The organism is Soonwooa sp. T0.1_25 (assembly GCF_057652215.1).
The window spans coordinates 288,358-453,788 of sequence record NZ_JBYFBZ010000002.1; the positions used below are offsets into that span (position 1 = coordinate 288,358).

The following is a 165,431-nucleotide window of genomic DNA, read 5'->3' on the forward strand; positions in this document are numbered from 1 at the left end:
GTTTTAGTTTTAATAAAAGGATTCTACACACCAACCGTCTGTAGAATCCTTAATTGTTTTTATCCGTTACCTAGTAATGCTACTACGATACCGAATAGACCAGCACCCTCGATAAGAGCTGCTGCGATAATCATTGCAGTTTGGATTTTTCCTGATTGCTCTGGTTGTCTAGCGATACCTTCCATAGCGCTACCACCAATTTTACCAATTCCTAATCCTACTCCTAGAACTGCTAAACCAGCTCCGATTGCTGCGATACTACCTGTCATAATGTTATAATTTAAAAAGTTGCTTTCTATTAATTAATTTTTAGTGATCGTGGTGAGGCTCCTCAACCGCTGATCCGATAAACAATGCTGTTAACATTGTGAAGATATAAGCTTGCAATGCTGCCACCAAGACTTCTAACACATAAATGAATAATGTTAAACCTAAAGATACCGGCGCAATCATATAAGTTTTCATGATAAAGATCAACGCGATCAAACTCATAATAATGATATGCCCTGCAGTCATGTTAGCAAAAAGACGAATCATCAATGCGAAAGGCTTAGTAATAATTCCTAATAATTCTACAGGAACCAAAATAATGTATACTAAGATTTTACCACCGAAAGGCATGTTGTTCCCTAATGGATCCAACATGTGCATCCAATATGTTTTTTTACCACTCAGGTTAACCACTAATAATGTAAACACTGCCATAACCATTGTGAAGGCAATATTACCAGTTGTGTTAGCCGCTCCTGGCACAAGTCCTAAAATATTAAGAACCCAAATGAATAAGAATAATGTCACTAAATAAGGAACATACTTTCTATATTTAACAGAACCGATGTTTTGTAAAGCGATATCATCTCTTACAAAAAGGATAATTGGCTCCATAAACTTCGCGACACCACTTGGGACAGCCGATTTTTTGTAACTAGCTTTCGTAGCGAATGCTAAAAGAATAATAATGATAGCCGCCAAAATCATCTGTGCAACCACTTTAGTAATAGAGAAATCTAAAGGCTTAGCATTAGTTGGATGTTCTACACCTTTTTCATCTTTTTCGATGTTAAGTGTTCCAGCAGCGTCAGTTTTATAAATTTTACCGTGGTATAGCTTATAATTCTCTCCATCAACGTTAGCAACCAACTCGCCTTCGTGACCGAATTTTGCAGAACTGAAAACCTTCAATCCATTATCTACTAAAATAACTGGAAGTGGAAAACCAACAGAGCTCTCGCCCTCTCCCCACATGTGCCAGTAATGACCATCAGCAATGTGATGCATAATGAACGGTACAGGATTGTACTTCTCTTCTTTAGCCGTCTCATGCCCTTCGTGTGACTGTGCAAACGAAAAACTTATTACGAATACATGAAGAAGAACTAACAGTTTTTTAAAACTCATGACTAGATTGATTTCTAAAATTTTTGCAAAAATATAAAATATTATCCGATTTTGGGAAACCTTTAACTTAAATATTTTTATGATATTCGTCTTGTTTTCTAACCAAAGCAAGCACTACCGCCACTTCCACAGCAAGATACAACCAATATATCGCAAAATATGCTAAAAGATTATTTTTAAAATCTTTTTCAAACAACGCAATATAACCGATTGCGAAGAGTTTGAAAACTACAAATCCTAAAAATATAAATCCAATAATATTTTTCTTTTTTAACCCAAAAACAGCTAGCATCGTTAAGACACCAATTAAGGTTATAAAAAACAACAAAAAATGTATCCTGTAACTCAAATGCATAATATCTTGATTCCCCAAAAACCACTGAATCAAAAACATTATCGCCGAAAACAAAAGGAAAAGCACCGCGTAAGTTGGTACGACTTTTAAATTCTTCATTTTGGCAAAACTACCAAAAATAATTTAGAACTACTTTATTTATTATAAATTCATTATTTTTGCAAACCTAATTACTCAAAAAGATGTTCAACAGTTTACAAGACAAACTCGATAAAGCCTTACACAATATATCAGGCCGCGGAAAAATCACCGAAATCAACGTAGCGGAAACCGTTAAGGAAATAAGACGTGCTTTGGTAGATGCCGACGTTAACTACAAAGTTGCGAAAGATCTTACCAAAAGAGTTCAGGACAAAGCGATTGGTCAAAATGTATTAACATCGTTAACGCCAGGACAGTTGATGACCAAAATCGTACATGACGAATTGGTTGATCTTATGGGCGGTTCTCAAGAGGGCATCAATCTTTCTGACAAGCCAACCATTATCTTAATTGCAGGTCTACAGGGTTCTGGTAAGACCACTTTTTCTGGTAAACTTGCCAATTATTTAAAACAAAAAAGAAGTAAAAAACCTCTATTGGTAGCCTGTGACGTCTATCGTCCTGCTGCGATTGATCAGCTAAAAGTATTGGGTGGTCAGATTGGAGTTCCTGTATATACGGAAGACGGAAATCTTAACCCAGTTCAGATTTCTGAAAACGCGATTAATTTTGCTAAATCTAACCACCACGACGTTATCATCATAGATACCGCGGGTCGTTTAGCAATTGATCAAGAAATGATGAACGAAATCCGTAACGTTCATCAAGCTGTAAAACCTACCGAAACACTTTTCGTTGTTGACTCAATGACAGGACAAGATGCTGTTAACACAGCAAAAGCCTTCAACGATGTTCTTAACTATAACGGTGTTGTCCTTACCAAATTGGATGGTGACACACGTGGGGGTGCGGCATTAACGATTCGTTCGGTGGTTGAGAAGCCAATCAAATTCATTTCTACAGGTGAAAAAATGGAAGCGCTCGATCTTTTCTATCCAGAAAGGATGGCAGACAGAATCTTAGGAATGGGTGACGTTGTGTCCTTAGTAGAAAGAGCGCAGGAGCAATTCGATGAAGAGGAAGCAAAAAAGCTTCACAAAAAAATTGCGAAAAATGAATTCGGTTTTGATGACTTTTTAAAACAAATTCAGCAAATCAAAAAAATGGGTAACATGAAGGATCTTATGGGGATGTTACCAGGCGTTGGCAAAGCAATAAAAGATGTTGATATTAGCGACGACTCTTTCAAACATATCGAAGCGATTATCTATAGCATGACGCCAGAAGAAAGAAGAAAACCATCAACCATTAACATGCCTCGCAAACAACGTATTGCAAAAGGTGCTGGTAGAAAACTTGAAGAAGTTAACCAACTGATGAAGCAATTCGAGCAAATGGGGAAAATGATGAAAATGATGCAAGGTCCTCAAGGAAAACAAATGATGCAGATGATGAGCAAGATGCCAAATATGCCAGGAATGGGCGGCGGATTGTTCGGAGGAAAATAATTTTTTATTAATTCAATTTTTAGATAAAAAAAACTCTCAGATTGCTCTGAGAGTTTTTTTTTTATTTTATGTGTTAAGATTAGAACTTATATCCTACACCAACTTGGAAGTAATTTAATTTTAGCGAAGAATCCACCTCTTTTTTATAGATTTTGGACACGCCTAAATTATATCTTGCATCCACAACAAATGCGTTCATGAAAGTATAATCTACCCCAAACTGAACACCAAATGTTGGTTTTGCTAAATTATCATTTAAAACTTTGTTAAATTGATGTAACTCCGAAGCCATTTCCTGATTAGCTTCATTAATAACATCTGCTGGCAAATTAGATTCTTTATACTCACCTTTTATTTTGCTAGACGTCGTGATGGAAATATTTGGACCAGCGTATACAGACAGTTCTGGTATAACATAATATTTAAGTGAAATCGGGAAAACAATTTGCTCATATCCAAAATCCATATTTAATTTTGCGTAACTGCCAGATTCTGATAATTGCCCTTGATATTTCCCTCCTAATCCAGCATACAAACCTTCGATCTGAACTGCAATTTTTTCGTTAAATTTTTGCTCAAAAAACAGACCAATAAAGAAGTCAGAACGCCCTTTTTTATCTAAAGCCACTTGTTCAAAATCCATATTTTCTTTAGTATTAATTTGCGAGTTTATATACCCACCTTTAATACCAAAAGAAGATTTTTGAGCATTCATTGCCCCAAAAAGTGCCAAAGCACCAACCAATAATATTTTTTTCATTGTTTATTAAAATATTGCGCAAAAATATAATTATTTATCAAATTAACAAAATTTAACTAAAATTCACTCGTTAAATTTTAATTTAAAAAAAAATATACAACTAAAATGTTCAGATAAAAAACCAAATTATCGAAAAATATTATAGTTTATATAAAATTAAGTGAACTAATTTTACATAAAAATACCCAAAAAAGTTGAGCATTCTTTATATTATTATTGTAAAATTAGTTACAACGGTAACCTATACCAACATTAAAATTATTAGCACAAACAGAATAACCCGAAGTTGCATTCTTAAGATGATTGTTTAACTAGAAACAATATCTTGCTTCAGCAAAAAACTTTGATATTAAATTATAAGCTAATATGACTATATTTAATATCTAAAATAAAAAAGAGCAACCTTTCGATTGCTCTTAAAATAAATATTTTGTTGTAAAATCTTATTTGAAAAGATATTTAACACCAAAAGTAACTGATCCTAAGTTAAGTCCGAAATTATAATTATCATTTTTAACTTTGAAATTATTAGGATTCTCTTCTGGCTTAAAGCTAGTTGATCTATATCCAAACTCTCCAATTGTAGCCTCAATAGTCCAATTTGGAGAAATAATATAATCGATACCTGGTTTTACAACTACCCCAAAAGAATTAACATTTCCTTTAACATCAGCTTCTCCGTTTTCTTGACCTTTAAGACTACCAAACGCCATAGGAACAGACAATTGACCAAATAACAAGAAATTATCACTTACATTCCAATATTTTCTAACCAATGGCTCAACTGTAAAAGTAGAAACTGTAGATTTATCAAAACTTTCACCAAGTATTCCACCTGGCTCAGAAGTAGTAGATTGATATCCAACACCTACTCCAATTGCCAAATTAGGCGCTACAAAATATCCTACAACTGGTGCAACAGCAAATGAATTTTCTTTAGACTCATCGCTAGTTCCAAAATCACTAGTAACTTTGCTTTCGTTACCTGAATATGCAACTTGACCTGAAATAAACATTGTCCCTTGAGCAATCTGTGCATTAACTGATGCGAAAAGTGCAACAGCACCTACTAAAAATAACTTTTTCATAAATGATTAAAATTGATGCTGCAAATTTACAAGATTTCGTTTTAACTATTTTTAACAAAAATTATGAAATATATCAGCTATTTTGATTTAAAAATTAAATGTTCAAGTTTAACATTTAGCAATGATTTCAGAAAAGCATTCAGAAAAGTTCAAAAATACCTCACATTGAATAAAAAAAAACACTATTACAAGTGGTTTAATCTTAAAAGTAAGTATTTTTTAATTATTACTTTCTGAAAGAATAAGCATATCCAATATTAAACGATTGCACCGATCCTCCTTTAACACTAATGCCTTTATAACCGATATAAAGTTCGTTACCCTTACCAATAATAACGCCAAGCTTTGGCTGGTATAGAAAACCTCCTTCTCTGTTCTCATTTAAAACAAAACCATAACCCAAATCAAGACCTAGACTAACTTTCTTAGCAATATTATATTGAGTAGTAAGCGCAACAGGCACAAGACTAGTCGGCTCTGGTCTGAAGTCATATCTATAGTCCATAAAATTAATACGCTGCGCCTCTTTATAAAAATACGCTGAGTAACCCGTAGTTATCCCCAATTCAAAATTAGGAGCAACTTCCCAAACATAAGCAACATCAACACCAGTTGTCACGGTAATAGCATCTTTTGTATCTCCTAAAGGCAAACCAACATGAGCTCCTATTTTAGGATTAGAATTAACTTGAGCCTTAGAAATAATCGCTGCAAAAGCCATTACAAAAAATAATATTTTCTTCATAAATATAAATTAGCCGCGAAAATACAACCTTTCTCTTAAAAAATAAAAAAGTCGCTCAATTGAGCGACTTAACTTATTAAGTTATGAAAATTTAAAATTTATAACCTACACCAATTTGAAAAAAGCTATTTTTTGTAGAATAATCTTTCGGTGCATCTTTCTCTAAATTTGATAGACCAAAATTATATCTTGCATCAAAAAATAAACCTTGTGGCAAGCTATATTCTACCCCGACAAAAGGAGCAAGATTTAATGAACTAATATGCTTCTTAACATCTTCTTCTCCAGACTCTGTATCTCCTTCATAAGTTTCTGTCCATTTATCTTTTGCTGACATAATAAATCCAAAATTAACACCAGCGCTTAAAGCAAACTGATCTGCTACAAAATATTTAGCAGAAACAGGAATTAATAAAGTACCTAGATTTATTTTAGATTCATACGAGTATCCACTTTCACTTTCTTTTGTTTTCCCTCCTAAGTCAGCATATAGAATTTCTCCTTGTAATGCAAACTTATCTGTTAGCTTATGCTCAACTAAACCTCCAACATAAAAAGAGGACTTCGCATCGCTAGAAAGTTTCTCACTTCCTGCTTTTGTAGAAAGTGTTGACATGACATAACCAGCCTTAACACCAAATTTTGTTTGTTGCGCATTAACTGCTGCAAAAAGTGCTAAAGCACCTACTAAAAATAATTTTTTCATGATTTCAAAATTTAATAAATGATTAATTGTTTTCAATTTTTAAACTTAACAATCCTGAATACTTTATTAATAAAGGAAAAAGGTCTAGAAATATAGATAACAAAATAAATTTGCATAATTCGTAAACTTCCAACACAATTACTATCATTAAAAGCCATTCATGGTTATTAGTTATTATTATATCAAATATAATATTTTTTCTTAAATTAACAAATTTTATGATTTTATTATTAATAAAATCACAAAAACCTGCTTACACAGGCTTTTGCAAAAGATTACGAATTATTAAAATTTTCGATTATGTTAATTTATTTAACATTAAAATTAATAGTTTGGTTATGATAAACTCCTGAAAGCTTGATTATGATCGTACTTTTCCATCTCGATTCAGGTTTTAATTGTGGGTTTTCGACATCTTCGGCAATAATATTCAACTTATCATCACTTTTTACAATAGAAACAACTTTGATATCATTCATACTTTTAGGCGTTGCATTTATTGCAATGAGGTTTTCGTTAGCATCATACGCAGGAATAGGAATTTGTCCATAACCTTTCGGCGAAGCATTCAAAAACTGATACAAATAGTCAATCTCCTGTTGACTATTTAATATTCTGGAAGTATTATCTCCTAACATCTCAAGTTTTGATTGATGAATTACTTCAAAAGCGATTGCATCCGAACCAGAAGTAACTACTTTATTTTGAGGTGAACATTGTAATGCTAAAACAGTTACCAACAATATATATAAGTATTTCACGCGAAAAAACTATTTATTTGGTTGATTTTGCTGATCTTCCTTATTATAAGCCAAGATAATTTTCTTAACCACCGGATGTCTAACAACATCTTCTTCTGTTAAATACACAAAACCAATTTCTTCAACATCTTTCAAAATCCTCATCGATTCTCGAAGTCCAGATTGTTGATTTTTAGGTAAATCAACCTGACTAGGATCGCCTGTGATAATAAATTTAGCATTCATTCCCATTCTTGTTAAGAACATTTTCATTTGAGAATGTGTCGTATTTTGCGCTTCATCTAAAATTACAAAAGCATCATCCAACGTACGTCCACGCATAAAAGCCAAAGGTGCTACTTCTATAACTTTCTTTTCCATAAAGCCTTCTAGCTTCTCATGCGGAATCATATCACGAAGGGCGTCATATAATGGTTGTAAATATGGATCTAATTTTTCTTTAAGGTCGCCAGGTAAAAATCCCAAACTCTCCCCCGCTTCCACAGCTGGTCTAGTCAAGATAATCCTTTTAACCTCTTTATCACGAAGTGCCCGCACCGCTAAAGCCACACTGGTATAGGTTTTTCCTGTACCAGCGGGTCCAATTGCGAAGACCATGTCTTTCTTGTCGGTTGTTTTTACTAATTTTTTTAGATTGGAAGTTTTAGCTTTGATCACTTTACCGTTAACACCTTTAACAATGATATCTTGATCAAAAACCAATTGCTTTTCTTCCTCCGATTTTATTTTTAAAATAGATTCAACATTTTTGAGGTCGATGCTATTATGTTTAGAGATAAAAGCAACAATATCGTCTAGTCTAGATTTAAGAACATCCAAAGTTTCTTGATTACCCATCGCAAAAATATAATTATCGCGACCCGTAATTTTAAGAGTTGGAAAGCTAGATTTAATTAGATTAAAGTATTGATTCTGTACACCATAGAAGACTTTTGTATCGATGTCAGAAATTTCATAATTTAGTTCATACATATATTTTCAGAGTATTTTCCTAACAAATATATAGAATTGATTTGAGGAAAGCCTTGACCTGAGCATATATTTATAGTTAATTTTGCATAAAATAAAAGAGATGCCAATTATAAGTTTAACTTCGGATTACGGAACCGTCGACCATCGCGTTGCCTGCATCAAAGGCAGTCTTCTTAGTCAGAACGAAAACATAAAATTGGTTGACATTAGCCACGATATTTTAGCCTACAATCTTCAACAGACGGCCTATATTATTAGAAGTTCTTACAAAAGCTTCCCAACTGGCAGTATTCACATTATTTGCGTTGACAGCTTTTATCATAAAGACCGAAAAAACATTCTTGCAAAAGTTGATGGACATTACTTTTTAGCGGCTGACAACGGCGTTCTTAATTTAATTTTTTTCGATATTAAACCTGATTACGTTTACGAAATCACATTGAATAAAAGATTTGATGACACGATTAACTTTACGGCAACGGATATTTTTGTCCCTGCAGCCATCCACCTTTCTAACGGTGGCGTGCCAGAAGTTATTGGTCGTCCAACGCTAGATACAAAGGAGACTTTTTTTGTGAATGCGAGCTACAAAGCTTCCGAAAAAATGATTATCGGCGAAGTAATGTATGTCGATAATTTTGGAAATGTGATCTCAAATATCCATAAAAGTCTTTTTGAAAAACATGCGAGCAATTTCGAATCTTTTACGATTAAATTCAGGAATATAGTTTTGACAAAGATTTTTAATCAATACACAGATTTAATCCCAAATTGGGAACAAGAGCAAGAATATCACGGTAAATCTGCGGTTATATTTAATGATAATAATCTTCTCGAATTAACTGTATACAAAGGCAGTCTTCACAACGGCGCCGCCTCTCTATTCGGTATGAATATGGGCGAAAAAATCTATATCGAATTCGAGTAAAGTCTAAAATAAAAAAGCGTTTGTTGTTAACAAACGCCTTTTTTATATTTAATTTCTTAATAAATTATTTAACAAACTTTTTAGAAATAACTTGTCCTTCAATGGTTGCATAAGCGACGTAAACACCGGCAGCAAGTCTACTAATGTTAACTTCAGAATTTCTATCAACTGCTAGATCTGTTTTAACAATTTTTCCAGCCATATCAAAAATCTCCAACTTATCAATCACTTTATTTGATTTTACTATTAATGTATTTTTTGATCCAGTAACAGCTAATGAAAAGCCGATCGTTTTAACATCAATAGTAGATAATGTTTTACATTCTACTTTCGCAATCCATCCTTTCTCAACAACCGAAGCATTAGATGAAAAACGTATTGTGATTGCTCCTGTCGGGTGTGTCGATTCGAAAGAACCTAAATTTTGCGTTCCCGAAATATTAATTGAACCGTTATGTAAAAATGGTGTTGATGCAATATTAGGTCCGTCATAAATTCTCATCATATCTCCACCTTGTTCTGTTACAAACTCAGTAAACGTTAGCTTTATTTTATCATTAGGATTGCTAGGTGTAAAAGTTTTAATAATAACTTCACTATTACCATAATCGCGATCTTCGCCTCCAGAATCTGTAAAATTATAATTATTACCACACCATTGTGCATCTGTCATAATAAGTTGAGTCAAGGCATAAGAGTTTTCGCCACCACAATTAACGCCAACACTTACAGTATAATATGTATTAGGTTCTAAAGTAGCAATATTAATGACTTTATTAGTTACAACACCAGTCTTAACAACAGTACCATCCGTTTTAGCAATTTTATATTTCCATTCAGTTCCTCCATTATTATCAATAATTGTCGCTGTAAGAGAATTTGGAGTCAGGTTGGAAATCTGAAGATTGGACACCGTGGGATTACAACCTGTCACACAATCTGTATTAAGACAAGCTTTGGAGTCTACCGTCTGACGAATTAACGCGCCTGGCTGCGGACCAAAACCTAATGCCAAGTTAACACCAACACCACCTACCAAATGACAATAACTCATTATCGTTCCTTTTGCGGGAATTGGACCATCACAACCTTCGGAAAAACCGCCAACTGGGCCACAACCATCGATTGGCGTGTTATCACCATTCCATACACAAGCATGCGTATGTGGCGAACCTAAAGAATGTCCCATCTCATGCGTCATTGCCATAATAGTCCAAGAATAAGTTGGCACATTTGAATAGGTCATATTAATACCGGAATAAGCATATTTACTTGTAGAGCACAAAGAGTTAAGGTAAGCTACACTTGTCGTTGAAGGATAATTAACGAGATGCGCTAGATCTCCATTAAAAGTTGTACGAGTAGCCTTAAACTTTGCTAAATTTTCGTCAAAACTTCCAGTATAAGGATCAGCTAAAGTCCATACAAAAATCTCATGCAATGACATTTTAACGCCATCATTATTGTACAAAGTTCCAATATTATTATGGATTGCTGTTATCCAGTTGGTTGTTTTAGTAACATCTCTCCCATTCTGAATGTAAGGTTTATTACAGATTTCATAATACACTCTTACACAATTCTCGGTTGTTTGAGCCGTTTTAGAGATTGTATCAGGATCAAATGAAATTTTCTGATTTTGATTTTCCATCAAAGCATCAGCCTTACAAATAAACTGACTTTTCCCCGTTAAAGTAGCATCGGAATAAACAATAAAATCTTCAGAAGAAACCGCCTTTCCTAATGCGATATTTCCAATCTTAAGATCAGAAGCCAATCCTACAACATCATCTTCAAAAAAACTAAACGCAACTATTGAAGATGCATCACCTTTAATAATACCTTGATAATATACGCCTGGTTTATAATTTTTGAATTCCCCTTTGTCCGTTTGAACAGTCAAATTCTTTTCACCTCCAAAAATATCATTCTGTAACAATTCGACAGTAATCATTTTTTCACGAAACGGAAAAGTCATTTCGATAGCTGTTGGTCGTTTTAAAACCAAATTCTCTAATTGTTTCTTGTCAAGATCTAGTACAATAGCATCAGTCGCAGATTGCTTGTATACAGCATTTTTGCTAGCGTCCTCGTTTTTTTTAAATAAATTGTAGCTTTCAAAACTTTGTTTACTTGTTTTGTAATCAATAATTCTCTTCGCTACTTTTTGTCCAGATTGACCAAAAGATAAAGAAAACGCACAAAACAAGAAAATAACTTGTAATATTCCTTTCATTTTTAATTTTTTATTAATCTTTTGCAAATAAAAGATAAAAAAATCAATTTCACAATTTACAAGATATTTGAGGCATCGTCAATTTTGTTTTAGCAATTAAAAGTATATTTGCAAAAAATTGACACGTGCTCTATTTGATTATCAAAGCGATTCACATTATTTTTATGGTCAGCTATTTTGCTGGAATGTTTTATTTACCAAGAATTTTCGTGTATTATAAAGATACCGACGATTTCGAAAATCCAAAACAAAATATCCTGCGCGAGCAATATGCCTACATGGCAAAAAGATTATGGAACATCATCATCGCTCCTGCTGGTATTATCATGCTTTCTTGCGGTTTGATTATGATTGGATTAAATACTGGTCTCATGAAAATGTCTTGGTTTCATTTAAAATTAACATTTTTGATCGGACTTTTAGCCTATCATATTTGGGCTTGGAGAAAAACGAAAAGCCTACAAATCTTAAATGGTAAAGCTTTAAAAACCTCCAATATCAAACTACGACAAATCAACGAAATTGCAACGTTCTTACTATTTGGCGTTGTTTTTACAGTGATTTTAAAATATTACATTATCGCGTATTGGTGGCAATTATTAGTGAGTTTCATCGTTATTATCATGCTGATCATGGCAACTGTCAAATGGGTTAACAAAGGAAAAAAGTAAGTCTAAGTTAGAAGCGAAATATCAACTAAACAACACATACAAAACACTACAAAGAAGCATGTTTGCAATATTTAAAAAAGAACTTTGGAGCTATTTCGGAAACTGGAGCGCATGGGTGATCATCGGCGCTTTTAGTTTTGTATCGGCTTTATTTTTATTCTTCTTCGAAAACAGTTTCAACATATTAGACATCGGGAGCGCATCTTTACAAAGCTTTTTTGTGTTGGCGCCTTGGCTTTTGATGTTTATCATTCCAGCTTTAACGATGCGAAGTCTGGCAGAAGAACAACAATCTGGGACTTTACTTTGGTTATTTTCTCAACCTTTAAAAATCTCGGAGATCATTAATGGAAAGTTTTTTTCCGTTTGGACGATTGGCGTTTTATGTTTAATTCCGTCTTTAATATATTTTTATACCATTTATAATTTAGGAATTCCGGAAGGCAACATCGACATGGGAATGACCTTTGGAAGTTATTTTGGCTTAATTGTTTTACTTGGAGGTTTTTCGGCATTAGGAATTTTAGCGTCATCATTTTCGTCAAACCAAATCATGGCGTATCTACTTGGTGTATTGCTTTGCTTTGTCATGTATTTTGGCATCGAACAATTAGCAAGTTACAAGTTGCTAGGTGGCGCAGATTTTATTTTACAGAATTTTGGATTTTATCAGCATTTTATGTCTTTTACAAGAGGACTTATCGATACTCGAGATTTATTTTATTTTGTATTTGTAATGTTTATTTGTCTTAAAATCGCTCAATTTTCGGTATCAAAAAAGAAGTAAAATTTCCTATATTTTTTTTAAAAAAATGAACAAAAACAAAATCATATATATTCTAGTAGGACTTTTGCTATTGTTAGGCATTTTTGGCGTGTTCTACAAACGATTTGACTTAACTTCAGAAAAGCGTTACACACTATCGGATGCCACTATTAAGATGCTGGAATCCATTAGAAAACCTGTAATGATCGAGGTTTATTTGGATGGCGATTTCCCAGCTTCTTTTAAACAATTACAAAACGAAACGAAATTCCTTTTGGACGAATTCCGAAAAATCAATCCAAAAATAGATTACAAATTCCGTGATCCAATTGCCGAAAAAATCCCAATGGACACCTTGCAAGCAATGGGCATGCAACCGTCAATGTTACCAGACATCAAAGACGGCAAAATCACTAACATCGTGATGTATCCTTATGCTGCCATCAAATATGAAGACTACGGATTTGCAATTCCGCTAATTATCCAACAAACAGGCATCGACTCGAGCGAGCAACTTAACAAATCCATCGAAAGTCTTGAATATAATTTTGCTTCCAACATCAAAGCGATGACCGAAGAACAAAAGAAAAATATTGGATTTTTGGTTAACCAAGACGAATTGGGAAAACAAGAATTCACCAGCTTTGTGGAAATGGCTTTAGAAAATTATAATGTTGGGCCAATTATCCCAGAAAATAAAACTGAGTTAAGTCTTGCTGACATCCCAAAACTTCGACAAATGGACGCTTTGGTGATTGCAAAACCTCGTAAAGCTTTTACAACCAACGAAAAAGTTATTCTTGACCAATACATCATGAATGGCGGAAAAAGCCTTTGGATGTTAGATGCCGTTAATGCCGAGATGGACACGCTTTTCCGTTCCAAAAAGATTATGGCATATCCTGTTGATATGAATTTGACGGACATGATGTTCAGTTACGGCGTTCGTGTTAATCCTGGTTTGGTTAAGGATATGAAGCAATCGGCTCTAATTCGTTTGGTGACTGGCGAAGTGGCTGGTAATCCACAATTCACGAATTTGATGTGGCCTTATTTCCCACTTGGTATTTCGCAAAATCAAAACGCAATAACGAAAAATATTAATCCTGTTAAGTTTGAATTCCCAACTTCTATTGATACACTTTCAAGAAAAAATACAAAATTTAACGTTTTATTTGAGTCGAGCGGCCACACGATTACGAAGAGTATTCCGAATTATGTTTCACTTTCCGAAATGGTAAAAATGGACAGTATTGGTGCAATGGAACAGGCGTCTACACCTAAGATTTTTGCAGTGTCTTTAGAAGGAAAATTCCAGTCGGCTTATGCTACAAGAAGCGAAAAAAATGGCTTCCCGAATTTTAAAAATCAAAGTTCAAACAATAAAATGATTGTGATTGCCGATGGTGATATTGCAAGAAATCAAACCGTAAAAGGTCAAGCCATGCCTCTAGGCTTCGATTATCTAACGCAACAGCGTTATGGCAACGAGCAATTCCTTAGAAATGCACTCGATTATCTTTTGGACGACTCCAACTTGATGGCGCTTCGTAACCGAAATATAGAAATGCGTCTTCTCGACAAACAACGTATTGATGCTGAACGTCAAAAATGGCAATGGACCAATCTCCTTTTACCACTAGGGATTTTGGGCGTGCTGGGCGCATTGTTCTTCTGGCTCAGAAAAAAACAATTTTCATAATACAAAACCTGTCAAATTCGGCAGGTTTTTTTATTATTTTTAAACCTCATTAAAACCAAAAAGACAAATGGATTTTCCGAAACTTGAAACTGAACGATTAATTCTTGATGCTCCAAAAGAAAGTGATTTAGAAAATATAGTGCAAATTTTGAACAACGAAGTTTATTCTAAAAACACGATTAACATTCCGTTTCCTTACACCATTGATAGTGCAAAATTTTGGCTTAATCTTTCAGAAAATGGTTTTAAAAATGAAAATCAATACATCTTCGCAATTCGGTTAAAAGACAGTCAAAAAATAATTGGCGGTATCGATTTAGGCATTGACAAAAATTTTAATAAAGCTGAACTTGGTTATTGGCTTGACGAAAATTTTTGTAACCAAGGTTTTGCAACAGAAGCTGTTATTAAAATTATAGATTTTGGGTTTAAACATTTAAAACTGAAAAGAATTTTTGCAACACATTTTGATTTTAATCCTCCATCAGGAAAAGTTTTAGAAAAATCTGGGATGAAAAAAGAAGGCGAAATGAAAGCCCACACTAGAAAAGGAAATATATACCACAATCATATTTTGTACGCAATTGTGAATGAAAATTTGTAATCTTTTAATTCGGATTTAATCTAAACTTTCTACTTCTAAAACTTGAATAAAACTTGATTTTTTCGTAAATTCGTGATTATCATTACACAAATCATGGCTTACGATTTAGAAAAAGAAAACAAGGAAATCCTTGCCCGATATAAAGATCTGATATCCAATACTTACCGAACGCTCGACGAAGATCAAAACAAATTGATCCGTAAAGCTTTTGATATTGCTTTGGATGCGCACAAAGATCAACGTCGAAAAACTGGCGAGCCCTACATCTACCATCCGATAGAAGTGGCGAAAATTGTAGCCAACGAGATTGGTCTAGGTGCGACAAGTATTGCTTGTGCCCTACTCCATGATGTTATCGAAGATTCGGAATACACTTATGAAGATTTAGAAAAGATTTTTGGAAAGAAAATCGCAGATATTGTCAATGGTTTGACGAAAATATCGGTAATGAACAATCAAAATATCTCGATACAATCTGAGAATTATCGTAAGCTACTTTTGACGTTGTCAGAGGATTTCCGAGTGATTTTGATTAAAATTGCCGACCGTCTTCACAATATGCGTACGCTAGAAAGTATGCGTCCTGACAAGCAACAAAAAATTGCGTCAGAAACTGTGTACATCTACGCTCCGATGGCACATCGTTTGGGACTTTATAACATTAAATCCGAGCTCGAAGATTTATCATTAAAATACAACAATCCGGAAGTCTACAACGAGATTACGAGCAAGTTAGAATTAGCTAAAGAAAGCCGTGATAAATATATCCAAGAGTTTAAAAAAGAAGTTTCGGAACAACTTGATGAAGAAGGTCTCAACTTTACAATAAAAGGGCGCGCAAAAGCGATTAGCTCGATTTATCGTAAAATGTTGAAGCAGAATGTGACTTTCGAAGAAGTGTTCGATAATTATGCGATTAGGATTATTTATAAATCAGATGCTAAAAACGAAAAATTCTTAGCTTGGAAAATTTACTCCATTGTTACAGATCTTTATCGTAGCAATCCGTCGCGTATGCGTGACTGGATTTCGCAATCGCGGTCGACTGGTTACGAGAGTTTGCATTTAACGGTTATGGGACCTGACAAAAAGTGGATTGAAGTGCAAATCCGTAGCGAACGTATGGACGAAATCGCCGAGAAAGGTGTCGCAGCGCATTATCGCTACAAAGAAGGTTACAAAAATAGCGACGACCAAAACTTTGACCGTTGGGTAACCGAAATCCGTGAAGTTCTCGAGCAGCAACAAGATTTATCCACTTCCGAGCTTCTTGATAATATTAAATTAAATCTTTATTCTAAAGAAGTTTTCGTTTTTACGCCAAAAGGTGAAATCAAAATTTTACCAACGGGTGCGACAGCTTTGGATTTTGCATTTTCGGTGCACTCGGACTTGGGTTCCAGATGTCTTGGTGCAAAAGTTAATGGCAAATTGGTGCCAATTAGTTATGTTTTGCAAAACGGCGATCAAGTCGATATTTTGTCTTCTCAGAATCAAAAACCAAAATCGGATTGGCTAGATTTTGTCGTAACATCTAAGGCTAAATCTAAGATTAAAGCCATTCTTAATTCAGAAAAAAATAATCGTACAGCTGAAGGTAAAGAAATCTTGCAACGTAAAATGCGTCATGCAAAACTTAACTTTAACGACGATGAAATTAATAAACTTCAAAAGTTTTTAAACCTTAAAACCTCACAAGATTTGTTCTTAGGTTTCCAAGATGGAACTTATGACATGGGCGACCTCAAACGTTATTTGGAAGGTCGTACACTATTCGGGAACTTATTACAACGTTTCAGAAAATCGCCGACAACTAAGGTTGTTACAGATAATGACACACCAGCGCAAGATTTAGATTTAATTGTCTTCGGAAAAGATGAAGAAAAATTAAACTACAATTTTGCAAAATGTTGTACAGTGATTCCGGGTGACAAAATCTTTGGATTCATCACCATTTCCGAAGGTATTAAAGTCCATAATGACAATTGTCCTAATGCGATTAACTTACGCGCAAACTACGATTATCGTGTGCTAATTGCTAAATGGGTAAATTCTGAAAGTTTCAAAAACAGAATTCAAATCGAGATCGAAGGTCTTGACAGAATGGGAATGATTAACGACATCACCGCGGTGATTAGTAACTCGATGGGAATGGATATGAAATCGATGTCAATTGCTTCTAACGATGGTATTTTTACAGGAACCATCAACCTTGAAGTTAAAAACAAACAACAATTAGAAGATACTTTCAAAAAACTTAAAAATATTAATGGCGTTTCTAAAGTGAAGCGCTTGTAGAAAATAGACAGCATGCAGTTAACCGACTACTTTAAAAAGTTCTTTCACAGCTCACAATCATCTGGCGTTATCCTTATTGTTTGTGTCATTTTTTCACTATTATTAGCAAATTCATCAATCGGACAAAGTTTCCAAAACTTTTTAGATACCGAGATTGGCACCAATCTTTTCCATTTAAAATATCCTATTAGCATTTGGATTAATGACGGATTAATGGCGATTTTCTTCCTTTTGGTAGGGCTTGAAATAAAACGCGAAATTATTGAGGGCGAATTATCTAGTTTTAAAAGTGCGTCGTTACCGATTTTTGCAGCTATTGGCGGGATGGTGGTTCCTGCACTTATTTATTTTTTATTCAATTATGGTACAGAATACGAAAAAGGTTGGGGAATACCGATGGCGACCGATATCGCCTTCTCGTTAGCCATTATCTCGATGTTGGGTAAAAAAGTTCCGCCGGCCGTTAAAATCTTTCTTGCAGCTCTGGCAATTGTAGACGATTTGGGTGCGATTATGGTAATTGCGATTTTTTATACCGATCAACTTCATTGGCTGTATTTAGGGCTTTCTGGCGCTATTATTTTACTCCTTATTGCTCTTAATTATTTTAAAGTTAAGAAACACATTTTCTATATTATTCCAGGATTGTTCTTGTGGTATTTTATGCATCATTCGGGCATCCACGCGACAATCGCAGGTGTACTTTTAGCATTTACGATTCCTACCAACGAATCTAAAACAGAAATATCACCACTTGAAAAGTTGGAGCATCAACTACATACACCGGTTAACTTTATTATTATGCCGATTTTTGCTTTAGCGAATACCAACATTATTTTCAAAACTGGGATGGTTGACGGATTGTTCACGAATTTCGGTTTCGGGATTATTTTCGGGTTGGTTGCCGGAAAAGTTATTGGCATCGGTTTATTTTCGTTTATCGCTATTAAGTCAAAAATCAGTAGTCTTCCACACCACTCGACTTGGCTACACATGATTGGCGCTGGATTTCTTGCGGGCATCGGTTTTACAATGTCGATTTTCATTGCGCTATTATCCTTCAAAGGTAATCCAGAAATACAAGATGAAGCTAAGTTTGCGATTTTGATAGCGTCAGTTTTAGCAGGTGTTATCGGTTATACACTTTTAAATTTAGTTTCAAAAAGGAAGAAGAAAATTGGAAAAGAAAAAGTTGTAATTCAATAATTGTTAATTGTTATTTTTAAATTTTAACAAAGAAAAATGATAGGCGTTGGCAACCCAGCAATTATATATTTGCTTTTTATTTTTTTTAATTATAAGTTGTATAATTTGGCTGGTAATTTCTATCATTAAAAAATATACAGTTGGTAAAATTGTATCGACAATCCTTATTCTTTTGTTTGCGTTTCCGTTTATGGATGATTTTTATAGAAGCGATGAAAGGAAACATAATGTTATAAAAGATTTACAAACTCTCAATCTTCGACTAAATGATAAGTTTAGGATTATTGAAAATTATGAGAGTTATATTCTTGGTGGAAATTTTCAACATTTCAGTATTGAAATATCCAATAAAGACCAAGAAAAAATAATTAATCAAATTATAAATTCAAAAAACTTTCAAGAGAAAAAAAATGAAAACTATGTTTTCATGGATAACGATTACAACGATAATCGAGAATATCTTTTAAACTATAAATATCCGCAATTTTATACACGAAAAATTAAAACTAAAATTGACGGAAAAATCATAGCAATTGACTTAGAAATAGGTTTAAAAGACAATGTTTAAGATACTCAAAATGGGAAAAATAAAAGCATTTAATTATAAAGATAATTTAAAATCTTTAACTAAATATTAATAAAATTTAATCCAAATTTTCAGAAAAAGACTCGGTGGCATCATCATGTACGATCATTTCTTGATTTATGATATTCTCGAGTTTTACTTTTTTAATAGCGAGATTCAGTTCGTTTCCAAGTAACACCAACATCACATTAAGATTGGTCCAAACCATCACCAAAATAATTGATCCAATCGAGCCATAAAGAACGTTGTAACGTGCTATATTCGCAACATAAATAGCAAAGAAATAAGTTAGAACAACAAATAAAATTGTTGTTAAAATTGCCCCTGGAATAGCTTCTGAGAATTTCGTGATTTTAAGACAACCAACCCAATAGAACAACGCCAAAAGAATAAAATAAAACAACGGAAATGAGATAAATCCAATAATCTTGGACAAGTTGTCGACCAGCCAACTGATGTTATATTCTGGTGTGAAGAGTTTTAGAACAACTTCACTGTAATAAATTCCGAAAATCGAAAACAAAACCAATGCGATAAAAGCCAATGTAATCAACATCGCCAACGCATATTCTTTGATAAAACCGCGTTTTAGTTCAGTGTTGTGGTTAAAACCATTGATTAAACTAAATGCGCCATTGGTCCCAAAAACAAATACCAACAAAATGGTCAAATTGCTGACACCTTTCATATTTGGGACAATATTATTTTGGATATAATCGCTGACATCTTGTTGCATGTGCGAGGGAAAAACATTCTCCATCAAAACTTCAAAAATATAGAACTGAAGCTTGTCGTAATGCGGCATATAAGGCAATAGAGAAAACATAAAAAGGATCATCGGGAAGAGACTGAGGAAAAAACTCCATGAGATACTTGCCGCTTGTTTGCCCAAAGGTTTGCTAAAAACACCTGCAAAATAGACCTTCATCATTTGCAAAAGAGAAATGCCCAAACCCGGAATGTGAATACCATCCAGAAAATCTGAAATTTTTGTGATAAATTTGGGTAATTTTTTATCCATAAATTCTTATTGCAAAACAAAGATACTAAATGCGAATTAATTTGCTCTGCATCGGCAAGACCGACGATAAAGAAATTATCAATCTTATCAATTATTATATCCCAAGACTTCCAAAGCATTGGAATTTTAACCTTGTGGAAATTCCTGATGTTAAAAACGTCAAAAACCTAACACCTGACGCTCTCAAAAAAGAGGAAGCCAAACTTTTTAAAAATCATATTGACGCTGGCGAATTGGTTATTCTCCTCGACGAAAAAGGAAAACAATTCACAAGCCGCGAGTTTTCTCAAAAAATTGATTTTTGGATGGGAAGTTCGGTTAAAAAGATTCACTTTTTAGTTGGTGGCGCTTATGGCTTTTCAGATGAGATTTATCAAATGGCCAACGAGAAAATTTCACTTTCAAAAATGACATTTACGCATCAGATGATTCGACTTTTCTTTGTGGAACAAATCTATCGTGCATCAACAATTCTTCAAGGAAAACCGTATCACAACGATTAGATTTTTGTTTTTAAATTTAATTCTTAACAAATCGAAAAGATTGGTGTAAACTTAAATTGATTGTTGTTTTCTGAGGACGATTTTTGTGATTTCGGCAAAGAGTCCACCCGACAAAACACCTACCAAAGCACCAAAAACAACATCCATCGGAAAATGTACACCAAGATAAATTCGGCTGTACGACACTATTGTTGCCCACACAAAAATACAAACTGGTAACCAACGGTATTTGTGCGAGATAAGAAGACTTAAAAAGCTAGCAATAAAAAAGCTATTCGCTGCATGTGACGAGAAAAAACCATATTGTCCTCCGCAAGTTATCATTCTCATTTTTGGAATTAAAGCCTCATCATGACAAGGACGAAGACGCGCAATCCCGTATTTGAAAATGCCAGCAATTTGGTCCGTAAACGTAATTCCTAATGCAATGAAAATCAGAATAAAAATTACAGATTTTGGTTTGTAAGTTTTAAAAACTAAATACAAAAAGATAATGTAAAGCGGAATCCAAACCCATTTGCCAGTTACTAATAACCAAAACGGATCATAAGAAGCATCACCAAGATTGTTGAGATATAAGAGTAAATCTCGGTCTTTGTCTATTAGCTCTAGCATATTAACGACTTACAGGTCCTTCGTGTTCATCACTAAGTTGATCAACTTTGGGCGTTTCTGGTTTTTCGGACTCTAGAGATACTGATTTTTTGATATCATTCATCGGGTTATAATCTTGAACCGATTGTTTAACCTTGTCGATTTCTTTTTTAATTTCGGAAACAGGATTGTCTGCTTCTTTCATTATTTCGGTTTTGATATCGTCGACAGCACCACGCATTTTGCGTACGCCTTGTCCCAAACCACGCGCAATCTCGGGTAATTTATCAGGACCAAATAAGACCACAATAGCCAAGGCTATCATCAGCATTTCACCAAAACTTAATTCCATAGTGCAAACTTACAAAATGTATTGAAATTCAACCAAAAACCTTTGCTTAAATATTTCTTAAATTGGTTGTTGGTTATTAGTTTAAGGTTTAAGCAAAATTAATTCGTAATTCGTAATTCGTAATTCGTAATTCGTAAATCAAAAAAAAAATTACTCTTGCATCGCCTTCTTTTCTCTCAAACGTTTGTTGCGAGCGAAGGTGTAATAAGCGACGAATGCGCTAACACCCATTAATATAAAGCCTAAGAAAAATGGTGCTCCTGCAAATTTGAATGGTGCTTTATCATGCGTGAAATAAAAGAAAATATTCGTCATCAAAGGTGGTCCAATAATCGATGTTAAACTAACTAAACTTGCTAAAGCGCCTTGCAATTCGCCTTGCTCGCTGTTGGGTACCTGTGAAGAAATAACAGATTGCAAAGCTGGTCCACAAATTCCGCCAAGTCCATAAGGCACCAAAAAGGCGAACATCATCCAACTTTCACTTGCAAACGCGAACAGCAACATCCCGACAGAATATAAAATCAATCCGTAATAAATACTTCTTTCGTTACCGAGTTTTGGTTGCAAATATCTTATCAAAACGCCTTGTACCAAAGCTGCCATAACACCAGAAACACCTAAGGAAATGCCGACTAACTTTTCGCTCCAGTTGAATTTATACATCGTAAAAAATGTCCAGTTGGTTTGCATCGCATGACCTGCAATATAAACCAAAACTAAAGCACCGATAAGCCCTAAAAGTTCTGGATGACGTTTTAACCCCATTAACGATCCAATGGGATTCGCACGTTTCCAGTCGAATGGACGTCGATTTTCTTTGGGTAAACTTTCTGGAAGGACAAACAAGCCGTAAAGAAAATTAATCAAACATAATCCTGATGCTGCATAAAATGGAACTCTCGCGCCGTATTGTCCTAAAACCCCACCAATAACTGGTCCGATAATGAATCCTAAACCAAAAGCTGCGCCTACCAATCCGAAGTTTTTGGCACGGTCTTCATCAGTAGACACATCAGCAATGTATGCGCTAGCTGTTGTGATACTCGCCCCCGTAATTCCTGAGAAAATACGTCCAATAAATAACCAAAATATCGTGGGAGCAATGGCTTGAATATAAAAGTTAATTGCAAAACCTAGCAAAGATGCTAAAATAATGGGACGACGTCCAAATTTGTCACTTAGTCCGCCTAAAACTGCAGCGAATAAAAACTGCATCACCGCATATAACGTACTTAACCAACCGCCATAACGTGCAGCTTCACTAACATCAGCGTGGATTAGCTCTTGGATCAATTTTGGAACTACCGGAATGATAATTCCCCAACCCGTGATATCGATTAGTAGTGTTATAAAAATGAAGCCAATTGCGGCTGATTTTTTATTGCTTTTCATACGGCTACGAATTTAGTTTTTTTTTCTTTGTGATTGGCGATTGGTTTTTAGTTTTTGGTTGTCGGTTGTCTAGCAAGATTAATTGATAATGGATAATTGATAATGGATAATTGATAATGCATAATTCTTTAAACTTCTCGATACATTTCGTTACGTGAAACACTCTAAGTGACGAAGCGTGAATTGTAAATCATCATTCGTAAATCCAAAAATGACAATCACAACAAACCCGAATATAAAATTGGATGTGGTTGTTGCGCCCCGGATGGAACGGTCTGTTGGAGCTCTTTTTTTTGGGTGGCTTCGGGACTTCGACTCCGCTCTGCAGCCTCGAAATAGCCACCAAGAAAAAAGCGACTAGCGACAGCCGGAAATGGCGCCCAAATAAAAAGCCTCCAGATGATACTGAAGGCTTTTTTATACTATTAAAAACTAATTTAGTTTTTTACAATTTCTGTGTTGTCTACGCTTGTTTTGCCATGCGGTACTTCTTCTTTCTTCTTACCTTTTAGGAAGTCGTAAGCGGTTGCTGACGAGATAAAAATTGATGAATATGTACCGAAGCCGATACCTACCAATAGACAGAACATAAAGCCTCTTAGGTTTTCGCCACCGAAAATGAAAATTGCAAGAATAACCAAAATCGTAGTGAATGATGTATTGAAGGTTCTACCAATTGTACTCGAAATAGAGTCATCGAATAGACCAGCCAATGTAAGTGCTTTTTTCTCACGAAGGTACTCACGAATACGGTCAAAGACAATTACGGTATCGTTAATCGAATAACCTATTACGGTCAAAATTGCAGCAATGAAATCTTGGTTGATTTCCATGTTAAATGGTGCAATCTTGTAGAATAATGAATAGACACCTAATATAACAATTGTATCGTGGAATAGACCTGCTATGGCTCCTAACGAGAACTGCCACTTGTCGAATCTTACCAAAATATAGATAAAGATCCCTACTAATGATGCTAATACTGCTAAACTACCTCCTGTTTTGATATCGTCGGCTACGGTTGGACCAACTTTAGTGGATGATACAATACCGGCATGGCCTTTATCTGCTGCTTTGAAATCCGCCAAGGTCATGTTAGCTGGAAGATTAGCTTTGACACCTTCGTAGATTTTTTGTTCTACCGTTTGGTCAGCTTTTAAAGATTCGTCATCGATAAGGTAATCTGTTGAGATTTTCAATTGGTTACCACTACCGAAAGTTTTAGCTTCTACTGCTGAGTTTTTACCATCTGCTGTCTGCATAAGTTTTGCAATGCTTGCTTCAACTTTTTCAGCATTAACTGGCTTTTCGAAACGTACAACATAATTACGTCCTCCTGTAAAGTCAATACCGAATTTGAAACCATTAACTGCAATTGATGCAAAACTAATGATCATTAAAATAGCTGAGAAGATATAAGCATATTTACGTTTTCCGATGAAGTCGATCCATACATTACGGAAAGCATTCTTCGTCATTGGCGTCCAAACAGATAGAGATTTACCTTTGCTTAATCTATTGAAGATCATCAACCTTGATAAAAGAACTGATGTGAACAATGTCATAATCAAACCAATAATCAATGTTACTGCGAAACCTTGGATAGGTCCAGTACCAAAGATATAAAGGATAACTGCCGTAATCAAAGTTGTAAGGTGACCATCGATAATCGCAGATAATGCGTGTTTGAAACCGTCTTTGTAAGCTTCTAAAATTGACTTACCACGGAATAATTCTTCTTTTGTTCTTTCATAAATAATTACGTTAGCATCGACCGCCATCGCCATCGACAACACGATACCTGCAATACCAGGAAGTGTTAATGTCGCATCGATAGAGTCCATGATTCCGAAGATGTAGAACAAGTTGATGATCATCGCAATAACTGCGTAGATACCTGCACCACCGTAATAGAATATGATATAAACAATAATAACTGCAAATGCAATAAGGAATGACAGCACCCCTGCTTGGATAGATTCTGCTCCTAATGAAGGACCAACAACGTCAGCTTGTACAATTTTAGCACCTGCTGGCAATTTACCCGCACCTAAAACGTCTGTTAAATCTTTAGCTTCTTGTTGTGTGAAGTTACCAGAAATCTGTGTTCTACCATCTGGGATTACACCTTGTACGTTAGGCGCCGTATATACTCTGTTATCCAAAGTTACAGCAACTGGCTTGTTAACGTTTTTCCCAGTCATTGTTTTCCATTCTTTCGCACCTTTTGAGTCCATTTGCATGTCTACTACGATACGTCCGATTTGGTCATAACTAACGTTAGAACTTTCTACAGCACCATCAACAGGCGCTTTTTGGCTGATATTCCCACGGATTGCATAAAGCACCAAATTGTTAGGATCTTCTCTTTCTGGTTTGTATCCCCACATGAATTGGGTATACTTAATGTTAGTAGGTCTTGCTTTGATAGCAACTTCACTGTTAAGAATTTTGTTAACAATAGCTGTATCTGATAATTTAACATTAGCAACACCGTTAGAACGAAGTGTGTTAATCTGAAGCGCTTTTACTAAATCTGTGTTAGCCTTAACTCCCATAGAATCACTTTTAGCACGAACTAATTGTCCTAACTGCTCGAAGTATGGATATACTTCTGGAACTTGTTGAACTTCCCAAAACTGAAGCTTTGCAGAAGTCGCCAACATTTTTTTAACTCTGTCGATATCTTTAATACCAGGCATCTCTACCAAGATACGTCCAGTACCAGCTACACGTTGTACGTTAGGTTGTGTAACACCCATCTTGTCAATACGTGTACGGATAACCTCGTAAGCTGTACCAACAGATTGGTCGATTTTCTTTCTTACAATATTTCTAACCTGATCATCAGTTGTATTAAATTTGATTTCAGTCAAATTTGTGTTACCGAAGATCTCAGGATCTGCAAGTTTTAGATTAGTACCTTTTTCTTTGTTAACAGCATCAAACTGAGTAAAGAAATCATCAATAAACAACTTTGTTGAGTTTCTTTGTACTTTTTCTGTTCTGTTAAGTGCTTCGATTAACACTGGGTTTGTAGAATAATTAGTTAAATCATTCACCAAATCTCTTTGATTAATTTCCAAAAGCACGTTAATACCACCTTTAAGGTCAAGACCAAGCTTCATTTCTTTAGCTTTTGCGTCTACATAGTTAAGTTTTGTAAAACCTAAATTCAATGTATCCTTAGATAGTCTTGCAATCTCCTCTTGGTATTTTTGTTGGTTATCGCCTGCAACAGCTAGTGCCTCTTTTTCTATTTTGTTGGCATAGAAAGACGGCAAAAGCTCATTAAGACATATAAGTCCTAGTACGATAGCAACTAATGTAACGAGTCCTTTTCCTTGCATTTTCTTACTATATATAATTAATTTAGTCGGCAAATATAATGATTTTCTCTATAAATAAGAATTTGATTTTGTGTAATTATTAACAAATCAGCGTAAAAACCTTAACTTTTTTTTAAGTTAATTTTAATCTTGGCTAAAATGTTTGATAAAATCGAAATCTTTTAAACCTTTGTGAACTCTTTTAGCAAAACAAAAAAAGAGCTGATTTCTCAACTCTTTCCGTTATTCTATTTTATAATTTTTCCTGAATTAAAATCCAATTTTAAAAATTATATCGTCATCGAAAAAATACGGGTTTCGGGTTTGTTACGCATCATTCGAAGGTCAAAAACCATCGCTACATTTCTTGTAAAAGCTCTACCCTTTTCGGTAATTTTTATTTGATGATCTGCAAATTCTACCAAGCCGTCTGCTTCCATTTCTTTCAACATTTCTAATGCATTTTCTAACTCGGGGAAGCTTGTTTGCACATCCCAAGTTGTCTCTAGTTGACACATCAAATTAAGAATATGACGACGAATTGTTAAATCTTCATCATTAAGAATATGACCTTTAACAACCGGAATTTCACCATTTTCAACTTTGGTTTGATACTCTTCCACCGATTTTTCATTTTGCGCAAAAGCATACCAAGAATCCGAAATCGATGACGCACCAAGACCAACCATCAATTGGGTTTTGCTAGACGTGTATCCCATAAAGTTTCGGTGAAGTTTTTTACCAATCAAGGATTGATACAAGTCATCAGATTCTAAAGAGAAATGATCCATGCCAACCTCGATGTAGCCAAGATCTTCAAGAAGTTTTTTCCCGTTTTCGTATTGTTTGCGTTTTTCTTCACCAGATGGCAAATCTTTTTCATCAAAACCGCGTTGTCCAACACCTTTTATCCAAGGCACGTGTGCATAAGAATAAAATGCTAAACGGTCTGGTTTTAACTCCAAAGTTTTACGAATGGTAAGCTCAGTGGTTTCCCAATTAGAATGTGGTAGACCAAACACCAAATCATGCGAAATACTCTGATAGCCAATTTCACGCGCCAATTTCGTTACCTTTTCTACGTTTTCGAAAGGTTGAACTCTGTTAATGGCTTTTTGAACTTTAAGATCATAATCTTGAACACCAAAACTCACTCTTCTAAATCCTAAATCATAAAGTGTCTGCAGATGTTCTTTAGTCGTGTTGTTTGGATGTCCTTCGAACGAAAATTCTTGATGCTCAGCAATTTCTACAGTTTCAAAAATAGAAGACAAAAGTGTTTTCAAATTCTGTGGTGAAAAGAAAGTTGGCGTACCACCACCCAAATGTAATTCTTTAAGAATAGGTTTTTCGTCGAATAATTCTAGGTAAAGTTTCCATTCTTTAATAACAGATTCCAGATACGGAACCTCAACAGAATGCTGCTTCGTAATACGTTTGTGACATGCACAAAATGTACACAATGCTTCGCAAAAAGGTAAATGAATATAAATTGAAATTCCTTCTTTCGCATTAGACTCTTTGAAAGTTCTTATTACACTTTGCTTCCATAATTCTGTAGAAAATGTAGTTTCGTCCCAATACGGAACAGTTGGATAAGAGGTATAACGCGGGCCAGGAATATTGTATTTGTCAACTAATGAAATCATCTTGTCTTCGACATTAAAATTGACTGCAAAGTTACGAAATAGAAGTCAGAGTTAAATATACTTTCCGAAAGCCAAAAAATGACTTTTATTGTACAAACAGGAGAAATTTTTCATATTAATCTAAAAAACTAAGTTTTGAAATTTTGTCTTTTCCTGCTAAAACTAAAGTCTTGGCATCTAGCCATTCGCAAGTGTAAAAACCTTTCTCATCCGAAATTTTTGTCCAAGTTTTTCCGAAATCTTTAGAATAACTTATATGATTATCTCCTAAAGCAACAATCTCCTTGCCTTTGGATTTTGGTTTTATCTTAACACAAGTCGAATAACCTGCATTTTGTCCAGAAGCTTGTATTTGCCAAGTTTTGCCGCCATCGTTGGTTGTCGCAATGTTGCTAATATTTTTGGACTGGTTTTTATAATCGCCACCAACAGCAATACCAAAATTTTCGTCCGCAAAATCAATAGAATAAATACCTTGCGAAGGTGTACCTTGCACAATAGGCATTTCGTATACTTCCCAATCATAAGGTTTTACCCAATCGAATTTGAAAATTCTAGCTTTTGTACCACCAGTAGCAATCCAAACTTTGTTACCCTGCATTGCAATATTAGAATTACTCGCTGCAAAATGCGCTTCTCCTTTAGCATAGGTAGGAACATTTCGATAAGTATCGTTAACCATTTTTTTATCTTTTGATGTAATAAAAAAATTAGGTTTCCCATCTGCAAATGGATCACTAATCGCTAAACCATTATTGTTAGTATTATTAACTTTGAAACAGTCATAAAAAGTTGTAGAATCTGAAAATCTCATCAATTCCGAAACACTTAGATTGACTGAAGAAACACCATAAAATTGAGCTGGCGAACCAATATTAACAGTTTCGAAAAAACCTTCTTTAAATCGTGCTAACACACGAAATTCTTGATTTTTGGAATTAAGCTTTATTTGACTTTTATCTTTTGGATTTTTAATTTTTACAAACCCAAACTTCGATTGCGAGCCTGCGTACCAAACTTTGCCATCGTAAACTTCGATAGCGCGAATGCTAATGTTATCTGTTAACAAAGTATCAATCTTGATGTTTTGAGATTTTGAAAATCCAAAAACGGCTATCGCAACAAAAAGAAAAATTGATTTCATGACTTGTAAATATTCGAAGGACAAATTAGTATTTTTATTTTGAATATGCGTCCGGGCGAAGGGCATTGTTGGAGCTCGTTATGCGAGGCGGCGGAGCAAAGCGGAGCCGTCCGAGCATAACAGCGACTGCCCGTAGACCGAAAAGACGCCCAAATAAAAAACCCGCTCAAAAAAAAGCGGGCCAAAAAAATATATTTAGTTTTCGGTATTCTTATGAGGATTGTTAAGATGGCTATTTTTGCGACCATAGAACATATAGACCAAAACGCCCAATACAAGCCAGCCAGCAGACAATTCTAAAGCATGTGCGCTAAGGTTAAGAATCAAATATAAGTTGATGAAAACACCCAAAGCAACGACAACTTTGTAAGCTGGTACTTTGAAAGTTCTTTCTAGGTTTGGTTCTTTCTTACGCATTACCCAAACCGCGATACACACTAGCGTAAACGCGAATAATGTCCCAAAACTTGTCATATCCGCCAAAGTCGAAATCGGTGTAAACGCCGCTACGAAAGCTACAACAACACCAAGAAGAATAATTCCTTTTGCCGGTGTTTTAGTTTTTGGATGAAGCTCTCCTAAGAATTTTGGGATAAGTCCATCTTTTGACATTCCGATGAAGATTCTCGACTGTCCCATCATCATAACCATGATTACAGAGATAAGTCCTACTGTTGCTGCAATCGTAACAATATTACTTGCCCAGTGATAACCTGCAATTTCGAAAGCGTAAGCTACTGGAGCCTTGATCGCTTCTGGGAATTTTCCTTCTGGATTAAAATCTGTATAATGCATCATCCCTGTCAATACCAACGACACACAAATGTAAAGCGCAGTACAAATTAACAACGACGTGATAATCGCAAACGGAACATCTTTTTTAGGATTAATAGCTTCTCCAGCTTGTGTAGACACGGCATCGAAACCGATGTAAGCAAAGAAAATAGCTGCAGCTCCCGAGATGATCCCTTTGATGCCGTATGCTGAGACCATATCACCCTCGGGGTTTTTAACTAGTGCTTCGGCTGGGATAAAAGGTTTCCAGTTTTTAACACCGTCAACACTTGTATAAAGATCTGTGTTTGTAAATACGATGTAAGCTCCAGCGATGATTACAAAAATAACCGCCGACGTTTTCATAATTACAATAAGGTTGTTAGCGCCAGCCGCTTCTTTTGTCCCCTTAACCAACAAAGCAGTAATTAAAAGTACAATGATAAAAGCGGGTAAATTCATAGAGAATCCTTCGCCAACATAACTTGATGGATCCGACGTCAGCCAAGCAGGCAAATGGACGCCAAATATTTTTAGAAATTTATTAAAATAACCGGACCAACTCACGGAGACCGCCATACTTGCCATGGCATATTCAAGGATGAGACACCAGCCCATCGCCCAAGCGAAAATCTCACCAACTGTCCCGTAAGCATAAGCGTAAGCCGAACCTTCTACAGGAATTATCGATGCAAACTCTGCGTAGCAAAGTGCTGCAAAAACACAGGCTATACCTGCCACAATAAAAGAAATCGCCAAAGCTGGACCTGCGTGATAATAAGCACCCGTCCCTGTCAACACAAAAATACCACCACCAATAATAGCGCCGACACCAATTGCTGTTAAACTCCATTTACCAAGAACACGCTTCAATTGACTTTTTTTCATGTCCGCTTCGTAAGCACTTAGCGGTTTTTTGATCCAAATGTTTGACATAAAAAATACTCTTTACTTCTTTATTTAATTTCAGGTTACGAAAATATAAAAAAAACGCAATTACAACATCAAATCCTAACAAAATATTAAAATAAGTTAAGGGAATCTTGTATTTTTAACATTAATGATATAATAATAATATTACCCATTTTTTATTAAATATGTATCTTTACCAGCATGATCGATTTTTTTAACAACCTTAGTGCACAATATCAATCCTACGACACCTATCTTATTGTCCTAGAAGCTATTGCAACTTTTTTTGGTATTATAAGCGTCTATTATTCAATCAAAAAAAACATTTGGGTATATCCGACAGGCATTATTTCTACGGTGTTATTTATTTACATCATGTTTGTTTTTGGGCTGTTAGGCGACATGCTGATTAACGTTTACTATACGGTAATGAGCATCTATGGTTGGATATTATGGCGTCAAAATACAAACGACAACGTTCACATCAATGTAGAAAAAGCCTCTCCAAAAGATTGGAAAAATGCGATTGTTTTATTTGTTGGGAGTTTAGTTTTTGTAGGATTAATCTACTATTACAAACCTTTTATCGACAACAACTTCTCGATGGAAAATGTCAAATTAGGATTATATCATCTCGATTGGGCGAATTATATGGACATCGTGACGACTTCTCTATTCTTGGTCGGCATGTTTTTGATGGCAAAACGAATTGTCGAAAACTGGATTTTTTGGATCGTCGCAGACCTTATCTGTATCCCAATGATGCTCTACAAAGGACTTGGCATCACGTCGCTACAATATTTCGTATTCACATTTATGGCGACAGTTGGCTACATCGAATGGCTCAAAACTTGGAAAAATCAAAACAAAAATCAGGAGCAGATCAAGTAATTGTTTTTAGAAAATCCTCACCCGCTTTCCGCTATATCTTTTGTAATGATCGCTTCGACTCCGGTCAGCGGCCATTACAAAAGGATGCCGCTTCAATCGGGGCTAGGAGGAATTATCGTGAAGTTGTTTGACTAATTTAGCCCACTCAACTTTTCTGAATATTCTTTTGAGAAAACAGCTTTATCGTCTTGTAATTTTTTGAAATCCGTTGGCAAAATGTAGTTGAACAAGAACTCGTTGTTTTCGTCAACGAAAATAAGTTCCTTTTCTTCTCCATCTATTAAGGATGCAAAAATATCCCACATCGACTGATCTTTCAATTTTAATAATTCGAAAAAATCTTTAGCTTTTATTGTTATTTTCTTCATAATTTTTTTTAGGCTTCTTACAAAATCACTGACTCGTCAATCATCATTCGTAATTCCAAAATATAAAATCGTCTTACACGTCTTTTATAAAATCTTCGTATTCATAAAAGAACATTTCGAAAGCGGTCATTTTTTCGACAAAGAATTCAAAAGTATCTGGCCAAGTTTGTTTGTTAAAAACGCTAACACCAGTTTTTGTTATCCAAATGCGACTAATAACTTTTCCGTTTTCCAAAACAAAATGTTCGTCTATCTCAAAATCACCAATCTCATCTCGCAACAAATCTTCCAAAGATTGAATCTTCTCAAAATAAGCATTTCGGAAGAGTTCGTCTTTCATTTCGATGTCGAGAGAGACTTCAGCTTTTTTATTATCTGCACTGAATTTAAAAGAAAAATCTTTAATCTTAGTATCATACAACAACCATTTTCTCGGAAAAGCTTTCCCGAAAGCGGTCCAAAATTCTTTCTTTAGTTGCGCTGCTTCTTGTTTTGAAAACACTTGTAATTAATTATGAGTGAAGAATTATTAATTGACGTTATTTGGTGTTTAGTTATTGGTTTTTAGTGTTAATTCTAGAAATTTTAATGATAAGAAAACTAACTTGTTCTCGATACGATTTTCTTCGAAAATCACTCGAACTGACGTTAATTTCTTATCTAGATTCTTAAAACCTAAAACCAGCTACCTAATTCCCAATACCTATAATTTAAGACCTAAATTAGCGGCATTAAACTCTGCCACCAAATTCTTAATAACTTCTTCGACTGGTAAAATGCTATCGATAAGCGCCGAAGATTGTCCAATCTCTAACTCGCCTTCCTCCAAATCGCCTTCGAACATACCGCGTTTTGCCCGTGCTCTTCCCAAGGTTTCTTTTAGTGCTTCAACATTTCTACCCTCTTGATAAAGCGCTTCTAGATCGTTGAAAAACTTATTTTTCACTAATCTCACTGGCGCTAATTCCTTTAAAGTTAAATGTGTATCGCCTTCACCAAGTTCAATAATTTTATTTTTGAAATTATCGTGAGAACTCGCTTCCATAGTTGCAGCAAAACGAGATCCGATCTGTACACCATCTGCACCAAGAATCATCGCAGCTTTCATTTGTGCGCCCGTTGCAATGCCGCCAGCAGCGATTAACGGTGTCGAAATATGACGTTTAACATTTGGAATAAGTGATAAAGTTGTCGTCTCATCGCGACCGTTATGTCCGCCAGCTTCAAAACCTTCTGCAACAATAGCATCAACTCCAGCTTCTTGACATTTAACAGCGAATTTGGTTGAGGATACAACATGGGCTACTTTGATGCCTTCTTTTTTTAAAATTTCAGTGTAAGCCTTTGGACTTCCCGCTGAAGTGAAAACAATCTTAACGCCCTCCTCCAAAATGATTTTGATAATCTCTTCGAGATTCGGATACAACAAAGCGACATTAACGCCAAAAGGCTTGTCTGTTGCTGCTTTACATTTTTGAATATTTTCTCTAAGAATATCGGGATACATGCTTGCAGAACCGATAAGTCCTAATCCTCCATTGTTAGAAACCGCCGAAGCCAACCTCCAGCCACTGTGCCAAATCATTCCGCCTTGGATGATTGGATATTTTATATTAAAAAGTTCTGTTATTTTATTCATATTTTGTTGATGATCGTAAGATTTTTTCGCAATACCGAAGTCGATAAAACTTGACATTATGTTGAATATTTTCCCAAAAATAAGGATTATTTTGTGAGTTTTAAAACGTCTTTTAAGAAATCGAATCTTTACTTTCTTAAACCACAAAAGCTAAAGAATTTTCATCTAAACTAGAAACATTCTTTTCTTTAATACAAGAAACTAAATAGCATTTTTGTAAACCACAAAGGCTAATAAAAAATAACTCTGTAGTAGAAAAGTAAATTTTTGACAATAATCTCAACGGCGTGGTTGCGCCCCGACCTGAACGGAGCTCTTTTTGCGCTTCGACACGGTGGAAAGCCCAAGCCTTGGAAAGTCGAAAAGCAAAAAAGCGGGAGTGGAGGGCGGAAAAGGCGCCCAAATAAAAAATATTGCTTTATTTTTACATTTTAAATTACAAGATGGATTTATCACTACGGACGGTCACCGTCTTACGCTATATATTGCCGTTGCGCGAGGGCGGCTCGTTGCCAGCTTTGGCGGAAGCCGACGACGACTTCAAATATGTGTTGAAATTTCGTGGCGCTGGTCATGGTGTGAAAGCTTTGATTTCGGAGTTAGTCGGTGGCAAAGTGGCTCAGGTTTTGGGATTGCGAACGCCTGAATTGGTTTTTGCAAACTTGCACGAAGACTTCGGAAGAACCGAAGCCGACGAGGAAATTCAGGATTTGTTGAAAGCGAGTGTTGGACTAAATTTGGCCTTACATTATTTGTCTGGTGGCATCAATTATGATCCTGCCGCTGTAAAAATTGATGGTAAACTAGCGTCGGAAGTTGTATGGCTAGATGCTTTCCTTACTAATATTGACCGTACTTTCCGAAATACAAACATGTTATATTGGCATAAAGAATTGTGGCTGATTGACCACGGCGCTTCTTTGTATTTTCATCATTCTTGGGACAATTGGGAAAAGAATGCAGTGAGTCCGTTTGTGATGATAAAAGATCATGTTTTGTTACCACAAGCTGATCAATTGGACGAAGTCAACGCAAGATTCCGAGCGATTTTAACGGATAATGTATTGCGTGATATCGTGGAATTAATTCCCGAAGATTGGTTACAGTGGCGCGATACGAAGCTTTCGCCAAAGGAGATAAAAGAGGTATATTTTCAGTTTTTGACAAGACGTGTTGCCCATTCTGATAACTTTGTAAATGAAGCGAAACATGCAAGAGGTTAAATTATACGAGTATGCGGTGATCCGTCTGGTGCCGAAACCTGAGCGCGAAGAGTTCATCAATGTTGGTTTGGTGCTTTTTAGTAAGCGTGAAAAATACATCAAAGTAAAAACGAAACTTTGCTCCGACCGAATGAAATGTTTTGTTTGTGAAACCGAATTTGACATCATCGAAAAACATTTGACGTCTTTTGAAAACGTTGCAAAAGGTGGGAAAGATGCTGGACCAATTGCGCAACTCGAAATCCCCGAGCGATTCCGTTGGTTAACGGCTGTGCGAAGTTCTATCATCCAAACATCGCGTCCGCATCCTGGACAAGCCAAAGATTTGGATGCGGCTTTCGATCGACTGTTTAAAGATTTAGTAATGTAAAAAATGAAAACTTCCCTACTCGATTTTCAGTTGATTACGGATGATTATCCCTACGAGCTTTTGCTTTTGGCGGACGAAACACGCAACGCCATCGACAAATATTTATCGAGTTCTGATGTTTTTCTTGCAAAACTCAACAACGACAATGTTGGCGTATTCTGCTTATATCATCAAGATTCTGAAACGGTTGAATTAAAAAACATTGCAGTTTCTGAAAAGTATCAGCGACAAGGAATAGGCGAACAAATGATAACGCACATCAAAAAAATATGCTATCCAAAATACAAGCGCATTATCGTTGGGACAGCAGATTGTGGGATTAATCAGATTCGGTTTTATGAAAGAAATGGATTTCAAAAATATGACGTCAGAAAGAATTTCTTTATCGATAACTATCCCGAACCGATTTTTGAAAATGGCATTCAGTTAAAAGATATGCAACTTCTAAAATTTGAATTCTAAAACTACTCTTCTCGATTAACCAAATCCATTGAAAATGCGGGAAGACAAATCGCAACATATTCGCAAGCTTCCGAAAATGGATTCGAATATCTTACACGTGCGCCTTTTTCAATCAGAATACTTTGACCTTTTTCTAAATTGATAATTTCACCATCGATTTCGAATTGTTTTTTTCCAGAAATAATCAAAGTGAATTCATCAAATTCTGGGGTCTGATGTGGCTCGCTCCAGTTAGGAGGCGCGACCATGTGCGCAATCGAAATATTTTTGTTTCCTGTAGAATTTCCCCAGTGTTCTTCTATCAGTTTTCCATCGGTTGTTGGTACAACGAAAGGATTTGCTTGGATTTTATATTTTTTCATTTTTTGGGTTTATGGTTTAAGGTTTAAGGTTTAAGGTTTAAGCAAAGTTAATTCGTAATTCTAAACTTAAAAATAAAAAATTTCTCGATATGCTGCGCTACTCGAAATGACGAACAGAAAAACGATAAAGAAGCCTTCGATTTAGCTTAGTGACCATGTTTCGTTAATTCTTAATTTAAAAAAGAATCGATTTTTCGAGCTCTAGGAGTTTTTGTTTGCGCCAGATACCGCCACCGTAACCTGTTAATTTTCCGTCGCTTCCGATAACGCGATGACAAGGTATAATAATCGAAATTTTATTAAGGCCGTTAGCATTTGCAACTGCGCGAACGCCTTTTGGATTTCCCAAAATATTGGCTTGTTCTTGATAGCTTCTGGTCATACCATAAGGAATCGTCCGAAGAACTTCCCAAACTTGCTTCTGAAAAGCTGTCCCAACTGGCGATAAAGGCACCGAAAAATCTGTTTTTTTTCCTTCGAAATATTCTTTAAGTTCTTTTTCCAAAGTTATAAAATGTGGATTTTGACCTTGAATGATAGTCGCGTCAAAATGTTTAGAAATTTGTTTTAATTCTGTTGGTAAAGCTTTACGATCTGAGAATTCTAATATGCAAATTCCGTTGCTATCTGCACAAGCAATCATTGTCCCAAGTGGGGTTTCGATGCGTTTTAAGTCAATTACTTTCTCCATTTTGGATTGTGTTGGCGATACACCAAACACGTCTTTGAATCTTTCATTGAAGCCACTCAAACTTTCATAACCAGAATCCATCGCTGTTTCGATAATATTTTCGCCTTGTTGTAATTTTTTGAAAGCCGAATTTATTTTAAACATTCTTTGGAAAGCATGGAAGGTTAATCCGTGATGTTTTAGAAACCAACGTCGCACATTAGCAGGTTCCAAACCTCGCTTCACCAAATCATAATCTTTAAATTTAAGACTTGGATCATTCGATAATTCGTCCAAGAGTTTTTGAATTTCAGTTGGTGACTGATCTGGATTTTCCAAAGGTTTGCAAACTTTACAAGGTCGATAACCTTTTAACATCGGATCTTTAGTATTATCAAAAAACTCGACATTCTCAATTTTTGGTTTTCGTGCTGTACAAGTTGGACGACAAAAAATCCCTGTCGTTTTAACCGCCATCCAAAAAACGCCTTCAAAATCAGGGTTTTTATCACAAGAGGCTTGATACATTATCTCGTTGGAAAGTTTCATTTTTTTATTTCAAAATTAAAACAGAACCTACTTTAATTACAACCGAAAAATGAACAAGTATTTTTTATTCGGTTTTGGCTTTCCATTTTCTAAGGACTTTCGTAAAAAAGAAAATAAAAATAAAGCCAATAATTAATAATGAAAAACTTGTTATATCCCTTCCTAATATTTCTAAAATACCATCACATTTGTAAGTTTCAAACTTATTTTTAGGCAGCGCACGACAAGCATCAATTTGATGTCTACTGATAATTCCTAGTAAAAGTAAGACTAAAGGGACAAAAGTATTAAGACTGATATTAACTGCAATCGAGTTTATAAATTTTGAAAAAGTTTGATTAATACTGATAAACAAAATAGATAATCCGGTTATGAAAAACGTATACATAACAAAATACTCGACAAAATTACCTCCTACTGTAAAATTCACAATAAAACTTAAAAGTGCGATAAATAATGATAAAACGCCAGTTGTAATAATCGAAAATAATAAAGCCCGTAATCCCGTTACACGGAAACCTAGAATAAAGGTTGCTAAGCAAAACGAGATCCATAGAAACACATGAATGTACTCCATAAAGAAGTCTTTATTTTTTATCGTATCGACATTTTCTAAAATCTGTTTGAGGTTATCTGAATAAAAATAGTGATTGGTTAGTTTTCTTTCAAAGAACTCTTCTGGAGACAATTGTCTATTAACTTCAGGATTAAGATCTTTGACACTTACCGCGGCATCTACAACCTTGCCATCTTGCACAACTGCTGCTGCTGCGACATCAATATCCGCTGCTGCCTCAACTGCCGTTGTCGCATAGTCACTACCAGTATATTTGTATGGATCGTAGGTTTCGTCTCGCTCTGGTTTGTATTTTTTAGTAAAATTAGAAACCTCAAAATTATCTGGATAAAACACTAAATCTGTTAAAGTTTTTGCGTCAAGATTAGTTCGGATTTTATATTTTTTGGCAAGCTCAAAAAACGAATTGAACTGTTTTTCAAAATTTTGTCTGTTTTTAGAATTTAATAAATCAGCAACCGCTTTGTTAACTTTTGCACGTTTTTGTTGATGCGTTTCTGATAGTTGAGATTCGGTATCGTCAACAATAATGCCCTCATAGTAAGGTGCAAAATTCTCTCCACCTTGATCATAAAAAATTGTTGAATAATTATAAAAACTTGGCGTAGTGGTGAGAATATACGATGACAAGTCCACCACATTCTTTTTGAAATAGAAGATCTTTTTATCCCTTTCCGTTTTGGTGTAAGCAATTTTTGTCCCGTTGCTTGCTTCTGGTTCAGGCTTTAGATATTCGTCATCACTATTTTTTTTAGTACTAATTTTAGGATAAACCTCAAAATATTGATAAACTCTGTCATAGTTGACAAAATATTTTTTATCTCTTTCAATTTTTTGAATATCTGTTTCGCAGTACAAGTCAAAAAAAGGTTTTGGATAAAGTCGATTTCCTAAAGTGAAGTCTTCATAATTCTGCGCCAGAAAAGGATAAGTGGTATTAATTAGCTCAATGTTTTTAGACATTTCCGTATCTGGATAAAGCCGATTAATATTGAGTTTGTCCGCAAACATATACGACATGTAAAAACTTGTACAGCTTAAAATAATTACAAAATATTGGACAAATTGGAAGAATAATTTGGTGCTTGAAACAGGATAAAAATTCTTGAAAGCATTATTCTTAAACATATTAATCAGCCAGCCTACCAAAAGTAAAACCGAAATTATTAAATGAATAAAAATAATACCATTCGTAAAATAATCGTCAACTGCACGACTTTTTTGTAAGGTTTCAGGATCGCTGTGCGCGAAAAATCCGATGCCAAAAAATATAAGATGAAATAAGAATGCTAAAGCCAACATCCAGACGATTTTGGTATTCCAAATTGTAGGATAACGCTCTAGTAAATATTGATTGATTCGAGAAATTTTGTTCATTTTGATAAATCTTAAACTGCATTAATTAACAAAAAAACGTCTTGTCGATTTTGAAATATTACGCACATACACAACTTCGATGTCGGCATTACCAAGAACTGATAAAACTTGCGAAAATTTGGTGTCGATACCAAAATTTGCAATGTAGATACCGCCATTATATTTAAGCTGATGCAAATCTAAAGCGCCAAATAAAGTCAACAATTCTTCACGACTTGCAGAAGAATCAATCTCAATAATTAGCTGATTGCCAAACTCTTCTGTCGAAGTCTGATGATTATCTTTGTATTGTCCATTTTTGAGGAAGATAACTTTGTCCGAAATTTTTTCAACTTCATACAACTGTTGCGAACTAAGGATCAACGCGATCGGATTGTTAACCGAATTACAAATCGCTTTCAAATCTTCCAAAATAACTTGTTGCGCCAAGACATCAAGATTAGCTAAAGGCTCGTCCAACAACAAGATTTCGGGTTGACGAAGTAAAGTTCTTGCCAATTCGAATCGCATTTTGTAACCTGACGACAACTCGCCCCATTTAAGATGTTTATAATTCCAAAGACCAAGTCGAGCAATCATCATTAATGTTCGCGTTTCGTTTTCCTCAGGATTGATTCCGTAATTGGAAAGCACGAATTTCAGATTGTCTTTTAGACTTCCGTACCATTTTTCTGTCCGTTGCGGGATGTAGATTAATTTGGTTCTGAGATCAAAATCGTTAGTCGTTTTATCTTTAAAATTAAAACTAAGACTTCCGTCGTTGTACGATAATTCTTTAGCCAAAATCCGCAGTAAAGTGGTTTTACCATTGCCATTCTCACCAACCAATCCGTAGACTTGACCTTTACGAATCTGCACTGAAACTGGACCTAGAGAAAAACGATTGGAGCCATAAGACTTTTTGATATTTTTAGCTTCTAAAACCGAGTTGTCCGAGGATAATTCCTCAACTGGAATATTTGCAATTTCATCTAAAAGACTTTTTGCTTTTTCGATAAGAGTATCGATGTTTGTTGGATTTTTTTCTCGCCAATCGGTTAACTCAATTGCTTTTTGATAAATGGACATCCTCTGGGTATCCATTGCGCAATCTAGCAATTTTCGAAAGCCAAGTTCGGTATCTCGATTGTCAAAAATGCGAAAAACTTCATTGACGCGTTGTTGGTGTCTGGTCATAAATGATCATTAAGTTGTTTTAAAGATAATATTTTAAACTAAAATAAAATAATTTAAAAATAAATTTATGAAATTGCTGTATCTATAAAAACTAAAAGCCACTCGATACCGAATGGCTGTTTGTATGTCTAGTGTTTTCCCTTACCGTGAGAATGGCCTTTATGGTTCCCTTTTTTAGATTGCTTTTTATAATATTTTTTATAAGATTTATAGCTTTTTTCGTTGTTTTTATTTCTGTTATAGAAAGCTACCGGATTTTGACCTTTATAATATTTGTTTTTAAACTTAACATAATTGTCAGCGCCTAAAATTCTTTCAATCTCCGAGTAACGGTCGGTTCTCCATCTATCTGGATTTGTCCCGTAATAACGATTCCAAGAATCATAGTCGGTATAGCGATTATTAAGGGAGAACAATTGATCTTTCTGCGTATTCGATAACAATAGATCGGCGATAACAGTCTGCCAGTTAACATCATTAATACTACTTCTGTAGGCATCGTAATATATCGATTGCGATGACACTAATCCTAGTCCAAGCACCAACATCATCATTGTCATTAACTTTTTCATAATTCTAAATTTTAAGTTTTAAAAAAAAGTTTCAAGTATTGTACCAAAATAAGGAAATCGCTTCTAGAAAGGATTTTGAAGCGGTTTTAAAACTTATTTAAAAGATGTTATTCTGATCAATCCTTTATTCTCGTGGTACATCATGCAGGTGACAATCCCGTCGCGCTCGTTACAATCTTTGGTCATTTCGTAGCTGACATTTATTTTTTCACCATCTTTCTTATCTTTAATTAATTTATCATTACAAACTAAAAAATCACCTTTTCCTGCAATTCTGATGTAGGTTCCGGTACAATCTCTTACGATATTTCCAGTTTCAGATTCATTTTTACTAATACTTGAGCATGATAAAAAGGCAATAGCAACTGTACAACCAAATATTAAATTCTTAATATCCATAATTTATTTTTTTATAAAATTAGTGAATTTTCATAAAACGCTGATATATAAATTATTGCAGACAAATTTAAAAATTAAAAAAATACATAGTATAACAATGTATTTTGTTTTATATTTGAAACATGAATGAAGAATTTATCAACAAGTGGATTTCTCAACTCAAAAAAGGGACATTGTCGTTTTTAGTTCTTTCTGTCTTAAAGGACGGAAAGCAATATTATGGCTACGACCTGATTAACGAAATCAAAAAACAAACGGAAACAGATATCGCTGAAGGAACTTTGTATCCTTTACTAAATCGTTTAAAAACCGAAGATTTAGTGACTGCAGTTTGGATAGAACAAGAATCTGGAATTCCCCGGAAGTATTATGAAATAACAAATCTTGGAAAAAACACCATCCAAGAAATGAAATCATACTGGACACAACTTAACACCACCATCGAAAAAATATAATATGAAATTTAAAGAAATAGAATTCACAGATAGCAATGCGAAAGGAATTTACAAAGATTACATTTTGCGCATTCAGAATACAACAAAAATACTCGACTCAGATAATCGTGAAGAGATTTTGATGGAAGTTAACAGTCATATTTTTGAGAGTTTTCAAAATGATAAATCTGAAACAAATGATGTTGAAAAACTTCTAAATATTCTAGAAAAAATTGGTCAACCAGAAGTCTTTCTTAAAGAATTGGTAGCTCAAAAAAAACTTGAAGAATCAACGAAAACATTTAATCCTATTAAGATTTTAAAAGCTTTAATTCTTAATCTAGGCAACGGATTTTCGTATGTATTGTTCTTCATTTTATATTTACTCTTGTTCGCATTTATATTTTTAATTTTCGCTAAAATATTTGATCCCGAAAACGTTGGATTCTTCTATAATGCCAGAGAAATTTTTGTTTTAGGAAAGATAAGTTCCGCAACCGAAAATTACGGTCAGTATGAACAATTGGGCAATTTATTCATACCTGTTATGATTGTTTTAACCGTCATTTCATTTGTCATCATCACCTTATTATTGAAACTTAAAAAGACGGTAAATATTAAACTGAGTTAAAAAATTATCAGATTTTTTTTATGTTTTCAGCGGCGGCTTCGCCGCCGCTGAAAATCCACAATAAAGCCTCACAGATTATTCTGTGAGGCTTTTAATTTATTAAAATTGAATTGACTTACATCGCCAACATTTTAAAACTCATGCTTTCGATAACCTTCAAAATGGCTTCTACAGTGTCCATTGATGTCAAACAAGGAACGCCGTTTTCAACGCTCATTCTACGGATTTGGAAACCGTCTCTTTCGGCTTGTTTTCCTTTCGTAGTCGTGTTTACAACGTATTGAACTTTTCCTTTTTGAATCAAATCGATTAGGTTAACGTCTTCTTCACCAATTTTGTAACCGATTTTCGTTGGAACGCCGTGCTCTTCGAAGAATTTTGCGGTTCCTTCGGTTGCCCAAATTCTGAAACCTACATCGTTAAATCTTCTCGCCAATTCAACAGCTTCTTTTTTGTCGTTATCTGCAACCGTGAACAAGATAGAACCGTGCGTTGGAACTTTTCTTCCTGCTGCGATTAATCCTTTGTACAAAGCTTTTTCCAGCGTAGAATCTTTTCCCATAACTTCACCTGTCGACTTCATTTCTGGGCCTAAAGAGATGTCCACTTTCGTCAATTTTGAGAAAGAGAAAACAGGAACTTTTACGAAAACGCCTTCTTTGTTTGGAACTAATCCATTTTTAAATCCTAAATCGGTTAATTTTGCTCCTAAAACTGCTTTGGTTGCCAATTTCGCCATTGGAACATCTGTAATTTTAGACAAGAAAGGAACGGTTCGCGATGAACGTGGATTCACTTCGATTACATAAACTTCGCCGTCTGAAATAACGTACTGAATGTTCATTAATCCTATGATTTTCAAACCTTTTGCTAATCTTTGCGTGTAATCAACTAAGGTATCGATTTGTTTTTGATTCAAATTTTGTGGAGGATACACCGCAATCGAGTCACCAGAGTGAACTCCCGCTCTTTCGATATGCTCCATAATTCCGGGAATAATCACCGTTTCTCCGTCGCAAATCGCATCAACTTCAACTTCTTTTCCTGTTAAATATCTGTCGACCAAAACGGGATGTTCTGGACTTGCTTCCACCGCATTTTCCATATAATGCGCCAACTCGGTTTCGTTGTACACGATTTCCATCGCACGACCTCCCAAAACGTAGCTAGGGCGCACCAAAACTGGATAACCAATTTCATTCGCAATCACAATCGCTTCTTCTTTTGAAGTCGAAGTTTTTCCTAAAGGTTGCGGAATTTGTAATTCTTGAAGTGCTTTTTCGAATTTATCTCTATTTTCGGCTCTGTCGATGTCTTCAAGGGTTGTTCCTAAGATTTGCACACCATGAGCAGCCAATTTATCAGCCAAATTAATCGCTGTTTGACCACCAAATTGTACCACAACACCTGTTGGTTTTTCAAGCTCGATGATGTTCATCACATCTTCTTCTGTTAAAGGCTCAAAATAAAGTTTATCCGAAATCGAGAAGTCCGTAGAAACCGTTTCCGGATTATTGTTGATGATAATCGCCTCGTACCCCATTTCTTTAATCGCCCAAACCGAATGCACCGTCGCATAATCGAATTCTACACCCTGTCCGATACGGATTGGTCCAGAACCCAAAACGATGATTTTCTTTTTATCTGAAACCACACTTTCATTTTCGTCTTCGTAAGTTCCGTAGAAATAAGGCGTTTCCGACTCAAATTCTGCTGCGCAAGTGTCCACCATTTTGTAAACTGGCATCACACCGTTCTCTTTTCTAAAATTGAAAATTTCACGCTGCGAAACTCCCCAAAGATGGGCGATATTTAAATCTGCAAAACCTAATTTTTTAGCTTCAAGTAAAATATCTTTATTGAATTTATTTTCTTTAATCGTCGTTTCAAAATCGATTAGTTTTTTGATTTTCCAAATAAAGAATTTATCAATTTTACTCCATTCTACAATCGTTTCCCAATCGTAACCTCTTCGCAAAGCATCACCAATGATGAATAATCTTTCGTCATCACAAACTCGGATTCTTCTTTCTATTTCCTCCGCTGTTAAAGCTTCTGCTTGTTTGGTTTTAAGTCCGATATGGCGGATTCCGGTTTCCAAAGAACGAATCGCTTTTTGCAAAGATTCCTCGAAATTTCTTCCGATTGCCATTACTTCTCCCGTTGCTTTCATCTGTGTTGAAAGTCTTCTGTCAGCCGTTTCAAACTTATCAAATGGGAATCTTGGAAATTTCGTTACAACATAATCCAAAGTAGGCTCAAAACACGCGTAAGATGTTCCTGTAACTGGATTCATGATTTCATCAAGCGTTAAACCCACTGCAATTTTCGCAGCGATTTTCGCAATCGGATATCCTGTCGCTTTCGATGCTAAAGCCGATGAACGAGAAACCCTCGGATTCACTTCGATGATATAATAATTGAATGAATGCGGGTCTAAAGCCAACTGAACGTTGCAACCACCTTCAATACCTAAAGCTCTAATGATTTTTAATGAAGCATTTCTCAACAACTGATATTCTCTATCCGAAAGTGTCTGAGACGGCGCTACAACGATGGAATCTCCCGTGTGAACTCCAACTGGATCGATGTTTTCCATATTACAAACCACAATGGCATTGTCGTTGGCATCACGCATTACTTCGTATTCAATCTCTTTGAAACCAGCGATTGATTTTTCAATCAAACATTGGGTTACAGGAGAATATTTAAGTCCTAATTCAGAAATTTCTCTTAATTCTGTTTCGTTAGACGCGATTCCACCGCCTGTTCCACCCATTGTAAAGGCTGGACGAACGATAACCGGATAACAGATTCTATTCGCGAAAGCCACCGATTCTTCAACTGTATGTACAATATCCGAATCTGGAACTGGCTCATTTAATTCACGCATCAATTCGCGGAACAAATCTCTGTCTTCCGCTCTGTTAATCGCAGAAAGCTTGGTTCCAAGAACTTCAACTTTGCACTCTTCAAGGATTCCAGATTTTTCTAATTCAACCGCCATATTCAGTCCAGTTTGTCCTCCCAAAGTCGGAAGAAGCGCATCTGGACGCTCTTTTCTGATGATATGACTCACAAATTGAAGAGAAATCGGCTCGATATACACTTTATCTGCAATTTCCACATCCGTCATAATCGTCGCCGGATTGGAGTTGATTAAAATAACTTTGTAGCCCTCTTCCTTCAAGGAAAGACAAGCCTGAGTTCCCGCATAATCGAATTCGGCAGCCTGCCCAATGATGATTGGACCGGAACCGATAACTAGGATGGTTTTTATGTCGTTTCTTTTCATTTTTATAGATGCTAGAGCCTAGAGCCAAGAACCGAGATTCAAGAGCAAAGACTTTTAGATTTAAATAGTTAACTTATTTTTGAATGAATAAATCATTTTTTGAATTTCGGAAATTTCTTTCAAAAGACTTTCAATTTTTTCAGGTGATAAAAGATTCAGCTCTTTTGTTAAGATGAGTTGCGTTTGTAGTTCAAATGCTGATCCTAACGAAATTCCTAAAAAATGATTAAATTCTTTATTGCTGTTTCTTCCAGAACCTTCTGCTATATTGGATGGAATTGAAATTGCTGCACGTTTCATTTGAGATATTAATCCAAATTTTTCGTCATTGGAAATATCCTGACAAACCAAATAAATTTGCTTCGCCAGTTGTATGGATTTTTGCCAAAACAATAAATTCTCAAAATTGTGCATTCTTAATCGATTTTAAACTTTCGCCTCTTGGTTCTTGGCTCTCGATTCTTGGTTCATTAATTCAACAAACTCATCAAACAAATAATTCGCGTCTTCCGGCCCTGGACTCGCTTCTGGATGGTATTGAACAGAGAAACAAGGATGAATTTTGTGTTTTACACCTTCGTTGGTTCTGTCGTTAAGCGCGATGTGAGTTTCTACTAAATCTGTGTTTTTCAAAGAATCTTGATCAACGGCGTAACCATGATTTTGAGAAGTTATCGCCACCGTATTTTTTTCTAAATCTAAAACTGGATGGTTTCCACCTCTGTGTCCAAATTTTAGTTTAAATGTTTTAGCACCACAAGCCAAAGCGATTAACTGATGTCCTAAACAAATTCCGAAAATTGGAACTTTTCCTAAAATTCCGAGAATCATTTCTAAAGCATTTGGAACATCTTCTGGATCTCCAGGACCGTTAGAAAGCATCACACCATCTGGATCCATCAATAGTATTTCTTCAGCTGTTGTATCCTGAGAAACGACGGTGATATCACAATCTCTTTGAGAAAGCTCTCGGATAATTCCTAATTTAGAACCGAAATCTACTAAAACAACTTTCAAACCTCTTCCTGGAGCGGCGTAAGGTGTTTTTGTAGAAACCATTTCCACTTGGTTGGTCGGGAAATTAGTTCCTTTTAATTCTGAAATTACTGCAGATTCATCAGCATCAGCGTTAACGATTTTCCCTTTTACAACACCTTTGTTACGAAGAATTCTCGTTAGCTTTCTAGTGTCGATTCCAGCGATTCCGCTTAAATTTTTCTTTTGGAAAAATTCATCCAAATCCATTTGCGTTCTGAAATTCGATGGTAAATCGCAAACTTCTTTCACAATTAATCCTTTAATCGCAGGTTCGATACTTTCGTAATCGTCGCGGTTGATGCCGTAATTTCCGATTAAAGGATATGTCATGCACACGATTTGTCCACAATACGATGGGTCAGAAATCAACTCCTGATAACCTGTCATTCCTGTGTTGAAAACCACTTCTCCATCGGTATCCAAATTGGCTCCGAAACCCGTTCCGTGGAATACTTCACCCGATTCTAATATTAATTTCTTTTTCATTTTATTTATTAGATGTTAGATGTTAGACATCAGATTTTAGACTTTATTTGTCTGATATCTGAAATCTTATATCTTATTGTCTTTTATTCAAACTCAAATCCTTTTTGTTCCAAAGCGTCTTTTAAAATTGCCATTCTTGCATAAACGCCGTTTTCCATTTGTTTAAAAATCCTTGAACGCTCGCATTCCACCAAATCTGTATCAATTTCAACACCTCTGTTAATTGGCGCTGGATGCATGATGATGGCGTTTGGTTTCATTAATTTTTCACGTTCTTTGGTTAAACCATATTTTTTGTGATATTCTTCCGACGAAAATCCATGTTTACTTTCATGTCTTTCGTGTTGAATTCTCAACAATATTAACACATCAACTTCTTTTACTAATTCATTAAAAGCTAAAAAAGTTCCGTTAATAATAGCACCTTCATCAAACCATTTTGATGGTCCTGAGAAGTAAACTTTTGCTCCTAGTTTTCGTAAAGCTTCAGCATTAGAGTTGGCTACTCTACTGTGTTTAACATCGCCAACAATCCCAACTTTAAGGCCTTCAAATTTTCCAAATTCTTGAATAATTGTCACCAAATCCAACATACATTGCGATGGATGATTTCCTGTCCCATCGCCTGCGTTGATAATCGGAATGTTGATGTTTTTTAAATCTTCATAAAAGCGATCTTGTTTGTGACGAATCACCACCAAGTTAACGCCCAAACTTTCGATTGTCTTGACAGTGTCGTAAAGACTTTCGCCTTTGTTAACCGAACTATGCGACGCATCAAACGGAACTACTTTAAGTCCCAGCTTTCGCTCTGCGATGTCAAAACTAGTTTTCGTTCTTGTACTATCTTCAAAAAACAAATTCGATACAAAAATATCTTGCTTGGCTTTGAAGCTTTTCCCACCTGCGATTTCCAAGGCATCTTGGATAATCTTGTTAATCTTTTCTTGGCTAAGTTGTGTAATATTAAACATCTTTATTTTGAGTTTTGAGCACAAAAAAAGCGAGGACAACAATCCTCGCTTTTAATTAAAAATATCGAAAAGAGCGCTTACGCCCGGTAAATCTAATGATATCAATAATGCTTTTTTCATTAGCTGCAAAGATAGACTTTTCTATTAATTCTCAAAAATATTTTTTAGACTTTTTAACATTTTTTATCATCTCGTTGTTTTTCTTAACAATTTTTATATTTTTGTTAAAAATCATAAATCATGGATGCTAAAGACAGAATGATTCTAAGTATTCTTCAACAAGATTCTACATTATCAGTGAAAGAAATCTCGGAGAGGATTGGACTTACCTTCACGCCAACTTACGAGCGTATCAAGCAACTCGAAAAACAAAAAGTCATCGATAAATATGTTGCGCTACTTAACCGCGAAAAGCTCGGTCTCAACATCATCGTCTATTGCAACATTCGACTGAAAGAACAATCCAAAAAAGCTTTGGAAGCCTTTGAAGAACACATCGAAAAATTCGATGAAGTGCAAGAAATCACAAGTCTTTCTGGTGAGTACGACTATATGTTAAAAATTATCGCAAAAGACATCAACTCTTACAACGACTTCGCTGTTAATGTCATATCAAATTCGCCGAATATCGGCTTGTATCACAGTTCTATTGTACTGCATGAAGTAAAGAAAACTACTACTTTCAAACTTGACTAAGCCTGAAGTTTCGTAGCAATCTTATGGAATTGGTGCGCAACTTCATCTAAACAAAGATTTCCGATACTGCCTTGGTGGCTGTGTTGGAGATCTTTGATATCGTAATCGAATTCTTGATTTTCGATCGCATTTCCGACACTTACATAAGCATCTCGGAAAGACGCACCAGCTTTTATTTCTTCATTAATCTTCTCAACACTGAAAAGATATTTGTATTTTTCATCTTCTAAAATCCCGTCTTTAACTTGGATGTTTGGAAGTGTATAATTTAAAATTTCTAAACATTCTTTTAAAGAATCGATTGCTGGGAACAAAACTTCTTTTGTCAGCTGCATATCACGATGATAACCTGATGGCAAATTATTAGTCAACAAAATCAACTCATTAGGAAGCGATTGTATACGATTACAACGCGCTCTTACCAACTCGAAAATATCAGGATTTTTCTTGTGTGGCATAATGCTACTTCCTGTCGTAAACTCTTTTGGAAAGCTTATAAAATGAAAGTTTTGGCTTAAATATAAACAAACATCATAACTGAATTTGCTTAAAGTTCCGGCTAAAACTGACAAAGCAGACGCTAACAATTTTTCCGATTTTCCGCGTGTCATTTGTGCATAAACCGAATTATGATTCATGGAAATAAAACCTAATTTGGAAGTTGTACTCGCTCTATCAATCGGAAATGAAGATCCGTAACCTGCCGCTGAACCCAACGGATTTTTGTTAATGATATTCTTAACCGACAACAACAATTCGACATCATCTAAAAGCGATTCTGCATAAGCGCCAAACCACAATCCAAAAGACGAAGGCATCGCAATTTGGAAATGCGTGTAACCAGGTAACAATACTTTCTGATGTTGTTCTGCCAACGAAATTAAGGTTTGGAACAAGGTATCCACCAAAGCAGAAATATTGCGAATTTCTTGTTGCAAATATAATTTGATATCCAACAAAACTTGATCGTTACGTGATCTTGCAGTGTGGATTTTCTTTCCTGTATCGCCTAATTCTTCAATTAAAATCGCTTCAACTTGAGAATGTATATCTTCTGCTGACTTATCGATTTCGAAATTGCCAGCCCTAATGTCATCTAAAATAGATTCTAAAACCGCCAGCATCGCCGTTGATTCTTCATGAGAAATCAAACCCACTTCTGCTAACATTTTGCAGTGCGCCATCGAACCGATGACGTCGTATTTTGCTAAACGGTCATCAAAATCCAAATCCTTACCAACAGTAAATTTGTTGACTAAATCGTCTGTTTTGCATTGGTCTTTCTGCCAAATTTTTTTCATTTTGTTTCTTAAATTAATAGGGTTTTGGTTAATGGTTTGTGGTTGGCTGTTGTCGTTTATTTATGAACAAAATTTTCTCTTTCGTCGAAGTGATAAATCGTAAATATCAACTTGTAAATCACAATATTTCTCGATACGTTTCGCTATTCGAAACGACGAACTTAAAATCGTAAATAAAACTTCGTAAATCTAAAATCAACGTTCCTAAAACCAGTTAGTAGTTGCAGCCCAGCCTGAGCGGAGCTCTTTTTGTTATAGCAATTTCGAGGAATGAGGATTGCAAAACAAAAAAGCGGGAGCGGAGGATGGAAATAGCTGCCCAAATAAAAAAATTATAAAACCTGTTCTAAAATATTGATGTAAATTTCGATTCCATTCTTGATTTCGGCAATGTAAATAAACTCATCTGCCGTATGCGAACGAAGGCTATCGCCCGGCCCCATCTTAACCGAAGTGCACGGAATAATCGCCTGATCGGACGAGGTCGGCGAACCGTAAGTCGTCCTGCCAAGCGCCAAACCAGCCTGTACAAAAGGATGTGCGATTTCGATCTTTGAGGAATTAAGCCTAAACGAACGCGGTGTAAGCGTGGATTTCATTTCGGATTGGATGATGTCGAAAACTTCTTTGTTGCTGTACTCATCGGTCACACGAACATCCAAAGTGAAATTGCATTTCTCAGGTATTACATTGTGCTGCGTCCCAGCGTTAATAACCGTTAGCGTGACTTTGACGTCGCCAAGATATTCGGAAGTTTTCTCGAATTTGTAGTTTAAGATATGTTGCAAATCCGCCATGCATTTCACAATCGCGTTGTCGTCGTTAGGATGCGCCGCATGGGACGCCGTGCCTTGCATTTCGCCATCAATCACCAAAAGTCCTTTTTCGGCAATCGCTAAATTCATTTTTGTAGGTTCGCCAACAATCGCCAATTCTACGTTTGGAAGTTGCGGAAACAAAGCTTCGATACCGTCAACGCCAGAGATTTCTTCCTCTGCAGTTAATGCAATAATCAAGTTGTGAGACAAATTTTCTTTTTCATAAAAATGAAGAAAAACTTGCGACATTGCCACCAAAGACGCTCCTGCATCGTTGCTTCCCAACCCAAAGATTTTTCCGTCTTTTTCGACTGGAATAAAAGGATCCATAGTGTAAGCTTTATTCGGCTTAACGGTGTCGTGGTGGGTATTTAACAAAATTGAAGGTTTGGAAGCATCAAAATTTTTGTTGGTTGCCCAGATATTATTTTTGTAGCGGTTAATCACCACACCTTTCTCTTTAAAAAAACTTTCTATCACCAACGAGACGTCGTACTCTTTCTTGCTAAGTGAAGGCGTCGCGATCATCTTCTTGAGAAGTTTGGTCGCGTTGTCGAGTAGCTCGTCGATTTGGTTAACAGATTTCAGTTCCTTGGTTATCATAAATTATATGTTCTTGTAATTTGGTTTCGTTAATTAAAAAAATTTTTTGTACGCCGTTTTTCTTGGCAAGTAAAGCATTTTCGATTTTGGGGAGAATGCCTTTGTGGATTTTTTTCTCTTCTTTAAGTTTTAAAACATCGTCTTCGGAAAGCGCTTCTATCACTGTTGAATTATCATTAACATCTTCTAAAACGCCATCTTTATCAAAACAAAATAATAATTCGACATCGAATTTTTTTGATAAAGCTTGTGCTAAAACTGAAGCAATAGAATCGGCATTCGTATTAAGTAAATCGCCGTGATGATCGTGCGTAATCGCAGAGAAAACTGGAATTAAATCTAATTTTAGAAACTTACGAATGAGTTTTGAATTCACACTTTTACGATTGACATCACCAACAAATCCGAAATCTATCTCTTCGACACTGCGTTTTTCAGCTTGAATTAAATTGGCATCAGCTCCTGTAAATCCCATTGCATCGCAATCTAAATTCTGAAGTTTTGCAACAATGCCTTTGTTGATTTTGCCAGCATACACCATCGTTGCAATGTCTAAAGTTTGCGCATCGGTTACGCGTCGACCATCGACCATCTGTTGTGGCACATGGAGTTTTTCTGCCAAAGTGCTAGTCAACTTTCCGCCGCCGTGCACCAAGATTCGTTTTCCAGAAATGTTAGAAAATTTATTTAAGAATTGATCCAAAGCCTCATCATCATCGATTAAAGCACCGCCAATTTTTATGATATACAATTTTTCTTTCATTTCGGATTTCTATTTATTGATAGAGATTCCCTTCTTTCTACTCGCCTCACCTAGTCTATCGTGTTTCTGTTTTAAAATTTATTTTAATTCATTTAAGATTTCGCTGAAAACGGTTTGTGCCGAGAAAATTCGGTTTTTTGCTTGTTGATAAATAATCGAATGTTCGCTATCCATCACTTCATCACTCAATTCCAAATTACGTCGTACTGGCAAACAATGCATCACTTTCGCATCATTGGTTGCTTTCAACTTTTCTAAAGTTAATAACCAATCTTCTTTAACCTCGGGCATTGTCGCGTAATCTTCAAAAGATGACCAGTTTTTAACATAGATAAAATCAGCATCTTTTAGCGCTTCATCTTGGTTATGAACAACTGGCGTATCTTTTACAAAATTTGGATCCAAATCGTAGCCTTCAGGATTTGCAATCACCAAATCAACGTCCAAAGCTTGCATCCATTCGGTAAAAGAATTTGCAACTGCATGTGCAATCGGCTTAACGTGTGGCGCCCAAGTTAAAACGACTTTCGGCTTCTTTTCTTGTTTCCAATTTTCGGTAATCGTAATGCAATCCGCAAAACTCTGCAAAGGATGACGCGTCGCCGACTCTAACGAAACGACTGGCACTTTTGCATATTTTTCAAATTGGCTCAAAATACTTTCTGTGGTGTCGTCTTCCTTAGATTTCATCCCTGCAAAACAACGCACTGCAATGATGTCACAGTATTGATTAAGCACTTCGATCGCATCTTTAATATGCTCAACCGTTCCGCCATCCATAACCACGCCATCGTTGTATTCTAGATTCCAAGCTTCTTGCGCAGCATTCAACATTAGAACATTTAAACCCAAATTTTGCGCTGCGATTTGACTGCTTAATCTCGTTCTCAAACTTGAATTAAGAAATACCAAACCTATTGTTTTTCCATTCCCTTTGTTAGGCTCTGCCAAAGGATTTGCTTTAATTTCTAAAGCCTTTTTTATCATAGATTGAAGATCATTAATATCTTCTACACTTGTGAAATTTTTCATTTTTGAAATTTTCGATAATTTTAAACAACAGCCTCCTCCGACGTCATTTAAAATCTATCTTTCATGATGAAGGCTGTTTTAATTTTAATTTAAATTCTGAAGAATATCTCCCAAAGCAGCGATAAAAAGATTCGCTTCTTTTTCGGTGATGTTGAGAGGTGGCAAAATCCTCAGTACATTTTTGTCATTGGCATTTCCTGTGAATACAAAATGCTTTTTTAACAAAGAAGAACGAACTTCGGCACAAGGCTGATCCAACTCGATCCCGATCATCAATCCACGTCGCCTAATGGATTTTATATGTATAAAATTTTTGATTTTATCTTCTATATAAGCGCCAACTTTCTCGGCGTTTTGGATAAGATTTTCATTTTTAATAACGTCAAGAACTGCAATACCAGCGGCGCAAGCTAAATGATTTCCGCCGAAAGTTGTTCCTAAAAGCCCATGGCTCGCTTTGAATTTTGGACTAATTAAAACCCCAGCAATCGGGAAACCATTCCCCATACCTTTTGCGGTGGTGATAAGATCAGGCTTCACATCAAATTCTTGATGCGCAAAGAAATAACCAGCACGTCCATATCCAGACTGCACTTCATCCAAAATCATAACCGCATCATTGCTATCGCACAAACTTCTGATACTATGGATGAAGTGTTCATCTGGCAAGTTAATACCTCCAACACCTTGAATACCCTCAACAATTACGGCACTAATCTCGTTGGTCTTAAATATAGTCTCTAGCGTTTTGACATCGTTCCATGTACATTTGACAAAGTTATCGGAAGCGTTAACTGGCGCAACAATTTTTGGATTGTCCGTCACCGCAACTGCTGCCGAAGTACGACCATGAAACGAGTCTGAAAAATATACAACTTTCTTCTTCCCATTGTGGAAAGATGCTAGTTTTAAAGCATTTTCATTAGCTTCAGCACCAGAGTTACAAAGGAACAAGCTGTAATCTTCGTAACCTGACAACGAACCTAACTTACTTGCCAATTCCACCTGCAAATCATTCTGGACCGAGTTGGAATAAAATGAAATTTTCTCAAATTGATCTTTCAGTTTTGCTTGATAATATGGATGATTGTGCCCAATCGAGATCACCGCATGACCTCCATAAAAATCTAAATATTGTTGTCCTTTGTCATCCCAAACAAAAGCAGCTTTTGCCTTAACTAGATTAATATCAAACAATGGATATACTTCGAATAAATTCATTTTTAATTAAATTTTAAAATGCAATTGCTTTAAGATTAAGACCTAAAGTCTCTTCCCAACCCATTGCTAAATTCATGTTTTGAACCGCTTGTCCTGACGCGCCTTTCAGTAAATTGTCTATCGCCGAATGCACTACAATAAAGCCTTTATTTTGTTCAATTTCGATAACACACTTGTTGGTGTTAACGACTTGCTTCATATCTAATTGCCCATCTGTAATCTGAACAAATTTTGCCTCTTTATAAAAATCTTGAAACAATGTTTTTATTTCTTCTAAACTTTTATCACATTTAATCGTTGAACTTGTGAAAATTCCTCGTGCAAAATCGCCACGCCAAGGCACAAAATTTAAGCTGACGTGATTGGAAGATTTAGAATTTAAATTCATTAAAATCTCTTCTACATGTTGATGTATCAAAGTTTTGTAAGCCGATATATTATCATTTCGCCATGTGAAATGTGTTGTCGATTGTAGCTTTTGACCTGCGCCAGTAGAACCTGTAATCCCAGTTGTGTAAACATCTATCAAAAGTCCCGCTTCCGCCAAAGGCAATAGCGCCAACTGAATGGCCGTTGCAAAACATCCAGGATTGGCTATACTTTTCGTTGATTGGATTTGGGTTTTGTTGATTTCTGGAAGTCCATAGATAAATTTTCTATCATTAAAATATGCTTCTAAACGAAAATCGTTTCCTAAGTCAATAATTAAAGTCTCAGCGTCAATCGCATTTTGAGTCAGCCAATTTTGGCTTTCTTTATGTGGAAGACACAAAAATAAAATATCAACTTTTTGAAAGTCACTCGTTAAAACAACATCGCAAATCCCCGCTAAATCTGGATATAAATCAGATATTTTAACACCTGAATTTGAACGACTGAAAAGACAAGTCATTTCAACTTCTGGGTGAAAGGCCAAAAGACGAATCAACTCACTTCCCGCGTATCCGTTAGCTCCGATGATGCCGACAGATTTCATTAGCTTTTATTAATTTGGTGATAAATCGTTAGAGCATTGCTCAATACCTTAGTAAATCCTTTAACATCATCTCCCGTCCAAGCTCGATTTGCTTCGCCATAACTTCCGAATTTATCGGACATTAGATCGTTTTCTGACTCAATTCCGTTTAACACAAATCTGTAAGGATAAAGCGTTATAAATACTTTTCCGTTAACCGTCTTTTGAGAATCATTAAGGAAAGCTTCGATATTTCTCATCACAGGATCTAGGAAAAGTGCCTCGTGAAGCCAGTTTCCGTACCAATCTGACAGTTGAGATTTGATGGTCTGTTGGTATTTAGAAAGCGTATGTTTTTCTAAAAGATGATGCGCCTTAATCGTCAACAATGCCGCCGCAGCTTCGAAACCAACACGACCTTTAATCCCAACAATTGTATCGCCAACATGGATGTCGCGACCAATGCCATAAGGACTTGCCAGAGATTCGATCTTCTGGATTGCAAATACCGAATGTGCAAAAGTTTCGTCATTAACAGCAACAACTTCACCGTTTTTGAATTCAATTTTTAGTTCCGTAGAGTCTTGTTTTTCAACTTGTGACGGAAACGCATCTTCGGGAAGACTATGACGAGATTTTAAAGTTTCTTTACCACCAACAGAAGTACCCCAAAGTCCTTTATTAATAGAATATTGCGCCTTTTCGAAATCGATATCAAAACCGTGATTTTTCAAAAACCGAATTTCCTCTTCTCTCGACAATGACATATCTCGAATCGGTGTGATAATCTCCATCTCTGGACACATCACTTGGAAAATCAAATCAAATCGAACTTGATCATTTCCCGCTCCTGTGCTGCCATGCGCAATCGCTGAGGCTCCAATTTCCTTAGCATATTTCGCAATATTTTGTGCCTGAATCGTTCTTTCCGCACTTACAGAAAGCGGATATGTATTATTTTTAAGAACATTACCGAAAATCAAATATTTAACACAGTCGTTATAATATTCTTTTTCAGCATTTATCAATATGTAAGTTGCAACGCCTAACTTCTCAGCACGAGATTTTAACTCAACCTCATCAGCTTCATTGAAACCACCTGTATTAACCGTCACCGCATGAACTTCGTAACCCAAAGTCTCGCTTAAATATTTTGCACAGTAAGAAGTGTCAAGTCCTCCACTAAACGCCAACACTACACGTTTCTTCATCTTTTGTATTTTTTGTATAATTAGAATTAAAAAGTTTTTTCTCCTTGCTTGGCGTGTACAACATCGCTGTACATAAGCAATTTTCTCTATTTTTACTCCTTAACACATCATAATTAACACAACTTTTGCAACCTTCCCAAAAATTTTCGTCTTTTGTAATTTCGGAATAGGTCACCGGCTGATAACCCAGATCGTTGTTAATCTTCATCACCGCAAGTCCTGTTGTTAAACTAAAAATTTTAGCTTCTGGAAATTTGCTGCGTGATAATTCGAAAACTTTAGCCTTCATCATTTTCGCCACACCTCTTTTCCTAAAATCAGGAGATACAATCATCCCAGAATTCGCTACAAATTCGCCATCACTCCATGCCGACACATAGCAAAATCCTGCCCAGCGACCATCTTCTTCGATCGCTAAAACCGCACTTCCTTCCAGCATTTTTTGACGCAAAAACTCTACAGTTCTTTGCGCAATGCCCGTTCCTCTAACCTTGGCCGAGTCCGCCATCTCATGCTTGATTTCCTCTGCATAATGCAAATGTTTTCCTGAGGAAATTTCTATTTTCATTAACTTATATCTTATTAAAGCTGCAAATATAAATTATAATCTCTTTCAAAAACAACTTATTTAGATATTTTTTGTTTATTAAATTTTTATTAAAGATATTTTATCTATTTAATCTTAAAACATATTTTTGCTAAATTATTATATATTTGCTAAAATAATATAGTTATATGAAGTCTTGCCCAAAATGTAATCAAAACAATGTCGTAAAAAGTGGAATAATTAACGACAAACAACGTTTTCTGTGTAAAGATTGCAACTATTATTTCACGGTTAAAAAACTAGGAAAACAGATCGACGATTATTACGTAACAAAGGCATTACAGCTGTATTTGGAAGGATTAAGTTTCCGCGAGATCGAGAGAATTATTGGTGTATCACACGTTACAATCAGCTCGTGGATAAAGAAATACAACATCACAAGACCACCTCACTCCGACTTTCACCCAGTGTATAAAATATTGAAACAAAATGAGTTAATTGAATATCTTTCGCAAGAAAATAATATCAAAAACTCGGGTTTAATTATTACTGAATTTGCAGACAAATACATGCTCATTAAATGGGAAAGATTCAAGAAATAGGTAAAAATATTTGTTTAAAAAATTCACTAAAATATAGTCTTAGCAAAAATATATATTAAATTTTCGTAAACGAATTATTAATTACAATTTGGCAACACCAAATTACACATCAAATAATTAATAATTCATGAAAAATATAATAAAATCATTAACGATATTATCAATATCATTAATACTTTCACAAACAAAAGCACAAGACAGCATTAGCACTTCTGACCTTCTCAAACGCATCGAAAGCTTAGAAGCAGAAAAAAATAAAATCAAAGAATGGGAAGTTTCGACTTATGGTTGGGTAAGGACGGAATATAATTTTGACAGTCGACAGTCTGCCTACTCTCGAGAATATAATCTCAACCTTTATCCTCTGGATGAAAAACTAGATGCTAACGGCAACGATATCAATAGCGCTGCGGCCAGCAATTTTTTATCCATCACCACTAGAGTCGGCCTCAACATAAAAGGGCCAAATGTTTGGGGCGCAAAAGCAAGTGGAAAAATTGAAGCTGACTTTTTTGGAAATACTGAAATCAATAAATCTTCGGCAGGAAGTGGAAGCATCGGGCTTCTAAGATTGCGACACGCTTACGCTACTTTGGCTTGGCCAAAAACGAGTCTAACATTTGGACAAACTTGGTATCCTTCTTTTATCCCAGAAGTTTATCCAGGTGTTGCGAATTTTAATACAGGTATTCTATTCAATCCTTTTGGATGGGCAGGTCAAATAAAACTTACTCAAAAATTAACAGATGACTTATCTTTTACCGCTGTTGCTTATAAAGATCGGGAATTCCAGACGGCTAATGCCACGGGCGCTTTTACAAATAGCGCAACAATTAATTCGATGATGCCAACGTTCCACGGACAACTTCAATATAAACATAAAAATATTATCGCTGGTATCGCAGCAGAGTTTCAATCATTAAAACCTGTTATCGAAAGTAACAATCTGGTCTCAACCGAGAAACTAAACGCTGCTGCTTATTTAGCTTACTTCAAATATTCTGATTCTAAATTCTCCGCTAAACTTTATGGGATAACTGGTGGAAATCTTCATCATCTTGTTATGATTGGAGGCTTTGCTGGTTACGAGCAAGCCAATGGTCAAGAAAGCTACAAGCCTACAAAAACATCATCTTTCTGGCTTGACCTTGCAAGTAATAATGAAAAAATAGCACCCGGAATTTTCTTTGGATATACCAAAAACTCTGGCGTAGACGAGGGATACAAAAACCTTTACATGCGAGGTATCTCAGGAACTAGACTTCTAGATAACGTATGGCGCGCTTCTGTCCGCCTAGAATTTAAACAAAACAAATTTAACATCGCACCAGAACTAGAATATACAGCCGCAAAATATGGTGACACACAAAATGATGCAACAGCTGGCGGAAGAATAACAAATGTCGGCAACTTCCGAGCTATGCTTCGTGTGATGTACTCATTTTAATACTATTTAAAAAAAATACTAAATCCAAAATCAAACTAATATGAGCGAACTACAACAAGATTCTTACGAAAACATGAGTGAGAAGCAAAAAAACAAAACGATCTGGAGCGTTATTACAGCTTCCTCATTAGGGACTTTAATAGAATGGTATGATTTCTACATTTTTGGAAGTCTTGCCGTGGTGCTGTCCACAAAATTCTTCCCAGCAGATAATCCTACAGCGGCGTTTCTTTCGACCTTAGCAACTTTTGCGGCCGGATTTGTCGTAAGACCTTTCGGTGCATTATTCTTTGGACGATTAGGCGATATGATTGGCAGAAAATATACGTTTCTGGTGACTTTACTTATCATGGGATTTTCAACATTTCTTATTGGTTGTATTCCATCTTATGAAACCATAGGTTTTATGGCACCTGTATTAGTTTTAATCCTGAGACTTTTACAAGGTTTAGCACTTGGTGGCGAATATGGTGGCGCCGCAACTTATGTTGCAGAATATGCACAACCGCATCGTCGTGGTTATTGGACATCATGGATCCAGACTACTGCAACGGTTGGACTTTTCATTTCATTAATTGTTATTTTAATTACAAAAACAACGCTTTCTCATGATGATTTTGATACTTGGGGATGGCGAGTTCCTTTTTGGATTTCAATATTAATGGTTGGTGTTTCTTACATCATTCGTAAAAACATGAAGGAGTCTCCACTTTTTGCTAAAGCTAAAAAAGAAGGAAAAACATCAACTAACCCACTTAAAGAATCTTTCGGAAATCGTTATAATTTCAAATTTGTCTTGTTAGCATTATTCGGTGCTGTTATGGGACAAGGTGTTGTCTGGTATACTGGGCAATTCTACGCTATGAGTTTCATCCAAAAAGTAATGAATGTTGACTCGGCACAAGTTGACTCGTTAATGGCGATTGCATTACTACTTGGTACACCGTTATTTGTTTTGTTCGGATGGTTATCGGATAAAGTTGGACGAAAACCGATTATGTTAATCGGGATGTTAATTGCGGTACTTTCTTACAGACCAATCTATGATAAGATGTTTAAATCCGTTAATCTCGAAGGAAAAGTAGTTGCTACAAATGGTATTAAAGAATCTCGAACTTCCAAAATCCATGACAAAATTGCTGGCGACAGTATTATAACTTATCATAAAGAAACCAATTATACCGACGGTTTTAAAGTTAAAAAAGACAGTGTCGTGCATTGGTCTTCTTTAGCAACGCCTGTCTTAAAAGATAACAAACCTGAAGTTGCGACTGTTAACACAACAATTTCAATAAATGATGATACTAAGTGGCTGCTCATATTTTTGGTTTTTATCCAAGTTGTCTTTGTAACAATGGTTTATGGTCCTGTAGCAGCATTTTTGGTTGAGATGTTCCCGATCCGAATTCGTTACACCTCCATGTCTTTACCATATCATATCGGAAACGGAATTTTCGGAGGACTTTTGCCCGCAGTTGCAACTTATCTGGTTACAGCTGGTAAAGAAGCTGGACACGCACAATGGTATCTAGAAGGTCTTTGGTATCCTATTATTGTAGCGTCTGTCTGTTTAGTAATTGGTCTTATCTATTTAAAAAATAAAAATAACATCAAAGATTAGGTTTGAAATCACAAATCAAACTCAAAAATTCTTAACTTTAAAACAATCATTATTATGGATGGATTAAAAAAAATATTAGGCATCGTTTGGATACTTTTAGCTTTAGTTGTCGGTTATTTCGGGATTACAGAAATGGGGATTCCAAAATTAACATCAGGCAAACAAGAAGATTTGGTATTTGGGATTATTATCTTATTTATTTTAATGCCAATTATATCTGGTGGATTAGCAGTTTTTGGATATTATGCTCTATCGGGCGACTATTCGAAAGACAAAATGTAATATTCATTTCCTTTGAAAACCACGCAAAGATTTTGGTCTTTGTGTGGTTTCTATAAAAATATGAAAAAACGACACGAACAGAAATTAGTTTTACTTAGTTTCGCTTTACTTCTCTTGTTTAGCGCACCAATCATATTGCTTTTCAATTCTTCGAACAAGCTTTTTGGGCTTCCTGAAATATACACTTACCTATTTGGCGTTTGGATTTTTTCGATAATATTTTCATTAGTTGTTATAAAAAAGTACGATGAATAGTCTTGTTCTGTTTGCAGTTGTTATCGTCTATTTGGCTTTGCTTTTTTTCGTGGCGCATCATGCCGAGAAAAAGAAAAGTAAAATATGGGTTAACAATCCCTACATCTACTCACTATCTATCGCTGTATATTGTACGGCTTGGACTTATTATGGCAGTATAGGTGTAGCCGTTAATCAGGGTTTACAATATCTAGCGATCTATATTGGACCCGTTATCATCATCCCAGCTTGGATTTTTATAAATTCTAAAATTATTCGTATTGCAAAAGTCAACAAAATAAGCAGTATAGCAGATTTCATTTCATTAAGATATGGGAACCGCCGTGGCTTGGGTGCGTTGATAACCTTGGTATGTATCTTTGCAATTATCCCTTACATAGGACTTCAGATTAAAGCAATTTCAGAAACCTTTCATCTACTAACTGATACACCGACTTCAAAAAACATATTAACAGATAATGCAACCTATGTCGTTATCATGATTGCAATGTTCGCAGGATATTACGGAACACGATATGTTGACGCCTCCGAAAAGCGTCTTGGCATCATCGCTGCTGTTGCTTTAGAAAGTCTATTAAAACTCATTTTCCTCGTACTGTTAGGCGTTTTTGTGACTTACTTTGTCTACAATGGTTACAGCGACATCTATGACCAAGCTTCCAAAATTGCAGATTTTAATGCTAAAAATACGTTCAACGGACTTGGCGGAAGTTTTAATTGGCTGATTATGTGCTTACTATCAATATCTGCTTTTTTCCTTTTGCCGAGACAATTCCATACAAGTATCGTTGAAAACAGACAAGAAAAACATCTGAAAACCGCACTTTGGTTTCTTCCATTATATCTTTTGGTTTTTAATCTTTTTGTATTTCCAATTGCGTGGGGCGGCCGCGTTTTATTTGATGGACAAGCGGTTAATCCAGAATTTTATTCTATTTTAATCCCATTACATTTTGGGAAAGAATGGATTAGTGTATTGGTATTTTTAGGAGGATTAAGTTCGTCCATTTCGATGATTATTATCTCTGCGCTTAGCTTGTCGATTATGCTTTCTAACAATCTTATTATACCTTTTGGTTGGATCGGAAAATTTAAAGAAAACCAAGCTTCAGAAAATACGCGAAGCATAACCAATATTAGAAAAGTTAGTATTTTTATTCTTGTTGTTATATCTTTTATTTTCTACAGATATTTCATTTTGGATAATTCATTATTTTCGGTAGGTCTTATCTCCTTTGTATTAATTGCACAATTGGCACCAGCATTTTTTGGTGCGATATTCTGGAAAAGAGGAAGTTCGAAAGCCGTAATTATTGGACTAATTGCAGGTCTTATAATTTGTTATTTTGGGTTAATCTTACCACAATACTACTTTTCTTACAACCACGAGTTCAAAGGTTTTTTAAGAGAGCTTTACAACACTTTTGCAATATTCAACATTCCTTATTTTGATAGGATAAGTCAAATTTTCTTTTGGTCCCTTTTGGTTAATACTGGACTTTTCACTTTTATTTCGGTAAGTCTTAAAGGTGATTATAGAGAACGAAACTTCGCCGAACTTTATGTGGACATCGACAAGTATATCCAAAATCATGAAAATGCTTTTATATGGCGCGGAACCGCTTATGTTTCTGACATCAAAAATATTTTAGTAAGATTTTTAGGTATTCAAAAAACGGAACAAGCTTTCCGTGTTTTTAATCTTAAATATAATATTAATAACCAAGTAGAAACGGCTGATTCTCGTTTTATTAAATTTTCTGAAAACCTTCTGGCTGGTCGAATTGGGACCGCTTCTGCAAAAATCTTGATCGAAGGTGTGACCAAAGAAGATAAAATTTCGTTACCTGAAGTTCTTAACATTCTTGAGGAATCAAAAGAAAATATTATCACCAACAAAAAACTTACTGAAAAATCAAATGAGTTAAAATCGCTTTCAGAAAAACTACAAATTGCGAACGAGCATCTTATCATTAAAGACAAGCAGAAGGACGATTTTTTGGATAGTGTTGCACATGAATTGCGAACGCCGATAACTGCCATTCGTGCTGCTGGCGAAATCCTCGCCGATGATGATGATATGCCTTCCGAAATTAAAAAAGAATTTCTCAATAACATTATTACAGAGTCTGACAGACTTAGCGAAATCATCAACGATATTTTGTATCTTGATAAACTGGAACACGGCAAAACACCTTTGAATATTGGCTTTAACAACATAATCGAAACTTATCAAAAAGCAGTAAAACCTTTGTTACATTTAATAAACAGTAACGATATCCATTTGAGTTTGGTGAATCTTTTGTCTGTCGAAAACTTCCATTACGACGAAGCGAGAATGATACAGGTTTTTCAAAATATTTATGGCAACGCACTAAAATTCATCGAAGAACAAGGGATGATACAAACTAAATTTTTAATACAAAACGATAATCTCAACATTAAGATATTTAACACTGGAAAACATATTCCAGAAACCGATTTGGATTCGATATTTGACAAATTTTATCAATCCAATAATCAAAATATTATCAAACCAATTGGCAGCGGACTTGGGCTTGCCATTTGCAAAAATATAATGCTGGCGCATGGTGGCAACATCTATGCAGAAAATAGTGGTCTAGGCGTTACTTTTAACATCAACCTTCCCACCAATCAACAACACGAAAACATAAAAGAGGAATTATGAAAACGATTTTGATAGCCGATGACGAACACAAGATTTTGATGTCGTTAGAATATAGTTTTAGGAAAAATGGATACAATGTCTACATTGCCAGAGACGGTTCCGAAGTTTTAGAAATCTTGAATACGCTGACACCGGACTTCATTCTGCTAGATATTATGATGCCCAAATTGGATGGTTATTCTACTTTAGAAGAAATAAAAAAACAAGATAAACTGAAAAACACTAAAGTCGCTTTCGTATCCGCTAAAAACAATCCTGAAGACATTCAAAAAGCTTATGATTTAGGAGCAGATGCTTATTTTACAAAACCATATTCGGTTAAACAAATTATCCAACAAATCGACGAGTTAATCGACAAGAATCACTAACTACTAAAATGAAAAAAGATGAATGCAGACAATTTGATCCAACAAAGTAAAGACAACAAAGAAGAATTTTGGAAAGAACAAGCCCAGGCAATTAGCTGGTATACTTTTCCAAAAACGATAACATCACCAGACGAAAATAATTACAACCAATGGTTTGCAGATGGCGAGCTCAACATGTGTTATTTGTGTATTGACAAGCACATTGAGGACGGTTTCGGAGACCAGATTGCCATTATCTACGACTCGCCAGTAACCAACCAGAAGAAAACTTACACCTTCTCGGAAGCCAAAGAAGAGATTTCAAAACTTGCAGGTGGACTTCAATCTCTTGGTTTAAAACAAGGTGATACCGCGATTATTTATATGCCGATGATTCCACAAACAATGTTCGCAATGCTGGCTTGCGCAAGAATTGGCGTAATACACAATGTTGTTTTTGGAGGATTTGCACCGCAAGAATTGGTTGTTAGAATTGATGATTGCAAACCAAAAGTTTTAATAACAGCAACTGCAGGCGTGGAAATCGCAAAGCGAATCCCGTATCTTCCTTTGGTTGAAAAAGCCATCGAACTTGCGCAAGATAAAGTTGACAACATCATTGTCTACAACCGAAATCTTGTCGAAAATAAAAACGAATATTTTGAAGGAACCATCGATTATCAAGATTTAATTTCAAAATCACAAGCTGCTGATTGCGTTTCGGTAAAATCCACGCATCCTTTGTATTTGCTTTATACTTCGGGCACAACTGGAAAACCGAAAGGAATTGTTCGTGATACAGGCGGATATGCGACGGCACTCAAATTTTCGATGAAATATATTTATGGTATTGACGCAGGCGAAACGTTTTGGGCAGCTTCGGATTTTGGTTGGGCAGTTGGTCACAGTTATAGCGTTTATGCTCCTTTAATTAACCGAAATGCTACAGTAATCTTTGAAGGAAAACCTGTCATGACGCCAGATGCAGGAACATTTTGGCGTGTGATTCAAGATTATAAAGTTTCAATAATGTTTACGGCACCGACTGCGATTAGAGCTATTAAAAAAGAAGACCCGAACGGCGAATTGGTAAAGAAATATGATTTATCAAGTTTAAAAAAACAATTCCTCGCTGGCGAACGTTGCGACGTTGCAACTCTGGATTGGTTTGACCAACATATCGGCGTGCCAGCCATCGACCATTGGTGGCAAACAGAATCTGGATCTCCAATGTTGGGATTAATGACAGGTTTTGACGATTATAAAATTAAGAGAGCTTCGGCAGGAAAACCAATTCCTGGTTATGACATCAGAATTTTTGATGAAAATGGTTACGAACTCGATGCCCATCACGAAGGTTATTTAGCAATAAAACTTCCGCTTCCTCCAGGTGCTTTGCTTGGCGTTTGGAAGGATTTTGACAGATTCCAAAATAGTTATTTGTCGCAGTTTGAGGGTTATTATTTCTCTGGCGATGGTGCTATTGTGGACGAAGATGGCTACGTATTTATTACTGGACGTGTAGACGACGTCATTAATGTTGCTGGACATCGATTGTCAACTTCCGAAATGGAAGAAGTCGTGTCGTCGCATCCTGATGTTGCAGAATGTGCGGTTGTTGGTATTGATGACGATCTGAAAGGTCAAATTCCTTTTGCTTCGGTTGTTATTAAAAATGGTTCCGAAATATCTGACGAGCAAGTTGAAAAAGAAGTTATCCAAAAAGTCCGTGAAAAAATTGGCGCCGTTGCAAGTCTTAAAAATGTGATGGTTGTTAAAAGATTACCCAAAACCCGCTCTGGAAAAACCCTTAGAAAATTAATTCGTACTATATTAGACGGTAAAGAATTCCAGATTCCATCGACGATTGACGACGAAACAATTATTGATGAACTTATCGAAAAAATTAAAATTTATAAAAAATAAAATCCTCATTGTATATGAATAATTATCAAATAAAAAACCTTCCCGAGTATTTTAAACAATACAAAAAGTCCATCAAGAATCCAAAAAAATTCTGGGACAAAATCGCTGACGAAAATTTCGTTTGGTACCAACGTTGGAGCAAAGTTGTAGAATTTGACATGGAAGAAGCCAATATTAAATGGTTTAAAAATGCAAAACTCAACATCACCAAAAATTGTCTCGATCGTCACCTAGAATCTCGTGGCGAAAAAACAGCCATCATTTGGGAACCAAACGACCCTAAGGAAGAAGCGCAGCACATTAGCTATCGCGACTTACACGAACGCGTTTGCAAAATGGCAAATGTGCTTGAAGAAATGGGTGTACAACGTGGCGATCGCGTTTGCATCTATCTTCCTATGATTCCAGAATTGGCGGTTGCGATGTTGGCTTGTGCTAAAATGGGCGCTGTACATTCGGTGATTTTTGCAGGATTTTCTGCATCAGCAATTGCATCACGAGCTAACGATTGTGGCGCAAAAGTCATTATTTGTTCTGACGGAAGCTATCGTGGTAATAAAGCTTTAGACCTAAAATCAATTGTTGACGAGGCATTAAATTCTTGCGAAACTGTAGAAAAAGTGATGGTCGTAAAACGTACCAACGGGGCAGTTAATATGAAAGAAGGTCGTGACTTTTGGATGGACGACTATTTATCAAAAGCATCATCCGATTACGTTACAAAAATCATGGATGCCGAAGATCCTTTATTTATTCTTTATACATCAGGTTCTACAGGGAAACCAAAAGGCATGTTGCATACTTGCGCAGGTTATATGGTTTATTCTGGCTACACTTTTAAAAATGTTTTTGATTATCAAGAAAATGATATCTACTGGTGTACGGCGGACATTGGCTGGATTACTGGACATTCCTACCTTTTGTATGGTCCATTAATTAACGGTGCGACAACGGTTATTTTTGAAGGTGTACCAACTTATCCAGAACCTGACCGTTTTTGGGAGGTTATTGACAAACACAAAGTGACGCAATTCTATACGGCGCCAACTGCTATTCGCTCTTTAGCAAAAGAAAGTGTAGAATGGGTGGACAAACATGATTTATCGAGTTTAAAAGTTATCGGGTCGGTTGGAGAACCTATTAACGATGAAGCTTGGCATTGGTTTAACGATCATGTTGGACAGAAAAAATGTCCAATTGTTGACACTTGGTGGCAAACAGAAACAGGCGGAATTTTAATTTCTCCGCTTCCTTTTGTAACACCAACCAAACCAACTTATGCAACGCTTCCACTTCCTGGCGTACAACCAGTTTTAATGGATGACAAGCGAAACGAAATTACAGGAAATCAAGTTACAGGAAATCTCTGCATTCGTTTCCCGTGGCCAGGCATTGCAAGAAGTATTTGGGGCGATCATCAACGTTATAAGGAAACCTACTTCACGGCTTTCCCAGGAAAATATTTTACTGGTGATGGTGCTTTGCGCGACGAAGTTGGCTATTACAGAATTACAGGTCGTGTGGACGATGTTATTATCGTTTCGGGACACAATCTTGGGACGGCTCCTATTGAGGATAGCATCAACCAACATCCTGCAGTTGCCGAATCTGCGATTGTTGGTTATCCGCATGACATCAAAGGAAATGCACTTTATGGTTATGTAATTTTGAAAGAATCTGGAGAAGGCAGAGACCGCGAAAATCTTAAAAAAGAAATCAACCAGTTAATTTCTGACCAAATTGGACCAATCGCAAAATTGGACAAAATACAATTTGTATCTGCGCTTCCAAAAACACGATCTGGAAAAATTATGCGTCGTATTTTAAGAAAAATTGCGGAAGGTGATTTCAGCAATTTCGGGGATACATCGACATTATTAAATCCTGAAATCGTGGAAGAAATTAAGAACGAAAAAATTTAACACTCTTTAAGTTTGTAGTTGTTCGGTTTTTGATAATCTAAAAATATAACACCAATAAAAATTCAAATTATGGCAAGTATTATCATAGGATTATTTAATAATCATAGCAACTACAAAACGCTAGAAAGCGATTTAGAAAATGCAGGCATCGACGGATCACAGTACATCGTATACCTCAATAACAGTAGCGACGAGCATTTTTTGGCGAGTGTACAAATTAGAGATGACGCACATGCATATTCGGTTTCTGAAATTTTTAATAAAAATGATGTTAACAAAACCTATCTGTTTAACAATATGACGATTCAGGAAGCTAGCAATTATGAGGATCTCAAAAAAAGAATTGAGGTTCTTGCAGCAGCACAAATTTCAAATACGCCAGATATTAACATCAAAGAAACTGACAGCGGTATCGATTCGCAAGTCAAATTTTAAAACCAATAAAAAAGTCCAAAGCGAATAACTTTGGACTTTTATTTTTACTAAACTAAAAAAATTAACCTCTTAGTTCTGCATTATATTCTTTTTGGAAGGATTTAATCAATGAATTCATCACTTCCGAAATATCTTTATCTTCCAACGTTTTTTCTTCGTTAAGAAGTTCAAAACTCATGGCATAAGATTTTTTACCTTCTGGCAAATTTTTCCCTTCGTAAACGTCGAACAAGTTGATTTCTCTTAAGAAAGGCGATTTGTTCTTTTTCGCCAATTCGTACAATCCTGCATAAGTCACCGACTTGTCAACCAACATCGCTAAATCTCTTCTAATCTTGTTAAACTTCGGAATATCTACAAATTTAAAATTCCCTGTATTTCTTAAAGATTGACAATTTCCCAATTCGATTTCTGCGTAGAAAGCATCTTGATCCATGTCTGCATCTTTAAGTAAAGCTGGCGCTACTTTTCCTAATCTCACCAAAGTTTTGTCACCCGAAACAATTTCTAAAGCATCCGAAAAACGTGCATCTTCCAAAGCTTTTTCTGTTGTTTTGATATTTAATTTATCAAGAAGAATTTTAACATAAGCTTTCAACATAAAGAAATCTGTAGCACTTTTTGGTTGCAACCAGTTTTCGGAAACGTTTCTTCCCGATGTTAAAATCGCCAATTGTTTTCTTTCTTCATATTTTTCGAATTTGTGATAAATTTTCCCTAATTCAAAAAACTTAATATCTGGATTCTTACGATTAATGTTATAAGCCGCATTTTGTAAAAGTCCTTCTAACAAAGATTTTCTCATTGTCGAAAGTTCATTACTTAGCGGATTAAGAAGCTTAACAGCGTTGGTTTCGTCTTTAACAGAAGTCAAAGAGTTGTTCATTACTTCGTTAAAACCTTGACTTTGCAAAGTTCTTGCCCAAGCGTTTTCTAAAGCATCTTGATCATCCAAATTCAAACTAACCGTTGTGAAAGACGTTTTCTTCGGCGCTTCAATTTTGTTATAACCGTAAATACGCAAGATTTCTTCGATAACGTCAATTTCTCGCGTTACATCCGCACGATACGCAGGAACAGACAATTCTAGTCCATTTGTGATTTCGTTAAGAACCGTAATTTCTAAAGATTTAAGAATCTCTTTTATTTTTTCGCGGTGAATTTTAACACCTAAAATTTGATCAACTTTAGAGTAACGAAGTACCACATAGAAAGGTTCAATCTTCGTGGGATAAGATTCTAAAATTTCGCCAACCAATTTACCACCAGCAATTTCCTCCAACATTTTAACAGCTTTTGTCAAAACTGTTTTTGTATTATTAGGATCAACACCTCTCTCAAATCTGAAAGATGAGTCAGTATTAAGTCCGTGCGCTTTAGAAGCTTTTCTCACCGCAACCGGATTGAAGTAAGCACTTTCTAAAAATATCTTAGTCGTAGAATCCGAAACACCACTTTCTTCACCGCCAAAAACGCCAGCAATACACATTGGATTTTGGTTTCCGTCTTTAATCATGATTTCGGTGCCCTTTAATTTTCGCTCTACACCATCCAAAGTTTTGAAAACCGTTCCTTCTGGTGACGTCCCAACAATCACTTTGTGCCCAGCAATTTTATCAGCATCAAAAGCGTGCAAAGGCTGACCATAGCTGTGCAAAATATAATTGGTAATATCCACAACATTATTAATCGGCGCAAGACCAATCGCTTTCAATCGATCTTTAAGCCAAGATGGCGACTCTTCAACTTTAAGTCCTTCAACAACAGCACCAAGATAACGTGGCGTCAATTCTGTATTTTCGATATCGATTTGGAAATCGTGAGAACCTTCTGAAGTCAAAGCTACAGTCGATAATTTCTCTAACTCTGACGGAAAAGCATTGGACGACAAATAAGCGTGTAAATCTCTTGCAACACCATAATGCGACATTCCATCGGTACGGTTTGGCGTTAAACCAACTTCGTAAACCTCATCATTAATTAACTCAAAATACTTTGCGAAATTCTCTCCTACTTTATATTTAGCTTCATCCAAAACCATGATGCCGCCGTGATCGTCTGACAAACCAAGTTCGTCCTCAGCACAGATCATTCCTTCCGAAACTTCGCCACGGATTTTTGCTTTTTTAATTTCGAAAAAATTTCCAGTTTTATCATAGATTTTTGTTCCTACAACCGCAACAGGAACTATTTGTCCAGCAGCAACATTGGGCGCACCACAAACGATGTCAAGGATTTTTCCGTTACCTACATCAACTGTTGTTTTGCTCAACTTGTCCGCATTAGGATGTTTTTCACAAGTCAAAACTTTCCCTACAATGATGCCTTCGAGATTTCCTTTAACGCTTTCGTACTTGTCGATAACTTCTATCTCCAGACCAATATCTGTAAGAAACTGACCGATTTTTTCCGTAGTCAAATTGGTTTTAATATAATCTTTAAGCCAATTATTTGAAATTTTCATTATTCTGAATTTGAATTTTTAGAAGGCTGATATTTTAAGATTTGATTTAATAAAAACTCAAAAACGCTTCTGTAATAAAATCTTATTTTAAACAAAATTTGAGACCTGAATTTTTCAAATCTCAAATTGTTATTTTCTGTTTTTTAAACTTTATAATCCGATAACCGGCATGGATAACATCAAGATGTTTTCGTTGTCTTCGAGTCCATCAATTGGCTCGATGATACCTGGACGATTCGGCTGAGACATTTTGAAAGTGATATCGTCAGCACCCAAAACAGATAACATTTCTGTTAAAAACTTAGAACTGAAACCTATATTAATATCTTCTCCGTTATAATCGCAAGGGATTTGCATATCCGCTTTGTTCGCAAATTCTGTATCCTCTGCATGCAAGTGAAGAACGTTGCCCGAAAGCTTGAATCTCACTTGGTTTGTAGATTTGTTCGACATAATCGATGCTCTACGGATAGAACTTAACAACAAGTTTCTGTTAATCGTCAAGACATTTGGATTTTCTTTCGGAATAACCGCGTTGTAGTTAGGATATTTCCCGTCAATCAAACGACAGATCCAAATATTATTACCAAACGTGAACTTCGCCATGTTTTCGTTAAACTCAATAACAACTTCATCAACAGAATTGTTCAAGATGTTTTTGAAAATCGCCAACGGTTTTTTCGGCATGATGAATTCCATTGGTTCTGCATTTGCAAGATCTGTTCGCTTGTAAACCACCAATCTATGAGAATCCGTTGACACGAAGTTGGTTTCGTTTTCTGCAAATTGGAACAAAACGCCCGTCATAACTGGACGAAGTGAGTCGTTACTTGTCGCAAACAACGTATTGCTCAACGCATCTGCCAAAACGCCACCTGGCATAACCACTTTTTGAGAAGCGTCAAACTCTGGCAATTCTGGATAATCTTCTGCATTGTCAAGTGCAACAGAGAAGTTATCTTTCTCATCCAAAATTTCTAAAACGCTACCGTTACCTTCTGGTGCATCCTTAACGACTAATGTCAATGGTTGTTCGCCATAAGTCTTTAAGAAATCTTGGAAGATTTTGGCAGGAACCGCCATTTTTCCAGCATCGTCAGACATTACCTCGATAGAAGTTATCAAAGTTGTTTCTCCGTCGGAAGCTGTAATTCTTAAATTATTTTGATCTAATTCAAAAAGGTAATTTTCCAAAATTGGTCTGGATTGCGAACCAGAAATCACACCACTAACTGTCTGTAAGGCTTTTTGCAATTCGCCACTGGCAACAATAAATCTCATAAAAGCTAATTATTTCGATTCACAAAGATAAAAAATTATGGCAAATTGGCGGTCTGATTTGTAATTAATTACCAAGAGTGAGTTTAAAATTTTATCGAAACATAAAATTAACAAGTCACAAAAGCATCTTTGCTAAATTTTCAATGCCCTTTTGCGCCTATTTTTGATTTTCTATTTTTGATTTAGCCCGCTAAATCTTTACACACGAAACAAAAAATCCATCCAAAATTGATAATAAAAATTTTAGCAATAAAATTTAAACAAACTCTACAATTTTAGGATTTAACTATATTTGTGAAGAATTTTAAGATTTAACAAAAAATAAAATTTTTCTCATGAAAAAACCACCTTTACATAAGAGCTTTTATTACACTTTTAAAGGTCTCTTTTGGTTGTTAAAAAACGAGAGAAATTTCCAAATCCATTGTTTGGGACTTCTTTTTAACCTCATCTTGATTTTCTATTTCAAACTTCAGACTTGGGAAATTATCGCTGTTCTTAGTATCACTTTTGGTGTTATGATTGCTGAAGCGCTTAACACTTGTATTGAGCAAATTTGTGATTTTATCGAACCTAATTTTGACAAACGAATTGGAGTTATAAAAGATATTGCTGGCGCAGCCGTTTTAATCGCTTCTATCCTAGCCGTCGTTGTTGGTATTTTGGTGTACGGGAAATATTTATTTTAGTTGTTGCTTTATGGCAAAGTTAATTCCTAATTCCTAATTCCTAATTCCTAATTCCTAATTCCTAATTCCTAATTCCTAATTCCTAATTCCTAACTTCTAATTTTATTTTTCCCTAGATTTTAAAACATTTTCAACATCGTCAAGTTGAAAACCTTTAGCTTTTAAAAGAATTAAATAATGATACATCAAATCTGCGGCTTCATTTAAAAACAAATCATCGTTGCTATCTTTTGCTTCTATCACCAATTCCACAGCTTCTTCACCAACTTTTTGCGCAACTTTATTGATTGCTTTTTTAAACAATTTATTCGTATAAGATTCCTGGTTATCAAAGTCGATTCGGTCATTGATAGTTTGTTCCAATTCATAAATAAAATCATGATTCGAAACTTCATTAAAACTAGTCACAGATGCCGTATGACACGTCGGTCCAAAAGGTTTTGCTTTTATTAAAATCGTGTCGTTATCACAATCCAAAGCCAGCGATTTTACTTCTAAAAAATTACCTGACTCCTCTCCTTTTGTCCACAATCTATTTTTGGATCGCGAAAAAAATATCACTTTTCCAAGTTCTTGAGTTTTATTAACAGCATCCTCGTTAATATAACCCAACATCCAAACCTGATTATTAAGATAATTCTGAATAATCACCGGAACTAAGCCATCACTAGTTTTATTAAAATCAATGTTCATCGTATTGCTATATTTTGGTGTTTCAAAGAATTTTTAAGTTTAGGGATCGGAATTTCACCAATGTAAAAAAACACTTGCAGCCAATCCGCCACTTGTTTTTGTCTTGTTAAAAACTTCCGCGAAATCTTCCATTTTCCCTGCGCCACCAGAAGCAATAACAGGAATGTTAACACTTTCGGAAACCCGATTTGTAATATCAATTCGGAAACCCGCTTTTGTCCCGTCACCACCCTCGAGGTTAACAGAATTTCGCTAGCACCACTTTTTTCTACTTCCTTTACCCAATCCAAAGTTCCCCAATCGGTTTCCTCTTTCCCACCACTCACAAAGACTTTTTGTGTTACGTTGACATTGCGTGTATCTACCGCAACAACGATACATTGCGAACCAAACTGCGTCGATAAATCAGTAATCAATTGCGGATTTTTTACCGCCGAAGAATTTACCGAAACTTTATCAGCACCTGCATTAATAACCGTCGAAGAATCTTCCACAGAATTAATCCCGCCACCGACAGTAAACGGAATATTAATCGCAGCTGGAATTTTTTTTACCATTTCGGCAAGAGTTTTTCGCTTTTCTAAAGTTGTCGAAATATCCAAAAACATCAATTCATCAGCGCCTTCATCAACATACTTTATCGCCAATTCTACAGGATCGCCAGCATCGCGCAAGCCAACAAAATTGACACCTTTCACCGTTCTCCCATCTTTGATATCAAGACACGGAATGATTCTTTTCTTTAACACATTTTTTGTATTTACAATTATTTGTTTTTAGATCTACGATTTGGAAATTCAGATTTACGATGTTGGATTTTTGATTTACAATTTAATCTCAAATCGCTAAATCTTTAATCGTAAATTAAAAATCGTAAATCATTTATTTTGTTTATTTCTTAAGGTTTTTATTGAACTAACAACAATTGACAAAATTTCATTAAGCTCAAGTTTCAAACCTTTAATCTTAGTTGATTGAAATAAGTTAGATTCCTCTAAAATCTCCAACCAAAAAATAGTCTCGTCAGTTTCCTCTTCAACAATTTTTAGTTTATTAATAAAATCAGCTGTTGATTTTGCTCGACAAGCTGCACGATAATTCGCTCCTACAGAAGTCGCACATCTAACAAGTTGAATAGCAATTACCCTTATAGCAATAGAATTTGGAAATTCATCAATCAAAAGAATCACATCAACCCCAACTTGTTTTGTTCGTTTTTTAATTAATTCTTGCATGTGTCAAATATTTACGATTTTAGATTCATTAATTTACGAATAATTCAATTGCGATCTTGATTTTAAATTGAATTTACAATTCGTAAATCGCTAAATCATCAATCGTAAATCAAAATTCTTACTTTAAAATTTGTATCAATTTTTGATTTTCTTCGGCAGTTCCAACATTTATCCTTAAAGCATTCGGAATTGTGGGAAAACGTTTGCTACACAATATTTTCGCTTGAATTAAATTGTCGTAAAAAGCTTCACAGTTTTCGACTTCAACCAAGAAAAAATTAGCATCTGAATCGTAAACTTTTTTAATACTTGAAGAATTTTCAAAAGCTTGCTTCAAAATACTTTTCTGAACCAAAACTTCTTGTAAACGACTTTTGTATTCATCGACTTTTTCCAGTTCTTGAAGTGCCATTTTCATGATGACTTCACTGATATTATAAGGCGCTTTTGTTTTGTTAATTAAAGAAATAATAAACTCCGAAGACAACGCCATCCCAATTCGCAAACCTGCTAAAGCACGAGCTTTTGAAAGGGATTGTAAAACAATTAGGTTTTCAAATTCATTTAACTTTTCTAAAATCGATGTTTGATTTGAAAACTCAATGTAAGCTTCATCAACAACGACAATTCCATCAAAGTTTTTAATATAAAATTCTAAATCGTCAATTGAATTTCCTGTTTGATTGTTGGGCGAACACAAGAACAAAACTTTCGCACTTGACTCTTTAGCTTTATTTAAATATTCTTCTTTTTGCAATTGAAAATTAGTATCTAAATCAAGTGTGACAATCTTGTTTTCATTAATTGTTGCATAGAAACTATACATCGCAAAAGATGGATTCATCACAACAATTGCATCCTTTTTTGGATCACAAAAAATTTTAATAATAAGGTCAATCATCTCATCACTTCCATTTCCTAGAGCAATTTGTGAACTTGGTACATTTTTAATCTCGGAAAGTTTTTGCTTTAATTTTTTCTGAGTCGAATCTGGATAACGATTAAAAGTCCCAAACGGATTTTCGTTAGCATCCAAAAGCGTGTAATCGCCGTCTGACAAAGTATCTCTAAAACTAATATAAGGTTGAAGCGCAAGAATATTTGGTCGAACAAATTTTTGTATCGGATTTTCCACTTTTTAAGATTTATTTGTTTTGATTGATTTGATTTAATCGATGTGTCACAGCATTTTTATGCGCAAAAAGTCCTTCTGCTTCTGCCATGATTTGGATGGTTTTTCCAAGGTTCTGAATACCTTGTTTTGTAATATTTTGAAAAGTAATTTTCTTTAAAAAAGAATCTAAAGAAACGCCAGAATAACTTCTAGCAAATGAATTGGTTGGCAAAGTATGATTCATTCCAGAAGCATAATCGCCAGCACTTTCGCAAGAATAATTTCCTAAAAAAACCGAACCTGTATTAACAATTTTAGAACTCCAATTCTCTGGATTTTCTACAGCTAAAATCAAATGCTTTGGCGCATAAAGATTGGAGATTTCAAAAGCTTCGGATAAATTTTCGACCAAAATAAATTGACTATTTTCAACGGCTTTTTCTGCCAAATCTTTGCGAGTTAAATTCTGCATCTGCGATTTTAACTCGTTTAAAGTTTCTTCAAAAACCCGTTCGTTGTCAGAAATAAAAACAACTTGACTATCGGCGCCGTGTTCTGCTTGCGATAACAAATCTGCCGCACAAAAACTCAGGAATCGTTTGTTTATCAGCGATTACCAAAACTTCGCTCGGACCTGCAGGCATATCAATCGCAACACCAAATTCGGTCGCCATTTCTTTCGCAGCAGTTGCACACTGATTTCCGGGACCAAAAATTTTATAAACTTGAGGAATTGTTTCTGTCCCAAAAGTCATCGCAGCAATCGCTTGCGAACCAGAAATGACGTGAATATCAGCTTTAATGTTATTCTCGTCCAGAAAGCGAAGAAGCGTATTCGTATAAGAGGTTGCAATTTTTTTTGAATTAAAATAAGACAAATCATCTGTATCAATATCTTTTGGAACCGCCATTGATACACGACATTTCGAAAATCCTAGATGTTCGACAACGTCAATTTTCTTAGACGTTTGGATCAAAAGATTTTCGCCAACTATCGCGACATCTACGACGCCATCTTCGAGATATTGCGGAATATCGGAGTTGCGCAAATAGAAAATCTCCAATGGAAAATTGTCTACGAAAACCTTCAGTTGGTGTTTACCGTCATTGTAAAAAATGCTGCAGTCGCGCAAAAGCTTGATGGAATCTTCGTAAAGTCGTCCGCTTTTTTGAATGGCAATTTTTAGTTTACTCATTTTATTTTTGAATTAAAGTCTGAGTAAATCGCGGATTCTGCCGATTAAAAATAAAAAATCCCGTTCGATTTACTCAAACGGGATTTTGATATTTTTTGTCAACTACATATCATTATCAGCTTGCCTGAGTGCAAGTATGATGATAATAATGATGTAATTGATTGTTATACATTTCTGTTATTTTGATGAAACAAGTTTAGAAATAATTTTTAACCGAAAAAAATATTTTTCTAAAAATTTCCTAATATAATTTATTGTTTGATAAATTTAGTTGTAGCTTCGGTAGTTTTAGTTTTAATCTTAATTAAATACAAACCAGATTTCCAAGCTTTAACATCGATCGGCATTGCAGAATTTGATTGATAAAATAAATTTCCGCTTCCATCGAAAATTGAAATTTGTTCTACATCTTTTATGCCTTTCATATTGATAAAGTCAGAACTTGGATTTGGATAAACTTGAATCATATTTTTATCAATTTCGGAAGTTGCCAGATTGTCAAGATTTTGGATTTTTACATTATCCACTTTGAAACCCGATTTATAGTTATCGAACTCAAAATCAAACTCTTTAATCGAGTTAATTTGAGAATTAAAAGTCGAAGTTGTAATCTTAACATTGTCAATATAATATTCAATCTTTTTCGTAGTAAAATCGATATTTACTTTTAGGTTATACCATTTTTTAGCTTGCCAAGTTTTGGTAACAATTGTCGTGTCATTGCCAACTTCTAAAGTAGCATCATAACTATAATAAAATCCTCCCAGACGCTCGTATTCATCAACATCCATACTGTATAGCGACAACATATCGTAATCAGCAGAATTGAGATTATCCAGATAAATATCTGCCGAAATTGACATTCTATTATAAGCCGGTGCGTCATGGAAAATGCCGCCCCAATTCTCTTCTTGGGTTTCATCTGCGATAACAGCAACCGAGTTTGCGCCGTCCGTTGCAATCGTATTAACAACTTGCGAATGAGTCTCATCAACGTAACCCCAATTGCTCCAAGCTTTTTGTCCATGGAAGTTTCCAAGGTTAAAGCCTTCCGAAGTTTCAAAAGAGATTTTGGTTTCTTGTGCAGAAATAGTATTGCTAAACAACAATATCGAAAGTGTAGAAATAAGTAATTTTTTATTCATATTAATAGTTAAAGGGCTGCAAAAATAAATAAAGTTTTCAAACAGACTCAAAAATTTTAATATTCTTACATAAGTCATATTTCTAATTATTAATAATAAATTAAAATGCTTAATTTTGTGCTTTCTTAAAAAATTATGGAAAGTATAAAAGTTCACGACAAATCTTTTGTCCCTTATCTAAAGCACGAAGAAATCTTAACAATCGTCGATAGAATGGCGAAAGAAGTCTATGAAGAATACAAAGACGAACGTCCAGTTTTCATCGGGGTTTTAAGCGGTGTTATTCAGTTTTTCTCTGATTTTATCAAAGCTTATCCTGGCGAGTGCGAACTTGGTTTTATCAAGATGAGTTCTTATGTTGGGACAGAATCTTCGGGGATTGTCTTCAAAGAGATGGAGCTAACAAAAGACATCAAAGACCGTCACATCATCTTGATGGAAGACATTGTGGATACTGGTAATACAATCGAAAATCTTTTCACTTATTTTAAAGAAACACAACGTCCAAAATCGATTAAAGTAGCATCTTTGTTACTAAAACCGGATGTTTACAAAAAAGAATTCAAGATCGATTATGTTGGGAAAGAAATACCTAACAAATTTGTTTTAGGCTACGGATTGGATTATGATGAGTTGGGAAGAAACCTAAAGGATCTTTATCAACTAGAAGACGGAAGTATCAACCATTAAATTTCTATACGGTCTCGCATCGTATTCCAAATAAATCTAAATAAGAAATGATTAACTTAGTATTATTCGGCCCTCCGGGAAGCGGAAAAGGAACGCAAGCGCAACATTTGATTGAAAAATTTAATCTAAAACAAGTTTCGACTGGCGACCTTTTCAGATTCAATATCAAAAATGAAACAGAACTAGGAAAACTTGCAAAGTCTTATATCGACAAAGGCGAGTTAGTACCAGACCAAGTGACCATTGATATGTTGGTGGACGAACTAAGAAAACCGTCTGACGCTGCTGGCTACATCTTTGATGGTTTCCCAAGAACAGCAAAACAAACGGAAGCTTTAGAACAAATTGTAAAAGAAGAACTAAATGCTGACATTACGATTTGTCTTGCCCTAGTTGTTGAAGACGAAACGCTTGTGCAACGTCTTTTGAAAAGAGGCGAAACAAGTGGAAGAACTGACGACAGCAACGAAGAAATTATCCGTAACCGCATCAAAGAATATTATGCGAAAACGGCAGAAGTTGCAGAACTATACAAACAGCAAGGCAAATATGTAGAGGTTAATGGTATTGGAGAAATATCAGAAATCGCTGAAAAACTTTTTGCTGAAGTTGAAAAAATTACAAAGTAATTTTTAAGTTATGAGTTATAAATTATGAGTTAGGTTTGTACTTATTTCTAAATTCATAACTCATAATTTATCATATATAATTAAAAAAGAGAACAAATGTCCAATTTTGTAGATTACGTTAAAATTCATTGTACATCAGGTCATGGAGGTGCAGGTTCTGCCCACCTTCGTCGTGAAAAATACATTCCGAAAGGTGGTCCTGACGGTGGCGATGGTGGTCGTGGTGGCGATATCATCATGAGAGGTAACTGTCACGAATGGACGCTTCTTCCGCTTCGTTACACACGTCACGTGAAAGCTGGTCGTGGTGAAAACGGTGCTAAAAATCAGTTAACTGGTGCAGCTGGCGAAGATATCTACATCAACGTCCCAATCGGTACGATTGCTAAAAATGAGGAAGGCGAAATCCTAGGCGAAATCCTAGAAGATGGTCAAGAAATCATCATTATGAAAGGTGGTAAAGGTGGACTTGGTAACGAACATTTCAAATCATCTACCAACCAAACGCCGAGATACGCACAACCTGGACTTCCAGGCGAAGAAGGTTTTGTTATTTTCGAACTAAAAATCCTTGCGGATGTTGGTCTTGTTGGTTTTCCAAATGCTGGTAAATCGACGCTTCTAGCTTCAGTTTCTGCGGCTAAACCAAAAATCGCGAACTACGCATTTACAACGCTTACACCTAACTTAGGAATTGTCGATTACAGAAATTACAAATCTTTTGTAATGGCAGATATTCCGGGTATTATCGAAGGTGCAGCGGAAGGAAAAGGTCTTGGTCACCGCTTCCTACGTCATATCGAGCGTAACTCTATCCTACTCTTTTTAATTCCTGCAGATTCTGAAAATCATTATAAAGAATTTGAGATTTTAGAAAACGAATTGAAAGAATATAATCCCGAACTTTTGGATAAAGAATATATTATTTCGGTTTCGAAAGCAGATTTGTTGGATGACGAATTAAAAGCTGAAATCTCAGCAGAATTCCCAGAAGGCAAAAAGCCAATCTTCTTCTCAGGTGTTACTGGTGAAGGATTGATGGAGCTGAAAGACGCTATCTGGAAAAAACTACACGGATAACAAACGCGATATTTCATTGTAATTATTTTCTTTAACTTTAAACTTTATCGACAGTAGACCTAAAATAAAAATCAATTTTCCAAGTCGATTTAGGTTATCGATTTAAATAATTTTTTGGAACGAAAATTGAAACCTCTTTTCAAAATAAAAGTTATGAAATATCTATTAAGTCTTTTCGCATTTGTGGTTTTAATGTCTTGTCAGACTCAAAAAAGCACATCAAATTATTCTAAAATAGAATACGAAACGACACCTTGCTTTGGTTTTTGTTCTGTTTTTAAATTGACAATTAATCATGATAGAACGGCAGTTTTCGAAGCTGAACGTTTTAATTTTGGAGAAGGACATTCTAAAGATGATTTTTCAAAACCAAAAGAAGGTACTTTTAAAACAACTATCAAGGCCGAAGATTACTCAAAATTAGTTACAATGCTTGACAGTCTTAATGCAAAAAGCCTTAATGATAAGTATGGAAATCACAATATTTCGGATTTACCAACAAGTTTTCTTCGACTTAATTATAAAGATGGTTCATCAAAAAACATTGAAGATTATGGTAAAAATGGAACTAAAGAACTAGCCGAAGTTTATAAATTTATAGCCGATCTTAGAAAAAATCAAGATTGGAAAAAAGTAGAATAAGTCTTTATTTTATTTAACTTAACTTTGCACAATCAGATTCCTTCACCGTGAAGGAATTTCTTTTTTTTAAAATTAAATATTTTCATTTGAATTTCACAGACCTCAACCTTATAGAACCCATCATTAAAGCTGTTCAAAAAATAGGATACGAAACGCCAACCCCGATTCAGGAAAAAGCGATTCCGACCATTCTTAAAGGACAAGACTTTTTGGGTTGCGCCCAAACGGGAACAGGAAAAACCGCAGCTTTTGCGATTCCAATTTTACAAAATTTAATGTCTAGGTATTCGCCTACCAACAAAAAAATAAAAGCACTAATCCTAACGCCAACGCGAGAATTAGCCATCCAAATTGAAGAAAACTTCAAAGATTATGGTAGTGATTTACCATTAAAATCTTTAGTAATTTTTGGTGGTGTTAAACAAGGCGCCCAAGAAGCTAGCCTTAGAAAAGGTGTCGATGTACTTATCGCAACGCCCGGTCGATTGCTAGATTTCATCAACCAAAGAATCATCAGTCTAAAAGATTTAGAGATTTTTGTATTGGATGAAGCGGACAGAATGTTGGACATGGGATTTGTTCACGATGTTAAAAAAGTTATCAAACTTATCCCTCAAAAAAGACAAACGCTTTTCTTCTCAGCAACGATGCCTAAAGAGATTAGCGCACTTGCCAACAGCATTCTTCACAATCCTGTTAAAGTTGAAGTAACGCCAGTTTCGTCAACGGCAGATACCATTCAGCAGAGTGTATTTTTGGTAGAGAAAAACGATAAATTAGATCTTTTAATTCACATTTTAAAGGATCAAAAAATTGATCAACTTTTGGTATTTGCGAGAACCAAACATGGGGCGGACAAAATTGCAAGAAGTCTTCACAAAGCGAAAATCTCTGCAGAAGCCATCCACGGCAACAAATCCCAAAACCAAAGACAAAATGCGCTTAACAATTTTAAATCGAAAAAAACGCGTGTTCTTGTAGCGACAGACATTGCTGCTCGTGGTATTGACATTGACGAACTAAAATATGTTTTAAACTTCGAATTGTCCGACGTTTCCGAAACTTATGTACACAGAATTGGTCGTACAGGACGTGCGGGTAATGAAGGAACTTCTTTCTCTTTTGTTGATGGATTGGATCTTGTTAACCTACGAAACACCGAAAAATTAATCGGTAAAAAAATTCCTGTGGAAAAAGATCATCCTTACCACACAGATAATTTAGTGGAGCAAAAGCGCGATAGCAATAACAAACCAATGGCTGCTAGATCGCAACGACCGTCCAACACACAAGAAAAACAAAAAGCCGCGAAAAAGAATTATTACAAAAAAAGTTCTAGACAAGGCAACAGATAACAAAAAAACGTCATAAGCAATTAACTTATGACGTTTTATTTTTTGGTTTAAACTTAAATTTTAAAATTCGAAACCGAGTTTTATTTTGTTGATCACGGGATTGGCATAATGGCTCAAAAAATGTGTTTTAATCGCCACATCTTTAGCATCAATACTCCAAGACATTCTTCTGTTAAACAAGTCTTTTTCTTCCTGATTATAATATTTTGCGAAATCATCACTTTCTTTCAAAAGATCCAAAGCAATAAAATTATTCGGGAATAAATGATAATTACCGATAATCGCTTTATCAATCGACTCTGCAAGCAACTGGATCTTCTGGTTATTGTTTTCGGCATTCGATTTAATAACCTCCAACGTATCATTAAGAACGTCTCCAAAATGAATATGGATTCGTTTTTTTTGTCCTAAAACACCCGCCATTACATTTTCGAAATCCTCGTTTTTAGACTTAACAACAACTTCTGATTTTTGCGCTTGAATCGCCTTATAAGTTTTCAATTTATCCGTTGGATCATATTCATACGAAATGCTTACGGGCACGATGTTTAAGCTTTTAAAATACTCGCAAACTTCGTCTTTTCCGTTGGTCATCGCAATCATCTTAAGAACGCCCGGATGCGTCATATCGTTACCATCTTTGGTACGACCTTCGCGTTGTGCAATCCAGACCGACTGATGTTGCTTTAGGATTAAATCTTTGATGTAATCGGACATTAGTTGACTACTCTTTAAGAGTTCGCGTGCCGATACATCACGCTTCACCAAAAAGTTACGGTTCAACTTTGCTAAGACCATAAAGATATCGCGCTGTACCAAATTATCACCAATAGCAGAAGCCGTTAACTGAAAGCCATTCTCGAGTAAAGCCAAATTGATTAAACTCGTATCCAGAACGATATCGCGGTGATTTGAGATAAAAAGATATGTTTTATTTTTATCTAAATTTTCTAAACCCGAAACGGTTAATCCTTCCGAAGATTGCTTCAAAATAGTGCGAATACAATGGCTAATCACTTTATCTTGAAAATCTTCGATACTATCAATTGATGCTAAAATTTCTGCAATGTCGTCCTCCGATTTATTGGGAAACGTGAATTGCAACAAAGCCAGCATCATCGGATGTTTTGCCATAGATTGCAATGCCGGTTGTACCTCTTCTTTATTATAAAATCGAATTGAATCTAAAAAAGAATCCATAATTATTTAATTCCAAATATTTTTAATGCGTTCTCGGTGGTCGCTTTGTTAATTTCTTTAAATGAAAGTCCATAAATGTCTACCAACTTCCCAGCAACCAATTCTACATAAGAACTTTCGTTGCGCTTCCCACGATGCGGAACGGGCGCAAGATAAGGCGAATCTGTTTCTAAAACTATTTTATCCAACGGAATTTCGTTAAGGAATTGATCAATTTTTCCGTTTTTAAAAGTTACAACACCACCAATCCCCAATATAAAGCCTAAATCTATAGCGCGTTTGGCTTGGTCTAAATCTCCTGAAAAACAATGGAAAATCCCACGAAGTTTTGGATGTTTTTTACGGTCGAGAACCTCGAAAGTTTCGTCAAAACTTTCACGAGTATGGATCACAATTGGCCAATCTTTTTCTATCGCGCAATCGATTTGTTGTTCAAAAGCTTTTACTTGAATGTCCAAAGTTGATTTGTCCCAATAAAGATCAATTCCGATTTCTCCAATGGCAACATAATCTCTTTGGTCGATATAGTTTTTTACAATCTCGAGTTCTTTTTCCCAAGATTCTGGTTGTACCGAACAAGGATGAAGTCCCATCATTGCAAACATTTGGTTGGGATAATCGGCTTCTAAAGTGAGCATTTTTTCATGCGTTTCGGAATCGATAGCTGGTAACATAAACTTTTCTACGCCTTTGTCTAAAGCACGCTGAATCATCTCTGTTCTATCGTCATCGAATTGTTCTGAATATAAATGCGTATGTGTATCAATCATTTTTTGGTTGTTGTTGGTTCGCAGTTGTCAGTATTTGGTTTAATTGTTAGTTGTCAGTTGTCGGTTATTGGATTTTTGTGTATTTAAAAATCGTAATTCTTATTTCGTAATTCATAAATCCTAATTCATAAATCCTAATTCATAAATCCTAATTTGTAAATCTTAATTCGTAATTCACGAATATTAACTCTTGAATCCAAACTCTCTAATTATCCGAAATCCGCAGCCCGACTTGAACGGAGCTCTTTTTACAAAGCGTTGCGACGCAAAAAAGCGAGAGTGGAAGGCGGAAATAGCTGCCCTAAAAATCTAAATCTGAGAAAATCGGATGTTTAACTTTTTGACGTTGCGTATTGATTTTCTGTTTTAAACTTTCTAAAAACTTTTGATGTTTTGGCCCTTCTTCATCAGAAGATTTATGTTGAAGCGCAGATTGGATTTTACTGTTTTCGTTAATGAAAATTTTGGTTTCGTCATCGAAAAATGCGTTTCCAAATTTCTCCCAAACATACTGAACCGCTTGCGTATTCGGGTGCAACATATCGTCTTTGTAAAAGCGATAATCGCGCAAATCGTCCATCAATATTTCATAAATCGGAAGATAATGACAGTTGCTATAATTCGGGATGACATCGTGGATTGCAGTCAATAATTTCGCTTTGCTAAGGCTATTTTCTGTCATGCCATCTTTGGTGTGACGAACAGGGGACAAGCTGAACAAAATCTGCACATTGTCAGGACAAATATCCTTAATACACTCGATGCTTTCTGCAATATTTTGACGAAGCTCGTCATTGGAAAGCAATCTTTTATTAAAGAATTTTTGCGGAATCTTATGACAATTGGCAGCGATTTTATTCTTTGGTAAAAACTCATAAATAAATGCGCTACCGTAAGTGACAATCACCCATTTTGAAGTTTGCAAAAAGTCGTTGGCAGATTGAAGTTTTGAGTTGATTTGTTCCAAAGTTTTGTGCGCATAACGCGAGTCAAAAGACGAATGATGATCGAGACTCATGAACAAATCGTTGGCTAAAATAAGATCTGCTTCGGTGTAATCTTTCCCTGCATAAATCTTCTGAAATGCTTTATTAATCGCAAACGGATTGAACAAAGTCCCAAACGGATTGTGAAAAGTTTTGAGCTGTCCATCCGCTAATTTGGAACTAATTTCGGAGGCGAAACATGAACCTATCGAAAATATAGAATCTTCGATTTGGATTTTTTCTTCAACGACATTAATGTCAACTTCTGTTCTGAAAATCATGATTTACTTTTCTCTTTTTAATAGATATTCTGCAAGTTCCAAAAGCGGTTTTTTATTCTCCGCAGGAACATCGATTTTATTTAAATATTCTAAAGCAATTTCGCTGTGTTGATGTACCAAACGAAGGACTTTCTCTTCAACCTTTGTCATACGGAAAATCTTTTCGACACCGTAGATTTTGTCAACATTATCAGTTTTTTTGGTGTACCAATAATCTAATTCTTTACGCTCTTCCTCATTAGCATTTTGTAAAGCGGTTAGATATAGAATTGTTTTTTTATTTTCGTAGATGTCACCAGCATGTTTTTTACCAACTGCAGCCTGATCACCATACACATCTAAATAATCATCCATAATCTGGAATGCGATGCCTAAATGTTTTCCGAAGTTGTAAATAGACTCTGCATCGTCGTCACTCGCACCAGCGATAAGCGCACCAATCTGCAACGAGGCAGCACTAAGAGAACCTGTTTTGTAAGTAATCATCTTGATGTAATCGTCATGACTAACATCGTTCATACTTTCAAAATTAACATCGTATTGTTGCCCTTCGCAAACAACAATCCCGGTATCTGTAAATATTTTAAGACATTTTTTAAAAAGAACAGGTTCTAAATCTAAAAAATATTGATAAGCTTTAAACAACAAATTATCGCCTGACAAAATTCCGATATTAAGACCATAAAGCGTATGTATTGTCGCCTTATTACGACGAAGTGGTGCCTCGTCCATAATGTCGTCATGTATCAACGTGAAGTTATGAAAATACTCAATCGCCAAAGCTGGCTTAATCGCATCTTCTAACTTACCACCAAAAAGATCACACGCCATAAGAACCATAATAGGTCTCATACGCTTGCCACCGTGTGACATAATGTAATTCATTGGGGCATAAAGTTCTTCTGGTTTGTCCAAGAAGACATGCTTTTCAACGGCTTCAGAAACGATATTTTGGTATTTATCTAAAAAACTCATAGTCGTATTTAATTTGACACAAAAATACAATTTTAAAACGGTTTAAGTCAATCAAAAGTATTATGAAAAACGATTAAAAACAAAAAACTTTGCCCTCAAGAGAAGACAAAGTTTGTATTTTAATTTAAAGTTTAAAAAAACTTAAAATGCGATAACAATAAGATATGTAACCCCTGCAACAAGCGCACTAATCGGGATTGTAAGAATCCAAGCCCAAAGTAAGCTAACAGTAACACCCCATCTAACTGCAGAAATACGTTTTGTTAAACCTACACCGATGATAGATCCTGTAACTGTATGCGTTGTTGATACCGGAATACCAAAGTGATCTGTGATAAATAAGGTAATCGCACCAGCAGTCTCAGCAGATACACCTTCTAAAGGCGTCACCTTTGTAATACGTGTACCCATTGTTTTGATAATCTTCCAGCCACCACTCATAGTTCCTAATGCGATTGCTAAGAAAGATACCAAAGGCACCCAAATATAATGTTCTGTAAAGAAGTTAAATCTTTCGGCAGCATCCATTAATGCATATTGATCTTGCAACATATTAACGTGGTAATAGATAACCGCTGCTCCAATAATACCCATTACTTTTTGAGCATCGTTAAGACCATGACCAAGACTGAATAAAGCTGAAGAAACCAACTGCATTTTCTTAAACTGTCTTTCGGCTTTATGAGGATTTGATCTTTTATAAAGTTGAATAATGATTAACGTGATAATAATCGAAATAATCATACCGATTAACGGCGCCATGAATATGAACAAGAAAATAGGAATAACGACTTTAAATTTAACAACATCTTGTGTAAAGAGTTGCTTAAAAGCTTGTCCCAAAGTTTCGAAAAACCCAAGATCTGGATGCGCTACACTTATAGCATGATAATCCAAATACAAAGCATGCATCAACGCAGCACCGATAAATCCACCAATCAAAGTATGTGACGATGATGACGGAATACCAAACCACCATGTTAAAAGATTCCAAGCAATTGCAGCGATAAGACCTGCAAATATCACTTCGAGATTAATATAGTTTTCGTTGACGGTTTTCGCAATCGTGTTACCAATCTTGAATTCGCCAATGACGTAAGCAGCAATAAAAAAGGCTGCGAAGTTCCAAACGGCAGCCCATAAAACTGCTTGGAACGGTGTTAAAACTTTGGTTGAAACGATGGTTGCAATCGAGTTAGCTGCATCGTGAAAACCGTTGATATAGTCAAATATTAATGCTAACGCAATAATAACAATTAGTAAAATTGGAAAATCCATTCTTTTTTATTTTGATAGTTGAACAGACTTAAGCGTATTTAATAACAATACTTTCCATGATGTTAGCAACATCTTCTGCCTTGTCAGTTACTACTTCTAGATAATCAAGAATCGATTTTTGTTTGATGATAAGGATCGCGTCGTTAGTTTCGAATAACTTAACTGTTGCTTGGCTTAATACATCATCTGCAATGTTCTCGTAAGAGTTAATCTTGATACAAGATTCTTTAACCTCGTTAGGATTTTTGAAATCTTTAAGATTTTCGATAGCTTTTTTAAGCTCTACACAAGATTTATAAATTAACAATGAAAACTCAGAATACACTTTGTTCTCAGGTGTTTTGTAAAGGTAGATGTATTTTGCCGAAGCGTAAATGTAATCTGCAATATCATCAAGACCAGCAGCTAATTGGCTGATATCTTCTCTGTCAAATGGTGTAATAAAATTTTCTCCTAATTGTACAAAAACCTCATGCGTCAAGTCATCCATTTTGTGCTCATAATCACTCATTTGGTTAAGCATAGACTCATCATTAACATCAAACTCTAGCAATCCTTCGTGAAAAGTTTTCGACATATCGATTAATGTGTCTGCAATTCTTTCGAAAAGGTCAAAGAAAATCTTGTCTTTTGGCTGGAATGCTCTGAAAATATTACCAATTCCCATTTTATATTTATTTACAATTTTTGAATCCACAAATATCGAAAACTAGCTTAACCTCAATAATAAGCCAATGTTAACAAATCATTAACAATAAAAAACCTACATCGGCTGATGTAGGTTAATATTAAGCAATAATTTCAGGATTAGTTAGCGACTTCCGCACGCATATCTTTTCCTTTAAATTTCTGAGTTTCAAGACCTCTAAGTACTTCATCTTTGAAAGATTTCTCTATCTCGAAGAACGAAAACTTCTCAAGAATCTCAATATCGCCGATGTCGGCACGTTTTTTAGATTTCGAAGTTGCTTTGTTAAGGATTTCTAACATGTCCATTTTTTTCAATTGATCTCTTTTGCCAAGATTAAAGAAAAATCTTACCATGTTTTCTGAGTTACGTCTAGGTTTACGATCTCTACCACCGTCACGTCCGCCTTCTCTTCTCTCACGAGGTTCACCTCTTCTTTCGCGCTCTCTACCTCTTTCGCGACGACTTCCTCTGTCATCACCTCCATTGAATCTAGCTTCCACCAAGTCATTTCTGTCTTTGTAGTAAGTTGCTAACTCTTTCAATTGGAATTGAAGTAACTTGTGCACCAACTCTTCTTTTGAGAATTGAGACAAATCTGGGATTAATGCATCATCAAACGCAAAAACATCTTCAGCAGCACCTTCATTTAACAATTTTTCGAAAACACCGTTAACTTGCGCTTTCATAATATCGTCACCAGTTGGGATTTTACCTTCGTTGATTTCGATTTTTGTAGAGGCTTTTATTTGCTTAAGTTTTCTACTTTCTTCAGGTTTAATCAAAGCTAGAGAAATACCGTCTTTACCAGCACGTCCTGTACGACCACTTCTGTGTACAAAAACTTCTGGATCATCTGGTAATGAGAAATGGATAACGTGCGTTAATGAGTCAACATCCAAACCTCTCGCCGCAACGTCAGTCGCTACAAGAATATCGATATTTTTCAAACGGAATTTCTTCATAACTGTATCACGTTGCGCTTGTGATAAGTCACCATGAAGAGCATCTGCTGCGTAACCATTTTGCATCAAGAAGTCTGCAACCTCCTGAGTTTCCATTCTTGTACGACAGAAAATAATCGAATATTGGTTAGGGTTAGCATCAATCATACGCTTTAGCGCTTCTTTCTTTTGACGGTAACCAACTACGAAATATTCGTGTTTGATGTTCTTTTTAACCTCATTAATCGATCCCACCGAAATACGATGAGGATTGGTTAAATAGTTTTTAGAAATTCTTTCAACCTCTTTGTTCATCGTAGCAGAGAACAAGAAAGTTTGTTTTGTTTCTGGTGTTTCGCTGATAATTGTTTCCAAATCATCTTTGAAACCCATAGACAACATTTCGTCAGCCTCATCCAACACCAACCAATGGATGCTAGAGAAGTCTAAAGCTTTTCTGTTAATAAGATCAATAACACGTCCTGGAGTACCAACAATAATTTGTGGTTTATCTCTTAAAGAACGGATTTGTTCCATAATACTACTACCACCGTATACCGCAGTCGTTTTGATGTTTGGTAAATACTTGGTGTAGTTTTTTATGTCTTTCGTAATTTGAAGACATAATTCTCGCGTCGGACAAAGCACCAAAAATTGGATTTTGCGACTCGTTTCGTCAATCATATCCAAAATCGGAAGCGAAAACGCTGCTGTTTTGCCTGTCCCTGTCTGCGCAAGTGCGATTAGATCGCGTATATCTGATAAGATAAAAGGGATAGTCTGTTTTTGGATTTCTGTAGGGCTTTCATAGCCCATCTCGCCAATTGCCTTCAAGATATCAGGACTTAAATTGGACTCGGAAAATAACTTCATTAAGTTGTATAAAATTTTTGCAAAGATACGATTTTATTTTTGACAATTTTTATAAACTTTTGTTAACAAAAATATATTGTGCCTCAAGCTTCTAAAATCAGTTTTTAAAAATTAATTAAAGAAAAAACTAAAAATATCTAACCAATATATGCTATAAATGTATCATCTTTGATACTTTCAAAATGTTTTTAACATCCATGAGTGCATACAGCAACCTCGCAGAATATCTGCAATATTTGTCTCCGAGTTTCTATAAATCACGTTATTTTAAAAAACTCAAAAACCTCAACCCAACCAATATTATCGAAAGAAAAGTAGAACCAGAGTTTCTTTGGATTAAAAATTATCTTACCAAAGATGCTGTATTTATTGATATAGGCACTAATGTTGGCGCTTATCTTTATGTTTTAGAAACGCTCCTTAGACCTAAAAATATTTTTGCATTCGAGCCAAATCCCGAACTTAACGGTCGGCTTAAAAGACTTTTCCCAAAAATGCATGTTTTCTCCTCAGCATTGTCTGACGAAAATACAACTGCAGAATTTAAAATCCCTATTATAAAAGGTCAAAAAGTACATAGCCGTGGCACGTTGCAAACACAACTTAAAGAAAAAGATGAGGAAAAGACGATTCTTCAAAAAGTGCAAGTCGTAAAAATGGATGATCTTAATCTTAAGACCCCAAATATTGATTTCATTAAAATCGATGTTGAAGGTAATGAGATGAAAACTTTACGAGGCGCTAAACAAACTATCCTAAAACACCGACCAACATTAATGGTTGAGATGGAACAACGCCATCATGACGAATCGCTTTGGTCGTTAATTTCAGAAATTGAAAATTGGGGCTTCAGCGCAAATTACCTTGACCGCGAAACTTTGACTTTAAAAAGACTAACTGAAGAATTCATACTTTTGCAAAACGCTGATAATGTCAAAAATTATCAATTTTACATCAATAATATTATTTTCATACCGAATTAATAAATAAAACATGAGTGTTGTCGCACGACAAGGAATAAAGTATTCCATTATTGGCTATTTAGGAACCTTACTTGGGATTATCTCTGCTATTTTTATTTTCCCTCACAATATGGAGTTTTACGGAAAGTTACGCTTCATCCTACCAACGGCTGAAATGTTTATTCCGATTGTTGTGTTCGGTTTATCTTTTTCGAATGTTAAATTCTTTATACAAACTCATAAAGATGGTAAACATCATAACTTTTTGAGTCTTTCGCTTCTCGCGGTTGTTTTTAATTTTGTGATTTTCACGGCGATTTATTTTCTCGTCGCCAACTTATTCCCAAGTTTAAAAGAAACCGAAACCTGGAATATGAAAAAGCTCATTTTTCCAATGATTTTGATTTTGGCACTATCGTCAGTTCTCAATAAATTTATTACAAATTATAAAAGGATTGTCGTTTCTAATATTTTCGAAAACATTGTTCCGAAAATTGCAAACCTCGGTGCTTTCTTGATATTTTCGTATTTGGTTCTTAGTCATGCCGAACTTTATTCCGAAAAAGTTGCGTATGCTTTTTTCTTCGGAATGTTTGTTTTGACTTTTATTGGTTACTTTTTTTACACCAACAAGTTAGAAAAAATAAAACCTGATTTCAGTTTAGATTACATCAAACAAAATGGATTTTGGGTACAGGTTTTCAGTTATAGTTTGTTTGGTTTCTTAGGAAATATCGGCAATTATTTAGCGGTGAGAATCGACAATTACATGATTGGCGAATTCATCGATTTCGAAGCAAATGGTGTCTACAGTACGATTTTGTCGATCATTACGATTATTAATATTCCGCAAATGGGATTGTTTAACATTTCTGCACCCATAATTAATAAAACCATTGCAGAACATAATTACACCGAACTTGATCGCTTCCACAAAAAAACATCATTAAGTTTATTTTTCCTTGGGCTGACGCTTTATTCGTGTATTTTGGTTGGCTTTCCGTATTTGACAGATTTGATCAAAAACGGAGCTTTACTAAAAGAAGCAGAACCCGTGGTTTGGATTTTAGGTTCCGCATTTATTTTTGACTTAGCAACAGGATTTAACGGACACATTATTTCTTTGTCAAAATATTATCGTTTCAACATCATCGTTATGCTAATTTTGGCGAGTTTAACCATCGGACTTAACTTTGCTTTCCTTAAATATACAGACCTCGGCATCATCGGAATTGCGATGGCGACAGCAATTTCTTTAACGACTTTCAACCTTATCAAAATCATTTTTAATTATCAAAAATTCAAAGTTTTTCCTTTAAGTATGGAGATGCTTTACGCTTTGGTTTTAAGTTTTATAGCCATTACAGTGGCGATTGTAACGCCAAATTTTTCAAACAGTCTTTTGAATTTATTTTTAAAACCGAGTATCGTTCTTGTAATTTTAATGATTGGTAATCATTTTTTGAAAATCTATCCTTTGGATAAATACCTTAACAAAGATTTCTTTAGAAGTTTAACGAAGTTTAAATAAAAAAGGAAAAGTTTGGCAGGGTCAACTTTCGAAGGACTTAATTGCCTAGAGAAAGCTAATATCGTCCTAAAAAGGCAGAAAGAGAATTAACCAAAAATTTCCTTGATTCTTACATCAAAATTAAAATTAATTTTCGTAATCAACTCATTTTCCGTGGATTAAGTTATCAACAATTTATCCACAGAAACTTAGCAATATTTTGCCGTCAAGTTTTTCTAAAGTATGAATAATCAAGACTTTATCATCTAGCTTAACTTTGTTCCAAAAGAAAGAACCTGCGAAGCGACTTTCCTGTACTTCCGCTTCCAGACCTTGATCAGCGACTTTTATCTGTTGTGGAAAATAGAAATTTTTATCCAAATTCAACCTAGTTTTCTCTGAGTCTTCAAAGACATTAACTTCACCCAAAAGTTTAGCAACATATTCATTCGTAGGCTGTTGATAAATCAATTCTGGACTGTCATATTGCAAAATTTCTGCATTTTTAAGAATCGCTACTTTGTCAACCCATGGCATAATTTCTTCTAAATTATGTGTCGAAATAATAACCGAAAGTCCCAAATTTTTAACCAAAGAAAAAAACTTATCTCGTAGCTCGAACTTTCGCGATGTATCCAGATTGCTAAAAGGTTCGTCCAGTAAAAGCAATTTTGGAGTTACAGACAAAGCACGCGCAATCGCAACACGTTGTTGCTGCCCGCCACTCAGGTTTTTAGGAAGAACTCTTGCAAAACCTTCCATCCCAACCGCTTCTAGAAGCTCTGTAACCTTTTCGTTTTTAGTTTTTAAATTAATGTTTGAGATAAATTTTCCAACGTTATCAAAAACCGTGGCATAAGGCATCAAGTCATATTGTTGCGCTACCAACTTCATTTCTGCTTCGCCAGGAACAAGATTCCCTTTTGGACCTTTTAATTTTTTTCCATTGAAAATAATTTCGCCATTTCGCCAATCGTGAAGACCATAAATCAAACTTAATAGTGTTGATTTTCCGCATCCACTTTCGCCCGCCAAAGCAATAACCTGCCCTTCTTCCATAGAAAAATTAAAGTCCTGAAATAACTTTTGGTCGGGTAAATAACTGAATTCTAAATTGTTTATCTCTAAAAGCATTGTGCAAAATTACAGATTTTAAAATACTGATTAAATTTGTTATATTAGCAAAATAATGTCTTAATTGTAATTTAAAATGAAAAAGAATTTGTTTTTTGGCGGCTTAGCTGCGTTGGCGATTACTTTAACGCTTATCTCTTGTGGAAAAGATAAGCCCGTAACGAGTGAGAGCAATGAAGTCCTAACTACAAAAAAAGGACAAGTCTATGTTGTTGATACGATGAATAGTAAGATCGAGTGGAAAGGTTTTAAAGTTTTCAAAACGGATAATACAAGCCATTTTGGTTCTATTAAATTTGAAAATGGGGAAGTTACAATTAACGAAAACAAATTAGAAAGCGGAAAATTTGTGGTAGCGCTTAACACGCTTACTAACAGCGACATCAAAGATGCTGAAGAATCTGCAAAACTAAATGCTCACCTTAAAAGTGCTGACTTCTTCGATGTAGAAAAATTCCCGACTGCATCATACGAAATTACAAAAGTGAGCGAAGCACCAGCTGGAGGCGATTACAACACAGTTTTGGATGGTAATTTGACAATAAAAGGGATTACAAAACCAATGAGTTTTAATGCCAATGTAAAAACTGGCGAAGGCGAATTGCAAATTGCAACAGAACCTAAGGATATTAGTCGTGAAGAGTTTGGTATCAAATTCCAAATTCCAGCAGCTAATGGTTTAATAAAAGATGAAATCAACATCCAAATGTTGATGAAAGCCATCGAAAAGAAATAAATTTTATTTAAAAATTATATAAAATCTGCCCATAGTTGGCAGATTTTTTTGTTTTAAATAAGGATAAAATTTGTAATTTTGCAACTTATAATTATACCTAAAAGATGATAGAAAGAATTGATGAATTATTGGTTGAAGTAGAACAATTCAGTTCTTCGGCAAAAGAAGAAATCGAACAATTCCGCATCAAATTCAACGGAAAAAAAGGCGTATTGAACGACTTTTTTGAAAAATTCAAAGAAGTCCCTAATGATCAGAAAAAAGATTTTGGTCAAAAAATCAACAGCCTAAAACAAGCCGTTGCTGCGAAGTTGGAAGATCTTAAAAATGCTTCTGAAGGCCAATCTAACATCATAAAAGACGACCTTACAAAGCCTGCTTTTCCCTTAGAATTAGGAACGAGACATCCGATTAACCTTGTTAAAAACAGAATTATCGAAATCTTCCGTTCTATCGGTTTTGCTATTGCTGACGGTCCAGAAATTGAGGACGACTGGCATAACTTTACGGCGCTTAACTTGCCAGAGTATCATCCAGCGAGAGATATGCAGGATACTTTCTTCATCGATACCAATCCTGACATCTTGCTTCGTACGCATACGTCGTCTGTACAAGTGCGTTACATGGAAGAAAATCAACCACCGATTCGTATTTTGTCACCGGGTAGAGTTTTCAGAAATGAAGCAATCTCGTCTCGTTCGCATTGTATTTTCCACCAAATTGAAGGTTTATACATCGACGAAAATGTAAGTTTTGCAGATCTTAAACAAACCATCCAATACTTTACAACAGAGTTATTTGGAAAATCAAAAATAAGAATGCGTCCGTCGTACTTCCCTTTCACAGAGCCAAGTGCAGAGGTTGACGTGTATTGGGGACTTAACTCTGAGACCGATTACAGAATTACAAAAGGTACAGGTTGGTTAGAGATTATGGGTTGCGGAATGGTGGATCCTGCTGTTCTTAAAAACGTTAATATCGACGCTGATAAATACAGTGGTTTTGCCTTCGGAATGGGAATCGAAAGAATTGTTATGTTACTTTATCAAATGAGTGACATCCGTATGTTCTTCGAAAATGATGTAAGAATGCTGAATCAGTTTAAATCTTTATAAAATTAAAATCCACCAAGTTGGTGGATTTTTTATTTTGTTATTAATTCTAATTTATTTTTAAAACCACAAAAGCTTGCTATTTTTTTTAGTTTTAATATTTTTTATTTAAGATTAAAAAAAGAAAATCATTTTACTTTTTCTTTTAAATATGAAATTCGTTTACTTCTAATTTTTTATTCAAAAATATTACAAAAACCAATTCTTAGCACGATTATAATCTAAATAGTAAGTCAGCTTTAACGAAAAATTGTGAACGGCTGGCTCAGCAAATAACTGATTATAATTATTCTTCATACCTAATCTCGATTCGTTAAGATAATTCTGAATGGCGTTTCGATACAAAAAAGTCAACTGACTTCCTGGCGCAAACCACCAACTGTAACGCAGATCAATGTTCCAAGCGTTGTAAGTTCCGTTCAGGTTTTTAGTGAAATTATTAGTCGGCGTCACATCGCCATCGTTGTCAAGCGTATAAAATTGCTTGTATGTAACATCCGAAAAATAATGGCGGAATGCTAGACTCAGAGCCATTTTGTTATTAAAGGTATACTTCGAATTAAGACTATTCTCCAAGGTGTTTCTTTGACGTCGTCCAATATAGATTCCAGAATCGTCCTTGCCAACATAACCTTTTTCATTATTACTAAAACTCGGTTGAATCTGCCAAAACACATTGAATTTATCAGAGAAACGATAACGCATAATCAAACTTGTCGACACCAGATTCCGAGCTTTCTCATTGTAAGCGTAGTAATCCACATTAATATTAAACTGAAATTTTTTACGACTATCACTTTCGAACCAAATCCAAGAATCAAAATAAGATGGAACATTTAAGAATCGACCTTCTGCGCGAGGTTCGTAGATATCTTTTTGCCCAAAAGGCGTTGCTTCCACTCCAAAACCATAGTTTTCAAACTTTTTATTTTGAAACTGATTGTTATGATTTATCACAAAATTATTATACAAAAAAGGTGATAATCGTTGATAATATTGTGCATTAAAATTCAAAAATATTTTATTAAATCGCTTTGATGGCTGCAACAATCGGTAACCGTACCAAGCATTGTAATTGGCAAAATTCGTCATGGTCGAAAATCCCAAATCATTAATATCCCAATCTTTCGTCGTAACCCCAGCATTGATATCAAAGCGGTGTTTACCCTCAATTTTTCCGAATCCGAATTGATTTTTAGTCCCAAATTTTGTTTCTTCAGTCATCACCCAACTTCCACGCAGATTTCCGTAAAAATTATACGTATTTTTCTTATTGTTAATCGACCAAAGCAAACCTGTCGCATTTGCATCTCGGAAACTTCCGTCGCGCACAGTGCTCGTATTGATCAAACTTACAGAAGAATTTTCGTTAAATCTTTGGTCTAAAACTAATACATTATAATTTGCCCAAGGTTCCACAACTTCTTTACGAATTTCTCCAGTTGTTTCATTTTCTATTGTTGCAAACATCTTTTGCGTCACTGCATTGAAAAACCCAATTCCTAAACCTTTGTTGGTACGTCCAGAAATCTTAAAAGCATTAAAAAGTTTAACTTTCGCAGGAAATTCAGTGATTTTTTCATCATCTTTTAATTCAATTTCTCCTGAAGGCGAGCCTCCAATTCTTCTTGAATAAAACAAATTTCCTTTACTAAACAATTCCGTTCCTTCAGTAAAAAAAGGTCGTTGTTCTGCAAATTGTTGTTCAAACGGTGTTAAATTAAGAATTGAATTGTCAAAATTAGCTTGTCCAAAATCCGGAATTAAAGTCATATCGAACGTAAAGGCATCATTAATACCATATTTAACATCCATTCCACCATTCAAGTTGCTCGTTGTTTCGCCATCAAAACGGTTAACATAAGTTGAAAAATATGGCATAAAACTCAGTCTTGTTGGTGGTTTTATGTTTTCAATGCCTGTTAAAACGCCATCGAATAAGGTGTAAGAATTCTTTTTGTTATCCACGAAATTCCAGTCATAAAAGACATTCGTACGTTGTACTTTTCGGAAAAGGTTAATACCCCACTCTTGCACATCTTTTTTTGGAAAACGCAATTCCGAAAACGGAATCATAAACTCCGCAGTCCAACCATCTTCCGTAATTTTAGCCTCCGAATGCCAAACGCCGTTCCAAAAATCGTCCTCGCCATCGGTCGTTAATTTTGCATCATACTGTACACCCGCAGCAGTTACAACAAATTCTAAACTTTGCTGTTTATCATTATAACCGTTAAGCGTAAAACCTACAAAATCATCGTTAGAAATGCCGTCGCGTTCAGTTAATTCTTTTGCGATTTTAGAAGGTTCAGGATCGTGCATTTTCATCATAACGTACAATCCCAAATCGTTGTAAAGCATTTTAACTTCAGTTTTAAAATCTTGTTCCGAGGGTTTTCCGTTATTGGGACTGCGTTCGATAAAATCCGTTGCTATCGGGACTTTTGCCCAAACCTCATCCGAAATATCGCCATCAATTTTTGGCGTCACATCAGATTTGATAGTGGACATTTTTTTCCGAATAATATTGTCTGTATTGTTCGTATCTTGTCCAAAATAGAGCGCGGAGATCAAAAAACAAAATCCTAATGAAAAATGATGTTTCATAGTTGTGTGTTAGTTATAATAATGAGACTATCGAATTGATAATTTTATTACATCATTTTTAAAACAAAACACTAACAACCTGATTTACAAATAAAAAAAGTCGAATTACTTCGACTTTTAATTTTTAAAATATTTAGATTAAATTTTATTTCTGAAAATTAACTGGATATTTCGTCCCAGCAATCTTATCAATACTCGCCTTAATCGCACCAACTGTTAATTCTGCTTTAATAAGAATGGGGACTCTATTTTTATCATTTGATACCCAAAGTGTTACACCTTCTTTTTCTTTAAAAACACGTCCACTCATTACAGACGGAATGATTTTAAGACAATTAATTTTTCCAAATTTTGTGGAAACGTTTTCTGTACCCGCAATTCTCAACTGAAACGGAAACATCTCATCATCAATCCAAACATTCATTTTGATAACATTCCCCACCTTTAATTGATCATCATCCAAATTTCTTAAATAATAGAAACTCGATAACATATCTTGGACGCCTTTTGCTGTGTTAATCGTCTTTGCGGGTCGATCGGTATTTTTTTTATCAACCAAATAAACGGTTTGATTAATGTGATTAAAAGTACTCTGCAAATGTTGACGATAGCTACCTTCGGCAACATTTCTCACATAAAAATAAGGCTGACCATAAAGATTAATATAACTCTCGTAGACGTCGTTTACTTTAAAAAAAGCTTTAACCGCGCCACTTGTCTGCCCAACACCTTTTACATAAAAGTAAGGCTTGTTGTTAAGCGTCGCATTAGAAGTCGTCAAAGTTGCTGATCCAGCCGTTAAAAAACCGTAATGGATACGATACGTAAGACTTTCTCCGGCATTAATATTATCGTATTGAGCCGACGATAGCGCAAAAACTACCATAGAAAATAATAGCAATAATTTTTTCATCCTTTTATATTTGCTTAGTTAATAGACAAAAACGTTGCCAAATATAAGACAAATAATAAAGCCTTTAAATTTGAAAATCTAAAGGCTTCATATTTTTTTAAGAAATTTGAGTTCCGCTTTTGATGATCGCATTTTTTTTGACGACCACAATTCCGTCTTTTACCGAATAAGTGTCATAATCGCCATCAGGAAGATTTTTACTTCCAATAATACGAACATTATCACCTATCTGGCAGTTTTTATCCAAGATTGCACGCTCAATATAACAGAATTTACCGATCCCGATATTGGGTGATTGTTGATGTTCATTTTCAATAATTTCGTTGGTTGTTTGATAATAATCAGCACCCATAATATATGAACTAACAACAGTAGTTCCTTTATCAATACGGGCTCTGTTACCAATAATCGAATTCTCAATCTTTGCTGCTAAAATAATGCAACCGTCACCAAAAACCGCTTTGCTAACATAAGAACCATTAATTTTTGAAGGTGGTAACATCCTTGCTCTTGTATAAATCGGAGAAGAACTGAACAAATTAAACTGCGGTAAATCTTGAGCTAAATCTAAATTGGCTTCATAAAAAGACTCGATCGTACCGATGTCTGTCCAATAACCATCGTATTGAAAGCTCAAAGTTTTATACTGACCAATCGCTTGTGGAATAAAATCTTTTCCAAAATCGTCACCTTCACCTTCAGTGAAAAGTTTTCTTAACACGTTTTTTGAAAATACGTAAATCCCCATCGATGCAAGATAATCTTTGCCTTGGCGTTTATTAGTTTCGCTAACCTCAGACTTCCATTCTGGTAAAATATCTGCGCTTGGTTTTTCTGTAAAATCGGTAATATTTCCGTCTTCATCAGATTTTAAAATTCCAAAACCTGTTGCATCTTTAGCATTAACTGGGATCGTCGCAATCGTAATGTCGCCATTATTTTTTTCGTGAAAATCAATCATCTCACGGAAATTCATTTGGTACAATTGATCGCCTGACAAAATCAAAATATAATCGTACTCATATTTAGTCAAATGCTTCATAGATTGGCGTACCGCATCAGCCGTCCCTTGATACCATTGGTCATTTTCAACATTTTGTTCAGCTGCCAAAATATCGACAAAACCTTTGCTAAATGTATCAAAATGATAAGTATTCTTGATGTGCGAGTTAAGCGACGCCGAGTTGAACTGCGTTAAAACCAAAATCCTGTTGTAGCCAGAATTGAGACAATTAGAAATCGGAATATCAACAAGGCGGTATTTTCCCGCAATTGGCACAGCTGGCTTGGATCTAGAATCGGTCAAAGGAAACAATCTCGATCCTCGTCCACCGCCCAACACTATGGAGATTACATTTGCTTTCATATTATAAGTCGTGTTTTTGATGTCAATAAATTGGATTTCTTAATTTGGATTTGATGTCTGATTTTCAAATCAGTACTCGTATAAATATAAGTAATTTTCAGCGGATTTCTCCCAAGAAAAATTAAAATTCATATTATTTTCTATTAACATTTTCATCATTTTTTTATTTTCGAAAATTGTTAAAGCTCTTTGCATCGCATGGACAACACTTTCGGCATTAGCATCAGTAAAATTAAAACCACTTCCACCACTCGAAATATCTTCTACAGTATCCTTCAAACCACCTGTATATCGCACAATCGGAATAGTTCCGTATCGCATTGCATACATTTGGTTAAGTCCGCAAGGCTCCACGCGTGACGGCATCAAAAGAAAATCTGCCGAAGCATAAATCTGGTGCGACAAATATTCTTTATAACCCAAATCCAATGCAAAATTAAACTGATAAACTTTCTTAAGCTCTCGAAGTGAAGCCTCTAAATACGGATTTCCAGAACCTAGAACAATAATATTAAGCTTGCCATCACTTTCTTTAATAGCTTGTGAAATTATTTCTGGCAGCAGATCTGCACCTTTCTCACCAGCAAATCTTCCAATAAATCCGAACAAAGCCAAATTAGGATCAAGATCATAAGCTTCACAAAGCTGAACTTTATTTTTCCATTTTCCTATTTCGGCATTCTTAAGATCGAAATGCGCTGTAATCATCGGATCAGTTTTCGGGTTCCAAACTTCGGTATCAATGCCATTAATAATTCCAAAAGCTTTCTGCGCCTCTTGGTGCATGAGACTTTCTAAACCTTGAAAACTTGAAAATAACTCTTCCAAATAACCTTTAGAAACGGTATTAAAAGCGTGGCTAGATTTTATCATTGCAGCCATAGGATTAATCCTCGAATTCCAGTCTAGAAGTCCAAATTTACTAGCATCAAAAAAGGGTAAGTACTTGGACATTTCCCAACTCATACTGCCTTGGTATTCGCCATTATGAATCGTACCAATTGTTTTAACACCCTTCAAAAATTTAAAACTTGGACAATTCTCAATCATAAAAGGCACCAAACCCGTATGATAATCGTGACAATGCAAAATATCTGGACGAATTTCCATCGCCGACAACCAATGCAAAACACCATGCTGAAAAGCGATAAATTGCTCGGACTCATCATCATAACCATATACTTTTTCGCGATCTAGAAGTCCCGGAATCTTAACTAAATATAAGTCAAAACCGAGTTTTCTATTTTTTTCTTTATGAACAATGACTTGATACATCCGCTCAGCCTGATGAATAAAACCATCAAAAACTACTTCTAACTCATTATCATACACAAAAGCATTATTATACCAAGGCATCACAACACTAGCGTCCAAACCCATTTGATTTTGATATTTCGGTAAAGCGCCTACTACATCAGATAGTCCGCCAACTTTTGCAACAGGATAACACTCCATAGAAAGGTGAAAAATTTTCATAAAGTTTTGATATGTTTAATGTTCATTTTTTAGGATTAAACCTGACAATGGCGGCAATCGCAAATCCATTGTATAAGCTCTTCCCATTAGTTTTTTGGAAATTATTTTATTAATATTTGGAATAATGCCACTTCCTCCAAATTTTTTATCGTCAGAATTAAGTAATATTTTCCATCTTTTATCATCAACACCAACTTGATAATCCATGCTATTCGGTGTTAAATTAAGAATAATCATCAGTTTTTCCGACTTAGATTTTCCTTTTCTTAGATAGATAAAAATAGAATGATCGCGATCGTCTCCAGTAACCCATTCGAAACCTTGTTTGTCAAAATTTAACTCAAATAAAGCCTTTTCGTGGGAATAAATTTTATTTAATTCTTTAACAAATAATTGCAACTGTGCATGAATCGGATATTTTAATAAATCCCAATCGAGTTGTGTTTCAAAATTCCATTCGTTGGTTTGTGCAAATTCGCTTCCCATAAAGAGAAGTTTGGCGCCTGGATTTGTAAACATATAAAGATACAAAGCCCGAAGATTGGCATATTTCTGCCATTCGTCGCCATACATTTTATAAATCAAACTACTTTTACCATGCACAACTTCGTCATGTGAAAGCGGCATCATATAGTTTTCATTAAACATATAAAGGCTCGTAAAAGTCACCAAGTCTTGATGGAATTTACGATAAACAGGATCTTTTTTAAAATAATCCAAAGTGTCGTGCATCCAGCCCATCATCCACTTCATGTCAAAACCAATTCCGTCTTCGCTAACCGATTTTGTCAACTTTGGAAAATCCGAACTTTCTTCAGCAATAGTCACCACATCAGGAAAATTTTTATGAACTGCTAAATTAAAATCTTGAAGAAAAGATTTGGCTTCTAGATTAACATTTCCACCATGGATATTGGGTTCCCATTCGCCATCGTTTCTGGAATAATCAAGATGCAACATCGAGGTAACCGCATCAACACGGAGTCCGTCCGCATGATATCGATCCAACCAAAACATCGCATTACTTATCAAAAAAGATTTGACTTCTGGTCGTCCATAATTGAAAATATACGACTTCCAATCTGGATGAAAACCCTTGCGCGGATCTTCGTGTTCGTAAAGAAAACTACCATCAAATCTATGCAAACCGTTAGCATCACCAGGAAAATGCGAAGGCACCCAATCGAGAATAACGCCAATGTCATTCTGATGAAGTTGATCAATTAAAAACATTAAATCTGTCGGTGCGCCAAATCGTGACGAAGCCGCATAAAATCCAGTAATCTGATAACCCCAACTTGGATCATAAGGATATTCCATAACGGGCATAAATTCGACATGCGAAAATCCCATTTCTTTAACATAAGGAATTAATTCGCTAGCAATTTCACGATAAGTTAAAAACTCGTTAGGATTATTTTTACTTTTTCGCCAAGATCCGAGATGCATTTCGTAGACGGAAATCGGCGTTTTCATAACGGGAATTTGTTGACGTTTTTGTAACCATTTTTCATCATGCCAAGCATACCAAGTCGATGCAATCACCGATCCTGCCTGCGTCGCTTGTTCCATTTTAACTGCAAAAGGATCACTTTTTTCTAGAAATTCGTTTTTTTGAGTTTTGATGCTGTATTTATAAACGTCTGAAATCTTAATTTTAGGAATAAATGTTTCCCAAATCCCAGACTGATCCCAGCGTCCCGTCAAAAAATTCTTACTGTGTTTCCAATTGTTAAAATTACCAATAACCGAAACTTCTTTTGCGTTGGGCGCCCATACAGAAAAATAAATTCCTCTTTCGCCGTTAACAACAGCTTCGTGTGCACCAAATTTTTCATAAAGCTTAAAATGTTTACCCTCTCGAAACAAGTAAACATCCAGTTCTGTCCACAAAGAAAATGCGTCGTGATTTGACATAAATAAGGTATTAGAAGTCGTTAACAACTATAGCAAGTTAATCATTAATTAGAAACTGACAAGTTAAATTTTAACACAAATCAATATTTATAATTTTTAAACATTTAATCATATTCAATTAACATTAAACAACAAAACAATTATTTTACAATTAATTATTACACAAATGTTAAAGATGTTAAAATATTTCATAAATTAGAAGTCATTAACACGAACTAAAAGATGAAGTTTAACCTGATGACGCTAGATGAAGATGATCGCGATGTCTATATAACTGGAAATTTTAACGCTTGGAATCCGAAAGATCCAAATTTTAAAATGACAAAAATTGACAATGCACATTATTTCATAGATATCGCGGACGACAAGTTGCCAGATATCGTAGAGTATAAATTCACAAAAGGAGGTTGGGAAAATGTTGAAATCGACAAATATGACAATATTACAGCCAACAAAAAAGTAAAAAAAACAGATAAAGAATCAAATAATAAAGTCGAAAAATGGCGTATCAATTGGGGACCTTTCAAAAAAGAATTTTTTCCAAATGTAGAATTAATAGATGAAGCTTTCTACAGTCCACAATTGGACAAAACACGCAAAGTTTGGGCGCTTCTACCCTACAATTACCACGAAACCGAACAAGATTATCCAGTTTTATACTTACAAGATGCACAAAATCTTTTTAATGAAAGTTCGGCTTTTGGAAATTGGGAAATCGACAAAAAGCTGGCTTTATTAGCGGAATATGGACGTGGTAATCTCATCGTAATTGCAGTAGAACACGGCAATAACGACAGAATTAAAGAATATATCTTTGATAACGAAGAAGTTACCGAAGGTGCAGAAGGCAAAAAATATTTAAGATTTATAACGGATACACTTAAGGCATTTGTTGACAAAAATTATAGAACCAAAAAAGATCGCGACAACACAGGCATTGGAGGAAGTTCGTTAGGTGCGCTCATCAGCATCTATGCAGGATTTCTTTATCCTGAAGTCTATTCCAAATTGTTGATATTTTCGCCATCGCTTTGGGTGGAGCCGAATAATGATTTTCCATTGATGAAATTTAGCAAAGCTTTTTACACCAAAGTTTATCTCTACGGTGGTGCAAAAGAAGGTTCGCAAATGGTTGAAAGAATAGAAAAATTCGAAACCGCTTTACAAACTTGGGAGCTTCAAGATTATTTTGATTTTGAAACTAAAACAAGCATTAATGCTGAAGGAACACATCAAGAATTCTATTGGTCGCAAGAATTTCCAAGAGCGATAGAATGGCTGTATTATGATACGCTTGAAGATCCAACCACAATAAAAAAAACCTCTACAACTGAAAAAAATGGCTAAAAAAGATAGCATACAACAAACAATACAACTTTATACAACCGAAGATTGGTCAATTTCTAAAGCTGATTTTCCAAAAAATATGCAATTGTTTTTTTCTGCGGCAGAGAAAGAATTTTTCGTGATTGCCGAGGAAAATTCTGTGCAATATTTTATTGGTTTTGGAAAGAAGATAACAACCGCCAATCTTTTAGACATTGGAAAAAGTTTTTCTTACAAATACCGAAAATCTCTTCTTGCACAAAAACTTATTATTAAAAATGAGTTAAAGGACGATGAGTTAGAAGCCTTTATTATTGGACTTTTCCAAGGGACTTATCAATATCCATTCAAAAATGAACATCCTTTTTGGAGTTCTGATTTTGAAATTGAAACCTCTAAACAAGACAAAAAAACGATTAATGCGATTATAAAAGATGCAAAAGCCCTTTGTATAGGACAATTCGCTGGAATGGATTGGCTTAACAAACCTGCCAACCAAAAGAAAGTGGATGATATTTCTTCATTTTTAAACGAGATTTCAAAAAAATATAAGTTAAAATATAAAGCTTACAATCGAGAAGAATCGATTAAAAAAGGCTTAGGCGCTTTTGTAGCGGTTAATCAGGGAAGTGCTATGGATGCGGCATTTACCATTTTAGAATATCAAAGTTCTAAAAAATCTGCTCCGACGATTGGACTTGTTGGGAAATGTGTTTTGTTTGATACAGGTGGAATTTCAATTAAACCTTCTGCAAATCTTCATTACATGAAAAGCGATATGGGTGGCGCTTCAGCGGTAATTGGCGCATTAATCTATGCAGCGGAAATGCAACTTCCAATTAACATAATTGCGGTTTTACCAATAACCGATAATGCAGTTTCGGAAAAATCTTATTTACCAAGTGATGTCGTAAAAGCCTACAACGGAAAAACGATAGAAATTATCGATACCGATGCTGAAGGCCGATTAACATTAGCCGACGGTCTTTCTTACATCACCAAAAATTACAAATTGAACCATCTTATTGACCTTGCAACTTTAACGGGAAGCAGTGTAAGAATGTTCGGAAACACTTGTGGCGCTTATTTTTGTAATGATAATCAACTGAATCAAAAACTACAATCTTCAAGCGAAAAAAGTCAAAACAGAATCTGGAATCTTCCACTTTGGGATGTTTGGAAATCTGAGATAACTTCGGATGTTGCTGATTTTAAAAACATTTCATTAAAACCTGTTGGTGACTGTATTGTTGCTGCAAAATTTTTGGAACAATTTATCAACGATCATCCATCATGGGCACATCTTGACATCGCTGGTGTCGCCTACGGAAATGTCGAATATGCGAAAGATAAAGCGGCAACTGGCTACGGCGTACACTTGCTAGCGCAACTTTTCAAAACTTATAATTGATGATACAAAGTAAAATACGATGGAAAAAACTATTGTCTGTATATCCTGTTACTACAAAGGATTTGACTTTATTGATGAAGCTAAAAAACTTGGCAACAAAGTCATTTTGATTACCTCTGAGTCTTTGAAAACCAAAGACTGGCCTTGGCATGCGATTGACGAAGTCTATTATATGTCGGAGATTGCGCCTTCAACTTGGAATCTCGAACATCTTGTACAAGGATTTTCTTATTTAATGAAAATTCATCAAGTGGATGCTGTCGTTGCTTTGGACGATTATGATGTCGAAAAAGCGGCTATGATTCGCGAAACTTATAGAATCCCAGGCATGGGACAAACGACACATCGTTATTTCCGTGATAAGTTAGCGATGCGTCAACAAGCTTTGGATAACGATATTAATGTACCTGAATTTTCATCGATATTTAATGATGAAAAATTAAATAGTTTCATAGAAGAACATCCAGGTCCGTGGGTTTTAAAACCTCGATCTGAAGCATCTGCAAGTGGCATTAAAAAAATAAAAGATCGTGATCAACTTTGGTCTGTAATAGAAAATCTAAAAGAAGAACGTTACAAATTTCTCCTAGAAAGTTTTAAGCCAGGAAAGGTTTATCATGTCGATTGTCTCATTTATAAACATCAAATTGTTTTCGCATGTTGTTCGCAATATACCTCGCCGCCGATGAAAGTGTCGCACGAAGGTGGAGTTTTTGCAACAAGAACTTTGGATCAAAATTCGGATTTTACAAAAGCACTTTTAAAAATTAATCAACAAGTTTTAGAAAAATTTGGAATTAAAAACGGCGCAACTCACAGCGAATTTATCTTCGGAGATGATGGACAGTTTTATTTTCTAGAAACCTCATCACGTGTTGGCGGTGCGCACATTCCGGATATGATAGAAGCGGCAACTGGGGTTAATATTTGGAGAGAATGGGCAAGATTAGAAGATGCTTTATTACGCAAAAATGATTATTCTGTAGAGATTAAATCCAATCTTTTTGCTGGACTTTTAATTGCTTTAGCAAAGGAAAAAAATCCTGACACTTCGATTTTTAAATGTCCACAGATTTTCAAATTTTTATCCATTGACAATCACATCGGAATCGTTTTTAAATCCGAGTCTGAGCAACAAATTATTGAAGACCTCGACTGCGCCTCAGAAATTATCGCAGAAAGCATCCTCAATATATTACCACCTACAGAAAAACCAACCTCTTAAACTCACAAAAATGCAAATCGAACATACAGAATATTATTCTCACATTTTGGGGAGAAACTTAAAAATCGAAATTACAGGACATTTTGGATATCCTATCATTATGTTTCCGACCTCGCAAGGTTCTTACACTCAGAATACTGATTTTCATCTCAATGAAAGTATTTCCACTTTTATTGATGATGGAAAAGTTAAGTTATACAATGTCGAAACCATTGACAAAGATACTTTTTACGCGGATCATTTATCACCCGCAGAACGCATCCGAAACTACGAAAGCTACATTCAGTTTTTGGTGCAAGAATTTGTGCCTTCGATCCAAAAATTACATCAGACGCATCGTGTAGCTGTAGCAGGTTGCAGTTTTGGAGGTTATCATGCTTCTAACTTTGCTTTTAGATATCCAGATTTGGTATCGCATTTATTTTGTTTGTCTGGCGCTTTTTCGATTAGAAGTTTTATGGATAATTATCAAGATAATTTGGTGTATTTCAATTGTCCAGAAGAATTTATGCCAAATGATGAAGCTTGGAAATATCGACACATGCAGATTGTATTAAGCACTTCTGACCAAGATATTTGTCTTGATAAAACGCGAAAAATGGCTGCAATTTTGGCAACAAAATCCATTAATTTTTGGTATGATGAAGCCAAATGGATTAACCACGATTGGCCACTTTGGCGCATGGTTTTCCCAAAATTTATCTCAAATTATTTTAATTAAATCATTTTAAAAACACATAAAAAAAGTACAATTATGGCTAAGAAAGTAGGAATATTATTTGGTATGGAAGACACGTTTCCATGGGCATTTATAGATAAAGTAAACGAGTTAGGTAACGGCGAAATCATCGCAGAACCTGTTATGATTGACAAACTGGAACAAGGCGCAGATTACGAATACTCAGTAATCATTGACAGAATTTCTCAGGATGTTCCTTTTTATCGTGCTTATCTTAAGAATGCTGCGGTTAACGGAACTTATGTCATCAACAATCCATTTTGGTGGAGCGCAGACGAAAAGTTTTTCAATAATGCACTCATGACAAAAATCGGAATTCCAGTTCCGAAAACTGTGCTTCTTCCATCACACGAAAGACCGACTAACACGTCAGAAACTTCTTTTAGAAACTTAAAATTCCCACACGATTGGGATTATATTTTTAAGTATGTTGGTTTCCCAGCTTATATGAAACCTCATGATGGTGGCGGTTGGCGCAATGTTTATCGTGTAGAAAATCAAGATGACCTTTGGAATAAATTGTCAGAAACTGAACAATTGGTGATGATGGTTCAAGAGGAAATTGTCTTTGAAGATTATTATCGCGTTTATTGTTTGGGCAAAAAATATGTTCATATTATGCCTTACGATCCACGTAATCCACATCATTTGCGTTACGTAACCGAATCAAAATACGAAGGTGAACAATTAGAAAAAGTTCTAAAAACAATTCATGATTATACTTTGAAAATTAATGAAGCTTTAGGATATGATTTTAACACGGTTGAATTCGCTGTAAGAGACGGAATTCCTTATGCTATCGATTTCTGTAATCCTGCGCCAGACGCTGATCGCAACTCGGTTGGTGAAGATAATTTTCAATGGATTGTGGAACATTCTGCAAAATTAGCTATCGAAAAAGCCAAAGAATTTGTTTCTGGAAAACCTAATATTTCTTGGGGCGATTTCGTGAAAGATTCTGTCAAAAAATAGAACTTTTCTAACATCAAAAACACTAACTATGCATAGATTTACGATAGGTGTTGAAGAAGAATATCAGATCATCGATGCCGAAACACGCGATTTGGTTTCGCATGTTTCCAAAATCATTGAAGGCGGAAAAACACTTCTCAGCGAAAACCTAAAACACGAAATGCACGAATCCGTTGTCGAAATGGAAACCGGCATTTGTCAAAACGTTAAAGAAGCCAGAGAAGAGCTTACCAATCTTCGTCGTCATCTTGTAAAAGTGGCGCACGAGCAAGGTCTTCGCGTTTCTGGAGGTGGCACACATCCGTTTTCGCATTGGAAGAATAATGTCATCACCAAAGATGCTCGTTACGACAAGCTGGTAAACGATATGGGCGATGTTGCACGTTCTAATCTTATTTTCGGATTACACGTACACATCGGCATTCCTGACCGAGAAGAAGGCATCCGAATCCAAAATGTAATGCGTTACTTTTTGCCTCACGTTTATGCTTTGTCTACCAATTCGCCGTTTTGGGTTGGTCGTTTGACAGGTTTCAAATCTTATCGTCAAGAAGTTTTTGCGAAATTTCCGAGAACTGGGATTCCGAGTTATTTTAGTAGTGTTGCAGAGTTTGATGCTTACGTTAATTTGATGATTAAAACAGGAACGATTGACAATGCTAAGAAAATCTGGTGGGATCTGCGTGTCCATCCATTCTATCCAACCATCGAATTTAGGATTTGCGACATGCCATTAACCATTGACGAGACGGTTTGTCTGGCTGCAATCATGCAATGTTTGGTGGCAAAAATTTACAAAATGCATCAACAAAACATCAGCTTCCGATCTTATCGAAGATTGATGATTTCTGAAAATAAATGGCGTGCTTCTAAAGATGGAATCCACGCTAACTTAATCGATTTTGGGAAAGAAAGAAGTGTTCCGTATTCCGATTTATTGGACGAACTTTTACTGTTTATCGACGATGTTGTGGACGAGCTAGATTGTCGTCAAGAAGTTGAATATTCGCGAGAAATTTTAAAAATGGGAACTGGTGCAGATCGACAGCTACAAGTCTTTAACGAAAGTGGCGGCGACCTAAAAGCAGTTGTTGATTATATGATTTTCGAAACAGAAAAAAGTGTCATTTAGCCAGCCTTTAAAGTCGTGAAAAAAGCCATTTGTTAATATTTGCTTAACTTTGCATAAATTTTTTGCAGTATGAATCAAGCAGTTAGAATCGCAATTTTAGATATGAATAACAGTTTCCCCAACCAAGGATTGGCAAATATTATTCAGATTTCTGAAAATTTTAAAAATACAAACTACGAGCAAATCAGCATCGAAGTTTTCGATGTTCGCTATAAAAACGAAATGCCAAATATTGAAGATTTCGATATATTCATTTCGTCAGGTGGTCCCGGAAATCCACACAAAGAAGGTTTTGCTTGGGAAACACCTTACGCCAATTTTTTAAACGGAATTTGGGATTACAATAAAAATAACGAAGACAAAAAATACTTGTTTTTGATTTGTCACTCATTCCAATTAGCGGTTATCAATTGGAAGTTGGCGAATGTTTGTAAAAGAAAATCTTACTCGTTTGGTGTGATGCCAATACATAAAACAGAGGAAGGCGAGCATGAAATTTTATTTAAAAATCTGCCAGAACCTTTCTACGCTGTGGATTCGCGCTCATACCAATGCATCGAACCAAACGATAATAAGTTAAGCGAAATGGGAATGAAGGTTGTCGCAATCGAAAAGATGCGTCCGAATATCCAATTAGAAAGAGCATTGATGGCGATTCGTTTTTCGGATGAGATTTTCGGGACTCAATTCCATCCTGAAGCCAATCCAGCTGGCATGTTAGAAAATCTAAAAGACGAATCTAACAAACAAGCGATGATTAGCAGCTTCGGTATGGAAAAATATTTGGAAACCGTGGACAGAATCGATGATCAAGACAAAATTATTTTGACCCAAAAAGAAATTTTACCGAGTTTTTTAAAGATGGCTCAAGACAAAATTTTGCAAGCGCTAGCTCACAGTTTGGATTAATTAAATTATAAAAACAAAACACAAATGGTACCTAGATATAGAGATCAATTCAATCAAGAATTCACCAACGAAAAATATGAGTTGATGAAGGAGATGATACACGAAAAAACTGGACAATACACAGGTTTTCGACTTTGCGAGACGCCAGTTTTTTTACCCTATTCTTTTAGAGAAAAGTTATTGTACGCTGCCGAATCTATTTTGGAACAAATTAATAAAATTCCAAAAGAGGTTTTTGATAAAGCCATTCCAGCAAACTGTTTCGTGCCACATGATACAGACAAGCCGCACTTTTTATGCATCGATTTTGGTATTTGTCGTGGCGCCGATGGCAAGCCAATGCCTCAGTTAATCGAGTTACAAGCTTTCCCATCTCTTTATGCATTTGAAGAATTGCATCGTGATGTTGTCTTTGAAGTTTTTCCGTTTTTGTCAGAGTTATCGCAACGTATTCCATACGATCAACTTATCGAGATTATGAAGGAAGTTATCGTAGGTGACGAAAATCCCGAAAACGTCATTCTTCTCGAAGTCTATCCTGAACGTCAAAAAACAAAAATTGATTTTAAAATCACAGAAGATCTTTTACACATAAAAACCGTTTGTCTTAGCAAGGTTAAAAAAAGAGGTCGCGAGATTTTTTATGAAAACGATAATGGCGAATTAGTCAGAATTAAACGTATCTACAATCGTGTTATCTTGGACGAATTGGATAAAATCGAAGGTTTTGAATCTGAGTTTAATATTCGTGAAGATGTCGATGTAGAATGGGTAACACACCCAAATTGGTTTTATAAAATTTCGAAATATGTATTGCCACTTTTGGAGCATACTTACATCCCAGAAAGCTATTACGCCAACGAATTCCCGAGTGATGAAAATATTGAAGAATATGTCTTAAAACCTTTATATTCCTTTGCTGGTGGTGGTATTAACCTACATCCGACTAAAGAAACTTTAGTACAACTCGATGATCCTTCTCAATATATTTTGCAGAAAAAAGTAGAGTATGCAGAGGTTTTCCGTGATCCAAATGGCGACTACGCAAAAGGAGAAATAAGAATGCTTTTTATTTGGAAACCTGGCGACGAATTCCCAACTTATCTTAATAATTTGGTGCGAATGACCAAGTCCGATATGGCGAATGTTGATTTTAATAAAGCTGACCAAATGTGGACAGGAAGCTCTTTTGCCTTGTTTGTAAAATAATTTTCCATTAAATTATAGCTGAATAGTTTCGATTATAACAAAAAACGCCGCATTACTTATGCGGCTTTTTTTTATTGTGCTTTTTTAAATTAAGTTTGAGTTTATATTTTATCTAAAAATTAACTGATTAGTTTTGGAATTAATTATCCCGAAACTGCGGCCGGGATGGAACGGCCTGTTGGAGCTCGCGCCGCAGGCGTGGGCCAATGCGTTGGCGCGGCGCAGCGACTAGTGACAGCCCGAAATGCCGCCCAAATAAAAATGTTAAGACACCAAAAGACTGCAGCCGCGAATGTCGGAATGGTCGATTCTGCCCAAAACTTGGAAGCTTTTGCTAAGCGTTTTTGAATTTGGATTTTCAAGGATTTTCCCTAAATCTTGCGTCGCAATAAAGCTGCAAGAATGACGATTGGCGAGGTCGATAATGTTGATCGCACCCGTCCTACCCGACTCCATATACGACAGCGGATCTTCGGTATTTCTCACCAAAATGCGCATCCAGTTGGGACAATCGTAGATATTTTCGCCCATCGAATAAGCTTGAGACAGCAATTCGGTCATTGAATATTCGGAGTAGATTTTGTCGGTTTTAAAGGCTTTTTGGAAAATCGACAACAGCTCGTCTTTTGTCATTTCTTCCTTACGTCCCTTCATACCGCCCGTTTCGATAACGATAAGATTTTCGGTCGAATTAAGTTTAAGATTTTTAGATTCTAAAGTGTCCAAAAAGTCCAACAAAGCAAACGAAACGCCGAAAAGAATAACTTTTTTATCGGAGGTTTTATTTAGAATTTCGAATAAATCGTCGTGATTGTAAAGGAAATAACCGTTCTCTGGTCTGCCCGATTTTTCAATAAGATAGTTGACCATATAGATCAACGAGGAATTGTCGCGCTCCAAATAACTCGGCAAAAGTCCCAGAAATATAAAGTCTTCAGGCTTTCCTATAAATTGATCAAAGCTTTTGTAAATGCTTTCTTCGTACAAGCCAAAATCTGCGATCCAATGTTTGGAGAGATTCATCTGCGTTGTCCCCGAACTTTGAAAATACTTTTCAGCATGTTTTTCGATATCGAGAACTTGATGATATTTGAACATTTCGATGGGCAAAAAAGGAATCGCCTCCAAAGTTGTCACCGTTTCGGGATTGATGTTGAGATAATCTACAAACTTTTTGTAAACCTCAACATGCCAATATTGAAATCGAAAAGTCTCCAAAGCTGCTTCTAGAAAATCGGCCTCAGTTTGTATGTTGAAAATGGAATTTTGCATTATTAAATTTATTCTTCAAAAGTTTTCAAATGGAATTCCCCATCGAAAACGCCGTAAGTAAAATAAGAAATCCAGTCGCCCAAATTGACATATTTGGCACCTTTTGCTAAATCCAAAACCATTGGCAAATGACGATGTCCATAGATGAAATAATCGATATCCTCGGTCTCCAATTTCTTTTTAGAATAGACAATCAAAAACTCTTTGTCTTCGCCCAAAAATGCTTTATCCTCCTCGCCAGAAATCATTTTATTCTTTTGCGACATATACAGTGCAACACGCATGGCAATGTCCGGGTGTAACCATTTGAAAGCCCACTGCGCAATAGGATTGGTGAATAATTTTTTCATCCTTTTGTAGCCTTTGTCGCCAGGACCAAGTCCATCGCCGTGTGCTAACAAAAACCTTTTGCCAGCCGCCGAAAAATATTGTTTTGAAAAATAAACCGTACAACCGATTTCTTCTTCAAGGTAGTTTTTCATCCACAAATCGTGGTTGCCAACAAAGAAATAAATATCAATTCCTGAATCTTTAAGCTCTGCCAACTTTCCTAAAACACGAACATAACCTTTCGGAATAACGTATTGCCACTCATGCCAAAAATCGAATAAGTCGCCCATCAAAAACAAAACCTGCGCATCTTTTTTGATGTCGTTAAGCCAACGAATAAAGCGCTCTTCACGAATCTTACTAGATTTGGGATCTGGCGCACCAAAATGTTGGTCCGATGCAAAATAGATTTTTTTGTCTGGTGAAAGATTAATTGGCGTCATTCAGGAATTCGAAATACGATTTTAAAACTAAAATTAATTTTCTTCAGCCAACCATTCTCCATAAGAATTTTCGGTCTCGTGGAGTTTAAGATAAGCTAACTCGATAGTATTAGGAAGTTTATTTTTGATTTTTGCAGCGATGTCGTACAACATATTTTCGCAAGTCGGTTGGTAATCGCAAAAGATAACTTTGTGTCCTTCGTCTGCCAATTTTTGACCAAGATTTTTGTGTGGCGAAGCACCATTTACCAAAACAGCATGATCCCAAACATCAACCACTTCTTCTTTTACAATTTTTTTAATATCACCAAAATCGACCACCATTCCGTTTTTTACATTATCCAAATCATTGATAGGATTTCCTTTTACAGTAACGGAAAGCTTGTAAGAATGACCATGCATATTTTTGCATTTTCCATCATAATTATAAAGAACATGGGCGGTCTCGAAAGTGAAAATTTTTGTAATACGAATCATATTGCAAAGATAAGCATTTTTAGTTTCAAGAATATTAGAATTCTGTTGCATGAAGCATTCGAAATTTTATGAAAAATTGGGTTTTTCTAAAAGTTTAAAAATTTGTAATTTGGCGAATAATATTTAAAAGTAGAAAAGAGACATGTCAACATTAACTTTTGCAGAAAAAATCGCGCAAGCAGAAAATTTCCTTCCAATCAACGGAACAGATTATATAGAATTTTATGTAGGAAATGCTAAACAAGCAGCCCATTTTTACAAGATAGCTTTTGGGTTTCAATCTGTTGCTTATGCAGGCCCAGAAACTGGCGTTAGAGATCGCGCTTCTTACGTTCTTCAACAAGGAAAAATTAGATTGGTTTTAACAACTGGATTGAAGTCTAATTCTCCGATCTGCGAACATGTAAAAAAACATGGTGATGGTGTTAAAATCTTGGCTTTATGGGTAGATGACGCTTACAAAGCTTTCGAAGAAACTACAAAAAGAGGTGGAAAACCTTATTTAGAGCCAACAACCATTACAGATGAATTCGGTGAAGTTAGAATGTCAGGGATTTATACTTACGGTGAAACGGTTCATATGTTTGTAGAAAGAAAAAATTACTCTGGACCATTCATGCCAGGTTATGAAAAATGGGAAAGTGATTATAATCCTGAAGATGTTGGTTTACTTTATGTTGACCACTGCGTTGGGAATGTAGATTGGGACAGAATGCTTCCTGTGGTTAAGTGGTATGAAGATGTGATGGGATTTGTAAATATTCTATCTTTCGATGATAAGCAAATTAATACAGAATATTCTGCATTAATGTCTAAAGTAATGTCTAATGGAAATGGTTTCGCAAAATTCCCGATTAACGAACCTGCTGAAGGTAAGAAAAAATCTCAGGTTGAAGAATATCTAGATTTCTACGAAGGTGAAGGCGTTCAGCACATCGCTGTTGCTACAAAAGATATTGTACATACCGTAACTGAACTTAAAAAGAGAGGTGTTGAATTCCTTTCTGCGCCACCAGAAGCATATTACGACATGATTCCTGAAAGAGTAGGAAGTATTGATGAAGACATCAAAAAACTTCAATCTCTAGGTATTTTGGTAGATTGTGATGAAGAGGGTTATTTACTTCAAATTTTCACGAAACCTGTAGAAGATCGCCCTACTCTTTTCTTCGAAATTATCGAAAGACACGGCGCGCAAAGTTTTGGAGCAGGAAACTTTAAAGCCCTTTTCGAAGCTTTAGAAAGAGAGCAAGAAAAAAGAGGAAATCTTTAAAAACATAAAACACTTAGATGAAAAAAATACTTTTTGTTTGTATGTTAATGCTGGCTATGGACAGCATTAATGCACAAAATTACGAACAGCTTAATAATCTAATCTCAAAAATAGAAAAGAGAAATAAGCAAAATCGCGATGCAACAGATTACATTATCGAAGATAAAAAATATGTATTTATTCAAAAGTTCGATGATCATGATGAAAGACATATCATAGAGTTTAGTCCTAATAAAAGTTTTACGCTAATAGAACTTTTTGATGATCATAAAACTGGAAAAACAGCCTCCAACGTTTTTACTGGAGATTATGTTCGAAAAAAAAATGTGGTTTCGGTAAGAGCTGACAAACTTGAAGGTAAAAAAATAGGAATGCCTCTCACCTACACATTTTACTTAATGAATGCTAAGAAAGTTTGGTATCTGAAAGATCTTAACAGCGATGGTCGTTGGATCGAAAATACTACTCTTGGCAAGAAAAAATAAAAATTAACAATTATGAAATCATTTGTAGATTACAGTCATGACAGTGACTTTTCTATCCATAATATTCCGTTCGGTGTAGCGGTTTTTAATAAAGAATATATCGCTTGTGCGACAAGAATTGGTGATATCGTTATCGATTTAGCAAGTCTACACGATTTTGGCTATTTCGAAAACATCAAAGGTCTAGACGAAAACGTTTTTGAAGCTTATACCTTAAATGAATTTATAGAATTAGGTAAACCAATTACCAACGATGTTCGTTTAAAAATTCAAGAATTATTGCTAGAAGGTTCTCCTTTAGCTAACGATGAAAAAACGAAAGAGGTTTGTTTCTTTGATTTGGACAAAGTACAAATGATGATGCCTGTACACGTTCCGAATTACACGGATTTCTACAGCAGTATTCAACATGCAACCAATGTTGGGATGCTTTTCCGCGATCCAGCCAATGCCTTACTACCCAACTGGAAACATCTTCCTGTAGGTTATCATGGCCGCGCCTCTTCGATCGTTGTTTCTGGTGTTGACATCCAACGTCCAGTTGGTCAAATAAAACAACCAACTGCTGAAAAGCCTTTCTTTAGTCCAAGTCTACAATTAGATTTCGAATTAGAAATGGGATTTGTTGTTAATAAAAACACAGAACTTGGCGAGCATATTCCAATGGAAGAAACAGAAGATGCGATCTTTGGAATGATGATTTTCAACGATTGGTCGGCTAGAGATATTCAGTCTTGGGAATATATTCCGTTAGGTCCATTTTTAGGCAAGAATTTCGGGTCAAACATTTCGCCTTGGATTGTTACAATGGAAGCATTAAATCCTTTCAGAACTGAATCTCCAAAGCAAGATCCAGAAGTTTTAGATTATCTAAAATTCGAAGGCGACAAAAACTACGATATTAATTTAGAAGTTTATCTAAAACCAGAAAATGGCGAGGATAACCTGATTAGTGCTAGCAACTACAAATTCATGTACTGGAATATGTGCCAACAATTAGCGCATCACACTGTTAATGGTTGTAATGTTGAAGTTGGCGATATCTACGCAAGTGGAACTATTTCTGGTGAAGATCCAAAATCTTATGGATCTATGTTAGAATTAACTTGGAGAGGTCAAAATCCTATCAAATTGTCAAACGGTGAGGAGAGAAAATTCGTTGAGGATAATGACACGATTACGATGAAAGCTTGGTCAGAAAAAGATGGTATTCGTGTAGGATTTGGAGAAGTAACTTCTAAAATTTTACCAGCAAGAAAAATTTAAGTTTTTTATCATTTTTAAAACCACAAAAGCACTTTACATCTTAATCTTATTTTGTGGTTTAAAATATTTCAAAAACAATGTTTTAAAACCTTTTGTGGTTCAAAAAATATGAAAACAATAACACCATCGGATCTTACAAGTCCGCAGTTACAATTGGTGATGCAGTCGGCAATTGCGCCACGACCAATTGCTTTAGCCAGTACAATTAACGCAAAAGGAGAAATCAATCTTTCTCCTTTTAGCTTTTTTAATATGTTTAGTACCAAGCCGCCGATTCTTATTTTTTCGCCGAGTCGTCGCGTTCGTGACAATACGACCAAACATACGCTTCATAACTTGTTAGAAATTCCTGAAGTCGTTATTGGTAATGTTAATTACGATATGGTACATCAAGTTTCTTTGGCGAGCACAGAATATGAAGACGGCGTTAACGAATTCGTGAAATCTGGTCTGACCATGAAGCCTGCGGAATTGGTAAAACCACCATTAATTGCAGAATCACCTGTTAATTTTGAATGCAAAGTTTTAGAAATTAAATCTTTAGGCGAAGTTGGCGGATCAGGAAATTTGATTATTTGTAAGATTGTAAAGATTCATATTCAAGAGCAATACTTTGGTGATGATGGCAATCTAGATCAAAACAAACTCGATTTGGTGGCGAGACTTGGCGCTAATTATTATTCGAGAAGTAATGCCGATAGTCTTTTTGAAGTTCCAAAACCTTTAGTAACAAAAGGTATTGGATATGATCAATTGCCAGAAGTTATTAAATCTAGTACAGTTTTCACAGGTAACAATCTTGGGATGTTAGCCAATGTTGAAGAACTTTCTGGAACTAAATTTTCCGGTGAAGAAGCTGTACACATCCTTGCACAAGAGCAATTGCATCAAAATAAAATTGCAGAAGCTTGGGAAATTTTAAAACTTGATTAAATGAAAAAAATATCGACTTTAATTTTAGCTTGTTCTACAAGTTTAGTATTCGCGCAAACGATTTCTGAAAGCAGAATCAAAGACATCGTAACAACCCTGGCAGCCGACAATATGAAAGGCAGAAAAGTTGGAACACCCGAAAATGAAAAAGCTGCGGAATATATTGCGGAACAATTTAAAAAGAACAAGTTAGACTATTGTTACGGCAAATCTTATTTGGTTCCGTTTCATTATAATGATGAAATGTACTTTAATGTTTGTGCGATTAAAAAAGGAAAAACCGATAAAATTATAGCTTTCGGAGCACATTTTGACCACATTGGCGAACGTACAACTGGCGAGGACAAAATCTACAATGGCGCGGATGATAACGCCAGCGGAACCTCTGCCGTTATTGCACTTTCCGACTACTACAAAGATCGAAAAGACGATTACAGTTATATGTTTTTAGGTTTTAATGCTGAAGAAATAGGGTTGGTAGGTTCTGACAATTTATCGAATAATGCAGAATTCAAAAAGTATCTTCCGAATATCAAAGCGCTTTTCAACTTCGAAATGATTGGTACAAAATCAGAATTTGGAGCTAACAAAATGTTCATGACAGGTGATAATGTTTCGGATTTAAAAGACATTCTGAATCAAAATGCAGTTGGCGATTTCATAATTGTTGGTGATCCTTATCTTGACCAAGGTCTATTCTATCGCTCTGACAATGTAGGTTTTGTTAAGAAAGACGTTATTGCGCATTCTTTTTCAACCGTGGATATGAACCATCAAAATCATTATCATAAAGTAAATGATGATATTTCTGTTATCGATTTTAAAAACTTAACAGATTTGGTTAACAGCTTTGCAAAAACTTTAGATAAAACTTTACAAAAAGATTTTAATCCAAAGTATAACGATAAGCTTGAAAAATAAAAAATGTCACTCAAATCTGGGTGACATTTTTTTTTACTTTAATTTACTTTTATAAATGCGCTCTTAGCATCCAAGCCATTTTTTCGTGTTTTTCTAAAAGACCAACCAAGAAATCTTCTGTACCGAAATCTTTAGAGTCATCCATTTTTGAAACAACTTCACGAATGTAAGATATCACAGATTCTTGATCTTCTAACAAAGCTTTGATGAAGGACTGACTATCATTTTTACTAAGTTTTTTCTCTGTCAACGTTGATAACTGTACAAAGTCTTTTAAACTTCCTGGTGCCACTTGTCCTAACTGACGAATACGTTCTGCAACCTCATCAATAATCTCTTCGAGCTCGTCATATTGACTTTCAAAAAAGACATGCATTGCGTGAAAATCTGCTCCTTCAACATTCCAATGTGCATTTCGGGTTTTCGTATAAAGAATATGTTCATCTGCTAAAAGTACAGAAAGCGCTTTTACATTATCCTCAATTTGTTTTGCATCTAATCCGATTGAAATTTTCATACTATTTTATTTTTAAATTATTCAACTTTATATGACAAAACTAAAGCAAATAGCTTACCAATAAGACTTTTCTTAATTCAAAAAGGGAAAATAACAAAAAGATAAAATCTATCAACAATTGTATTTTCGATAGACAAATGAAATATCTATAATTTATCTTTTAAAAATTCTATACTTTTTTCAGTAACAAATTTTAAATCTTTTGGCATTTGTTTTTCGGACCAAGGTTCAAAACTTCCAAAACCATGATCGCCGTTTTCAATAACCAATAATTCTGAGTTCTTTGCCCATTGATGAAGCAATTCTGCCTCCCGCAGATTAACCGTTTCGTCCGCTGAACCATGAATTATTAAATAAGGAAGCGATAATTTTTTAACAGCATTCTCGATTGTAAATCGTTCTTCATTAGCTTTAAAATCTTCAAAAAACTGAAAATAATGAGGCATCTGTTGTTTTGTTCGTTTATTCTCGATATAGAGAACGCCAGCTTTTTTAATTTCGGGCAACATTTCTTTTGGAGGAAAACGCGATGCATAATCCGAAATTCCTGCAAAATCCACCAAAGCTTTAATTCGATGGTCTTCGGAAGCTTGTATAACGACGTTCCCATTGCCACGACTATGACCGATTAAAGCAATTTTGGAAGCATCCACCTCTGGTAGTTTAGAAAAATAATCGGTTACGAATGTCAAATCGCTCATCTCTTTAGAATAGTTATTGTGACCAAAAGCCTCCAAATCTGCAAAATTAGAAGTGTCATCCAAAGTCGTCCCGTTGTGCGAAAAATTAAATTTCACAAAATAAAAACCTGCCTCAGCAAATGCTTCAGCAAGATAATGCCAAGCACCCCAATCTTTAAAACCTTTATAACCATGCACTAAAATAACCAACGGTAATTTATCTTCACTTTTTTTATAATAAGCGTCGGCTAAAAATGATTTGGTTTCCGGATTGGTAAGGACAATATTTCTGTTAATTTTGATGGACATATTTTATTTTTAAAGTTATAAAAAAGCTAGCAAACTCAATTGTAAAAAAAACAGATGGCTTAATTTTTGAAACCTAAAAAAAAACAAAATTTAAAATAGAACATGAGACCAAGATTTATAATCACAGCAACAATAGCAACAGTGGCAGTAGCGGGAGTATCCCACTCTTGTGTCGCTTTAGCAACCTCTAGTATTGGACTTTCAATTATTAAAAAAATATTGATTGGCGGTATTACAAGTGGCGTTTCGACATTTCAAAACAAAGAAGCTTTTATGTCGAATAGTTTAATTGACCAAGCGATGCCATCACAACTACGAAGTATCAATTCAACTTTAACAAGTCTTGGACTTTCGAATTTAGTTAACAAAGAAAAAGAATACATCGCAGAAGCAGCAGCTTTTACATCAAAATTTGCAGAACCCATTTTAATAAATGGTGTTAACAGCTTAACGACTGATGATGCCGCTAGAATTGCCCAAGGAGGATCTGGTATTGCATCGCAAATTCTTCGCGAAAAAACAGAATCTCAATTGGTTGCTGCTTTGGCGCCAGAAGTTGATAAAAAACTAAACGAATTTGGAATTGTAAAAACAATTAATACAGCCTTAAAAGGCAACAATATCTTGGGAAGTTTATTAGGTCAAAACAATAACAGCACTAGCGCAAGTATGTTGAGCAATTTGGCTTCTCAGCAGCTTGTAAATGGCATGTTTGCTCTTATTACAAATTATGAAAAACAAAACACAGATGTATTAACCAATGCATTGAAAAAATAAATATTAACCAAACACATTCATTATGAATACTAACAGATTATCAAAAAAAATGCAAGAAGCTCTTATTAAACAGATGACAAAGGAAGCGCATGCGTCGCAGATATTTTTGTCACTTGGGGTTTGGGCTGATACCGAAGGTTATGCTGGAATTGCGAATTTCTTATACCGACATTCGCAAGAAGAACGCAATCATATGATAAAATTTATGAGGTATATTTTGGATCGTGGTGGAGAACCTAAAGTTGAAGCCATTGCAGCGCCACCTGCTAATCCAAAAACACTTACTGATTGTTTTAATAAAGTCTTTGAAAGCGAAGTAGATAACACATCTGCAATCTACAAATTAGTAGATTTAGCCTTTGAAGAAAAAGATTGGGCTACTTGGAATTTTATGCAATGGTTTGTAAAAGAACAAATTGAAGAAGAAAAATTAGCACTTGGACTTATTGACAAATTAAAAATCGCTGGTGGAGATAAAGCAACCGACGAGTCACTTTTCAACTTGGATAAAACCTTGGCACAAACGCCGGATGACGAACCACTTCCGCAAGAAGCAACGGCTGACAATCCATAACGGAATAAAAATAAAATATCATTACCTTTGAGTTTCCGAACTGTTTCGGAAACTTTTTTTTAAACCTAAAATTATGGCAGAACTTATTAATGGTGATCATAAAAATCCAGAAGAATTTTATAAATCTCTTCATGAAAAATTGACCGAACATCACAATTTTCCAGAAGAATATTTGTATAAATTTATCGTACCAAGCGACTCTGGAAAGATTACAGAAATCATGAAAGTATTCGACGCACTTCAACACACTTTCACAAGTAGAGATAGTAAAAATGGTAAATACACAGCATGTACAATACAATGTTTTGTGCTAGATGCTGACCAAGTTATCGACATTTACAAAAAAGTTGCAGAAATTGAAGGCGTTGTCATGCTTTAATAATATTAGTAAAAACTAAAAAACCTCTAGAAATTCTAGAGGTTTTCATTTTATTTTAAATCTTAAAATCTCGATTAAGAATTTTCTAAAATATAGGTAAACATCAATGGTGCGCAGATCGTTGCGTCCGATTCCACGATGTACTTTGGTGTATCGACATCCAATTTCCCCCAAGTGATTTTCTCGTTAGGAACAGCTCCTGAATATGAACCGTAAGACGTTGTCGAATCTGAAATCTGACAGAAATACGACCAGAAAGGCACATCTTCCCACTCCAAATCTTGGTACATCATCGGAACCACACAAATTGGGAAATCTCCAGCGATACCTCCACCGATTTGGAAGAATCCAACACCTTTTCCACCAGAATTTGCTCTGTACCACTCTGTTAAATAAATCATATATTCGATACCTGATTTTACAGTATGAACATTAAGATTTCCTTTGATAACGTTTGATGTAAAGATGTTACCTGTTGTAGAATCTTCCCATCCTGGACAAACGATTGGCAAGTTTTTCTCCGCCGCTGCTACAATCCAAGAATCTTTAGGATCGATTTCATAATACTGTTCTAGAACTCCAGAATTCACCACTTGATATAAGAATTCGTGTGGGAAATATCTTTCACCTTTTTCTTCAGCGGCATGCCAAACATCTTCCAAATGCGTTTGCAATCTTCTGAAAGCTTCTTCTTCCGGAATACATGTATCGGTAACACGATTGTAGTGTTGGTCTAGTAGTTCTCTTTCCTGCTCTGGTGTTAAATCACGGTAGTTAGGAACTCTTTTATAATGCGAATGTGCAACAAGATTCATTACATCTTCCTCCAAGTTGGCACCTGTACAAGAAATAATATCTACTTTCCCTTGGCGAATCATGTCCGCAAGAATTTTACCCATTTCTGCTGTTGACATTGCACCAGCAAGAGTAATCATCATTTTCCCGCCATCTTTTAGGTGGGCAACATAACCTTTAGACGCGTCTACAAGCGCAGCTGCGTTAAAGTGTAAATAGTACTTTTCAAGAAATTCTGAAATTGGTCTATTGCTCATTTTAAATTAAGTTTTTGCAAAGATAGGAATATTGAAACGTATAGGCTAAATCTTGGTTAAGGAAAAGCCGATTTTATCATTTCTTAAAATTTCTCAATTACTAATGAAATAAAAAACACTTCTAAAAGTTTAATATAAAGCAATCGGATTATCTTTTTTAATAAAGACTTATCTTTGCAGAATCAATTCAATAAAATGAAAGCCTATATTTTCGTTTTTTTAATTTTAAATATTAATTGTTACTTCAGCCAAAAAAACAAATCTTTAGATTGCTACGACTTGAAAAAAGTTCTCGAGGTTGAAGCAACACCTCTATATCAACCGCATCTTGACGCCTCAAAAAAGTTTAACATCAAACTGTTAAAAGATTCCAAAGATGTCACAAAGTATAATAACAAAGGTAAGATGCCGAAAGTTAAAATGACGGCGAAAGGTTATAAAGTTCAGAAATTGGATTACAGCCGGCCTTATCTTGTTTCGAAAGCGAAAACAACTTTAGAAAAAATTGGTTCTAAATTTAGCAAAGACAACAAAGGCGCCACAATTACAGTCACTTCTATAACGCGAACTTTGGAAGATCAGTGCAAACTTCGCAAAGTCAATAAAAATGCGTCTTTAGGCATTAGCTCTCACAATTATGGCAATTCGTTTGACATTTCTTATATAAGATTTAATGGTAAACATGAACAAAACACCAAATTGGATGCTGCTCTTTCAAAAGTCTTGAGATATTACGAAAGCCTGGGCAGAATTTATTTCATTAAAGAAAAGCAGCAAAGTTGCTACCATGTGACCGTGAGAAATTATTAGTCTTGGCTCTGGATTCTTGGCTCTTGACTCAAAAATAATTCATAACTAAAACTTCAATTTTCTCTCTCGCTTAAAATCCTTACTTTTGCACCGAAAAATTTAACTCATGGTTTCAGTACAAGGTTTAGGACTTCATCACTCCGGAAATTATCTTTTTAGAGATGTGAATTTCACTATTAAAAAAGATGACAAAGTCGGTTTGGTAGGTAAAAATGGAGCAGGAAAATCTACACTTCTTAAAATACTTTCAAAAGAAATAACTTTTTTTGAAGGCAATGTTGTTACAGAAGGTAATATTACGATTGGTTTCCTAAAGCAAGATTTAGATTTTGTAAAAGGCAGAACTGTTTGGAACGAAACCATGCAAGCTTTCGAGCAAATTAATGCTTGGAAGGACGAATTAGAAGAAGTCAATCACCAATTGGCAACCCGAACAGACTACGAAAGTGACGCTTATTCTGACCTTATTCAGAAAATGACGGAGCTAAACGATTTGTTAATGAATCACGATGCCTATAACCTAGAAGGCGATGTGGAAAAGGTTTTATTTGGACTTGGTTTCAAAGCGGAAGATTTTCATAAAATCACTGACGAGTTTTCTGGCGGTTGGAGAATGCGTATCGAATTGGCGAAGCTTTTACTTCAAAAAAATGATTTAATGCTTCTCGATGAGCCAACCAACCACTTGGATATGGAATCCATTATTTGGTTAGAAAACTTTTTGAAAGATTACAATGGCGCGATTGTTTTGGTAAGTCACGATAAGCAGTTTATGACTGCAGTTTGTAACAGAACTTTTGATGTTAACAACAAAAAAGTGGACGATTACAAAGCCAATTATTCCAAATACTTGGTGATGCGTGAAGAACGTCGCGAGAAGTTATCACAAGCGAAGAAAAACCAAGATGCGGAAATTAAACAGATGGAAGACAACATCAACAAGTTCCGTGCAAGTGCGACCAAAGCTTCTTTTGCGCAATCTTTAATTAAAAAATTAGAAAAAATAGAACGTATCGAAATCGACAACGAGGACGTTTCTAAATTTAATATTCGATTTGTACAATCTGTCGTTCCGGGTAAAGTGGTTTTCGAAGCCGAAAAATTAGGAAAAGCTTACGGTCAAAAACAGATTTTTGATGATGTCGATTTCTTTGTACAACGTGGCGATCGTATCGCTTTGTTGGGACAAAATGGTCAAGGTAAGACGACTTTAGCTAAAATTTTGGCTGGCGAAATTAAAGACTATTCCGGAAATTGGACTTTGGGACACAATGTTAATATTGGTTATTTTGCTCAAAATCAGGAAGAAGTTTTAACACCAGACAAAACGGTTCTTCAGGAGGCGGAAGATTCAGCAACCGAAGAAATGAGACCTAGAGTTCGTGACCTTTTAGGATCTTTCTTGTTTCAAGGGGAAGATGTTACTAAAAAGACGAAAGTCCTTTCGGGTGGAGAACGTAACCGTCTTGCACTTTGTAAGTTGTTGTTGCGTCCTTTCAATACGTTGATTATGGACGAACCTACCAACCACTTGGATATTCAATCTAAAGAAATCATCAAATTAGCGCTTCAAAAGTTTGAAGGAACCTTGATTGTTATTTCTCACGACCGTGAATTCTTGCAAGGTCTTTGTGATAAAATCTTTGAATTCCGTGATGGAAAAATGAAGGAATTCTTAGGAAACATCGACGAATATCTGGAGTTCCGTCAAAAAGAAAGTATCCGCGAAATCTCTGCTGAAAAAGCAAAACTTCATGGTGAAGAAGCCAAAGTTGAACAATCAAAAAAAGAAGAAAAACCTGTTGAAAAGGAAGTTTCTACTAATTCTGGTTTTGTAACTAAAGAACAAAAAGCAGTTTTAAATAAGATTAAAAAAGTGGAAGAAAAAATTTCGGAGCTTGAAACCAAGGTTTCGGAATTTGAAGCGCAGTTCACGAAAAGTAATCCTTCGGACGAAACTTTAGAACAATACAACAAGACAAAGGAAGAGCTTGATCTTGCGTTGCAAGAATGGGAATATTTGTCAGAACAAACTTCATAAATAGAAATGTTTAGTTCTATTAGATCTTAAAAATCTTTACCGATAAACATTTTTTTTAACAAATAAAACATAAAATCCTTCAAAAATTTTGAAGGATTTTTTTTGAGTTTAAAATTATAGCTTAAATTCGCAAAAACTAAACTATCCATGACATTCCCCACAAAAAATTTGATTGCAGTAAGCTTTCTTTGTAGCGCTTCATTATTTTCTCAACAAAAAGACAGCTTAGCAATTGATAGCCTAATAACATCCGAAATAAAAACTCAAACCTACAACATATTCGAAACCGAAACCATTACTTATAAAAAACCAAAATTCTGGGATTTGGTTAATAAAATACCAAATAATTTTATCGGGACTGCTACAGATGTCGTATCGAAAGAGGTCTGCCCTTATTCTTTAGCTTCACTTGGACTGACGTTAGCAATGTTACCAGCCGATCCTTGGATTATCCATAACAGTCGAAGTTTCGGGCAAGATTTAGGTTTATCAGAAGATCATTTTTACAAAGATTTGGGGCCTTTAAAAATTATCCCTGGGAATGTCAATTCCGCATTTTATTTCCTTGGTAATGGGATGACCGTAGTTTTACTTTCTGGTGGAATGTTAACTTACGGATTAATAAAAAATGACTACCGATCATTAAGTACGTCGATGCAATTATTAGAAAGTATTGCTGTTTCAGGACTATTTTCTCAACCAATAAAAAGACTAACAGGGCGCGAAAGTCCTTTTATAACTATTAACGATGGACGCGAACATAGCCATTGGAAATTTGCTCCAAGCTTTAAAGCTTTTCAAAATGACACCTCGCGTTATGACGCAATGCCATCTGGACATTTGATGACTGCAATGTCTGCATTAACCGTACTTACCGAAAATTACCCCGAAAAAAAATGGATAAAGCCAGTAGGTTTTTCGTTACTTGGTCTTTTAGCTTTCGAAATGATGCAAAGTGAAGTCCACTGGGCATCTGACTATCCTATTGCTATACTTTTAGGTTATGTTATCGGAAAAAATATTGCTAAATCTAGAATCATTAAAAATGATAAAAACATCGCTAGCAAAACAAAAAAATACAAAGTACAATTAACAGCAGCCCAAGTGTACGAGTATAAAACTGTTGGATTAAGCATAAAATTCTAAAGAAACTAACAAATCAAGATAAATCCGTATTTTTGAGTACTTAAACAATTACTCAATGAAATTTATAAAATACTCACTGGTTGCTTTGACCGTTGGTAGCTTTGCTTTTGCGCAGAATCAAAAACTCACGATAGCAGAAGCGGTTAACGGAATACGAAGCAATCTTGCACCCAAAAGCATTTCACAATTTTCGTGGTCAGATGATGGACAATCTTACATCAATTCTGTAAAAAATGCTTATTTAACAACCGATGTTAAGACTAAAAAACAAGATACGTTAATCTCTCTGTCACAACTTAATCAAAACCTTGGAACCGCAAAACTAAAATCGCTTCCAAGAATTAATTTCGTTGGTCAAAACAAAGCTTATTATGTTAGCGGAAACAAATTAACTTGGTTAACTAAATCTAATAAAACTTGGACAATTGGCGAGTCGATTGCTTTAGGCGAAAACAACGACAACCTTCAACTTTTACAAGACAAAAAAAGTTTAGTTTATACCAAAGACAACAATCTTTTCATCAATCAAAACGGAAAAGAAAGCGCAATAACTAATGACCAAAATAAAGATATCATCAATGGACAATCCGTTCACAGAAACGAATTCGGGATAAAAGGCGGGATTTTCGCAGCACCAAATTCTGAGATGATTGCTTTCTACAGGATGGATCAAAGTATGGTGAAAGATTATCCGATTATCGATTGGTCGGTAACGCCCGCTGTTAACAAGAACATCAAATATCCGATGGCTGGACAAAAGTCGCATGAGGTGACTTTGGGCGTTTACGATGTTAAAAGCAATAAAACCAATTTCCTAAAAATAGATGGCGATAAAGAGCAATATTTAACGGCTATTTCTTGGAGTCCAGATTCTAAATATATTTTCGTGGCGGTGCTTAATCGCGGGCAAAATCACATGAAACTGAATCAATATGACGCAAAAAGCGGAAACTTTATCAAAACTCTTTTTGAAGAAACCAATGACAAATATGTAGAGCCTCAAAATCCAATGCTGTTCTTACCAAATTCTAACACCGATTTTATCTGGCAAAGTCAACGTTCGGGTTACAACCATTTGTTCCATTATAATTTGGAAAAAGGTCTTGTTTCTCAGTTGACAAAAGGCGATTGGTTGGTGACGGAAGTTCTTGGATTTAACGTAAAGCAAAAAGATATCTATTTCATTTCAACTAAAGAAACAGCCTTAGAAAGACACATCTACCGCGTTAACTGGCAGAATCAAAAAATGGAAAGACTAGACAAAGCCGAAGGTATGCACCAAGCGGTTTTATCGAAAGATGGAAGCAAAATCTACGATGTCTACGCCAATGCAACAACGCCACGCGTTGCCAATATTATCCATACCAACAATCTGAAATCCGAAAATATTTTAACTTCAGAAAATCCGCTTAAAAACTACAAGCGTCCTGAAATTAAAAATGTAACGCTAAAAGCCGACGACGGCACAGATCTTTACGGAAAAATAATCCTTCCAACAGACTTCGACCCTAACAAAAAATATCCGACAATTGTCTATTTGTACAATGGTCCGCATTTGCAATTGATCACCAACTCCTTCCCTGCTTCGGGTAATCTTTGGTACGAATATATGGCGCAAAATGGCTACATTATTTTCACGATGGATGGTCGTGGATCGTCTAACAGAGGTCTTAAATTCGAGCAAGCTGTTTTCAGAAACTTGGGCGATACCGAAATGAACGACCAACTAAAAGGCGTTTCTTACCTTAAATCTCTACCTTATGTTGATGCTCAAAATATGGGAATCCACGGCTGGAGTTTTGGCGGTTTTATGACGACTTCCTTTATGTTGAAGCATCCAGAAGTTTTCAAAGCTGGCGTTGCTGGTGGTCCGGTTATCGACTGGAATATGTACGAAATTATGTACACAGAACGTTATATGGACACACCACAAGAAAATCCAGAAGGTTACGCCAAAACCAATCTTTTGGACAAAGTACAAAATCTGAAAGGAAATCTTTTGATGATCCACGGGGCGCAAGACGACGTTGTGGTTTGGCAACATTCCATCGACTTTTTAAAGTCTGCGGTTGACAAAGGCGTGCAGATGGACTATTTCGTTTATCCGGGGCATCAGCATAATGTTATCGGCAAAGATCGTGTCCATTTGATGCAAAAAGTGACCGATTATTTCGATAAACATCTAAAAAAGTAAAACAAAAATCCGTTCTTCATTTTAGGAGAGCGGATTTTTTATTTGGGCGGCATTTCGGGCTATTCAGGGGTTTCGTCTTCAGAAGCCTAAACTTTCCCAAGCCATTCTTCAGACCGCTCGCTTCGCGTGCGCCCTTACTATCCCAGCCGCAGATTTCGGATAATAAAAAAGCAAGTTAACAACAGTCAACTTGCTTTTAATATTTAGAATTTCTAAAAAGAATTATTTAATAAAACCTCTATTTCTTAACAATGGTTTGATGTCAGGATTTCTTCCCGTAAACTCTTTGAAAGCTTTATTCAAATCCACCGAATTGCCGACAGACAAAATATACTTACGGAATCTATCACCGTTTTCTCTAGTCAATCCGCCATTATCACGAATCCACTCCCAAGCGTCTGCATCCAAAGTTTCAGACCAAATGTAAGCGTAATAACCCGCAGAATATCCGCCACCCCAGATATGCGCAAAATACGGCGTATGATATCTCGGCGGAACAGTCCCCAACGTGAAACCATGTTGCAACAAAGACGCTTTTTCAAAATCTAAAGCCGGTTTGAAATCCGAATCTTTAGACACTGTGTGCCAATCCATATCCAAAATCGCTGCAGACACCAATTCCGTGGTCATATAACCTTGGTTAAAAGTCGCTGCTTTTTTAATCTTATCAACCAAAGTCTGCGGAATCGGCTGTTTTGTTTGATAATGAATCGCATAATTTTTAAGAACTACAGGATCCAAAGCCCAATGCTCATTAATCTGAGACGGGAATTCCACAAAGTCTCTCGGCACGTTAGTTCCTGACAAAGACGTATATTTTTGGTTAGCAAAAATCCCATGAATAGAGTGTCCAAACTCATGGAACATCGTTGTCACATCATCATAACTAATCAACGACGCCTTTCCTGGAGCTGGTTTTTGATAGTTATAACAATTCACGATGACAGGTTTGGTCCCCATCATGTGCGACTGCTCGACAAAATTACTCATCCAAGCGCCACCACTTTTAGAATCTCTTGTGTAGAAATCCAAATAATATATCGCCAAAGACTTTCCGTCGTGGTCAAAAACCTCGTAAGTCACAACATCTGGATGATACACCGGAAGATCCGTTCTCTTTTTAAACGTAATACCGTAGAACTTTTCAGCAGCGTAGAACACGCCTTTTTCTAGTACAGTTGTAATTTCAAAATAAGGTTTTATCTCGTTGTCGTCAAGGTCGTACTTCGCTTTTCTAACTTGTTCTGCATAGAAGTTCCAGTCCCAAGGCTCAACTTTGAAACCTCCTTTTTGCTGATCAATCAAATCCTGAATATCTTTAGCTTCACGTTTTGCAGTTTCCACCGCAGGTTTCGCCAATTGATCCATCAGTTGTTTTGCAGCTTCTGGTGTTTTCGCCATTTGATCTTGCAACTTCCATTCTGCAAAATTTTGTTTCCCCAGAATTTGAGCTTTTTTAAGTCTAAGTTTTGCTAATTTTTCGACTGTATCTCTTGTGTCGTTAGCATCGCCCTTCTCTGCTCTACCCCACGAGGCTTTGAAAAGTTTCTCGCGCGTCGCTCTATTTTTTAGGTTTTGCAACATCGGTTGTTGCGTTGTATTTTGTAAAGCTAAAAGATATTTTCCAGGTTGTCCAGCAGCATTAGCATCAGCAGCGGCCGCAGAAATTTCGTCTGCAGAAAGGCCATCCAATTCTTTAACATCGGAAATTAAAACACCGCCTTGTTTTCTCGCTTCCAACAATTTGTTAGAAAACTGAGTTGATAATGACGCTAAATCTTGATTAACTTGTTTTAATTCTTCTTTTTTTGCTGCTGAAAGATTAGCACCAGCGATTTCAAAATTCTGCTTATAATATTGTAACAACTTTTTGCTTTCTTGATCTAGACCTTCTTCTTTTATAGATTTTACTTTATTGTAAAGAAATTCGTTTAGATAGATTTTGTCAGAATGAGCCGCAAAAATTGGTGCATATTCTTCATCCAAAGCCTGAATCGTTGGATTGGTATTTGCGCTACTCAAATTATAAAATACAATCTGCGCACGCTTCAAGACTTCACCGCTTTTTTCTAAAGCGACAATAGTGTTCTCAAAAGACGGAACCATACGATTGTTTGCAATCATATTAACCTCTTGCTCTTGTTGTTTTAATCCATAATCGAACGCAGGTTTGAAATCCGAATCTTTAATTTTATCAAACTCTGGCGCTTCATATTGAAGTTTACTTTTGGTCATGAAAGGATTATTTTTCATGGACTCGTCACCAGAAGTATTTTGGTTAGTTGTTGCTACTTCGGTTGTTGAATTTTGTTTCATTGTACTACAAGAAATATTGAAAGCCAAAACAGCCATCAACACGCTAGTTGTTACTTTTTTCATTATAATGATTATTATTGAATATCTAAAGGTAGAAAAAATAATGTGAATGCCGTCCTTTATTTAGACATCATTGGATGTATCAATAGTTTTAGGATCTTCCTCATCATCTTCGCTCCAATAGTTTTCGTCAAAAGATATACTGTCGTAAGCTAACAATTCGGCTTCGCGTTCGAGAGATTCTCGGAGTCCAAAAGATACAATGTCGTTTACTTTTTGTTTGGCAAGTTTCTTTGTTGAAGCTTTATCAAGCAACATAAATCGTTTCCCCATACGACGTGCAGCATAACTTCGCATACCTGTCGCTTTAAGAACATCCACTGCAAGATCAACGGCTGTACCCAGCGTTTCACGATAAATATTATCTACGCCATTATTGATAAAATCGTAAGCGTCTAATCTGTTTTTTGCTCTTACAAAAATTTTCACTTTAGGAAAATTCTCATGAACCCATTCAACAATTAATTTATTTTTTTCGGGATCATCAAGACATAAAATTAACAACGAAGCTTCTTCGATACCAGCTGCTCTCAATAAAGAATTTTTGGTAGCATCGCCGTAATAAACATTAAATCCATTGGATCTAAGCAGTGCTATTCTGTCAGGGTCACTATCCAAAACTGTTGCACGTATACCATTAGCCCTCAACAAACGCCCAACGGTACTTCCAAAATATCCAAAACCGACGATAATTATTTTCCTCTGTGTTATAGGCTCTAATGGCAAAGCGCCTTTATCTTCTTTATTAAATTTATCATCGAGAAAACGTTCTTTAAACATTAATAAAAATGGCGTTATGCACATCGTTATCGCAACAATCGCTAACATTTCGGCGCTTGTTTGTTTATCTATTAAGTACAAACTGGTTGAGAAATTGACCAAAACAAAAGCAAATTCTCCAACTTGCGACAATGCGAAAGCAATGAAGAAACTCTGATTGTTATTCATTTTATAATACTTCGCGATACCAAAAAGTATTAAAGCTTTAACAAACAATACTGCAAAAGCAGTAGAAAAAATAAAAACAGGATCGTTTTTAATAATACTAAAATTAATGGTCGAACCTACGCTTACAAAGAAAACAGCCAATAACAAACCTTTGAATGGATCAATCTGGCTTTCTAACTCATGACGAAACTCACTATTGGCAAGCATAACACCAGCGATAAAAGCACCTAACGCTGGGCTTAATCCTACGGAAATCATCAATTCGGATACGCCAATAACTAGAAATAAAGATGATGCCGTCAATAATTCATTCATCCCAGATTTTGAAACAAATCTTAAAAACGGTACAAAAATATAACGTCCCAAAAGTATTAAAGCGGTTATCCCGACAATCAACGAGAAAGGTTGCAACCAATCTGGTAAATATTGCAGTAATATTTTCTCATGTGAGTTATCTGTATCTAACGGAGAAATAATCGGTAACAACGCCAAAATTGGTATAACCGCAATATCTTGAAATAACAAAATTGAAAACGATGCTTCACCACTTGCTGTCCTGAAAAGATTTTTCTCCTTTAAGGTTTGTAAAACAATTGCTGTCGATGACAATGCAAAACACATCGCAATAACGAAAGCTTTGTTAACACGCCAACCCGCAAAATAAAATATTGCAAATAGAAACAAAATGGACAGCAAGAGTTGACTTAAGCCAAGTCCCAAAATACGTTTCCGAATTGCCCAAAGTTTTTTAGGATCCAGCTCTAATCCTACAAGAAACAACATCATGATAACGCCGAATTCGGTGGCATGCATCACATTATCGGCGGATCGTCCTGTAAGTTTGAGAACAAAAGGACCAATAATTATCCCTCCAAGAATATAACCAATAACCGAACTAAGTCCCAAGCGCTTCACAATAGGAACCATAATAATTGCAGCTCCCAAAAATATTAACGCGATCATTGCAATCGAGCCTTCCATCAGTTATCGAGTATTTTTTTTAATTGGTTTGTAAATGGTTTTATCTCATAGACTTTAAGATCGTCAGCTTGATAAATGTATAATTCGTCTTTCAAAAGCATGTCATTGGACTCAATACTAAGTTTAAGACCAAGCGTCAAATCCGTCAAACCAACCTTATAACGTCCCGTTTTAGAATAACTTTCCTCATTACCGCCAACCGTGACAACAATAGCACATTCTTTTCCTGCTAATGGATTCGGGAAACCTTCATTAAGCCATTTCATATCAAAAACTTCTTCTAGCCAAAGTTTAAGAAGTGGTGGCATACCAAACCAAATCATTGGATAATGAAAAATAATTCTGTCAAAATCTACAATTCTTTTTCGCTCCCGAAATGGCTGAATATGAAAATCTGGATAATCTTCATAAAGATCTCTAAAAACAATATTCGGATTATTTTGGTAGGCTTTTATTAACTCTACATTGGTTGTAGAATGTTCGAAATAAGGATGTGCAAAAAGGACTAAAGTCTTTTTCAAAATTGAGATTTCTGTAAAATTAATTAAATATCAAAAAAAATCCAATCTATCGCTTTGATTTATATAATAAAAAAGCAAGTCCCTATTGAGACTTGCTTGATTTGTATGTTCAAAATTAATTACCAACCGCCGCTGGCACCGCCACCGCCGAAGCTTCCGCCGCCACCAAAGCCGCCAAAACCGCCACCTGATGATCCGCCACCGAAACCGCCGCCCCCAAAACTACCTGGGAATGGGAAGAATCCGCCACGATATCTTCGACTTCCGCGACGTGACAATATCACATCATCGTCATCGTAATTACCGCCACCCATACCATCGCCACCACCTTTGATGGCGCCGATAAAGATTATTAACAAGACAATTATGAAAAGTATTGTCCCAATATTAACGCCTCCTTCGGGTTGCTTCTTCTTAACAATCGGCTTGAATTTACCTTCAACCGCTTCCATAATCGCATTGGTACCTTGCTCAATACCTTTGTACCATTCGCCATTTTTGAAAGCTGGCGTTACCAGATAATCCAAAATTTGTCCTGCGACAGACGCCGTCAAATATTGCTCGACTGCACGACCTTGTTGGATAGACATGGTGTGATCTTCGGTCGCTATCAAAAAGACAACGCCATTGTCAACACCTTTTTTCCCTATGCCCCATTTTTCGCCATAACGTGCCGCCAAAAAATTAACATCTTCTCCGCCTGTTGTTGGTAAGATTATGACTTCAATTTCAGTTGATGTAGAATCTGCGAATTTTATTAGTTTTTGATTAAGTCTATCTTTCTCTTGTTGACTCAAAAGATTCGCTTGATCGTAAACAGGATATAGAATTTTCGGTTTTTCTGGAATAGTTTGCGCTGCTAAATTCCCGATGAAACTTAGTAAAACAACAACAATCAGAAAGCTACGAGAAACTAATCTCATTAGGTAATTCATTTTTATTTTCTCCTTTTATAGGGAAATATTTTTTTAACTCGTGTCCAGTTTTAAGAATAGCATTTTGGAGCGCTTCGCAATATTTACTATTTGCAAAGCCTGTTGTTATCTCGTCATGCAATTGATCCCAAAAAGCTTGTCTCACCTTACGATGAATACCTTCGTCACCGATAATGGTTAAATATTTTTGTTCAAAATTAACATGAAACAAAACAGCATTTCGCTCCCTTGTTTGATCCATGTTAAGTGACCTGAAAACATCCCAAGCCACTTTCGCATTATGATCAAGCGTTGTCGAGTCTATATGCACCCTAATCTCTCCAGAAGTTAAATCTTCCGCAGTCTGGATTGTATCAACTAACGTGGCTATTTCTTTATCTGTTAAAAAAGATGTATACATTATTTGAAAACTTCTGGCGCTTTTTCTGCACCTGCTTCAGCTTTGAAGTAAGGTTTATCTTTAAAGTTTGTAAAATTAGCTACAACATTGTTCGGGAATTTTTGGATCGCCGTATTGTATTCTCTAGCAGCATCGTTGTAATTAACAGTTTCCATACGGATGCTATTTTCGATAGCTGTATATTCTCTTTGGAAATTGATATATTGTTGATCCGCTTTTAAATCAGGATATTTTTCAACAACCATCATTAATTTTCCTAAAGCACCGGAAAGTTGTCCTTGTGCCGCTTGGAATTTTGCCATATCTGCTTCCGTCATATTAGTCGGATCGATATTAACAGACGTCGCTTTAGCTCGCGCTTCCACAACTTGCGTTAGAGTTTCTTGCTCAAATTTTGAATAAGATTTTACTGCTCTTTCAAGATTTGGGATAAGGTTAGCTCTTTTTTGATAAACAGTCTCTACGTTTGACCATTTAGATTCTACAACATTTTTTTGAGTCACAAAATTGTTGCGAACACCAACGCCCCACATCAATGCAATACCTGCAATAACAACAAGGGCGATTACTAGGACTAGACAGCCTTTTCCTTTCATAGTTTATGTATTTTTTATTTGTTACTAAATCAAAGATAGATATTTCTCTTTATAAAATTTAAAATTTTGTTTAATAAATGAAAATTCCAATATGCGAAGACGTTGTCGAATTCACTTTTAGTTTAAACAAAAAAATCCGAATTCTATATTTTGATTCGGATTTTATATCTTATTTAAAACAATAATTTTAATTAAACTTAGACTTCAAATGTTTTTGCTTCTTCCCACAATTCATCCATTTTTTCTAAACTTAAATCTGCTAAAACCAAATTTTTATTTCTAGCTAAATCTTCCATTTTTTGAAAACGAGAAATAAATTTAATATTAGTTCTTTCTAGAGCTGAATCAGGATTAAGTCCCGAAATTCTGGCATAATTTATCAACGAAAAGAAAACATCGCCAAGCTCTTTCTCTTTTTTGTCAATTTCAGTTTCAGCATGGAATTCACTCAGTTCCTCCTCTACTTTTCCCCACGCATCATCCGCACTATCAAACTCAAAACCGATACCTTTCACTTTATCCTGAATTCGATAAGCTTTTATCAAAGCGGGTAAAGATTTGGGAACACCAGAAAGGATGGATTTGTTACCTTCTTTAAGTTTTAACTTTTCCCAATTTTGCTTGACCGTGTCTTCATCTTCCGCAACTGCATCGCCGTAAATATGGGGATGACGGAAAATCAGCTTTTCATTTAACGAATTGATAACATCCGCAATATCAAAACTTTCCTTTTCGGAACCTATTTTAGAATAAAAAACCAAATGCAGAAGAACGTCGCCTAATTCTTTTTTTATTTCCTGTAAATCTTCACTCAAAAGCGCATCCGATAATTCGTAAGTTTCTTCCAAAGTCAAATGACGAAGTGTCTCGAAAGTTTGCTTTTGATCCCATGGACATTTCTCACGAAGATCATCCATAATATCGAGCAAACGCCCGAAAGCTTCCATTTTTTCTTGCTTTGTATTCATCATTTTCAGTGGTTTTTATCCTGCAACATTGGGACAAATTTATAAATCCCGAATTCTTCTTTTTCGATTTCTTTTTGCGAAATTTTTGTAAATCGACACAACATTTGTTGATCGGTTGGACCTAACGGAATCACCATTTTTCCACCAACTTTCAATTGGCGCAAAAGTTCGGTTGGTAATTGTTCTGCACCGCAAGTCACGATAATTTTATCAAAAGGAGCAAAACTTGGAAGTCCAGCAAAACCGTCACCAAAACTCTGAAACTTTGGTCTCAACATCAATTCTCGGAACATTCTTGTGGAAAATTCGTAAAGGCTTTTTTGGCGTTCAATAGTGTAAACTTGAGCATCCATCTTCATCAAAACTGCAGTTTGATAACCGCAACCCGTTCCGATTTCTAAAACTTTTTCACCTTGTTTTAGCTCTAACAATTCGGACTGTTCTGCAACTGTCGACGGATGCGAAATCGTTTGTCCAGCGGCAATCGGAAACGCGCGATCTTCGTAAGCATAATCTTCGAAAACGCTTTCTATGAAAAGATGTCGCGGTACCTCATTCATCGCATTAAGAACCAACGCATCGCTAATCCCCAAACCGCGCTGAAGATAATCCACCAACTGCCGACGTTTTCCCCGATGTACAAAAGAATCTCTCATCTACGCAAAATTAAAAGAATGAAATCGCATTTCAAAATTTTAGTAATTAGTTTTTGGTTGTTGGTTGACAGTTGACAGTTCTTGGTTCTTGGTTCTTGGTTCTTGGTTCTTGGTTCTTGGCTTAAGATTAAAATAATTCATAATTCATAATTCATAATTCATAATTCATAATTCATAATTCTAAATCGTAAATTGCAACTTAGATTTTTAAAACTCAAAATATGCAAATCATCAAAACAGCTTTGTTGGCTTATGGCGGATCAGGAAAATTATTCCACGCACCTTTCATTAATGTTCATCATGGTTTTCAGTTAATCGGCGCTTGGGAAAGAAGTAAGAAAAACATTCAGCAAGATTATCCAGATGCAAAAAGTTTTGATACTTTAGAAGAAGTTTTAGCAAGTGATGCAGAATTAATTATCGTCAATACGCCAATCTACACGCATTTCGACTATGCTAAAAAAGCTTTGGAAGCAGGTAAAAACGTCTTGGTAGAAAAGGCTTTTACTACAACTTCTGAGGAAGCCGAAATCTTAGAAAAACTCGCAAAAGAAAAAAATCTAAAACTATGTGTATACCAAAATCGTCGTTGGGACAGTGATTTTTTAACGGTTCAAAAAGTTTTAAAAAATGGAGAACTTGGTGAAATTCTGGAGGCCGAAATCCGTTTCGAAAGATATAATCCTAACCTCAGCCCAAAAGCTTGGAAAGAAAAAAATCAGGCTGGCTCTGGAATTTTAATGGATCTTGGCTCCCATATTATTGATCAAGCTTTAGTACTTTTTGGTTGGCCAGAAGCGGTTTTCGCAGATATTAGAAGCCTTCGTCCAAATACTGAAGTCAATGATTTTTTTGACATTCTTTTATATTATCCTGATAATCGCGTTCGATTAAAAGCGACTTTTTTTGCTAAAGAACAACTTCCTTGTTACGTTTTGCAAGGTCGTAATGGAAGTTTTATCAAAATGCGTGGCGATGTACAAGAAGATGAATTAAAACTTGGAAAAATCCCGAACCGTGAAACATGGGGAACAGAGGATTCCAAAAATCAAGGTCTTATTAATGTTGGCGACAAGAGTGAAAATTTAGAAACACTTCAAGGCAACTATCTGCATTTATTTGATGCGTTATATCGAAGCATCGTTATGGATGAGCCAGTTCCGGTTCCTGCGAGTGACGCTGTAAAAAGTTTAAAAATAATGGAAGCAGCAGAAGAAAGTTCAACAAAAGGAATTAAAATTCTGCTCAAATAAAGACATAAAAAATCGAAAGTTAAAAAGCGTAAAATTGCTTATATTTACGATTCTAAAAAAATAAGTTCTATTATGTTAAAAGCTGGTCTTGTAGGCGCGGGACATTTAGGAAAAATCCACCTTAAACTTCTTAACCAATCCGAAAAATATGATTTGGTTGGTTTTTTTGACAACGATAAAGAAAACGGAAAAAAACTAGAGGCAGAATTCGGTTATAAATATTTTGACAATCTCGACGAATTACTTTCTCAGATTGATATGTTGGATATTGTGACGCCGACTTTGTTTCATTACGAATATGCGCTAAAAGCGATTGAAAGTGGCAAACACTTCTTCATAGAAAAGCCTGTGACGCAGACTTTGGAACAAGCCGAAGAGCTGATTAGGCTTTCACAAGAAAAAAATCTAAAAGTCCAAGTTGGTCACGTAGAGCGCTACAATCCTGCATTTATTGCAACTAAAGATTATATTAAAAATCCAATGTTTATCGAGATCCATCGTTTGGCGGAGTTTAATCCTCGTGGAACGGATGTTTCTGTGGTTTTGGATTTGATGATTCATGATTTGGATATTTTATTGAGTTTGGTAAAATCTCCAGTAAAAGATATCCACGCAAGTGGTGTTTGTGTAGTTTCTAAAACGCCAGATATTACCAATGCGAGAATTGAGTTTGAAAACGGTTGTGTTGCGAATTTGACGACGTCAAGAATTTCGATGAAAGCGATGCGTAAATCGAGATTCTTCCAGCAAGATGCTTATGTTTCTGTGGATTTTCTTGAAAAGAAAGCGGAAGTTATTCGTATGAAGGACGCTCCTGCGGATCCATCTCCTTTTGATATGATTATTGAAAATGCGGAAGGCGAAAAGAATCAGATTTTGTTTGAATATCCGAATATCCAACCTAACAATGCAATTTTGGATGAGTTGGAAAGTCTTGCTGATGCAATTGAAAATAATGAGCCAATTCAGGTTTCGTTAGAAGATGGCACCGAAGCTTTGAAAGTTGCTTTAAAAATTATGGATTTGATTAGTAAGTAGTTGCTGGTTACTAGTTTTTAGCAAAATTAATTCATAATTCATAATTCATAATTCATAATTCATAATTCATAATTCATAATTCATAATTCATAGTTTTATTAAATGAATCTTTCCAATAATTTAATACAAGACGTCAAGCATCTTATTGCGCAATCAAGAGAGCGTGCAGTTCGTGCAGTTGATTTTCAACGGACGGTTTTGTATTGGCATATTGGAGAAAGAATTTTCAACGAAGAGCAGCAAGGAAAAGAGCGAGCAGATTACGGCAATTACGTCATCAAATACTTGTCAGAGCAACTGCAGCCAGAATTTGGAAGCGGTTTTTCTTACCGTCAGTTGGAGTTAATGCGTCAATTTTATAGAACATTTCCAATTGCGAACTCACTGCGTTCGCAATTGAGTTGGACACATTATCGCCTACTTTTACGCTTAGAAAATGAAGACAAAAGAGACTATTATATTGCTGAAACAGTCAAAAATAATTGGTCTGTTCGTCAAATGGAAAGGCAAATTAACAGCCAGCTTTTTGAAAGACTATTATTAAGCAACGACAAAGAAAGTGTTTTGGCAGTAGCACGAAATGAGAAACTTCCCGTAACACACAGGAAATCATCAAAGATCCAATGGTATTAGAATTTCTGGGACTTCGCAGAGAATCAACATATTATGAAAAAGATTTAGAACAAGCCATTATTACTAATTTACAGGATTTTCTACTCGAACTTGGTAATGGTTTTTCTTTCGTGGCAAGACAAAAAAGAATTCATCTCGATGGCGATGATTTTTTCGTGGATTTGGTTTTTTACAACCGACTTTTACAATGTTTTGTTATTTTTGAAATTAAAACGCATAAGCTTAGTCATGAAGATTTAGGACAATTACAGATGTATGTTAACTACTTCGATAGAGTTGAAAAAGTAGAACATGAAAAGCCAACAATCGGTGTTTTGTTATGTGCAGATAAAAATAATGCAGTTGTAAAATTTTCGTTGCCCGAAAATAATAAAACAATCGTAGCAAGTCAGTATGAGTTAATCTTACCAACCGAAGAACAATTGCTCACCGAAATAAAAAAAGAAATAGAAATATATAATACAAAATATACAGAATGAAAAACATAGTTGTTATCGGCGCAGGAACCATGGGAAATGGTATTGCACACACTTTTGCACAAACAGGTTTTAAAGTAGGTTTAGTTGACGTTTCGCAAGAAGCCTTAGACAGAGGTATTAAAACCATTACGACCAACCTTGACAGAATTATCGCAAAAGGTAACCTTACCGAAGAACAAAAAGCAGAAACTCTAGGAAACATCACTACTTTTACAGCTTTGCAAGATGCTGCAAAAACTGCTGATCTTATTGTAGAAGCAGCTACAGAAAACCAAGATTTAAAACTAAAAATCTTCGGTCAAATGGATGAGTTTTCTCCTGAAAATTGCATCTTGGCTACCAACACATCTTCAATTTCTATTACTAAAATTGCTGCAGCAACAAAAAGACCAGACAAAGTAATCGGAATGCATTTTATGAACCCAGTTCCAATAATGAAATTGGTAGAAATCATCAAAGGTTATTCTACTTCAAAAGAGACTTTTGACACGATCTACGAAATGAGTAAAACATTAGGAAAAGTTCCTGTAGAAGTAAACGATTATCCAGGTTTCGTAGCCAATAGAATCTTGATGCCAATGATCAACGAATCTATCGAAACATTATACAACGGCGTTGCAGGTGTTGAAGAAATCGATACAGTAATGAAATTAGGAATGGCACATCCAATGGGACCACTTCAGTTAGCAGATTTCATCGGACTTGATGTTTGTTTAGCAATCTTAAATGTAATGTACGACGGTTTCAAAAATCCTAAATACGCTCCAAACCCATTATTAGTAAACATGGTTATGGCAGGAAAACTAGGCGTAAAATCTGGTGAAGGTTTCTACGATTATTCAGAATCTAAAAAAGCAGAAAAAGTTTCGAAAATGTTTTCGAAGTAATTTTCAGACGATAAAATATGATAAAAGCTTCAGTTCTTCTGAAGCTTTTTTGTTTTTAAATTAAGTTTTAAACTAAATAATTGTCTATAAAATTATGATGTAAAAGACTTACAAACTTTTCAAAACTTCAGCCGCAATTTCGTAGGATTGTAACTTAGCATCGAAATCATAAATATGTCCCGACACAATTATTTCGTCCACTTTATTCAACTTTACAAAGTCTGATAATTGCTTTTCTAAAAGTTCTTTATCACCAACAAAAGTTTTGGCAGCCATTCTGTTGAGATGTACAGCCAACTCATTAGACATATCGCCCAATTGCGTTTCTTCAGGTGGCAAAAGTGGTTGACGTTGATCCGTCAAAATATTAACAAAAGCTTGAAAATGTGACGTTGACAAATAGTGCGCTTCTTCAACAGTGTCTGCCGCAATAATATTAATACACGCCATTTTATAAGGCTTATCTAAAACCTCACTTGGTTGAAAGTGTTCTTCATAAATTTCGAATGCAACTTCCATTTGTGATGGTGCAAAATGTGCTGCAAACGCATAAGGCAAACCTAACTTAGCAGCAAGAAAAGCGCTGTCCGTTGACGACCCCAACATATATAACGGAACATCTGCTCCTTCTCCAGGAATTGCTCTAACTTTTGAATTTTTATTTTCTAAACTTAAATATTGTCTTAACTCTTGAATATGAAATTCAAAATTATAATTGTTATCCAGTTGTCCTCGGCGCAAAATGCTTGCCGTCAGCATATCCGTTCCTGGCGCTCTTCCCAAACCCAAATCGATTCTGTTGGGATAAAGCGCTTCCAAAGTTCCGAATTGCTCTGCAACGGACAATGTCGAATGGTTGGGTAACATAATGCCACCAGAACCAATTCTTAATGTTTTGGTTTGTGATGCAACATGTCCTATTAATAAAGAAGTTGCTGCACTCGCAACATTAGGCATATTGTGATGTTCTGAAAACCAATATCTCGTAAAACCTAATTCCTCCGCTTTTTGTGCCACTCTCACCGATTTATCAAAAGTCTGGCTAAGATTATCACCTTTAATAATAGTTGCTAAATCTAATACCGAATATTTAATTGCCATATTTTCTCTTTTCTAAATCGAGACAAAAACCGAACCACTAAAAAAATAGGACAAAGTTGCCAGTTTAGTCTGATGAAAGAAGAATTATATTAAAAATTATACTACATTTAATAGACACTAAAAAATTCAAACTATGACAAACTTTTGCAAAGAACTGACGAAGAAGTTGCAAATGCCTAGAAACAATTCAAAATTTAAAATAAGCTTAATAGTAGCTGCATTAATTCTTTTGGTATTAAACTTAATATTTTCAAAAGATTATGACTGGCTATTTTGGTTACGAATTATCCCTTTAGCTTTGGTGATGATAAGTTGCTACTTAAGTTTAAATAAAACAAAAAATCCTATCGAATGATAGGATTTTTTGTTTTTACAAGTATGTCGGTTAGTAGTCGCGGCCGGGATAGTAAGGGCGCGACTGCAAGGAGCGGTCTGAAGAAATGCTTGGGAAAGTTCGGGCTTCTGAAGACGAAACCCCTGAATAGCCCGAAATGCCGCCCAAATAAAAAAGCTAAGTCTTACGACCTAGCTTCTGAAATTATAAGGTGTTGTCCTCCATTATCTCGCGGTGCTGATAGTCCTGCACCAGCTCGATAGCGTTGGTCAAAACGTCGCTGAGCGCGGTGATAAACATGCCATCCTCCGCCATGCTCATGGCGTGTTTTAGAGCTTCGATTTCTTTCGGAATAATCTCGTAGCTGACTTCTCTACCCGAGCTGTTGATGCCCTCGATGAGGAGATTATTGATATCCTCCTCCTCGCGGCCTCGCAAATGTTTTTCGCTGCGGATAATGATGTGATCGAACATGCGACCTGCAATCTTACCACACTCGCGGATGTCCTCGTCACGGCGGTCACCAACGCCAGAAATAATACCGATTTTTTTGTTGGATTCGACGTTTTTCAGAAAGTCTTCGATGGCCTCGTAACCCGCAGGATTGTGGGCAAAATCGATCATCACTTTAAAATTCTTAAACTTGAAAATATTAAGTCGTCCCGGCGTCAACTGTGCACTCGGAATGAAAGTGGTCAAGGCTTGTGCAATATTTTGGATTTCGAAACCGTAAACGTAAGCTGCCAAAGATGCTGCCAGAACATTTTCGATCATAAAACGGGCCTTGCCTTCCATGGTGATCGGGATGTTTTTCACTTTTTCGATACGGATTTTCCATTCTCCTTTTTTGATGGTTACATAACCGTCTTCGAAAACGCAAGTCGTCTTGCCTTCTTTCGCATATTTTTGAATGTAAGGATTGTTTTCATCCATGCTAAAAATCGCGACCCTGCAATCCAAATCATTTTTGATTTTCATGGAATATTCGTCATCAGCGTTTAGAATTGCCCAACCATCTTTTTTGACACTGTCTAACACGACACGTTTTACTCGCGTTAAATCTTTGAGCGTGTGGATGTCATTAAGCCCTAAATGATCTTCTTTAATATTGGTTAAAATCCCAACATCACATCTTGAGAAACCAAGTCCAGAACGGAGAATTCCGCCTCTAGCTGTTTCTAGAACCGCGAACTCAACCGTTGGATCTTTTAGGATAAATTCTGCTGACAAAGGTCCTGTTGTATCGCCTTTTGACAACATGGTATTCTGAATATAAATACCGTCAGACGTTGTAAAACCTACGCGATAGCCACTGTTTTTAACAATATGAGAAAGAATCCTTGTCGTCGTTGTTTTACCGTTGGTCCCCGTAACCGCCATTATCGGGATCCGACATTCTTTTCCCTGAGGATACAACATGTCAACAACTGGCGCTGCGACATTTCTTGGAAGACCTTCACTTGGTGCCAAATGCATTCTGAAGCCTGGCGCCGCATTAACTTCTAAAATTGCGCCGCCACTTTCCTTAAGTGGTTGCGTCAGATTCTCTGCCATAACATCAACACCGCAAACATCCAAACCAATGATTCTGGAAATACGTTCCATCATCGTTATGTTTTCGGGATGCACCATTTCGGTAACGTCAATGGAAGTGCCACCAGTTGAAAGATTGGCTGTGGATTTTAAATAAACTATTTCACCTTTTTGAGGAACTGTTTCTAAACTATATTCTAACTTTTCTAAAAGCTCGTTGGTTTCTTTATCAACTTTTATTTCTGTTAAAACATTTTCGTGGCCATAACCTCTGCGTGGATTCTGGTTTTCTAGATCTATTAAATACTGAATATTGTTTTCGCCATCGCCGATTACATGCGCAGGAACTCTCCTCGCTGCGGCAACCATTTTGTGATTAATCACCAAAACACGGAAGTCAAAACCTGTAACATATTTTTCAACGATAACACGTTTAGAGACATTTTGTGCATGGTCTAAACCGGTTTTTGCGGTTTCCCAATCGTTAACGTTGATCGTTTGTCCACGACCGTGATTGCCATCCAAAGGTTTGATAACAATCGGATAACCTATTTTTTTAATAACAGCTTCTAATTGCTCGACATCGCTAACCAAACCTCCCGTTGGAACAGGAATAGCAGCATCGTCTAACATCTTTTTGGTTAACTCTTTATTACAAGCAATATCCACAGCAATGCTACTTGTATTACCCGTGATTGTCGCTTGGAAACGTTGCTGGTTAACACCATAGCCCAACTGCACTAGAGAATTTCTTCCTAATCGAATCCATGGGATATCACGTGAAACGGCTTCTTCTACAATACTTCCTGTTGATGGGCCAAGTCGTTCTTGCTCGCGAATTTCTTTTAATTTTTGAACGCAATCAGCGATATTATAATCGGTGTTATCTATCAAAGACTGCGCAATCTTCACAGATTCTTCGGCAGCAAAGACGCCAACTTTCTCTTCCACATAGTCAAAAACAACATTATAAGTGCCCGGTGTTTTGGTCTCTCTTGTACGTCCAAAGCCAACCGACATCCCTGCTAAATGTTGAATTTCTAAAGCAATATGCTCAATGACGTGTCCCATCCAAGTTCCCATTTCGATACGTTTGAAGAATCCACCTGCTTCCCCTTCGGAACAGCGATGCGCGTACATTGACGGTAGCAAAGCTTCTATTCTTTCTCTAAAACCATCGATTTTATTAGTAGGAAAATCTTCTAATTCTTCTAAATTTAAGCGCATTTGGATAAGCTTTTTTCTTCTTATACTCCAAATATTTGGACCGCGTAAAACTTGTATTTTCTCAATGCGCATATTTTATCATTTTTTAATCGTTATAATCAAAGATAAAAGATTTTCCTAATAATTAACATTCAAAACAATTAATATTTTATTAGAAAATGTAAACCAATTAATTTTCAACAATATTAATTCGGAAGTTTTAAAATTTTTTATTAATTTTTCAGTTTTAAAGAACTAAATCGAAATTATCAATAGCAATATACATTAAAGAGATTGCATATTAATAATTCTTACTTTTGTAATATGAAACCGATAGGAAAATTAGTGATCATAGGAGGCGCCGTTAATGTTGGCAGCTTTTCCGAAGTATCATACGACCAAGATGTAGAGAAAAATCTTAACTTTTTTGAAAGAGGTATTTTAAAGAAAATTATTTCAGAATCTCGTCTGAAAGAAGATTCTGTTATAGAAATCATTACGACAGCCTCTCAAATCCCTGATATCGTAGGACCAGAATATATCAAAGCTTTCACGCATCTAGGCGCGAAGCATGTTAACGTTTTGGATATCTTCACACGCGGGCAGGCTAACAGCGACGAGATCGTTGCAAGAATAAATGCTGCGGATGTTGTAATGTTTACAGGTGGTGATCAATTGCGATTGACCTCTATATTGGGAGGAACGCTTTTTCATGATGCGTTATTAAACAAATATCAAAATGAAGACTTTATCTACGCTGGTACTTCTGCTGGTGCAGCTGCCGCTTCCGAAAACATGATATATCAAGGAAGCAGTACAGAAGCACTTCTAAAAGGTGAAATCAAAATGACGCAAGGTCTCGGCCTAATCGAAAATGTTACTGTAGATACCCACTTTGTACAACGTGGCAGAATAGGACGTCTCTTTCAAGCGGTGGTTAACAATCCTCGTACTTTGGGTGTTGGTCTTGGTGAAGATACTGGACTTTTTATCTCGGGTGATGTAATGACAGCCATTGGATCTGGTCTTGTCATCATCGTAGATGGTCGTTTTATAAAAGATACCAACCTTACCAATGTTGAAATGGGACAACCAATTTCTATTGAAAACCTTATTGTAAATGTCATGTCAATGAATGACACCTATAATCTTACAACGCGTGATATGACGATTATTAACTCTCAATACAGTCCGATTCCACAAGTTAATTAATAATGATGAAACTTATTATCCACGGTGGTTTTTTTTCAGAAAGTGACCAAACCCACGACACCAAACTCGCAAAACAAAATGCGCTAAAATCGATTATTGAAAAGTCTTTTGAGTTTTTAAAATCAAATACCGCTTATGACACTGTAGCCTACGCGGTATCATTGTTGGAAGACGATGATCTCTTTAATGCAGGAATTGGATCGCAAATCCAAAGTGATGGTGTTATCCGCATGAGTGCTGCCATTATGGATGGAGACTCCCAAAAACTAAGTGGTGTTATCAATATCGAAAATGTTAAAAATCCAATTTTTGTAGCGAAAGCTTTGCGACAAGAAGACGATCGCGTTTTGGGAGATTCCGGTGCTAAAAGCTATGCAACAAAACTTGGCTTTGAAGATTTTTCAACGGAGATTCCACAACGTAGAAGTGAATATGAAGCTAAACTAAAAATTGGTGGTAAAGGTACAGTAGGCGCAGTTGCCATTGATAGTTACGGAAAACTGGCTGTTGCAACTTCAACTGGTGGTAAAGGTTTTGAAATCCCTGGACGAATCTCCGACTCGGCGACTGTTGCTGGTAACTATACTAATGAATATTGTGCGGTTAGCTGTACTGGCGTTGGCGAAGATATCGTCAGTAATGCCACTTCAGCAAAAATCGTTACGCGCGTTACAGATGGCATGAGCATAGAAGATGCTTTTGCTAAAACCTTTACCGAATTAAAACAAATCGACGGCTTTGCTGGTGCAATTGGCATCGATAACAAGGGGAATATTTTCCATCAAGATTCTTATCCGACAATGGTTTTTGCTAGTTTTGATGGAGAAAACTTTGAGGTTTTTGATTAAAAGAAATTAATTTAATCTTCATTAAATATAAAGCTTTGCAATTGCAAGGCTTTTTTTATTTAATCTTACTCTCTACCCACACTTTGCGTGAGGGCGAAATGCATTGTTGGAGCTCGTTATGCGAGGCGGCGGAGCGCAGCGGAGCCGTCCGAGCATAACAGCAACTGCATGGAGACCGACCACAATAAAAAAGACTGCCCATGTTAAGCTGTCTTTATTATTGTGGGCACGCCCAAATTATTTTAAAAAAGTTAGTCTAGCCAACCCATTTCTTTCATCCATTCGTCGTTGTAGATTTTGGCTACATAACGGCTTCCGTGGTCGTGTAACAACACAACAATAACATCATCTTTCGTGAACTGATCCTTCATCTGTACCAAAGCCGACATCGCACTTCCCGCAGAATAACCGCAGAAAATCCCCTCTTCTTTCGCCAGTTTTCTAGCGTAGATCGCCCCGTCTTTATCCGTTACTTTTTCGAAGTGATCAATCACCGACATGTCGTAATTGTCGGGGATAATATCTTCGCCAATCCCTTCTGTTATGTAAGAATAAGCGTGATCGTAATGTAATTCGCCAGTCTCATGGAATTCTTTAAGAATCGAACCATAAGTGTCTACACCGATTACTTTGATGTTTGGATTTTTCTCTTTAAAGAACATGCCGCAACCCGTTACTGTACCTCCAGTCCCAGCGCCAGCTACAAAATGTGTCAACTTCCCCTCTACTTGATCCCAAATTTCTGGAGCAGTTTGCTCGTAATGCGCGGTTCTGTTTGACAAATTATCGTATTGGTTAACATACCAACCATTTTCTGTTTCAGTTGCTAATCTTTTTGAAACTGAATAATAAGAACGTGGATCGGTTGGTTTAACATCGGTTGGACAAACGATAACCTCAGCACCAACAGCGCGAAGAATATCGCATTTTTCTTTTGACTGTTTCGCGTTCGTCACAAAAATACATTTGTAACCTTTGATAATCGCCGCCAAAGCCAATCCCATACCTGTGTTACCAGAAGTCCCTTCGATAATGGTTCCGCCTGGTTTTAGACGTCCGTCTTTTTCGGCATCTTCAATCATCTTAAGCGCCATTCTGTCTTTAACAGAATTACCAGGATTAGTCGTTTCTACTTTTGCTAAAACCAAAGCGGGGAAATCTTCGCCCAATACTTTGTTAAGCTTTACCAATGGCGTGTTACCAATGGTTTCTAAAATGTTATTATAATATTTCATAAAATATTTTTTCTGAAAATTAATCGTATTTAATAGACTTCACAGGGGAAATCTTACTTATTAAATAACTTGGAATAATCATCACAATTGCGGATGTTATAAGAATTCCCAACGATATCGAAATGATATGCACCGGATTGAGATCCACAGGAACGGTACTAATAAAGTAGTTTTTGGGATCGAGTTTAATAATTCCAAAATACTTCTGAATTAACAATAGACCAACGCCAACAACGTTACCAATTATTAATCCAGGCACCATAATCATCAAAGTATAATTGATGAAAATCGCTCGAATTTGTCCATTGGTCGCACCAAATGTTTTTAAAAGTCCAATGGAATTTGTTCTTTCAATGATTAAAATTAAAAGTACCATGACGATGTTAATAACCACCACCAAAAGCATAATCGTGATAATCAAACTGATGTTTTGATTAAAAATATTAATCCAATCCAAAATCTGCGGATATCGATCGATAACGCGTTCTGCGTAGTTTTTGTAACCGATATACTTTTCGATTTCAGGATATTCGCGGGTCATATTCGCGTTGTCTTTTAAGAAAATATCCATGCCGCCAATGTCTTCTGGTTGCAGTCCTTGGATTTTTCTAACATGATTGATGTCGCCAATCATATAAAGGTCGTCAACTAACTTGATATCAGTTTTATAAATTCCTGAGACAACAAATTTTCTATAAATTGGTTTTTGCTCTTCCTTAGAAAATATCGCAACAATGCTATCTTTCGGTTTTAAATCTAAGTCGTTAGCCGTTTTTTCGGACAAGATAATTTCGTTGTTATAGCCGTCCTCATTATAGTTAGGAATACTTCCTGCGACCATAAAACTTTGGAATCTTTCTTTATCAAAATCTTTCCCAACGCCTTTTAGAATAACACCAGAGAAGTTTTTCTCAGTTCTTAAAATCCCACTAACTGTCGCATAAGATTGTACGCCTGCAACTTCATCCAGTGATTTTAATGCTTTAAGATTAAGACCTTTTTTGTCTAAAACTGAAGAATTATAAGAATTATTAGAGCGTGTCGATTTAACAGTAATATCGCCACTAAAATTGGAAATTCTGTTTTCTATTGCTTTTTTGGATCCAAGACCTGTTGCCACGGTAATCAGCGACACAATTATCCCTAACGCAACCGAGATGCGCCCGATGTAGACAATAACCTTTGATAGATTATTTTTGTTATCTTTGGAAAAGGCAATTTTTTTAGAAAAAAATACAGGAAAATTCAACTTAATGATTTTAGAGTTCAAAATTAAACATTTAGTTTTGATGTGCCTAATTTATTTTGGAATCAGCCAAAATTTAGGTGCTCAAAATATCGCAAACACAAGCTTCCGAACTGGCGCTGACCAACCCGAACTTTATTTAGAAAAACTTAAAAGCAAAAAAAACATCATCGTCGTTGCCAACCAAACTTCGCTTTTGGAAAACAAACAACATCTTGTTGACTTTTTAGTAGAGAAAAAAATAAACATCAAAAGTATTTTTGCGCCCGAACATGGCTTCCGTGGTAATGCTGACGCTGGCGAACATATCAAAAATGGTATCGATACCAAAACCAATCTACCAATTGTTTCGTTGTACGGTAAAAATAAAAAACCGAGCAACGATCAACTAAAAGGTGCTGACCTGATCCTTTTTGACATTCAGGATGTTGGGGTGAGATTTTACACCTACATCTCGACTTTGACTTATGTAATGGAAGCTGCGGCGGAAAATAATATTCCTGTAATGCTTCTTGACCGACCAAATCCGCACGATGGCTACATCGACGGTCCTATCTTAAAAGAAAAATGGTCGAGCTTTGTTGGGCTGCATCAAGTGCCCGTTATCTATGGATTGACGATTGGCGAATATGGTAAAATGGTAAACGGCGAAAAGTGGATGAAAAACGGTGTGACTTGCGATTACGAAATCATCCCAATGAAAAATTATCACAAACAAAAACGTTATCCAATTTCGGAGCGTCCATCGCCAAATCTTCCAAATGATCAATCTATAAATCTTTATCCAAGTCTTTGCTTTTTTGAAGGAACAGAAGTTTCGGTTGGTAGAGGAACGGATTTCCCTTTCCAAATATATGGCTCACCTTGGATTAAAAACATGGAGTATAGCTTCACGCCAAAACCTAATTATGGTGCTAAAGATCCATTCCTGAATGGTCAATTATGCTACGGAGAAAATCTAAGTAAAGATAAAAGCGATCTTAGAAAACTGGATATCGCTTGGTTATTGAAAGCATACAAAAATTTTGACCATTCGAAAAAGCAATTCTTTTTGAAAAATTTATTCTTTGATAAATTGGCAGGAAGCGACGAATTAAGAAAACAGTTAATCTCGGGAAAATCTGAAAAAGACATCCGAAACTCGTGGAAGTCTGATCTTGAAGCATTTAGTAAAATAAGAAACAAATATCTTATCTATCCTAACTAAAGCTTCCATTGATATAAAAACAAAAATCCTCAAATATTTTGAGGATTTTCTATTTGTTATAATTCATTGAAATAATTTTTGGCACGATGCTTGCCAACTACTTAAAAATCTTATTAAATCAAGAAAAACACACTTTTAATATAAACGACACGATTGACAATCGATAAAAATCCACCTTTTGGGGTGGATTTCTTATTTATTAATAATTTAATCAAAATTTTGTGGAGGATCATTATCCTTATTAAAGAACAACATCCATATTGTAAGTCCCGCAACGCCACCAAGTCCTGTTAAAACGGCACGTTCTACTTTATCTGGATTATCGTTACCAATGTAATTCATTAAAAATAAAACTACAAAAACTGCAACTGCGATTAAAAGATACTTAGGATTTAAAATTTTCTTCATTAGTTTAAAGTTTATAAGTTAACATCACACCGCCACGATAAGGCAGCCACTCGCCACTTCTGTCCCATTCATGCCCTGAGCGATCTTCAAGATTATCGTAACGGTCGCCACTTACTTTATCATAGCCTTTATAGAAGCTCTGCATCGTCCCGATTCCTAAATAAATATCAAGTCCCCAATGATCGTTCCATTGGAATTGATAACCGCCAACAGCACCAAGGATAAACGTAAATCCTTTTTGATAAAGATTAGAATTAATATAAGGCGTTACCTCACCATTTTTGTGAACATAAAAGTTGTCGTTCCAATAATTCCATTTTTGAATATTAAAAAATCCACCAGAAACATTGGCTCCGATATAAAACTTTTCAAATGCCTTACTAAAATAATATCGACCATCGAATCCCAGCAAATAAGCTTGTGCATGTTTGCCCATAAACGACTTCCAAGGTGACACAAAAACATCTGCTTGTATAGTATAATGTTCGCTAATCTGCTTTTCTACACCAACATTTATCATGCTTATTGGCAAGGTTAGTAGGTTCGCTTTTATTCTTAAATCTTTTGTATTGTTAGATTCTTGTTCTTGTCCAAAAGCAAAACTTCCTAAACTAAGTAATCCTGCAATAAGAATATTCCTCATCTATTTTATTTCTGATTGATAATTTTGTTAAGCTCCGTTAGATCAACACTTTGACCTTTCGAATGCGCTACGGCAGATTCGGCAAAGCTTTTAGCTTCATTCTTTTTTCCGATTTTGTTATAAAGTGTAGCAACCATCGCATTGGTTCGGAAAGAATCTTCTGTCATCAAAGCTTTTTCTGCCCACATCGAGGCTCTTTCTAATGACGATTTTGTTGTTATATGATCACTAAAGTTTTTAGCAGCCGTTAATAAATCTTCGGCTGAAAAGCCATCTCCAGTTTTAAAAACGTCTAAAGCAGCCTTTTCGTACTCTTTCCAGTTTTGTACGCTTTGATAAAAGCTTAATTTAATAATAGAAAGCGATTTTTGAACTTCTTCTGCAGAAATATATTTTGATGCCTCTTTGATGTATAATTGCTCATCAAAAGTCTTTTTATCAACGTTAGTGGCATCCTGAATAATCTTCTGAATATTAACTCGGAAAATGAACTGAGAATAATTGTCGTTACCGATGTATTTAGAAAGTACATCTTTATTATTAACAATATATTGATAATTAAGATCTTGGTTAGATTGGATGCTTCCAAACAACATATTAATTTCGTCAGCCGAAAATTCTAAATTCTTTTTTACTTTAAAATAAGCTTCTGCAGCCATTTTTGCTTTAATAGGATTGGTCTGCACCGCTGTTTTAAAATAGCTAATTAAAAAATCGGGATCACGATCGCCCTTATCAAAACGCTCCTGAAGATTTCCTTGTGTGTTACCAGGTTTGTTATACCTTTCGCCAACTTTTATAAACTCTGAACTTTCGATATAACCTAATTCTTGTCCAACAGCTTCGCCATCACCATTTAAAAACAAAAAAGTTGGGTAACTTCTTACGGAATATTTCTGTGCCAATGTTCTACCTTCCCCTTTTTCCATATCAAAACGGGCATTGATGAAGTTTTTGTTGTAATAATCTGCAACTTTTGCATCAGTAAAAACATTTTTTTCCATCATTTTACAAGGTCCACACCAAACTGCAAAAGCATCCATAAAGATTAATTTATTTTCTTTTTTGGCTTTAGCTAAAATAGTTTGGAAGTCTGTATCCTCAAATTTAATAGAGTTTTGTGCCCAACCAGCAACAGAAATCCCCAATCCAAATACAACTGCGGCTTTTTTCAACAACATAGATTGCTCAACGAAAAATGACATAAGCTTGTTTGTCTTTAATTTATAATATGCGAATATACTGCAAAATTGAAAAACCTAAGACAATGACTTTTAAGAAAACTAAAACGCAATCGTAAGAATTTCATAAATTTGCAAATTATAAAAGTTATTTATGCAAAAATTATCTCTTCTTTTCATGAAGGACGGCTTGCAATGGCAAATTCTGAAAGCGAAAAAAGTCATTGAAGAAAAACAATTTTTCGTAACGGAAGAAAGTCCTGCAAACCTTATTGAAGAAGCACTTAACGAGGTGCTTTCTAGAGATGATTTTCAAGATATTACGGTGTTGAGCACGCTTAATCATTTTACATTAATGCCAGAAGGTTTTGAGAAGCACAATCTTGGATTTGACCTTATTGCGTACAATGCCGATGTTGACAAAGCTAACGAAGAATTAATGTTATCGATTAATAAAAAATTCGATGTTCAATTTTATTATAGTTTTCCAAAAAACTTTTATAAAGCGATAAAAGCCAAAGACTTACCAACTTATTTTAACTTTACTGGAGAAAAATTTCTTAACACGATTAATAATAAACATAAAAAGGAAATCCACATTAACCTTTACAAAAATCAGGTTGAGTTTTTCGCTTTAGAGAATAAAAAAGTAGTGCTTTATAATAATCTTGATGCTTCTTCGGAAGTTGACTTTTTGTATTTTATTATGTTTACATTAAGTAAAATCGGCTTCGGAATTAACGACACGTATTTTTATATCTACGGCGAAACTTCAGAAAACGACACCTTTATCTCTGAGTTGCAAAAGTTTGCAAAACACATGAAAATTCTTTTCGACAATTTGTATAAAAAATCCTTTATACTCAACGCTTAGAAGAGAAAATTCAATCTTAAAAATTAAAAAAATGTACAGAATTATATCCGGAAAATGGAAAGCAAAAAGAATTGCTGCTCCCAAAAATTTTGATGTTAGACCAACAACTGACTTCGCAAAAGAAGCTTTGTTTAGTATGTTAGAACATCGTTTTGATATGCAATTTATTTCCGTTTTGGATTTGTTTGGCGGGATTGGATCCATTTGTTTAGAATTTGCTTCTAGAGATTGTCCAGACATCACAACCGTGGAAATGAACCCTAAACATGCAGGCTTCATCAACACAACTGCGCAAGAATTAGGATTTGGATTGCAAGTTAACGTGCAACGTTCTGATGTTTTTGAATGGTTAAAAAAGAAGCGTAATCAAACCAAAACTTATGATTTAATTTTTGCAGATCCACCATTTGACTTGGACGAAAAAAAATACAACGACTTAATAGCTTTGGTGATGGAAGGTGACTTTCTAAAAGAAAACGGAACTTTTGTTTTGGAACATCAAAGTCGACAAAAATTCGAACATCCCAATTACATCGAAACTAGAAAATATGGGAATGTGAGTTTCTCATTTTTTGACAAGAAAAAAGCTGAAGGTCTATAAGACTTTCAGCTCTAATGCTATTCGGTTTCCGAAAAACTTCTTCGAAATTCTCTCGAAATTCTTCGTAATATCTGACAAAAAAAATCTGTATTTGGGATCAGGATTTTCTCCATTCAACAATTGATATTTATCCAGCACACTTTTCACTTGGTTGGCCACAATATTTGGCGAATCGATCACACGAACACGATTGCCGTAATATTGTTTAATCTCGCCTAAAAGCAGCGGATAATGCGTACATCCAAGAATTAAGGTTTCAATATTTTTGAGCTTGCTATTGGATAGATAGTTGTAAATAATCGCGTGCGTAATTGGGTGATTTGCAAAACCCTCTTCAATCGCAGGAACCAAAAGCGGTGTCGCAAGCTCGTCCACTTTGATAAATTTATTATGCTTACGAATGCTCTTTTTGTAAAGTCCCGAATTAACCGTTGCTTTCGTCGCAATTACGCCAACATTATTATGAATTTCGAAGGCTACTTTTTCTGCAACCGGATTGATAACGTCGAAAACAGGAACTTGCCCAGCAACTAAGTCAAGAATTTCTTTTAGCGCATTCGCTGTTGCTGTGTTACAAGCAATGACAATCGCTTTACAGTTCATGCTTAGAAGGAAATTCACGATTTGCAAAGAATAGCCTACAATCGCTTCTTTGGACTTTTCGCCATACGGCAAATGTTTGGTATCGCCAAAGTAGATTAAATCTTCCTGAGGCATCAATCTTTTTATCTCTTTTGCAACAGTCAAACCACCAACACCAGAATCGAAAATCCCGATAGGTTGCTTTGCTGATAGATGTGTATAATTAGGTTTCAAAAAAAAATCTTTGGTGCAAAATTACTTATTAATTATGTTTTCAGCTTTAATATCGGGAATTTATTTTAAACCAAAAACAAATCTGCCGCAATACCATCTGCCATAAACCAATGTTGCTCTGGGATCATCAAACGATTATTTCCGATTTTTAAAATACCATCTTTTATTTTTTGCTGAATCGAAGTTTCAAAAGCAGAAATCATTTCACTTGAAAAACTATTTTTAAACCTCATCAAATTAACACCTTTTTGTGTACGAAGTCCAATCATCAGCATTTCGTTATAGCGATCATTTTCATTAAGTTCTTCGCGCTCGATTGGTAACTGATTTTCCGAAAGTGACTTGATGTATTTCGTATTATTGGCGACATTCCAACTTCTAAGATTTTTGCCATCATAAGAATGCGCCGATGGACCAATGCCCAGATATTCTTTATATTCCCAATATGAAGAATTGTGTTTAGAATGGAAATTTGGTTTTCCAAAGTTTGAAATTTCATAATGATCAAAGCCATTTTCTTTTAAAAATTCGGACATATAGAAAAAGGCATCATTCTGAAACGCTTCGTCGGGCAATTTTACTTTTTGTTGAGTAATCCAATTATCCAAAATCGTTTTTGGCTCGATGGTTAAAGCATAAGACGAAACATGTGGCACTTGCAATTCGATGATTTTAGCAAGGTTTTGTTTCCATTGTTCCATTGTCGATGTCGGAGAACCATAAATTAGATCAACACTGATGTTTTCTAAACCAAAATCTTGCGCACGTTTGATGCTAGACTCCGCTTCCGAAGCGGTGTGCGCACGATTCATTAATTTAAGATCGTCTTCAAAAAAAGATTGTGTACCGATACTTAAACGATTAACGCCAATATTTATTATCTCTTTTAAAAATGAAGCATTAAGATCATCTGGATTTGCTTCCAGTGTTAATTCCATGTTTGGATTAAATTCAAAATAGCGATTGGCTTCATCAATAATTTTTCCAATTTCTTTAGCTTCTAGAATAGATGGCGTCCCACCACCAAAATACAGAGAGTCGATTTTTTTGTTTTCGAGTTCTTTATGTCTTAACGAAAACTCTTTAATAATCGACGACAGCATATCTTCTTTAAGTTTTAAAGAAGTTGAAAAATGAAAATTGCAATAGCTGCATTTTTGCTTACAAAACGGAATATGTATGTAGATCATCAAGAAAAAAAGCCAACTAATGTGGCTTTATGATATTTAATTTAAAATAAAATTCTATCTATATCGGAAACCTTGTCCATTAATAAAGTTCTCGAATCTAAAGCCAAGACTCAACATAAAACTATTACCAACCGTCTGTTGCAACTCTGACATTCCGAAGTTATAAATTGCTCCAAAAGTGAAGTTACCCACGCGACCTTTAATAACTGGAGAAAGTCCTAAATTTTGGCTACCCACACTACTTTTTGCACTTCTAAAACTAACACCTCCAGAAAAACTGGCATTGTCTGAAAAAATAGTTGCTAGAAGGTTAAGATCCATCATACTTGATGAATTGGTATTGAGATTCCAAAGGACCGATGGTGTTATAAAAAAACTATCTGCAAAATGCCAATCATAACCAGCATTCATAATAATTTTGGTAGGAGAAGGTTCAATACCATTAACGATTGGGATGTCATTATTCAATGCAATATCCATCACCGAAACACCACCAGCAAAACCTTTATATTTAACCGCCACACCTAAATTAGCGTAGGCTAGAAAAATATTTTTATCATAAAGTACAGGATCATTTGGATTTTCTGGTGTTAACAGAGCTGTATCCAAATTCATGTTATAAAAACTTGCTCCTGCCCCAAATGAGAATTGATTTTCACGATTTTCTTCATCACCAAGCGGAATGAAATATGCAGATCCTATAGTTATACCATTTGCAGAAATGGGACCATTTTGATCTCTAAAAAAAGACGCGCCAACACCTACTCTATCGAAAACATTGGCATGCATCCCAACAGATTGTACGTTAGGCGATTCTCCAAAATTGGAAAACTGTTTTTGATAGTTTAGATTTAGAACAACATCATCAGATTCCCCATACAATGCTGGATTGAATAAGAAATCCCCATCCAATAAATATTGTTGATATAATGGTAAAGTCTCTTGAGCTTTAACTGTGTTTACATTAAATAATGCCAAAATAAAAGCAGCGCTAAAGATTTTATAAAATTTCCTCACAAGGCAAATATAAAAAAATATTGTATTAGATACTTTTAATTACTTTCCAAATACTTTCGCCATCTCTCAACAGCCTCTTGCATATCACTAGGCATCGGACTTTCGAAGTACATTTCTTTTTTCGTCGTCGGATGGATAAATCCTAATGTATGTGCATGTAGCGCATGTCTTGGCAATACTTCAAAAACATTTTGAACAAATTGTTTATATTTTGGAAGATTAACACCTCTCAAAATTGTATGTCCCTCGTAACGTTCATCATTAAATAAGGTATGACCAATATGTTTAAAATGTGCTCTAATCTGATGTGTACGCCCAGTCTCCAACTTACATTCAACCCAAGTCATGTGACGAAAACGTTCCAAAACTTTATAATGCGTTACAGCATGTTTACCGTGACTGCCATCTTCATAGACCGCCATTTGCATTCTATTCTTCTGGTGGCGTCCAATATGTCCGCGTATTGTTCCTTCATCATCAGCAACATTTCCCCAAACAAAAGCCCAGTACAAACGTCTTGTTTTTCTATCAAAAAACTGCTTCGCCAAATAGCTTAACGCATACTCTGTTTTTGCAATCACCAAAAGTCCAGATGTATCTTTATCAATACGATGTACCAATCCTACTCGATCTAAATCTGAATTGTAATTCGGGTCTTTTGCAAAATGAAATGCTAGTGCGTTAACCAAAGTACCATCCCAATTTCCGAAACCTGGATGTACAACCATCCCAGCATCTTTATCGACAACCACTAAATCGTCATCTTCATAAACGATTTTAATTGGAATATCTTGTGGAATGATGACATTTTCTCTTGGTGGATGCGCAAGAAGTACACTAATCTCGTCACCTGGCTTTACACGATAATTCTGCTTAACAGGATTACCATTAACGACAACATTACCAGCGCGACAAGTTTGTGATATTTTGTTACGGGATGAGTTTTGTCGATAGATTAATAAGAACTTATCGATACGCAGTGGTTCTTGTTTTTTATCAACTGTAATATTAAGATGTTCATAAAGTCCACTATTCTCATCAGACAATCCCACTTCATCATTAGATTCTAAAGCATCATCAAATTCGTCTTCGTAATTATCTTCTTGCATACTTTTATTTATCAAAATTGGCTTCAACAACTAAGCTGAAGCCACTTTTATATGTTTTATTTTTATTAAAATTATTCTACAATAACCTTTTTCTTTTCTTTTGGTTTTTCGGTTGTTGCAGGTTTTTTATCAGAAGAAGTTATTGTTGGTTTTGTCGTTGTAGTCTGTGGCTTCTTCTCTGCCTCCGGTTTTGGCGTAGGCTTTGGTTTTGGAACAACTGGCACAGGCGCTGCTGGTGCGTCAAAATCTACTTCTTCATATCTAATTGGTGGTGGTGCCACAGTATCAACTTTTAGACGATACATTAAATCCAATTCTTTTACTTTATTAAACATCTCGGCAGGTGTTTTCTTACTCGCCCAAAGATCAATCTGCATCCCTTGATCACGAAGCGCTCCCGCTGGTGGATCTTGATAATAAATAATTGCTGATTCGTCGGTTTTGCCGTCTTCATATTCTACAATACCAACTTCGAATAAATTCTGAGCGATAATCTTTTTAGCCTCTTGTACTGTACGCCCAACCAAATTAGGAATCGTCACGTTACGCATTGGACCAGAACCAATTACCAAATCCACAGAAGAGAATTTCGGAAGCAATTCACCTGGTTTGATTGGGCGACTTTGATATAAAATTCTAAGAACCGCATCTCTTTGAATACTTGGTTCGTAAAGGGTATCACCTACCTTGAGACCAACCAAATTAAGCTGGTTAAATGCCAAACCTTTGTAACGATCGATAATATCTGGCACTGCTACTTTTGCCCAAGTCCTTGGGTTAACTTTTAAAAGTACAGTTCTTCCGCCTTTAACATGAGATCCTGGTGATGGAGAAATCATCAAGACTTGGAAAGGTTTGTATACTGGATTATATTGTGCACTGTCAACCTCATACTCTAGACCTGAATCGTCCAGAACTTTGATGGCTTGGTGCACTGTCATATTAACAACATTAGGAACAGGAATTTCTTCACCATGATTGGTATGAAACTCTAACCAACGGAAAGTCAGCCAAACAAGACCTGCAAATACCGCTAAAGCGACAAGGAGGTTAACCAAAACTTTCCAATGGAAAAAAGATTTGAACATATTCTATTGTTTTGTTACAAAAATATCTAGCAAATATAAATAATAATTTTTGTAGTTTTTTCCTGTTGCTTCATTTTTTATGCCATTTTGCGATAGGGATAGCAGCGGATATCCTTCTGAAGAAATGGCTAAAGCGATGGACAGAAGATAGCAGCGAATAGCCTGACCGCAACTGTGCGAAGGAAAAAGCTAGGAAAAGTTGGGGAATCGCCCAAAAATAAAAAGCAAACGGGACGGTCTTTGGTGATAAAATTTTTACATTTGTTGCAATATAAATCTGTTATGGAAAAGAAAAATATAGCTGTTGTTATGGGTGGCTATTCTGATGAATATATTGTGTCGCTAAAAAGTGGACAATTGATCTACGACTCTCTAGACCGAGATAAATACAATGTTTATAAGGTTGTTATCCTAAAAGATGAATGGTACTTTTTGGACGAAAACCAACAAAAATATGGCATTAACAAAGCGGACTTTTCGGTGACGTTGGCTGATGGTAGCGCCTTGAAATTTGATGCTTGCTTTAATATTATCCACGGAACGCCAGGCGAAAATGGCATTCTGCAAGCTTATTGGGATGCGGTTGGGCAACGCTACACAGGTTGCAACTTCTACCAAAGTGCCTTGACTTTTAATAAAAAAGATACGTTGGCAGTTTTGTCAAAATATAATATTCCGTCTGCGAAAAGTATATATTTAAGAAAAGGCGAAGTTGTCGATCAAGAAAAAATAGTGGCAGAACTGGGACTTCCTGTTTTTGTGAAGCCAAACCAATCTGGAAGCAGCCTCGGAATTTCCAAGGTTAAAGATATCTCTGAACTAAACAAAGCGATTGAAATCGCTTACAAAGAAGATGACGAAATCCTTATCGAAAGCTTCTTGGACGGCACCGAGGTGTCGGTTGGTGTTTTAGATTATCAAGGAAAAACTATTGTTCTGGGTATTACGGAAATTGTCCCTGACAACGAATTTTTTGATTATCAAGCTAAATACGAAGGCGCTTCGAAAGAGATAACGCCAGCAAGACTCGACGAGGAAACACGCAAAAAAGTTGAAGAGGTTTCGATTCGTGCGTATGATTCTCTTGGGATGAGTGGCTTCTCTAGAAGCGAATATATCATCATGAACGGCGAACCCTATATGTTGGAAATGAATACCAATCCTGGTTTTTCGCCAGCAAGCATCCTTCCGCAACAAGCCAAAATCTACGGCATCAGCATACAAGACCTTTGTGGTAACGAAGTTGAAAAAGCGCTTAACAAACCTTTACATTAACCAAACTGAAACTAATGAGAATAGCAGTTTTCCCTGGTTCTTTTGATCCGATCACACTTGGACATTACGACATCGTAGAAAGAGCTTCCCCTTTGTTTGACAAAATAATTATCGCCATCGGCAAAAACTCACAGAAGAAATATATGTTCTCTCTCGAGCAACGCAAAGAGTTTATACGTAATACTTTCAAAGATTTTCCGAATGTTGAAGTTGATGACTTCGAAGGTTTGACCGTCGATTATTGTAAAAGTAAAGGTGTTAATTTTATCTTGCGCGGCCTTAGAAATCCTGCCGATTTTGAGTTCGAAAAAGCGATTGCACAAACCAATCGTGCATTGACTCGAGAGAATGTTATTGAAACTATTTTCCTACTGACTTCTTCCGGAAAATCCTTTATCAGCAGTAGCATCGTGAGAGAAATTATCTCTTTTGGTGGTAACTACCAGATTATGGTTCCTGATTCTGTGAGAGTTTAGATCTTTATATTAAAAACAAAAAATCCGAGTACTATCTAGCATTCGGAGTTTTTTTATTAAACTTTAATAAAAGGGAACACCGCTCTGACACTATCCCGTTAAGTGTGTAAGTTAAAAAGTTAGGGCTTGGATTTTATAATCTGAGCCTTTCTTCAAAAATAAGCATAAATTGGTTTAAAACCAATCCCCAGTTTTGAATGGGCATTGACCATTTTTTGGTGGCTTCCTTTAAAGCCAGATAAACGG

The 165,431-nt window shown here is 35.6% G+C and carries 152 protein-coding genes and 2 pseudogenes; 68 read left to right on the top strand and 86 right to left on the bottom strand.

Annotation, left to right across the window (positions count from 1 at the left end; translation table 11 throughout):
• Positions 1 to 59: 59 nt before the first annotated feature.
• From atpE to AC23MB_RS04445, 3 genes are all read right to left on the bottom strand, one after another.
• Entirely contained in the window at positions 60 to 269 is a 210-nt protein-coding gene (atpE, locus tag AC23MB_RS04435; protein ID WP_034675836.1) for an ATP synthase F0 subunit C, read from the bottom strand.
• 40 nt (positions 270 to 309) lie between these two features.
• Positions 310 to 1,398 (bottom strand): F0F1 ATP synthase subunit A, encoded by a 1,089-nt coding sequence (gene atpB, locus AC23MB_RS04440; RefSeq protein WP_313215973.1) that lies wholly within the window; start codon positions 1,396 to 1,398, stop codon positions 310 to 312.
• A 67-nt stretch (positions 1,399 to 1,465) separates the two neighbouring features.
• Entirely contained in the window at positions 1,466 to 1,852 is a 387-nt protein-coding gene (locus AC23MB_RS04445) for a hypothetical protein (RefSeq protein WP_487786616.1), read from the bottom strand.
• An 83-nt stretch (positions 1,853 to 1,935) separates the two neighbouring features.
• On the opposite strand from AC23MB_RS04445, the gene ffh reads away from it, so the two are divergent.
• Complete coding sequence (gene ffh / locus AC23MB_RS04450) at positions 1,936 to 3,303, top strand: signal recognition particle protein (protein WP_487786617.1); 1,368 nt, start codon at positions 1,936 to 1,938, stop codon at positions 3,301 to 3,303.
• Between the two features lie 79 nt (positions 3,304 to 3,382).
• Here ffh and AC23MB_RS04455 read toward each other — a convergent pair whose 3' ends face one another.
• The 6 genes from AC23MB_RS04455 to AC23MB_RS04480 form a co-directional block, all read right to left on the bottom strand.
• Positions 3,383 to 4,063 carry a porin family protein gene (locus tag AC23MB_RS04455; RefSeq protein ID WP_312322554.1) on the bottom strand — a complete coding sequence of 227 codons (681 nt, stop codon included), beginning with the start codon at positions 4,061 to 4,063 and terminating at the stop codon, positions 3,383 to 3,385.
• A 443-nt stretch (positions 4,064 to 4,506) separates the two neighbouring features.
• On the bottom strand, positions 4,507 to 5,151 hold the full coding sequence (locus AC23MB_RS04460) for an outer membrane protein (RefSeq protein ID WP_487786618.1): 645 nt from the start codon (positions 5,149 to 5,151) through the stop codon (positions 4,507 to 4,509).
• Positions 5,152 to 5,377: 226 nt separating this feature from the next.
• Complete coding sequence (locus AC23MB_RS04465) at positions 5,378 to 5,896, bottom strand: hypothetical protein (RefSeq protein WP_487786619.1); 519 nt, start codon at positions 5,894 to 5,896, stop codon at positions 5,378 to 5,380.
• Positions 5,897 to 5,987: 91 nt separating this feature from the next.
• Positions 5,988 to 6,638 carry a porin family protein gene (locus tag AC23MB_RS04470; RefSeq protein WP_487786620.1) on the bottom strand — a complete coding sequence of 217 codons (651 nt, stop codon included), beginning with the start codon at positions 6,636 to 6,638 and terminating at the stop codon, positions 5,988 to 5,990.
• Positions 6,639 to 6,910: 272 nt separating this feature from the next.
• Entirely contained in the window at positions 6,911 to 7,363 is a 453-nt protein-coding gene (locus AC23MB_RS04475) for a hypothetical protein (RefSeq protein ID WP_487786621.1), read from the bottom strand.
• 9 nt (positions 7,364 to 7,372) lie between these two features.
• On the bottom strand, positions 7,373 to 8,335 hold the full coding sequence (locus tag AC23MB_RS04480) for a PhoH family protein (protein WP_312324558.1): 963 nt from the start codon (positions 8,333 to 8,335) through the stop codon (positions 7,373 to 7,375).
• A 100-nt stretch (positions 8,336 to 8,435) separates the two neighbouring features.
• On the opposite strand from AC23MB_RS04480, the gene AC23MB_RS04485 reads away from it, so the two are divergent.
• Positions 8,436 to 9,263, top strand: coding sequence for an SAM hydrolase/SAM-dependent halogenase family protein (locus AC23MB_RS04485; RefSeq protein ID WP_312324557.1), 828 nt, complete (start codon positions 8,436 to 8,438; stop codon positions 9,261 to 9,263).
• A gap of 64 nt (positions 9,264 to 9,327) precedes the next feature.
• Here the strand turns inward: AC23MB_RS04485 and AC23MB_RS04490 are convergent, their stop codons facing one another.
• Positions 9,328 to 11,499 (bottom strand): M12 family metallo-peptidase, encoded by a 2,172-nt coding sequence (locus AC23MB_RS04490; RefSeq protein WP_374330792.1) that lies wholly within the window; start codon positions 11,497 to 11,499, stop codon positions 9,328 to 9,330.
• 125 nt (positions 11,500 to 11,624) lie between these two features.
• Here AC23MB_RS04490 and AC23MB_RS04495 point away from each other — a divergent pair, with 125 nt between their 5' ends.
• The 7 genes from AC23MB_RS04495 to AC23MB_RS04525 all read left to right on the top strand — a co-directional run bounded on the left by AC23MB_RS04495 (position 11,625) and on the right by AC23MB_RS04525 (position 19,314).
• Complete coding sequence (locus tag AC23MB_RS04495; RefSeq protein WP_312324626.1) at positions 11,625 to 12,170, top strand: CopD family protein; 546 nt, start codon at positions 11,625 to 11,627, stop codon at positions 12,168 to 12,170.
• 58 nt (positions 12,171 to 12,228) lie between these two features.
• Complete coding sequence (locus tag AC23MB_RS04500) at positions 12,229 to 12,957, top strand: ABC transporter permease (RefSeq protein WP_374330794.1); 729 nt, start codon at positions 12,229 to 12,231, stop codon at positions 12,955 to 12,957.
• Between the two features lie 25 nt (positions 12,958 to 12,982).
• A complete protein-coding gene (gene gldG / locus AC23MB_RS04505; protein ID WP_487786622.1) occupies positions 12,983 to 14,638 on the top strand; it encodes a gliding motility-associated ABC transporter substrate-binding protein GldG in 1,656 nt (551 codons plus the stop codon).
• A 67-nt stretch (positions 14,639 to 14,705) separates the two neighbouring features.
• Positions 14,706 to 15,242 carry a GNAT family N-acetyltransferase gene (locus AC23MB_RS04510; RefSeq protein WP_487786623.1) on the top strand — a complete coding sequence of 179 codons (537 nt, stop codon included), beginning with the start codon at positions 14,706 to 14,708 and terminating at the stop codon, positions 15,240 to 15,242.
• A gap of 93 nt (positions 15,243 to 15,335) precedes the next feature.
• Positions 15,336 to 17,540 (top strand): RelA/SpoT family protein, encoded by a 2,205-nt coding sequence (locus AC23MB_RS04515; RefSeq protein WP_487786624.1) that lies wholly within the window; start codon positions 15,336 to 15,338, stop codon positions 17,538 to 17,540.
• A 12-nt stretch (positions 17,541 to 17,552) separates the two neighbouring features.
• Entirely contained in the window at positions 17,553 to 18,746 is a 1,194-nt protein-coding gene (nhaA, locus tag AC23MB_RS04520) for a Na+/H+ antiporter NhaA (protein WP_487786625.1), read from the top strand.
• Between the two features lie 190 nt (positions 18,747 to 18,936).
• Positions 18,937 to 19,314: a hypothetical protein gene (locus tag AC23MB_RS04525; protein WP_487786626.1), complete on the top strand. Its 378-nt coding sequence runs from the start codon at positions 18,937 to 18,939 to the stop codon at positions 19,312 to 19,314.
• A gap of 76 nt (positions 19,315 to 19,390) precedes the next feature.
• On the opposite strand, the gene AC23MB_RS04530 is transcribed toward AC23MB_RS04525, so the two are convergent.
• On the bottom strand, positions 19,391 to 20,353 hold the full coding sequence (locus tag AC23MB_RS04530; RefSeq protein WP_312323717.1) for a YihY/virulence factor BrkB family protein: 963 nt from the start codon (positions 20,351 to 20,353) through the stop codon (positions 19,391 to 19,393).
• Between the two features lie 29 nt (positions 20,354 to 20,382).
• Here AC23MB_RS04530 and AC23MB_RS04535 point away from each other — a divergent pair, with 29 nt between their 5' ends.
• Positions 20,383 to 20,856, top strand: coding sequence for a 23S rRNA (pseudouridine(1915)-N(3))-methyltransferase RlmH (locus tag AC23MB_RS04535; protein WP_079666326.1), 474 nt, complete (start codon positions 20,383 to 20,385; stop codon positions 20,854 to 20,856).
• A gap of 51 nt (positions 20,857 to 20,907) precedes the next feature.
• Here AC23MB_RS04535 and AC23MB_RS04540 read toward each other — a convergent pair whose 3' ends face one another.
• The 7 genes from AC23MB_RS04540 to AC23MB_RS04570 all read right to left on the bottom strand — a co-directional run bounded on the left by AC23MB_RS04540 (position 20,908) and on the right by AC23MB_RS04570 (position 31,029).
• The gene (locus AC23MB_RS04540) at positions 20,908 to 21,471 is read right to left on the bottom strand and encodes a phosphatase PAP2 family protein (protein WP_312322769.1); all 564 of its coding nucleotides are present in this window, start codon (positions 21,469 to 21,471) and stop codon (positions 20,908 to 20,910) included.
• A 1-nt stretch (position 21,472) separates the two neighbouring features.
• A complete protein-coding gene (locus AC23MB_RS04545; protein WP_312322770.1) occupies positions 21,473 to 21,802 on the bottom strand; it encodes a Sec-independent protein translocase subunit TatA/TatB in 330 nt (109 codons plus the stop codon).
• Between the two features lie 150 nt (positions 21,803 to 21,952).
• Positions 21,953 to 23,197, bottom strand: coding sequence for a TCR/Tet family MFS transporter (locus AC23MB_RS04550; RefSeq protein ID WP_487786627.1), 1,245 nt, complete (start codon positions 23,195 to 23,197; stop codon positions 21,953 to 21,955).
• 437 nt (positions 23,198 to 23,634) lie between these two features.
• Positions 23,635 to 26,547, bottom strand: a complete 2,913-nt coding sequence (secD, locus tag AC23MB_RS04555; RefSeq protein ID WP_487786628.1) for a protein translocase subunit SecD — start codon at positions 26,545 to 26,547, stop codon at positions 23,635 to 23,637.
• Between the two features lie 269 nt (positions 26,548 to 26,816).
• The gene (gene hemN, locus AC23MB_RS04560) at positions 26,817 to 28,175 is read right to left on the bottom strand and encodes an oxygen-independent coproporphyrinogen III oxidase (protein ID WP_487786629.1); all 1,359 of its coding nucleotides are present in this window, start codon (positions 28,173 to 28,175) and stop codon (positions 26,817 to 26,819) included.
• 115 nt (positions 28,176 to 28,290) lie between these two features.
• A complete protein-coding gene (locus tag AC23MB_RS04565) occupies positions 28,291 to 29,319 on the bottom strand; it encodes a WD40/YVTN/BNR-like repeat-containing protein (protein WP_487786630.1) in 1,029 nt (342 codons plus the stop codon).
• Positions 29,320 to 29,514: 195 nt separating this feature from the next.
• The gene (locus AC23MB_RS04570; protein WP_313027842.1) at positions 29,515 to 31,029 is read right to left on the bottom strand and encodes an APC family permease; all 1,515 of its coding nucleotides are present in this window, start codon (positions 31,027 to 31,029) and stop codon (positions 29,515 to 29,517) included.
• 177 nt (positions 31,030 to 31,206) lie between these two features.
• Here AC23MB_RS04570 and pnuC point away from each other — a divergent pair, with 177 nt between their 5' ends.
• Positions 31,207 to 31,896 (top strand): nicotinamide riboside transporter PnuC, encoded by a 690-nt coding sequence (gene pnuC / locus AC23MB_RS04575; protein ID WP_487786631.1) that lies wholly within the window; start codon positions 31,207 to 31,209, stop codon positions 31,894 to 31,896.
• A gap of 131 nt (positions 31,897 to 32,027) precedes the next feature.
• On the opposite strand, the gene AC23MB_RS04580 is transcribed toward pnuC, so the two are convergent.
• The 3 genes from AC23MB_RS04580 to AC23MB_RS04590 form a co-directional block, all read right to left on the bottom strand.
• On the bottom strand, positions 32,028 to 32,264 hold the full coding sequence (locus tag AC23MB_RS04580) for a hypothetical protein (protein ID WP_312324042.1): 237 nt from the start codon (positions 32,262 to 32,264) through the stop codon (positions 32,028 to 32,030).
• A 73-nt stretch (positions 32,265 to 32,337) separates the two neighbouring features.
• The gene (locus AC23MB_RS04585) at positions 32,338 to 32,766 is read right to left on the bottom strand and encodes a DUF4268 domain-containing protein (protein ID WP_487786632.1); all 429 of its coding nucleotides are present in this window, start codon (positions 32,764 to 32,766) and stop codon (positions 32,338 to 32,340) included.
• A 201-nt stretch (positions 32,767 to 32,967) separates the two neighbouring features.
• A complete protein-coding gene (locus tag AC23MB_RS04590; RefSeq protein WP_487786694.1) occupies positions 32,968 to 33,903 on the bottom strand; it encodes an NAD(P)H-dependent flavin oxidoreductase in 936 nt (311 codons plus the stop codon).
• 443 nt (positions 33,904 to 34,346) lie between these two features.
• On the opposite strand from AC23MB_RS04590, the gene AC23MB_RS04595 reads away from it, so the two are divergent.
• From AC23MB_RS04595 to AC23MB_RS04605, 3 genes are read left to right on the top strand one after another with little or no spacing between them, the layout of a single operon-like run.
• Positions 34,347 to 35,126 (top strand): HipA family kinase, encoded by a 780-nt coding sequence (locus tag AC23MB_RS04595; RefSeq protein WP_487786633.1) that lies wholly within the window; start codon positions 34,347 to 34,349, stop codon positions 35,124 to 35,126.
• Positions 35,113 to 35,496, top strand: a complete 384-nt coding sequence (locus tag AC23MB_RS04600; RefSeq protein ID WP_374329261.1) for a DUF3037 domain-containing protein — start codon at positions 35,113 to 35,115, stop codon at positions 35,494 to 35,496. The genes AC23MB_RS04595 and AC23MB_RS04600 overlap by 14 nt, the downstream gene beginning before the upstream one ends.
• Before the next feature lie 3 nt (positions 35,497 to 35,499).
• On the top strand, positions 35,500 to 35,958 hold the full coding sequence (locus tag AC23MB_RS04605) for a GNAT family N-acetyltransferase (RefSeq protein WP_374329256.1): 459 nt from the start codon (positions 35,500 to 35,502) through the stop codon (positions 35,956 to 35,958).
• Between the two features lie 2 nt (positions 35,959 to 35,960).
• On the opposite strand, the gene AC23MB_RS04610 is transcribed toward AC23MB_RS04605, so the two are convergent.
• From AC23MB_RS04610 to AC23MB_RS04635, 6 genes are all read right to left on the bottom strand, one after another.
• Positions 35,961 to 36,320, bottom strand: coding sequence for a cupin domain-containing protein (locus tag AC23MB_RS04610; RefSeq protein WP_312323749.1), 360 nt, complete (start codon positions 36,318 to 36,320; stop codon positions 35,961 to 35,963).
• Between the two features lie 175 nt (positions 36,321 to 36,495).
• Positions 36,496 to 37,539 (bottom strand): bifunctional transcriptional activator/DNA repair enzyme AdaA, encoded by a 1,044-nt coding sequence (locus AC23MB_RS04615; protein WP_487786634.1) that lies wholly within the window; start codon positions 37,537 to 37,539, stop codon positions 36,496 to 36,498.
• 64 nt (positions 37,540 to 37,603) lie between these two features.
• Positions 37,604 to 39,493, bottom strand: coding sequence for a hypothetical protein (locus tag AC23MB_RS04620; protein ID WP_487786635.1), 1,890 nt, complete (start codon positions 39,491 to 39,493; stop codon positions 37,604 to 37,606).
• Positions 39,494 to 39,514: 21 nt separating this feature from the next.
• Positions 39,515 to 40,669, bottom strand: a complete 1,155-nt coding sequence (locus AC23MB_RS04625; RefSeq protein ID WP_312323753.1) for an ABC transporter ATP-binding protein — start codon at positions 40,667 to 40,669, stop codon at positions 39,515 to 39,517.
• A gap of 128 nt (positions 40,670 to 40,797) precedes the next feature.
• Positions 40,798 to 41,241: a hypothetical protein gene (locus tag AC23MB_RS04630; protein ID WP_487786636.1), complete on the bottom strand. Its 444-nt coding sequence runs from the start codon at positions 41,239 to 41,241 to the stop codon at positions 40,798 to 40,800.
• A gap of 93 nt (positions 41,242 to 41,334) precedes the next feature.
• Positions 41,335 to 41,640 carry a hypothetical protein gene (locus AC23MB_RS04635; protein ID WP_487786637.1) on the bottom strand — a complete coding sequence of 102 codons (306 nt, stop codon included), beginning with the start codon at positions 41,638 to 41,640 and terminating at the stop codon, positions 41,335 to 41,337.
• A gap of 122 nt (positions 41,641 to 41,762) precedes the next feature.
• Between AC23MB_RS04635 and AC23MB_RS04640 the strand changes: the two genes are divergently transcribed.
• Together AC23MB_RS04640 and AC23MB_RS04645 are read left to right on the top strand one after the other, a co-directional pair.
• Entirely contained in the window at positions 41,763 to 42,095 is a 333-nt protein-coding gene (locus AC23MB_RS04640; protein ID WP_487786638.1) for a PadR family transcriptional regulator, read from the top strand.
• A 1-nt stretch (position 42,096) separates the two neighbouring features.
• Positions 42,097 to 42,705 (top strand): hypothetical protein, encoded by a 609-nt coding sequence (locus tag AC23MB_RS04645; RefSeq protein WP_487786639.1) that lies wholly within the window; start codon positions 42,097 to 42,099, stop codon positions 42,703 to 42,705.
• A gap of 115 nt (positions 42,706 to 42,820) precedes the next feature.
• Here the strand turns inward: AC23MB_RS04645 and carB are convergent, their stop codons facing one another.
• From carB to AC23MB_RS04665, 4 genes are all read right to left on the bottom strand, one after another.
• Positions 42,821 to 46,000, bottom strand: a complete 3,180-nt coding sequence (carB, locus tag AC23MB_RS04650) for a carbamoyl-phosphate synthase large subunit (RefSeq protein WP_487786640.1) — start codon at positions 45,998 to 46,000, stop codon at positions 42,821 to 42,823.
• A 60-nt stretch (positions 46,001 to 46,060) separates the two neighbouring features.
• Positions 46,061 to 46,414 (bottom strand): four helix bundle protein, encoded by a 354-nt coding sequence (locus tag AC23MB_RS04655; protein WP_312324110.1) that lies wholly within the window; start codon positions 46,412 to 46,414, stop codon positions 46,061 to 46,063.
• Between the two features lie 12 nt (positions 46,415 to 46,426).
• Entirely contained in the window at positions 46,427 to 47,524 is a 1,098-nt protein-coding gene (locus AC23MB_RS04660; protein WP_487786641.1) for a carbamoyl phosphate synthase small subunit, read from the bottom strand.
• A gap of 83 nt (positions 47,525 to 47,607) precedes the next feature.
• Positions 47,608 to 48,498, bottom strand: a complete 891-nt coding sequence (locus AC23MB_RS04665; RefSeq protein ID WP_312324056.1) for an aspartate carbamoyltransferase catalytic subunit — start codon at positions 48,496 to 48,498, stop codon at positions 47,608 to 47,610.
• 240 nt (positions 48,499 to 48,738) lie between these two features.
• Here AC23MB_RS04665 and AC23MB_RS04670 point away from each other — a divergent pair, with 240 nt between their 5' ends.
• Positions 48,739 to 49,194, top strand: a complete 456-nt coding sequence (locus AC23MB_RS04670) for an Lrp/AsnC family transcriptional regulator (RefSeq protein WP_313027815.1) — start codon at positions 48,739 to 48,741, stop codon at positions 49,192 to 49,194.
• On the opposite strand, the gene argH is transcribed toward AC23MB_RS04670, so the two are convergent.
• From argH to AC23MB_RS04710, 8 genes are all read right to left on the bottom strand, one after another.
• Positions 49,191 to 50,495, bottom strand: a complete 1,305-nt coding sequence (gene argH, locus AC23MB_RS04675) for an argininosuccinate lyase (protein WP_312324058.1) — start codon at positions 50,493 to 50,495, stop codon at positions 49,191 to 49,193. The two genes, AC23MB_RS04670 and argH, sit on opposite strands and share 4 nt — an antisense overlap.
• A 332-nt stretch (positions 50,496 to 50,827) precedes the next feature.
• Positions 50,828 to 51,916, bottom strand: coding sequence for a M20 family metallo-hydrolase (locus AC23MB_RS04680; RefSeq protein ID WP_487786642.1), 1,089 nt, complete (start codon positions 51,914 to 51,916; stop codon positions 50,828 to 50,830).
• Positions 51,888 to 52,679, bottom strand: a complete 792-nt coding sequence (gene argB / locus AC23MB_RS04685; protein WP_487786643.1) for an acetylglutamate kinase — start codon at positions 52,677 to 52,679, stop codon at positions 51,888 to 51,890. The genes AC23MB_RS04680 and argB overlap by 29 nt, the downstream gene beginning before the upstream one ends.
• A 78-nt stretch (positions 52,680 to 52,757) precedes the next feature.
• On the bottom strand, positions 52,758 to 53,711 hold the full coding sequence (locus AC23MB_RS04690) for a Rossmann-fold NAD(P)-binding domain-containing protein (protein WP_487786644.1): 954 nt from the start codon (positions 53,709 to 53,711) through the stop codon (positions 52,758 to 52,760).
• An 84-nt stretch (positions 53,712 to 53,795) separates the two neighbouring features.
• Positions 53,796 to 54,932 carry an aspartate aminotransferase family protein gene (locus tag AC23MB_RS04695; RefSeq protein ID WP_487786645.1) on the bottom strand — a complete coding sequence of 379 codons (1,137 nt, stop codon included), beginning with the start codon at positions 54,930 to 54,932 and terminating at the stop codon, positions 53,796 to 53,798.
• Between the two features lie 13 nt (positions 54,933 to 54,945).
• Positions 54,946 to 55,908: an N-acetyl-gamma-glutamyl-phosphate reductase gene (gene argC / locus AC23MB_RS04700; protein WP_487786646.1), complete on the bottom strand. Its 963-nt coding sequence runs from the start codon at positions 55,906 to 55,908 to the stop codon at positions 54,946 to 54,948.
• Positions 55,908 to 57,098: an argininosuccinate synthase gene (locus tag AC23MB_RS04705; protein ID WP_487786647.1), complete on the bottom strand. Its 1,191-nt coding sequence runs from the start codon at positions 57,096 to 57,098 to the stop codon at positions 55,908 to 55,910. The genes argC and AC23MB_RS04705 overlap by 1 nt, the downstream gene beginning before the upstream one ends.
• Positions 57,070 to 57,666 (bottom strand): N-acetyltransferase family protein, encoded by a 597-nt coding sequence (locus AC23MB_RS04710; protein WP_487786648.1) that lies wholly within the window; start codon positions 57,664 to 57,666, stop codon positions 57,070 to 57,072. The genes AC23MB_RS04705 and AC23MB_RS04710 overlap by 29 nt, the downstream gene beginning before the upstream one ends.
• Before the next feature lie 167 nt (positions 57,667 to 57,833).
• On the opposite strand from AC23MB_RS04710, the gene AC23MB_RS04715 reads away from it, so the two are divergent.
• From AC23MB_RS04715 to AC23MB_RS04755, 9 genes are all read left to right on the top strand, one after another.
• Positions 57,834 to 58,247 carry an IS1/IS1595 family N-terminal zinc-binding domain-containing protein gene (locus AC23MB_RS04715; RefSeq protein WP_079666268.1) on the top strand — a complete coding sequence of 138 codons (414 nt, stop codon included), beginning with the start codon at positions 57,834 to 57,836 and terminating at the stop codon, positions 58,245 to 58,247.
• A gap of 127 nt (positions 58,248 to 58,374) precedes the next feature.
• Positions 58,375 to 59,694 carry a hypothetical protein gene (locus tag AC23MB_RS04720; RefSeq protein ID WP_374330940.1) on the top strand — a complete coding sequence of 440 codons (1,320 nt, stop codon included), beginning with the start codon at positions 58,375 to 58,377 and terminating at the stop codon, positions 59,692 to 59,694.
• Between the two features lie 40 nt (positions 59,695 to 59,734).
• Positions 59,735 to 61,315, top strand: coding sequence for an MFS transporter (locus AC23MB_RS04725; protein ID WP_313027803.1), 1,581 nt, complete (start codon positions 59,735 to 59,737; stop codon positions 61,313 to 61,315).
• A 54-nt stretch (positions 61,316 to 61,369) separates the two neighbouring features.
• On the top strand, positions 61,370 to 61,597 hold the full coding sequence (locus AC23MB_RS04730) for a DUF6814 family protein (RefSeq protein WP_312323249.1): 228 nt from the start codon (positions 61,370 to 61,372) through the stop codon (positions 61,595 to 61,597).
• A gap of 247 nt (positions 61,598 to 61,844) precedes the next feature.
• Complete coding sequence (locus AC23MB_RS04735; protein ID WP_312323250.1) at positions 61,845 to 64,541, top strand: ATP-binding protein; 2,697 nt, start codon at positions 61,845 to 61,847, stop codon at positions 64,539 to 64,541.
• Positions 64,538 to 64,909 (top strand): response regulator transcription factor, encoded by a 372-nt coding sequence (locus tag AC23MB_RS04740; protein ID WP_487786649.1) that lies wholly within the window; start codon positions 64,538 to 64,540, stop codon positions 64,907 to 64,909. The genes AC23MB_RS04735 and AC23MB_RS04740 overlap by 4 nt, the downstream gene beginning before the upstream one ends.
• A gap of 18 nt (positions 64,910 to 64,927) precedes the next feature.
• Positions 64,928 to 66,814 carry an AMP-binding protein gene (locus AC23MB_RS04745; protein ID WP_487786650.1) on the top strand — a complete coding sequence of 629 codons (1,887 nt, stop codon included), beginning with the start codon at positions 64,928 to 64,930 and terminating at the stop codon, positions 66,812 to 66,814.
• A gap of 14 nt (positions 66,815 to 66,828) precedes the next feature.
• On the top strand, positions 66,829 to 68,736 hold the full coding sequence (gene acs, locus AC23MB_RS04750) for an acetate--CoA ligase (protein WP_313027801.1): 1,908 nt from the start codon (positions 66,829 to 66,831) through the stop codon (positions 68,734 to 68,736).
• A gap of 69 nt (positions 68,737 to 68,805) precedes the next feature.
• Positions 68,806 to 69,171, top strand: a complete 366-nt coding sequence (locus tag AC23MB_RS04755; protein ID WP_487786651.1) for a hypothetical protein — start codon at positions 68,806 to 68,808, stop codon at positions 69,169 to 69,171.
• A 61-nt stretch (positions 69,172 to 69,232) separates the two neighbouring features.
• Here the strand turns inward: AC23MB_RS04755 and pheT are convergent, their stop codons facing one another.
• Positions 69,233 to 71,635, bottom strand: coding sequence for a phenylalanine--tRNA ligase subunit beta (pheT, locus tag AC23MB_RS04760; RefSeq protein ID WP_419310925.1), 2,403 nt, complete (start codon positions 71,633 to 71,635; stop codon positions 69,233 to 69,235).
• 150 nt (positions 71,636 to 71,785) lie between these two features.
• The gene (dnaN, locus tag AC23MB_RS04765; RefSeq protein ID WP_079666257.1) at positions 71,786 to 72,916 is read right to left on the bottom strand and encodes a DNA polymerase III subunit beta; all 1,131 of its coding nucleotides are present in this window, start codon (positions 72,914 to 72,916) and stop codon (positions 71,786 to 71,788) included.
• Between the two features lie 335 nt (positions 72,917 to 73,251).
• On the opposite strand from dnaN, the gene AC23MB_RS04770 reads away from it, so the two are divergent.
• Complete coding sequence (locus AC23MB_RS04770; protein ID WP_374330948.1) at positions 73,252 to 73,605, top strand: diacylglycerol kinase family protein; 354 nt, start codon at positions 73,252 to 73,254, stop codon at positions 73,603 to 73,605.
• 102 nt (positions 73,606 to 73,707) lie between these two features.
• Here AC23MB_RS04770 and hisIE read toward each other — a convergent pair whose 3' ends face one another.
• The 6 genes and pseudogenes from hisIE to AC23MB_RS04800 all read right to left on the bottom strand — a co-directional run bounded on the left by hisIE (position 73,708) and on the right by AC23MB_RS04800 (position 78,988).
• Positions 73,708 to 74,298 (bottom strand): bifunctional phosphoribosyl-AMP cyclohydrolase/phosphoribosyl-ATP diphosphatase HisIE, encoded by a 591-nt coding sequence (gene hisIE, locus AC23MB_RS04775; RefSeq protein ID WP_374330950.1) that lies wholly within the window; start codon positions 74,296 to 74,298, stop codon positions 73,708 to 73,710.
• Positions 74,295 to 75,047 (bottom strand): annotated as a pseudogene (gene hisF / locus AC23MB_RS04780) (imidazole glycerol phosphate synthase subunit HisF). The gene hisIE and the pseudogene hisF overlap by 4 nt, the downstream one beginning before the upstream one ends.
• Before the next feature lie 129 nt (positions 75,048 to 75,176).
• Positions 75,177 to 75,533 carry a four helix bundle protein gene (locus AC23MB_RS04785; RefSeq protein WP_374330952.1) on the bottom strand — a complete coding sequence of 119 codons (357 nt, stop codon included), beginning with the start codon at positions 75,531 to 75,533 and terminating at the stop codon, positions 75,177 to 75,179.
• Between the two features lie 118 nt (positions 75,534 to 75,651).
• On the bottom strand, positions 75,652 to 76,668 hold the full coding sequence (gene hisC / locus AC23MB_RS04790) for a histidinol-phosphate transaminase (protein WP_312322386.1): 1,017 nt from the start codon (positions 76,666 to 76,668) through the stop codon (positions 75,652 to 75,654).
• 10 nt (positions 76,669 to 76,678) lie between these two features.
• Positions 76,679 to 77,843, bottom strand: a pseudogene (hisD, locus tag AC23MB_RS04795) (histidinol dehydrogenase).
• 251 nt (positions 77,844 to 78,094) lie between these two features.
• Complete coding sequence (locus tag AC23MB_RS04800; RefSeq protein WP_374330954.1) at positions 78,095 to 78,988, bottom strand: T9SS type A sorting domain-containing protein; 894 nt, start codon at positions 78,986 to 78,988, stop codon at positions 78,095 to 78,097.
• Between the two features lie 135 nt (positions 78,989 to 79,123).
• On the opposite strand from AC23MB_RS04800, the gene AC23MB_RS04805 reads away from it, so the two are divergent.
• The 5 genes from AC23MB_RS04805 to AC23MB_RS04825 all read left to right on the top strand — a co-directional run bounded on the left by AC23MB_RS04805 (position 79,124) and on the right by AC23MB_RS04825 (position 83,384).
• Positions 79,124 to 79,678 (top strand): phosphoribosyltransferase, encoded by a 555-nt coding sequence (locus tag AC23MB_RS04805; protein ID WP_079666245.1) that lies wholly within the window; start codon positions 79,124 to 79,126, stop codon positions 79,676 to 79,678.
• A 47-nt stretch (positions 79,679 to 79,725) separates the two neighbouring features.
• Entirely contained in the window at positions 79,726 to 80,307 is a 582-nt protein-coding gene (locus tag AC23MB_RS04810; RefSeq protein WP_079666244.1) for an adenylate kinase, read from the top strand.
• A 96-nt stretch (positions 80,308 to 80,403) separates the two neighbouring features.
• Positions 80,404 to 81,387 carry a GTPase ObgE gene (obgE, locus tag AC23MB_RS04815; RefSeq protein ID WP_312322435.1) on the top strand — a complete coding sequence of 328 codons (984 nt, stop codon included), beginning with the start codon at positions 80,404 to 80,406 and terminating at the stop codon, positions 81,385 to 81,387.
• A 153-nt stretch (positions 81,388 to 81,540) separates the two neighbouring features.
• Complete coding sequence (locus AC23MB_RS04820; protein ID WP_312322434.1) at positions 81,541 to 82,029, top strand: DUF6438 domain-containing protein; 489 nt, start codon at positions 81,541 to 81,543, stop codon at positions 82,027 to 82,029.
• A gap of 86 nt (positions 82,030 to 82,115) precedes the next feature.
• On the top strand, positions 82,116 to 83,384 hold the full coding sequence (locus AC23MB_RS04825) for a DEAD/DEAH box helicase (protein ID WP_487786652.1): 1,269 nt from the start codon (positions 82,116 to 82,118) through the stop codon (positions 83,382 to 83,384).
• 60 nt (positions 83,385 to 83,444) lie between these two features.
• Here the strand turns inward: AC23MB_RS04825 and AC23MB_RS04830 are convergent, their stop codons facing one another.
• From AC23MB_RS04830 to AC23MB_RS04860, 7 genes are all read right to left on the bottom strand, one after another.
• Complete coding sequence (locus AC23MB_RS04830) at positions 83,445 to 84,584, bottom strand: 1-acyl-sn-glycerol-3-phosphate acyltransferase (RefSeq protein ID WP_487786653.1); 1,140 nt, start codon at positions 84,582 to 84,584, stop codon at positions 83,445 to 83,447.
• 2 nt (positions 84,585 to 84,586) lie between these two features.
• Positions 84,587 to 85,354, bottom strand: a complete 768-nt coding sequence (locus AC23MB_RS04835) for a TatD family hydrolase (protein WP_313027770.1) — start codon at positions 85,352 to 85,354, stop codon at positions 84,587 to 84,589.
• Between the two features lie 301 nt (positions 85,355 to 85,655).
• Entirely contained in the window at positions 85,656 to 86,621 is a 966-nt protein-coding gene (locus tag AC23MB_RS04840) for a GSCFA domain-containing protein (RefSeq protein ID WP_313027767.1), read from the bottom strand.
• Positions 86,622 to 86,624: 3 nt separating this feature from the next.
• Positions 86,625 to 87,596, bottom strand: a complete 972-nt coding sequence (locus AC23MB_RS04845; protein ID WP_313027763.1) for a polyprenyl synthetase family protein — start codon at positions 87,594 to 87,596, stop codon at positions 86,625 to 86,627.
• Positions 87,597 to 87,737: 141 nt separating this feature from the next.
• Entirely contained in the window at positions 87,738 to 88,874 is a 1,137-nt protein-coding gene (locus tag AC23MB_RS04850) for an inorganic phosphate transporter (RefSeq protein WP_312322427.1), read from the bottom strand.
• A 28-nt stretch (positions 88,875 to 88,902) separates the two neighbouring features.
• Positions 88,903 to 89,541, bottom strand: coding sequence for a DUF47 domain-containing protein (locus tag AC23MB_RS04855; protein WP_079666235.1), 639 nt, complete (start codon positions 89,539 to 89,541; stop codon positions 88,903 to 88,905).
• A 140-nt stretch (positions 89,542 to 89,681) separates the two neighbouring features.
• A complete protein-coding gene (locus AC23MB_RS04860; protein WP_313027759.1) occupies positions 89,682 to 91,379 on the bottom strand; it encodes a DEAD/DEAH box helicase in 1,698 nt (565 codons plus the stop codon).
• A 182-nt stretch (positions 91,380 to 91,561) separates the two neighbouring features.
• Between AC23MB_RS04860 and AC23MB_RS04865 the strand changes: the two genes are divergently transcribed.
• Positions 91,562 to 92,362, top strand: a complete 801-nt coding sequence (locus tag AC23MB_RS04865; RefSeq protein ID WP_487786654.1) for an FkbM family methyltransferase — start codon at positions 91,562 to 91,564, stop codon at positions 92,360 to 92,362.
• 10 nt (positions 92,363 to 92,372) lie between these two features.
• Positions 92,373 to 93,872 carry a lipopolysaccharide biosynthesis protein gene (locus tag AC23MB_RS04870; RefSeq protein ID WP_487786655.1) on the top strand — a complete coding sequence of 500 codons (1,500 nt, stop codon included), beginning with the start codon at positions 92,373 to 92,375 and terminating at the stop codon, positions 93,870 to 93,872.
• Positions 93,873 to 94,046: 174 nt separating this feature from the next.
• Here AC23MB_RS04870 and AC23MB_RS04875 read toward each other — a convergent pair whose 3' ends face one another.
• Positions 94,047 to 94,985 (bottom strand): sulfate/molybdate ABC transporter ATP-binding protein, encoded by a 939-nt coding sequence (locus AC23MB_RS04875; protein WP_312322174.1) that lies wholly within the window; start codon positions 94,983 to 94,985, stop codon positions 94,047 to 94,049.
• Between the two features lie 76 nt (positions 94,986 to 95,061).
• On the opposite strand from AC23MB_RS04875, the gene AC23MB_RS04880 reads away from it, so the two are divergent.
• Together AC23MB_RS04880 and pheS are read left to right on the top strand one after the other, a co-directional pair.
• Entirely contained in the window at positions 95,062 to 95,721 is a 660-nt protein-coding gene (locus tag AC23MB_RS04880) for a YceI family protein (RefSeq protein WP_487786656.1), read from the top strand.
• Between the two features lie 104 nt (positions 95,722 to 95,825).
• Positions 95,826 to 96,836 (top strand): phenylalanine--tRNA ligase subunit alpha, encoded by a 1,011-nt coding sequence (gene pheS / locus AC23MB_RS04885; RefSeq protein ID WP_431411873.1) that lies wholly within the window; start codon positions 95,826 to 95,828, stop codon positions 96,834 to 96,836.
• Between the two features lie 186 nt (positions 96,837 to 97,022).
• Here the strand turns inward: pheS and AC23MB_RS04890 are convergent, their stop codons facing one another.
• The 5 genes from AC23MB_RS04890 to glgB all read right to left on the bottom strand — a co-directional run bounded on the left by AC23MB_RS04890 (position 97,023) and on the right by glgB (position 105,112).
• Positions 97,023 to 99,344, bottom strand: a complete 2,322-nt coding sequence (locus AC23MB_RS04890; RefSeq protein WP_487786657.1) for a DUF5916 domain-containing protein — start codon at positions 99,342 to 99,344, stop codon at positions 97,023 to 97,025.
• 241 nt (positions 99,345 to 99,585) lie between these two features.
• Entirely contained in the window at positions 99,586 to 100,353 is a 768-nt protein-coding gene (locus tag AC23MB_RS04895) for a DUF3108 domain-containing protein (RefSeq protein ID WP_487786658.1), read from the bottom strand.
• Positions 100,354 to 100,450: 97 nt separating this feature from the next.
• A complete protein-coding gene (locus AC23MB_RS04900) occupies positions 100,451 to 101,719 on the bottom strand; it encodes a glucose-1-phosphate adenylyltransferase (RefSeq protein ID WP_487786659.1) in 1,269 nt (422 codons plus the stop codon).
• 69 nt (positions 101,720 to 101,788) lie between these two features.
• Positions 101,789 to 103,195: a glycogen synthase gene (locus AC23MB_RS04905; protein ID WP_312322182.1), complete on the bottom strand. Its 1,407-nt coding sequence runs from the start codon at positions 103,193 to 103,195 to the stop codon at positions 101,789 to 101,791.
• Between the two features lie 15 nt (positions 103,196 to 103,210).
• Positions 103,211 to 105,112: a 1,4-alpha-glucan branching protein GlgB gene (glgB, locus tag AC23MB_RS04910; protein ID WP_312322183.1), complete on the bottom strand. Its 1,902-nt coding sequence runs from the start codon at positions 105,110 to 105,112 to the stop codon at positions 103,211 to 103,213.
• Between the two features lie 222 nt (positions 105,113 to 105,334).
• Here glgB and AC23MB_RS04915 point away from each other — a divergent pair, with 222 nt between their 5' ends.
• The 8 genes from AC23MB_RS04915 to AC23MB_RS04950 all read left to right on the top strand — a co-directional run bounded on the left by AC23MB_RS04915 (position 105,335) and on the right by AC23MB_RS04950 (position 114,035).
• Positions 105,335 to 106,459, top strand: a complete 1,125-nt coding sequence (locus tag AC23MB_RS04915; RefSeq protein ID WP_487786660.1) for an alpha/beta hydrolase — start codon at positions 105,335 to 105,337, stop codon at positions 106,457 to 106,459.
• Entirely contained in the window at positions 106,452 to 107,849 is a 1,398-nt protein-coding gene (locus AC23MB_RS04920; protein ID WP_313027735.1) for a M17 family metallopeptidase, read from the top strand. Before AC23MB_RS04915 ends, AC23MB_RS04920 begins: the two co-directional genes overlap by 8 nt.
• 19 nt (positions 107,850 to 107,868) lie before the next feature.
• Positions 107,869 to 109,074, top strand: coding sequence for an ATP-grasp domain-containing protein (locus tag AC23MB_RS04925; protein ID WP_312322740.1), 1,206 nt, complete (start codon positions 107,869 to 107,871; stop codon positions 109,072 to 109,074).
• Between the two features lie 10 nt (positions 109,075 to 109,084).
• Entirely contained in the window at positions 109,085 to 109,795 is a 711-nt protein-coding gene (locus AC23MB_RS04930) for an alpha/beta fold hydrolase (RefSeq protein ID WP_313027732.1), read from the top strand.
• A gap of 33 nt (positions 109,796 to 109,828) precedes the next feature.
• Positions 109,829 to 110,785 carry an ATP-grasp domain-containing protein gene (locus AC23MB_RS04935; RefSeq protein WP_374329543.1) on the top strand — a complete coding sequence of 319 codons (957 nt, stop codon included), beginning with the start codon at positions 109,829 to 109,831 and terminating at the stop codon, positions 110,783 to 110,785.
• 28 nt (positions 110,786 to 110,813) lie between these two features.
• Positions 110,814 to 111,917 (top strand): carboxylate-amine ligase, encoded by a 1,104-nt coding sequence (locus AC23MB_RS04940; RefSeq protein ID WP_312322744.1) that lies wholly within the window; start codon positions 110,814 to 110,816, stop codon positions 111,915 to 111,917.
• 69 nt (positions 111,918 to 111,986) lie between these two features.
• Positions 111,987 to 112,826 (top strand): type 1 glutamine amidotransferase, encoded by an 840-nt coding sequence (locus AC23MB_RS04945; protein WP_487786661.1) that lies wholly within the window; start codon positions 111,987 to 111,989, stop codon positions 112,824 to 112,826.
• 24 nt (positions 112,827 to 112,850) lie between these two features.
• Positions 112,851 to 114,035: a hypothetical protein gene (locus AC23MB_RS04950; RefSeq protein WP_487786662.1), complete on the top strand. Its 1,185-nt coding sequence runs from the start codon at positions 112,851 to 112,853 to the stop codon at positions 114,033 to 114,035.
• Positions 114,036 to 114,299: 264 nt separating this feature from the next.
• Here AC23MB_RS04950 and AC23MB_RS04955 read toward each other — a convergent pair whose 3' ends face one another.
• The 3 genes from AC23MB_RS04955 to queD are packed head-to-tail and all read right to left on the bottom strand — an operon-like array spanning position 114,300 to position 116,557.
• Positions 114,300 to 115,307, bottom strand: a complete 1,008-nt coding sequence (locus AC23MB_RS04955) for a LuxE/PaaK family acyltransferase (protein ID WP_487786663.1) — start codon at positions 115,305 to 115,307, stop codon at positions 114,300 to 114,302.
• 8 nt (positions 115,308 to 115,315) lie between these two features.
• Positions 115,316 to 116,080 (bottom strand): UDP-2,3-diacylglucosamine diphosphatase, encoded by a 765-nt coding sequence (locus AC23MB_RS04960; RefSeq protein WP_487786664.1) that lies wholly within the window; start codon positions 116,078 to 116,080, stop codon positions 115,316 to 115,318.
• A 33-nt stretch (positions 116,081 to 116,113) separates the two neighbouring features.
• Complete coding sequence (gene queD / locus AC23MB_RS04965; protein WP_312322751.1) at positions 116,114 to 116,557, bottom strand: 6-carboxytetrahydropterin synthase QueD; 444 nt, start codon at positions 116,555 to 116,557, stop codon at positions 116,114 to 116,116.
• A 142-nt stretch (positions 116,558 to 116,699) separates the two neighbouring features.
• Between queD and hppD the strand changes: the two genes are divergently transcribed.
• From hppD to AC23MB_RS04990, 5 genes are all read left to right on the top strand, one after another.
• Positions 116,700 to 117,830, top strand: coding sequence for a 4-hydroxyphenylpyruvate dioxygenase (gene hppD, locus AC23MB_RS04970; protein WP_487786665.1), 1,131 nt, complete (start codon positions 116,700 to 116,702; stop codon positions 117,828 to 117,830).
• Positions 117,831 to 117,847: 17 nt separating this feature from the next.
• Positions 117,848 to 118,315, top strand: coding sequence for a hypothetical protein (locus AC23MB_RS04975; protein ID WP_487786666.1), 468 nt, complete (start codon positions 117,848 to 117,850; stop codon positions 118,313 to 118,315).
• 12 nt (positions 118,316 to 118,327) lie between these two features.
• Positions 118,328 to 119,581 (top strand): fumarylacetoacetase, encoded by a 1,254-nt coding sequence (fahA, locus tag AC23MB_RS04980; protein ID WP_487786667.1) that lies wholly within the window; start codon positions 118,328 to 118,330, stop codon positions 119,579 to 119,581.
• A 108-nt stretch (positions 119,582 to 119,689) separates the two neighbouring features.
• Positions 119,690 to 120,514, top strand: a complete 825-nt coding sequence (locus tag AC23MB_RS04985; RefSeq protein WP_487786668.1) for a flavin reductase family protein — start codon at positions 119,690 to 119,692, stop codon at positions 120,512 to 120,514.
• Positions 120,515 to 121,435 (top strand): M28 family peptidase, encoded by a 921-nt coding sequence (locus tag AC23MB_RS04990; RefSeq protein ID WP_487786669.1) that lies wholly within the window; start codon positions 120,515 to 120,517, stop codon positions 121,433 to 121,435. It begins immediately after the preceding gene.
• 49 nt (positions 121,436 to 121,484) lie between these two features.
• On the opposite strand, the gene AC23MB_RS04995 is transcribed toward AC23MB_RS04990, so the two are convergent.
• Together AC23MB_RS04995 and AC23MB_RS05000 are read right to left on the bottom strand one after the other, a co-directional pair.
• Positions 121,485 to 121,952, bottom strand: coding sequence for a Dps family protein (locus tag AC23MB_RS04995; protein ID WP_487786670.1), 468 nt, complete (start codon positions 121,950 to 121,952; stop codon positions 121,485 to 121,487).
• Between the two features lie 146 nt (positions 121,953 to 122,098).
• Positions 122,099 to 122,941, bottom strand: coding sequence for an alpha/beta hydrolase family protein (locus tag AC23MB_RS05000; RefSeq protein ID WP_487786671.1), 843 nt, complete (start codon positions 122,939 to 122,941; stop codon positions 122,099 to 122,101).
• A gap of 102 nt (positions 122,942 to 123,043) precedes the next feature.
• Between AC23MB_RS05000 and AC23MB_RS05005 the strand changes: the two genes are divergently transcribed.
• The 3 genes from AC23MB_RS05005 to AC23MB_RS05015 all read left to right on the top strand — a co-directional run bounded on the left by AC23MB_RS05005 (position 123,044) and on the right by AC23MB_RS05015 (position 124,671).
• Entirely contained in the window at positions 123,044 to 123,718 is a 675-nt protein-coding gene (locus AC23MB_RS05005) for a DUF4197 family protein (RefSeq protein ID WP_079666213.1), read from the top strand.
• 22 nt (positions 123,719 to 123,740) lie between these two features.
• On the top strand, positions 123,741 to 124,292 hold the full coding sequence (locus AC23MB_RS05010) for a ferritin (RefSeq protein WP_312322105.1): 552 nt from the start codon (positions 123,741 to 123,743) through the stop codon (positions 124,290 to 124,292).
• A gap of 73 nt (positions 124,293 to 124,365) precedes the next feature.
• Positions 124,366 to 124,671, top strand: a complete 306-nt coding sequence (locus AC23MB_RS05015; protein WP_487786672.1) for a DUF493 family protein — start codon at positions 124,366 to 124,368, stop codon at positions 124,669 to 124,671.
• Positions 124,672 to 124,745: 74 nt separating this feature from the next.
• Here AC23MB_RS05015 and AC23MB_RS05020 read toward each other — a convergent pair whose 3' ends face one another.
• Positions 124,746 to 125,723, bottom strand: coding sequence for a deoxyhypusine synthase family protein (locus AC23MB_RS05020; RefSeq protein WP_313216529.1), 978 nt, complete (start codon positions 125,721 to 125,723; stop codon positions 124,746 to 124,748).
• 279 nt (positions 125,724 to 126,002) lie between these two features.
• Here AC23MB_RS05020 and AC23MB_RS05025 point away from each other — a divergent pair, with 279 nt between their 5' ends.
• The 4 genes from AC23MB_RS05025 to AC23MB_RS05040 all read left to right on the top strand — a co-directional run bounded on the left by AC23MB_RS05025 (position 126,003) and on the right by AC23MB_RS05040 (position 131,914).
• A complete protein-coding gene (locus AC23MB_RS05025; protein ID WP_431412407.1) occupies positions 126,003 to 126,533 on the top strand; it encodes a DUF5715 family protein in 531 nt (176 codons plus the stop codon).
• 106 nt (positions 126,534 to 126,639) lie between these two features.
• Positions 126,640 to 128,574, top strand: coding sequence for an ABC-F family ATP-binding cassette domain-containing protein (locus AC23MB_RS05030; protein WP_487786673.1), 1,935 nt, complete (start codon positions 126,640 to 126,642; stop codon positions 128,572 to 128,574).
• Between the two features lie 147 nt (positions 128,575 to 128,721).
• Positions 128,722 to 129,720 (top strand): phosphatase PAP2 family protein, encoded by a 999-nt coding sequence (locus AC23MB_RS05035; RefSeq protein WP_487786674.1) that lies wholly within the window; start codon positions 128,722 to 128,724, stop codon positions 129,718 to 129,720.
• Between the two features lie 55 nt (positions 129,721 to 129,775).
• Positions 129,776 to 131,914 carry a S9 family peptidase gene (locus AC23MB_RS05040; protein WP_487786675.1) on the top strand — a complete coding sequence of 713 codons (2,139 nt, stop codon included), beginning with the start codon at positions 129,776 to 129,778 and terminating at the stop codon, positions 131,912 to 131,914.
• A 222-nt stretch (positions 131,915 to 132,136) separates the two neighbouring features.
• On the opposite strand, the gene AC23MB_RS05045 is transcribed toward AC23MB_RS05040, so the two are convergent.
• From AC23MB_RS05045 to AC23MB_RS05080, 8 genes are all read right to left on the bottom strand, one after another.
• Positions 132,137 to 134,293, bottom strand: a complete 2,157-nt coding sequence (locus AC23MB_RS05045) for a M3 family metallopeptidase (RefSeq protein ID WP_487786676.1) — start codon at positions 134,291 to 134,293, stop codon at positions 132,137 to 132,139.
• 60 nt (positions 134,294 to 134,353) lie between these two features.
• Complete coding sequence (locus tag AC23MB_RS05050) at positions 134,354 to 136,219, bottom strand: monovalent cation:proton antiporter-2 (CPA2) family protein (RefSeq protein WP_313032169.1); 1,866 nt, start codon at positions 136,217 to 136,219, stop codon at positions 134,354 to 134,356.
• Positions 136,219 to 136,740 (bottom strand): NAD(P)H-dependent oxidoreductase, encoded by a 522-nt coding sequence (locus AC23MB_RS05055; RefSeq protein WP_079666853.1) that lies wholly within the window; start codon positions 136,738 to 136,740, stop codon positions 136,219 to 136,221. Before AC23MB_RS05055 ends, AC23MB_RS05050 begins: the two co-directional genes overlap by 1 nt.
• Positions 136,741 to 136,859: 119 nt before the next feature.
• The gene (locus tag AC23MB_RS05060) at positions 136,860 to 137,663 is read right to left on the bottom strand and encodes a TPM domain-containing protein (protein ID WP_313032166.1); all 804 of its coding nucleotides are present in this window, start codon (positions 137,661 to 137,663) and stop codon (positions 136,860 to 136,862) included.
• Positions 137,644 to 138,075 (bottom strand): TPM domain-containing protein, encoded by a 432-nt coding sequence (locus AC23MB_RS05065; protein WP_312324760.1) that lies wholly within the window; start codon positions 138,073 to 138,075, stop codon positions 137,644 to 137,646. Before AC23MB_RS05065 ends, AC23MB_RS05060 begins: the two co-directional genes overlap by 20 nt.
• The gene (locus AC23MB_RS05070; protein ID WP_079666850.1) at positions 138,075 to 138,671 is read right to left on the bottom strand and encodes a LemA family protein; all 597 of its coding nucleotides are present in this window, start codon (positions 138,669 to 138,671) and stop codon (positions 138,075 to 138,077) included. The genes AC23MB_RS05065 and AC23MB_RS05070 overlap by 1 nt, the downstream gene beginning before the upstream one ends.
• Before the next feature lie 197 nt (positions 138,672 to 138,868).
• Positions 138,869 to 139,639: a nucleoside triphosphate pyrophosphohydrolase gene (mazG, locus tag AC23MB_RS05075; protein WP_313032175.1), complete on the bottom strand. Its 771-nt coding sequence runs from the start codon at positions 139,637 to 139,639 to the stop codon at positions 138,869 to 138,871.
• Between the two features lie 5 nt (positions 139,640 to 139,644).
• Positions 139,645 to 140,295, bottom strand: a complete 651-nt coding sequence (locus AC23MB_RS05080; protein ID WP_313032164.1) for a protein-L-isoaspartate(D-aspartate) O-methyltransferase — start codon at positions 140,293 to 140,295, stop codon at positions 139,645 to 139,647.
• Between the two features lie 221 nt (positions 140,296 to 140,516).
• On the opposite strand from AC23MB_RS05080, the gene AC23MB_RS05085 reads away from it, so the two are divergent.
• The 5 genes from AC23MB_RS05085 (at position 140,517) to AC23MB_RS05105 (ending at position 144,585) form a co-directional block, all read left to right on the top strand.
• On the top strand, positions 140,517 to 141,548 hold the full coding sequence (locus AC23MB_RS05085) for a Gfo/Idh/MocA family oxidoreductase (protein WP_487786677.1): 1,032 nt from the start codon (positions 140,517 to 140,519) through the stop codon (positions 141,546 to 141,548).
• A 72-nt stretch (positions 141,549 to 141,620) separates the two neighbouring features.
• Positions 141,621 to 142,586, top strand: a complete 966-nt coding sequence (locus tag AC23MB_RS05090; RefSeq protein WP_312324700.1) for a Gfo/Idh/MocA family protein — start codon at positions 141,621 to 141,623, stop codon at positions 142,584 to 142,586.
• 102 nt (positions 142,587 to 142,688) lie between these two features.
• On the top strand, positions 142,689 to 143,219 hold the full coding sequence (locus AC23MB_RS05095; RefSeq protein WP_487786678.1) for a DUF1016 N-terminal domain-containing protein: 531 nt from the start codon (positions 142,689 to 142,691) through the stop codon (positions 143,217 to 143,219).
• Entirely contained in the window at positions 143,210 to 143,698 is a 489-nt protein-coding gene (locus AC23MB_RS05100) for a PDDEXK nuclease domain-containing protein (RefSeq protein ID WP_487786679.1), read from the top strand. Before AC23MB_RS05095 ends, AC23MB_RS05100 begins: the two co-directional genes overlap by 10 nt.
• Positions 143,695 to 144,585 carry a 3-hydroxybutyryl-CoA dehydrogenase gene (locus AC23MB_RS05105; RefSeq protein ID WP_313031846.1) on the top strand — a complete coding sequence of 297 codons (891 nt, stop codon included), beginning with the start codon at positions 143,695 to 143,697 and terminating at the stop codon, positions 144,583 to 144,585. Before AC23MB_RS05100 ends, AC23MB_RS05105 begins: the two co-directional genes overlap by 4 nt.
• A gap of 108 nt (positions 144,586 to 144,693) precedes the next feature.
• Here the strand turns inward: AC23MB_RS05105 and AC23MB_RS05110 are convergent, their stop codons facing one another.
• Both AC23MB_RS05110 and cphA read right to left on the bottom strand, forming a co-directional pair.
• Entirely contained in the window at positions 144,694 to 145,686 is a 993-nt protein-coding gene (locus AC23MB_RS05110; RefSeq protein ID WP_487786680.1) for an LLM class flavin-dependent oxidoreductase, read from the bottom strand.
• A gap of 538 nt (positions 145,687 to 146,224) precedes the next feature.
• Positions 146,225 to 148,852 (bottom strand): cyanophycin synthetase, encoded by a 2,628-nt coding sequence (cphA, locus tag AC23MB_RS05115; protein ID WP_487786681.1) that lies wholly within the window; start codon positions 148,850 to 148,852, stop codon positions 146,225 to 146,227.
• 231 nt (positions 148,853 to 149,083) lie between these two features.
• On the opposite strand from cphA, the gene AC23MB_RS05120 reads away from it, so the two are divergent.
• Positions 149,084 to 149,971, top strand: a complete 888-nt coding sequence (locus AC23MB_RS05120; RefSeq protein WP_374329525.1) for a cyanophycinase — start codon at positions 149,084 to 149,086, stop codon at positions 149,969 to 149,971.
• Between the two features lie 5 nt (positions 149,972 to 149,976).
• On the top strand, positions 149,977 to 150,819 hold the full coding sequence (locus AC23MB_RS05125) for an isoaspartyl peptidase/L-asparaginase (protein ID WP_487786695.1): 843 nt from the start codon (positions 149,977 to 149,979) through the stop codon (positions 150,817 to 150,819).
• Between the two features lie 251 nt (positions 150,820 to 151,070).
• Here the strand turns inward: AC23MB_RS05125 and AC23MB_RS05130 are convergent, their stop codons facing one another.
• Together AC23MB_RS05130 and AC23MB_RS05135 are read right to left on the bottom strand one after the other, a co-directional pair.
• Complete coding sequence (locus AC23MB_RS05130) at positions 151,071 to 152,054, bottom strand: PLP-dependent cysteine synthase family protein (RefSeq protein WP_312321878.1); 984 nt, start codon at positions 152,052 to 152,054, stop codon at positions 151,071 to 151,073.
• A gap of 19 nt (positions 152,055 to 152,073) precedes the next feature.
• Positions 152,074 to 153,303, bottom strand: coding sequence for an ABC transporter permease (locus AC23MB_RS05135; RefSeq protein WP_487786682.1), 1,230 nt, complete (start codon positions 153,301 to 153,303; stop codon positions 152,074 to 152,076).
• A 4-nt stretch (positions 153,304 to 153,307) separates the two neighbouring features.
• Here AC23MB_RS05135 and AC23MB_RS05140 point away from each other — a divergent pair, with 4 nt between their 5' ends.
• Complete coding sequence (locus AC23MB_RS05140) at positions 153,308 to 154,507, top strand: exo-beta-N-acetylmuramidase NamZ family protein (RefSeq protein ID WP_487786683.1); 1,200 nt, start codon at positions 153,308 to 153,310, stop codon at positions 154,505 to 154,507.
• 207 nt (positions 154,508 to 154,714) lie between these two features.
• Here AC23MB_RS05140 and AC23MB_RS05145 read toward each other — a convergent pair whose 3' ends face one another.
• Genes AC23MB_RS05145 through AC23MB_RS05155 form a run of 3 tightly spaced genes read right to left on the bottom strand, consistent with a single transcriptional unit; the run spans position 154,715 to position 156,763 of the window.
• Complete coding sequence (locus AC23MB_RS05145) at positions 154,715 to 154,915, bottom strand: hypothetical protein (RefSeq protein WP_079666873.1); 201 nt, start codon at positions 154,913 to 154,915, stop codon at positions 154,715 to 154,717.
• 4 nt (positions 154,916 to 154,919) lie between these two features.
• On the bottom strand, positions 154,920 to 155,558 hold the full coding sequence (locus AC23MB_RS05150) for a DUF3575 domain-containing protein (protein ID WP_487786684.1): 639 nt from the start codon (positions 155,556 to 155,558) through the stop codon (positions 154,920 to 154,922).
• 5 nt (positions 155,559 to 155,563) lie between these two features.
• Entirely contained in the window at positions 155,564 to 156,763 is a 1,200-nt protein-coding gene (locus AC23MB_RS05155; protein ID WP_487786685.1) for a thioredoxin family protein, read from the bottom strand.
• A 130-nt stretch (positions 156,764 to 156,893) separates the two neighbouring features.
• Here AC23MB_RS05155 and AC23MB_RS05160 point away from each other — a divergent pair, with 130 nt between their 5' ends.
• On the top strand, positions 156,894 to 157,613 hold the full coding sequence (locus AC23MB_RS05160; RefSeq protein ID WP_312321872.1) for a DUF3822 family protein: 720 nt from the start codon (positions 156,894 to 156,896) through the stop codon (positions 157,611 to 157,613).
• A 31-nt stretch (positions 157,614 to 157,644) separates the two neighbouring features.
• Positions 157,645 to 158,214, top strand: coding sequence for an RsmD family RNA methyltransferase (locus AC23MB_RS05165; RefSeq protein WP_312321871.1), 570 nt, complete (start codon positions 157,645 to 157,647; stop codon positions 158,212 to 158,214).
• On the opposite strand, the gene murI is transcribed toward AC23MB_RS05165, so the two are convergent.
• The 5 genes from murI to AC23MB_RS05190 form a co-directional block, all read right to left on the bottom strand.
• Positions 158,209 to 159,030 carry a glutamate racemase gene (gene murI / locus AC23MB_RS05170; RefSeq protein WP_312321870.1) on the bottom strand — a complete coding sequence of 274 codons (822 nt, stop codon included), beginning with the start codon at positions 159,028 to 159,030 and terminating at the stop codon, positions 158,209 to 158,211. The two genes, AC23MB_RS05165 and murI, sit on opposite strands and share 6 nt — an antisense overlap.
• A 65-nt stretch (positions 159,031 to 159,095) precedes the next feature.
• Positions 159,096 to 160,220 carry a radical SAM family heme chaperone HemW gene (gene hemW / locus AC23MB_RS05175; RefSeq protein ID WP_487786686.1) on the bottom strand — a complete coding sequence of 375 codons (1,125 nt, stop codon included), beginning with the start codon at positions 160,218 to 160,220 and terminating at the stop codon, positions 159,096 to 159,098.
• A 54-nt stretch (positions 160,221 to 160,274) separates the two neighbouring features.
• Entirely contained in the window at positions 160,275 to 161,237 is a 963-nt protein-coding gene (locus AC23MB_RS05180) for a PorP/SprF family type IX secretion system membrane protein (protein WP_409456494.1), read from the bottom strand.
• Positions 161,238 to 161,272: 35 nt separating this feature from the next.
• Positions 161,273 to 162,346: an RluA family pseudouridine synthase gene (locus tag AC23MB_RS05185; RefSeq protein ID WP_079666864.1), complete on the bottom strand. Its 1,074-nt coding sequence runs from the start codon at positions 162,344 to 162,346 to the stop codon at positions 161,273 to 161,275.
• Between the two features lie 71 nt (positions 162,347 to 162,417).
• Entirely contained in the window at positions 162,418 to 163,434 is a 1,017-nt protein-coding gene (locus AC23MB_RS05190; RefSeq protein ID WP_487786687.1) for a PASTA domain-containing protein, read from the bottom strand.
• A gap of 282 nt (positions 163,435 to 163,716) precedes the next feature.
• Between AC23MB_RS05190 and AC23MB_RS05195 the strand changes: the two genes are divergently transcribed.
• The gene (locus tag AC23MB_RS05195; protein ID WP_487786688.1) at positions 163,717 to 164,709 is read left to right on the top strand and encodes a D-alanine--D-alanine ligase; all 993 of its coding nucleotides are present in this window, start codon (positions 163,717 to 163,719) and stop codon (positions 164,707 to 164,709) included.
• A gap of 14 nt (positions 164,710 to 164,723) precedes the next feature.
• On the top strand, positions 164,724 to 165,185 hold the full coding sequence (coaD, locus tag AC23MB_RS05200; protein ID WP_312321864.1) for a pantetheine-phosphate adenylyltransferase: 462 nt from the start codon (positions 164,724 to 164,726) through the stop codon (positions 165,183 to 165,185).
• Positions 165,186 to 165,431 lie beyond the last annotated feature (246 nt).

Excerpts from the sequence above, each read along its gene's own strand:
- hppD (WP_487786665.1), top strand. The coding sequence starts at position 116,700 with ATGTCAACATTAACTTTTGCAGAAAAAATCGCGCAAGCAGAAAATTTC.
- AC23MB_RS04990 (WP_487786669.1), top strand. The coding sequence starts at position 120,515 with ATGAAAAAAATATCGACTTTAATTTTAGCTTGTTCTACAAGTTTAGTA.
- AC23MB_RS04550 (WP_487786627.1), bottom strand. The coding sequence starts at position 23,197 with ATGAAAAGCAATAAAAAATCAGCCGCAATTGGCTTCATTTTTATAACA.
- AC23MB_RS04460 (WP_487786618.1), bottom strand. The coding sequence starts at position 5,151 with ATGAAAAAGTTATTTTTAGTAGGTGCTGTTGCACTTTTCGCATCAGTT.
- acs (WP_313027801.1), top strand. The coding sequence starts at position 66,829 with ATGAATAATTATCAAATAAAAAACCTTCCCGAGTATTTTAAACAATAC.
- AC23MB_RS04665 (WP_312324056.1), bottom strand. The coding sequence starts at position 48,498 with ATGTTTAATATTACACAACTTAGCCAAGAAAAGATTAACAAGATTATC.
- carB (WP_487786640.1), bottom strand. The coding sequence starts at position 46,000 with ATGAAAAGAAACGACATAAAAACCATCCTAGTTATCGGTTCCGGTCCA.
- AC23MB_RS04625 (WP_312323753.1), bottom strand. The coding sequence starts at position 40,669 with ATGACCAGACACCAACAACGCGTCAATGAAGTTTTTCGCATTTTTGAC.
- AC23MB_RS05020 (WP_313216529.1), bottom strand. The coding sequence starts at position 125,723 with ATGAGCAATAGACCAATTTCAGAATTTCTTGAAAAGTACTATTTACAC.
- AC23MB_RS04735 (WP_312323250.1), top strand. The coding sequence starts at position 61,845 with ATGAATAGTCTTGTTCTGTTTGCAGTTGTTATCGTCTATTTGGCTTTG.
- AC23MB_RS04755 (WP_487786651.1), top strand. The coding sequence starts at position 68,806 with ATGGCAAGTATTATCATAGGATTATTTAATAATCATAGCAACTACAAA.
- AC23MB_RS04535 (WP_079666326.1), top strand. The coding sequence starts at position 20,383 with ATGCGAATTAATTTGCTCTGCATCGGCAAGACCGACGATAAAGAAATT.
- AC23MB_RS04565 (WP_487786630.1), bottom strand. The coding sequence starts at position 29,319 with ATGAAATCAATTTTTCTTTTTGTTGCGATAGCCGTTTTTGGATTTTCA.
- AC23MB_RS04590 (WP_487786694.1), bottom strand. The coding sequence starts at position 33,903 with ATGAATAAAATAACAGAACTTTTTAATATAAAATATCCAATCATCCAA.
- AC23MB_RS04595 (WP_487786633.1), top strand. The coding sequence starts at position 34,347 with ATGGATTTATCACTACGGACGGTCACCGTCTTACGCTATATATTGCCG.
- AC23MB_RS04690 (WP_487786644.1), bottom strand. The coding sequence starts at position 53,711 with ATGAAAAATTTCACAAGTGTAGAAGATATTAATGATCTTCAATCTATG.
- AC23MB_RS04830 (WP_487786653.1), bottom strand. The coding sequence starts at position 84,584 with ATGGATTCTTTTTTAGATTCAATTCGATTTTATAATAAAGAAGAGGTA.
- AC23MB_RS04530 (WP_312323717.1), bottom strand. The coding sequence starts at position 20,353 with ATGGATAAAAAATTACCCAAATTTATCACAAAAATTTCAGATTTTCTG.
- argC (WP_487786646.1), bottom strand. The coding sequence starts at position 55,908 with ATGAAATCTGTCGGCATCATCGGAGCTAACGGATACGCGGGAAGTGAG.
- AC23MB_RS05105 (WP_313031846.1), top strand. The coding sequence starts at position 143,695 with ATGAAAAACATAGTTGTTATCGGCGCAGGAACCATGGGAAATGGTATT.
- AC23MB_RS04955 (WP_487786663.1), bottom strand. The coding sequence starts at position 115,307 with ATGCAAAATTCCATTTTCAACATACAAACTGAGGCCGATTTTCTAGAA.
- AC23MB_RS05100 (WP_487786679.1), top strand. The coding sequence starts at position 143,210 with ATGGTATTAGAATTTCTGGGACTTCGCAGAGAATCAACATATTATGAA.
- AC23MB_RS05145 (WP_079666873.1), bottom strand. The coding sequence starts at position 154,915 with ATGAAGAAAATTTTAAATCCTAAGTATCTTTTAATCGCAGTTGCAGTT.
- AC23MB_RS04510 (WP_487786623.1), top strand. The coding sequence starts at position 14,706 with ATGGATTTTCCGAAACTTGAAACTGAACGATTAATTCTTGATGCTCCA.
- AC23MB_RS04895 (WP_487786658.1), bottom strand. The coding sequence starts at position 100,353 with ATGAAAAAATTATTGCTATTATTTTCTATGGTAGTTTTTGCGCTATCG.
- AC23MB_RS04725 (WP_313027803.1), top strand. The coding sequence starts at position 59,735 with ATGAGCGAACTACAACAAGATTCTTACGAAAACATGAGTGAGAAGCAA.
- AC23MB_RS04610 (WP_312323749.1), bottom strand. The coding sequence starts at position 36,320 with ATGAAAAAATATAAAATCCAAGCAAATCCTTTCGTTGTACCAACAACC.
- AC23MB_RS04845 (WP_313027763.1), bottom strand. The coding sequence starts at position 87,596 with ATGAGTTTTTTAGATAAATACCAAAATATCGTTTCTGAAGCCGTTGAA.
- AC23MB_RS05120 (WP_374329525.1), top strand. The coding sequence starts at position 149,084 with ATGAAACCGATAGGAAAATTAGTGATCATAGGAGGCGCCGTTAATGTT.
- AC23MB_RS04545 (WP_312322770.1), bottom strand. The coding sequence starts at position 21,802 with ATGGAATTAAGTTTTGGTGAAATGCTGATGATAGCCTTGGCTATTGTG.
- AC23MB_RS04915 (WP_487786660.1), top strand. The coding sequence starts at position 105,335 with ATGAAGTTTAACCTGATGACGCTAGATGAAGATGATCGCGATGTCTAT.
- AC23MB_RS04705 (WP_487786647.1), bottom strand. The coding sequence starts at position 57,098 with ATGAAGAAACGTGTAGTGTTGGCGTTTAGTGGAGGACTTGACACTTCT.
- AC23MB_RS04890 (WP_487786657.1), bottom strand. The coding sequence starts at position 99,344 with ATGTCCACTATCAAATCTGATGTGACGCCAAAAATTGATGGCGATATT.
- hisIE (WP_374330950.1), bottom strand. The coding sequence starts at position 74,298 with ATGAACATTGATTTTAATAAAACTAGTGATGGCTTAGTTCCGGTGATT.
- AC23MB_RS04715 (WP_079666268.1), top strand. The coding sequence starts at position 57,834 with ATGAAGTCTTGCCCAAAATGTAATCAAAACAATGTCGTAAAAAGTGGA.
- AC23MB_RS04695 (WP_487786645.1), bottom strand. The coding sequence starts at position 54,932 with ATGAATTTATTCGAAGTATATCCATTGTTTGATATTAATCTAGTTAAG.
- AC23MB_RS04935 (WP_374329543.1), top strand. The coding sequence starts at position 109,829 with ATGGCTAAGAAAGTAGGAATATTATTTGGTATGGAAGACACGTTTCCA.
- hemN (WP_487786629.1), bottom strand. The coding sequence starts at position 28,175 with ATGATTTCATTAGTTGACAAATACAATATTCCTGGCCCGCGTTATACC.
- AC23MB_RS04455 (WP_312322554.1), bottom strand. The coding sequence starts at position 4,063 with ATGAAAAAAATATTATTGGTTGGTGCTTTGGCACTTTTTGGGGCAATG.
- AC23MB_RS04670 (WP_313027815.1), top strand. The coding sequence starts at position 48,739 with ATGGATGCTAAAGACAGAATGATTCTAAGTATTCTTCAACAAGATTCT.
- AC23MB_RS04720 (WP_374330940.1), top strand. The coding sequence starts at position 58,375 with ATGAAAAATATAATAAAATCATTAACGATATTATCAATATCATTAATA.
- AC23MB_RS04730 (WP_312323249.1), top strand. The coding sequence starts at position 61,370 with ATGGATGGATTAAAAAAAATATTAGGCATCGTTTGGATACTTTTAGCT.
- AC23MB_RS04785 (WP_374330952.1), bottom strand. The coding sequence starts at position 75,533 with ATGCAAGAATTAATTAAAAAACGAACAAAACAAGTTGGGGTTGATGTG.
- obgE (WP_312322435.1), top strand. The coding sequence starts at position 80,404 with ATGTCCAATTTTGTAGATTACGTTAAAATTCATTGTACATCAGGTCAT.
- AC23MB_RS04600 (WP_374329261.1), top strand. The coding sequence starts at position 35,113 with ATGCAAGAGGTTAAATTATACGAGTATGCGGTGATCCGTCTGGTGCCG.
- dnaN (WP_079666257.1), bottom strand. The coding sequence starts at position 72,916 with ATGAGATTTATTGTTGCCAGTGGCGAATTGCAAAAAGCCTTACAGACA.
- AC23MB_RS04635 (WP_487786637.1), bottom strand. The coding sequence starts at position 41,640 with ATGGATATTAAGAATTTAATATTTGGTTGTACAGTTGCTATTGCCTTT.
- AC23MB_RS05160 (WP_312321872.1), top strand. The coding sequence starts at position 156,894 with ATGCAAAAATTATCTCTTCTTTTCATGAAGGACGGCTTGCAATGGCAA.
- AC23MB_RS05030 (WP_487786673.1), top strand. The coding sequence starts at position 126,640 with ATGGTTTCAGTACAAGGTTTAGGACTTCATCACTCCGGAAATTATCTT.
- AC23MB_RS05005 (WP_079666213.1), top strand. The coding sequence starts at position 123,044 with ATGAGACCAAGATTTATAATCACAGCAACAATAGCAACAGTGGCAGTA.
- AC23MB_RS04850 (WP_312322427.1), bottom strand. The coding sequence starts at position 88,874 with ATGGATTTTCCAATTTTACTAATTGTTATTATTGCGTTAGCATTAATA.
- AC23MB_RS04860 (WP_313027759.1), bottom strand. The coding sequence starts at position 91,379 with ATGAAGTTATTTTCCGAGTCCAATTTAAGTCCTGATATCTTGAAGGCA.
- AC23MB_RS05010 (WP_312322105.1), top strand. The coding sequence starts at position 123,741 with ATGAATACTAACAGATTATCAAAAAAAATGCAAGAAGCTCTTATTAAA.
- coaD (WP_312321864.1), top strand. The coding sequence starts at position 164,724 with ATGAGAATAGCAGTTTTCCCTGGTTCTTTTGATCCGATCACACTTGGA.
- pheS (WP_431411873.1), top strand. The coding sequence starts at position 95,826 with ATGATAGAAAGAATTGATGAATTATTGGTTGAAGTAGAACAATTCAGT.
- AC23MB_RS04620 (WP_487786635.1), bottom strand. The coding sequence starts at position 39,493 with ATGAACAAAATTTCTCGAATCAATCAATATTTACTAGAGCGTTATCCT.
- AC23MB_RS04630 (WP_487786636.1), bottom strand. The coding sequence starts at position 41,241 with ATGAAAAAGTTAATGACAATGATGATGTTGGTGCTTGGACTAGGATTA.
- AC23MB_RS04445 (WP_487786616.1), bottom strand. The coding sequence starts at position 1,852 with ATGAAGAATTTAAAAGTCGTACCAACTTACGCGGTGCTTTTCCTTTTG.
- AC23MB_RS05060 (WP_313032166.1), bottom strand. The coding sequence starts at position 137,663 with ATGAGATTAGTTTCTCGTAGCTTTCTGATTGTTGTTGTTTTACTAAGT.
- AC23MB_RS04645 (WP_487786639.1), top strand. The coding sequence starts at position 42,097 with ATGAAATTTAAAGAAATAGAATTCACAGATAGCAATGCGAAAGGAATT.
- AC23MB_RS04710 (WP_487786648.1), bottom strand. The coding sequence starts at position 57,666 with ATGAAAATAGAAATTTCCTCAGGAAAACATTTGCATTATGCAGAGGAA.
- AC23MB_RS05090 (WP_312324700.1), top strand. The coding sequence starts at position 141,621 with ATGTTAAAAGCTGGTCTTGTAGGCGCGGGACATTTAGGAAAAATCCAC.
- AC23MB_RS04820 (WP_312322434.1), top strand. The coding sequence starts at position 81,541 with ATGAAATATCTATTAAGTCTTTTCGCATTTGTGGTTTTAATGTCTTGT.
- AC23MB_RS04950 (WP_487786662.1), top strand. The coding sequence starts at position 112,851 with ATGGTACCTAGATATAGAGATCAATTCAATCAAGAATTCACCAACGAA.
- mazG (WP_313032175.1), bottom strand. The coding sequence starts at position 139,639 with ATGAATACAAAGCAAGAAAAAATGGAAGCTTTCGGGCGTTTGCTCGAT.
- AC23MB_RS04940 (WP_312322744.1), top strand. The coding sequence starts at position 110,814 with ATGCATAGATTTACGATAGGTGTTGAAGAAGAATATCAGATCATCGAT.
- AC23MB_RS05125 (WP_487786695.1), top strand. The coding sequence starts at position 149,977 with ATGAAACTTATTATCCACGGTGGTTTTTTTTCAGAAAGTGACCAAACC.
- AC23MB_RS04570 (WP_313027842.1), bottom strand. The coding sequence starts at position 31,029 with ATGTCAAACATTTGGATCAAAAAACCGCTAAGTGCTTACGAAGCGGAC.
- AC23MB_RS04740 (WP_487786649.1), top strand. The coding sequence starts at position 64,538 with ATGAAAACGATTTTGATAGCCGATGACGAACACAAGATTTTGATGTCG.
- argB (WP_487786643.1), bottom strand. The coding sequence starts at position 52,679 with ATGAAAGAAAAATTGTATATCATAAAAATTGGCGGTGCTTTAATCGAT.
- AC23MB_RS04925 (WP_312322740.1), top strand. The coding sequence starts at position 107,869 with ATGGAAAAAACTATTGTCTGTATATCCTGTTACTACAAAGGATTTGAC.
- AC23MB_RS04660 (WP_487786641.1), bottom strand. The coding sequence starts at position 47,524 with ATGAAAAAGAAATTAATATTAGAATCGGGTGAAGTATTCCACGGAACG.
- atpE (WP_034675836.1), bottom strand. The coding sequence starts at position 269 with ATGACAGGTAGTATCGCAGCAATCGGAGCTGGTTTAGCAGTTCTAGGA.
- AC23MB_RS04870 (WP_487786655.1), top strand. The coding sequence starts at position 92,373 with ATGAGTGTTGTCGCACGACAAGGAATAAAGTATTCCATTATTGGCTAT.
- pnuC (WP_487786631.1), top strand. The coding sequence starts at position 31,207 with ATGATCGATTTTTTTAACAACCTTAGTGCACAATATCAATCCTACGAC.
- AC23MB_RS05150 (WP_487786684.1), bottom strand. The coding sequence starts at position 155,558 with ATGAGGAATATTCTTATTGCAGGATTACTTAGTTTAGGAAGTTTTGCT.
- AC23MB_RS04465 (WP_487786619.1), bottom strand. The coding sequence starts at position 5,896 with ATGAAGAAAATATTATTTTTTGTAATGGCTTTTGCAGCGATTATTTCT.
- AC23MB_RS04800 (WP_374330954.1), bottom strand. The coding sequence starts at position 78,988 with ATGAATAAAAAATTACTTATTTCTACACTTTCGATATTGTTGTTTAGC.
- AC23MB_RS05185 (WP_079666864.1), bottom strand. The coding sequence starts at position 162,346 with ATGCAAGAAGATAATTACGAAGACGAATTTGATGATGCTTTAGAATCT.
- AC23MB_RS04880 (WP_487786656.1), top strand. The coding sequence starts at position 95,062 with ATGAAAAAGAATTTGTTTTTTGGCGGCTTAGCTGCGTTGGCGATTACT.
- AC23MB_RS04855 (WP_079666235.1), bottom strand. The coding sequence starts at position 89,541 with ATGGGAATTGGTAATATTTTCAGAGCATTCCAGCCAAAAGACAAGATT.
- AC23MB_RS04480 (WP_312324558.1), bottom strand. The coding sequence starts at position 8,335 with ATGTATGAACTAAATTATGAAATTTCTGACATCGATACAAAAGTCTTC.
- AC23MB_RS04865 (WP_487786654.1), top strand. The coding sequence starts at position 91,562 with ATGTTTTTAACATCCATGAGTGCATACAGCAACCTCGCAGAATATCTG.
- AC23MB_RS04640 (WP_487786638.1), top strand. The coding sequence starts at position 41,763 with ATGAATGAAGAATTTATCAACAAGTGGATTTCTCAACTCAAAAAAGGG.
- AC23MB_RS05110 (WP_487786680.1), bottom strand. The coding sequence starts at position 145,686 with ATGGCAATTAAATATTCGGTATTAGATTTAGCAACTATTATTAAAGGT.
- AC23MB_RS04680 (WP_487786642.1), bottom strand. The coding sequence starts at position 51,916 with ATGATAACCAAGGAACTGAAATCTGTTAACCAAATCGACGAGCTACTC.
- AC23MB_RS04835 (WP_313027770.1), bottom strand. The coding sequence starts at position 85,354 with ATGATTGATACACATACGCATTTATATTCAGAACAATTCGATGACGAT.
- AC23MB_RS05000 (WP_487786671.1), bottom strand. The coding sequence starts at position 122,941 with ATGTCCATCAAAATTAACAGAAATATTGTCCTTACCAATCCGGAAACC.
- AC23MB_RS05195 (WP_487786688.1), top strand. The coding sequence starts at position 163,717 with ATGGAAAAGAAAAATATAGCTGTTGTTATGGGTGGCTATTCTGATGAA.
- AC23MB_RS04615 (WP_487786634.1), bottom strand. The coding sequence starts at position 37,539 with ATGAAACTTTCCAACGAGATAATGTATCAAGCCTCTTGTGATAAAAAC.
- AC23MB_RS04655 (WP_312324110.1), bottom strand. The coding sequence starts at position 46,414 with ATGCACAATTTTGAGAATTTATTGTTTTGGCAAAAATCCATACAACTG.
- AC23MB_RS05190 (WP_487786687.1), bottom strand. The coding sequence starts at position 163,434 with ATGTTCAAATCTTTTTTCCATTGGAAAGTTTTGGTTAACCTCCTTGTC.
- AC23MB_RS05165 (WP_312321871.1), top strand. The coding sequence starts at position 157,645 with ATGTACAGAATTATATCCGGAAAATGGAAAGCAAAAAGAATTGCTGCT.
- AC23MB_RS05040 (WP_487786675.1), top strand. The coding sequence starts at position 129,776 with ATGAAATTTATAAAATACTCACTGGTTGCTTTGACCGTTGGTAGCTTT.
- gldG (WP_487786622.1), top strand. The coding sequence starts at position 12,983 with ATGAACAAAAACAAAATCATATATATTCTAGTAGGACTTTTGCTATTG.
- pheT (WP_419310925.1), bottom strand. The coding sequence starts at position 71,635 with ATGAAAATTTCAAATAATTGGCTTAAAGATTATATTAAAACCAATTTG.
- nhaA (WP_487786625.1), top strand. The coding sequence starts at position 17,553 with ATGCAGTTAACCGACTACTTTAAAAAGTTCTTTCACAGCTCACAATCA.
- AC23MB_RS05035 (WP_487786674.1), top strand. The coding sequence starts at position 128,722 with ATGACATTCCCCACAAAAAATTTGATTGCAGTAAGCTTTCTTTGTAGC.
- AC23MB_RS04745 (WP_487786650.1), top strand. The coding sequence starts at position 64,928 with ATGAATGCAGACAATTTGATCCAACAAAGTAAAGACAACAAAGAAGAA.
- AC23MB_RS05045 (WP_487786676.1), bottom strand. The coding sequence starts at position 134,293 with ATGAAAAAAGTAACAACTAGCGTGTTGATGGCTGTTTTGGCTTTCAAT.
- AC23MB_RS04930 (WP_313027732.1), top strand. The coding sequence starts at position 109,085 with ATGCAAATCGAACATACAGAATATTATTCTCACATTTTGGGGAGAAAC.
- AC23MB_RS05130 (WP_312321878.1), bottom strand. The coding sequence starts at position 152,054 with ATGAAATATTATAATAACATTTTAGAAACCATTGGTAACACGCCATTG.
- atpB (WP_313215973.1), bottom strand. The coding sequence starts at position 1,398 with ATGAGTTTTAAAAAACTGTTAGTTCTTCTTCATGTATTCGTAATAAGT.
- AC23MB_RS04525 (WP_487786626.1), top strand. The coding sequence starts at position 18,937 with ATGGATGATTTTTATAGAAGCGATGAAAGGAAACATAATGTTATAAAA.
- hemW (WP_487786686.1), bottom strand. The coding sequence starts at position 160,220 with ATGATCTACATACATATTCCGTTTTGTAAGCAAAAATGCAGCTATTGC.
- AC23MB_RS04975 (WP_487786666.1), top strand. The coding sequence starts at position 117,848 with ATGAAAAAAATACTTTTTGTTTGTATGTTAATGCTGGCTATGGACAGC.
- secD (WP_487786628.1), bottom strand. The coding sequence starts at position 26,547 with ATGCAAGGAAAAGGACTCGTTACATTAGTTGCTATCGTACTAGGACTT.
- AC23MB_RS04960 (WP_487786664.1), bottom strand. The coding sequence starts at position 116,080 with ATGACGCCAATTAATCTTTCACCAGACAAAAAAATCTATTTTGCATCG.
- AC23MB_RS05140 (WP_487786683.1), top strand. The coding sequence starts at position 153,308 with ATGATTTTAGAGTTCAAAATTAAACATTTAGTTTTGATGTGCCTAATT.
- AC23MB_RS04905 (WP_312322182.1), bottom strand. The coding sequence starts at position 103,195 with ATGAAAATTTTTCACCTTTCTATGGAGTGTTATCCTGTTGCAAAAGTT.
- glgB (WP_312322183.1), bottom strand. The coding sequence starts at position 105,112 with ATGTCAAATCACGACGCATTTTCTTTGTGGACAGAACTGGATGTTTAC.
- AC23MB_RS05155 (WP_487786685.1), bottom strand. The coding sequence starts at position 156,763 with ATGTCATTTTTCGTTGAGCAATCTATGTTGTTGAAAAAAGCCGCAGTT.
- AC23MB_RS05070 (WP_079666850.1), bottom strand. The coding sequence starts at position 138,671 with ATGAAAGGAAAAGGCTGTCTAGTCCTAGTAATCGCCCTTGTTGTTATT.
- cphA (WP_487786681.1), bottom strand. The coding sequence starts at position 148,852 with ATGCGCATTGAGAAAATACAAGTTTTACGCGGTCCAAATATTTGGAGT.
- AC23MB_RS04500 (WP_374330794.1), top strand. The coding sequence starts at position 12,229 with ATGTTTGCAATATTTAAAAAAGAACTTTGGAGCTATTTCGGAAACTGG.
- AC23MB_RS05095 (WP_487786678.1), top strand. The coding sequence starts at position 142,689 with ATGAATCTTTCCAATAATTTAATACAAGACGTCAAGCATCTTATTGCG.
- AC23MB_RS04945 (WP_487786661.1), top strand. The coding sequence starts at position 111,987 with ATGAATCAAGCAGTTAGAATCGCAATTTTAGATATGAATAACAGTTTC.
- AC23MB_RS04810 (WP_079666244.1), top strand. The coding sequence starts at position 79,726 with ATGATTAACTTAGTATTATTCGGCCCTCCGGGAAGCGGAAAAGGAACG.
- fahA (WP_487786667.1), top strand. The coding sequence starts at position 118,328 with ATGAAATCATTTGTAGATTACAGTCATGACAGTGACTTTTCTATCCAT.
- AC23MB_RS05065 (WP_312324760.1), bottom strand. The coding sequence starts at position 138,075 with ATGTATACATCTTTTTTAACAGATAAAGAAATAGCCACGTTAGTTGAT.
- AC23MB_RS05080 (WP_313032164.1), bottom strand. The coding sequence starts at position 140,295 with ATGAGAGATTCTTTTGTACATCGGGGAAAACGTCGGCAGTTGGTGGAT.
- AC23MB_RS04770 (WP_374330948.1), top strand. The coding sequence starts at position 73,252 with ATGAAAAAACCACCTTTACATAAGAGCTTTTATTACACTTTTAAAGGT.
- AC23MB_RS04920 (WP_313027735.1), top strand. The coding sequence starts at position 106,452 with ATGGCTAAAAAAGATAGCATACAACAAACAATACAACTTTATACAACC.
- AC23MB_RS04995 (WP_487786670.1), bottom strand. The coding sequence starts at position 121,952 with ATGAAAATTTCAATCGGATTAGATGCAAAACAAATTGAGGATAATGTA.
- AC23MB_RS04840 (WP_313027767.1), bottom strand. The coding sequence starts at position 86,621 with ATGATTTTCAGAACAGAAGTTGACATTAATGTCGTTGAAGAAAAAATC.
- AC23MB_RS04605 (WP_374329256.1), top strand. The coding sequence starts at position 35,500 with ATGAAAACTTCCCTACTCGATTTTCAGTTGATTACGGATGATTATCCC.
- AC23MB_RS04985 (WP_487786668.1), top strand. The coding sequence starts at position 119,690 with ATGAAAACAATAACACCATCGGATCTTACAAGTCCGCAGTTACAATTG.
- AC23MB_RS04490 (WP_374330792.1), bottom strand. The coding sequence starts at position 11,499 with ATGAAAGGAATATTACAAGTTATTTTCTTGTTTTGTGCGTTTTCTTTA.
- AC23MB_RS04580 (WP_312324042.1), bottom strand. The coding sequence starts at position 32,264 with ATGAAGAAAATAACAATAAAAGCTAAAGATTTTTTCGAATTATTAAAA.
- AC23MB_RS05085 (WP_487786677.1), top strand. The coding sequence starts at position 140,517 with ATGCAAATCATCAAAACAGCTTTGTTGGCTTATGGCGGATCAGGAAAA.
- queD (WP_312322751.1), bottom strand. The coding sequence starts at position 116,557 with ATGATTCGTATTACAAAAATTTTCACTTTCGAGACCGCCCATGTTCTT.
- AC23MB_RS04875 (WP_312322174.1), bottom strand. The coding sequence starts at position 94,985 with ATGCTTTTAGAGATAAACAATTTAGAATTCAGTTATTTACCCGACCAA.
- AC23MB_RS05015 (WP_487786672.1), top strand. The coding sequence starts at position 124,366 with ATGGCAGAACTTATTAATGGTGATCATAAAAATCCAGAAGAATTTTAT.
- ffh (WP_487786617.1), top strand. The coding sequence starts at position 1,936 with ATGTTCAACAGTTTACAAGACAAACTCGATAAAGCCTTACACAATATA.
- AC23MB_RS04805 (WP_079666245.1), top strand. The coding sequence starts at position 79,124 with ATGGAAAGTATAAAAGTTCACGACAAATCTTTTGTCCCTTATCTAAAG.
- AC23MB_RS05050 (WP_313032169.1), bottom strand. The coding sequence starts at position 136,219 with ATGGAAGGCTCGATTGCAATGATCGCGTTAATATTTTTGGGAGCTGCA.
- argH (WP_312324058.1), bottom strand. The coding sequence starts at position 50,495 with ATGAAAAAAATTTGGCAGAAAGACCAATGCAAAACAGACGATTTAGTC.
- AC23MB_RS04485 (WP_312324557.1), top strand. The coding sequence starts at position 8,436 with ATGCCAATTATAAGTTTAACTTCGGATTACGGAACCGTCGACCATCGC.
- AC23MB_RS04515 (WP_487786624.1), top strand. The coding sequence starts at position 15,336 with ATGGCTTACGATTTAGAAAAAGAAAACAAGGAAATCCTTGCCCGATAT.
- AC23MB_RS04900 (WP_487786659.1), bottom strand. The coding sequence starts at position 101,719 with ATGAAAGCAAATGTAATCTCCATAGTGTTGGGCGGTGGACGAGGATCG.
- AC23MB_RS04540 (WP_312322769.1), bottom strand. The coding sequence starts at position 21,471 with ATGCTAGAGCTAATAGACAAAGACCGAGATTTACTCTTATATCTCAAC.